Annotated in this window: 190 protein-coding genes, 3 rRNA genes, 1 other RNA gene and 2 pseudogenes (2 of these 196 cut by a window edge); 93 read left to right on the plus strand and 103 right to left on the minus strand. The window is 61.0% G+C overall.

What is annotated here, in order from left to right:
• Both ACOYXI_RS22200 and ACOYXI_RS22205 read left to right on the plus strand, forming a co-directional pair.
• Positions 1-430, plus strand: the end of a protein-coding gene (locus ACOYXI_RS22200; RefSeq protein ID WP_461675300.1) for a circularly permuted type 2 ATP-grasp protein. 2,057 nt of this gene lie to the left of the window's left edge; 430 of the gene's 2,487 nt are visible here — the last part of the coding sequence; the start codon falls outside the window, past its left edge; it ends in the stop codon at positions 428-430.
• Positions 430-1,320, plus strand: a complete 891-nt coding sequence (locus tag ACOYXI_RS22205; protein WP_098966948.1) for a transglutaminase family protein — start codon at positions 430-432, stop codon at positions 1,318-1,320. Before ACOYXI_RS22200 ends, ACOYXI_RS22205 begins: the two co-directional genes overlap by 1 nt.
• Before the next feature lie 154 nt (positions 1,321-1,474).
• Here the strand turns inward: ACOYXI_RS22205 and ACOYXI_RS22210 are convergent, their stop codons facing one another.
• Both ACOYXI_RS22210 and ACOYXI_RS22215 read right to left on the minus strand, forming a co-directional pair.
• Positions 1,475-1,663 (minus strand): hypothetical protein, encoded by a 189-nt coding sequence (locus ACOYXI_RS22210; RefSeq protein ID WP_097089877.1) that lies wholly within the window; start codon positions 1,661-1,663, stop codon positions 1,475-1,477.
• Between the two features lie 68 nt (positions 1,664-1,731).
• Entirely contained in the window at positions 1,732-2,319 is a 588-nt protein-coding gene (locus ACOYXI_RS22215; RefSeq protein WP_003221147.1) for an LOG family protein, read from the minus strand.
• A gap of 340 nt (positions 2,320-2,659) precedes the next feature.
• Here ACOYXI_RS22215 and azu point away from each other — a divergent pair, with 340 nt between their 5' ends.
• A complete protein-coding gene (azu, locus tag ACOYXI_RS22220; protein ID WP_098966950.1) occupies positions 2,660-3,106 on the plus strand; it encodes an azurin in 447 nt (148 codons plus the stop codon).
• Between the two features lie 198 nt (positions 3,107-3,304).
• On the opposite strand, the gene nadE is transcribed toward azu, so the two are convergent.
• From nadE to ACOYXI_RS22235, 3 genes are all read right to left on the minus strand, one after another.
• Entirely contained in the window at positions 3,305-4,132 is an 828-nt protein-coding gene (gene nadE, locus ACOYXI_RS22225) for an ammonia-dependent NAD(+) synthetase (RefSeq protein WP_461675301.1), read from the minus strand.
• Positions 4,133-4,136: 4 nt separating this feature from the next.
• Complete coding sequence (pncB, locus tag ACOYXI_RS22230) at positions 4,137-5,360, minus strand: nicotinate phosphoribosyltransferase (protein WP_003221154.1); 1,224 nt, start codon at positions 5,358-5,360, stop codon at positions 4,137-4,139.
• Between the two features lie 214 nt (positions 5,361-5,574).
• Positions 5,575-6,486, minus strand: coding sequence for a LysR family transcriptional regulator (locus tag ACOYXI_RS22235; RefSeq protein ID WP_098966954.1), 912 nt, complete (start codon positions 6,484-6,486; stop codon positions 5,575-5,577).
• A 165-nt stretch (positions 6,487-6,651) separates the two neighbouring features.
• On the opposite strand from ACOYXI_RS22235, the gene amaB reads away from it, so the two are divergent.
• From amaB to ACOYXI_RS22280, 9 genes are all read left to right on the plus strand, one after another.
• A complete protein-coding gene (amaB, locus tag ACOYXI_RS22240; RefSeq protein ID WP_098966956.1) occupies positions 6,652-8,142 on the plus strand; it encodes an L-piperidine-6-carboxylate dehydrogenase in 1,491 nt (496 codons plus the stop codon).
• 224 nt (positions 8,143-8,366) lie between these two features.
• Entirely contained in the window at positions 8,367-9,650 is a 1,284-nt protein-coding gene (amaA, locus tag ACOYXI_RS22245) for an L-pipecolate oxidase (RefSeq protein WP_461675302.1), read from the plus strand.
• A gap of 368 nt (positions 9,651-10,018) precedes the next feature.
• Positions 10,019-11,152, plus strand: a complete 1,134-nt coding sequence (locus ACOYXI_RS22250) for an ABC transporter substrate-binding protein (RefSeq protein ID WP_027613531.1) — start codon at positions 10,019-10,021, stop codon at positions 11,150-11,152.
• A gap of 238 nt (positions 11,153-11,390) precedes the next feature.
• Positions 11,391-12,305, plus strand: a complete 915-nt coding sequence (locus ACOYXI_RS22255) for an ABC transporter permease subunit (RefSeq protein WP_027613532.1) — start codon at positions 11,391-11,393, stop codon at positions 12,303-12,305.
• Between the two features lie 3 nt (positions 12,306-12,308).
• The gene (gene livM, locus ACOYXI_RS22260; RefSeq protein ID WP_135294846.1) at positions 12,309-13,610 is read left to right on the plus strand and encodes a high-affinity branched-chain amino acid ABC transporter permease LivM; all 1,302 of its coding nucleotides are present in this window, start codon (positions 12,309-12,311) and stop codon (positions 13,608-13,610) included.
• The gene (locus tag ACOYXI_RS22265; protein WP_027613534.1) at positions 13,607-14,479 is read left to right on the plus strand and encodes an ABC transporter ATP-binding protein; all 873 of its coding nucleotides are present in this window, start codon (positions 13,607-13,609) and stop codon (positions 14,477-14,479) included. The genes livM and ACOYXI_RS22265 overlap by 4 nt, the downstream gene beginning before the upstream one ends.
• Positions 14,476-15,192 carry an ABC transporter ATP-binding protein gene (locus tag ACOYXI_RS22270; RefSeq protein ID WP_047600666.1) on the plus strand — a complete coding sequence of 239 codons (717 nt, stop codon included), beginning with the start codon at positions 14,476-14,478 and terminating at the stop codon, positions 15,190-15,192. The genes ACOYXI_RS22265 and ACOYXI_RS22270 overlap by 4 nt, the downstream gene beginning before the upstream one ends.
• A gap of 850 nt (positions 15,193-16,042) precedes the next feature.
• Positions 16,043-16,807, plus strand: coding sequence for an SDR family oxidoreductase (locus ACOYXI_RS22275; protein ID WP_027613536.1), 765 nt, complete (start codon positions 16,043-16,045; stop codon positions 16,805-16,807).
• Positions 16,808-16,981: 174 nt separating this feature from the next.
• Positions 16,982-17,887, plus strand: coding sequence for a cation diffusion facilitator family transporter (locus ACOYXI_RS22280; RefSeq protein WP_461675303.1), 906 nt, complete (start codon positions 16,982-16,984; stop codon positions 17,885-17,887).
• 122 nt (positions 17,888-18,009) lie between these two features.
• On the opposite strand, the gene ACOYXI_RS22285 is transcribed toward ACOYXI_RS22280, so the two are convergent.
• From ACOYXI_RS22285 to ACOYXI_RS22315, 7 genes are all read right to left on the minus strand, one after another.
• On the minus strand, positions 18,010-19,143 hold the full coding sequence (locus tag ACOYXI_RS22285; RefSeq protein WP_461675304.1) for an AGE family epimerase/isomerase: 1,134 nt from the start codon (positions 19,141-19,143) through the stop codon (positions 18,010-18,012).
• A 181-nt stretch (positions 19,144-19,324) separates the two neighbouring features.
• On the minus strand, positions 19,325-19,897 hold the full coding sequence (locus ACOYXI_RS22290; protein WP_098966964.1) for a HupE/UreJ family protein: 573 nt from the start codon (positions 19,895-19,897) through the stop codon (positions 19,325-19,327).
• A gap of 27 nt (positions 19,898-19,924) precedes the next feature.
• On the minus strand, positions 19,925-20,539 hold the full coding sequence (gene ureG, locus ACOYXI_RS22295) for an urease accessory protein UreG (protein WP_098966966.1): 615 nt from the start codon (positions 20,537-20,539) through the stop codon (positions 19,925-19,927).
• Positions 20,540-20,562: 23 nt separating this feature from the next.
• The gene (locus ACOYXI_RS22300) at positions 20,563-21,237 is read right to left on the minus strand and encodes an urease accessory protein UreF (protein ID WP_461675305.1); all 675 of its coding nucleotides are present in this window, start codon (positions 21,235-21,237) and stop codon (positions 20,563-20,565) included.
• The gene (ureE, locus tag ACOYXI_RS22305; protein WP_003221180.1) at positions 21,234-21,734 is read right to left on the minus strand and encodes an urease accessory protein UreE; all 501 of its coding nucleotides are present in this window, start codon (positions 21,732-21,734) and stop codon (positions 21,234-21,236) included. The genes ACOYXI_RS22300 and ureE overlap by 4 nt, the downstream gene beginning before the upstream one ends.
• Positions 21,735-22,037: 303 nt before the next feature.
• Complete coding sequence (locus tag ACOYXI_RS22310) at positions 22,038-22,670, minus strand: TetR family transcriptional regulator (protein WP_027613541.1); 633 nt, start codon at positions 22,668-22,670, stop codon at positions 22,038-22,040.
• 173 nt (positions 22,671-22,843) lie between these two features.
• Positions 22,844-23,308 (minus strand): hypothetical protein, encoded by a 465-nt coding sequence (locus ACOYXI_RS22315; RefSeq protein ID WP_098966970.1) that lies wholly within the window; start codon positions 23,306-23,308, stop codon positions 22,844-22,846.
• A gap of 385 nt (positions 23,309-23,693) precedes the next feature.
• On the opposite strand from ACOYXI_RS22315, the gene ACOYXI_RS22320 reads away from it, so the two are divergent.
• Positions 23,694-25,769 (plus strand): AsmA family protein, encoded by a 2,076-nt coding sequence (locus ACOYXI_RS22320; protein WP_461675306.1) that lies wholly within the window; start codon positions 23,694-23,696, stop codon positions 25,767-25,769.
• Positions 25,770-25,872: 103 nt separating this feature from the next.
• Here ACOYXI_RS22320 and ACOYXI_RS22325 read toward each other — a convergent pair whose 3' ends face one another.
• Together ACOYXI_RS22325 and ACOYXI_RS22330 are read right to left on the minus strand one after the other, a co-directional pair.
• Positions 25,873-26,406, minus strand: coding sequence for a ferritin-like domain-containing protein (locus ACOYXI_RS22325; RefSeq protein WP_027613544.1), 534 nt, complete (start codon positions 26,404-26,406; stop codon positions 25,873-25,875).
• 90 nt (positions 26,407-26,496) lie between these two features.
• Positions 26,497-27,426 carry a LysR substrate-binding domain-containing protein gene (locus ACOYXI_RS22330; protein WP_461675307.1) on the minus strand — a complete coding sequence of 310 codons (930 nt, stop codon included), beginning with the start codon at positions 27,424-27,426 and terminating at the stop codon, positions 26,497-26,499.
• A 108-nt stretch (positions 27,427-27,534) separates the two neighbouring features.
• On the opposite strand from ACOYXI_RS22330, the gene ACOYXI_RS22335 reads away from it, so the two are divergent.
• The 3 genes from ACOYXI_RS22335 to ACOYXI_RS22345 all read left to right on the plus strand — a co-directional run bounded on the left by ACOYXI_RS22335 (position 27,535) and on the right by ACOYXI_RS22345 (position 29,461).
• Entirely contained in the window at positions 27,535-28,173 is a 639-nt protein-coding gene (locus tag ACOYXI_RS22335) for an FMN-dependent NADH-azoreductase (protein ID WP_134785317.1), read from the plus strand.
• Complete coding sequence (locus ACOYXI_RS22340) at positions 28,174-28,479, plus strand: DMT family transporter (RefSeq protein ID WP_097089887.1); 306 nt, start codon at positions 28,174-28,176, stop codon at positions 28,477-28,479. It begins immediately after the preceding gene.
• A gap of 91 nt (positions 28,480-28,570) precedes the next feature.
• Positions 28,571-29,461, plus strand: a complete 891-nt coding sequence (locus ACOYXI_RS22345) for an alpha/beta fold hydrolase (RefSeq protein ID WP_461675308.1) — start codon at positions 28,571-28,573, stop codon at positions 29,459-29,461.
• A gap of 120 nt (positions 29,462-29,581) precedes the next feature.
• On the opposite strand, the gene ACOYXI_RS22350 is transcribed toward ACOYXI_RS22345, so the two are convergent.
• Positions 29,582-30,469: a DMT family transporter gene (locus ACOYXI_RS22350; protein ID WP_108181533.1), complete on the minus strand. Its 888-nt coding sequence runs from the start codon at positions 30,467-30,469 to the stop codon at positions 29,582-29,584.
• A 96-nt stretch (positions 30,470-30,565) separates the two neighbouring features.
• Here ACOYXI_RS22350 and ACOYXI_RS22355 point away from each other — a divergent pair, with 96 nt between their 5' ends.
• The 3 genes from ACOYXI_RS22355 (at position 30,566) to ACOYXI_RS22365 (ending at position 32,940) form a co-directional block, all read left to right on the plus strand.
• Positions 30,566-31,360 carry an AraC family transcriptional regulator gene (locus ACOYXI_RS22355; protein ID WP_134787546.1) on the plus strand — a complete coding sequence of 265 codons (795 nt, stop codon included), beginning with the start codon at positions 30,566-30,568 and terminating at the stop codon, positions 31,358-31,360.
• Between the two features lie 63 nt (positions 31,361-31,423).
• The gene (locus ACOYXI_RS22360; RefSeq protein ID WP_007966973.1) at positions 31,424-31,729 is read left to right on the plus strand and encodes a PsiF family protein; all 306 of its coding nucleotides are present in this window, start codon (positions 31,424-31,426) and stop codon (positions 31,727-31,729) included.
• 197 nt (positions 31,730-31,926) lie between these two features.
• Positions 31,927-32,940 (plus strand): AI-2E family transporter, encoded by a 1,014-nt coding sequence (locus tag ACOYXI_RS22365; RefSeq protein ID WP_027613551.1) that lies wholly within the window; start codon positions 31,927-31,929, stop codon positions 32,938-32,940.
• A gap of 114 nt (positions 32,941-33,054) precedes the next feature.
• Here ACOYXI_RS22365 and ACOYXI_RS22370 read toward each other — a convergent pair whose 3' ends face one another.
• The gene (locus tag ACOYXI_RS22370) at positions 33,055-34,329 is read right to left on the minus strand and encodes an Hsp70 family protein (RefSeq protein ID WP_098966982.1); all 1,275 of its coding nucleotides are present in this window, start codon (positions 34,327-34,329) and stop codon (positions 33,055-33,057) included.
• Positions 34,330-34,620: 291 nt separating this feature from the next.
• Here ACOYXI_RS22370 and ACOYXI_RS22375 point away from each other — a divergent pair, with 291 nt between their 5' ends.
• Positions 34,621-35,568: a DnaJ C-terminal domain-containing protein gene (locus tag ACOYXI_RS22375; RefSeq protein ID WP_027613553.1), complete on the plus strand. Its 948-nt coding sequence runs from the start codon at positions 34,621-34,623 to the stop codon at positions 35,566-35,568.
• 23 nt (positions 35,569-35,591) lie between these two features.
• A complete protein-coding gene (locus ACOYXI_RS22380; RefSeq protein ID WP_027613554.1) occupies positions 35,592-35,897 on the plus strand; it encodes a chaperone modulator CbpM in 306 nt (101 codons plus the stop codon).
• 142 nt (positions 35,898-36,039) lie between these two features.
• On the opposite strand, the gene ACOYXI_RS22385 is transcribed toward ACOYXI_RS22380, so the two are convergent.
• From ACOYXI_RS22385 to cbiE, 25 genes are all read right to left on the minus strand, one after another.
• Positions 36,040-37,167 carry a sensor histidine kinase gene (locus tag ACOYXI_RS22385; RefSeq protein ID WP_027613555.1) on the minus strand — a complete coding sequence of 376 codons (1,128 nt, stop codon included), beginning with the start codon at positions 37,165-37,167 and terminating at the stop codon, positions 36,040-36,042.
• Between the two features lie 147 nt (positions 37,168-37,314).
• Entirely contained in the window at positions 37,315-39,015 is a 1,701-nt protein-coding gene (ureC, locus tag ACOYXI_RS22390) for an urease subunit alpha (protein WP_134785318.1), read from the minus strand.
• A 160-nt stretch (positions 39,016-39,175) separates the two neighbouring features.
• On the minus strand, positions 39,176-39,481 hold the full coding sequence (locus ACOYXI_RS22395) for an urease subunit beta (RefSeq protein WP_098966985.1): 306 nt from the start codon (positions 39,479-39,481) through the stop codon (positions 39,176-39,178).
• The gene (locus tag ACOYXI_RS22400) at positions 39,478-40,014 is read right to left on the minus strand and encodes a GNAT family N-acetyltransferase (protein ID WP_027613558.1); all 537 of its coding nucleotides are present in this window, start codon (positions 40,012-40,014) and stop codon (positions 39,478-39,480) included. Before ACOYXI_RS22400 ends, ACOYXI_RS22395 begins: the two co-directional genes overlap by 4 nt.
• A gap of 6 nt (positions 40,015-40,020) precedes the next feature.
• Positions 40,021-40,554, minus strand: coding sequence for a GNAT family N-acetyltransferase (locus ACOYXI_RS22405; protein WP_047600616.1), 534 nt, complete (start codon positions 40,552-40,554; stop codon positions 40,021-40,023).
• A gap of 9 nt (positions 40,555-40,563) precedes the next feature.
• Positions 40,564-40,866: an urease subunit gamma gene (gene ureA, locus ACOYXI_RS22410; RefSeq protein ID WP_007915951.1), complete on the minus strand. Its 303-nt coding sequence runs from the start codon at positions 40,864-40,866 to the stop codon at positions 40,564-40,566.
• 147 nt (positions 40,867-41,013) lie between these two features.
• Complete coding sequence (locus ACOYXI_RS22415; protein ID WP_461675309.1) at positions 41,014-41,853, minus strand: urease accessory protein UreD; 840 nt, start codon at positions 41,851-41,853, stop codon at positions 41,014-41,016.
• 30 nt (positions 41,854-41,883) lie between these two features.
• Positions 41,884-42,582, minus strand: coding sequence for an urea ABC transporter ATP-binding subunit UrtE (urtE, locus tag ACOYXI_RS22420; protein ID WP_098966990.1), 699 nt, complete (start codon positions 42,580-42,582; stop codon positions 41,884-41,886).
• Positions 42,583-42,714: 132 nt separating this feature from the next.
• A complete protein-coding gene (gene urtD, locus ACOYXI_RS22425) occupies positions 42,715-43,584 on the minus strand; it encodes an urea ABC transporter ATP-binding protein UrtD (protein WP_086794501.1) in 870 nt (289 codons plus the stop codon).
• Positions 43,581-44,660 carry an urea ABC transporter permease subunit UrtC gene (gene urtC / locus ACOYXI_RS22430; protein WP_461675310.1) on the minus strand — a complete coding sequence of 360 codons (1,080 nt, stop codon included), beginning with the start codon at positions 44,658-44,660 and terminating at the stop codon, positions 43,581-43,583. Before urtC ends, urtD begins: the two co-directional genes overlap by 4 nt.
• Positions 44,660-46,162: an urea ABC transporter permease subunit UrtB gene (gene urtB, locus ACOYXI_RS22435; RefSeq protein ID WP_461675311.1), complete on the minus strand. Its 1,503-nt coding sequence runs from the start codon at positions 46,160-46,162 to the stop codon at positions 44,660-44,662. Before urtB ends, urtC begins: the two co-directional genes overlap by 1 nt.
• A gap of 334 nt (positions 46,163-46,496) precedes the next feature.
• Positions 46,497-47,762 carry an urea ABC transporter substrate-binding protein gene (gene urtA, locus ACOYXI_RS22440; protein WP_098966995.1) on the minus strand — a complete coding sequence of 422 codons (1,266 nt, stop codon included), beginning with the start codon at positions 47,760-47,762 and terminating at the stop codon, positions 46,497-46,499.
• 324 nt (positions 47,763-48,086) lie between these two features.
• The gene (locus ACOYXI_RS22445; RefSeq protein ID WP_461675312.1) at positions 48,087-49,097 is read right to left on the minus strand and encodes a FecCD family ABC transporter permease; all 1,011 of its coding nucleotides are present in this window, start codon (positions 49,095-49,097) and stop codon (positions 48,087-48,089) included.
• The gene (locus ACOYXI_RS22450; RefSeq protein WP_115988311.1) at positions 49,094-50,041 is read right to left on the minus strand and encodes an ABC transporter substrate-binding protein; all 948 of its coding nucleotides are present in this window, start codon (positions 50,039-50,041) and stop codon (positions 49,094-49,096) included. The genes ACOYXI_RS22445 and ACOYXI_RS22450 overlap by 4 nt, the downstream gene beginning before the upstream one ends.
• A complete protein-coding gene (locus tag ACOYXI_RS22455) occupies positions 50,038-50,826 on the minus strand; it encodes an ABC transporter ATP-binding protein (RefSeq protein ID WP_098966999.1) in 789 nt (262 codons plus the stop codon). The genes ACOYXI_RS22450 and ACOYXI_RS22455 overlap by 4 nt, the downstream gene beginning before the upstream one ends.
• Before the next feature lie 220 nt (positions 50,827-51,046).
• Positions 51,047-53,170, minus strand: a complete 2,124-nt coding sequence (locus tag ACOYXI_RS22460) for a TonB-dependent receptor (RefSeq protein ID WP_461675313.1) — start codon at positions 53,168-53,170, stop codon at positions 51,047-51,049.
• A 219-nt stretch (positions 53,171-53,389) separates the two neighbouring features.
• Complete coding sequence (locus ACOYXI_RS22465; protein WP_461675314.1) at positions 53,390-54,769, minus strand: PepSY-associated TM helix domain-containing protein; 1,380 nt, start codon at positions 54,767-54,769, stop codon at positions 53,390-53,392.
• A gap of 177 nt (positions 54,770-54,946) precedes the next feature.
• The gene (locus ACOYXI_RS22470; protein WP_461675315.1) at positions 54,947-57,067 is read right to left on the minus strand and encodes a TonB-dependent copper receptor; all 2,121 of its coding nucleotides are present in this window, start codon (positions 57,065-57,067) and stop codon (positions 54,947-54,949) included.
• A gap of 85 nt (positions 57,068-57,152) precedes the next feature.
• A complete protein-coding gene (locus ACOYXI_RS22475; RefSeq protein WP_134785329.1) occupies positions 57,153-57,599 on the minus strand; it encodes a DUF2946 domain-containing protein in 447 nt (148 codons plus the stop codon).
• A gap of 21 nt (positions 57,600-57,620) precedes the next feature.
• Positions 57,621-58,100: a copper chaperone PCu(A)C gene (locus tag ACOYXI_RS22480; RefSeq protein ID WP_134785330.1), complete on the minus strand. Its 480-nt coding sequence runs from the start codon at positions 58,098-58,100 to the stop codon at positions 57,621-57,623.
• A gap of 47 nt (positions 58,101-58,147) precedes the next feature.
• A complete protein-coding gene (locus ACOYXI_RS22485; RefSeq protein WP_461675316.1) occupies positions 58,148-58,546 on the minus strand; it encodes a DUF2946 domain-containing protein in 399 nt (132 codons plus the stop codon).
• A 97-nt stretch (positions 58,547-58,643) separates the two neighbouring features.
• Positions 58,644-58,934 (minus strand): addiction module antidote protein, encoded by a 291-nt coding sequence (locus tag ACOYXI_RS22490; protein WP_003221244.1) that lies wholly within the window; start codon positions 58,932-58,934, stop codon positions 58,644-58,646.
• A 255-nt stretch (positions 58,935-59,189) separates the two neighbouring features.
• Entirely contained in the window at positions 59,190-59,918 is a 729-nt protein-coding gene (locus ACOYXI_RS22495; RefSeq protein ID WP_134785332.1) for a cobalt-precorrin-6A reductase, read from the minus strand.
• Positions 59,915-61,012, minus strand: a complete 1,098-nt coding sequence (locus tag ACOYXI_RS22500) for a cobalt-precorrin-5B (C(1))-methyltransferase (RefSeq protein ID WP_139053469.1) — start codon at positions 61,010-61,012, stop codon at positions 59,915-59,917. The genes ACOYXI_RS22495 and ACOYXI_RS22500 overlap by 4 nt, the downstream gene beginning before the upstream one ends.
• A complete protein-coding gene (gene cbiE / locus ACOYXI_RS22505) occupies positions 61,005-62,216 on the minus strand; it encodes a precorrin-6y C5,15-methyltransferase (decarboxylating) subunit CbiE (protein WP_210556667.1) in 1,212 nt (403 codons plus the stop codon). The genes ACOYXI_RS22500 and cbiE overlap by 8 nt, the downstream gene beginning before the upstream one ends.
• A gap of 232 nt (positions 62,217-62,448) precedes the next feature.
• On the opposite strand from cbiE, the gene ACOYXI_RS22510 reads away from it, so the two are divergent.
• From ACOYXI_RS22510 to ACOYXI_RS22540, 7 genes are all read left to right on the plus strand, one after another.
• Positions 62,449-63,105, plus strand: a complete 657-nt coding sequence (locus ACOYXI_RS22510; RefSeq protein WP_134785335.1) for a hypothetical protein — start codon at positions 62,449-62,451, stop codon at positions 63,103-63,105.
• A 119-nt stretch (positions 63,106-63,224) separates the two neighbouring features.
• Positions 63,225-64,523, plus strand: coding sequence for a precorrin-3B synthase (cobG, locus tag ACOYXI_RS22515; RefSeq protein WP_461675317.1), 1,299 nt, complete (start codon positions 63,225-63,227; stop codon positions 64,521-64,523).
• A complete protein-coding gene (locus ACOYXI_RS22520) occupies positions 64,516-65,142 on the plus strand; it encodes a precorrin-8X methylmutase (RefSeq protein ID WP_096794809.1) in 627 nt (208 codons plus the stop codon). Before cobG ends, ACOYXI_RS22520 begins: the two co-directional genes overlap by 8 nt.
• The gene (locus ACOYXI_RS22525) at positions 65,139-65,873 is read left to right on the plus strand and encodes a precorrin-2 C(20)-methyltransferase (protein ID WP_095138175.1); all 735 of its coding nucleotides are present in this window, start codon (positions 65,139-65,141) and stop codon (positions 65,871-65,873) included. The genes ACOYXI_RS22520 and ACOYXI_RS22525 overlap by 4 nt, the downstream gene beginning before the upstream one ends.
• On the plus strand, positions 65,873-67,573 hold the full coding sequence (gene cobJ, locus ACOYXI_RS22530; RefSeq protein ID WP_461675318.1) for a precorrin-3B C(17)-methyltransferase: 1,701 nt from the start codon (positions 65,873-65,875) through the stop codon (positions 67,571-67,573). The genes ACOYXI_RS22525 and cobJ overlap by 1 nt, the downstream gene beginning before the upstream one ends.
• Positions 67,574-67,982: 409 nt before the next feature.
• Positions 67,983-75,038 (plus strand): TcdA/TcdB pore-forming domain-containing protein, encoded by a 7,056-nt coding sequence (locus ACOYXI_RS22535; protein WP_461675319.1) that lies wholly within the window; start codon positions 67,983-67,985, stop codon positions 75,036-75,038.
• Between the two features lie 109 nt (positions 75,039-75,147).
• Positions 75,148-82,107: a TcdA/TcdB pore-forming domain-containing protein gene (locus ACOYXI_RS22540; RefSeq protein ID WP_461675577.1), complete on the plus strand. Its 6,960-nt coding sequence runs from the start codon at positions 75,148-75,150 to the stop codon at positions 82,105-82,107.
• Between the two features lie 62 nt (positions 82,108-82,169).
• Here ACOYXI_RS22540 and ACOYXI_RS22545 read toward each other — a convergent pair whose 3' ends face one another.
• Entirely contained in the window at positions 82,170-82,766 is a 597-nt protein-coding gene (locus ACOYXI_RS22545; protein WP_027613585.1) for a MarC family protein, read from the minus strand.
• A gap of 256 nt (positions 82,767-83,022) precedes the next feature.
• On the opposite strand from ACOYXI_RS22545, the gene ACOYXI_RS22550 reads away from it, so the two are divergent.
• Positions 83,023-83,808, plus strand: coding sequence for a hypothetical protein (locus tag ACOYXI_RS22550; protein WP_098967026.1), 786 nt, complete (start codon positions 83,023-83,025; stop codon positions 83,806-83,808).
• Positions 83,789-84,583 carry a hypothetical protein gene (locus ACOYXI_RS22555; protein ID WP_461675320.1) on the plus strand — a complete coding sequence of 265 codons (795 nt, stop codon included), beginning with the start codon at positions 83,789-83,791 and terminating at the stop codon, positions 84,581-84,583. Before ACOYXI_RS22550 ends, ACOYXI_RS22555 begins: the two co-directional genes overlap by 20 nt.
• A 30-nt stretch (positions 84,584-84,613) precedes the next feature.
• Here the strand turns inward: ACOYXI_RS22555 and ACOYXI_RS22560 are convergent, their stop codons facing one another.
• The 12 genes and pseudogenes from ACOYXI_RS22560 to gcbA form a co-directional block, all read right to left on the minus strand.
• On the minus strand, positions 84,614-87,388 hold the full coding sequence (locus ACOYXI_RS22560) for a hybrid sensor histidine kinase/response regulator (RefSeq protein ID WP_210556650.1): 2,775 nt from the start codon (positions 87,386-87,388) through the stop codon (positions 84,614-84,616).
• A 99-nt stretch (positions 87,389-87,487) separates the two neighbouring features.
• The gene (purD, locus tag ACOYXI_RS22565) at positions 87,488-88,783 is read right to left on the minus strand and encodes a phosphoribosylamine--glycine ligase (protein ID WP_027613589.1); all 1,296 of its coding nucleotides are present in this window, start codon (positions 88,781-88,783) and stop codon (positions 87,488-87,490) included.
• 149 nt (positions 88,784-88,932) lie between these two features.
• On the minus strand, positions 88,933-90,540 hold the full coding sequence (purH, locus tag ACOYXI_RS22570; protein WP_134785341.1) for a bifunctional phosphoribosylaminoimidazolecarboxamide formyltransferase/IMP cyclohydrolase: 1,608 nt from the start codon (positions 90,538-90,540) through the stop codon (positions 88,933-88,935).
• An 82-nt stretch (positions 90,541-90,622) separates the two neighbouring features.
• Positions 90,623-90,943 carry a DNA-binding transcriptional regulator Fis gene (fis, locus tag ACOYXI_RS22575; RefSeq protein ID WP_003221275.1) on the minus strand — a complete coding sequence of 107 codons (321 nt, stop codon included), beginning with the start codon at positions 90,941-90,943 and terminating at the stop codon, positions 90,623-90,625.
• Positions 90,940-91,950 carry a tRNA dihydrouridine synthase DusB gene (gene dusB / locus ACOYXI_RS22580; RefSeq protein WP_007961945.1) on the minus strand — a complete coding sequence of 337 codons (1,011 nt, stop codon included), beginning with the start codon at positions 91,948-91,950 and terminating at the stop codon, positions 90,940-90,942. Before dusB ends, fis begins: the two co-directional genes overlap by 4 nt.
• 185 nt (positions 91,951-92,135) lie before the next feature.
• Positions 92,136-93,410 (minus strand): DUF3426 domain-containing protein, encoded by a 1,275-nt coding sequence (locus ACOYXI_RS22585; RefSeq protein WP_461675321.1) that lies wholly within the window; start codon positions 93,408-93,410, stop codon positions 92,136-92,138.
• Between the two features lie 30 nt (positions 93,411-93,440).
• On the minus strand, positions 93,441-94,319 hold the full coding sequence (gene prmA, locus ACOYXI_RS22590) for a 50S ribosomal protein L11 methyltransferase (protein WP_027613592.1): 879 nt from the start codon (positions 94,317-94,319) through the stop codon (positions 93,441-93,443).
• Between the two features lie 267 nt (positions 94,320-94,586).
• Positions 94,587-95,945, minus strand: coding sequence for an acetyl-CoA carboxylase biotin carboxylase subunit (accC, locus tag ACOYXI_RS22595; protein ID WP_045122275.1), 1,359 nt, complete (start codon positions 95,943-95,945; stop codon positions 94,587-94,589).
• A gap of 17 nt (positions 95,946-95,962) precedes the next feature.
• Entirely contained in the window at positions 95,963-96,427 is a 465-nt protein-coding gene (gene accB, locus ACOYXI_RS22600) for an acetyl-CoA carboxylase biotin carboxyl carrier protein (RefSeq protein WP_024164417.1), read from the minus strand.
• A 48-nt stretch (positions 96,428-96,475) separates the two neighbouring features.
• On the minus strand, positions 96,476-96,928 hold the full coding sequence (gene aroQ, locus ACOYXI_RS22605; RefSeq protein WP_025111759.1) for a type II 3-dehydroquinate dehydratase: 453 nt from the start codon (positions 96,926-96,928) through the stop codon (positions 96,476-96,478).
• Between the two features lie 252 nt (positions 96,929-97,180).
• A pseudogene (locus ACOYXI_RS22610) lies at positions 97,181-97,687 on the minus strand (methyl-accepting chemotaxis protein); the annotation flags it as partial.
• Between the two features lie 1,491 nt (positions 97,688-99,178).
• The gene (gcbA, locus tag ACOYXI_RS22615; protein WP_027613596.1) at positions 99,179-100,849 is read right to left on the minus strand and encodes a diguanylate cyclase GcbA; all 1,671 of its coding nucleotides are present in this window, start codon (positions 100,847-100,849) and stop codon (positions 99,179-99,181) included.
• Positions 100,850-101,275: 426 nt separating this feature from the next.
• On the opposite strand from gcbA, the gene ACOYXI_RS22620 reads away from it, so the two are divergent.
• The 7 genes from ACOYXI_RS22620 to ACOYXI_RS22650 all read left to right on the plus strand — a co-directional run bounded on the left by ACOYXI_RS22620 (position 101,276) and on the right by ACOYXI_RS22650 (position 108,844).
• Positions 101,276-102,343 (plus strand): DUF2333 family protein, encoded by a 1,068-nt coding sequence (locus ACOYXI_RS22620; RefSeq protein ID WP_007963034.1) that lies wholly within the window; start codon positions 101,276-101,278, stop codon positions 102,341-102,343.
• A gap of 3 nt (positions 102,344-102,346) precedes the next feature.
• Positions 102,347-102,904, plus strand: a complete 558-nt coding sequence (locus tag ACOYXI_RS22625; RefSeq protein WP_210556644.1) for an NUDIX hydrolase — start codon at positions 102,347-102,349, stop codon at positions 102,902-102,904.
• A 188-nt stretch (positions 102,905-103,092) separates the two neighbouring features.
• Positions 103,093-103,464, plus strand: a complete 372-nt coding sequence (locus tag ACOYXI_RS22630; RefSeq protein WP_128606462.1) for a translation initiation factor Sui1 — start codon at positions 103,093-103,095, stop codon at positions 103,462-103,464.
• Between the two features lie 219 nt (positions 103,465-103,683).
• The gene (gene speA / locus ACOYXI_RS22635; RefSeq protein WP_003221289.1) at positions 103,684-105,597 is read left to right on the plus strand and encodes an arginine decarboxylase; all 1,914 of its coding nucleotides are present in this window, start codon (positions 103,684-103,686) and stop codon (positions 105,595-105,597) included.
• Between the two features lie 230 nt (positions 105,598-105,827).
• Positions 105,828-107,165 carry a contractile injection system protein, VgrG/Pvc8 family gene (locus ACOYXI_RS22640; protein WP_461675322.1) on the plus strand — a complete coding sequence of 446 codons (1,338 nt, stop codon included), beginning with the start codon at positions 105,828-105,830 and terminating at the stop codon, positions 107,163-107,165.
• Positions 107,162-107,956 (plus strand): DUF4123 domain-containing protein, encoded by a 795-nt coding sequence (locus ACOYXI_RS22645; RefSeq protein ID WP_098967037.1) that lies wholly within the window; start codon positions 107,162-107,164, stop codon positions 107,954-107,956. Before ACOYXI_RS22640 ends, ACOYXI_RS22645 begins: the two co-directional genes overlap by 4 nt.
• 12 nt (positions 107,957-107,968) lie before the next feature.
• On the plus strand, positions 107,969-108,844 hold the full coding sequence (locus tag ACOYXI_RS22650) for an alpha/beta hydrolase (protein ID WP_098967038.1): 876 nt from the start codon (positions 107,969-107,971) through the stop codon (positions 108,842-108,844).
• Here the strand turns inward: ACOYXI_RS22650 and ACOYXI_RS22655 are convergent.
• Together ACOYXI_RS22655 and ACOYXI_RS22660 are read right to left on the minus strand one after the other, a co-directional pair.
• The gene (locus tag ACOYXI_RS22655) at positions 108,838-110,187 is read right to left on the minus strand and encodes an MATE family efflux transporter (RefSeq protein ID WP_098967040.1); all 1,350 of its coding nucleotides are present in this window, start codon (positions 110,185-110,187) and stop codon (positions 108,838-108,840) included. The genes ACOYXI_RS22650 and ACOYXI_RS22655 overlap by 7 nt on opposite strands.
• Positions 110,188-110,337: 150 nt before the next feature.
• Positions 110,338-110,631, minus strand: a complete 294-nt coding sequence (locus ACOYXI_RS22660) for a hypothetical protein (RefSeq protein ID WP_007963021.1) — start codon at positions 110,629-110,631, stop codon at positions 110,338-110,340.
• 160 nt (positions 110,632-110,791) lie between these two features.
• On the opposite strand from ACOYXI_RS22660, the gene ACOYXI_RS22665 reads away from it, so the two are divergent.
• From ACOYXI_RS22665 to ACOYXI_RS22685, 5 genes are all read left to right on the plus strand, one after another.
• A complete protein-coding gene (locus ACOYXI_RS22665; protein ID WP_135294881.1) occupies positions 110,792-111,094 on the plus strand; it encodes a MazG-like family protein in 303 nt (100 codons plus the stop codon).
• On the plus strand, positions 111,094-111,843 hold the full coding sequence (locus ACOYXI_RS22670; RefSeq protein WP_103368075.1) for a methyltransferase: 750 nt from the start codon (positions 111,094-111,096) through the stop codon (positions 111,841-111,843). Before ACOYXI_RS22665 ends, ACOYXI_RS22670 begins: the two co-directional genes overlap by 1 nt.
• A 12-nt stretch (positions 111,844-111,855) precedes the next feature.
• Positions 111,856-112,464, plus strand: coding sequence for a DUF4136 domain-containing protein (locus tag ACOYXI_RS22675; RefSeq protein WP_461675323.1), 609 nt, complete (start codon positions 111,856-111,858; stop codon positions 112,462-112,464).
• Positions 112,465-112,515: 51 nt separating this feature from the next.
• Positions 112,516-113,073 (plus strand): DUF4136 domain-containing protein, encoded by a 558-nt coding sequence (locus ACOYXI_RS22680; protein ID WP_095667638.1) that lies wholly within the window; start codon positions 112,516-112,518, stop codon positions 113,071-113,073.
• 252 nt (positions 113,074-113,325) lie between these two features.
• Entirely contained in the window at positions 113,326-115,326 is a 2,001-nt protein-coding gene (locus tag ACOYXI_RS22685) for a pilus assembly protein TadG-related protein (protein WP_461675324.1), read from the plus strand.
• On the opposite strand, the gene ACOYXI_RS22690 is transcribed toward ACOYXI_RS22685, so the two are convergent.
• Positions 115,323-118,070: a PAS domain-containing sensor histidine kinase gene (locus ACOYXI_RS22690; RefSeq protein ID WP_134785351.1), complete on the minus strand. Its 2,748-nt coding sequence runs from the start codon at positions 118,068-118,070 to the stop codon at positions 115,323-115,325. The genes ACOYXI_RS22685 and ACOYXI_RS22690 overlap by 4 nt on opposite strands.
• Positions 118,067-118,513, minus strand: a complete 447-nt coding sequence (locus ACOYXI_RS22695; RefSeq protein ID WP_134785352.1) for a TadE/TadG family type IV pilus assembly protein — start codon at positions 118,511-118,513, stop codon at positions 118,067-118,069. The genes ACOYXI_RS22690 and ACOYXI_RS22695 overlap by 4 nt, the downstream gene beginning before the upstream one ends.
• A gap of 75 nt (positions 118,514-118,588) precedes the next feature.
• On the opposite strand from ACOYXI_RS22695, the gene ACOYXI_RS22700 reads away from it, so the two are divergent.
• Positions 118,589-119,059: a prepilin peptidase gene (locus tag ACOYXI_RS22700; RefSeq protein WP_134785353.1), complete on the plus strand. Its 471-nt coding sequence runs from the start codon at positions 118,589-118,591 to the stop codon at positions 119,057-119,059.
• Positions 119,060-119,177: 118 nt separating this feature from the next.
• Positions 119,178-119,963: a response regulator transcription factor gene (locus tag ACOYXI_RS22705; RefSeq protein ID WP_096794830.1), complete on the plus strand. Its 786-nt coding sequence runs from the start codon at positions 119,178-119,180 to the stop codon at positions 119,961-119,963.
• Between the two features lie 59 nt (positions 119,964-120,022).
• On the opposite strand, the gene ACOYXI_RS22710 is transcribed toward ACOYXI_RS22705, so the two are convergent.
• The 3 genes from ACOYXI_RS22710 to ACOYXI_RS22720 all read right to left on the minus strand — a co-directional run bounded on the left by ACOYXI_RS22710 (position 120,023) and on the right by ACOYXI_RS22720 (position 121,036).
• Positions 120,023-120,430 carry a response regulator gene (locus ACOYXI_RS22710; protein ID WP_025111740.1) on the minus strand — a complete coding sequence of 136 codons (408 nt, stop codon included), beginning with the start codon at positions 120,428-120,430 and terminating at the stop codon, positions 120,023-120,025.
• Between the two features lie 66 nt (positions 120,431-120,496).
• Complete coding sequence (locus ACOYXI_RS22715) at positions 120,497-120,709, minus strand: Flp family type IVb pilin (protein WP_134785354.1); 213 nt, start codon at positions 120,707-120,709, stop codon at positions 120,497-120,499.
• A gap of 120 nt (positions 120,710-120,829) precedes the next feature.
• Entirely contained in the window at positions 120,830-121,036 is a 207-nt protein-coding gene (locus tag ACOYXI_RS22720; RefSeq protein WP_102357094.1) for a Flp family type IVb pilin, read from the minus strand.
• 345 nt (positions 121,037-121,381) lie between these two features.
• Between ACOYXI_RS22720 and cpaB the strand changes: the two genes are divergently transcribed.
• The 9 genes from cpaB to ACOYXI_RS22765 all read left to right on the plus strand — a co-directional run bounded on the left by cpaB (position 121,382) and on the right by ACOYXI_RS22765 (position 131,467).
• Positions 121,382-122,317 (plus strand): Flp pilus assembly protein CpaB, encoded by a 936-nt coding sequence (cpaB, locus tag ACOYXI_RS22725; RefSeq protein ID WP_282412495.1) that lies wholly within the window; start codon positions 121,382-121,384, stop codon positions 122,315-122,317.
• A gap of 20 nt (positions 122,318-122,337) precedes the next feature.
• Positions 122,338-123,561 (plus strand): type II and III secretion system protein family protein, encoded by a 1,224-nt coding sequence (locus tag ACOYXI_RS22730; RefSeq protein ID WP_134785356.1) that lies wholly within the window; start codon positions 122,338-122,340, stop codon positions 123,559-123,561.
• A complete protein-coding gene (locus ACOYXI_RS22735; RefSeq protein WP_134785357.1) occupies positions 123,558-124,748 on the plus strand; it encodes a pilus assembly protein in 1,191 nt (396 codons plus the stop codon). Before ACOYXI_RS22730 ends, ACOYXI_RS22735 begins: the two co-directional genes overlap by 4 nt.
• A complete protein-coding gene (locus ACOYXI_RS22740; RefSeq protein WP_115988283.1) occupies positions 124,745-126,013 on the plus strand; it encodes a CpaF family protein in 1,269 nt (422 codons plus the stop codon). Before ACOYXI_RS22735 ends, ACOYXI_RS22740 begins: the two co-directional genes overlap by 4 nt.
• 18 nt (positions 126,014-126,031) lie before the next feature.
• Positions 126,032-126,916 carry a type II secretion system F family protein gene (locus ACOYXI_RS22745; RefSeq protein ID WP_097089927.1) on the plus strand — a complete coding sequence of 295 codons (885 nt, stop codon included), beginning with the start codon at positions 126,032-126,034 and terminating at the stop codon, positions 126,914-126,916.
• Between the two features lies 1 nt (position 126,917).
• Positions 126,918-127,802 carry a type II secretion system F family protein gene (locus ACOYXI_RS22750; RefSeq protein ID WP_134785358.1) on the plus strand — a complete coding sequence of 295 codons (885 nt, stop codon included), beginning with the start codon at positions 126,918-126,920 and terminating at the stop codon, positions 127,800-127,802.
• Positions 127,803-127,825: 23 nt separating this feature from the next.
• Positions 127,826-128,548: a tetratricopeptide repeat protein gene (locus ACOYXI_RS22755; RefSeq protein ID WP_134785359.1), complete on the plus strand. Its 723-nt coding sequence runs from the start codon at positions 127,826-127,828 to the stop codon at positions 128,546-128,548.
• Between the two features lie 17 nt (positions 128,549-128,565).
• Positions 128,566-128,838 carry a DUF3613 domain-containing protein gene (locus ACOYXI_RS22760; RefSeq protein ID WP_134785360.1) on the plus strand — a complete coding sequence of 91 codons (273 nt, stop codon included), beginning with the start codon at positions 128,566-128,568 and terminating at the stop codon, positions 128,836-128,838.
• A 226-nt stretch (positions 128,839-129,064) separates the two neighbouring features.
• Positions 129,065-131,467 (plus strand): autotransporter family protein, encoded by a 2,403-nt coding sequence (locus ACOYXI_RS22765; RefSeq protein WP_461675325.1) that lies wholly within the window; start codon positions 129,065-129,067, stop codon positions 131,465-131,467.
• A 169-nt stretch (positions 131,468-131,636) separates the two neighbouring features.
• Here the strand turns inward: ACOYXI_RS22765 and ACOYXI_RS22770 are convergent, their stop codons facing one another.
• From ACOYXI_RS22770 to ACOYXI_RS22785, 4 genes are all read right to left on the minus strand, one after another.
• Positions 131,637-133,307 (minus strand): ShlB/FhaC/HecB family hemolysin secretion/activation protein, encoded by a 1,671-nt coding sequence (locus ACOYXI_RS22770; protein WP_139053444.1) that lies wholly within the window; start codon positions 133,305-133,307, stop codon positions 131,637-131,639.
• Between the two features lie 134 nt (positions 133,308-133,441).
• On the minus strand, positions 133,442-135,025 hold the full coding sequence (locus tag ACOYXI_RS22775; RefSeq protein ID WP_282412492.1) for a collagen-like triple helix repeat-containing protein: 1,584 nt from the start codon (positions 135,023-135,025) through the stop codon (positions 133,442-133,444).
• A gap of 302 nt (positions 135,026-135,327) precedes the next feature.
• Positions 135,328-136,182, minus strand: coding sequence for a MaoC/PaaZ C-terminal domain-containing protein (locus ACOYXI_RS22780; protein ID WP_461675326.1), 855 nt, complete (start codon positions 136,180-136,182; stop codon positions 135,328-135,330).
• A gap of 2 nt (positions 136,183-136,184) precedes the next feature.
• Positions 136,185-137,537: a 3-oxoacyl-ACP reductase gene (locus ACOYXI_RS22785; RefSeq protein WP_027613624.1), complete on the minus strand. Its 1,353-nt coding sequence runs from the start codon at positions 137,535-137,537 to the stop codon at positions 136,185-136,187.
• A gap of 329 nt (positions 137,538-137,866) precedes the next feature.
• Here ACOYXI_RS22785 and ACOYXI_RS22790 point away from each other — a divergent pair, with 329 nt between their 5' ends.
• From ACOYXI_RS22790 to ACOYXI_RS22800, 3 genes are all read left to right on the plus strand, one after another.
• Positions 137,867-139,144, plus strand: a complete 1,278-nt coding sequence (locus tag ACOYXI_RS22790; protein ID WP_282412490.1) for an acetyl-CoA C-acetyltransferase — start codon at positions 137,867-137,869, stop codon at positions 139,142-139,144.
• Positions 139,145-139,466: 322 nt separating this feature from the next.
• A complete protein-coding gene (locus tag ACOYXI_RS22795) occupies positions 139,467-140,363 on the plus strand; it encodes a PA4780 family RIO1-like protein kinase (protein WP_003221347.1) in 897 nt (298 codons plus the stop codon).
• A 231-nt stretch (positions 140,364-140,594) separates the two neighbouring features.
• Positions 140,595-141,797, plus strand: a complete 1,203-nt coding sequence (locus ACOYXI_RS22800) for an MFS transporter (protein WP_461675327.1) — start codon at positions 140,595-140,597, stop codon at positions 141,795-141,797.
• On the opposite strand, the gene cueR is transcribed toward ACOYXI_RS22800, so the two are convergent.
• From cueR to ACOYXI_RS22815, 3 genes are all read right to left on the minus strand, one after another.
• Complete coding sequence (cueR, locus tag ACOYXI_RS22805; protein ID WP_007962968.1) at positions 141,751-142,164, minus strand: Cu(I)-responsive transcriptional regulator; 414 nt, start codon at positions 142,162-142,164, stop codon at positions 141,751-141,753. The two genes, ACOYXI_RS22800 and cueR, sit on opposite strands and share 47 nt — an antisense overlap.
• The gene (locus tag ACOYXI_RS22810) at positions 142,161-144,554 is read right to left on the minus strand and encodes a heavy metal translocating P-type ATPase (RefSeq protein WP_461675328.1); all 2,394 of its coding nucleotides are present in this window, start codon (positions 144,552-144,554) and stop codon (positions 142,161-142,163) included. Before ACOYXI_RS22810 ends, cueR begins: the two co-directional genes overlap by 4 nt.
• Positions 144,555-144,748: 194 nt before the next feature.
• A complete protein-coding gene (locus ACOYXI_RS22815) occupies positions 144,749-145,132 on the minus strand; it encodes a hypothetical protein (protein ID WP_098967073.1) in 384 nt (127 codons plus the stop codon).
• 149 nt (positions 145,133-145,281) lie between these two features.
• Here ACOYXI_RS22815 and ACOYXI_RS22820 point away from each other — a divergent pair, with 149 nt between their 5' ends.
• Together ACOYXI_RS22820 and ACOYXI_RS22825 are read left to right on the plus strand one after the other, a co-directional pair.
• On the plus strand, positions 145,282-145,479 hold the full coding sequence (locus ACOYXI_RS22820) for a heavy-metal-associated domain-containing protein (protein ID WP_095138221.1): 198 nt from the start codon (positions 145,282-145,284) through the stop codon (positions 145,477-145,479).
• A 237-nt stretch (positions 145,480-145,716) separates the two neighbouring features.
• Positions 145,717-146,919, plus strand: coding sequence for a multidrug effflux MFS transporter (locus ACOYXI_RS22825; protein ID WP_183783570.1), 1,203 nt, complete (start codon positions 145,717-145,719; stop codon positions 146,917-146,919).
• Positions 146,920-146,924: 5 nt separating this feature from the next.
• Here ACOYXI_RS22825 and ACOYXI_RS22830 read toward each other — a convergent pair whose 3' ends face one another.
• From ACOYXI_RS22830 to ACOYXI_RS22840, 3 genes are all read right to left on the minus strand, one after another.
• Positions 146,925-147,098, minus strand: a complete 174-nt coding sequence (locus tag ACOYXI_RS22830; RefSeq protein WP_166496092.1) for a hypothetical protein — start codon at positions 147,096-147,098, stop codon at positions 146,925-146,927.
• A gap of 153 nt (positions 147,099-147,251) precedes the next feature.
• Positions 147,252-148,265, minus strand: a complete 1,014-nt coding sequence (locus ACOYXI_RS22835; protein ID WP_461675329.1) for a zinc-binding alcohol dehydrogenase family protein — start codon at positions 148,263-148,265, stop codon at positions 147,252-147,254.
• Positions 148,266-148,297: 32 nt separating this feature from the next.
• The gene (locus ACOYXI_RS22840) at positions 148,298-148,591 is read right to left on the minus strand and encodes a putative quinol monooxygenase (protein ID WP_096794850.1); all 294 of its coding nucleotides are present in this window, start codon (positions 148,589-148,591) and stop codon (positions 148,298-148,300) included.
• Between the two features lie 118 nt (positions 148,592-148,709).
• Between ACOYXI_RS22840 and ACOYXI_RS22845 the strand changes: the two genes are divergently transcribed.
• The 3 genes from ACOYXI_RS22845 (at position 148,710) to ACOYXI_RS22855 (ending at position 152,195) form a co-directional block, all read left to right on the plus strand.
• On the plus strand, positions 148,710-149,639 hold the full coding sequence (locus ACOYXI_RS22845; RefSeq protein ID WP_027613634.1) for a LysR family transcriptional regulator: 930 nt from the start codon (positions 148,710-148,712) through the stop codon (positions 149,637-149,639).
• A 315-nt stretch (positions 149,640-149,954) separates the two neighbouring features.
• Entirely contained in the window at positions 149,955-150,686 is a 732-nt protein-coding gene (locus ACOYXI_RS22850; protein WP_097089938.1) for an ArsR/SmtB family transcription factor, read from the plus strand.
• A 126-nt stretch (positions 150,687-150,812) separates the two neighbouring features.
• On the plus strand, positions 150,813-152,195 hold the full coding sequence (locus ACOYXI_RS22855) for an MFS transporter (RefSeq protein WP_139053432.1): 1,383 nt from the start codon (positions 150,813-150,815) through the stop codon (positions 152,193-152,195).
• A gap of 118 nt (positions 152,196-152,313) precedes the next feature.
• Here ACOYXI_RS22855 and ACOYXI_RS22860 read toward each other — a convergent pair whose 3' ends face one another.
• From ACOYXI_RS22860 to ACOYXI_RS22870, 3 genes are all read right to left on the minus strand, one after another.
• The gene (locus tag ACOYXI_RS22860; protein ID WP_003221371.1) at positions 152,314-153,267 is read right to left on the minus strand and encodes an adenosine deaminase; all 954 of its coding nucleotides are present in this window, start codon (positions 153,265-153,267) and stop codon (positions 152,314-152,316) included.
• Positions 153,268-153,349: 82 nt separating this feature from the next.
• On the minus strand, positions 153,350-154,315 hold the full coding sequence (locus ACOYXI_RS22865) for a 2-oxoglutarate and iron-dependent oxygenase domain-containing protein (RefSeq protein WP_461675330.1): 966 nt from the start codon (positions 154,313-154,315) through the stop codon (positions 153,350-153,352).
• Between the two features lie 144 nt (positions 154,316-154,459).
• Entirely contained in the window at positions 154,460-155,533 is a 1,074-nt protein-coding gene (locus tag ACOYXI_RS22870; protein ID WP_461675331.1) for a BMP family ABC transporter substrate-binding protein, read from the minus strand.
• A gap of 287 nt (positions 155,534-155,820) precedes the next feature.
• On the opposite strand from ACOYXI_RS22870, the gene ACOYXI_RS22875 reads away from it, so the two are divergent.
• Positions 155,821-156,912 carry a calcium:cation antiporter gene (locus ACOYXI_RS22875; protein WP_461675332.1) on the plus strand — a complete coding sequence of 364 codons (1,092 nt, stop codon included), beginning with the start codon at positions 155,821-155,823 and terminating at the stop codon, positions 156,910-156,912.
• A gap of 124 nt (positions 156,913-157,036) precedes the next feature.
• Here ACOYXI_RS22875 and ACOYXI_RS22880 read toward each other — a convergent pair whose 3' ends face one another.
• The 9 genes from ACOYXI_RS22880 to ACOYXI_RS22920 form a co-directional block, all read right to left on the minus strand.
• Positions 157,037-158,395, minus strand: coding sequence for an 8-oxoguanine deaminase (locus ACOYXI_RS22880; RefSeq protein WP_461675333.1), 1,359 nt, complete (start codon positions 158,393-158,395; stop codon positions 157,037-157,039).
• 259 nt (positions 158,396-158,654) lie between these two features.
• Positions 158,655-159,341, minus strand: a complete 687-nt coding sequence (locus ACOYXI_RS22885) for an SDR family oxidoreductase (protein WP_095138233.1) — start codon at positions 159,339-159,341, stop codon at positions 158,655-158,657.
• Positions 159,342-159,589: 248 nt separating this feature from the next.
• On the minus strand, positions 159,590-160,516 hold the full coding sequence (locus ACOYXI_RS22890; protein WP_003221385.1) for an ABC transporter permease: 927 nt from the start codon (positions 160,514-160,516) through the stop codon (positions 159,590-159,592).
• Positions 160,516-161,622, minus strand: a complete 1,107-nt coding sequence (locus ACOYXI_RS22895; RefSeq protein WP_135294900.1) for an ABC transporter permease — start codon at positions 161,620-161,622, stop codon at positions 160,516-160,518. The genes ACOYXI_RS22890 and ACOYXI_RS22895 overlap by 1 nt, the downstream gene beginning before the upstream one ends.
• A gap of 15 nt (positions 161,623-161,637) precedes the next feature.
• A complete protein-coding gene (locus tag ACOYXI_RS22900) occupies positions 161,638-163,185 on the minus strand; it encodes an ABC transporter ATP-binding protein (protein ID WP_135294901.1) in 1,548 nt (515 codons plus the stop codon).
• A 606-nt stretch (positions 163,186-163,791) separates the two neighbouring features.
• Positions 163,792-164,373, minus strand: coding sequence for an IMPACT family protein (locus ACOYXI_RS22905; RefSeq protein ID WP_210556599.1), 582 nt, complete (start codon positions 164,371-164,373; stop codon positions 163,792-163,794).
• Between the two features lie 7 nt (positions 164,374-164,380).
• Positions 164,381-165,031: a TetR/AcrR family transcriptional regulator gene (locus ACOYXI_RS22910; RefSeq protein ID WP_461675334.1), complete on the minus strand. Its 651-nt coding sequence runs from the start codon at positions 165,029-165,031 to the stop codon at positions 164,381-164,383.
• Positions 165,032-165,118: 87 nt separating this feature from the next.
• Entirely contained in the window at positions 165,119-166,507 is a 1,389-nt protein-coding gene (locus ACOYXI_RS22915) for a uracil-xanthine permease family protein (RefSeq protein ID WP_461675335.1), read from the minus strand.
• A 122-nt stretch (positions 166,508-166,629) separates the two neighbouring features.
• Complete coding sequence (locus tag ACOYXI_RS22920; RefSeq protein WP_007968115.1) at positions 166,630-167,550, minus strand: LysR family transcriptional regulator; 921 nt, start codon at positions 167,548-167,550, stop codon at positions 166,630-166,632.
• Positions 167,551-167,688: 138 nt separating this feature from the next.
• On the opposite strand from ACOYXI_RS22920, the gene aptA reads away from it, so the two are divergent.
• From aptA to ACOYXI_RS22975, 11 genes are all read left to right on the plus strand, one after another.
• Entirely contained in the window at positions 167,689-169,038 is a 1,350-nt protein-coding gene (aptA, locus tag ACOYXI_RS22925; protein WP_098967086.1) for an omega-aminotransferase AptA, read from the plus strand.
• A 75-nt stretch (positions 169,039-169,113) separates the two neighbouring features.
• On the plus strand, positions 169,114-170,607 hold the full coding sequence (locus ACOYXI_RS22930; protein ID WP_225137440.1) for a CoA-acylating methylmalonate-semialdehyde dehydrogenase: 1,494 nt from the start codon (positions 169,114-169,116) through the stop codon (positions 170,605-170,607).
• A gap of 630 nt (positions 170,608-171,237) precedes the next feature.
• Positions 171,238-172,774 (plus strand): 16S ribosomal RNA (locus ACOYXI_RS22935).
• Positions 172,775-173,051: 277 nt separating this feature from the next.
• Positions 173,052-175,943, plus strand: a 23S ribosomal RNA gene (locus ACOYXI_RS22940).
• 154 nt (positions 175,944-176,097) lie between these two features.
• Positions 176,098-176,213 (plus strand): 5S ribosomal RNA (gene rrf, locus ACOYXI_RS22945).
• Together the 16S, 23S and 5S rRNA genes form the textbook arrangement of a ribosomal RNA operon.
• Before the next feature lie 154 nt (positions 176,214-176,367).
• Positions 176,368-179,820 (plus strand): exodeoxyribonuclease V subunit gamma, encoded by a 3,453-nt coding sequence (recC, locus tag ACOYXI_RS22950; protein ID WP_134785382.1) that lies wholly within the window; start codon positions 176,368-176,370, stop codon positions 179,818-179,820.
• A complete protein-coding gene (gene recB, locus ACOYXI_RS22955; RefSeq protein ID WP_134785383.1) occupies positions 179,817-183,506 on the plus strand; it encodes an exodeoxyribonuclease V subunit beta in 3,690 nt (1,229 codons plus the stop codon). Before recC ends, recB begins: the two co-directional genes overlap by 4 nt.
• Positions 183,503-185,602, plus strand: a complete 2,100-nt coding sequence (gene recD, locus ACOYXI_RS22960) for an exodeoxyribonuclease V subunit alpha (RefSeq protein ID WP_098967089.1) — start codon at positions 183,503-183,505, stop codon at positions 185,600-185,602. Before recB ends, recD begins: the two co-directional genes overlap by 4 nt.
• 120 nt (positions 185,603-185,722) lie before the next feature.
• Complete coding sequence (locus ACOYXI_RS22965) at positions 185,723-186,298, plus strand: YfiR family protein (protein WP_027614152.1); 576 nt, start codon at positions 185,723-185,725, stop codon at positions 186,296-186,298.
• On the plus strand, positions 186,295-187,563 hold the full coding sequence (locus ACOYXI_RS22970) for a diguanylate cyclase domain-containing protein (protein ID WP_135294907.1): 1,269 nt from the start codon (positions 186,295-186,297) through the stop codon (positions 187,561-187,563). The genes ACOYXI_RS22965 and ACOYXI_RS22970 overlap by 4 nt, the downstream gene beginning before the upstream one ends.
• A gap of 43 nt (positions 187,564-187,606) precedes the next feature.
• Positions 187,607-188,062 (plus strand): OmpA family protein, encoded by a 456-nt coding sequence (locus ACOYXI_RS22975; RefSeq protein WP_171061906.1) that lies wholly within the window; start codon positions 187,607-187,609, stop codon positions 188,060-188,062.
• Here ACOYXI_RS22975 and ACOYXI_RS22980 read toward each other — a convergent pair.
• Positions 188,059-189,006, minus strand: coding sequence for a LysR family transcriptional regulator (locus tag ACOYXI_RS22980; protein ID WP_007962101.1), 948 nt, complete (start codon positions 189,004-189,006; stop codon positions 188,059-188,061). The two genes, ACOYXI_RS22975 and ACOYXI_RS22980, sit on opposite strands and share 4 nt — an antisense overlap.
• A 151-nt stretch (positions 189,007-189,157) precedes the next feature.
• On the opposite strand from ACOYXI_RS22980, the gene ACOYXI_RS22985 reads away from it, so the two are divergent.
• Positions 189,158-190,684: a CoA-acylating methylmalonate-semialdehyde dehydrogenase gene (locus tag ACOYXI_RS22985; RefSeq protein ID WP_007962100.1), complete on the plus strand. Its 1,527-nt coding sequence runs from the start codon at positions 189,158-189,160 to the stop codon at positions 190,682-190,684.
• A 9-nt stretch (positions 190,685-190,693) separates the two neighbouring features.
• Positions 190,694-191,581, plus strand: a complete 888-nt coding sequence (gene mmsB, locus ACOYXI_RS22990) for a 3-hydroxyisobutyrate dehydrogenase (RefSeq protein WP_098967092.1) — start codon at positions 190,694-190,696, stop codon at positions 191,579-191,581.
• 248 nt (positions 191,582-191,829) lie between these two features.
• Here mmsB and ACOYXI_RS22995 read toward each other — a convergent pair whose 3' ends face one another.
• From ACOYXI_RS22995 to ACOYXI_RS23010, 4 genes are all read right to left on the minus strand, one after another.
• Entirely contained in the window at positions 191,830-192,180 is a 351-nt protein-coding gene (locus ACOYXI_RS22995) for a cupin domain-containing protein (RefSeq protein WP_003221437.1), read from the minus strand.
• A 113-nt stretch (positions 192,181-192,293) separates the two neighbouring features.
• Positions 192,294-192,665 (minus strand): MerR family transcriptional regulator, encoded by a 372-nt coding sequence (locus ACOYXI_RS23000; RefSeq protein WP_086793657.1) that lies wholly within the window; start codon positions 192,663-192,665, stop codon positions 192,294-192,296.
• A 47-nt stretch (positions 192,666-192,712) separates the two neighbouring features.
• Positions 192,713-193,288 (minus strand): NAD(P)H-dependent oxidoreductase, encoded by a 576-nt coding sequence (locus ACOYXI_RS23005; protein WP_461675336.1) that lies wholly within the window; start codon positions 193,286-193,288, stop codon positions 192,713-192,715.
• Between the two features lie 44 nt (positions 193,289-193,332).
• On the minus strand, positions 193,333-194,214 hold the full coding sequence (locus ACOYXI_RS23010; RefSeq protein WP_225137450.1) for a LysR family transcriptional regulator: 882 nt from the start codon (positions 194,212-194,214) through the stop codon (positions 193,333-193,335).
• Positions 194,215-194,428: 214 nt separating this feature from the next.
• On the opposite strand from ACOYXI_RS23010, the gene ACOYXI_RS23015 reads away from it, so the two are divergent.
• Positions 194,429-195,193, plus strand: a complete 765-nt coding sequence (locus tag ACOYXI_RS23015; protein ID WP_461675337.1) for a sulfite exporter TauE/SafE family protein — start codon at positions 194,429-194,431, stop codon at positions 195,191-195,193.
• On the opposite strand, the gene ACOYXI_RS23020 is transcribed toward ACOYXI_RS23015, so the two are convergent.
• Positions 195,183-195,497 (minus strand): putative quinol monooxygenase, encoded by a 315-nt coding sequence (locus ACOYXI_RS23020; RefSeq protein ID WP_003221439.1) that lies wholly within the window; start codon positions 195,495-195,497, stop codon positions 195,183-195,185. The two genes, ACOYXI_RS23015 and ACOYXI_RS23020, sit on opposite strands and share 11 nt — an antisense overlap.
• Positions 195,498-195,679: 182 nt before the next feature.
• Here ACOYXI_RS23020 and ACOYXI_RS23025 point away from each other — a divergent pair, with 182 nt between their 5' ends.
• The 7 genes from ACOYXI_RS23025 (at position 195,680) to ACOYXI_RS23055 (ending at position 202,959) form a co-directional block, all read left to right on the plus strand.
• Positions 195,680-196,270 (plus strand): NADPH:quinone oxidoreductase MdaB, encoded by a 591-nt coding sequence (locus ACOYXI_RS23025; RefSeq protein ID WP_134785387.1) that lies wholly within the window; start codon positions 195,680-195,682, stop codon positions 196,268-196,270.
• A gap of 208 nt (positions 196,271-196,478) precedes the next feature.
• Positions 196,479-197,390: a LysR family transcriptional regulator gene (locus tag ACOYXI_RS23030; RefSeq protein WP_139055498.1), complete on the plus strand. Its 912-nt coding sequence runs from the start codon at positions 196,479-196,481 to the stop codon at positions 197,388-197,390.
• A gap of 103 nt (positions 197,391-197,493) precedes the next feature.
• The gene (locus tag ACOYXI_RS23035) at positions 197,494-198,387 is read left to right on the plus strand and encodes an NAD-dependent epimerase/dehydratase family protein (protein ID WP_201135858.1); all 894 of its coding nucleotides are present in this window, start codon (positions 197,494-197,496) and stop codon (positions 198,385-198,387) included.
• A 367-nt stretch (positions 198,388-198,754) separates the two neighbouring features.
• On the plus strand, positions 198,755-200,104 hold the full coding sequence (locus ACOYXI_RS23040) for a GntP family permease (RefSeq protein WP_461675338.1): 1,350 nt from the start codon (positions 198,755-198,757) through the stop codon (positions 200,102-200,104).
• 15 nt (positions 200,105-200,119) lie between these two features.
• Entirely contained in the window at positions 200,120-200,980 is an 861-nt protein-coding gene (locus ACOYXI_RS23045) for a MurR/RpiR family transcriptional regulator (RefSeq protein ID WP_098967106.1), read from the plus strand.
• Position 200,981: 1 nt separating this feature from the next.
• The gene (locus tag ACOYXI_RS23050) at positions 200,982-202,439 is read left to right on the plus strand and encodes an N-acyl-D-amino-acid deacylase family protein (protein ID WP_461675339.1); all 1,458 of its coding nucleotides are present in this window, start codon (positions 200,982-200,984) and stop codon (positions 202,437-202,439) included.
• 151 nt (positions 202,440-202,590) lie between these two features.
• Positions 202,591-202,959 carry a glyoxalase superfamily protein gene (locus tag ACOYXI_RS23055; RefSeq protein ID WP_041066674.1) on the plus strand — a complete coding sequence of 123 codons (369 nt, stop codon included), beginning with the start codon at positions 202,591-202,593 and terminating at the stop codon, positions 202,957-202,959.
• A gap of 256 nt (positions 202,960-203,215) precedes the next feature.
• Here the strand turns inward: ACOYXI_RS23055 and ACOYXI_RS23060 are convergent, their stop codons facing one another.
• Both ACOYXI_RS23060 and gliR read right to left on the minus strand, forming a co-directional pair.
• Positions 203,216-203,581 carry a DUF6124 family protein gene (locus ACOYXI_RS23060; protein ID WP_098967109.1) on the minus strand — a complete coding sequence of 122 codons (366 nt, stop codon included), beginning with the start codon at positions 203,579-203,581 and terminating at the stop codon, positions 203,216-203,218.
• 515 nt (positions 203,582-204,096) lie between these two features.
• Positions 204,097-205,113: an AraC family transcriptional regulator GliR gene (gliR, locus tag ACOYXI_RS23065; RefSeq protein ID WP_098967111.1), complete on the minus strand. Its 1,017-nt coding sequence runs from the start codon at positions 205,111-205,113 to the stop codon at positions 204,097-204,099.
• 211 nt (positions 205,114-205,324) lie between these two features.
• Here gliR and ACOYXI_RS23070 point away from each other — a divergent pair, with 211 nt between their 5' ends.
• The 6 genes from ACOYXI_RS23070 to ACOYXI_RS23095 all read left to right on the plus strand — a co-directional run bounded on the left by ACOYXI_RS23070 (position 205,325) and on the right by ACOYXI_RS23095 (position 215,176).
• Positions 205,325-206,920, plus strand: a complete 1,596-nt coding sequence (locus ACOYXI_RS23070; protein ID WP_461675340.1) for an FAD-binding oxidoreductase — start codon at positions 205,325-205,327, stop codon at positions 206,918-206,920.
• Between the two features lie 5 nt (positions 206,921-206,925).
• Positions 206,926-208,521: a glycerol-3-phosphate dehydrogenase/oxidase gene (locus ACOYXI_RS23075; protein ID WP_461675341.1), complete on the plus strand. Its 1,596-nt coding sequence runs from the start codon at positions 206,926-206,928 to the stop codon at positions 208,519-208,521.
• 20 nt (positions 208,522-208,541) lie between these two features.
• Positions 208,542-210,110 carry an FGGY-family carbohydrate kinase gene (locus tag ACOYXI_RS23080; protein WP_461675342.1) on the plus strand — a complete coding sequence of 523 codons (1,569 nt, stop codon included), beginning with the start codon at positions 208,542-208,544 and terminating at the stop codon, positions 210,108-210,110.
• A gap of 231 nt (positions 210,111-210,341) precedes the next feature.
• Complete coding sequence (locus ACOYXI_RS23085; protein ID WP_461675343.1) at positions 210,342-211,631, plus strand: phospholipase; 1,290 nt, start codon at positions 210,342-210,344, stop codon at positions 211,629-211,631.
• A 48-nt stretch (positions 211,632-211,679) separates the two neighbouring features.
• Positions 211,680-213,638 carry a DUF1302 domain-containing protein gene (locus ACOYXI_RS23090; protein WP_134785397.1) on the plus strand — a complete coding sequence of 653 codons (1,959 nt, stop codon included), beginning with the start codon at positions 211,680-211,682 and terminating at the stop codon, positions 213,636-213,638.
• A 164-nt stretch (positions 213,639-213,802) separates the two neighbouring features.
• A complete protein-coding gene (locus ACOYXI_RS23095; RefSeq protein WP_098967121.1) occupies positions 213,803-215,176 on the plus strand; it encodes a DUF1329 domain-containing protein in 1,374 nt (457 codons plus the stop codon).
• 290 nt (positions 215,177-215,466) lie between these two features.
• Here ACOYXI_RS23095 and ACOYXI_RS23100 read toward each other — a convergent pair whose 3' ends face one another.
• Together ACOYXI_RS23100 and ACOYXI_RS23105 are read right to left on the minus strand one after the other, a co-directional pair.
• The gene (locus tag ACOYXI_RS23100) at positions 215,467-216,330 is read right to left on the minus strand and encodes a methyl-accepting chemotaxis protein (RefSeq protein ID WP_371260362.1); all 864 of its coding nucleotides are present in this window, start codon (positions 216,328-216,330) and stop codon (positions 215,467-215,469) included.
• Between the two features lie 42 nt (positions 216,331-216,372).
• Positions 216,373-217,386 (minus strand): annotated as a pseudogene (locus ACOYXI_RS23105) (methyl-accepting chemotaxis protein); the annotation flags it as partial.
• A gap of 255 nt (positions 217,387-217,641) precedes the next feature.
• Here ACOYXI_RS23105 and pmrG point away from each other — a divergent pair.
• Positions 217,642-218,313: a lipopolysaccharide core heptose(II)-phosphate phosphatase PmrG gene (gene pmrG, locus ACOYXI_RS23110; RefSeq protein ID WP_098967127.1), complete on the plus strand. Its 672-nt coding sequence runs from the start codon at positions 217,642-217,644 to the stop codon at positions 218,311-218,313.
• Positions 218,314-218,390: 77 nt separating this feature from the next.
• Here the strand turns inward: pmrG and ACOYXI_RS23115 are convergent, their stop codons facing one another.
• Entirely contained in the window at positions 218,391-219,869 is a 1,479-nt protein-coding gene (locus ACOYXI_RS23115) for an ArnT family glycosyltransferase (protein ID WP_461675344.1), read from the minus strand.
• Between the two features lie 30 nt (positions 219,870-219,899).
• The gene (gene rimJ / locus ACOYXI_RS23120) at positions 219,900-220,487 is read right to left on the minus strand and encodes a ribosomal protein S5-alanine N-acetyltransferase (protein ID WP_461675345.1); all 588 of its coding nucleotides are present in this window, start codon (positions 220,485-220,487) and stop codon (positions 219,900-219,902) included.
• A gap of 142 nt (positions 220,488-220,629) precedes the next feature.
• On the opposite strand from rimJ, the gene ACOYXI_RS23125 reads away from it, so the two are divergent.
• Positions 220,630-221,202 carry a GNAT family N-acetyltransferase gene (locus ACOYXI_RS23125; protein ID WP_461675346.1) on the plus strand — a complete coding sequence of 191 codons (573 nt, stop codon included), beginning with the start codon at positions 220,630-220,632 and terminating at the stop codon, positions 221,200-221,202.
• A 90-nt stretch (positions 221,203-221,292) separates the two neighbouring features.
• Here ACOYXI_RS23125 and ACOYXI_RS23130 read toward each other — a convergent pair whose 3' ends face one another.
• Positions 221,293-222,699, minus strand: a complete 1,407-nt coding sequence (locus tag ACOYXI_RS23130) for a DUF2252 domain-containing protein (protein ID WP_225137476.1) — start codon at positions 222,697-222,699, stop codon at positions 221,293-221,295.
• 95 nt (positions 222,700-222,794) lie between these two features.
• Positions 222,795-223,229, minus strand: coding sequence for a hypothetical protein (locus ACOYXI_RS23135; protein ID WP_098967134.1), 435 nt, complete (start codon positions 223,227-223,229; stop codon positions 222,795-222,797).
• A gap of 205 nt (positions 223,230-223,434) precedes the next feature.
• On the opposite strand from ACOYXI_RS23135, the gene ACOYXI_RS23140 reads away from it, so the two are divergent.
• Both ACOYXI_RS23140 and ACOYXI_RS23145 read left to right on the plus strand, forming a co-directional pair.
• Complete coding sequence (locus ACOYXI_RS23140; RefSeq protein ID WP_210559112.1) at positions 223,435-224,475, plus strand: DMT family transporter; 1,041 nt, start codon at positions 223,435-223,437, stop codon at positions 224,473-224,475.
• An 81-nt stretch (positions 224,476-224,556) separates the two neighbouring features.
• On the plus strand, positions 224,557-225,186 hold the full coding sequence (locus ACOYXI_RS23145; protein WP_223008120.1) for a hypothetical protein: 630 nt from the start codon (positions 224,557-224,559) through the stop codon (positions 225,184-225,186).
• Positions 225,187-225,363: 177 nt separating this feature from the next.
• On the opposite strand, the gene ssrA is transcribed toward ACOYXI_RS23145, so the two are convergent.
• The 6 genes from ssrA to ACOYXI_RS23175 form a co-directional block, all read right to left on the minus strand.
• Positions 225,364-225,753: a transfer-messenger RNA gene (ssrA, locus tag ACOYXI_RS23150) on the minus strand.
• Between the two features lie 96 nt (positions 225,754-225,849).
• Complete coding sequence (locus tag ACOYXI_RS23155) at positions 225,850-226,125, minus strand: hypothetical protein (RefSeq protein ID WP_027610765.1); 276 nt, start codon at positions 226,123-226,125, stop codon at positions 225,850-225,852.
• Between the two features lie 197 nt (positions 226,126-226,322).
• Positions 226,323-226,604, minus strand: coding sequence for a hypothetical protein (locus tag ACOYXI_RS23160; RefSeq protein ID WP_027610766.1), 282 nt, complete (start codon positions 226,602-226,604; stop codon positions 226,323-226,325).
• Between the two features lie 132 nt (positions 226,605-226,736).
• A complete protein-coding gene (locus ACOYXI_RS23165) occupies positions 226,737-229,547 on the minus strand; it encodes an FAD-binding and (Fe-S)-binding domain-containing protein (protein ID WP_461675347.1) in 2,811 nt (936 codons plus the stop codon).
• The gene (locus ACOYXI_RS23170) at positions 229,544-230,215 is read right to left on the minus strand and encodes a LutC/YkgG family protein (RefSeq protein WP_461675348.1); all 672 of its coding nucleotides are present in this window, start codon (positions 230,213-230,215) and stop codon (positions 229,544-229,546) included. Before ACOYXI_RS23170 ends, ACOYXI_RS23165 begins: the two co-directional genes overlap by 4 nt.
• A protein-coding gene (locus ACOYXI_RS23175; protein ID WP_135294931.1) for a LutB/LldF family L-lactate oxidation iron-sulfur protein crosses the window boundary here: on the minus strand, positions 230,215-230,686 show its 3' portion. 983 nt of this gene lie beyond the right edge of the window; the window shows 472 of its 1,455 coding nt (coding positions 984-1,455); its start codon lies beyond the right edge, outside the window — the gene reads right to left on this strand; it ends in the stop codon at positions 230,215-230,217. The genes ACOYXI_RS23170 and ACOYXI_RS23175 overlap by 1 nt, the downstream gene beginning before the upstream one ends.

Here is a 230,686-nt window from a genome sequence, read left to right on the forward strand (position 1 = left end):
CGGGGCGTTCGATCAGGCGGGGCTGGAATGGCTGCTGGAACTGGGCAACAGCAGCATCACCTACCGTTCGCGGTATCTGGCGGTGGCGCAGTTGATTCCGGTGCTCGACCTGTTGCTGCTGGATGAGCAGAACCCGCACGCGGTGCTGTTCCAGTTAAAACTGGTGACCCGCACTTTGAAACGCTTGAACGATGATTTCGGCGTGCCTCGCGAGGCCGGATTGCCGCAGTTGGTCGAGCGTCTGGCTCGGTTCGATCTGGGCTGTCTGGAGAACCCGCTGTTCGGGGAAAACAGCGTGCGTGCCGCGCTCGATGGTCTGGCGGATTTGCTGCAAGAGATTGCCGAAGCCAGCGGTCAGGTGTCCGATCGGCTGGCGCTGCGCCACTTTGCCCATGTCGATGATGTCAGCCAGCGCACGGTGTCCGTCTGATGAGCGCGCACTACCAGATCTTTCACGACACCTGTTACCACTACGACAGCCCGGTTTCGCTGGCACAGCAACTCGCGCACCTGTGGCCGCGTGAGTGCACGTGGCAACGCTGCACCGAGCAGCAATTGCTGATCAGCCCGGACCCGACCACGCGGCGGGATGAACTGGATGTGTTCGGCAATCCGCTGACCCGACTGGCCTTCGAGCGCCCGCATGACGAGTTGCAGGTCAACGCCCGGCTCACGGTTGAGGTGCTGGCGCGGCCACTGGCGGATTTCAGTCTGTCCCCGGCGTGGGAGCAGACGCGCAACGCGCTGACCTACAGCAGTCAGCCGTTGTCCGCCGAAATGCTGGAGGCTTGTCGCTATCGGTTTCAATCACCCTACGTGCATTTGAAACGCAGCTTCGTCGAGTTTTCCGAAAGCTGTTTTCCTCCAGGCAGGCCCTTGTTGCTGGGCGTGCAGGCCTTGATGCAGAAAATTTTCAGCGAATTCACCTTCGATGCCGAGGCCACGCAAGTGGCGACGCCGCTGGTCGAGGTGCTCGAGCGCCGGCGTGGCGTGTGTCAGGACTTCGCGCATCTGATGCTCGCTTGCGTGCGCTCGCGAGGACTGGCAGCGCGCTACATCAGTGGCTATCTGCTGACCCAGCCGCCACCGGGGCAGCCACGGCTGATCGGCGCCGATGCGTCGCATGCCTGGGTGTCGGTGTTCTGTCCGGTATTGGGCTGGGTGGATTTCGATCCGACCAACAACGTGCAGCCGGCGCTGGAGCACATCACCCTGGCCTGGGGCCGGGATTTTTCCGATGTGTCGCCGTTGCGGGGGGTGATTCTGGGGGGCGGTTCGCATGATCCGGAAGTGCGGGTCACGGTGATGCCATTGGAGTGAAGACAATCGAGTGTGGGGAGCTTTTGTGGCGAGGGGATTTATCCCCGATCGGCTGCGAAGCAGTCGCAAAACAATTTGGGGCCGCTTCGCGACCCATCGGGGATAAATCCCCTCACCACAGATCGCTCCCGCAGGGAGCGAATCAGCAATCAGCTCAGGCGTCAGGTGCCTGGTCTTTCGGTGCATCAACAACTTCATCATCGTTGTCAGTCGCCACTTCACCGTCAGGGTTTAGTGCCGCTTCTTCAGCCTGTTGTTTCTTGCGCTGAAGCTTTTCCTCTTTCTTCTTTTCCTTTTCCAGGTCTCGTTGACGTTTGGCGAAGGAGTAATTGGGTTTGGCCATGGGCGATCCTCTGGGGTCGAAGGTGAGGTTGAGCGGCGCGTATTCTGCCCTGTATCGGTGCCTGGCGGTTAGCCGGGTTTTTGGTCGACCCACTTGGGCGTGACGGTCGGCTTCCAGTTATCCAGGGCGTCGAGCAGCGTTTGTGCTGATTCGCTCACTTGCAGCATGTCACGGTGTGGGGCGCGAACGAAGCCTTCGCCGACGATATGGTCAAGAAAAGCGGTGAGTTTGCTGTAAAAACCGTTCACCTCAAGCAGCCCCAGCGGCTTGCCGTGGTAACCGAGCTGGCCCCAGGTCCAGACTTCGAACAGCTCTTCCAGCGTGCCGAGGCCACCGGGCAACGCGATGAACGCATCGCTCAGTTCAGCCATGCGGGCCTTGCGCGCGTGCATGCCATCGACCACTTCAAGGCGCGTCAGGCTTTTGTGACCGATCTCCTTGTCCATCAGGCTTTGCGGAATGATCCCGATCACTTCGCCGCCAGCGGCCAGCGCGGCGTCCGCCACCAGGCCCATCAGGCCCACGGCACCCCCACCGTAAACCAGCGTCAGCTGGCGCTCGGCGAGAGCCCGGCCAAGGGCTTGGGCGGCTTCGGTATAAGCTGGATCAGTGCCGGCGTTGGCACCGCAAAATACACAAACGGATTTGAGAGACATGCCTTCCTCCTGGGTCAATCCGTCACAGGGTAATGGCTGGCACGCCTTGATCCAAGGACTAAGCTTCGCGTTCTGGCGATTCAAAGGTACCGCTGGCGCCACAGGCGTAGGCGGCGAGCAAACTGCACAACAGACCGTTAAAGAACATGATCGGTACTCCGTTTCAGTAGATGCGCCGATCATAGGCCCGGCCCGGGATTATCGCCGGTAGATTGTTTCGATGAGTGTCATAGCCTGAAAGTTGTATACAATTTTTGACTCAAGTCATAGGAACTTGCGAAGATTTCAGGCAGTCTTTCCACCATTAGTGTTTTTGTTAACCCTGCCTTGGAGATTCACCATGTTTTCCAAAGTTGTTGCGGTATCCCTGCTGGCGCTGGCCAGCAGCCAATTGATGGCTGCCGAGTGCAAAACCACCGTTGATTCCACCGACCAGATGTCCTTCAACACCAAGGAGATCGTGATCGACAAGAGCTGCAAGACCTTCACCGTCGAACTGACCCACTCCGGCAGCCTGCCGAAGAACGTCATGGGCCATAACCTGGTGGTCAGCAAAACCGCTGACATGCAGCCGATCGCCACCGACGGCCTGGCCGCTGGCATCGACAAGAACTACCTGAAAGACGGTGACGAGCGCGTTATCGCTCACACCAAGATCATCGGTGCCGGCGAGAAAGACACGCTGACCATTGATGTATCGAAGCTGACCGCTGGTACTGACTACGGCTTCTTCTGCTCCTTCCCGGGCCACATCTCGATGATGAAAGGCACCATTGCTGTGAAGTAAGCAGGCTCACCGCGTTATCGTTCTTCGCGAGCAAGCCCGCTCCCACAGGGTTTGTGTCGGTCACACATTTTGTGAACAACCGGGACACTGTGGGAGCGGGCTTGCTCGCGAAGAGGCCATCAGCATCGACAGGTGAACTGGCCAAAGAAAAGCCCGCTGAGGATCGCTCCTCAGCGGGCTTTTTCATTCGGTCGCCGATCAAGGCGCGAACGGCATGACCCGCTTGTGATGGGTCTTGTTGTAGGTGCTGACGATGATGTCGAACGCTTCCTGACGCACCGGCTCGCCGTGCAGGAAGGCGTCGATCTCGGCGTAGGTCACGCCGTGGGAGGCTTCGTCCGGTTTGCCCGGCGACAGGTCTTCCAGATCCGCGGTCGGCACTTTTTCCACCAGCGATTCCGGTGCGCCGAAGCTGCGGGCAATCGCCCGGACCTGGTTTTTCACCAGGCCGCTGAGCGGGGCCAGGTCGCAGGCGCCGTCACCGAACTTGGTGAAGAAGCCCATCACCGCTTCCGCCGCGTGGTCGGTGCCGATCACCAGACCGTGCGCGGCGCCGGCGATGGTGTACTGGGCGACCATGCGCATCCGCGCCTTGGTGTTGCCGAGCACAAAATCCACCGACACCGCATGTTTGCCTTCGAACGCCGCCACTTCCTTGGCCAGGGATTTGACCGCCGGGCCGATGTTCACCGTGTGGCGTTCGTCCGGAGCGATGAAGTCCACCGACGCCTGGGCGTCGTGCTCGTCGAACTGGGTTTCGTACGGCAGGCGCACGGCAATCAACTTGTAGGCGTCGTCGCCGGTGCGCTCGCGCAGTTCACGCATGGCGCGCTGGGCCAGCAGGCCGGCGGTCAGCGAGTCGACGCCGCCGCTGATGCCCAACACCAGGGTCTTGAGGCCGGAATTGACCAGGCAATCCTGGATAAAGGTGATGCGCCGGGCGACTTCCGCTTCGAGGGCCTGATGCCCGGCGAATGGCGGTTGCACCTTGAGCTGTTCAGCAATCTCACGCTGTACGGCTTGCATGAATTCACTCCTTGCTAGATAGACTGGAATCGGCAGGAACCTGGAACACATGTCGCAAATAGGCGACGAAATTCGGGTCTTTGCAGTGGGTCTTGCCGGGCTCGTCGGAGATCTTCGCCACCGGCTGGCCGTTGCAGGCGGTCATTTTAAGCACGATGCTCATCGGTTCGACACCCGGAATGTCACAGGTCAGGTTGGTGCCGATGCCAAAGCTGACGTTGATCCGCCCGTGCAGCGCGCGGAAGATCTCCAGCGACTTGGGCAGGGTCAGGCTGTCGGAGAACACCAGGGTCTTGCTCATCGGGTCGATGCCGAGCTTGTGGTAGTGGGCGATGCACTTTTCACCCCACTGCACCGGATCCCCGGAATCGTGGCGCAGACCGTCGAAGAGCTTGGCGAAGAACAGGTCGAAATCGCCGAGGAAGGCGTCGGTGGTGATGCAATCGGTGAGAGCAATCCCCAGCAGGCCACGGTATTCGCGCACCCAGCAGTCGAGGGCGGCGATCTGGCTGTCGATCAAGCGTGGGCCGAGTTGTTGGTGGGCCATGATCCATTCATGGGCCATGGTGCCCAGCGGTTTCATGTCCAGCTCGCGAGACAGGTGAACGTTGCTGGTGCCGACAAAGCGCCCGGGGAAATCGTGCTTGAGCACGTTGACCACTTCTTCCTGCACGCGATACGAAAAGCGTCGGCGGGTGCCGAAGTCGGCGACCTGCAATTGCGCCAGTTCGTCGGCCGAGGCGTTGGCGCTCAGCCAGTCGAACTTGCGATACAGCTGTTCGCGCGCCTGTACCAGTTCGATTTCCCGGTAGCGATAGCGGTTGCGCACTTCGCTGACGATCGCCAGCAGCGGTACTTCGTAGAGAATCACGTGCAGCCACGGACCGCGCAGACGGATGAACAGTTCGCCGTTCTCGATTCCGGTGTGCAGGTAGCGCAGGTTGAAGCGGAACAGGCCGAGAAAGCGCAGGAAATCCGGCTTGAGGAAGGTGATGCGCTCGAGAAAACTCAACTGGTCGGCGCTCAGGCTCAGTTCGGCCAGACGCTCGATCTGGTAACGAATCTCGGCCAGATACGGCCGCAGATCCTCACTGTTACGGCAACGAAACTCCCATTCGACTTCGACGTTGGGGTAGTTGTGCAGCACCGCCTGCATCATCGTCAGTTTGTAGAAGTCGGTGTCGAGCAGGTTCTGCACGATGCGATCGGCAAACACACTCTCGCTCATAAACGGGGTCTCCAGGTACACCGCGCGGATGCGCGGGATCAATCAATGACGCTAGTGGCGCATATCAGCGGTGGGGATTGCCAGCATTTTTTAAGAGCGTCGAGATCACCTGTGGGAGCGGGCTTGCTCGCGAATGCGGTGGGTCAGTCAATTCAAATGTGACTGATGCACCGCATTCGCGAGCAAGCCCGCTCCCACAGGGTTGTTGAAAACTCTATATCGGCGTCAGGTCCGGGCTATCAATCTGCTCCAGCATCCACTTCACAAAGTCGCGTACCTTCGGCACTTCCGCCGCATGCTCCGGGTAGGCCAGGTAATAGGCGTCGGAACTGGGCATTGCATGCTGCCATGGAATGACCAGTTTGCCGTCGGCCAATTCCTCTTCCACCAGAAACCGTGGCAGCAGCGCCACACCGCAGCCGACCTGGGCGGCGCGGATGCACATATAAAAGGTTTCGAAACGCGGGCCGTGGTAGCTGTGTTCGGTGTGGTAACCCTGACTGTCGAACCAGTCATGCCAGGCCTGTGGGCGCGAGGCATTTTGCAGCAGCACCAGATCGGTCAGTTGCGTCGGGTCGGTGAAGGGCTGATCCGGCAGGCTGCCGGGCGCACAGACCGGCACCAGCTCTTCGCCGAACAGCTTCAGGCATTCGGTGCCGGGGCGTGAGCCCTGACCGAAATAGAACGCCAGATCGCTGCGCCCCTGCAGCAAATCGTCGGCCTCCTGTTCGTTGCACAAGTCGAGATGGATCGACGGATGGCGCAGACGCCAGCCCTTCAGACGCGGTACCAGCCAGCGCGCGCCGAAGGTCGAGGGTGTAGAGACGCGCAGGACTTCGGTCTCGCCGCCGTAGGAGCGCAGGTAATGCGTGGACATTTCCACCTGGGTGAGGATTTTTCGGACTTCCACCAGGTACAAATCCCCGGCCGGGGTCATCTGCAAGCGACGACGCACCCGACGGAACAACAAGTGCTGCAACAATTCCTCAAGCTGCGCCACTTGCTTGCTGACAGCGCTCTGGGTCAGGTTCAGCTCTTCGGCGGCCCGGGTGAAGCTCAGGTGCCGGGTCACGGCCTCGAAGCACTGCAACGCGGTGATCGATGGCAGGTGGCGTTTATTCAGCATGGGTGATCCCTTTTTCTTGTCTTTCTGTGCGCAGCATGAATAAACGGAATGATATCTCGCGTAAAGGTCGTTTGTTGCCTTGCCCTCGGGAAGCTACAACTAAAGGCCTGCCCGGTCGCGAAAATGCGTCCGCACACATTCTGTTTTTCGCTTGAGGAGTGACCCATGGTTGCCGCATTGCTTGATCGTCTTGGTGTGAACCCGGCCCTGTATCAGAACGGCAAAGTGCCGGTGCATTCGCCCATCGACGGCAGCCGCATCGCCGCCGTGAACTGGGAAGGCCCGGCCGAAGTCGAGCAGCACATCAGTCGCGCAGATCATGCTTTCGAGCTGTGGCGCAAGGTGCCGGCCCCGCGTCGCGGCGAACTGGTGCGTCAGTTCGGCGAAGTGCTGCGTGAGTACAAGGCTGACCTTGGCGAACTGGTGTCGTGGGAAGCGGGCAAGATCACTCAGGAAGGCCTCGGTGAAGTGCAGGAGATGATCGACATCTGCGACTTCGCCGTCGGCCTGTCGCGTCAGCTGTACGGTTTGACCATCGCCTCCGAGCGCCCGGGCCACCACATGCGTGAAACCTGGCATCCGCTGGGCGTGGTCGGCGTGATCAGCGCGTTCAACTTCCCCGTCGCGGTGTGGGCGTGGAACACCACGTTGGCGCTGGTCTGCGGTAACCCGGTGGTGTGGAAGCCGTCGGAGAAAACCCCGCTGACCGCACTGGCCTGCCAGGCACTGTTCGATCGCGTGGTGAAGAATTTCACCGATGCGCCGGCGCACCTGTGCCAGGTGATCATCGGTGGCCGTGATGCCGGCGAAGCGCTGGTGGATGACCCGCGTGTCGCGCTGGTCAGCGCCACCGGCAGCACCCGCATGGGCCGTGAAGTGGCGCCGAAAGTCGCCGCACGTTTTGCTCGCAGCATTCTCGAACTGGGCGGCAACAACGCGATGATCCTCGGCCCGAGCGCCGATCTGGACATGGCCGTGCGCGCCATCCTGTTCAGTGCGGTCGGTACTGCCGGGCAGCGTTGCACCACCCTGCGGCGGCTGATTGCCCATGAGTCGGTGAAGGAAGAAATCGTCACCCGCCTCAAAGCCGCGTACGCCAAAGTGCGCATCGGTCATCCGCTGGAAGGCAATCTGGTCGGCCCGCTGATCGACAAACACAGCTACGAAAATATGCAGGACGCGCTGGAGCAGGCACTGAGCGAGGGCGGCCGGGTGTTCGGCGGCAAGCGTCAGCTCGAAGATCAGTTCCCCAACGCCTACTACGTGTCGCCGGCCATTGTCGAAATGCCAGAGCAGAGCGACGTGGTCTGCAGCGAAACCTTTGCCCCGATCCTCTACGTGGTCGGCTACAGCGACTTCCAGGAAGCACTGCGCTTGAACAATGCGGTGCCGCAGGGCCTGTCGTCGTGCATCTTCACTACCGACGTGCGCGAGGCCGAGCAGTTCATGTCGGCGGTCGGCAGCGACTGTGGCATCGCCAACGTCAACATCGGCCCGAGCGGCGCGGAAATCGGCGGCGCGTTTGGTGGCGAGAAGGAGACCGGTGGCGGTCGTGAGTCGGGCTCCGACGCCTGGCGCGCCTACATGCGCCGCCAGACCAACACCGTGAACTACTCGCTGGAGTTGCCGCTGGCGCAGGGCATTACCTTCGACTGAGTTTGGAATGAAGCAGATCCTGGGAGCGGGCTTTTGTGGTGAGGGGATTTATCCCCGATGGGCTGCGCAGCGGCCCCAAAACATGCAATCGCGGAGTTTCAGATACACCGCATGCACTGGTTTTACGGTTGCTATGCAACCGATCGGGGATAAATCCCCTCGCCACAGGGCTTTATCCCACAGGATCAGCAGTGTGTTTGGCAGGTTTCTGTTGGAGTCTGGCAATGCCGTTACGCGAAGAATGTCTGTGGGAAAAACTCACGCCGCAGCGCCCGGATAACACCGCGCTCAAGAGTGAGGTCAAAGTCGATGTCTGCGTGATCGGCGCCGGGTTTACCGGGTTGTCGGCGGCGCTGCATCTGTTGGAGAAGGGCAAAAGCGTCTGCGTGCTCGAAGCGCATCGTGCCGGGTATGGCGGCTCCGGACGCAACGTCGGGCTGGTCAACGCCGGCATGTGGATCCCGCCGGACGAGATCGAAGCCGGATTCGGCGAAGCGGTCGGCAGTCAGCTCAACCGCATGCTCGGGGCGGCGCCGGCGCTGGTGTTCAGCCTTGTGGATAAATACAACATCGATTGCCAGTTGCGCCGCGAAGGCACCCTGCACATGGCGCACAACGCCAAGGGCGAGGCGGATCTGCGCAGTCGCGAGCAACAATGGAAGCGCCGCGGGGCGCCGGTTGAGTTGCTCACCGGCAAGGCCTGCGAGCAAGCCACCGGCACGCAGAAGATTGCCGCCGCGCTGCTCGACCGCCGCGCCGGTACGCTCAACCCTATGGCCTATGTCACCGGCCTGGCCAACGCGGTGAAGGGCTTGGGCGGGCAGATGTTCGATCACTCGCCAGTGACCCGTCTCGAACGCGTGGGCCAGCTATGGTCGGTGCAGACCGAGCTAGGTTCGGTACTCGCCGAGCAAGTGGTGATCGCCTCCAACGCCTACACCGAGGGCGACTGGACCGAACTCAAGCGCAACTTCTTCCCCGGTTACTACTATCAGGTCGCTTCGGTGCCGCTGACCGAAGACGCCGCCCATGACATCCTCCCCGGCGGGCAGGGCTCGTGGGACACGCGCCAAGTGCTGAGCAGCATCCGTCGTGACAAGGACGGCCGGTTGTTACTCGGCAGTCTGGGCAACGGCAATCAGAAGCCGACGTGGTTCCTCAAGGCCTGGGCCGACCGGGTGCAGCAACACTACTTCCCCAACCTGAAACCGGTGGAATGGGAATGCACCTGGACCGGGCGCATCGCCTTCACCCCCGATCACCTGATGCGCCTGTTCGAACCGGCGCCGGGACTGGTGGCCGTCACCGGTTACAACGGTCGTGGCGTGACCACCGGCACCGTGGTCGGCAAAGCCTTCGCCGACTACCTGTGTGACGGAAATCCTCAAGCCCTGCCGATCCCCTTCACACCGATGCAGCCCCTGGCCGGCGTCGGCCTGCGCAGTTGCCTGTACGAGGCCGGCTTCTCGCTGTATCACGCGGGCCAGTGCCTGCGCATCGTCATTTGAGTGTTGAAATATGTTGCCGGAAGCGGCGCTTTTCGGCGTAGCGACTAGCCTCTAATGGTGCGGGTTGTAGCAGTCCCGCACCAGCAGTGTGCAGTTCGGTGACGCGAGCTGTTACAGGCTGGTTGCACGTCGTTTGGTGCCGCGGTTGCAATGATGGCGCAAGCGGGTTGCGCCTCAGATTTAAAAAGGTTTCACCTTCCGCGGTTTAGACGGTTGCACGCCCAATGAAAATGGGAACGAAACAGTCGAAATAACAAGAAAGCAGCGACTTTTTGAAGAATAAAAAACCGATGGCACGGCGCTTGCTCAGAGCATTCAGTGAAGTGAAGTCGCAGTGCCAACTAAAAAAAACCTTGGAGCACCACCTCATGTCCCAGACGTTTTACAAGAAAGGCTTTCTGGCCCTCGCAGTAGCTACTGCGTTGGGTGTTTCTGCGTTTGCTCAAGCTGATGTGAAAATCGGTGTAGCGGGTCCGATGACTGGCGCCAACGCGGCATTTGGCGAGCAGTACATGAAGGGTGCACAGGCAGCGGCGGACGCGGTCAACGCGGCGGGCGGCGTCAACGGCGAGAAAATCGTACTGGTCAAGGGCGATGACGCCTGCGAACCGAAACAGGCAGTGACAGTCGCCAAGGATCTGGTCAACCAGAAGGTAGCCGGCGTGGTCGGTCACTTCTGCTCCTCTTCCACCATCCCCGCCTCGGAAATCTACGACGAAGCCGGCGTTATCGCGATCACCCCGGGTTCCACCAACCCGCAAGTGACCGAGCGCGGCCTGAGCGCCATGTTCCGTATGTGCGGGCGTGACGACCAGCAAGGCATCGTCGCGGGCGACTACATCGTCGACGTGCTCAAGGGCAAGAAAGTTGCCGTGCTGCACGACAAGGACACCTACGGTCAGGGCCTGGCCGATGCGACCAAGGCTCAACTGGAAAAACGTGGCGTGAAGCCGGTGCTGTATGAAGGCCTGACCCGTGGCGAGAAAGACTTCAGCGCTGTGGTCACCAAGATTCGTGCAGCCGGTGCCGACGTGGTCTACTTCGGCGGCCTGCACCCGGAAGCCGGCCCGCTGGTCAAGCAACTGCGTACCGAAGGCCTGAAAGACGTCAAGTTCATGTCTGACGACGGCATCGTCACCGACGAACTGGTGACCACCGCCGGTGGCCCGCAATACGTTGACGGCGTGCTGATGACCTTCGGCGCCGACCCTCGCCTGCTGCCAGACAGCAAGACGGTAGTGGACGCGTTCCGCAAGGCCGGCACCGAGCCTGAAGGCTACACCCTGTACGCGTACGCGTCGGTTCAGACCCTGGCGGCCGCCTTCAACGGCGCCAAGTCCAACAGTGGCGAAAAAGCCGCCGAGTGGCTCAAGGCCAACCCGGTGAAAACCGTCATGGGCGAGAAAGCCTGGGACAAGAAGGGCGACCTGAAAGTCTCTGACTACGTGGTTTACCAGTGGGACAAGGACGGCAAATACCATCAGCTGGAAAAACAGAAGTAAGGGCTGACGCGATCATCCGAACACCATGAACCCCTGTGGGAGCGGGCTTGCTCGCGAATGCGGGATGTCAGTCGCCATCAACGGTAGCTGATACACCGCTTTCGCGAGCAAGCCCGCTCCCACAGGAGGCGATGGTGTTCCGGGGGAACGTGTCTGCATTGCTCCGACGTAAATCTGTATTTTTCCTAGAAGAGCCGCCCGCTCCGGTGGGCAGGTTCTCATTGCGTGAGATTGCGTTATGGATGGTATTTTCCTGCAGCAACTGGTCAACGGCCTGACCCTCGGGTCGGTCTATGGCCTGATCGCCATCGGCTACACAATGGTCTACGGCATCATCGGCATGATCAACTTCGCCCACGGCGAGGTTTACATGATTTCCGCGTACCTCGCGGCAATCAGTCTGGCTCTGCTGGCTTACTTCGGTATTGAATCCTTCCCGCTGTTGATGCTCGGCACGCTGGTTTTCACCATCGTCGTCACTGGCGTTTATGGCTGGGTAATCGAACGCGTCGCCTACAAACCTCTGCGCAACTCCACCCGACTGGCACCGCTGATCAGTGCCATCGGTATCTCCCTGATCCTGCAAAACTACGCCCAGATCAGCCAGGGCGCCCGTCAACAGGGTGTTCCGACACTGCTTACCGGTGCCTGGCGCATCGACGTCGGCAGCGGTTTCGTCCAACTGACCTACACCAAGATCTTCATTCTGGTCGCCGCATTTGTCGGCATGGGCCTGCTGACCTACGTGATCAAGTACACCAAGCTCGGCCGCATGTGCCGCGCCACCCAGCAAGACCGCAAGATGGCTTCGATCCTCGGGATCAACACCGACCGGGTGATTTCCTACGTGTTCATCATCGGTGCAGCGATGGCGGCGCTGGCCGGCGTGCTGATCACCATGAACTACGGCACGTTCGACTTCTACGCAGGCTTCGTCATCGGCATCAAGGCGTTCACCGCCGCCGTGCTGGGCGGGATCGGCTCACTGCCCGGCGCGATGCTCGGCGGGATCATTCTCGGCATCTCCGAGTCGCTGTTCTCGGGCCTGGTCAACTCCGACTACAAAGACGTGTTCAGCTTCTCGCTGCTCGTACTTGTTCTGGTCTTCCGGCCTCAGGGCCTGTTGGGCCGTCCTCTTGTGTCGAAGGTGTAAGCGATGTCTTCAACCACCCAAAAATCCATCGATATCAAAAAAAGTCTGGTTGAGGCGATTCTGGCCGGCCTGATTGCCCTGATCGTGTTCGGCCCGATTGTCGGCGTCGTGCTCGAAGGCTACAGCTTCAACCTCGAACCAACCCGCGTGGCGTGGATCATCGGCATTGTCATGATCGGCCGCTTTGCCTTGAGTCTGTTTCTGCAGACGCCCAAGGGCCTGAAGATTCTCGACGGATTCGAGAGCACCGGCTCCGGTGTGCATGTGCTGCCTGCCGATCACAAATCACGCCTGCGCTGGATCATTCCACTGCTGATCGTGCTCGCGGTCATCGTGCCGTTTGTCTCCAACTCGTACCTGCTGGGCGTGGTCATCCTCGGGCTGATCTACGTGCTGTTGGGCCTGGGGCTGAACATCGTGGTCGGTCTGGCCGGCCTGCTCGACCTCGGTTACGTGGCGTTCTACGCCATCGGCGCCTACGGTCTAGCGCTCGGTTATCAATATCTCGGGCTGGGCTTCTGGACCGTGCTGCCACTGGCGGCGATCACTGCGGGCCTGGCCGGCTGCATCCTCGGTTTTCCGGTGCTGCGTCTGCACGGCGACTATCTGGCGATCGTGACTCTGGGCTTCGGTGAAATCATCCGCCTGATCCTCAACAACTGGCTGTCGCTGACCGGCGGGCCGAACGGCATGCCGGCGCCACTGCCGACCTTCTTCGGTCTGGAATTCGGCAAGCGGGCCAAGGATGGCGGGGTGCCGTTCCACGAGTTCTTCGGCATCGCCTACAACCCGGACGTGAAGTATTACTTCATCTACACGGTGTTGTTCCTGGTGGTACTGGCCGTGCTGTACATCAAGCATCGTCTGGTGAAAATGCCGGTGGGTCGCGCTTGGGAAGCCCTGCGCGAAGATGAAATCGCCTGCCGCTCGATGGGCCTCAACCATGTGCTGGTCAAGCTCTCGGCGTTCACTATCGGTGCATCCACCGCCGGGCTGGCCGGGGTGTTTTTCGCCACCTATCAAGGCTTCGTCAACCCGACCTCGTTCACCTTCTTCGAATCGGCGCTGATCCTCGCCATCGTCGTGCTCGGCGGCATGGGCTCGACCATCGGCGTGGTGATTGCGGCATTCGTGTTGACGGTTGCTCCGGAACTGCTGCGCGGCTTCGCTGAATACCGCGTGCTGCTGTTCGGCATCCTGATGGTGTTGATGATGATCTGGCGACCACGCGGGCTGATTCGCATCAGCCGTACCGGGGTCACTCCACGCAAAGGTGCCATTCACTATGAGAGGACTGCGCCATGAGTGAAGTCGTACTCTCTGTGGAAAAACTGATGATGCACTTCGGTGGCATCAAGGCCCTGAGCGATGTCAGCCTCAAGGTCAAACGCAACTCGATCTTCGCCCTGATCGGGCCGAACGGCGCCGGCAAGACCACGGTGTTCAACTGCCTGACCGGGTTCTACAAGGCCTCCGGCGGCAAGATCGAACTCAACGTGCGCGGCAAACAGACCAACGTCATCCAGCTGCTGGGCGAGTCTTTCAAACCGACCGACTTCGTCTCGCCGAAAAGCTTCCTCAGTCGCCTGTACTACAAGATGTTCGGCGGCACCCATTTGGTGAACCGCGCCGGCCTGGCCCGGACCTTCCAGAACATTCGCCTGTTCAAGGAAATGTCGGTGCTGGAGAACCTGTTGGTGGCGCAGCACATGTGGGTCAACCGCAACATGCTCGCCGGCATCCTCAACACCAAGGGCTACCGCAAGGCCGAAAGTGATGCGCTGGACTGCGCGTTCTACTGGCTCGAAGTGGTCGATCTGGTGGACTGCGCCAACCGTCTGGCCGGTGAACTGTCCTACGGCCAGCAACGCCGTCTGGAAATCGCCCGGGCCATGTGCACGCGGCCGCAGATCATCTGCCTCGACGAACCGGCCGCCGGTCTCAACCCTCAGGAAACCGAAGCACTGAGCGCGATGATCCGGCTGCTGCGCGACGAGCATGATCTGACCGTGGTGCTGATCGAACACGACATGGGCATGGTCATGAGCATTTCCGACCACATCGTGGTGCTGGACCACGGCGTGGTCATCGCCGAGGGCGGGCCCGAGGCGATCCGCAACGATCCGAAAGTGATTGCCGCCTACCTGGGCGCCGACGAAGAGGAGCTGGTATGAGCAAACCGATCCTCGAACTCAAAGACCTGGACGTGTTCTACGGCCCGATCCAGGCCCTCAAGGGCGTGTCGCTGCAGATCAACGAAGGCGAGACCGTCAGCCTGATCGGCTCCAACGGCGCGGGTAAATCGACCCTGCTGATGTCGATCTTCGGCCAGCCGCGCGCGGCGGGTGGGCAGATCCTCTATCAAGGCGTCGACATCACCCACAAGTCCTCGCACTACATCGCCTCCAACGGCATCGCGCAGTCGCCGGAAGGGCGGCGGGTGTTCCCCGACATGACCGTCGAGGAGAACCTGCTGATGGGCACCATCCCGATCGGCGACAAATATGCCAAGGAGGACATGCAGCGCATGTTCGAGCTGTTCCCGCGGCTCGAAGAGCGCCGTACCCAGCGGGCGATGACCATGTCCGGTGGTGAGCAGCAGATGCTCGCCATTGCCCGTGCGCTGATGAGCCGGCCGAAATTGCTGCTGCTCGATGAGCCAAGCCTGGGGTTGGCGCCGATCGTGGTGAAACAGATCTTCGCCACCCTGCGGGAACTGGCGAAAACCGGCATGACCATTTTCCTCGTCGAGCAGAACGCCAACCATGCGTTGAAGCTGTCGGATCGGGCGTACGTGATGGTCAACGGCGAGATTCGTCTGACCGGTACCGGTAAGGAGTTGTTGGTGAATGAGGAGGTGCGTAACGCTTACCTGGGCGGGCACTGATTCTGCTTGAGTTGTCCACAAAGCCCCGCGACGAAAGTCCCGGGGCTTTTTACATCCCAAGTCCCGCACAAATCCCTTGTGGGAGCGGGCTTGCTCGCGAAGAGGGTGTGTCAGATAACGCCGTGTTTTATGACACATCCTCTTCGCGAGCAAGCCCGCTCCCACAGTTGATCTGCGCCAGATTTCAGAATTGTGGAAAACAAATTCCCATAGCTGCCAAAGCGCGACATATAGACGCTGCAAATGGCTGTTTTTCCACAGTTTTGACTTGTCCCCGTTTACTGTGGAGCTGGCTGTGAATAACGTGGGAGTAGCTGGCTGAAGCCCTTGTGTTCCGTGGTCTGCAGGCTGGTGATCGCTTTTTGATCAGGCGTTTTTGCTGGAGCTGAAGACGCTGTTGTCAACCTTTTTCTAGGCTGTTCTGTAGAGACAATTACGTGTGAGCAAGCCTGTGGATAAGTCTGTGACTAAACTCTGGAAAGACTCCGCTGAGCGCCGTAATTACTGGCCTCGCGCAATCACTGCACTGACCGTCCGGTCGTGCAAAATGCCATCTCCGGCACATCAGCCGCTTCAGGGTCAAGCAAAAAACTTTCTGTTTCCTGCGCAAAGCCTTGTATGGCGCGGCTTTGCGCGTTTCCACTTGCCCCCGGAAACTGTGGAAGGGACTGTGGATAACGTGCGTGCACATGGCTACAGGCCAAGCCACATACGGTGTAGCGACGATTGATCAAATTTTGATCGGAAGATGTCCCGGTGCGGGTGTTGCTCGTAAATGCCGGGCCGGGCATGCTGGCTGCTGATTTTCTATTCCAATGGCTGCGCTGGCGGCCGACGCAAGGAGAACACGATGTCCAACACCCTGTTTATTACCGGCGCAACCTCCGGTTTTGGTGAAGCCTGTGCCCGTCGTTTCGCCGAGGCTGGCTGGAAACTGGTGTTGACCGGCCGTCGTGCAGAACGTCTCGACGCGCTGTGCGCCGAGTTGTCGAAGCAGACTGAAGTGCATGGTCTGGTGCTCGACGTGCGTGACCGCAAGGCGATGGAAGAGGCAATTGCCAATCTGCCGCCGTCGTTCGCCAAGCTGCGTGGCCTGATCAACAACGCCGGGCTGGCGCTGGGCGTCGATCCGGCACCCAAATGCGACCTCGACGACTGGGACACCATGGTCGACACCAACGTCAAGGGCCTGATGTACAGCACTCGTCTGCTGCTGCCGCGTTTGATCGCTCACGGCCGTGGCGCCGGTATCGTCAACCTCGGCTCCATCGCCGGCAACTACCCGTACCCGGGCAGCCACGTGTATGGCGCGACCAAGGCGTTCGTTAAGCAATTCTCGCTGAACCTGCGTTGCGACCTGCAGGGCACTGGCGTGCGTGTCAGCAACATCGAGCCGGGTCTGTGCGAAAGCGAGTTCTCGCTGGTGCGCTTTGCCGGTGACCAGGAACGCTACAACGCCACTTACGCCGGTGCTGAGCCGATCCAGCCGCAGGACATCGCCGAGACCATCTTCTGGGTGCTCAACGCCCCGGCGCACATCAACATCAACAGCCTGGAGCTGATGCCGGTGAGCCAGACCTGGGCGGGGTTTGCGATCGAGCGTAACAAGGCCTGACACCGCGTTGAGGCCATTCGCGAGCAAGCTCGCTCCCACATTTGATCGCGGTCTCATGTGGGAGCGAGCTTGCTCGCGAAGGGGCCGTCACAGGCAATAAATACCGATAAGGTAAACTCTCCTCGCAACAACCCCACCGCACCCTGCGGTTTTCAAGGTTTTCGAGGAGTTAAAGTGAGTAACCGAGGTGAGCAGTCACTGCTCAAACAATCGACCATCCTGATGTTCGCGGTGTCGATTGCCGGGATCGTCACCGGTTTTGTTTCAGGTTCGCAATCCATCCTTTTCGATGGTTTTTTCTCGCTGATCGCAACGTTCATCAAAGTGCTGATGCTGATCACCGCCCGGCTGATCGCCAAAGAAAGCAATCACCGCTTCCAGTTCGGTTTCTGGCATCTGGAGCCGATGGTGCTGCTGATCGAAGGCAGCTTCCTGCTGTTGATCGCGATCTATGCCTTTCTCAACGGTGTGTTCGGCATCATCAACGGCGGCCGCGACATCGAGCTGGGGCTGGTGATCATTTATGCGGCGGTGTTCACCGTCGTCGAATTCGCCTATTTCTTCTATGTGCGTCGGCGCAATCGCAAGCTCAAGTCCAGCCTGATCCAGTTCGACAACATCAGCTGGCTGGTGGACGCGATGCTCTCGGTCGGCCTGTTGATCAGTTTTCTCGCCGCGTTGCTGCTCAAGGCCCAGGGCTTTGACGAGTGGGCGAAGTTTGTCGATCCGCTGATCCTGATCGTGCTGGCGCTGACCATGCTGCCACCGGCGTTCAAGATCCTCGGCCCGGCACTGCGTGATGTACTGGGTATTGCCCCGGACACGCTGGATGATCAGGTGCGTCAGGTCATGGAAGCGGCGAAGGTCGAGCATGGTTTCGATGATTACGTGACCTACGTGCAGAAGCACGGGCGGGCGCGGTTTATCGAGATTCATGTGGTGTTGCCGGCGGATTACCGGCTGCAAAGCGTGGGGCAACTGGATGCGTTACGTGAGGAAATTTCGGCGCAGCTCGGCGAGCCGGATGCGGCACGCTGGTTGACCATCAGCTTTACCGGTGACAAGAAGTGGATTGCCTAGAGACCGTGTAACGGCTATTCGCGAGCAAGCCCGCTCCCACAGGGATCCAGGCTGTTCACAGATTATGTGTTCGCCGAAATTCCCATGTGGGAGCGGGCTTGCTCGCGAAAGCTATTTTTCAATCAACGCAGATATTCAGCCAGCCCGCTGTAGCACGTCGCCAGGTGATAAGGCGTCGTCGAAGGCATGTCCTTGCGGCTGACCTCTCCCAGCTCATCCCGGCATTCATGCCACCCGCCCGCGTGCAGAAAACGCTGCTGCAGCGCCTGCAACTGGCGCAGCACGGTGCCTTCGCTGTTCGGGCGCAAGGTCAGGGCGCGCAGGTATTCCGCCTGCGCCCAGATGCGCTGAGTCGAATCTTTCGGGCGACCGTCCAGTTCCAGATCGAGCATCGCCCGCACGGCGCCGGACGGCTGTTCAACGCCGAATTGCTCGGTGAAAGCAAAGGCTCGCTCCAGCGCCGCGTGCAGTTTCGAACCGCGCAGCAGGGCTGAAGATTCAAGCAGGAAATACCATTCGAACTGATGCCCTGGCTCGTACCAGTTATCCACAGCCCCGAGCGGCTTCTCCATCAACACTCCGTGCTGCGGATCGACGAACTGCGTGTGCATGGCTGTGCATAACTCGACCAGCGCTTGCTGCGTCGCCGCGTCTTCACGCACCGCCAAGGTGGCGAGGAACGCTTCGGCCAGGTGCATCAGCGGGTTCTGTAGTGGCCCGGTTTGCAGGGTTATCCAGTCGCGGTCCAGACAGGCTTCGTACAGGCCATCACCGGTGGCGAAGCGCCGACCGATGATTTCCAGTGCGGCGTTCAGCGTGGATTCCACCAGCGGCTCCCGGGACTTGGCCCAGTAATGGGCGCAGGCGAACAGGATGAAAGCGTGGGTGTAGAGGTCTTTGCGCTGATCCAGCGGCTTGCCTTGCGCGTCGACGCTGTAGAACCAGCCGCCGTGCTCGGCGTCGTGGAAATGCCGTTGCAGCGAGCGGAACAGCGCGGCGGCGCGCACCTCGGCGTTATCCACAACCCCGATCAGGCTGGAAAACAGGTACAGCTGCCGTGCGCAGGCCATCGCCCGATAGCGTTGCGGTGGCAAAGGTTGATGCGCCGCGTCGAGTGCCTCGTAGGGCAGCGCCATGTCGGCGTTCCAGCCCGGACCTTGCCAAAGCGGCACGATCACGTTCAGAAAGTGCTGTTGCACATCGCTGAACAGGGCGGTCAATTCGGGCAGGGAGGTGGAGCGGCAAGCATGGGGCATTGGCGGACGTCGTCACGGCTGGGGCGATTGCGCGACATGGTAGCAGAGCCGCGTCCTTTAGAGACGCGGTGTCTGTCAGACCGCTTTCGCGAGCAAGCCCGCTCCCACACTGGAATTGTGCTGTACACAAAACCTGTGGGAGCGGGCTTGCTCGCGAAGAGGCCGGTTCAGGCGATAAAGATCAGCCGGCCAGCAACCATGCACCGGTCACCGCCGAAGCAGCCCCCGCCACTCGCACCAATGGTGCAGCAGCCTGAGGCAACACGCGCACCAGGCCATAACCCGCCGCATGCAGCGCCGCCGTCGCCGCGACAAAACCGGCGGCATACGCCCAAGGGCTGCTCATGTCCGGCAGTTCCAGGCCATGCGCCACACCATGGAACAGCGCAAACAACGCCGTCGCCGCCACCGCCATCACCAGCGGTGGACGCACCGCCAGTGCCACCGCCAGACCCAGCGCCAGCACCGAAGCGGCGATCCCGCTTTCCAGCGCCGGCAACTCCAGCCCTTCAAAACCGAGCATGCCGCCGATCAGCATGGTGCCGACGAATGTGCAGGGCAGCGCCCAGCGTGCCGCGCCTTGCTGCTGCGCGGCCCACAGGCCGACTGCAACCATCGCCAGCAAGTGGTCGAGGCCGCCGATCGGGTGGCTGATGCCGGCGATCAAGCCGCTGTCGCCGTGGCCCGGGTGGGCGAAGGCGAGTGCCGGGGTCAGCAGCAGCGCCACGGCGCCGAGAATGCGTTTGAGTGTCATGGATAAGCTTCCTTGTTGGTCATTGAATCAGGCGGCGTTCAGCAGGCCCTGGCGCTCGATGAAGGCGATGATGTCTTCCAGGCCCTGGCCGGTTTTCTGGTTGCTGAAGACGAATGGCTTGCCGTTGCGCATGCGCTGGGTGTCGCTATCCATCATTTCCAGCGAGGCACCGACCAGCGGCGCCAGGTCGATTTTGTTGATCACCAGCAGGTCGGACTTGCAGATCCCCGGGCCGCCCTTGCGCGGCAGCTTGTCGCCGGCGGAGACGTCGATCACGTAAATGGTCAGGTCTGACAGCTCCGGGCTGAAGGTTGCCGACAGGTTGTCGCCACCGGATTCCACCAGAATCAGGTCCAGCCCCGGAAAGCGCCGGTTCAGTTGATCGACGGCTTCGAGGTTGATCGAAGCGTCTTCGCGGATCGCCGTGTGCGGGCAGCCACCGGTTTCCACGCCAATGATCCGCTCCGGTGCCAGCGCTTCGTTGCGCACCAGAAAGTCGGCGTCTTCGCGGGTGTAGATGTCGTTGGTGACGACGGCCAGGTTGTAGCGATCGCGCAACGCCAGGCACAGGGCCAGGGTCAATGCGGTCTTGCCGGAACCGACCGGGCCGCCGATGCCGACGCGCAGGGGTTGTGTGTTCATGTGCTTCTCCAAGATGACAGGCCCTAAGAGCGAAACAGACGGCTGTACTGGCGCTCATGCGCCATGCACGCCAGAGACAGGCCGAATGCGGCGCTGCCGATGTGTTCGGGATTGATGCGGGTGGCGTCCTGCTGCGCCTGTTGCAGCAACGGCAACAGTTCGCTGGTCAGGCGCTGGGCGGCTTGCTGGCCCAGCGGCAGGGTTTTCATCAGTACCGCGAGCTGGTTTTCCAGCCAGCTCCATAGCCACGCAGCGAGGGCGTCCTGTGGGCTGATCTGCCAGGCGCGGGCAGCGAGTGCCCAGCCAAGGGCCAGGTGCGGTTCAGCGCATTGCTCAAGAAAGCTGCGGGCCGGCGCGTCGAGTTCCGGCAAACCGTTGAGCAATTGCTGCAGCGAGTAGCCCATCTGCCGGCTCTCCAGATGCAACTCGCGGGTCTCGCGGCTGGCGCGTTGGGTTTCGCAGAGATGCAGCAACTTGGGCCAGTTTTCCTCGGCCGCGGCCTGACAATGGGCCAGCAGCAGCGGCGCCTCAAAACGGGCGAGGTTGAGCAGTAGTTGATCGCTGATCCAGCGGCGGGCGTTGTCCGGGTTGTTCACGCGGCCGTTATCCACCGCCATTTCCAGGCCTTGCGAATAGCTGTAGCCGCCAATCGGCAGTTGCGGACTGGCCAGGCGCAACAGCGCCCAGGCCGGGTTCACAGACGTACGCCGAACTGATGGAGTTTGGGCGCGTAGTTGAAATCTTCGTCGCCATGCCGCGAATGGTGATGGCCGCCGCCGTAGGCACCGTGTTCCGGTTGGAACGGCGCTTCTATCGCCTCGACCTGGGCGCCGAGCTGTTCGAGCATGGCCTTGAGCACGTAATCGTCGAGCAGACGCAGCCAGCCATCGCCGACTTGCAAGGCGACGTGGCGATTGCCCAGATGATAGGCGGCGCGGGTCAGTTCGAAGGCATTGGCGCAGGTGACGTGCAGCAGTTGCTCGGGGCGGGCGCAGACGCGAACGATGCGGCCGTCCTCGGCCTGCAGGCATTCGCCGTCATATAACGGTGCCTGACCGCGCTCCAGAAACAACCCGACGTCTTCGCCATCGGCACTGAAACAGCGCAGACGGCTTTTGCTCCGCGCTTCGAAGGTCAGGTGCAACTCGGCGGACCAGACAGGTTGAGGGTCGATTCTGCGATGAATCACCAGCATCGGAAAGCTTCCAGCAGTGGACTTGTAGGAGGGCTAGAGCAAGGGGCTTGCCAACCGGACGAGATGTAGGAAATCCCTGTCGGAGCGTAGAGGATGTTTCAAGATGTTGCAGAATTTTGGAAGGTTTTGGTGCGTGAAGATTTTTACATGCACCAAATGGAGGCTTTGGCACTGAACCAAATGTGGGAGCGAGCTTGCTCGCGAAGGCGGTGGATCAGTGAATTGGAAGTTGGCTGACACGACGCCTTCGCGAGCAAGCTCGCTCCCACAGGGGGATTTGGTCTGATCTCAAATAAAGGAAGGTTATTCGGTACTGCCCAACCCTTGCCAGTGCTTGAGGCCGATAAAGATGAAGCGCAATTGCTGGGTGATCTTCGCCTGCGGCGTCAGATGCTCCGGCAGGGCCTCGGCGGGCGGGTCAATGATGTCCGGCAGAGTGGCGAACACCGATTTGACGATCAGGTCGGCGATTACGCTCAGCCCGGCAGCGTCCAGATGTTGCAGCTTGGGCATCAATGTCAGGTCGGCGGCGAGGTCGGCGCTGATGTTTTCGCGCAGACGGCCAATCGCCTGACGCACCGGCTGCGAGCCGCCGTATTGCTCACGAGCGAGAAACAGGAACTGCGAACGGTTGGCGCTGACCACGTCGAGGAAGATCCGCACCGACGCGTCGATGATGCCGCCCATGACGAATTCGTTGTGGCGCACCAGGCGGATGGTTTCGCGGAAGGTCTGGCCGACTTCACTGACCAGCACCAGACCCAACTCGTCCATGTCGGCAAAATGCCGATAGAAACCGGTGGGCACAATGCCGGCGGTCTTGGTCACTTCGCGCAGGCTCAGGCTGCCGAAACCTCGGCCGCTTTCCATCAAATGGCGGGCAGCGTCCATCAGGGCGTTGCGGGTCTGTTGTTTCTGTTCGGCGCGGGGCAGCATCGCAAAGGCGTTTTCTTGAGCGGGACAAGCGCCGCACTCTAGCAAATCGGCTTTGCTGGCGTCGAACGGCAGGGGGAAAAGTCAGCAGGAAAAAAGGTTTCGCAGATTGTCGGTACTGAAAAAGTCAAAAGCCCAATCCGGTGATTGGGCTTTTTTTCCAGGCCGCCATGGGCTTAGCTCAAAGCGCTGTTGCGTTCGATCACACGGTCACCACCGCCTTCGGCAACGGCTTGGCCCAGTGGGGTTTTATCGAAACCGTCTTCAGCCAGGGTCTGGCCTTGTGGAGTACGGTCGCTGCCATCGGAAGCCAGGGTCTGACCTTGTGGAGTTTTGTCATAGCCGTCTTCAACCAGACCTTTCTGTTCCAGGCGATCACGGCCGCCTTCTGCTACAGCTTGACCTTGTGGGGTCTTGTCGTAGCCATCTTCAACCAGACCTTTTTCTTCCAGACGATGACGACCGTTTTCAGCCAGAGTCTGACCTTGTGGGGTACGGTCGCTGCCGTCAGCCGCCACAGTCTGGCTGAACACCGAGTGGCTGGATTTCACTTGTGGGGTAGCCTGATCGGCAGCGGGCAGGGCAAAAGCGGTGCTGGCTAGCATCGACAGGGTAAGGCTGAGCAGTAATTGGCGTTTCATGATGGGTTGCTCCTTGGGAGGGCGATAAAGTGGGTACGAAGCCAATGCTACTCTCGATAAGTCGATATAAAAGTTCATAAACGCAATGGTAATAATCAACAGAATTGATTGTTCTGCGGAAGCGCTCTAGCTCGGGCATTTGCGGGCGGTGGTTTTGCACCGCAGTGGGTATTTTCGACTCACTCGCGCCTCGCAAATGTGCGGGCAGCGGTAACGCTGTTCGACCAATCGGTCAGCATTCGGGCGATTTTTTGCCGCGGAATCTATATTCCGATTAAACCTGCGCACTGTTTGCCAGTCGTAGAGTTCATGAGGGCCGCTTTGGCCCGCCGTTTCAGCTGTGCGTCGCGAAGTCGGCGTGCGGTCGTCATCAGGAGTTTTGTGCATGACGCGCACCGGAAAAATCTTCAGTTGGACCTTCGCCATCCTCGTACTGCTGCTGGCGGTACTGGTTCTGATCATCGTGTTCTTCGACTGGAACCGGATCAAACCGCCGCTCAACGCCAAAGTCTCGGAAGAATTGCATCGTCCGTTCGCCATCAATGGCAACCTCGCGGTGATCTGGCAGCGCGAGCCGGACGAGGGCGGCTGGCGGGCCTGGGTGCCGTGGCCGCACGTGGTGGCTGAGGACCTGACGCTGGGCAACCCGGATTGGTCGAAGCAGCCGCAGATGGTCACGCTCAAACGCGTGGAACTGCGCATCTCGCCGCTGGCACTGCTGGCGCAACGGGTGACGATCCCGCGCATCGACCTGACCGAACCCAACGCGCAACTGCAACGCCTGGCCGATGGCCGCGCCAACTGGACCTTCAAGTTCGACCCGAAAGATCCGAATGCCGAACCGTCGAACTGGGTGGTGGACATCGGGGCGATTGGCTTCGACAAAGGCCACGTTACCCTGGATGACCAGACACTCAAGACTAATCTCGATGTGTTGATCGATCCGCTGGGCAAGCCGATTCCGTTCAGCGATATCGTCGGCGCCAAAGCCGCGAAAACAGCGCAGGACAAAGGCGCTGCGCCGCAGGACTATGCGTTCGCGCTGAAGGTCAAAGGCCAATACCACGGCCAGAATCTCACCGGCCAGGGCAAGATAGGCGGATTACTGGCGTTGCAGGACGCGAACAAGCCATTCCCGCTGCAGGCCCAGGCGAAGATCGGCGCCACCAGCATCGAACTCGCTGGCACCTTGACCGACCCGCTCAACCTTGGCGCTCTTGATCTGCGTCTGAAACTGGCCGGCGCCAGCCTCGGCAACCTCTATCCACTGACCCGCGTGACCCTGCCGGACACGCCGCCGTACGCCACCGACGGCCATCTGATTGCCAAGCTGCACGACGCTGGCGGGGCGAAGTTCACCTATGAGCAGTTCAACGGCAAGATCGGCGGCAGTGACATTCACGGCGATCTGACCTACGTCGCCAGCCAGCCTCGGCCCAAACTGAGCGGCGCGTTGCTGTCCAATCAATTGCTGTTCGCCGACCTCGCGCCGCTGATCGGCGCCGACTCGAATGACAAGCAAAAGGCCCGCGGCGGCGAAAGCAAGCAGCCGACCGACAAAGTGCTGCCGGTGGAAGAATTCAAGACCGACCGCTGGCGCGCGATGGATGCCGACGTCGAGTTCACCGGCAAGCGCATCGTCCACAGCGAAAAGCTGCCGTTCACCGACCTCTACACCCACCTGAAACTCAACGACGGCGAACTCAGCCTCGAGCCGCTGCGCTTCGGCGTGGCCGGCGGCAATCTGGACGCGCAGATCCGCCTCAACGGTCGCACCGAACCGCTGGAAGGCCGGGCCAAACTGACTGCGCGCGGCTTCAAGCTCAAGCAGTTGTTCCCGACCTTCGAACCGATGAAAACCAGCTTCGGTGAGCTCAACGGTGATGCTGATATCAGCGGTCGCGGCAACTCGGTGGCCAAGCTGCTCGGCGGCGCCAATGGCCAGTTGAAGATGCTGATCAACGACGGCGCAATCAGCCGTGAGCTGATGGAACTGGCGGGACTCAACGTCGGCAACTACGTGGTCGGCAAGATTTTTGGCGACAAGGAAGTGAAGATCAACTGCGCGGCGGCGGACTTCGACATCAAGACTGGCCTGGCGACCACACGGCTGTTTGTGTTCGATACCGAGAACGCGATCATCTACATCGACGGCACCGCGAACATGGCCACCGAGCAATTGGACCTGACGGTGACACCGGAGTCCAAGGGCTGGCGTCTGATTTCGCTGCGTTCACCGCTGTACGTGCGCGGCAAGTTCATCAAGCCGGACGCCGGGGTCAAGGCCGTGCCGTTGATGCTACGCGGCGCGGGGATGGTTGCACTGGGCGTGATTGCTGCACCGGCGGCGGGGCTGTTGGCGCTGGTGGCGCCGAGCGGTGGGGAGCCGAACCAGTGTGCGCCTCTGCTTGAGCAGATGAAGGCGGGAAAGGCGCCAGTGACCGTCAAGCCAACCAAGTAAATCTTCAGCGTCTGTAAACGCGTCATCGCGAGCAGGCTCACTCCTACAGGTACAGCGCAAAACTTGTAGGAGTGAGCCTGCTCGCGATAGCGGTATCAAAGGTTCAGAGGTCTTTCAGAATGTCGGCCATGTCATCCGCATGCTCTTCTTCCTGCGCGAGGATGTCTTCGAAGATGCGCCGGGTGGTCGGGTCTTTCTCGCCGATGTACTGGATGATCTCGCGGTAGCTGTCGATGGCGATCCGCTCGGCCACCAGGTCTTCGTAGACCATTTCCTTCAGGGTGTTCCCGGCCACGTATTGGGCGTGGGACATTTTCGACAGCAGGTCCGGATTGAACTCCGGCTCGCCGCCCAGTTGCACGATGCGCTCGGCCAGACGGTCGGCGTGTTGCGCTTCCTGGGTTGCATGTTCGAGGAATTCTTCAGCGGCCACGTGAGCCTTCACGCCGTTGGCCATGAAGTAGTGACGCTTGTAACGCAGCACGCAGACCAGTTCGGTGGCCAGCGACTCGTTGAGCAAGCGCAGCACCTCGTCACGGTCGGCGCTGTAGCTCTCGGTTACCGCGCCGTTCTCGACGTGTTGTCGCGCACGTTCGCGCAGGGTTTTGACATCTGACAAGTGCAGGTCGTCGCTCATGTTGATCTCCAGGAGGCTAATCCAATGGCGCCACGCTCTACAGGCGTGATCGGTTACCCAAGTTGTGAGTCCTGAGCGACGCAAAAAGTTTTATGAGATTTCCGGCGACCTTGGTACCAGCCCGGACAACTGCGCTTCTTCGCGCAACCAGGCAAAAAATGCCCGCACCGGCGGATGCCGCTCCCGTCCCGGCACACACAGCGCGCTGTATCCGGCACCATTGACTTGCACCTGCCCCTTGTACGGCACCAGCAACCCACTGGCGACGCTCTGCGAGACCAGAATATTGCTCGCCAGCACCAGACCTTGCCCGGCAATCGCCGCTTGCAAGGCGTAGTGCTCTTCGTCGTATTCGCGGATCGCCGGATGCTGGTTCAGCCAGCGCTCGCCGGAGCGAGCGCACCACGCTTCCCAACCGTGGGCATACAGCTTCGAGTTGTGCCAGCGCACGCTGATCAGCGCCGGCGTGCGCCGGGCGGCCAGCGCCACCTGTTCCGGCGAGCCATACACGCCGAAGGTCTCATCGAACAGGCACAGGCCGTAAAGGTTGGGGTAATCGTCGAGGCTATAGCGCAGCACCAGATCGACGCTGGCGTCCTGATGCAGGTCGATGACTTCGCAGTGGGTATCGAGGCGCACGTTGATGTGCGGGTGTTGCGCATAAAACCTTCCGAGGCGCGGCACCAGCCACAGCGCGGCAAACGCGGCGGTGGTCGACAGTGTCAGGTTGCTGCCGCTGCGTTGCGGACGCAGGGTGTCGACGCTTTGCGCGACTTCCAGTAGCGCCCCGTGCAGGCTGCGAAACAGTCGCTCGCCCCCTTCGGTCAGGCGCACCTGACGCGGCAAACGCTCGAACAGCGTCACGCCGAGCCAGTCTTCCAGTGCACGAATCTGATGAGAAATCGCCGTCGGCGTAACCGACAACTCTTCGGCAGCGGCCTTGAAGCTCAACAGCCGCGAAGCGGATTCGAAGGCGCGCAGGGCGGTCAGCGGCAACGAGGCGAACATTGAATACTCCATGGATGAAACAAATTCATCCCGACTGATTTTTGCTCATTTGAGACAGCGGCGGGTCGGCGCCAATCTGGCGCTACACAGCCATTCAAGTCTAGTCCCAAGGAGATTCAGATGAGCAAGATTCTTGCGATCCATGCCAGTCCACGGGGTGACCGTTCGCATTCACGGCGCCTCGCGGAAAGCTTTCTCAGTGCCTGGCAATTACGTCATCCGCAGGCGCAGGTCACCCGCCGTGAAGTCGGACGGGCGCCGATTCCAGCGGTCAACGAAGCGTTCGTGGCGGCTGCTTTTTACCCTGAACCCGAAGCACGGCCGCTGTCGATGCAGGCCGATCTGGCGCTCAGCGATCAACTGGTCGGCGAGTTGTTCGAGCATGACCTGCTGCTGATTTCCACGCCGATGTACAACTTCAGCGTACCCAGCGGCCTCAAGGCGTGGGTCGATCAGATCGTGCGTCTGGGCCTGACGTTCGACCACACCCTGGACAACGGCGTGGCCCAGTACACGCCGCTGCTGCAAGGCAAGAAAGCGCTGATCGTCACCAGTCGCGGCGGGTTCGGCTTCGGCCCCGGCGGCGAACTGGAAGCGTTGAACCATGCCGATCCGTGGTTGCGCACCGCGCTGGGCTTTATCGGCATCAACGACGTCAGCGTGGTCGCGGCCGAGGGCGAGGAGTCGGCCGAGCGCACCTTCGCGGTATCAGTGGCCGAGGCCGAGCAGCGTTTGCTCGACCTCGCCCGGACGTTCTAAGTGGCCTGGCTGTGCCTGCTGATCGCCGCCGGTTTCGAGGTGACTTTCGCCATGGGCATGAAGTACGCCGAAGGCTTCACCCGCTTGTGGCCGTCGCTGATCACGGTGGTGGCGGCGATTGGCGGGATTTACTTCCTGACGTTGGCGCTGCGCGAGTTGCCGGTGAGCATCGCCTATCCGATCTGGACGGCGATCGGCTCGCTGGGCACGGTGTTTCTCGGTTTTGCCCTGCTCGGCGAGAGTCTGACCCTGGTCAAACTGCTGTCGGTGGGGCTGATTGTGGCGGGGGTGGTGGGCCTGAAGTAGGCTGATGGTGCAGTTGTCATCATCAGGGAGGAGGCTTGGCGGGCGTTTTGCACGTCTGGCATCCACTCAGCGACCACAAGGATGTTTGCCCATGTCACAAAGTTCGGCGACACGTTATCCACTGGTACTGGTGCCGGGCATGCTCGGGTTTATCCGGCTGCTGCTGTATCCGTACTGGTACGGGATCATCAAGGCGTTGCGCCGTGGCGGGGCGACGGTGATTGCGGTGCAGGTATCGCCGCTCAATTCCACCGAGGTGCGTGGCGAGCAGTTGCTGGCGCGCATCGACGAAATTCTGCGCGAGACCGGCGCCGCCAAGGTCAATCTGTTCGGCCACAGCCAGGGCTCGTTGACCGCGCGTTATGCCGCCGCCAAACGACCGGATTTGATTGCCTCGGTAACGTCCGTAGCCGGGCCCAATCACGGTTCTGAACTGGCCGACTATCTGCAGAAACACTACCCGGCGAACAGCGCCAAGGGCCGCGTGCTGGAGGTGCTGTTGCGTTTTGTCGGCTGGCTGATGGCGTTGCTGGAAACCGGTTATCACGGGCCGAAACTGCCGGTGGACATCCACGCTTCGCATCAATCGCTGACCAGCGAAGGCGTGGCGCTGTTCAATCAGCGTTATCCACAGGGCCTGCCCGAGACCTGGGGCGGTCACGGGCCGGAAGAGGTCAACGGCGTGCGTTATTACTCGTGGTCGGGGACGTTGCAACCGGGCAAAACTGATCGCGGTGGCAACCTGTTCGACGGCACCAACCGCAGCTGCCGCTTGTTCGCAAAAACCTTCGTGCGTGAGCCGGGGCAGTGTGACGGGATGGTCGGGCGTTACAGCTCGCACCTCGGCACGGTGATTGGCGACGACTATCCGCTGGATCACTTCGACATCGTCAATCAGTCGCTGGGGCTGGTGGGGAAGGGCGCGGATCCGGTGCGGTTGTTTGTCGAGCATGCGGCGCGGCTAAAGGCTGCCGGATTGTGACTCGCTTTTGTGGCGAGGGGATTTATCCCCGATGGGCTGCGCAGCAGCCCTTGTTTTGAGATAAATAGCGGGGTCGCTTCGCGCCCCTTCGGGGATAAATCCCCTCACCACAGGGCCAGATCAGGCAACGCTGAGTTTTCGGCCTAGAACGGTGGTCCAGCGCTCCGACAGAATCACCCCACCCAATGTCAACACCCCACCCACCAGGTGATACATCGCCAACTGCTCCTTCAGCACCACCGCCGCAATCAGCGCGGTAATCAGCGGCAGCAGGTTAAAGAACAACGTCGTGCGGCTCGGCCCCAGACGCTGCACCGCCTGCATCCACGCCAGCGGCGCAAGCATTGACGCCAGCAGGCACGCGTACAGCACCAGCGGAATGTTCTGCGCGGTGAAGCCGGTTTTCGGCGAGGCGGCGTACAGCGGAAACAGCACCACAATCGCCACCAGCACCTGCAGGTACAACAACACCAGCGGCGGCAGGCGCAGCTGCCATTTTTTCAGCAGGGTGCTGTAGATCGCGTAGGCCAGGGTGGCGATCAGCATCATCGCGTCACCCAGGTTCACTCCATGTTGCAGCAGCGCGCCGAGGCTGCCGGACGACACCACCACCAGCACGCCGGCGAACGACAGCACCGCGCCGAACAATGCCCCAGCGGTCAGGCGCTGGCCGAGGCTGATGATTGCCATAGCCAGCGACATCAGCGGCATCAGCGACAAAATGATGCCCATGTTGGTCGCCGTGGTCAGCGTCGCGGCGAAGTAGGCCAGGCTTTGATAGACCGCCATCCCGAGCACGCCGAGGATGAAGATCTTGCCCAAGTTCGGGCGGATCTGCGGCCAGTGCGCGATCACCGCTTTGAGCATGAACGGGGTGAACAGCAGACCGGCGAGCAGCCAGCGGTAGAAACCGATCTCGGCGGGGAAGATCGCCCCGACCGCCAGTTTGTTGATCACGGTATTGCCGGCCCAGATGAAAATCGCCAGCAGGGGAAACGCGTATTGCATGGGTTAAAACCAGAACGTTGATGAACGGTGATTATCGCCTGTCTGGATGCAGCCCTATACTGCGAACCGGACAACCTGCCACTGCAACCGGACAGCATGAACAGCAAACACATCGATCTGCTGGATTTCAGCGAACTGCCGTCGGCGGTGTACTTTCGCTATGCCGACTTCAACGCCCATGAATACGCGGCGCCGCACCGTCATCCGTGGGGCACGCTGGAGTACGCGGCCCACGGTGTGCTGCACATGGACGTCGACGGCAACCGCTTCATGTCGCCGCCGCACTACGCGGTGTGGGTGCCGCCGCAGGTCGAGCACAGTTTCTACAGCCATCAACCGGTCAACTACCGCGCGGTGTGCCTCGATCCGAAGGTTTGCGCCGATCTGCCGCCGCGCGCCTGCACGCTGGCAATCAGCGACATTCTCAAGGCGATTCTCAAGGACTTCGCCGCCCGCGACGTGAAAATCCCCGAACTGGATGCCGACCAGCGTCTGGCCCAGGTGTTGGTCGATCAATTGCAACAGGCGCCGGTGCATGAATGTTATCTGCCGTACGCAAGCAATCCCGGGTTGCTGGCGATCCTCGACGCCTTGCAGGCCGATCCGGGCAATAACCTCCCGCTGGCCCACTGGGCGGCGCAAGTGCACGTCAGCGAGCGTACGTTGGCCCGGCAGTTCGTGCGCGAACTGGGACTGAGTTTCGGCGAATGGCGTCAGCGCCTGCGTTATCTCGCGGCGATCGAGGCGCTGGAAAGCACGAAGAGCGTGCAGGAAATCGCTTTCGATCTCGGCTACAGCAGCGGCTCGGCGTTCATTGCCATGTTTGCCCGGCAGGCCGGGTGTACGCCGGAACAGTATCGGCGTAGCCACGTGGAAGGCAGGAAGGTGTAACAAGATTTGGCTACACTTCAGCGGAGGCCGCATCCATCGATGCGGCGACAAGGAGAAAACTCCATGAAGATGTTGCGTGTCCCTTTGTTGATGATCGGTCTGCTCCTGTGTTCCCAGGGTTTCGCCGCCACGGCGCAACAGAACAAAATGACCACCTGCAATGCTGACGCTACCGCCAAAAGCCTCAAGGGCGACGAGCGCAAGACTTTCATGAGCACTTGCCTCAAGGCTGCACCGGCCGCCAATGACGGCAAAGTGCTGACCCCGCAGCAGGAGAAAATGAAAACCTGCAACGCCGACGCGAAAACCAAGGCGCTGACCGGCGATGCGCGCAAGACCTTCATGAGTGATTGCCTGAAGAAAAAGTAAGCACTTGAGTCTTGTGGTGAGCGGGCTGGCCTCTTCGCGAGCAAGCTCGCTCCCACAGGAGTGCGCATTCCAATGTGGGAGCGAGCCTGCTCGCGAAGGGGCCATTGAGCACGACAATAGCCCCTGCATATCCCTAGTGCTCTCCCCGGATCGCTGGCAGACTGCCAATCCTTTTACGCCGTTCGTTTTGAGGCTGTATGCCAACGTTTTCTGAGCGTCATGTTGTGTTTTGGGTCAGCTGCATCATCATTTGCGGCGGTTTGTTGCTGGCGTTGCCGCTGCGCTTGTTGCCCAGCCTGCTGGCCGGTTTGCTGGTGTTCGAGCTGGTCAACATGCTCACCCCGCAACTGCAACGGCTGATCGAAGGTCGGCGTGCGCGCTGGCTGGCGGTGGCGCTGCTGGGCACCCTGGTGGTCAGTGTGCTGGCGCTGATCTTTGCTGGCGCCATCAGTTTCCTGCTGCACGAAGCGGAAAATCCGGGCGCCTCGCTCGACAAATTCATGGGCGTGGTCGATCGCGCGCGCGGCCAACTGCCGCCGTTCCTCGATGCCTACCTGCCGGCCAGCGCTGCGGAATTTCGCGTGGCCATCGGCGAATGGGCGAGCAAGCATCTGTCCGAGCTGCAACTGGTAGGCAAGGACGCGGCGCACATGTTTGTCACCCTGCTGATTGGCATGGTTCTCGGCGCGATCATTGCTCTGCAGCGAGTACCGGATCTGACCAAACGCAAACCGCTGGCCGCCGCCCTGTTCGACCGTCTGCATCTGGTGGTTCAAGCCTTTCGCAACATCGTCTTCGCGCAGATCAAGATTTCCCTGCTGAACACGTTCTTCACCGCGATTTTCCTGGTGGTGGTCTTGCCGCTGTTCGGCATCAAGCTGCCGCTGACCAAGACCCTGATCGTCCTGACGTTCCTGCTCGGCCTGCTGCCGGTGATCGGCAACCTGATGTCGAACACGCTGATCACCATCGTCGGTCTGTCGCTGTCGATCTGGGTGGCGGTGGCGGCGCTGGGCTATCTGATCTTTATCCACAAGCTCGAATACTTCCTCAACGCGCGCATCGTCGGCGGGCAGATCAGTGCCAAGTCGTGGGAATTACTGCTGGCGATGCTGGTGTTCGAAGCCGCGTTCGGCCTGCCGGGGGTGGTGGCGGGGCCGATTTATTACGCGTACCTGAAGAGTGAGTTGAAGCTGGGCGGGATGGTTTGATTCAAGCCTTATAGCGTTTGAAAGTGCCCTTTCGCGAGCAAGCCCGCTCCCACAGGTTCAGTGTGATCCTGTGGGAGCGGGCTTGCTCGCGAATGGCGCGCCGCTGATTCTGGATCAGGCCATCGAACCGTAGCGCTTCATCGCCTCAATCGCCAGACCGCTGCCAATGCTGCCAAAGATATTCCCTTCAACATGTCGCGCATTCGGCAGCATCGCCGAAACGCTGTTGCGCAGTGCCGGAATGCCGCTTGAACCGCCGGTGAAGAACACCGTATCGACCTGAGCCACCGACACGTTGGCATCGTTCAACAGCTGCGTAACGCTGCCGCGCACGCGCTCAAGCAAGGCGTCGATGGAGGATTCGAACAGGGCGCGGCTCAGTTCCACGCTCAGGCCCGGCTCAATACGGTCCAGCGGTACGTGGCGGCTGTCGGCGTGGGTCAACTGGATCTTGGTTTCTTCGACTTCCATCGCCAGCCAGTGCCCGGCGCGCTGTTCGATCAGCTTGAACAACCGGTCGATGCCGCCGGTGTCTTCAATGTCGTAGCGCATGCTGCCCAGCGCCAGGGTGGATTTCTGCGAATACACCGAGTTGATGGTGTGCCAGGTCGCCAGGTTCATGTGGTGACTGGTCGGCATGTAGGCGCCGCTCTTCATCCGGCTGCCATAGCCGAACAGCGGCATCAGGCCTTGCAGGCTCAGTTGCTTGTCGAAATCGGTACCGCCGATGTGCACGCCGCCGGTGGCGAGGATGTCATCGTGACGGTTGTCCATGCCGCGACGCTCGGGCGACAGACGTACCAGCGAGAAGTCCGAAGTACCACCGCCGATGTCGACAATCAGCACCAGCTCTTCTTTTTCGATGGTCGACTCGTAGTCGAATGCTGCAGCGATCGGTTCGTACTGGAACGACACGTCCTTGAAGCCGAGCTTGCGTGCCACTTCGACCAGGGTGTCTTCGGCTTCCTGGTCAGCCAGCGGGTCGTCATCGACGAAAAACACCGGACGCCCCAGCACCACTTGTTCGAACTCGCGACCGGCGGCCGTTTCGGCACGGCTCTTGAGCTGGCCGATGAACAGCCCCAGCAGATCCTTGAACGGCATCGCCGTGCCGAGAACGCTGGTGTCGTGCTTGATCAGCTTGGAACCGAGCAGGCTCTTGAGCGAGCGCATCAGCCGGCCTTCGTAGCCTTCCAGGTATTCGTGCAGGGCCAGACGACCGTAAACCGGACGGCGCTCTTCGATGTTGAAGAACACCACCGACGGCAGGGTGATCTTGTCGTCTTCCAGCGCGATCATCGTTTCCATGCCGGGGCGCAGCCAGCCGACGGTGGAGTTGGAGGTGCCGAAGTCGATACCGCAGGCACGGGCTGGAGAGGCGTTGTTCATGTCTTTCGGGTTCCGGTCAAAAAACGGCCGCGCAGTGTATGTCAGTGCGCGGCAGATTCGAAGGCCGGTCATCTGCTATTTCGCGACTAAGCTTCTTGAAAGTCGCAGCTTCGCCCCAAACTTGCTGGCATGGGCCGGCAGACATACCGGCGGTCGCAAGAACCGTCGTCCACTGCCGATAAACTTCTGCTGCGCCACCCGGTCACAAACTTGAGATCGGTCAACCCGGCACGCGCGAATGAGCGCATGCTGGCCTCGGCGCGAAATCGATAACGGATGGTGATTCCTTCGATGGACTTCAAAGACTATTACAAGATACTCGGCGTGGAGCCGACAGCGGACGACAAGGCGATCAAGGCTGCCTATCGCAAGCTGGCGCGCAAATACCACCCCGATGTCAGCAAGGAAAAAGACGCCGAGGCCAAGTTCAAGGACGCCTCGGAAGCCTATGAAGCGCTGAAAAGCGCCGACAAACGCGCCGAATATGACGAGCTGCGCCGTTATGGCCAGCACGGTCAGCCGTTCCAGGGCCCGCCGGGCTGGCAGAGCCGTGGCGGTTTTGGCGGCGGCGGTGGCGACACCGGCGACTTCTCGGACTTCTTCAGTTCGATCTTCGGCAATCGCGGCGCCGGTTTCGGTGGCGACGGTCGGCAACAACGCAGTGCAGGGCGCCGAGGGCAAGACGTGGAAATGGAACTGCCGGTCTTCCTTGAGGAGACTTTGTCGGACGAGTCGAAGAAGGTCAGCTTTCAGGTCCCGCAATACAACGCCAACGGTCAGCACGTCAGCAACACCAGCAAGAGCCTGAACGTGAAGATCCCGGCGGGCGTCACCGACGGCGAGCGCATCCGCCTCAAAGGCCAGGGCGCACCGGGCATCGGTGGCGGGGCCAATGGCGACCTGTACCTGACCATTCGCTTTGCGCCGCACCCGAAATTCGATGTCGAAGGCGAAAACCTGATCATCACCTTGCCATTGGCACCGTGGGAGCTGGCGCTGGGCGCTGAAGTGGCCGTGCCGACCCTGACCGGCAAGATCAACCTCAAGGTTCCGGCCGGCAGCCAGAACGGCCAGCGTATGCGCGCCAAGGGTCATGGCTTGAAAAACAAGGCCGGTGAGCGCGGTTATCTGTTCGTGCAGCTCAAGGCCGTGATGCCGAAAACCTCCGACGACGAGGTCAAGGCGCTGTGGCAGGAACTGGCGAAAAAAGCTGCGTTCAACCCACGCGAGAACTTCTGAATCCGACGACGGAGTAGCCCATCATGAGCAGCCCCCTGATCGTTCAACTGGACATGGCAGAATTCTGTGAGGCGGCCGATCTGTCGGACGTCTACGTGATCGAAATCGTCGAACACGGCATCCTCGAACCTCAGGGCGCGCAGCCCCGGGAATGGCGGTTCACCGACTACGAGCTGAGCCTGGCCAAGCGCGCCGCGAAGTTGCGGCGCGAGCTGGAGCTGGAGTGGGAGGGCGTCGCCCTGGCACTTGATCTGCTGGATGAAGTGAAGGAACTGCGAGCCGAGAATCGCATGCTGCGCCAGCGGTTGGGGCGTTTGGTGGTCGAATAGTTTTACCGTTGGTTTTTGAGTGTCTTTGCGGGCCCCTTCGCGAGCAAGCCCGCTCCCACATTTGACTGCTTTTCAACTGGAGAACCGCGGTCGAATGGGGGAGCGGGCTTGCTCGCGAAGAACGATTACGCGGTAAGCCTGCTTAAACCTTTCTCGGCAACACCACACTGAACAACGTCCCGTCAGCCTCGCTCGAGCTGACATCGATCGTCCCGCCATGGGCGGTCACCACTTCCTTGACGATAAACAGACCCAACCCGAGGCTGGTCGAAGGCTGCCCGAGTTCTTCGTCGGCGCTGCGCACCAGCGGGTCGAAAATCGTACCGATCGCCTCTTCGGAAATCGGTGTGCCGTAGTTGTGCACCGACAGGCACACGTGGTCGCCCTCGCCACGCAGATCGAGGGTCACGTCGCGCTGGTTGGCACCGTGCTGCAAGGCATTGCCGATCAGGTTTTGCAGTAACTGGTCGATCCGTCCGGCGTCCCACACGCCGCTGGTGTCACCGTGCACGGTGAGCCTGGGATCGGATTGCGGTTGACCGGCGCAGGCTTCGGCGATCGCCGCTCGCGCCGCAACGGCAAGATCCATCGGTGCCGGCTCGATCGGCAGGCTACGGCCCAGACGACTGCGCACCAGTTCCAGCAGATCGCTGACCATCGTCGCCATGTGCCGCGCGCCACGCTTGATGTGCTGGGCGCAGGCCAGGGCATCGCCTTCAAGGCTGGATTTGCGCAGCAGCAGTTCGGTGGACATGCTCACCGCCTGCAGCGGCGCACGCAGGTCATGGCCGAGGATGGCGAGGAAAATGTCCCGCGAGCGATTGACCTGCTCGGCGTAGGCCGCGGTGGATTCGGCCAGTGCCTCGTCGATGGCTTCGTTGAAACGGATCATGTCCTGAAAATAGGTCATGTCCGGCGATTCAAGGCTGTTGACCCACAGGCGGATCACGCAGGCACGCAAATGGCGGAATTCACTGGTCATCTGCACCAGGTCAAAACCGACGGTGTGGCGCAGTTCGCCATGGCTGGCGCCGGCCTCGTCCAGGCTCGGGGTCTTTTCCGGGCCTTCGCCCTTGGCTTTGGCAGCCTGTTCGGCGGGGCTTTGCGGCTTGTTCATGTCGCGGGCGGCGGCCCGCAGAATCTCGCTGGCGTGATCGCGCAGCGCAGTGGAATCCAGATAGTCGGCGGCCGGCGTGATGGTCGCGGCGAACTGTTCCCACTCATCGACGATAGGGTCGATATTGGCCACGATGAACTCGGAAAGACGCATGGGCAGTTCCTGAAAAAAGGCGGAGCGAATCGAATATTAGCCCCTTTGGCGGGAAATACACGACCGTTTGCACAGTGCTTTTCCAGCGACATGAAAAAGGCCCCGGGATCGTGCGCAAGACACGAAACCGGGGCCTTTTGCCGTGCGTCAGAACAGGAAGTAGCGCTGAGCCATCGGCAGGGTCTCGGCCGGTTCACACCACAGCAGCACGCCGTCAGCCTTGACCTGATAGGTCTGCGGATCGACGTCGATGTTCGGCAGGTAATCGTTGTGGATCAGGTCGGTTTTCTGTACGTCGCGGCAGCCTTTGACCACGCTGATTTTCTTCTTCAGGCCCAATGCCTCGGGCAACCCGGCCTCCTGCGCGGCCTGACTGATGAACGTCAGGCTGGTAGCGTGCAGCGAGCCGCCGTAACTGGCGAACATCGGGCGGTAGTGCACCGGTTGCGGGGTTGGAATCGACGCGTTGGCGTCGCCCATCAGACTGGCGGCGATGGCGCCACCCTTGAGGATCAGCGTCGGTTTCACACCGAAAAACGCCGGACGCCAAAGCACCAGGTCGGCCCATTTGCCGACTTCGATCGAACCCACCTCATGGCTGATGCCATGGGTGATCGCCGGGTTGATCGTGTACTTGGCGATGTAGCGCTTGGCGCGGAAGTTGTCGTTGCCTTCGCCGTCCTGCGGCAGCGGGCCGCGCTGCTTTTTCATCTTGTCGGCAGTCTGCCAGGTGCGTGTGATGACTTCGCCGACGCGGCCCATGGCCTGGCTGTCGGAGCTGATCATCGAGAACGCGCCGAGGTCGTGGAGGATGTCTTCGGCGGCGATGGTTTCGCGGCGGATACGGCTTTCGGCGAACGCCACGTCTTCGGCGATGCTCGGGTCGAGGTGGTGGCAGACCATCAGCATGTCGAGGTGTTCGTCGATGGTGTTGCGGGTGAACGGCCGGGTCGGGTTGGTCGAGCTCGGCAGCACGTTAGGGAAACCGCAGGCCTTGATGATGTCCGGCGCGTGGCCGCCGCCGGCACCTTCGGTATGGTAGGTGTGAATGGTGCGGCCCTTGAACGCGCCGAGGGTGGTTTCGACGAAACCCGATTCGTTGAGGGTGTCGGTGTGGATCGCCACCTGCACGTCGTACTGGTCGGCGACGCTCAGGCAGTTGTCGATGCTCGCCGGGGTGGTGCCCCAGTCTTCGTGCAGTTTGAGGCCGATGGCGCCGGCCTTGACCTGCTCGATCAGCGGCTCCGGCAGGCTGGCGTTGCCCTTGCCGGTGAGGCCGATGTTCATCGGGAACGCGTCGGCGGCCTGCAGCATGCGCGCCAGGTGCCACGGGCCAGAGGTGCAGGTGGTGGCGTTGGTGCCGGTGGCAGGCCCGGTGCCGCCGCCGATCATGGTGGTGACGCCGCTCATCAGCGCTTCTTCGATCTGCTGCGGGCAGATGAAGTGGATGTGCGTGTCGATGCCGCCGGCAGTGAGGATCATGCCTTCACCGGCGATCACCTCGGTGCTGGCGCCGATGGCGATGGTCACGTTGGGCTGTACGTCCGGGTTACCGGCCTTGCCGATCGCGGCGATCCGCCCGTCCTTGAGGCCGACGTCGGCTTTGACGATGCCCCAGTGGTCGATGATCAACGCGTTGGTGATCAGCGTGTCGACCACTTCGGCGGCGAGCAGTTGGCTCTGGCCCTGTCCGTCGCGGATGACTTTGCCGCCGCCGAATTTGACTTCTTCGCCGTAGGTGGTGAAGTCCTTTTCGACTTCGATCCACAACTCGGTGTCCGCCAGGCGCACCTTGTCGCCGACGGTGGGGCCGAACATGTCGGCGTAGGCTTGTCTGGAAATCTTCATGTGTTCGCCTTGGAATTCAATGGTCTTTGAGGCTGTTCGCTGCGCTCACAGATTCGCGAGCAAGCCCGCTCCCACAATTGACCGCATTTCAACTGAAGGAACGCGGTCGAATGTGGGAGCGGGCTTGCTCGCGAAGGGGCCAGAGCAGACACCGCATTACTTAGAGATCACCCATGACCCGCCCGGCAAAGCCGAACACCCGGCGATGCCCGGCGTACTCCACCAGCTCGACCTCGCGGCTCTGCCCCGGTTCGAAGCGCACCGCGGTGCCGGCCGGGATATTCAGGCGCATGCCACGGCTGGCCGCGCGATCAAAGGTCAGCGCGTCGTTGGTTTCGAAAAAGTGATAGTGCGAGCCGACCTGAATCGGTCGGTCGCCGCTGTTGGCGACTTTCAGGCTGAGGGTGCGGCGGCCGACATTCAATTCGATGTCGCCGGGCTGGATCTGGTACTGGCCGGGAATCATGGCCGGGCTCCTTGCAGAATCTTGTAGTAGAGGGCGGTCGGGCGATACGTGCCGTGCGGGTCGCAGGCGTAGTCGGGAATTTCGCCGGCACGGGTGTAACCCAGGGCCTTGTAGAAATCTTCGGCGGGCGAACCGGCCTCGGTGTCGAGGTAGAGCATGCCGCGCTTGTGCTTGGCCGCTTCGAGCTCCAGCGCATTCATCAACTGCTGGCCGAGGCCGCGTCGCCGCGCCTGTTCGCGCACCAGCAGTTTTTGCACCTCGGCACGATTGAGGCCGTTGGCCTTCTGGCACAGGCCCAACTGCACGCTGGCCTGCACCTCTTCATCCTTGACCACCACCCAGAGCAACACGCTGCCCTTGTTCACTTGTTGCTGCACTTCATCGAAATAGGCGCGGGCCTGCGCGGCATCGAGGTCGGCCATGAAGCCGACGCTGGCGCCATAACCCACGGCGTCGAGCAGCAGATCAATCAGGCCCTGACGATAGTGCGCAAAACTTTCCGCATTGACGCGTCGCAGTTGGGCGGGGTTCATCGCGTATCACTCCTTGTTGGCGACCGGCGGCTGGGCGCCAGGATTGAGGGTCAGTTGCATGAAGGTCAGATCGAGCCAGCGACCGAACTTGGTGCCGACTTGCGGCATTTGTCCGGTGATGCTGAAACCGGCGCGTTCATGCAGACGAATGGAAGCGGCGTTGCCACTTTCGATGGCGGCGACCATCACATGCTTGTCGCAGGCTTTGGCCCGCTCGATCAGCACGCTCATCAATTGCGGGCCAAGGCCGTTGCCGCGCTGGTCGCTACGGACGTAGACCGAGTGCTCGACGGTATGGCGGAAACCGTCGAACGGCCGCCAGTCGCCAAAGGAAGCGTAGCCGAGCACAACGTTGTCGGCGTCGACGATCACCAGAATCGGGTAGGCCTGGGCCTGACGGGCGCTGAACCACGCCTGGCGATTGCCGAGGTCGACCGCCGATTCGTTCCAGATCGCCGTGGTGTTGAGCACTGCGTCGTTGTAGATGTCGCGGATTGCAGGCAGGTCGGCGTGCAGGGCATCGCGAATGGTGTAGGTCATGGCGCGGCCTCAGACGATCGGTTGGTGGACGGTGACCAGTTTGGTGCCGTCGGGAAACGTCGCTTCGACCTGGATCTCCGGGATCATTTCCGGGATGCCTTCCATCACCTGCTCGCGGCTGAGCAGGGTGGTGCCGAAGTGCATCAGTTCAGCCACGGTCTGGCCGTCACGGGCGCCCTCAAGCAGGGCGGCGGAAATGTAGGCCATGGCTTCCGGGTAGTTGAGCTTCACACCTCGGGCCAGTCGGCGTTCGGCGACGAGGCCGGCGGTGAAGATCAACAGCTTGTCTTTTTCGCGTGGGGTCAGGTCCATTGCGGGTATCCATCAGGGCAGTTTGAAAAATGTGCACAAATTTCCTGTGGGAGCGGGCTTGCTCGCGAAAGCGGCAGGTCAGCCAGCATCTGTGTGAATGACACACCGCTTTCGCGAGCAAGCCCGCTCCCACAGTTGGATTGCATTTCAGGTGTTCCAGATTCGCGGGGGCTGGGCTTCGCGGCCGAGCAGAGCCGGGCGTAACAAACGCCATAAATCGATGAGCCAGGCACGGGCGAGCAGTGCTTCTGACGCCAGACATCGAGCCACCAACAGCCCCGGCAACTGGGTCAGATCACCGCGCACCTCATGGCCCAGCGAGCGACACCGCTCCAGCAGCTCGGCGTCGATTTCACCGCTCACCAACAGCGTCGCAAACACCGGATTGCCATCCAGACCGATCGGCGAATCGAGCAAGCCGTCACCGCCAGTAATCCTCTGACGCTCGTGCCAGAGCAATCGCCCGTCGCGGCGGATATCCAGATGCGCTTGAAAGTGTCCGAGGTCGAAGCGCTCGCCACTGGCCGGTCGGCCCAGCGCCACCACGTCCCAGTAGAACAGCCGCGCATCGCCCTCAAGCTCGATCGAGGTGCTGAGTTCGGCCTGGGCGGCGCTGTAGACGATGGTTTCCTGCGGCAGCCACTCCAGCGTCGCACCTGCGGCCACTTTCAAATCGAGTTGCTGATAGGCCGGCCCCGCTGCGCGATACCACTTGGCCGCACCGGGGCTGGTGATCTGCGCCCAGGCGTCTGCTTCGACGCGGGCGCTGATGTTCAGCCGGTCACCCCCGGCGATCCCGCCCGGCGGGTGGACGATGATGTGCTGGCAGACCTCGGGGCCTTCGGCATACAGGTGCTTTTGCACGCGCAGCGGGCCGAGATGCCGGCGCTGAACCGGGCGCGTGCAGTCGCCGAAGCGGGCGTAGGCCAGTTCCAGCTCGGCGTGCCAGCTCGGGGTAAACAGGGCAGTGGGAAGCGGTAAGTTCATGGTTTGTAATTATCGTTAGGAAGCTACAGATTAAATTGTTACCAGACCTCGTACACCCTCGGCCTCCATATTTTCACCGCGACCCTGCTGCACGATCTCGCCCCGGGACATCACCAGGTACTGATCGGCCAGCTCGGCGGCGAAGTCGTAGAACTGCTCAACCAGCAAAATCGCCATGTCGCCCCGCGCCGCGAGCTTCTTGATCACCGCGCCGATCTCCTTGATCACCGAGGGCTGGATGCCTTCGGTGGGCTCGTCGAGGATCAGCAAACGCGGACGACTGGCCAGGGCGCGACCGATAGCCAGCTGCTGTTGCTGACCGCCGGACAGGTCACCGCCGCGGCGCTGCTTCATTTGTAGCAGCACCGGGAACAATTCGTAGATGAAACCTGGTACTTCTTTCGCTTCACTGCCGGGAAACCGTGACAGGCCCATCAGCAGATTTTCTTCCACTGTGAGCCGGCCGAAGATTTCCCGGCCCTGTGGCACATAGGCGATCCCGGCGTGTACACGTTGGTGCGGCTTGAACGTGGTAATCGGTTGGCCTTCCCAGTTCACCACGCCTTCCTTGGCGGGCAACAGGCCCATCAGGCATTTGAGCAGGGTGGTCTTGCCCACGCCGTTGCGCCCGAGCAGGCAGGTGACTTCGCCGACTTTTACGTCGAATGAGAGGCCACGGAGGATGTGGCTACCGCCGTAGTACTGGTGCAACTTGTCGACTTGCAGCATTCTCAAAATCTCCTCAAATCCCCCTGTGGGAGCGGGCTTGCTCGCGAATGCGGTGGATCAGTCGCCATCAACTTGAATGGCACACCGCATTCGCGAGCAAGCCCGCTCCCACATTGGAAAGGTGTTTGCAGTTCAACGGCCGAGATAGACCTCGATCACCCGCTCGTTTTCCTGCACCTGCTCCAGCGATCCTTCCGCCAGCACGCTGCCCTGATGCAGCACCGTCACATGATCGGCAATCGAGCCGACGAAGCCCATGTCGTGCTCCACCACCATCAGCGAATGCTTGCCGGCCAGCGACTTGAACAGCTCGGCGGTGAATTCGGTTTCGGCATCGGTCATGCCCGCCACCGGCTCGTCGAGCAGCAGCAGTTGCGGGTCCTGCATCAGCAACATGCCGATCTCCAGAAACTGCTTCTGCCCGTGGGACAGCAAGCCCGCCGGGCGATTGACCGAGGTGGTCAGGCGGATGGTCTCCAGCACTTCGCTGATGCGATCGCGCTGCTCGCCGCTCAGGCGTGCGCGCAAACTGGCCCACACCGACTTGTCGGTTTTCTGCGCCAGTTCCAGGTTCTCGAACACGCTCAGCGCTTCGAACACTGTGGGTTTCTGGAACTTGCGACCGATGCCGGCCTGGGCAATCTGTACTTCGCTCATCTGCGTCAGATCCAGGGTTTCGCCGAACCAGGCTTTGCCGTGACTGGGGCGGGTCTTGCCGGTGATCACGTCCATCAGCGTGGTCTTGCCCGCGCCGTTGGGGCCGATGATGCAGCGCAGTTCGCCGACGCCGATGTACAGGTTCAGATTGTTCAGCGCGCGAAAGCCGTCGAAGCTGACGCTGATATCTTCCAGGGTCAGGATCGTGCCGTGGCGGGTGTCGAGGCCCGGGCCGACGCGTTGGCCGAGGCCGATCGAGTCACGGCTGGTGCCTTCGTCCTTGTTCGGTTCCACGGGGAAAAACGCCGGTTCGAGCATGAATTCAGCACTCGCAGTGACTCTCATTGTTCACCTCGTTTCTTCAGCAGGCCGATCACGCCTTTGGGCAAATACAACGTCACGACGATGAACAGCGCGCCGAGGAAGAACAGCCAGTATTCAGGGAAGGCCACGGTGAACCACCTCTTCATGCCGTTGACCACACCCGCGCCGAGCAGCGGCCCGATCAGCGTGCCGCGACCGCCGAGGGCGACCCATACCGCCGCCTCGATCGAGTTGGTCGGCGACATTTCGCTGGGGTTGATGATGCCGACCTGCGGCACGTACAGGGCCCCGGCCAGACCGCACAGCACCGCGCTCAAGACCCAGACGAACAGTTTGAAACCGCGCGGGTCGTAGCCGCAGAACATCAGGCGGTTTTCCGCATCGCGCAGCGCGGTCAGCACCCGGCCGAACTTGCTCTGCGCCAGACGCCAGCCGATGAACAGACTCGCCACCAGCAGCAACACGGTCGCCAGAAACAGCACCGCGCGGGTGCCCGGCTCAGTGATGCCGAAACCGAGAATCGTGCGGAAATTGGTGAAGCCGTTGTTGCCGCCGAAGCCGGTCTCGTTGCGGAAAAACAGGAGCATCCCGGCGAAGGTCAGGGCCTGGGTCATGATCGAGAAATACACGCCCTTGATCCGCGAGCGGAAGGCGAAGAAGCCGAACACCAGCGCCAGCAGACCCGGTGCCAGCACCACCAGACACATCGACCAGATAAAACTGCTGGTGCCGCTCCAGTACCACGGCAGGTCGGTCCACGACAGAAAAGTCATGAACGCCGGCAAACCATCACCGGCGGCCTGACGCATCAGGTACATGCCCATCGCATAACCGCCGAGGGCGAAGAACAGGCCGTGGCCCAGCGACAGCAGCCCGGCGTAGCCCCAGACCAGATCCAGCGCCAGAGCGACGATGGCGTAGCAGAGGATTTTGCCGACCAGCGTCAGGGTGTAGGCCGAGACATGCAGCGCGCTGTCCGCCGGCAACAGCGAGAGCAACGGTAGAGCGATCAGCAGCGCGAGGATCACCGCGCCGATGGCGAGGGTGACTTTCGGCCCGGCCTTTTGCGTGGCCGTGACAAGTAGAGGCTGGTTCATCAGTCGATCACCCGTCCTTTCAGTGCGAAGAGGCCTTGCGGACGTTTCTGGATGAACAGAATGATCAGCGCGAGGATCAGGATCTTGCCGAGTACCGCACCGATCTGCGGTTCGAGAATCTTGTTGGCGATGCCCAGCCCGAACGCGGCGAGCACGCTGCCGGCGAGTTGCCCGACGCCACCGAGCACCACCACCAGGAATGAGTCGATGATGTAGCTCTGACCCAGATCCGGGCCGACGTTGCCGATCTGGCTCAGCGCCACGCCACCGAGGCCGGCGATGCCCGAGCCGAGGCCGAAGGCGAGCATGTCGACGCGCCCGGTGGGCACGCCGCAGCAGGCAGCCATGTTGCGGTTCTGCGTGACCGCTCGCACGTTGAGGCCGAGGCGGGTCTTGTTCAGCAGCAGCCAGGTCAGCACCACCACGAACAAAGCGAAAGCGATGATCACGATGCGGTTGTACGGCAGCACCAGATTCGGCAGCACCTGAATCCCGCCGGACAGCCACGCCGGGTTCGCCACCTCGACGTTCTGCGCGCCGAACAGCAGGCGCACCAACTGGATCAGCATCAGGCTGATGCCCCAGGTGGCGAGCAGGGTTTCCAGTGGTCGGCCGTAGAGATGACGAATCACTGTGCGTTCCAGCGCCATGCCGATCGCCGCCGTGACGAAGAACGCCACCGGCAGCGCGATCAGCGGATAGAACTCGATGGCTTGTGGGGCGTAACGCTGGAACATCAGTTGCACCACGTAGGTCGAGTAGGCGCCGAGCATCAGCATCTCGCCGTGGGCCATGTTGATTACCCCGAGCAGGCCGAAGGTGATCGCCAGACCGAGTGCCGCGAGCAGCAGAATCGAACCGAGGGACATGCCGCTGAACGCCTCACCGAGGATTTCGCCGACCAGCAGTTTGTGTTTCACCTGCGCCAGACTGGTTTCGGCGGCGGTGCGCACGCCGGCATCGCTTTCGACGCCGGGTTCGAGCAGGCCTTCGAGGCGGGTGCGGGCCAGGGGATCGCCGGTTTCACCGAGCAGGCGCACGGCGGCCAGACGCACTGCCGGATCGCTGTCCACCAATTGCAGGTTGGCCAGGGCCAGGCTCAGGGCGGCGTGGACGTTCTCATCTTTTTCGCCAGCCAGTTGCTGGTCGAGGAATTTCAGCTGCGCGGGTTTCGCGCTTTTCTGCAATTGCTGCGCGGCAGTCAGACGGGTTTTGGCGTCGGCGGCGAGCAATTGGTGGCTGGCCAACGCGGTGTCGATCAGACCCCGCAGGCGGTTGTTCAGACGCAGGATTTTTGGCTGGCCGTCGATGATCAATTCGCCTTGTTGCAGGGCGTTGATCAGCTCGACACGCGCCGGCTCGGGCTGCGCGGCCCAGGCTTCGAGCAGTTTGGCTTGCTGCACGGGATTGGCGGCGACGAAGTCTTCGGCGTCGCCGGCAAAGGCAGTCATCGGCAACAGCAGTGCCAAGGCCAGAAATAAGCGGTATATGGCAGTGGGCATTAGTGGTGTCCTGTTCAACCGCCCCCTCACCCTAACCCTCTCCCGGAGGGAGAGGGGACTGACCGAGGTGTCAGGACGATGTGTTGCGACCTGCGAATTCGAGCCGAGCTCACACTTTGAAAAGCACGAAGATCGGCTCCCTTTCCCCCCTCTCCCTCTTGAAATTGAGGGGACTGACCGAGGTTTTTGTACGATGTGCTGCGACCTGCGAATTCGAGCCGAACTCAGGCTTTGAAAAGCATGAAGATCGGCTCCCTTTCCCCCTCTACCCCTAGGGGGAGAGGGCTGGGGTGAGGGGGTAGATCTCAAGCCCGCCTCAAAGATTGAATCCGCCTCAGTTGCTCTTCACCGCATAATCCGGCTTCTTGTCGTTGCCATCGATAAACGGACTCCACGGTTGCGCGCGGATCGGCCCTTCGGTCTGCCACACGACGTTGAACTGACCGTCAGCCTGGATCTCGCCGATCATCACCGGTTTGTGCAGGTGGTGATTGGTCTTGTCCATGGTCAGGGTGTAACCGGACGGTGCGGCGAAGGTCTGGCCAGCCAGTGCTTCGCGAACCTTGTCGACGTCGGTGGACTTGGCTTTCTCCGCCGCTTGCGCCCACATGTGGATGCCGACGTAAGTGGCTTCCATCGGGTCGTTGGTCACCGCTTTGTCGGCGCCCGGCAGGTTGTGTTTCTTCGCGTAGGCCTTCCAGTCAGCGACGAACTTCTTGTTCACCGGGTTCTCCACGGACTCGAAGTAGTTCCACGCCGCAAGGTTGCCCACCAGCGGTTTGGTGTCGATGCCGCGCAGCTCTTCTTCACCCACCGAGAACGCCACCACCGGTACGTCGGTAGCTTTCAGGCCCTGGTTGGCCAGCTCTTTGTAGAACGGCACGTTGGAGTCGCCGTTGACCGTGGAGATCACAGCAGTCTTGCCGCCGGCGGAGAATTTCTTGATGTTGGCGACGATGGTTTGATAGTCGCTATGACCGAACGGGGTGTAGACCTCTTCGATGTCCTTGTCGGCCACGCCTTTGGAATGCAGGAACGAGCGCAGGATCTTGTTGGTGGTGCGCGGGTAGACGTAGTCGGTGCCGAGCAGGAAGAAGCGCTTGGCGCTGCCGCCTTCTTCGCTCATCAGGTATTCAACGGCGGGGATCGCTTGCTGGTTCGGCGCGGCGCCGGTGTAGAACACGTTCGGCGACATCTCTTCGCCTTCGTATTGCACCGGGTAGAACAGCAGGCCGTTGAGTTCTTCGAACACCGGCAGCACCGATTTACGTGACACCGACGTCCAGCAACCGAACACCACCGCGACCTTGTCCTGGGTCAGCAACTGCCGGCCTTTTTCGGCAAACAGCGGCCAGTTCGACGCAGGGTCGACCACCACCGGTTCGAGCATCTTGCCGTTCACGCCGCCCTTGGCGTTGATCTCGTCGATGGTCATCAGCGCCATGTCTTTGAGCGACGTTTCGGAGATCGCCATGGTCCCGGACAACGAATGCAGAATCCCCACCTTGATGGTCTCGGCGGCCTGGACAGTCCAGGTCATGCCCATCGCGGCAATGGATGCCGTGAGTGTGAAAGCCTTGATCAAACTGCGACGCTTCATTGTGCGATCTCCATGAACGTTAAAGTTTTTTATGGTTGGCAGATGCGGACGACTGAAGGTGTGTTTTGCAAGGGCTGTGCCCGGTCGGGATCGGGCAGGAAAATGTCGGTTTAGAGCGGTTACGCGCGGGTGGGGTGCACCATGAAGGGACGCGGAGAGAGCGTTGGTGCAGGCGGCCGCGCCAGATTGGGGCGCGATTTCAAGGACAACACTGTCCCCTGTAGGAGTGAGCCTGCTCGCGATAGCGTTCTGTCATCCGCATTGATGTCGAATGTGTCGCCGTCATCGCGAGCAGGCTCACTCCTACAAGTTGATTGTGCTGGATCAGCGGCGGCGCATCAGGCCGATGAAGAACAGACCGCCGATAGCTGCGGTGGCGACGCCGATGGGCAGGTCTTCCGGCGCGATCAGAGTTCGCGCGGCAACATCGACCCACACCAGAAACAGGCTGCCGAGCAGTACGCAGGCCGGCAACAATCGGCGGTGTTCGGCACCGACCAGACGCCGGGCAATGTGCGGCACCATCAGCCCGACAAAACCGATCGAGCCGCTGATCGACACCAGCACCCCGGTCATCAAGGACGCGATCACAAACACCCGCAAACGCACCGCGCGGGCATTCAGGCCGAGGGTGACGGCGGTCTGTTCACCGGCCATCAAGGCGTTCAACGGTCGGGCCATGCCCAGCAGCAAACCGAGGCCGAGCAACACACTCAGCGCCGGCACCGTCAGTAGTTCCCAGCGCGCCAGGCCGAGGCCGCCGAGCATCCAGAACATCACCGCCGAGCTGGCGCGATGGTCGCCCATGAACAGCAGCAGGTTGGCGATTGCCATCATCACGAACGACACCGCCACGCCGCACAGCAGCAACCGGTCGCTGTCGAGCCGACCCTGACGGTTGGCAATCCCCAGCACCAGGAACATGCTCAGCAACGCACCGATGAAAGCAGCAATCGGCAAGGTCAGCAGACCGACGATCTCACCTATGTGCAGCACCACGATCACGGCGCCGAGTGTCGCGCCGGAGGTGACGCCGAGCAGGTGCGGATCGGCCAGTGGATTGCGCGTCACCGCTTGCAGCACCGCGCCAATCAACGCCAACCCGGCACCGACCAACGCCCCGAGCAACATGCGCGGCACACGGATCAGCCAGACGATGTGTTCCTGCCCGGCGCTCCAGCTCACCTCGCCGAAACCGAAGGTCTTGTGCAGCAGAATCCGCCAAACCACCTCCACCGGCACCCGCGCCGGACCAAAACCGAGCGAGACCACGCACGACACCAGCAACAGGGCGCCGAGGGCGGTCAACAACAGGGCGTAGCGACGGTCGATCATTCGCCGTGGAATCCTTTGGCCAGGGTTTCCACCGCCAGCACGTTATCGATCCCCGGCGTGGCCTGCACGTAAGGGATGACGATGAAGCGCTGGTTCTTGATCGCATCGACCGATTGCAGCGCCGGGTTCTTCAGCAGAAATTCGATCTTCTGTTCAGCAGTGATTTCGCTGTAGTCGACGATCACGATCACCTGCGGATTGCGTTCGACCACGGTCTCCCAGTTGACCCTCGTCCAGCTCGCGTCGACGTCGTCGAGAATGTTGCGCCCGCCTGCAGCATCAATCAGCGCCTGCGGCATGCCGAGACGCCCGGAAGTCATGGCGCGGTCTTCGCCGCTGTCGTAGAGAAACACGCGCGGCTTGTCGGCGGGCAGGTCTTTGCGGATCTCGGCGACCTGATTCTGCATGTCGGCGATCAGTGCGTTGGCGCGATCCTGCACGTCGAAAATCTTCCCCAGATTGCGCAGGTCGTTGTAGGTGTCGTCCAGCGTCGCCGCCGGGCGCTTCATCACGAAGGCGCAGGATTCGGTCAGCTCATAGACGTTGATGCCCAGCGGTTGCAGGGTCTGCGGCGTGAGATCGCCGCCGACACGCATGCCGTAATCCCAGCCGGCGAAAAAGAAATCGACGTTGGCGTTGAGCAGGGTTTCCACCGACGGGTATTTCGCGGCCAGCTCCGGCAAGCCGTCGAGCAGCGACTGCATTTCGGGCGTTACTGACTTCCAGCCGCTGACACCGCTGTAGCCGGCCATACGCGATTTGAGGCCGAGGGCGAGCATCATCTGGGTCATGTTGATGTCGTGACTGACCGCGTGTTTCGGCGCTTCGTTGAAGGTCACTTCGCGGTTGCAGCTATGGATGGTCAACGGGTATTTCGTGGCTTCGGCGAAGGCCTGGGCACTGCACAACAAAAGAGCGACACAAAGCAGGGAACGCACAGTCATGGTCGGGTTATCCAGGTGATTCGCGGGTAGCCGTGGAGGGGATGGGAATCGATCAACGCCTCGACGCCGAACACGTCGCGCAGCAGCTCGGTGGTCAGTACCTGTTGCGGCGTGCCGCTGGCGACGATCCGGCCGTGGTTGATCACGTACAGTCGGTCACAGAACGCGGCGGCCAGGTTCAGGTCGTGAATGCTGGCGAGGGTGCCGATCTGCAGACGTTTGACCAGTTGCAGCAGTTCGAGCTGATAACGCGGGTCGAGGTGGTTGGTCGGCTCGTCGAGGATCAGCAGTTGCGGTTGCTGAGTCAGGGCGCGGGCAAGGATCACCCGCTGCTTCTCACCGCCGGACAGGGTGGCGAACGCATGGTCTTCGAAGCCGTCGAGGCCGACGGATTTGAGCGCTTGCGTCGCCAGATTGCGATCTTCCAGCGTGTCGCCATCGAACAGGCCTTTGTGCGGCGTGCGACCCATGGCGACCACTTCTTCGACGGTCAGGCCAAAGGCATCGGGGAATTCCTGCAGGACCACGGCGATGCGCTTTGCGCACCAGCGCGAAGACTGTTTCCACACGTTGTGATGATCGAGTCTGACCTCACCGCTTTCCGGCTGACTGAAGCGATAGGCGCAGCGCAGCAGGCTGGTCTTGCCGCTGCCGTTGGGGCCGATCAGCCCGACAAACTCACCGGCAGCCACCTGCAACGAGGCGTCACGCAGCTGGAACTGGTGATGGCAGTGGCCGTGGCCCAGAGGTGTCCAGGCGAGGTGGGTGAGGGTGAGTGACGTCATAGGGCGTTCGGTGTGTTCTCGATTTCGTGTTTTTTCGGTAGATCCATCCCCCTCACCCCAGCCCTCTCCCCCAGAGGGGGCGAGGGGGAAAGGGAGCCGATCTTCATGCGTTTCAAAACTGAGTTCGACTCGGACTTTCAAGTCGGTGCAACTTGCCCAAACACCTCGGTCAGTTCCCTCTCCCTCCGGGAGAGGGCTAGGGTGAGGGCGCAATCTTCAATCAAAAAGTGTAATCAGCGGTGACGAAGAACGATCTCGGCTCGCCGAGAATCCACTGCTGGCCCGCATTGTATTGGCTTTGTGCGTACTGGCGGTCAAACAGATTGTTCACCTGCAGGCCCAGCGTGGTGTTGCGCAAGGCTTGCCACGACAGCGTCGCATCGACCACGGTGTAACTCGGCAGCTCGTTGCGGTTGGCCATGTCGGCGTAACGCGCATCGACATAACGCACGCCGGCCCCGGCCTTCAGATCATCACTGAGGTTTTTGTTCAGCCACAGATTGGCCGTACGCCGTGGTACATCCACCGGGCGATTGCCGTTGTACGACAGGGTTTGCCCGTCGACCACTTCGGAGAAGTCATCGTACCTGGCCTTCACAATCGCCGCGTTGGCCTGCAGTTGCCAGGCGTGCGGCAGTTGCAGATCGAGGCTGGCTTCCAGGCCGTTGGACGATTGCTGGCCGACTTGCTGCTTGAGCGTCGGGTTGCCCGGATCGTCGGTCAGCAGTTTCTTTTTGACGATGCGATAGGCCGCCAGGGTGAACTCGCCGCGTTGATCCCAGAACAACTGCTTCATGCCGACTTCGGTCTGGCGTGCAGTCGAGAGGTCGTATTGCTGTTGGCTCGGGCTGAGGGAAATCAGGCCGCCGATGCCATCGGTACTGGTCGCGACCTGGCCGTAGAACGAGGTCTGCGGTGTCAGGGCAAACACCAGTCCGGCCTTCCAGTTGTTGCCGGTCAGGGTCTTGTCGCTCTGGCTGTCGTCGATCAGATTGTTGCGATCCACATGCACATAGTCGCGGCGCACGCCGGTCACCAGCGACCAGCGCTCGCTCAATTGCGTGCGGTTTTCCGCAAACACTGACATCTGTTTGGTGGTGCTGTCGAACTGGTCGCGGTAAGGGTTGGCGCTTTCGAAATAGCCCGGTTGCGGGTGATACAGATCCAGCGCCTGACCGTTCGGCAGCACGTCGTTGAACGGCGAGTTGCTGTTGAGCTGGAAGCGGATGCGGTTGTAATCGACGCCGGTCACGGTCTGGCTGTCGAGGCCGAACAGCGAGTGCTTGAAGGTGAAGGTCTGGCGGTCGCCGACCTGCTCCTGCTGGTGGCCGATGCCGAAGTAGCCACTGCGGCTGAGTTGCTGGCTATCGCGGTCGAAGTTGTAGTTTTCGGCGTTCTGCCAGCGGCGCTGGGCCTTGAGGTAGTACAGCTCGTTGCTGGCACTGACGGCGTCGTTGATCTGCCAATCGGTGGTCAGGCGCGTCCACTGATCGTTGTAGTGCTGCTGATCGTCACGCACGTTGTAGTTCTTGTTGCGCAGACTGTCGCGCAATCGGCCGTTGATCAGTGGCGTGCCGAAGTAGTTCTGCGGACGCTGGTCGCCGTAGTCGTGGGCGAGGGTGAACGCCAGATCGTCGGTGGCCTGCCAGCGCAGGGCGGCGCTGATGAAGTCGCTTGAAGAATCACCGCGATCGATCCAGCCGTTGCTGCGCAGACGATTGAGATTGAGGCGATAGCTCAGGGTGTCGCTCAGCGAGCCGCCGCTGTCGAACGCCTGCTGCTGGCTGTCGTAGGAACCGTAGCCGACGCGCAGGTGATTTTCGATTTCACCCTCGAACGGTTTCTTCGGAATCACGTTGACCACCGCGCCGGTCGCGCCTTCGCCGTACAGCACCGAGGCCGGGCCGCGCAGTACGTCGACGCGCTGCACCGCCCAGGTGTCGACTGGAAAGGTCACGGTGCCCATGCCGGTGTACATGCGGTTGCCGTCATACAACTGCATCACCGAACTCTGCCCGGTAAAACCGCGTGCCTGCAACGAGGTGCCGCCATCGCCCGGGGTGCCGGTGCGGCTGATGCCGGTGCTGCGCGACACCGCGTCCTGCACACTGCGATCGCCACGGGCGCGAACCTGCTCGCCGCTGAGGCTTTCGACGCTGGCCGGAGTTTCCATGGCCGTCAGGTTCAGGCGCGAGCCGGCGGTGGTCGGCGTGGTCAGGCTGACACTTTCTTCGTCAACCGCAGGCGCGGAGATGGTGCCGGTGGGCAGCGTCAGCGGCTGGCCATCAGCGTTGGCGTTGTTCAGGGCGAACAGGCAGAGGCTGGACAAGAGGTATTTGTTCATCGGGGTGGTGAATCACTTCTTCAAAAGACAGCCCGCCACTTTTGGTGGCGGGCAGAGCGGCAATTGTGGGAGCGGGCTTGCTCGCGAAGAGGGCGTGTCAGGCACCCTGTTCGTTGCATGACACTGCGCCTTCGCGAGCAAGCCCGCTCCCACAGGAATCTGCCGGAGTTTAAGCCCCGGCAGTTTAAAGATCTGTCTGAAACGCGCATCTCGCCTGCTTCACGTTGAAGTTGAGGCAGATTCAGCTTGGCGGCCCAGACGCGACAACAGCAGCCGATCCAGCAGCCAGACCAGCACCAGCGAAGCGCCCACCAGCGGAAAGATCACTGCCAGAGCGAGCATGATCGCCACGCCGGTTTTCCATTTCGGCAGATCATGGCGCAGCGGCGGTACGCCGAACTTGCCCTGCGGACGCCGCTTCCACCAGATCACCACACCGCTGACGGCGCTGAGCAGAATCATCAGGCAGATCAGCAGCACGACGATCTGGTTGAAGGTGCCGAACATCTTGCCTTCGTGCAGCATCACGCCGATTTCCGTGGCCCGCGCCACTGCGCCGTACTGCTCGAAACGCACATCGGCGAGGACCTTGCCGGTGTACTGATCGACATGCAGGGTCGCGTCGTTGCGCGGGTCGTCGGCGAACACGGCGATGGTGAACACGCCGGTCGCGGTGGTTGGCAGGGTGATGCTGTAGCCGGGTTCGACCTTGCGTTCAATGGCGATGTTCTGCACCTCTTGCAGGCTGATCGCGGGGGCGGCGGGGCCGTGTTGCATGCCGCCGTGGGCCATGTGTTCGGCGTGGTCGCCGGACATCGGCATCGGCGTGTTTTCCATCGCCCACGGCACGGTCTGGCGCGCGGCGTTATTGAGGCTGCCGGCCTCGACGTCGGAGGTCGGCACGTTGTTCCACATCGCCGCCGGGAACACGTTCCACACCTGCGCATATTGCTTGCCCCAGAAGCCGGTCCAGGTCATGCCGCTGAGCAGCATCACCAGCAGCAATGCCGCGCCCCAGAACCCGGTGACCGCGTGCAGATCACGCCACAACACCCGACCGCGACTGTTCAGGCGTGGCCACAGAATCCCGGCGGCCTGACCCCGCGGCCACCACAGAAACACCCCCGACACCACCAGCACCACGCCCCAACCGGCGGCGAGTTCGATCAGACGATCACCCACCGTGCCGATCATCAACTCGCCGTGAATGGCGCGGGCGATGGCTTGCAGATTTTTCTTCGCATCCTGCTCGCCGAGAATGTCGCCGTGGTACGGATCGATGAATACGTTGAGTTCATGACCCTCATTCTTGACGACAAACTGAGCGCTGCGCTCGGCGTTGGCCGGCGGCAGGTATTGGCTGATCTGGCCTTGTGGGTAAGCGCTCTTGACCCGTTGCAGCAGATCATCGGCCGGCACCGTGTGATGCCCGGCCGGGACGTTGAGCAGGCTGCTGTACATCAGTGAGTCGAGTTGCGGTTTGAACAGGTAGATGATGCCGGTCAGGGCCAGCATTACCATGAACGGCGCGACGAATAGGCCGGCATAGAAATGCCAGCGCCAGGCCACGTTGTAGAAGTTCGGTTTGGGCTTTTGCATCACGTTTGCTCCGCTTGGCTTGGATCTTTTCTTTGTTCTGTATGGGGAGTTTCACCACTGCACTCCTGTGGGAGCGGGCTTGCTCGCGAAAGCGTCGTGTCAGGCGCCACCCATGCTGGATGTACCACCGTCTTCGCGAGCAAGCCCGCTCCCACAAGGGCAGGGCGTGCCGCTCGGTTAGAAACTCATATCAACCTTGGTCCAGAGCGTGCGCCCCGGTTCATTGATCGCTTGCGGGTCGTTGGCCGGGTAGCCGAAACCGGCGTTACCCGCCAGGTTCAAGTGCTCGGCGTAAGCCTTGCCGAACAGGTTGTCGACGCCGGTGCTGACCTTCCAGTTTTTGTTGATCCGGTAGGCGCCGTTGAGCGAGAACACGCCAAAGCCGCCGCTCTTGTCGTAGTCCTTGCCGACCACGTTGCCCTTGTTCTGGTCGATACGGTTTTGCGCCGCGACCACGCGCCACAGTGCCCCGGCGCTCCAGTTGTCTTCGCTGTAGGTCAGGCCGAAGCGCGCATCCAGCGGCGGCATTTGCGGCAGGGCTTTGCCATCGCTGCTGTTCTTGCCCCAGGCGTAAGCCAGGGTCGCGTCGGCTTTCCAGTTATCGGTGAGTTTGTAGGCGGCACCGAGCTCGCCACCCATGATCCGCGCGTCGATGTTTTCCGCGCGCGAAGTGCTCATGCCCATCATCGTCGGCGTGTAGTCGAACAGGATGTAGTCGCGCACTACGCCGATGTAGCCCGAGGCCCAGGCTTCGAGTTCGGCGGTCTTGTAGTTCACGCCGAAGTCGAACTGGGTGGTCTTCTCCGGTTTGATCGAGTCAAACGCATTCAGCGAGCCGGCCGGGCCGGACTTCGGCGAAAACAGCTCCCAATAATCCGGGAAGCGCTGCGCGTGACCGAGGCCGGCGTACAGCGTGGCCGGGCTGTCAGCGAGGTCATGCTCGTAACGCACGAAGCCGCTTGGCAGGGTGTCGGCGCGGGTCTCGTCGGCGGTCGGATTTGGCCGGCTCATCATTCCCGAACCAATGCGCTGCCGGTAATCCTTGGCCGAAGCACGGTCGACCCGGGCGCCAGTGATCAGGCGATCACGGTCGGCGGCATACCAGGTCATTTCGCTGAACACGCCATAGTTATGGAAATCGGCGTCCTTGGTGTACGGCTGATCCTTGTAGGTGTCGATGCCCATGCCGCTGCGCTGGCGGTGCTCGTTGGTCTGCGCATCGAGACCGGTGATCAGCTGGATGTCGGCCCAGCGCCAGGTTGCCTTGATCCGCGCGCCGAGGGTGCGCCGGTCGACGTTGGACGCCATGGGCCCGGCCATCATCCCGGTGCCGGATGGCGTGCGCAGGGTGTAGTTGTCCATCACGTGGTCGGCGTAGTTGTAGTAAACCTGTGCTTCAACTTTCTCCAGCACGTCGGTGATGTTGGATTTTTCGAAGCGCAGGCCGAGGCTTTCGCGAAGGAACTGCGAACCGTCCATGCCGCGCCCGGCGTAGCGCGCTTCGCCATCGCCCTTGCCGGCGGTGAGTTCGATCAGGGTGTCGGCGTCCGGGGTCCAGCCGACGGCGATGTCACCGTTCCACTTGTCATAGCGCGACGGCACGCTGTCGTTGTTGCCGTCGCGATAGTCGTCGGAGTGCGCGGTATTGCCGATTACCCGTACGTAGCCCAATGGCCCGCCGGCAGCGGCGTCGACAACTTTGTCGAAGCGTCCGTTGGAGCCGGCCAGCACGCTGGCATTCACCCGCGTGCCGAGTTCGCCGAAGCTTTCCGGTTCACGGTCGAACAGCACCGTGCCGGCCGATGCCCCCGGCCCCCAGAGCACGGTTTGCGGCCCCTTGATCACCGTGAGTTTGTCGTAGGTTTCCGGCGAGATGTACGAGGTCGGCGCGTCCATCCGCCCCGGGCAGGCGCCGAGCAGCATGCTGCCGTTGGTGAGAATGTTCAGCCGCGAACCGAACATCCCGCGCAGCACCGGATCACCGTTGGTGCCGCCATTGCGCACCAGGGCGAAGCCGGGAATGGTCTTCAGGTAATCGCCGCCGTCACTGGCCGGCACCGGCTGACGCGGATCCTTGGGGTTGGTGACGATGGTCAACGGCGAGCTGGGGGCGATCGCGGTAATCACCGTCGGACTCAGTTCTTCGTTGTGCCCGGCGTGGTCATCGGCCAGCACCAGCGGCGACAGCAGGACGCCGCAAAGGACGGCGGTGGCGTGCGAGAAACCAATGCGCGATGCGTTCAGCGCGAAAGACGCCTGGGCAGAACCCGAGCGTGGAACAGCAGAAAACCTGGACATGACAATTTCCATCAAACAGTCGTAAACGACACGGCCGGCAGCCTGAAGCTGTCTTCTCAACCGTGTGCAATCAAAGGTGCGGTGTTTACGCCGTGATGGGCGGGGCGCGGGTGCGGGCGCCGGGGAAGAAGGTCTGCCGGGCATGGCCCAGACGCGGGGAGGGCGGGGTGAAGGTGTTGACGTGGGCAATGCTGAACGTGGCGAACGTGCCGCCACCGGTCAGCGCCGGGCAATTGAACAGCAGGCTGCAATAACCGCACTTTTCCCATAGGGCGTGGTGCGAGGACTGTGGCGGGCAGTGTTCGGCAGCCGGTTGTGCGCCGTGCGCGGCGTGATCCATGCCCGGCATGTCCATCGCCATGTCCATGCTCATCGGCATGGAAGTCGAGGCGTGCTGATCCATCGGCATCGACTGAGAAATCAGCGGGCCGATGAAGATCATCAACATGGCGAACAGGGCGATCCAGCTACCGCGGGTCAGAGTCTGGCTCTGGCGATGCAGGTGGGATGCCCCGGCGCGTTGCAGGCGCACGGGCGTGGTCAGCCGGATCGGTTACTGGGCGTGATCGTGTGCCTGGGTATCTTGCGGAGGTTTCTTCTGCACCGCGACTTCGACGGTGACGTTACCGGCCTTCTCGAAATGCAGGGTCAGCGGGAAGCGTTTGCCGTCGCTGAGCAGGCTGCGGTCTTTCGGGTTGAGCAGCATCACGTGATAGGCCATCGGCGCGAACGTCACCTTGCCGCCGGCCGGAATCACCACGTCGGGCACCTGCTGCATTTTCATCAGGTCGCCCTGCATCACGTGCTCATGCAGTTGCGCTTCGGCGGTGATTGGCGAGTCGACGCTGAGCAGGCGGTCGTCGGTCTTGCCGGGATTGCTGATCACGAAATAAGCGGCGACGGTCGGCGCGTTGGGCGGCAGCTCCTGCGACCACGGATGAGCGATTTCCAGCTCGCCGGCCTTGTATTCGTGGGCATGGGCGAAGCAGGCAGGCAGCAACAGCGCAGCGATGACGATGAGTTTGTTCAACATGGCAGTTCTCCGGAACGATGTGAAACGCAGGTCAATTGCGAGACAGATCAGAACAGAGGCGAGGCGCGGGGGTTGAGGCTCGGCCATTGCTGGCGCGGTGTCGGTGTTTGCAACGAGGGCGGCGCCACGCTGCGATTGCTTTCGTAGCGGGCGAAATACAGCTGCGGCGTATGGCCCGGCAACGCCACCAGCGGCGCGGAACCCGAGCAACACCAGCAATGCTGCATGTTGGAATGGCTGTCGTTGGACGGGGCTTTCTGCTCCGTGGTGCCGATGTTGATCGCCACCATCTTCGTCCCGCTGCCGGTGCAGAAACTGCTCCACAGCAACTGTTCGGCCGGTGAACTGGCCGCCTGCGCCATCGCCCCGGTCATCGGCATGGCGAGCATGTTGAACAGCACTGCGAAGCAGGCGATCCAGGTAAATGCGAGCCGGTGTCGGTTCATGAGACAGATCCGTTGGGTGGGCGATCAGGCGCGGCTATTTAGCCTGATCAGGGCCGATAAGTAAAAAGGCGTCGTGCGGTATGGTGTCGCAGATCAATCACACCGCGACGGCGTGCAATCTCAAACCCAAAGCCTTCATGACCTTCATGATAGTTGCGAATTCGGGGTTACCAGTGCTGCTCAGCGCTTTATAGAGACTTTCACGACCCAGGCCAGCATCACGTGCCACCTGTGTCATGCCCTGGGCTCGGGCTATGTCATTCAGTGCTGCACGGATGAGTACGCCATCGCCTTCATCATCATCAAAGCAAGCGTCCAGATAAGCCGCCATGTCCTCGGGGGTTTTAAGGTACTCGGCGGCGTCGAAACGGGTGAATTTTTCGGTCATCGCAATGTTCACCTATGGGCTCAAAAGCGGTGAGCATAAAACCGGGCATTTAGTGCAGACAGTCAGTGTTTCTTTAAAGGGTTGTACGTAGCGTCCGGTTTAGCTGTAGGGCGTTGGAGAGAGGATTACAGTACCGGCGCCTTCGCGAGCAAGCCCGCTCCCACAGGAGCCCTGGCATACACAAACTATGCGGTCGCCGCCGACCACTGTGGGAGCGGGCTTGCCCGCGAAGGCGCACTCGAGGTCTGCGCCTGGTTAAAGTCGGGTGAAGGCGGCAAGGGCCGCGAGGACTTCAGCCGTCGTCAGAAACTCCCGATCAACTCCCGGCAACACCGGCCGCTTCAGCACCATCACCGGCACGCCCAACTCCCGCGCCACTTCCAGTTTCGGCTCGGTCGCGGTGCTGCCGCTGTTCTTGCTGATCAGCACATCGATCTGCCGGCGTTCGAACAGTGCGCGTTCATCCTCCAGCAGAAACGGCCCACGGGCGCCGATGACTTCGCAGCGTTCGTTACCGGGATAAGCGTCGAGGGCGCGCAGGGTCCAATACTGGTTGGCAGGGATTTCGTCGAGGTGTTGCAGCGGTTCGCGGCCGAGGGTGAACAGCGGGCGGCGGAACGGTTTGAGGGCTTCGATCAGTTCGGCCCAGTCGCTGACTTCTCGCCAGTCGTCGCCCGGTTGCGGCTGCCACGCGGGGCGGCGCAAGGCCCAGCAGGGGATGCCGGCGAGTTGTGCGGCGATGGCGGCGTTGTGGCTGATTTGCGCGGCGTAAGGGTGGGTCGCATCGAACAGCAGGTCGATGCCTTCAGCGCGAATGAATTGTGCCAGACCTTCGGCCCCGCCGTAGCCGCCGACGCGCACCTGGCAGGTCAGGTCGGTCGGCACCCGGCCCACGCCGGCCAGGCTGTAAATGTGTTCTGGCCCCAGCGTACGGGCGATGGCCAACGCCTCGGTGACGCCGCCAAGCAACAGAATGCGTTTCATGCAAAACCTCCGGCGTGGCCGACAATGCCGCCCTGGCGATCAATCGCAAACACCTCGACCTGCACCTGCGCCGGCACCACGCTGCGTGCGAAATTAAGCGCGTGGCGGCAGACCTCATCGCCGAGGGCAATGCCTGCCGCGCTGGCCATCGTCAGGGCCTGTTGACTGGTGTTGGCTTCACGAATGCTCTGCTGTAATGCCTGATCGGCACCAATCGCCGCCGCCCATTCAGCCAGTTGCGGCAGGTCGATGCTCGAATGCCTCGAGTGCAGATCCATGTGCCCGGCCGCCAGTTTGCTGATCTTGCCAAAGCCGCCGCACAGGCTGAGTTTATCCACCGGCACTTTGCGCAGATGCTTGAGCACCGCGCCGACAAAGTCGCCCATTTCGATCAGGGCGATTTCCGGCAGGTCGTAGACCCGGCGCATGGTGTCTTCGCTGGCGTTGCCGGTGCACGCGGCGATGTGCAGATAGCCATTGGTTTTGGCGACGTCGATGCCCTGATGGATCGAGGCGATGTACGCCGCGCAGGAAAACGGCCGGACGATGCCGCTGGTGCCGAGGATCGACAAACCACCGAGAATGCCCAGTCGCGGGTTCATGGTTTTCAGCGCCAGCGCCTCGCCGCCCTCGACGTTGACCGTGACCTCGAAACCGCCGGCATAAGCGCTTTCGGTGGCGAGCAGCGTCAGGTGGTCGCTGATCATCTTGCGCGGCACCGGGTTGATCGCCGGTTCACCGACGCCGAGTACCAGCCCCGGCCGGGTCACGGTGCCGACACCTGCGCCCGCGACAAAGCGAATCCCCGGCTCGGCCAGCAGCCGCACGTGCGAATAGAGCAGCGCACCGTGAGTTACGTCCGGGTCGTCGCCGGCGTCCTTGATCGTTCCGGCCTCGGCGCCGCCCTCGGTCAGGCGGCAGAACTCCAGGCGCATCTGCACTTGTTTGCCTTTGGGCAGAACGATCTGCACCGCATCCGCCGACGTACCGCCGAGCAGCAGGCGGGCGGCGGCGAGGCTGGTGGCGGTGGCGCAGCTGCCGGTGGTCAGGCCGCTGCGCAGGGGCGCGGGTTGTTCGGCGGTTTCGTCACGCATCGAGGGGTTTGACCAGATCCAGCAGGGTAATCGGCAACGCCTGACGCCAGGTGTCGAACTCGCCCAGCGGTTGCGCCTGGGCCACGTGAATTCGGGTCAGTTCGCCGCCGTGGCGTTCGCGCCAGTGCATCAGAGTGACTTCACTTTGCAGGGTCACGGCGTTGGCAACCAGTCGACCACCGGGTTTGAGTTGTTCCCAGCAGGTTTCAAACACGCCTTCACGGGTCACGCCGCCCCCTATGAAGATCGCGTCGGGTCGCTCCAGCCCGGCAAGTGCCTGCGGCGCACGGCCACGCACCAGGTGCAGACCGGGTACGCCCAACGCGTCGCGGTTGTGTTCGATCAAGGCCTGTCGGCCTTCGTCCGCCTCGATGGCGATCGCGCGGCAGCTCGGGTGCGCGCGCATCCATTCGATGCCGATCGAGCCGCAACCGCCGCCGACATCCCACAGCAGTTCGCCGGGGATCGGCGCGAGGCGGGCGAGGGTGATGGCGCGGACATCGCGTTTGGTCAGTTGGCCGTCGTGCTGGAATGCCGAATCGGGCAGTCCGGCAAGACGTGACAGGCGCGGTGCCTGCGCATCGGCCAGGCATTCGATGGCGATCACATTCAGATCGGCAATCGCCGGGTCATTCCAGTCATTGGCAGTACTTTCGAGGCGCCGTTCGGCATCGCCGCCCAAATGCTCAAGCACAGTCAGGCGGCTGCCGCCAAAACCGCGCTCGCGCAGCAGCGCCGCGACTGCCGCCGGACTGTGCCGGTCATTGCTCAACAGCAACAGGCGCACCCCGCTGAACAGCTGCGCATTGAGTGCCGCCAGTGGTCGCGCCACCAGCGAGAGGGTGACCACCTCCTGTAGCGGCCAGCCGAGCCGGGCGGCGGCCAGCGAACAGGAAGAGGGCGCGGGCAGGATCAGCATCTCTGCACTCGGCACATGGCGCGCAAGGCTGGCGCCGACGCCATAGAACATCGGATCACCGCTGGCCAGCACGCACACGGCTGCGCTGCGCTGCTCCAGTACCGGCGCGAGGGAAAACGGGCTCGGCCACAGTTCGCGTTCGCCGCGTATGCACACCGGCAGCAAGTCCAGTTGCCGCTGGCCGCCGATGATCCGCGAAGCAGCCAGCAGGGCGCGCCGAGCGTTTTTGCCCAGGCCCTTGAAGCCGTCTTCACCGATTCCCACAACCGTCAGCCAGGGTGTCATGCCGTTCCTTAATCCTGAGTAGATCTTCACGGGCGGCATGATAACGCGACTGCCGGCACCTGACGCAGGTCTGTCGTCGCGGCGTGTCGAGAGCAACGCGGAAACTTAATGTCGAGTAATAGTGATTTTTTCAACTTCCGTTTTTGTTAGTTTGATTCAAGTCAGTTCTTTTTAATAAGTCTGGCGCAATGAAACTATAAAATTAATACGTGCCAAGTTGGCAGGGAGCGATATGGATATCAATTCAGCTACAGGTTTAAGTCAGAGTAATGCAGTTGCCGTTAATAATATGTTGTTCACCGGACTGGAGGGGCGGGCAGAGGCCGATAACAGATTTGTGAGGAACTGCATTTATCTCGCCCAGATCGCGGCGGACAGCCGTTGTGACAGCAGCCTGCAGCCTGCAGAGTGGTTCGATTACTTTGCCGGGGGCCTTTGGTCATGTGGCTGGAACCTGGAAGAGAAGCCGGTGGTGCTAGTCCAGGAGGCGTTTTCCGGAAGTGTGCAGGAGGCGTGGCGGCGGTTGACAGCCCCCTTGCTCGCGCGCGGTCAATTAGAGCAGGTTGAAGCTGGGCTGGCAGCGCTGGAAAGAGATACAGCACTGCTGCAAAAGTTTACTGCTCTGAGTGGCAAAACCTTCACTTCGCATATTGTTCCGGTCAGTAAGAATGCCAGCGGCGAGTTGGTGGTGGTGCTCAGCCATATCCGCTTTTTCAAGTTGGTATTGAGTACCAACTACCTGTTCTGGCAGGTCCATCAACCGATGTCGCAACTGGACATCCGCGCCAGAAGAATGGTGATCAATCGCCGGGACATCGACAAAAACCGGGACGTTGTAGATCAGGCGATTCGCGAGAGCGTGGCCGACCTTGAGGAGGTCGAACTCTGAAAAGCCGCAGTTTCCGACCGGCAGGCATTTTCATGCGCTCGGGCAAAGCAGGCATAATGGCGACCTTTCGCCCACCACAGCGCTGCCAGTCAGCCGGTCATCCCTTGAACGAACGCTCTATGTCCACCGCTCTGCGCCCCTCGGCTTGTCCGGGGTTGCTGCGTATTGTCCAGGCGCTGGACGGCGGCATCTGCCGGATCAAGCTCAATGGCGGCTCGATCACTGCCAATCAGGCCGACGCGGTGGCTGATGCCGCCGAGCGTTTCGCCAGTGGCGCGATCGAGGCGACCAACCGCGCCAATCTGCAGATTCGCGGCATCGGCGAGCAGTCCGCGGCATTGGTCGACAGTTTGCTGGCCGCCGGGTTGGGGCCGCAAACCGCAGCGGGCGACGATGTGCGCAACCTGATGCTCAGCCCGAGTGCCGGGATCGATCGGCAGTTGCTATTCGATACCCGGCCTTTGGCCGAACAGACTCTGGCGACATTGCAGACGCATCCGCGCTTTCACCAGTTGAGTGCCAAGTTCGCCGTGCAGCTGGACGGCGGTGAGGCGTTGGCGATGCTCGAGCATCCGCATGATCTGTGGCTGTCGGCGTTCGAACGTGACGGTGAAGTTTTGTTGGCGTTCGGTCTGGCCGGCTGCCCGACCGATCGTGCGGCCGGTGCCGTGAGCGTGGAAAACGGCCATGCGCTGGTGGTCGCGGTGCTGGAATTGTTCCTTGAGCTGGCTCGGCCGGAGCAGACGCGCATGCGCCACTTGCTCGATGAATGGCCGATGCTGGCGTTTGTCGAACAGTTGCGCGAACGCGTGGCGATCAGAGCCGCCATTGCCCGACAGCGGACGCCGATGGCGGATGCGCTGCATATCGGTGTTCACGCGCAAAACGCTGACGACCGGGTATATGTCGGTGCGGTGCCGGCGCTCGGCCGTCTCGATCCGGCCATGCTGCGGGGCGTGGCCCGGCTGGCTCGCGAGTTCGGTGATGGCAGCCTGCGTTTCACCCCTTGGCAAAGTCTGCTGCTGCCGAATGTGAAGCCCGCCGACGCGGGGCGAGTCCTGCAACACCTGAGTCAATTGCACTGGTTGACCGACACCCGCGAGCCGCTGTCCCGGCTGATTGCCTGCACCGGCTCCAGTGGCTGCGGCAAAGGCCTGGCCGATACCAAACACGACGCGCGGCTGCTGGCGACGTTGTTGCCACAGGCGCAGCACGTGCACCTGTCCGGTTGCCCGCGCTCTTGTGCGGCGGCCCATTGCGCCCCGGCGACATTGCTGGCGGTCAGCCCCGGTCATTACGACCTTTATTTTCGCGATGCAGCGCTGCCGGGTTTCGGCACGCTGCACGCACGCAACCTTACTATTGAAGCGGCCGCGATCCTGCTCGACGCCCGCTCACGGAGCCCCCTTGATGCTTGATTACATCCGCGACGGTCAGGAGATCTATCGCAACTCCTTCGCGATCATTCGCAGCGAGGCCAATCTGGCGCGCATCCCGGCCGATCTGGAAAAACTCGCGGTGCGGGTGATCCACGCCTGCGGCATGGTCGAGGCGGTCGATGGTCTGCAGTTTTCCGAAGGTGCCGGCAAGGCCGGGCGCGATGCGCTGGCGGCCGGTGCGCCGATCCTGTGCGACGCGCGGATGGTCTCCGAAGGCGTGACCCGTGCCCGTCTGCCAGCCAACAACGAGGTGATCTGCACTTTGCGTGACGACAGCGTGCCGCAGCTGGCCCGTGAGCTGGGCAACACCCGCTCGGCGGCCGCGCTGGAACTGTGGCGTCCGCATCTGGAAGGCAGCGTAGTAGTGATCGGCAACGCGCCGACCGCGCTGTTCTATCTGCTGGAAATGCTCGACGCCGGGGCACCGAAACCGGCGCTGATCCTCGGCTTCCCGGTGGGTTTCGTCGGCGCTGCCGAATCGAAAGCGGCGCTGGCGGCTGACAGTCGCGGCGTACCGTTCGTGATCATGCAAGGCCGGCTCGGCGGCAGCGCCATGGCCGCCGCAGCAGTCAATGCCCTCGCCACGGAGATCGAATGATGCAGGCCAAAGGACGTTTGATCGGCCTCGGTGTGGGCCCCGGTGATCCGGAACTGATTACCGTCAAAGCCCTGCGCCTGCTGCGCGAGTCGCCAGTGGTGGCGTACTTCGTCGCCAAGGGCAAGAAAGGCAATGCGTTCGGCATTATCGAAGCGCACCTGCAGGACGCGCAGAATCTGTTGCCGCTGGTGTACCCGGTGACCACCGAAGTGCTGCCGGCGCCGCTGTCCTATGAACAGGTGATCAGCGACTTCTACGATGAAGCCTCCGAGACAGTGGCTGCGCATCTGGACGCCGGCCGCGATGTGGCGGTGATTTGTGAAGGCGATCCGTTCTTTTACGGCTCCTACATGTATCTGCATGACCGGTTGTCCACGCGCTATGAAGCCGAAGTGGTGCCGGGCGTGTGCTCGATGCTCGGCGGCGCCTCGGTGCTCGGTGCGCCGCTGGTGTATCGCAACCAGAGCCTGTCGGTGCTTTCCGGCGTCTTGCCGCACGAGGATCTGAAGCGGCGCCTGGCCGACGCCGATGCGGCGGTGATCATGAAACTGGGGCGCAACTTTCCCAAGGTCCGTGCGGTACTCGAAGAACTCGGTCTGGCCGAGCGGGCGTTGTACGTCGAACGCGCGACCATGGCCAATCAGAAAATCGTGCCACTGGATCAGGTCGAGCCGATGTCCTCGCCGTACTTCTCGCTGATCATCGTCCCGGGCGAACGGTGGCAAGGCTGATGACGCAATCCACACCGGCCATTGTCATCCTCGGACAGGGCGCGCTCGCCACCGCACGGCGGATCCAGCAGTTGTATCCGACGGCGCAGATCCATGGCCTCGCCGGACGCGTCGAAGGCGCCGACTGCAGCTATCAGGAATTCGGCGCGACCCTGCGTGAGTTGTATCAGCAAGACACGCCGATCATTACCCTGTGCGCGGCTGGTATTGTCATTCGCACCCTGGCGCCGTTGCTGCTGGAGAAGGGCGCTGAACCGGCGGTGCTCGCCGTTGCTGAAGACGGCAGCGCCGTGGTGCCGCTGCTCGGTGGCCTCGGCGGAGTGAATGTCATGGCCCGGGAAATCGCTGCCGCATTGCAGGTCGCCGCGGCGATCACCACCAGTGGCGAATTGCGTTTTGGCACCTGCCTGCTCAATCCACCCAGCGGTTATGCGCTGGCTGATCTGGAACTGGGCAAGCGTTTCGTTTCCGATCTGCTGGCGGGGCACAGCGTGCGCATTGAAGGGGCGGCGCCGTGGCTGGATCAGGCGCAGTTGCCGCAAGACCCGCAGGCGCAGCGCTCGATTCATGTCGGCAGTGCCGAGCGTGTCGCGAGCGCCAACGAGTTGCTGATCTATCCCCGCAGTGTGGCGGTGGCGGTGAGTGCGCAGTTGGACGATCTGCCGCATGCCGTGCGCGCCGCGTTGCAGCAGGCCGGGGTTGCGCAGCAGTCGCTGGCCTGTCTGCTGGCGGCGGACACTGAAATGGCATCGGCCAGACTGCGTGAAGCCGCCCTCGAACTGGGGGTGCCGCTGCGCTTTGTCGCGGCGCAGAAAGACCTCGGCGAGTTGGCTCGTCAGGCACTGCCGCAGGCCGCGATCAGCAATACCAACGGTCTGGCGATTGCGCGCGCCGAACAGCCGCTGGACGTCGCGCAGATCGGTCGTCAACGTGGGCGCCTGGCGGTGATCGGCCTTGGCCCCGGCGCTGCCGAGTTGATGGTGCCTGCGGTCAAGGCGGAACTGGCGCGGGCCACCGATGTGCTCGGCTACGAAACCTATGTGCGCATGGCCGGCCCGTTTCGCGATGATCAGGTGCAGCACTGCACCGACAATCGCGAAGAAATGCAGCGCGCCCGCCACGCCTTCCGGCTGGCGGCCGAGGGGCGTTCGGTCATCGTGGTCTCATCCGGCGACCCCGGCGTGTTCGCCATGGCCGCGGCGGTGCTCGAAGCGTTGCACGAGTCGACCGACCCGAAATGGCACAGCGTCGAGCTGGAAATCCTGCCGGGGGTGTCCGCCTCGCTTGCCACGGCTGCGCAAGCGGGTGCGCCGCTGGGGCATGATTTCTGCGTGATGTCGCTGTCGGACAACCTCAAGCCGTGGTCGATCATTGAAAAACGTCTGGATCTGGCGGCCGAGGCCGATCTGGCGCTGGCCTTCTACAACCCGATTTCCCGGGCACGCCCGTGGCAATTGGGGCGTGCGCTGGAGATCGTCGCGCAACATCGCAGCGCGGCAACACCGGTGGTGCTGGGGCGCGACATCGGTCGTCCGGGGCAAACCCTGCGCGTGACGACACTGGGGCAACTGACCCCGGATCAGGTGGACATGCGCACCATGGTGCTGATCGGTTCCTCGACCACTTGCACCTTTGCCAAAGCGGACGGTGGCGAGTGGGTCTACACGCCGCGTTGGTACGGCGAAAAGCCGCAGTCGTGAGCCGTTGGCGAGGGAGCTTGCTGCCTCGCCAACCGCGATCTCCCGCACAGATTGTTTCCGGATCTGACCGCGTCATATTGTTCAACGCGACCTGTACGATCTGCTCCGCTTCCGTGTGAGAGCTTTCTCTTTGCTTACATTCTGTTCGACTTATCTTGAATACTGATAGACAGACCTGAAATTGCAGCCTTGATAATTTCGCGTTCTGCTCGGGTGCGTTTGATTTATATATTGATTGTAGAAATAACTTGTTGCCGTTACATGCGTTATCAGTTGTTTTTTAGTTGTTGATTTTGACATGTATTGAAAGTTTTGAAGTTTGAGCTCCGATTCGCCAGAAGTTAGTTTGGCCGCTATGCAAGTGCCAGCGGGCACTTTCGCTATTGGTCAGGGCAAAGGAGCAACTTTCATGCAGGACCGAAGAACTCAAGACGCCAGCGGGTTTGTCAAATTCATCAAACTGTTCAAGCAGGCGGATCTGGAACAGGCCATGTCGGCGTACAGGGGCAGTGAATCCTATCAGTCAGTGTGGCGTTATTATTTTGCCTGTATCGGCTTGCTCGATTCTCCACGCCTGATCGAGCCTTTGGCACTGCTCAAGCAGTCGATCGGACAGTTGATCGGTTCGCCACATAAATACTCGCAATCCGATAGCCAGCCTGCACAGTTGTCGCGCATCTATAACAGCATCCAGGCTTTCGAGACTCGTGTGCAAAACAGCCTGGCGTACGCGAAGAGCACCCCGACTGCGGTGCCGAAGAATCTGCACTTTGTCTGGCTCGGTGGAGGACTGGGCGCGATACAGCGTGACTATCTCAACCTCTGGAAACAGGTGCTGAACGGGCAAGGTTACAGCCTCCATCTCTGGTACGACAGCGACGCATTGTTGGCATGGCAAACCAACAGGCTGATCGTCGAGGCGGCCAAGGCTGACGCCCTGCAACAAGATGGCAGCGACAGTATTTCCAAAGACCAGTTGGGCACGCTGTACGAAGAACGGGCCATCGTCCTTAAACAACAGATGTCCATGCATATCGATGCCGCCCTGGCGCGGGGACTTTCAGCTGATGAAGCACGCGTCGATCTGTTGGCCCGCGCCTATGGGCAGGACGCCGCGCAACTGGAGGCGCTGATCGAGCAAAACCGCCGCAGTCTGCTGGACCTCGCAGGAGACGACCTGCAGTTGCGCGACTTGAACGCCCTTGATACTCCGCTGCAATTACAGGATATCTACGAGCGTGAAATCCGGTTGCGCGGCAATCTGGCCGCTGCTTCCGATGTGGTGCGCGCCGAGGTCCTTTACGAAGAGGGCGGCGGATATGCCGATGTCGATAATCTGCCGCCACTGGTCAAGACTCTGGGAGGTGTTGACATCAGCGGGTTTGATCCCCGGTCACGCGTTGGCGTTCTGCAACTGCTGCTCGATCACAATCGGCACTGGATGCCTGCACGCGAGGCGCTGCGCCACCAGTACACTGATTATCTGGCAAGCATTCCCGAGCAACACCGCGCCGCGCTTGAGACGTTTGCCCGACAAAAACCGGCGCTGAATGAAGTGTTCCAGGCGCCGGCCGAGCTGCTCGTCCGCCCACAGGACTTGCGGGCAGTTGCTGTGCAGAGCTCGCTGAGCAATTCCTTCCTGATGGCCCATGCCCGATCGCCGATGCTCAAAAGCGTGATCGACCGGTTTCGCTTCAATTATGACTTCATCGACCTGACGGCTCGACTGGCGGCCAAGCGCGGTGTTGCGCTGAGCGATTTTTACGGCATGTCGACGCTTGCGCGCGAGGTATTCGAGCAAAACTGCGGCTCTATTGCCGCTCTGTCCTCGATCGAGCATGCAACGGTGAACGAACTGATTCTGGCGGTCGCCGGATATTTCGAAGACGGTATCCGCCCGCAGAGCGAATGGACAATTTTTCTGACTGGCCCGGCCGCGATGCGCGCTGGCATGCGCGATTACGAACAGCACAATTTCGTCCCGCGCGAAGATGAAACAGTGCGCGTCGAGACTGCCATCGAGCCGCTCTGGATGATCAACGACAAGACCGAGGAGGAGCAGGATCACTCGTGGAAAGACAACGCCAGCGATGATGAACAATGGGTTGTCGACGAACAGCAGCGTTGGCGGCAAGGACAGTTCAGTGTCCGCTACAGCGGTGATGTTGCTGCCCTGCTCAAACAGCAGACTGTGGTGTTCGAAGAGGGTTGGCCGCTCATCGAGGGACGCCCGGTGTTATTGACGGGGGTCTTGCAAGGGATGATCGACCGACTCGGTGCACCGTTTGTGGCGGCGATGAGGCAAGGTCATAACGGTCCGCTGGTTTTTCCCGAAGGGCCGGGTCTGGGGTTCGACGATCGTCAGGCCATCAAGGCCCAACCCGCCACTCTGCAAGCTCCGGCGTCGCTCAGTGATGCGCGGATTCAGGGGCTGGCGCTGGATGAGTTGCTAAGCGGCATTGCCGAGGGTTCGCTGCAGTTCTTCCAGATTAGTCCCTTGCAAAGGGTACTGTTGGGACAGATGCTCGGCGTACGCTCACTGGATAACTCAAGCTTCACGCAACTTGCCCCCGAGCTCGACAACCTCGCCAACAGCGTTGCCGAGGTAGGAGCATCGGTGCGTTATGCGGCCATTGAACGCCATCTGTATCAGCATCGGGCGCCGCAATTCATGGCCGGTCTCGCCAGCCATGTCGACCAGCCGATGGTCTCGTCGGACAGCGCGCTAACGTTGAAACGAGCTGCGCTGTCGCAGGCGCACACGCTGTTTCAATGGGGCCGTCATGTTGCCCATATCCAGACCATCGCCACCCGCGAACATCGTGAGCAGGTGATCCTGCGGCTGGGTCAGGTACTGGGGCAAATCGAGGCCAGTGACGTCAAACTGGTGCCGCAGGATCTGTTGCTCCAGGGGCCAGGGGATCCCGGTGGCCGCTGTTACCCGCTGGCGCTGATCATGAGCGCTGCTCTGGAGCACGGCGTGGCGGCGTCGCGACGCTTGCGCGAGCGATTCTTCCTGGCCACCGTCGAGCCGCAGCAGCGCGATTCAATTGTATTTCTGGAGGCGCTCGAGGAGTTGCGCGGCGTGCAGTTGCACGATATCGGCAAGCCGCTGGGGCGGGTCGATCTGCAGCAGCTCGGCACCACGCTGGAGGCGTTCGCCAGCTCGCGCACGCTGATGCTCAACTCGGATAACCACGCCATGCTGGTGGCGAAAATCTTCAATGGTGGGCACGCCACCTATCACTTCTATGATCCCAATTTCGGCGTGTTCGAGTTCAGCCAGCCTGACCGGTTTCAGTTGGCACTGACCGATCTTTTTCAGAAACAGGGCATGGCGAAATACTATGCGGCCTATGGCGACGACGCGCGCCCGACCTTTGATCTGATCGAGCTGCAGGGGCAAAAGATAGCGGCGCTGGATCTGTCCGGCGGTTTGCGCGTCGGGCAATTGCTGGAATCCGACAATATGCTGCCGGAGCATACACAGCGACCGATCCGTCGGCGCCTGAACAGTGCTCGCGGCCATTCGCTGGTCAGTAATCCGCACCTGGGGCGCAGCCTGCGCGATCTGGACAGTCATTGGTGGGGACAGCAGATTGCCCAGGCGACTGACGCTCTACAGCACTTGCATGCTGCGGCAAAACCGCTGGTGCCGTTGTTCGAAACCCTGGAGATGACGCCTGCCGGCGAGTACCGGATCAACCTGGTCGATCCCACGCAGGCCGAGCATGTGGTGCAGGTGGTGAGCACCGATCATCGTCTGCTGCGCATCAGAAATTATCTGTCGGAGCAGTTTTCGGCACTGGGCACCCGAGCCTCGCCACAGATGGCAGAGGCGGGTGCCGTACACACGCTCAATACCGGCTTCACCATCCAGGCACTGATGAACGTCCTGCGTGGACGAGAGGGGGATGACCGCACCTTGACCACCGCCGTGCGCTTGCACGCTTACGTCAATTACGCGCAGCTGGTGCACGGCAATGTCACGGATGTCGCTGGCCTGATCAGTCTGGTAAAAACCGCGCTCAATGAAGAGAAGATCATCGCCCGCACCTGTGCGCCGGTGGTTGGCGAGGCGCTGGGACATGTCGCCAACGAAGGCGTGGGCGCGGTGCTGGGGCTGGCCAATGTCGGTTTCGACATCTATCAATTGGCGACGGCAGACAACGAGATCGAGCGCGCGCAATTCGGCACCCAACTGGCCTTCGACTCCGCCAGTCTGGCGTTGACCGCCGGTGGTCTGGGGGCTGCCACGGCGGGCGCGGCAACAGCGGCCGCCGTGCTCGGTGGAGCCGGGGTGATCCTGGGCGGACTGGCCGTGGGTGTGGCGGCCCTGGCCCAGGGGTTTGCCAGGATCGCTGAGCAGGCGCAGGAGGTCGGGCTGTTCTTCGATGAGCTGGAGCGGGCCTGTCGGGGTGTCGGTTATCGGTATGACGACGGACTCGGGGCGTGGGTCGCTCACCCTTCGCTGGTCGTCCAGAGCCTGGACTTCAATCGCACGATGCTGGTGCTCGACAGTCCGAAGGTGTATCGGCTGCGCGACCATTTCGGGGTGCCGGATTTCAATCCGGATGATCAACAAGCGCTCGATCTGCGGCGTGAACTGGGACTTCCCGGCTACATCCACTTCGATCCGCCGAGCACGCAACTGGTCGTCCTGCCGTGCACGCCGACCACGTTCTACGGTTACGAATACAAGGCGCTGCCTTTCTCGACGCTGCGTCACGACACCGGCTTCGATACCGCCCGCAAGCTGGAGAAGAAGGATGCGGCTGGCCAGTGGCGGTTTCTGTTTTCGTTCTACTCCTTTCCCGTGCACTACATCATCAACCGTCTCGCACCGTCGTATCGGCCAACCGTGATCGAGGTGCGGCTGGATGCCCACGAGCGTGCGCTGGCGGTGCCAATGATGCCGCAGCTCTGGCACGACAAGGTGTCGTACCGCATCGAAGGTGCGGGCGGCGCCTGCTCACTGATCCTCAATCGCGGGGTCAATCTCCAGTTGCAGTCCCCCAGCCTGCAGCATTGCCGCTGGAATCTGGTAGCCGCCTGGGCCACTGAGAGGGATGTGCGGATCGACGTTGGCGGGGTTCTTTCGGTGGGTGGCGTGAAGGTGACGTTCGGCGGCAGAGGTCGGCATGAGGTCATGCTCCAACTGACCGGGCGGCAATCGTTCAAGGTTAACCGCAGCGACGGGCGACTGGACATTATCGAGCAGAGCGCGCCAGCCGGGGAGAATGAGCAGTCGCTGCTCACGCATTACCAGACACTGGCCCGGGAGCATCGGCTGGTGCTGCCTTACACGCCAGTTCATCACTTTCCGATCCCTTTCGAGCCCGAGAGCCAGCCGCGTCACACCACGGCCTGGTACGACGCTGCCGAGGATCGTTTTCTGTACATCCGCAGTGAAGAGGTACTGGCGGCCGATGAAATGCTGCTGGCGGCGGTGGTCGACGATTCTGCGTTTTTCTATGAGGTGCGCAACTACGACATCTGGCAGGTCGATGCCGTCAGCGGTTTGCTCAAGTGCCGCTACCGTCTGCTTGTCATGGAGGGGCAGTGCAGCATTCGGCGTATTGAAGTCGATGCGCAGGGCGTGATTCATATCGAACAGCAATGGCTGGGTACCGATCGGCAAGTCACGCAATTCAACTACCTGATCCATGAGGGCCAACTGCAACTGGTGGCAGTTACCCGGGAGATTGACCGTGAGCTGGGCCAGAGAGTGTTCGCCAACCCGACCTTGACGGATTGGTCGGTAGTGCTTGGTCACTATTTCACGTTATCGCCGGTGCCCGAACGCGCAGGCGTCAGTACCGTCGACTGGCAACCGGCCGCCTACGTGTCGGTCTGCTGGGCGTTCGATCCGGGCAAACGTGACCTGGTCTGGATTCGCAGCCGTGACCTGTTGTGCATTCATCCGTTTGCCTTCGGGCATGACCGCGGCTGGGTCGATTCGATCAAACAGCTTGGTGATCTGCTGCTTCTGCCGGTCAACGATGAGCACGAGCTGTTTTTCATCTACGACCGGCTGGCGCAAAAGCTGTGCAAGGTGCAACGCAGCGCGTCCGCTGGCAGCGAGCGCTGGCCGACACAATGGACGCATCAATGGCTGCAGCCCGACGGGTTGAATGACGTGGTATCGGTGCAGGACGGGTATCTGGCCCTGACCGACGACGGTCTGTTCTTCAACCTGACCGCAGAGGGTGAAGTGCATCTGGGTGGCTTGAGTGAGCGCTGGCTCAGGGGGCGCGCACAGTGGTGGCACGCACTCGAAACGCTGGCGGCGAAGTACCCGGTCAACAGTTTCGCCATTCTGGGTCTGCGCAACGCCGCCGGTGATCGCAGCCTGTGTGCCTGGTATGTGGATAACCGCTTGCTGCTGTGCGATCCGGGGCACGAACGGGAAATGCGCCTGCTCGGGGTCACACCGGACAACCAGGCGGTCTGGCTGTTCGATGTCGCCAGCGGTGAAATCTGCAGTCAGCGGTTCTTCGACAGCCGGCAACTCGAGCCAGCATTCGGCAGCGGCGCCCAGTTACTGGCGAGCGACTTGCTGCCGGCACCGCAGGCCGAGTGGGATGACTGGCGGTTCAGCGCCGTGCGCAATGACGGCTCCGGTCTGTACGGGACATCGGTCAACGGCGTGTCACTCAAGCTGCGATATCAGGAAGCTGAAAGGATCATCGGCGTCGATCATCACTGGGCCAGCGAGCACGCGGAACATTTGCCGGAGTCTCTGCAGGCATTGCTGGAGACCGCCGAGCATGGGCCCTACATCGCCGTGGAGTCTGGCGCGGGCAACCTGCAATGGTACGACGTGGCGAATGCACAACTGATTCGTGTAGCAGGCCAGGATCTGCCAGACGATTGCGAATTGCTCGGCACCCGCCATCGGCATGTGCTGTTGCACGAACTTCAGGCACACCGCGTACACGTCTACCCCGGTCAGCAGAGCATCGGCCCGTTCGAATACATGCGGCGTGACGCCGAGGTGTTGGTGGTCGAGGGCCAGAACAAGGTTGAAGACCTGTTGCCACTGATCGCTGATGACGTGAGCTGTCTGGTGTTGCGCCTGGGGCAGGGCGGTGTCACGTATCACCTGTCGAGGGCCTGCTGGTTGCGGCTGGACTCGGTGATTGTCGATTGCCGTCACCCGCTGGGCGAGGTTCCAGCGATTCCCGGCAAGCTGGTCTGGGCGCTGGACGCACCGCAAACACTGCAACTGTCGTTTGTCGACGAGCACTTGCTGATTGTCGACCCGGATCGCCAGCACAGCCTGATCCTGCGGGATGTGTGCTCGGCGGATCCGGCGATGCGCGGTGACGTCTTCCTCGGGTTCGAGGGCGGGCGTTCCTATCCGGTATCGAGCCTGGTGCAGAGGCTGCGGGAAATCGTCGAAGTCGATGATGGCGACGGCAGTACAACGCTGGCGCAGTTGCTGGGAGCGGTGCCGGCCTGACGAAAGTCTTCGTTGGGTTTTTTGAAGTTTGTTTTCTCTCTGTGTCGCGACGGTTCATGTCGTCGCGATGGGTTCGTTTGGCCAAAAAAAGGAAATTGCATTGAGCACTATGGATGAAGTCACGATGGGCAGAGTGTTCGCCGATCTTATTGCGCGCACAGAACTTGAGTCCGTCAGCGGTAGCCTGGGGGAGGCTCCTTTGCGCTACTACGACGGAGCTACGGCGGCTACCAGTCTTGCAGAACAATTGATAGCGATCAGATTGCTCAAGGACGCGATTGAATCACCACAGCTGGACGCCGCGGATGCTCAGGTCAATAAACTGCGCCTGAAACTGGGCGACTACGACCGCCGCTTGAGTGCGACTGTGAAGATGCTCTCCGCTGGCAAACCGATACCGCGCATCATGCATTTTGTCTGGGTCGGTGGCAGTGAGGTCGGGCCGAATCAGCGCGATTACATGAACATCTGGCGCAAGGTACTGGCGTCGCAGGGATATGCATTCAATCTCTGGTATGACAGTGATGCGCTGCTGGCCTTTGAAATGAATCGGGTGATTCTCGACAGTGCCCGTGCGGACACGATGAAGGTATTAAAGGACGAAAAGGTAACCCCGACGGGACTGTCGAGAATGATCGAAGACCGCGCACGGGTACTCAAACAGCAGATGTTCGACTACCTGAATCATCCACGCTGGGCCGGACGCGCAGACGAGGCGCGGATCGACCTGATGGTGCGGGGTTATGGCAAGGAACGTGCGACGCTCGAAGCCTTCCGCCAGAAATGTCTGGATTCGCATCAGGCCATGGTGGGTGAGGACTTGCGCCTGCGCGATGTTCGCCAGGAGTTTGCCAGCCACTTTCTGGCGGACGTCTACCAGCGCGAAGTCGCCATGCGCGGCAACTTTGCTGCAGCCAGTGACGTGGTGCGACTGCAGGCCGAGTTTCTCGAGGGCGGGCGTTACAGCGACATGGATTATTTGCCGCCGCTGATCGAGAGACCGGGCGGCGTGGACATCAGTGGTTTCAGCACAGACGCGAAGATCGGTGTCCTGCAGTTATTGCTCAACCATGACGATACCTTGATGCCGGGGCGCGATCGGCAACGTTATGTCGACAGAACCGGGCATATTCCCGCCGAGCATCTCGAGGCACTGAGCGCATTTGCCCGGAGCAGGCCGGGTGTGGAGCAGATTTTCGCTTCGCCGCAGCCGACGTCTTTATCCCAGGATGCCATCGGGCGCGGCGCGGCCTGGGGCAATCCGTCGTCGAAGGAAATGAATGCCTATGTTCTGGCTCATCCTGGCAGCAAGATGGTCAATGCGAGCATGCACTTCATCCGGGTGGCTTATGACTGCCTGTATGAGGTTGAGCGCCGCATGATACTCGCAGGCGTGACGCCAGCAGATGTGTCGTCAGTCGATGATATTGCAATCAAGGTCGTCTCTGAAGCACAGGCTGATGGGCGCTTGCCCAATACATCGCGTGAATATTCATCAGAGAAGCTCATACGCGCCATAGCTCAGTATTATCAGGACGGGATTCGTTTCGACGCCTTGGGCACCATCTACATGACCGGTCCGGGCGCACTTGAAGGCGGTGTAATCGGCTATGTCGAAAGAGAACTGCAGAGTGAACAGCTGAACAACATTCGCCATCATATGAAGCAGGTCGACGGCTTCAACGTCTTTACCGAAGAAGAAATGATCTCCGGCTGGGCAGTCAAGGATACCCCCGAAGACTGGCTGGCAAAAGAACATGAGAAGTGGAACTCGGGCAAGCTCAAGTCGCGCTACGCCGGCAATCTGTCCGATTTGCTCAAAGAGCGGACCCTCACGTTCAAACTGGGCTGGCCGGTCATAGAAGGAAAATCAGTGTTGCTGACTTCGGTCCTGCAGCAACTGCTGGATGATCTGGGTGAGCCGTTTGTACGGGCCATGAATGACCGCTTGACCGGTGATGTGACGTTCAACGTCCCCATCCGCCTCGATTTTGATGCTCGACAGCAGGTGCTGAACCAGACAGTCGACAAAGCTCCAACGTCCATGGGGGCCGAGTCACTGGGTAACCTCAACGAGGCCTTGGCGCGCATCGCTGCAGGCAAGTTGCCGCTGGAGCAGTTGAGTCCGTTGCACCGGGTGATGTTCGGCGGCCTGTTCGGGGCCGCAACACTGGATCAGGTCGGGTTCGCAGACGCATGGGCAACCACGGTCGCCTTTGCCGAAGATACGCGAGACCGTGGCCTGATAGCGCGCTACGAAGTGATCGAACAGACACTGCTCAGTCGCGATCCTGCACCGGTCGAGGCACGAGTCAATGCATCGGAGCGTGAATCGCTCGGGCAGAACTCCAGAGTGTTGAAGGCGCAGGCATTTGCCGAACCGATCAGCGTACGGCAATGGCGCGAGTACGTGAGTCGGGTCGAAGTCGCCGCCATGAATGAGCGCCGGGCGTCGATCCTCTCTCGGGGCAAGGCGGTACGTGAGACCTTCGTCCAGGCAGGCGCCTACGCAGGCAGGCAATTGCCACAGGATTTGCTGCTGCGCGGTGCGGGGGATCCGGGCCGACGCTGCTATCCACTGGCGCTGGTGATGGCCGCCGCACTGGAGAAAGGCGCTTCGGCCGAGCGCGCGCTGATCGGCAAACTGGCGATTGCCAATCTCACTCCCGACGCACCGCAAGCCCATGCCCTGCTCAAGGTGCTGGACGAGTTGCGTGGGGTACCCATGGCGCGATTTGGCGAGAAGAGACCGGCGGCGAACCTGGCCACTGTGATGCAGACGCTGGAAGCAAAAACCGCTGCCGGCAGCCTGTTGCTCAACACCGACAATCATTCGATGCTGGTGAGCAAGGTTGTAGCGCAAGGCGAGACTTCCTATCGCTTCTACGATCCCAACTTCGGGCTGTATGCGTTCGCCCGGATCGAGGATCTGCAACAAGGCGTCCAGCGCTTCATGCAGGAGGAAGTGATTGCCCGGCTTTATGGTCTGGAACAGGGGGCTGCCAGCGTTTTCGAGGTCATCGAACTCGACGGCGCAAGCATTGCCGGTAAATCGTTGCCTTCGGAAATTAGCGTTGCGCATTTGCTCAGCAGTGATCCGCTGGGTGGCGGGCGTGCCGTCGAACCCTGGAGTCAGCATGCCGCCTTGCGCGCGCGTTCCCTGTCAGAGAACGCGCGTCTGGGACAGGCGCTGAGCAGTGTGGACAGCCACAAGTGGGCGCGGACGATCGAAAGCGCGACCCTGCGGTTACAGGACCAGCATCAACTATCTCGTGACTTCGTTCCGGTGTTCGACTCCCTGAAGAGCACTGCGCAAGGGCGCAGCGAAATCACCATGGTCAGTGCCAGTGATCCGCAGCGCACACGCACAGTGCAGACCGATGACACGCGCCTGCAAGGGATCAAGTCTTACCTGAGCGATACGTTTGAAGCGTTGTCCGGCAGACGCGCGGGGGCGCCAGTGATCGATCCGACGGATGTCGGTGCGGTTCACACGCTCAATGCCGGATTTGCCATTCAAGCCCTGCTGCTCGGCTTGCAGAGCGCGGAGTCCGGGATGGGGTCGACCGCGTTGACGTCGGCAGTACGTATCCACGGTTACCTGGCCTACGCGCAGATGGCTCACGGGCTGGTGGTCGACGCAGTACAACTGCTGAATCTGGTGCGTCATGCCTTTACCGACGGACTGCGGGTGGCCAAAACCACCTCGTCGATTGTCAGTAATGCACTGGGCAACGTCTTGAACGAGGGTGTCGGCACCGTTTTGCAGCTGGCCAGCATCGGCTTTGACATTTATCTGTTGGTCAATGCACAAAACGATATCCAGCGTGCGGTCTATGCCACGCAGTTGGCCTTCGATTCAGCTGGGCTGGTGCTGGGTGTTGGCGCTTTGGGCGCCGGTGTTGCCGGTGCGGGCACGGCGGCGGCCTTCCTCGGCGGCGCCGGGGTGATTCTGGGCGGGCTGGCGGTGGGCATCGGCGCCCTGGTCGAGGGGTTCAGCGCCAGGGCAGAACGTGGAAGACGGATCGGCCGGTATCTGAATGATGTGCATTCGGCCTATCGACCGCAAAGCCATTCGGTGCAAGGCGATACCTACATTGCCAATCCTTGTGCGGTCTATACCGGGCTTGATTTGCGCAAAGGGCTCATTACCTTCGGCGGCCACAAAATTTTCGCCGCGGAAGATTACTCCTTTCTGCATAAGCCGAGGATCGTCGGGGATCGCAGCAAGGCATTCAGCATTCGAGAGGCCCTCGACCTTCGCGACTCGATTTCCTTCGATACGGCGCCGGGCGTTGAAAGCGTCGTGCTGCCGAGTGTGCCGGAGTGCTTCCTGGGCTTCGTCCATGAAGGTCTGCCTTTTGCGACAACGCTCACAGAAAACATGGAAACGGCTTTGGCACTGGAAAAATACAAGCTGGCAGGCAAGCGGCAATTCTGGTTCAGCTTTTACCAGGCACCGACCGAGTACATCATGGAAAAAATGGTGCCCAACTACGAGGAAACCCGCGTCAGTGTTGCGATTGGCCCTGATCAGCGTTTTCTGCACGTCCCCCCATTGCCGCAGGAGGTGCACGGTTACCTTTGCTATGACATCGATGCCACTGGCGGGCACTGCTCGATCACCCTGACCGAGGGCGTCAAGTCGTTGCGGCTGCAGGTTTCCTCCGATGATCCAATGACGTGGTCATTGCGTGCCCCATGGGTGAGTGCGGCGGCGGTGAAGCTGGAACAGGATACTTTTCAGTTGGGCTCGATGCGGGTGCAGGTGCCCGCCAGGAGTGTCGTGTACCTGCAACTTGCGGAGGGCTTCTATCAGGTTGGCTGGGCAACGGGAGCGCTGCTCTTTGCTGAACTCGACGCGCTCAACGATGCCGACGGCCCGGCCACACGCAAGCATTTGCGCGAACTCGCCCGCGCTCATCGTCTGGCCGATGGCCCGACGGTCATCCGCAACTATCACGATGCCCTGACTGGTGTTCGTACCACGGCCTGGTACGACCACACCGAAGATGCCATGCACTTGGTGCGCGGACTGGACCCACAGTATGCGGCGCAGATCTGCATCGGCCCGAAGATCGGCGAGGAGATGTTTTATTACTGCCCGGCGCAGGGAATCATCTGGCGTACGGATCTGGTCACCGGGCAGATCAAACGCACTTACCGGGTGATGAAAATACATTTATCAAAAAACCCCTGCATTGTTTCGATTCAGGCGACGCCAGAGGGTTTGCTGCAGGTGGTCCAGCGCTTTGAAGACATGTGGAAAAGCTTCTACAAGCTGACTTACCTGCTCGGCGAAGACTACCTCGCCCTTACTGCGATCTCCGATATGAATTCAGACCATCCGTGGATCATTCGCGAAGGGCGCGACAATGTTTCGGATTTCCTCCGACGGCACGACTACCCATACCATGAGGTACTTGATGACCAGAGAGTGGAATTCACACTGGGCGCAATGATTACGATCGACACCTTCGACGAGAATTTGCGTAAAGCCACCCGAGCCTGGGTGCGCAGTGAAGATGAGCGCGTCATTCGGCCTGTGCTGCGCAATACGGAAGGTACACCTGACTTTCTCGATTGGGTGCTGCTTGATCCGCTTCAATCAAGCGGCGATACAGTGTTGTTTCATCATCTTGGCCATCGCCTTGTTTATCGACAGCACATCGGCGCAGCGGATCAGATGCCCGAGATGTTTGCACAAAGTGTCTTGCACCTTGAGGTGCAGCATGTGCACCGCCAGGGCGGACAATACGTCATCCTCACTGACGAAGGCATGCTGTTCCAGATGAATGACGACGGCCAGACGCGGCTGGTGGGACTCAATCACGCATGGCTGTCGGCCCGCCAGCAGCGCACTGGGCAAGGGTTCAAGTGGTGGGAAACGGTCGGGACCAGCATTCAGAACGAGTCCGCCGATGGCGTGGAAGTCGGGGGTATCCGCGACGCAACGGGCAAGACATCGCTGTATGTCATCTATCTGGATCAGCAATTTCTGATTGCCGACACGGCGGGCAAAGCCATGCGCGTGTTGAGGCTGACGCCAGATAAAAAAGCGGCGTGGATGATGGACTGGGCATCCGGACGAATCTATCGTCAGCCCTTCATGGCGCCTGAAAGCCTGGCGGCGGCATTCGGTTCGGGGACGCGTCTGCTGCAGGCGCACTTGCTGGCCCCGATGCAGCGAGTCATGCCGCGGGACACTTTTGCCTGGGCCGTGCCCCATGGAGCCGGCCTGCACGTCCGCCGGCATGACCACGTGCTGTTCGACCTGGCCGATGGCGAGCCACCGCGTATCGTCGGTGTGGAAGTCGAATTCTTCAATGGCCTGGCGTCTCGTCAGGCGCGGGAGCAAAAGCTGGCGCGACTGCTTGCCGGTCAGCGTAGCGGTCCTTACCTCTTTGCGGGCAGGAGCGATAATCTTTGCAGCTGGTATGACGTCGCAGCCGGCCGTCTGCTCAGTGTCTCGGTGTCAGGACGTGAATGGCCACAATATCTGGGCGTGGCGAACGATCAGACCCTGGTGCTGCATGACCCTGTAACGGGCCGACTGTTCAGCAATGCCAGTGAAGGCATTGAACCCATCGATATATGGATGACTGTGGAAGCGGTCAGCCGGATTGCAGATACGCTGGTTATCGACGGTATTGGCTCATCGGGCAGGATTGTAGCGATTCCGGATGGCGTCGATACACTGGTACTCAAGTTTGCGAAATCTGCAGATTACCTTTCACTGGCCCGACAGACTTGGGATCGGCTTGATTGCCTGATTGTCGACGCCGAGGAAGCAGGCATTCATCTGGCGTTGACACTGGAGCCGATGCAGCGATGGCTGGTCTCGAGGTCCGACGGCCATTTGCTGCTGACGGATCCCGATTCGGGAAGCAGCATCATTTTGCGCAATGCCACGAGCCTTGATGCGGCACGGCAACAGCAGGTGACATTCGGGATTGCGTTACCTGACGAAATCTCGGTGACCGTTAGCCTGGAGGAGCTGATGAGTGCGATGGCCACGGAACCCCTGCTGGAACTCGGCGCGCTGATCGGGCTGTCCATCGACCAGTAAGCCATTGCGAGCTGGCAGATCAGACCGGGCTGCGGAGATTTTCCTCCGCAGCCCTTTTTCGTTCAGGACACCAGATAGCCCTTGATCCCGGTAAAGATGATCTGCGCCGCCAGTGCGCAGACAAAAAGGCCCATCAGCCGGCTGACGATCTGCAGGCCCTGATCGCCGAGAACCCGTTCGATGTGATTGGACAGATACAGCACCACCCCTACGGTGAAACTGGCCAGGGTGATGCTCATGATCGCGGTCAGTTTGTCGTCCCAGTGCGGCTGACTGACGCCCATCACCAGCAGGGCGCCAATGGTGCCCGGGCCGACGGTCAGCGGGATGGTCAGCGGGACGATCGTCACGTCCTGTTGCACGTTGTCACTCTGCACCACAGGCTTGCCTTGGGCCATGCCCAACGCCGAAATGAACAGCACGCTGCCGGCACCGATGCGGAATGCGTCCGCAGTGATCCCGAATACATCGAAAATCACCCGCCCGAACAGATAAAGCAAGACGCTGGAGATCAGCGTGGCGATCGCCACTTTCCAGGCCAGGCGCCGCTGTTCCTTGCGCGAGTAGCCACGAGTCAGGCTGATGAAGCAGGACAACACGAAGAACGGGCTGTAGAGCACCAGCATCTTCAGGTAAACGCTGAATAACACGTGGAGCATGAGGGCGACTCGCATCCGGAGAGTGATGACGGCGAGTCTATCAGTCGGTTAGTTGCTTGTGTGTGCAGAAGATTCTGCGCGAGGCAGTCGGTTTTTCGTTTTTTGTTTGATAGTTGTTTTTTGTGATGTTGTTAGTTGCATCTTGTTTGCTGGATAAGATGTTACAGATTTGAGTTTGTAGTGCTGGGCTTGTTTGTTTATTGTTTTCTGGCAAGTTCAAGAGGGGCTTGCCTACTAATTAATAAGGACTTTTATTGTGCATAGTCAAATCGTTAATGAGCTTTATATCTCTTCCTGTATTAACGCGATTGAAGCCTGTGATGTGGGTGCGCCGGTTATTCGCTCTCGTGGCCTGTTGGCTGTAGGGGACGAAATCGAGGCACCGTCGAAAGGCTCTGTTGTCGGCGAAGTCACAATGGGTTTTTCTGGCAAACTTTCGGATCAGAACAAGTCGGATGCCCAGAACGCTCTTCTGTTCGCCACACGTGCAGCGAACAAGCTATACCCCGAAGAGCATCAGGGCCGAGATTGGTATAAGCGGTTCCGTGAGGTGATGACCCTCGCTGGCTGGACGCCTGTCGATCAGTACTACAATGACCTCAGTATCGAAGGCACGAGTGTGCGGATGGACAAGCTGGTACTGGAGATTCTGGGTTCCGTGCTGGCTAATGTTGCACTGCCAGGACCAACCAGCGTTCTGATGCTGAAGGTCGCGGGTGATGCAATCTCGGCCCTGCAAAAACGGGACACTGCTGCGTTGACCGCTTATGAGCGAAATTTGCTGGACCACGGCGTGGGTGGCATCTCGACCGGAGCGTGTGTCGAACTCGACGGTGAGGCAATCATGGCGCTGGGAACGGTGCGTTTTCTGCGCAAGAACACCTCTACCAAAGTGATGTTCGTGGATGTCGATGTTCGTAATGTAAGTTTGTATCGAGCTCAAACTTTCTTTGCCAAAAACACCGACGTCGCCAACGCAGTGCGTGAGACGATCAAGAAAAAGCTGGTGGGTATCGATCAGATTGAAGATATTGATATCTGATAAATCGAAAAAAGCAGTCGAAGGTCGACTGCTTTTTTTTGGGGGCGATTATATGAATTGCAAATATTCCGTTTTGATCGTTGCGGGTGCCGTTGTACTGATTCCGCCGGCAGACAAACCGGAACGCTATCAGGATTTAATAAACTCTCTGTTGTTGGCGCAACTGGCGGCCAACAAGAAACTTGAGAAAGATCCGGGTATTGGCTGGTATGACGTCTACATGGAATTTCTGGACAAATACTGGCTGCGACATTTCAGAGCACGGTTGGATCTGTCCGTCGCACAGGGTAACAGCGTGTCTGTCGTTGACTGGGTGGTCGCTCCTGAGTTCGGGGGTGCTGTGGAGCAATGTGGCGTTGCGAACGCAGTCATGCGTCGACTGGCAGCACTTTCCGCAAGCGAGCCGGCACTAGAGCTGCTGCGTGGTTACATGCAGAAAGGCGCCAGCGATCCATCGACGGATCAGTCAGATGTTTCCAGAATCATACGGCTGTTGGTGGTCGTGGCGCACTCGCCGATGTCGATGAGCAGCGTCTACATCGAATTTGCGACTGCACGGATTCTCGCTGACAACCCTTTGGCCGAGCTATTCCAGGCTGAGGATATTCGCGGCAGTGTTTGCAGACGCTCTGCCAGTGCCAATTTGTCCGAAACGCTCTATGGGCCGGTTCGCGCAGCCATCGCCCTGAAAGTCCAGGACAGGCTTGAAGCTAACGTGGCGTTGTTGAGGCTGATTGAAGACGTTCCAGCCGAAGAGAACGGCGCAGCCGATTGAGTCACGCTCGAACTGGCGTGGTACCCCTGCTTAAAAGGTCGACGCCGTACGGTTCTGCTGATCGCGCTGGGCTACCCAGTGTTCGATCAGCTCGCGCAGTTGCGACAGCTCCACCGGTTTGGCCATGTGGCCATCCATCCCGGCCTGACGCGCGCGTTCCTTGTGTTCGGCGAGGATGTGCGCGGTCAGCGCGACGATCGGCGTGCGTATACGCTGATTGCTGACCTCCCACGCCCGTAGCTGCTGGGTCGCCGAGAAGCCATCGAGGATCGGCATTTCGCAGTCCATCAGCACCAGATCGTAACGCTGGGCCTTCATCGCCTGCAGGGCCTCTTCGCCGTTGCTGGCGGTGTCCGGTTGCAGGTTGAGTTTACCGAGCATGCCGCGAATCACTTTGGTCGAAATCGTGTTGTCTTCGGCGACCAGAATGCGGAAATCGCTCGGCACCTTGGCCGCCGTCGCGGGAGTGACCACTTGCGGCTGGAACACTACCTGACCTTTATTGCGCTGGTTCAACTCGTCGGCCAGCGTGGTCTTGAGCGTATAGCCGGCCACCGGTTTGGCGAGGATGCGTTTGATCCCGGAGTTGCGCGCGATGATCTTGCTCGGCGCGTTACTGATGCCGGTGAGCATGATCAACAGGATGTCGTGATTGAGGCTCGGGTCTTCCTTGATCTTGGCCGCCAGTTGCATGCCGGTCATGCCGGGCATGTTCTGGTCCAGCAGCACCACATCGAAGTAGTCGCGCAGGTGCGCCTTGGTGCGCAGCAGCGCCAGCGCTTCCTTGCCCGATGGCACGGCGCTGACGTTCAGACCCCAGGCGCTGCATTGCTGCACCAGCACTTTGCGGCAGGTATCGTTGTCGTCCACCACCAGCACGCGCGCACCTTGCAACGGGCCGTCGAGGTCGGAGGTCGGGTGTTCCAGACGATCCGGGTCCAGTGGCAGGGTCAGCCACAATGTGCTGCCCTGATTGGCGCCGCTCTTGATCCCGAACTCGCCGTGCATCAGGCGGATCAGTTGCCGCGCAATCACCAGTCCGAGGTTGCCACCCAGACGGTTGGCCGAGAGGAAGTGTTTGCTGTGCAGTTCGGCGTGCAGCAACGCATCGCGCTCCTCCGGTTCCATCGGCTGACCACTGTCCTGCACGGCGATGCGCAGGCGCGGTTTGACGCTGCGCTCGTCGAGGGCGACGACGATCAGCACTTCGCCTTCGTCGGTTTTCTTCAGGGCGTTTTCCAGCAGGCTCAGCAGGGTCTGGCGCAAGCGGGTCGGGTCGCCGCTGATGACGCGCGGCACTTGCGGCTGGATGAAGCTGATCAGCTCGACGTTCTGTTGTTCGGCCTTGGCCCGGTAGATGCTCAGGCAGTCGTCGATCAGCGCGTTGAGGTCGAACTGCACATCGTCCAGTTCGATCTGTCCGGATTCGAGCTTGGAAATGTCGAGAATCTCGTTGATCAACGTCAGCAGTTCGTTGCCGGCACTGTGGATGGTTTGCACGTAATCGCGTTGCTTGACCGACAGTGGCGTGCCCAGCAACAGCTCGGTCATGCCCAGCACGCCGTTCATCGGGGTGCGGATTTCGTGGCTGATCTTGGCGAGGAATTCGGCTTTGGCGTTGATCTCGGCATTGCTCGCGGCAAGATCGCGGCTGATGCTGAACCGGCTTTCGGTGATGCTGCGCTGGCGTTCACCCAAGGCGATGCTCATCAGCAAGCCACTGATGCAGATGAAACCCATCAGGGTCATGATCAGGCCTTGCGGCGCCACCAGGGTCAGCCCCAGCAGGGCCGGCAAAATAATCAGCGTACCGATGTTGAACACCACCATCCCGGCAACGAACAGTCGCGCCGGACGGTAGCCCTTCTGCCAGTGATAGAAGCCGACCAGCAACATGCTCAGACCGGCCAGCGCCACCAGCGCGTAGGTGATGATGTTCAGCGGCAGGGTGTTGACGAACAACAGCAGCAGGCTGCAGATCACGATGAACAGAATGTCGCCCAGCAACAGTTTGTTCAGCGGGTGCGGGCCGAGCGGGGCGAAGAAGCGCAGGGCGAACATCAGCCCGGCCGGGGCGGTCAGCAGCAACGCCAGATAGGCGCCCGGGGTCTGGATCGCGTGCCAGTTCGGCAACCACGGGCCGGCGAGGTTGAGCAACAGCAACAGACTCAGGCCCAGCAGTCCTTCGCAGACCGCCAGCCACAGGCTGCTGCGCGAGCGGGAGTAGGCGTAGCGCACGATGTTGTGCAGCAGCAACATGCCCAGGCAGCCGAACAGCAGACCGAAGATCAGCGTCTGGTTCTGGTTGGCGGCACTCATCACCGCCGATTGCAGGGTGATGTGCGGGCGCAGTTGATGGTCGGAAACCATCCGCAGATAAACGTCGAGGGACTTGTCGCTTTGCGGCAGTGGCAGCAGGAAGTCGCTGCTCGGCAGTGGCCGCTCGACCTGCGGCTGATGGGTGCCGGAAGTGCGTTGCTCGATCAGTTTGTCGCCGTCCAGCACGTAGAGGCTGAGGTTGGACAGGTCGGGAGCGAAGATCCGCAGCACCTGCTCGTGCTTGCCCGGCGCCAGTTTGAAGCGCAGCCAGAGTGCACCATCGGGCTCGGCCGCCGTGAGGCGATCAAGTTCGATAGGGCTGAATTGATTGGTGTAGCGCGCCGAGCGGATGTCGCTCAGTTGCAGATTACCCTGATCGTCAAGCAATACCGACCAGCCACTGCCTTGCGCGGCCAGAGCCGGAAGCATGCAGAGCAAGGTCAGCAACGTGACGGTGAAACTTATGGCAATCCTGAGCCAGCGCACGGCGAAATCCCTTCGTAGGTTGATGCCAGAATATAACGATGCGCGGCGGCGGAACAGCCCGGCGAGGGACTGCATCCCGCGCCGGACGTGAAGGACAGCTTATTCCTGGGTTTCGCCACGTTCACGGGCAATGGCGCGGTAGCCAATGTCCTTGCGGTAGAAGCAGCCTTCCCAGTCGATGGCAGCGGCCAGCTTGTAGGCTTGCTGCTGCGCTTCGCTGACACTGGCGCCCATGGCGGTGGCGCAGAGTACGCGACCACCGGCCGTCACCACGTTGCCATCCTTCAGCGCCGTACCGGCGTGGAAGACTTTGCCTTCCAGGCCTGCGGCTGTGTCCAGACCGTTGATCACCGCGCCCTTGGCGTAGTCGCCCGGGTAGCCGCCGGCGGCCAGCACGATGCCAACGCTCGGACGTGGATCCCACTGTGCTTCAACCTTGTCCAGCGCTTGCGCCAGAGCGGCTTCGACCAGCAGCACCAGGCTCGACTGCAGACGCAGCATCACCGGTTGGGTTTCCGGGTCACCGAAGCGGCAGTTGAATTCGATGACTTTCGGGTTGCCGGCCTTGTCGATCATCAGACCGGCGTACAGGAAACCGGTGTAGACGTTGCCTTCTTCGGCCATGCCGCGCACGGTCGGCCAGATCACCTGATCCATCACGCGCTGGTGCACGTCGGCGGTGACCACCGGGGCAGGGGAGTAGGCACCCATGCCGCCGGTGTTCGGGCCGCTGTCGCCGTCGCCAACACGTTTGTGGTCCTGACTGGTGGCCATCGGCAGCACGTTCTTGCCGTCGACCATGACGATGAACGAGGCTTCTTCGCCGTCGAGGAATTCTTCGATCACCACGCGCGAACCGGCGTCGCCGAAGGCGTTGCCGGCGAGCATGTCGCGCACGGCGTCTTCGGCTTCGGCCAGGGTCATGGCAACGATCACGCCTTTACCAGCGGCCAGGCCATCGGCCTTGATCACGATCGGTGCGCCTTTTTCACGCAGGTAAGCCAGGGCCGGCTCGATCTCGGTGAAGTTCTGGTAGTCGGCGGTCGGGATCTTGTGGCGCGCGAGGAAATCCTTGGTGAAGGCTTTCGAGCCTTCCAGCTGTGCAGCGCCGGCGGTCGGGCCGAAGCAGTCCAGGCCACGGGAGCGGAACAGATCGACCACGCCTGCCACCAGCGGCACTTCCGGGCCGACGATGGTCAGGGAAACGTTTTTCTCGGCGAAGTCGGCCAGTTGCTCAAGGGCCAGCACGTCGATGGCGACGTTCTCGCACTTGGCTTCAATCGCGGTACCGGCGTTGCCCGGCGCGACGAAAACCTTCTGCACGCGCGGATCCTGAGCCACTTTCCAGGCCAGGGCGTGTTCACGGCCACCGCTGCCAATGATCAAAACATTCATTTCAAAAACCTCAAAAATCTGTCAGGCGCTGCTGGAGCGCTTTATGTGGGAGCGGGCTTGCTCGCGAAAGCGGTGTGTCAGGCAAAACGGCTGTTGCTGACAGATTGCATTCGCGAGCAAGCCCGCTCCCACATTTGGATCGAGTTGTATCAGTGACGGAAGTGGCGCATGCCCGTAAAGACCATGGCGATGCCAGCCTCGTCGGCTGCAGCGATCACTTCAGCGTCACGCATCGAGCCGCCCGGCTGGATCACCGCAGTGATACCGACCTTGGCCGCGTTGTCCAGACCGTCGCGGAACGGGAAGAACGCGTCCGAGGCCATCACCGAACCGGCCACTTGCAGACCGGCGTGCTCAGCCTTGATCGCGGCGATACGCGCGGAGTTTACGCGGCTCATCTGGCCGGCGCCGACACCGATGGTCTGACGGTTCTTGGCGTAGACGATGGCGTTGGACTTGACGTACTTGGCGACTTTCCAGGCGAAGATCAGGTCGTGGATTTCCTGTTCGGTCGGTGCGCGCTTGGTCACCACTTTCAGGTCGTCGGCGCCGATCATGCCGATGTCGCGGCTCTGCACCAGCAGGCCACCGTTGACGCGCTTGTAGTCCCAGGCCGGAACGCGATCCGCCGACCACTCGCCACAGGCCAGCAGGCGCACGTTGGCTTTGGCGGCGACGATGGCGCGAGCTTCTGCGCTGACGCTTGGCGCGATGATCACTTCCACGAACTGACGCTCGACGATCGCCTTGGCAGTCTCGGCATCCAGTTCACGGTTGAAGGCGATGATGCCGCCGAAGGCCGACTCGGTGTCGGTGGCGTAGGCCAGTTCGTAGGCCTGACGGATACCGCCTTCGGCATCCGGGCTCACCGCCACGCCGCACGGGTTGGCGTGCTTGACGATCACGCAGGCCGGCTTGACGAAGCTCTTCACGCATTCCAGCGCGGCGTCGGTGTCGGCCACGTTGTTGTACGACAGCTCTTTGCCTTGCAGTTGGGTCGCGGTGGCGATACCGACTTCGGCAGGCTTGGCTTCCACGTAGAACGCCGCGCTCTGGTGCGGGTTCTCGCCGTAGCGCATTTCCTGGGCCTTGATGAACTGGCTGTTGAAGGTGCGCGGGAATTCGCTGCGACCTTCGGTGCTCAGTACGTCGGCAGCCTGATTCACGGTGCCCATGTAGTTGGCGATCATGCCGTCGTAGGCGGCGGTGTGTTCGAACGCCTTGAGCATCAGGTCGAAACGCTGAGCGTAGGTCAGGCCGCCGGCCTTGAGGTTTTGCAGAACGTTGGCGTAATCGCTGGCATTCACCACGATCGCCACGTCTTTATGGTTTTTCGCTGCCGAACGAACCATGGTCGGGCCGCCGATGTCGATGTTCTCGATAGCGGTCGGCAGGTCACAGCCTGGCTTGTTGATGGTGGCTTCGAACGGGTACAGGTTGACTGCAACCAAGTCGATCGGCTTGATGCCGTGCTCGTTCATGATCGCGTCGTCGATACCGCGACGACCGAGGATTCCGCCGTGGATTTTCGGGTGCAGGGTTTTCACCCGACCGTCCATCATTTCCGCGAAACCGGTGTAATCCGCGACTTCCACTGCGGCAACACCGTTGTCGCGCAGCAGCTTGAACGTTCCGCCGGTGGAGAGGATCTCGACGCCGAGGGCTTCAAGCTCCTTGGCGAATTCGAGGATCCCGGTCTTGTCGGAAACGCTGATCAAGGCGCGGCGGATCGGCAGGCGGGTAGTCTGGTCGGTCATCTCAATTTCCATCAAAAGCAAAGGAAGTCAGCAAAAAAGGCGACCGGTTTTACGCGGGCGCCTTTCTGGTTTGATTGAATGCTTACAGCAGATCGTACTGCTTGAGTTTCTTGCGCAGCGTGCCGCGGTTGAGTCCGAGCAGCTCGCTGGCCTTGGTCTGGTTGCCCTTGACGTAGTTCATCACGCTTTCGAGCAGGGGAGCCTCGACTTCGGAGAGCACCAGGTTGTACACATCCGTGACGGACGCGCCCTCAAGGTGGGCGAAATAATTGTGCAGCGCCTTCTCGACACTCCCGCGAAGGGTCTGACCTTCTTCGCTCGGGGTATTGAGGTGCTGTTTCAAATTCACGTTGTCGCTCACGGGTGCTGTTCCACTCACTAAAGTCTCGGTCATCATCGTCATGCGGCCACCCCTTCTTCGTCCCCTGTCAGGCTCTTGTAACGCTCGGCGAAGAACTCCCGAACGTTGGCGCATTGTGTTTCCGTACCATCCAAACGATTGAAGTGGGCGCGAAACTCCCTGGCGCCCGGCAAGGTTGCGAGATACCAGCCCACATGCTTGCGGGCAATACGGACGCCCATCACATCCCCATAGAAGGCGTGAAGTGCGGCCAGATGCTCCAGCAGGATGCGTTCCACTTCGCTCAGCTCCGGCGCCGGCAATTTCTCGCCGGTACGCAGGAAGTGTTCGATCTCGCGAAAAATCCATGGCCGCCCCTGGGCAGCCCGGCCTATCAGCAGGCCATCGGCACCGGTCGCGTCAAGCACGTAACGGGCCTTTTCCGGCGAATCGATATCGCCATTGGCAAACACCGGGATCGACACCGCCTGCTTGATCGCGGCAATCGTGTCGTACTCGGCTTCGCCGGTGTACAGATCGGCGCGCGTGCGGCCATGCACGGCCAGCGCGGTGATCCCGGCCTGCTCGGCGATCTTCGCCACAGTCAGGCCGTTCTTGTTGTCGCGATCCCATCCGGTGCGGATCTTCAGGGTCACCGGCACATCCACTGCAGCGACGACGGCCTGCAGGATCTCGGTCACCAGTGCTTCGTCTTTCAATAACGCGGAGCCGGCGGCCTTGTTGCAGACCTTCTTTGCCGGGCAACCCATGTTGATATCAATAATCTGTGCGCCCAGTTCGACGTTGGCCCGTGCCGCGTCCGCCAGCATCTGCGCATCGCCACCGGCAATCTGCACCGAGCGTGGCTCGGGATCGCCTTCGTGGATCATGCGCATGCGCGACTTGCGGGTATTCCACAGGCTCATGTCACTGGTGACCATTTCCGAGACTACAAGCCCTGCGCCCAAACGCTTGCACAGCTGACGAAAGGGCTGGTCGGTGACGCCCGCCATCGGGGCGAGAATCAAACCGTTCTGCAATGTATATGGGCCGATGCGTACCGCCGACATAGGACTTCCCTGAAGTGGGGCCGGATCATGAGAGTTCGAAAAAGGGTTGGCATGATACCCGCTCTCGATGACTGGATAAAGGCTGAATTGAACAAAATCTGAACAGTTATTCTGTTATTACCAGCGGTTTGGTAAGCGCGGGCGAAGTCAGAAAACTGCCGTCAAACCTGAAGCGATGAAGCGATTCACTCGGGCGAGTGGAAACTCAGGCTGTAATTCACCGCTTTGGGGCCTGGATCAAGGATATCCAGCGCGATGTGGATTGGCGTTTGCGGCGGCATTTCCGCCATGCCCTCAAGGTCGCCGTTGAGGTATTCGCCGGGTTTGAAGCGACGACTGGCGATCAGATGACCGTTGAGGTCAGCGAAGCGTAGCTCCAGCAACGGAAATGGCTGGGAGAACGTCGCGCGGTTGTAGATGATCGCATCCACCACCAGCGCCCCGCTGAATTCCGGATGGCTGCGCACCACCAGATTGCTGCTTTTGATTTTGCCGATGTCGACCTTGGACGGCACCGTGCAGCCGATCTGCGGGCAGAACTGCTGAAACCATGGGCGGTACTGATCCTGCCGCGCCAGTTCATCGAAGTGATAGGCAATGTACTGGCCGGCCAGACCGGCGGCAGCTAGCAGCACCAGCAAAGCCCAGAGCAGACGCCGGCCCCAGGGCGAACGGCGTTTCTGCCAGTCCAGTTGCAGCGGGTCGTCGGTCAGGTCCTGCAACACCTCGGCGCGTTGACGTTTTTTGCGCAGCGGTTCGACCGATGGCAAGTCGTCATCGTCCGGCTCGACGTTGGCCGACAGGCGTTCACGACGGGCATTCGGATCGATCGGGTCGTGCAGGCGCAGTTGCGGGATCGGCGGTTCATCGTCCAGATCCACCGGCTCCAGCGACAGGGAAGGCTCGGTGCGCGCGGTGTTTAGCGGTTCCGGTTCGACGGCATCTGGCTCGACGTCATCTTCGGGCTCGGGCAGACGTTCATCGTCGCGTGCGCTGAACAGGCTGTCGCGCCACTCCGTTTCATCGGCTTCAGGGCTGTCGCGGCGGGCGCTCAGGGACTCTTCGCGCTGACGACCGAATTCGGTGGTCGGCTGGATTTCCCGTTGTTCGAGGCGGGCGAGTTCTTCGTCCAGATCGAGGCTGTCCAGGTCCAGCTCGCTGGTGCTCCATTGCTTTTGGCTGATGGCGCGCGGCGCGGGCGGTTCGTCATTGACGGGCGCTTCGACCACTGGCGGCGGCTCGCTGACCACCGCCTGAGACGGTGCTGGCTGGACAATGGACGGCGCCACCGGAGTGACCGCTTCCTTGCCGGCGTGTTGTTCCAGCAGCTGTTTGGCGGCGTTGAACACTTGCAGGCAGGAGCCACAGCGAACCACCCCGCGGGCCACGCTCAACTGAGCATGGCTGACGCGGAAGCTGGTTTGGCAATGCGGGCACTGGGTGACGAAGCTGTCGGTCATGCGGCGATCCGGTTTATGCAGGCGGTCATTCTAGCGCCGACGGCCGGTGATACGCACCCAGCCATCGCGATTGGCGATCGGGTCCAGATCAAAGTCCTGCGCATAGGCGGCAGCGACTTCTTCACCTTGTTCGGCGAGGATGCCTGACAGTGCCAGACGACCGCCGGTTTTCACCAGGCCGGACAGCTGCGGCGCCAGGGAAACCAGCGGGCCGGCCAGAATGTTGGCCACCAGCACGTCGGCTTTGACCTGCGGCAAATCTTCCGGCAGGTACAGCGGGAACAGCTCGTCGGCAATATTGTTGCGCCCGGCGTTGTCGCGCGAGGCTTCCAGCGCCTGCACGTCGATGTCGGTGCCGACGGCTTCTTTCGCGCCGAGCAGCAGGGCGGCGATCGCCAGAATTCCCGAGCCGCAGCCGAAGTCCAGGACGTTGCAGTCTTTCAGGTCCTGACCGTCGAGCCATTCCAGGCACAGGGCGGTGGTCGGGTGGGTGCCGGTGCCGAACGCCAGGCCCGGATCCAGCAACAGATTGACCGCGTCAGGCTCGGGCGCAGCGTGCCAGCTCGGCACGATCCACAGGCGCTGGCCGAAACGCATCGGCTGGAAACCATCCATCCAGCTGCGTTCCCAGTCCTGGTCTTCGATGACTTCGCTGTGATGCTCGGGCAGCGGACTGCCGGTCAGCAGTTCCAGATGCGCGAGCACCGGCGCAGGCTCGGTGCCGCCCTCGAACAGGGCCAGCAGGTGCGTGTGCGCCCACAGTGGGGTGGTGTTGAGTTCCGGCTCGAAGATCGGCTGATCTTCGGCGTCCATGAAGGTCACCGAAACGGCGCCGACTTCAAGGAAAGCGTCTTCGTAGGTTTCGGCTTGTTCCGGGCTGATGGCGAGACGTACTTGCAGCCAAGGCATGGCGGGCACCTTTGAAAAAATATGATTGCAGCCTAGCGGCCAGCGAGAAGCGCGCAAGTTTACGCGAGCGCAGGCGGTTTGTGGGAGAGACTTGAAACGCCATTCCCTTGTAGGAGTGAGCCTGCTCGCGATGGCGATGGTGCTGTCGACACATATGCTGGATGTGCCGGCCTCATCGCGAGCAGGCTCACTCCTACAGGGGTTTATGTAATCTGCAGAAACAACAAAGCCGCCCGAAGGCGGCTTTGTCAGGTGCGGACTTGAAGCTTAGTGCTTCTCGCCTGCCAGCTTGTGCTCGAGGTAGTGAATGTTCACGCCCCCTTTGCAGAAGCCTTCGTCGCGGGTCAGATCACGGTGCAGCGGGATGTTGGTCTTGATCCCGTCAACCACGATCTCGTCCAGGGCATTACGCATGCGCGCCATGGCTTCGTCGCGGGTGGCGCCGTAAGTGATCAGCTTGCCGATCAGCGAGTCGTAGTTCGGCGGAACTGCATAACCGCTGTACAGGTGCGAATCGACGCGAACGCCGTTGCCGCCTGGGGCGTGGAAATGCTTGACCGTGCCCGGGCTCGGCATGAAGGTTTTCGGGTCTTCAGCGTTGATCCGGCACTCCAGCGAGTGACCGCGGATCACCACGTCATCCTGCGTGAACGACAGCTTGTTGCCAGCGGCGATGCTGAGCATCTCCTTGACGATGTCGATACCGGTGACCATTTCCGAAACCGGGTGCTCCACCTGAACACGGGTGTTCATTTCGATGAAGTAGAAACGACCGTTCTCGTACAGGAACTCGAAGGTACCAGCGCCACGGTAGCCGATGTCGATGCACGCCTTGACGCAGCGAGCCAGAACTTCCTGACGCGCCTGCTCGTCGATGCCCGGTGCCGGCGCTTCTTCGAGAACCTTCTGGTGACGGCGTTGCAGCGAGCAATCGCGGTCGCCCAGATGGATGGCGTGACCCTGGCCGTCGGACAGTACCTGAACTTCGACGTGACGCGGGTTGGTCAGGAATTTTTCCAGATAGACCATCGGGTTGCCGAACGCCGCGCCAGCTTCGGAGCGGGTCAGTTTCGCCGAGGCGATCAGGTCTTCTTCCTTGTGCACCACGCGCATGCCGCGACCACCACCGCCGCCTGCGGCCTTGATGATCACCGGGTAGCCGACTTCACGACCGATGCGCAGCGCCGTTTCTTCGTCTTCCGGCAGCGGGCCGTCGGAACCTGGAACGGTAGGCACGCCTGCTTCGATCATCGCGTGCTTGGCCGATACCTTGTCGCCCATCAGGCGAATGGTGTCGGCTTTCGGGCCGATGAAGGCGAAGCCGGAGTTCTCGACCTGCTCGGCAAAATCGGCGTTTTCCGCGAGGAAACCGTAGCCTGGGTGAATGGCGGTAGCGCCAGTCACTTCTGCGGCAGCGATGATGGCCGGGATGTGCAGGTAGGACTGAGCGGCAGAAGCCGGGCCGATGCAGACGGACTCGTCTGCCAGACCCAGGTGCATCAGCTCTTTGTCGGCCTTGGAGTAAACGGCGACGGTCTTGATGCCCATCTCTTTGCAGGCACGCAGAATCCGCAGGGCGATCTCACCGCGGTTAGCGATCAGAACTTTTTCCAACTTCGCAGTCATCAAAGGCTCTCCGCAGTTCAAACGATGGTGAACAGCGGTTGGTCGTACTCAACCGGCTGGCCGTCTTCGACGAGGATGGATTCGATCACACCGCTGGTTTCAGCTTCGATGTGGTTCATCATCTTCATGGCTTCGACGATGCACAGGGTGTCGCCTTTCTTCACGGTCTGGCCGACTTCAACGAAGGCTGGCGAGGTTGGCGAAGATTTACGGTAGAAGGTGCCTACCATTGGCGAGCGGGCCACGGTGCCGTTCAGTGCAGGAGCAGCAGCGGCAGCCGGAGCGGCAGCAGCTACTGGAGCAGCAGCGGCGGCAGGCGCAGCGGCCGGAGCCTGCATCGGCGCCGGAGCGTAGTACTGCTGAGCCGGGGTCTTGCTGTGACGGCTGATGCGTACGGACTCTTCGCCTTCCTTGATCTCGAGCTCGTCGATGCCGGACTCTTCCAGCAATTCGATCAGTTTCTTAACTTTACGGATATCCATGAATCATCAACTCCCAAGGGTCGGTCAGGGGCGTTTAACGCTTGTGGTTCAAGTCGTTGCCTGTGTTTCAAGCTGTTCTAGTGCGGCCTCCAGGGCCAGTCGGTAACCGCTGGCGCCAAGGCCGCAGATCACTCCCACCGCTACATCGGAGAAGTAAGAGTGATGGCGGAAAGGTTCGCGCTTGTGCACGTTGGACAAATGCACTTCGATGAATGGGATGCTCACTCCCAGCAGCGCGTCACGTAATGCGACACTTGTGTGTGTAAATGCTGCTGGATTGATCAGAATGAAATCGACACCTTCACCGCGAGCGGCGTGGATGCGGTCGATCAATTCGTACTCGGCATTGCTTTGCAGGTGCAGCAGATGATGGCCGGCTTCACGGGCGCGGCGCTCCAGATCCTGATTGATCTGCGCCAGGGTCGTTGAACCGTAAGTGCCGGGTTCACGGGTGCCGAGCAGGTTCAGGTTGGGGCCGTGCAGCACCAGTAGCGTTGCCATCTGCATGTTCCTTGTTATGAATGAGCAGTCGTCAGAACCCGGCGACTATGCCGCAAAGGCTTTGTGACTGTCCAGTTCTCTGCAATAGCCAGCACGATGACCGATGTTTGCGCGAAATTTATGACTGAGTGATTTGATTCGGTCATTCCGCAAGATTTGCGCTGATGCGAATGACGCTATCGCGAGCAGGCTCACTCCTACAGTTGGAATGCGTTCCCTTGTAGGAGTGAGCCTGCTCGCGATAGCGGCCTGTCAGACGCGGAATGCCTGAACGGCGGTATGCAATTGCCCACCCAACTCCAGCAGATTCTCACCCTGCTCACGCCCGCGGCCGATGCGCAGCAGGTTATCCCCGCCCAATTGATGGATCCGTTCGCTGTGATCACGGATCTCGCTGACCGCGCCGCTTTGCTGAGCGGTAATATCGGCGATGCGGATCGCCGTGTCGGAAATGGTCTGGATCGCGCCGACGATTTTATCCAGTGCGCCATCTGCCGCTTGTGCCTGACTGGCCGTGGCTTCGGCGTGTTCGACCTGCGCGCGCATGCCTTCGACCGATTGTCGGGCAGCAGTTTGCAGGCCGGCGATCAGCGTCTGAATCTCCGCCGTGGCGCCCGCCGTGCGTTGCGCCAGTGAGCGCACTTCCTCGGCCACCACCGCAAAACCACGGCCCATTTCCCCGGCCCGCGCCGCTTCGATCGCCGCATTCAGCGCCAGCAGGTTAGTCTGGTCGGCGATCGAGCGGATCACCGTCAGTACGCCGCCAATGGTCGCTGACTCTTCGGCCAGGTGCTCGATCATCTGCGCGTTGCCTTGCACCTCGCCGACCAGTGCGTGCAGGCCGGTGAGGCTCTGGCCGATCACGGTCTGTCCATGTTCGACCGCCAGCCCTGCATGGCGACTGGCATCGGCGGCCTGTCGTGCATCCCCAGCGACTTGCTGAATCGTCGCTTCCAACTCACCCAGCGAATCGCGGATCAGCGCGGTGTCGCCCGCCTGATGCTCGGCGCCGCTGTGCAGGTCGTTGCTCAGTTCGGCCAGCGTACGGCTGCTGCCGGCCACCTGTTCGGCATTGCCGCGAATCGTCCCGACCAGATCCACCAGATACGCGCGCAGGCGATTCAGTGACGCTTCGATGTCATGCAGTTCGCGGTTGGTTTTGCCCAACTGAATGTCGCGACTGAAATCGCCTTCGGCCCAGGTCGACAGGGCCGGCGCGAGGTTGGTCAGAGTGCGCGACAGGCGCCGCTGCAAGGTGTCGATCAGCAGCGCGATCAGCAGAATCAGGCCGATCATCACGCCCTGCATCAGGCGCACTTCGCCCTGAATCTGCCCGTGCTGGGCGCGTACCACCGGTTCGAGTCCGGCGATGGCTTGCTGCACGGCGGCGATCTTCAAATGGGTCGCGGTGCTCAGATCGGTGCGTTTCTGGATCTGCTCGCGGGTGCGCGCCAGCTCCGCCGGGTAGCGACCGAGCAGGCTGTTGAGTTCGCGCTTGAGGCCGACACCGGCGTCTTCGGCGGCGGCTTTTTCGGTGCTTTCGATGCCCATCATTGCGGCGAAATCATCACTGCCGGATTCATGCTTGGCGACCACGCCGAGCAGGGGCAGCGCGTCGATGGCCTGAGCCTGGGTGCGGATATTGTCGACTTCGCGCTCGACGTCGGCGGCCAATTCACTGCGGCCGCTGCTGACCAGTTTGTCGCGGGCCAGCGACAGCTTGCCCAGGTGCTGCGAAGCGACCAGCAGCGGCGTCAGGTAAGACGCGTTGCCATTGGCGTAGGTGCTGAGTTGATCGAGGCTGGCGCTCAGTTCGCGTTCGGCTTGCAGCAGCAGTGCTTGCGGATCACCGGCCAGTTTGCCGGCGGCGAGCAGGTCGGTTTTGCTGAATTCTTCGAGGCTCGACAGACTTGGTCGCAGGGTCTCGGCCAGTGCCGGAGGCAGTTCGCCGAGCTCCTTCTGCAGGCCGTCGATGGCTTGGCTGGCGCTGCTCAGGCGCAGGGCGTCGCCGCTGGCGAGGTAGTCCTCGACATTGCGCGCCACGTCATTCTGAAATTGCTGCGACAGGCCGAGGTAGCGCTCCATCAACAGATACGGACGCTCCAAGGCTTTTTGCGACCACCACAGCGTCGCGCCGAGCGCCACGCAGACGGCGACCAGCAGCAGAGTGTTGAGATTGGTGAGCAACTTCAGGCGCATGACGGCTACCAACGGCAGAAATGGTAAGCGCCTGAATTTATTGCGGTTCTGTTACAGGGTTATGACCGAATCGGTGGATTCCGATGAAAAGGTGGCACTTTGCTTTGAGTCGCGTGCGGTCTGCACTCGATTGCGTCCGGCACCTTTGGCGCGGTACAGCGCTTCGTCGGCCTGGCTGGCCATCATCAGGCTGTCGGAATCCTCGTGCATTTCCACCACGCCGGCGCTGAAGGTGCACCACAAATCGTGCGGTTGCGCCGGGTAGTGGATTTCGGCGAAGCGCTGGCGGATCTCGTCGAGCACTTTGTGCGCCGCTTCTATATCCGTGTCGGGCATGACGATGGCGAATTCTTCGCCACCGTACCGGCCGATGAAGTCGGTCTTGCGCAGGCGTTGCTTGAGGAACAGCGCCAGGCTCTTGATCACTCGGTCGCCCATCGGATGGCCGTGACTGTCATTGACTCGCTTGAAGTGGTCGATGTCGAGCATGGCAAAGCTCAGCGGCTTGTTCTCGCGACGGGCGCGGAACGAGCAGTCTTCGAGCAATTGCAGGATGTGCGTGTGGTTGTACAGGCCGGTGAGGCTGTCGCGGACCATGCGTGCCTTGAGATTGCGCGCGCGCGCGGCGCGGTTGCGCACAGTCGTAATCAGATGCCGAGGCTTGATCGGTTTGGTAAGGAAATCGTCGCCGCCCTCGCTCATGGCGTCGAGCTGCTTGTCCAGATCGTCCTCGGCCGAAAGATAAATGATTGGCACGCTGACGTAGCGGTCGTTGTGGCGGATGACCTTGGCCAGTTCGGTGCCGGTGCAGGCCGGCATGTACATGTCGAGGATGATCAGATCCGGCTGGAAGTCCGCCAGTTCGGCCATCGCCTGGATCGGTTCGATCAGGGTGCGGGTGACGATTCCGGCGCTGTTGAGCAGGCGCTCGGTGTGCAAGGCCTGGGCGCGGGAGTCGTCGATGATCAGCACTTTATAAGGTTCATACTGGGCGACGCAGGTCAGGACTTCGATCTTCTCCAGCAGGCTCGACGCTTCGAGGGTGCCGGTGAGGAATTCCTGGCCGCCGGCGCGCACGGCGGCGAGGCGGGTCGGGGTGTCGGTTTCGTGCAGGCTGAAAAACAGCAGCGGCAGCGGTTCTTCCAGGCCAACCTGAGCTTCGGCAGCCAGTTGCAGGCCGACGCCTGCGCCGCTGAAGTCCACGTCCATGACGATCGCGGCGGGCAAGCGCTCGACCATCGAGGAGCGAAACGCCGCGACACTGTCCAGCGCCTGCGCGGTCAGGCCGAAAAACTCCAACTGCTTGGCCAGCCGCTCGGCGCGGTCGTGATCCTGCAACATCACGTAGATCGGTTTGCGCAGCGGCGGCAGGAAGGTTTGGTCGAGTTGATCGCCATGGCGCAGACCGGTGCGCGACAGACGCTGCATCAAACGATTGAGATCGGTGATCAGACCGCTGCTCAGGCGTCCGCGATTGGCGTCCACCGCTTCCAGTGACTGACCGATATGACGCGCGAGTTGCGTGTGCTCGGGCTGCTCGAAGCGCTCGGCAAAACGCAGCAGGCGCAGATTGGCCTCGCTCAGTTCGGCGAGGTCGGCGGTGGACCACTCACTGCGTTGCAGGCGCTGCCATATCTCAAGAATCTGACGTGCCTGATGAATTACCCGCTGGGCAAAGTGGTGCTTGAGGCGCTCACGGCTGGGGTCTTCTGGCTCGGTCATATCCTGACTACTAGTTAGGGCGCATGCTGAGATCGACTGGTGGCTCTATGCTAGCACCTCTTTTCCCTTATATGAGTGTCGTGCATCAATAATCTGCGGTGCTGCACAATTCAGTTTCTGACCGGGCGGTATCGGATTGAACCTGTTCGTCGGTGAGCCTCCCGTAAACCGGGAGTATGGCGCTGATCGACGGGTCAAAACGCCTGTGTGCACAACGCTGCGCTGTAGACAGGCGCTGATCTGCCATGGCCTGTTCCGGGGCGTCTTTGGTGATAGTGCATCAGGGAAACCCCTAGAGAGTTCGCGGGGCGATGTCGCGCGTTCCGTGGATTTTCTGCTTCTCTTCAATGGCGGGTGCCGGCCTTGGCACGTTGTTGTATGGTTGTGGTCGAACCGTTGAACCCAAGTGATTGAAAGGATATCGCCATGCTGGACTGGAAGAACCGCGCGGGCAGCGCGCCTGAACGTGCCGCTGAGCCGAAGTCGGCCACCCGCAGCTATGTGGGCGGGCTGTTGTTCAGCCGCGCGCTGGCCACGCTGATCGGCATTTATCTGCTGGTGACCATCGGCCTGGGCTGGTACTGGAGCCAGGAGCCGGCGCTGTTTCCGGTGGCACAAAACGCCCAGGCGGCTGCCGAGAAAGAAGGCAAGCAGATGGTCGTCGGCTACACCACGGTCGAAACTCTCAAGACCGTTGCCGGTACGTTGCTGAACAAACCGGGCGGCTACATTTCCAACGACCGTTTTCCGCCTGGCCTGTGGATGGACAACACGCCAAGCTGGGAATACGGCGTGCTGGTGCAGGTGCGTGACCTGACCCGAGCCCTGCGTAAAGACTTCGCCCGTTCGCAGTCGCAGTCGGCCGAAGATGCCGATCTGGCCAAGGCCGAACCGCGTTTCAACTTCGACAACAAGAGCTGGATCCTGCCGTCGAGCGAATCGGAATATCAGGAAGGCATCAACTCCCTGAGCCGTTATCAGGCGCGTCTGTCTGATCCAACGCAGAAAAACGCCTTGTTCTACGCCCGCGCCGACAACCTCAACAACTGGCTGGGCGATGTCGGCACCCGTCTGGGTTCGCTGTCGCAACGCCTGTCCGCCAGTGTCGGCCGGGTGAAACTCAACACCGCGCTGAAAACCGAAGTGCCGGCGGTTGGCGAAGTACCGCAAGTTGACGAGGAAGTCGTAGAGACTCCGTGGATGCAGATCGACAACGTGTTCTATGAAGCGCGTGGTCAGGCCTGGGCGCTGTCGCACCTGTTGCGCGCCATCGAAGTGGACTTTGCCGATGTGCTGGCGAAAAAGAACGCCACGGTCAGCGTGCGTCAGATCATCCGTGAACTGGAAGCATCGCAGGAGCCGGTCTGGAGCCCGATGATCCTCAATGGCAGCGGCTTCGGCGTGCTGGCCAACCACTCGCTGGTCATGGCCAACTACATTTCCCGGGCCAACGCCGCAGTGATCGATCTGCGTCAATTGCTCAATCAGGGCTGAGTCATGGTCGATAGCGCCAAAGAGGCGGCGCACCGCGCCGCCTCCGATGCCGAACAGATCGCCTGGGTCGACGAGCAGGACAACCTGCTCGGCGCCCTGGTGCGGGCCGATCTGCGTGAGCGCGGGCTGATCGGGCGCGGCACCTACATCATGTTGTTCAATTCCGCTGGTGAGCTCTGCGTACACCGGCGCACCCTGAGCAAGGCGATCTATCCCGGTTACTGGGATGTGGCAGCCGGCGGCATGGTGCAGGCCGATGAGACCTACGCCGAATCGGCGGCCCGCGAGCTGGAAGAGGAATTGGGCGTGAGTGGGGTGGAGCTGACCGCCCACGATCATTTTTTCTTCGAGGACACCGGCAACCGCCTGTGGTGCTCGGCATTTTCCGCGGTGTGGGACGGCCCGCTGAAACTGCAGCCGGAAGAAGTGCTGGAAGCACGCTTTATTCCGGTCGAACAGGTGATGTGCGAAATCGAGCAAAAGCCTTACTGCCCGGACTCTCTGGCCGCGTTGAAGCGCTATCTGAAGGCTCAACAAAGCGGCGTCGCAAAGAACACATAAATTGGCGCCGATTGGCTCTTAGCAATTGCGCTTTTTGCCGTTACACTGCGCGACCTTTTCAAGCTGCACCGACCTGCTTTTGTTCAAGCGCACGGTGCAGTAGCGCTGCCCCTGCCTGAGTGGGGCTTCGCGGTCGATGACCTTGCCCAAGGTCGCGATCAGTCTTTGTCCTCCCAAGAGGATTGCCGGTGGCCAAAAAAGCCGCATCCTTCGCCGCCCTTGGTGGCCTGGTATTTTCCACCGACGCAGGTCGTCATTGCCCGGAGTGCAGTAAACCGGTGGACGCCTGTATCTGCAAACAAACCGTGATCCCGGTCGGGGACGGCATTGCCCGCGTGCGTCGCGAGAGCAAGGGCCGTGGCGGCAAAACGGTGACCACCATCACCGGCGTGCCACTGGCCGAAGACGCCCTCAAGGAGCTGGCGACAACGTTGAAGAAACGTTGCGGCACCGGTGGGGCGTTGAAGGACGGGATCATCGAAATCCAGGGCGATCATGTCGAGCTACTCTTGGCAGAGCTGATCAAACACGGTTTCAAAGCGAAGAAGTCCGGCGGCTAGCAGCCTCTGTGAAATCCATCTGCGGCTTGATCCGGCACTGAAGCAGTTCAGATCCGGCGTCGTCTCCATGGTTTTCACAGAGCCTGTTCATGACCGGTTTCTAAACTACACGCGGTCAGCGCGGTCTACCGCCGCGCTGACGAACCGTCATTTTCATTCTTTAGACTGCGCCGGCCTGCAATCAGGCGACGCACTATGACTTCTTTATAGGGGACTTCGATGTCCGTACGACGCACACGTAAAGACGATGGCAGCCAATGGACAGTTGCGGACAGCCGCAGTGTTTACGGGATTCGCCATTGGGGGGCCGGGTATTTCGCGATCAATGACGCCGGTCGCGTCGAAGTTCGTCCGAACGGCCCGAGCAGCTCGCCTATCGACCTGTTCGAACAAGTCGACCAACTGCGCAAGAGCGGCTTGTCCCTGCCGTTGCTGGTACGTTTCCCCGACATCCTGCAAGACCGTGTCCGTCAACTGACCGGTGCTTTCGACTCGAACATCGAGCGCCTGGAATACCAGAGCAAGTACACCGCGCTGTACCCGATCAAGGTCAACCAGCAAGAAGCGGTGATCGAGAACATCATCGCCACCCAGAACGTTTCCATCGGTCTGGAAGCCGGCTCCAAGCCTGAGCTGTTGGCGGTGCTGGCACTGGCGCCGAAGGGCGGCACCATCGTCTGCAACGGTTACAAGGACCGCGAGTTCATCCGTCTGGCGCTGATGGGGCAGAAACTCGGCCACAATGTGTTCATCGTCATCGAGAAAGAATCCGAAGTCGGCCTGGTGATCGAAGAAGCCGCCTCGCTCAAGGTCAAGCCACAGGTCGGCCTGCGCGTGCGCCTGTCGTCGCTGGCGTCGTCGAAGTGGGCGGACACTGGTGGCGAGAAATCCAAGTTCGGTCTGTCGGCGGCGCAACTGCTGTCGGTGGTCGAGCGCTTCCGCGCTGCCGGCCTGGATCAGGGCATTCGTCTGCTGCACTTCCACATGGGTTCGCAGATCGCCAACCTGGCTGACTACCAGCACGGTTTCAAGGAAGCGATCCGTTACTACGGCGAGCTGCGCAACCTTGGCCTGCCGGTCGATCACATCGACGTCGGCGGCGGTCTGGGTGTCGACTACGACGGTACTCACTCGCGCAACGCCAGTTCGATCAACTACGACATGGACGACTACGCCGGTGTCGTGGTCGGCATGCTCAAGGAGTTCTGCGACGCGCAGAGCCTGCCGCATCCGCACATCTTCTCCGAAAGCGGCCGCTCGCTGACCGCGCACCACGCGATGCTGGTGGTGCAGGTGACCGACGTCGAGAAACACAACGACGAAATCCCGCTGATCGAAAACAAGGAAAACCTGCCGGAAACCGTGCAGTGGCTGGTGGACCTGCTCGGCCCGACCGATATCGAGATGGTCACCGAGACTTACTGGCGCGCCACGCACTACATGAGCGACGTGGCTTCGCAGTACGCCGACGGCAAACTGACCCTGGCGGAAAAGGCCCTGGCCGAGCAGTGCTACTTCGCTGTGTGCCGTCGCCTGCACAACTCGCTCAAGGCACGTCAGCGTTCGCACCGCCAGGTGCTCGACGAACTCAACGACAAGTTGGCCGACAAGTACATCTGCAACTTCTCGGTGTTCCAGAGCCTGCCGGACACCTGGGCGATCGATCAGGTACTGCCGATCATCCCGCTGCATCGTCTGGATGAAGAGCCGCTGCGTCGCGCCGTGCTGCAAGACCTGACCTGCGACTCCGACGGCAAGATCAACCAGTACGTCGACGAGCAGAGCATCGAGACCAGCCTGCCGGTGCACGGTCTGAACGAAGGTGAAGACTATCTGCTCGGCGTGTTCCTGGTCGGCGCCTATCAGGAAATCCTCGGCGACATGCACAACCTGTTCGGTGACACCGACTCGGTGAACATCTACCAGAACGCCGATGGCAGCGTGTACCACGCCGGTATCGAGACCCACGACACCATCGAAGACATGTTGCGTTACGTGCACTTGTCGCCGGAAGAACTGATGACCCACTACCGCGACAAGTGCGCCAGTGCCCGCATCAGTGCCAGCGAGCGTACGCAGTTCCTCGATGCCTTGCGTCTGGGCCTGACCCGTTCCTCCTACCTGTCTTCCTGAGTCAGGTCTGTTGCACCGGGTTGTCTGAAATTTTCCCTCAAGCTGTGGAAAATTCGGAAGACCCGGTGGGACATTTCCCAAATCCCCTGCGAAATAATTGCCTGCCACAGCCGGAGAAGTGATCCGGTCTGCTTTTCGCGTAGGTCATTTCCTAAGTTGTACTTCAGCTCTCTACTCGGCCATGGCTCTCGGCGAGAATCCCCGACCGCCCCTCCTGTAGAGATCCGCCCATGTTCGAATCAGTCAACGAGCCGTCGTTTCGTCTCGATGTAACGGGGCTGCCCGAGCCCTTCGAGGTGCTGGCCTTTACCGGAAGTGAGGGCATCAGCGAACCCTTCGCCTTTGATATCGATCTGTTGATCAATGATCCGCAACTGGACCTGGCCGGCCTGCTTTTCCGCTCGGCGTTCCTGCAGTTCGGTCCCGGACACAATGGCCTGAGCGGGCAATTGCAGAGTGTCGTTCAGCATGAGCACGATCAGGGCGCCCGATTGTGTCGAGTGACACTGGGACCGAAGCTGAGTTGTCTGGCGCTGCGTTTCAGTCAGCGGATCTTCAGCAGTCAGTGCGTGCCGAAGATCCTCGCGCAGGTGCTCAAGGAGCATGGGATCGTTGGTGCGCAACGGCGTTTTGATTTGCAGTGCGAATACCCGGTGCACACTTTCTGCACCCAGTACCGGGAGTCGGACCTGCAGTTTGTGCAGCGGCTGTGCGCGCAGGCGCGGATCCACTACTACTTCGAGCACCGGCCGGACGGACACTGTCTGGTCTTTGTCGATGATCCAGGGCGTTTTCCCGTGGCCGGCGCGGCGTCTGTGGACGATGGCGCGAGCACCCCGGCGGTAAGACGCTGGCAGATGCAGGTGGACGCCAGCGATGTGGACGCGGGTTCGGCGCAGGCCGGCAAAGCTTATGGCCACAGCGATCTGCCGACCTTGCGCGCCGCGCAGTGGCTGGCGTTGACCGCGCATCCGTTTGCCGAATGCAACCGCCGCTGGTTGCTGAGCCGGATCGAGCATCGTGCTGATCCCGCCAGCGAGCCGGCTTACAGCAACCGGATCGTCGCCGCCGCCCAGGCGCAACTGCCGACATTGACGAGCACCTGTGCCAGGCCGTGCATGCACAGTCTGCAACGTGCGTGGGTGGTGACGGTCGATGAACCGCAGCCCGACGATCAGCGGCCGGTGGCGGTGCAGTTCGACTGGCTTTATCAGGGCGAAGGCGCTGCCGCCAGCCATTGTTGGCTGCCGCTCGCAGCAGCGTTGAGCGACGCCTCACTGACATCGTTGCGTGAAGGCGTTGAAGTGGTGGTGAGTTTTCATGAAGGCGATCCGGATCAGCCGGTGATCAGTGGTGTGCTGCAGGAGCCGGCGGTGATCGAAGACTGCGAAGCGCCATTGGCGCTGCCGGACGTGCTGCCGAGCGCGGGCCTGGCGCAATGGCTCAAGTCTGCCGAACCGCTGTTGCTGCTGTGTCTTATGCCCGGCGGCGGCAGTTACAACCACTGCACGGCGTCGATCTGCAGTTGCCGATTGGTCGCGTCGCTGGATCAGGACGGCGCCGCTTGAGCGGCGTCGGCTTTGCCCCGCAGGTACAGTGGCTGTTGCTCGATGGCGCCGATGCGCAGCAGGCGCTGGCGACATTGCGCCAGGGGTTCGCCAGCGTACGTTGCACGCGGCTGTTCCAGGGCACCGAGTTTCAAGCGGTAAGCGAGCACGGTCCGCTGCTGGTCGACCTGCATGACTGCCCGGCACTGGCGGCGCTGTGTCAGCGTGATCCGCAGACCTGGCGCGGGTTGTTGTTCGCCAGTGATGCCTCGCAGGCAGTAATGCTGAGCCACCTGCGCCGGATGCTGACGGTCTCGTTCGGGCTCAATCACCGTGCCTTGCTCGGTTATTACAACCGCCAGACAGCGAGTTATTTTTTCGACGCCTGTGACGCCGCCGACTTGAGCCGCTGGCTCGGGCCGATCCGGCTGATGCGCTGGTTCGGTGGCACCTGGGCCGACCTCGCCATCGGCAGTCAGGGCTGGCAGCAACTGCGCAATCCGCAGTGGGCGGTCGAGCCGTTGGGGATCGACGAAAGCCTTACCCATCGTCAGCGCGAACGTTTGCAAAGTTGCCTGTTGGAACACCACATCTGGCGCTGGTGCCAATCACTCGGAACCGACTACACGCGGATGGCCTCCCATGTGCAGGAGGGGCTGACCCTGGGTTTCAGTGACCGAACCGTGCTGGATGGCTGGTTGTGGCTACGCTTGCAGCATCCCCGAGCGGGATTGCCAGGCGTGCCGGACGGGCTGACCCAGCAGGAACGGCTCGAGCATGTGCGGCGACAGTGGCAGAACGATCAATCTTGAGGTGCGACATCCATGACAAATCCTCTGTGGCAGCGGTTCGGCGCAGTCCTCGGCGGGTTTCTGCTGCTGGTGCTGACGGGATGTTCCCCGGTCAAGGTGCTCAATGCGCTGACCCCCGACGGCACGTTCCACAAAACCGCCGGGATTGCCTATGGCGATGATCCTCGACAGAAGCTCGACGTCTACGTGCCGCGCCAGCCGCTGGAGGACGCGCCGGTGGTGGTGTTCTTCTACGGCGGCAGCTGGAACAGCGGTGAGCGCGGCGATTACGCGTTTGTCGGCGAGGCGCTAGCGTCGCGGGGAATTGTCGCGGTGCTGGCGGATTATCGGCTCTACCCGCAGGTGCGCTATCCGTTGTTTCTTGAAGACTCGGCGCGGGCGGTGGCCTGGACCCGGGCGCATATCCGCGAGTTCTCCGGCAACCCGCAACGCCTGTACCTGATGGGCCACAGTTCCGGCGCTTACAACGCGGCGATGCTGGCGCTGGATCCTGGTCTGCTCGGTGCGGTGGGCATGACGCCAAAAGACCTCAGCGGCTGGATCGGCCTGGCCGGGCCGTATGATTTTCTGCCCATCAAGAATCCGCAGGTGCGTCCAGTATTCTTCTGGCCGGACTCACCGCCGCAATCGCAGCCGATCAACCACGTCAGGGCGGGCGAGCCTCCGGCACTGCTGATCGCCGCGACCAAGGACAATCTGGTCAACCCGACGCGCAACACCGCAGGCCTGGCGCGCAAACTGCGCGAGGCGGGTGTACAGGTGCAGGATCTTTACTACTCGCGCCCCAGTCATGTGACGCTGGTGGCGACCCTGTCGCGTCCGCTGCGGCGTCTGGCGCCGGTACTCGATCAGGTCGTCGCGTTCGTCAAACACACACCGGCTCAGTGAGCGGCACCGCTGAACCAGCCGTCGTTGCGCCGCAGCCACAGGGCCAGTGCGCCGAGGGTCAGGCTGCGCAAGACCATAAACAGCAGGAACGTTATCCACAGCCCATGATTGCCCAGTCCCTGTAATGCCCAGGCGAACGGCAGCAGCAGGGCGACGGTCAGCAGCATGCCGTTGCGCATCTCCCGGGCTCGAGTGGCGCCGATGAACAGGCCGTCGAGCAAGTAGCTCCAGACCGCAATCAGCGGCAGTACCGCCAGATACGGCAGATAGATGAACGCGGTATCGCGCACGCTCTGGATGTCGGTCTGCATCTCGATGAACAAGTGTCCGCCCAACAGAAACAGCGCGGCAAAACCGAGGCTGGCCAGCAACGACCAGCCGCCGGCCACCACCAGCGAACGGCGCAGGGCGAGCCGGTCGCGGGCGCCGATGGCGTGTCCGCACAACGCTTCGACCGCATGCGCCAGACCGTCCAGCGCATGCGCGGTCAGCAGCAAACCGTTGAGCAGCAGAGCATTGGCCGCCACCGTGGCATCGCCGAGCCGCGCGCCTTGCACGGTGATCAGGAAAAATACCGATTGCAGCGCCAGGCTGCGGATGAAAATGTCGCGGTTGACCGCCAGCAGCGGGCGCCAGCTCTGCCACACCTTCAAGGCCGTCCAGGCGATGTGCCCGGGATAGGCGCGCAATGCGCCGCGGGTAAGCCACAGGCCGAGCAGGGCGCCGCTCCACTCGGCAATCACCGAGGCCCGGGCGGAACCGACCACCCCCCATTCCAGGCCAATCACGAACCACAGATTGAGAGCGATGTTGATCAGGTTGGTGCTCAGCAGAATTGCCAGCGGCGCCCGGGCGTTCTGGGTGCCGAGGAACCAGCCGACCAGGGCGTAACTGGCCAGCGCTGCCGGCAGCCCGAATAACCGGGTGTGGAAGAACTCGCGGGTCAGTTGATCGAGTTCGGCCGACGGCTGCATGAAGTGCAGGGCCACGCCGCTCAACGGCACGCCGAGAGTGCCGAGCACGATCGCCAGTCCCAGCGCCAGCAGCAAACCCTGCAACAGAATCTGCCGTAACGCCGCGCCATCGCTGCGCCCGGCCGCCTGAGCGGCAAACCCCGTAGTGCCCATGCGCAGAAAGCCCATGGCCCAGGCGAGAAACGTGTAGAGGCTGGCGCCGACCGCCACTGCGCCCAACTGATGGGCGTGGGGCAGGTGGCCGATGACGGTGCTGTCAACCAGCGCCACCAGCGGCACGGAAATATTGGAAAGAATCATCGGCGCGGCGAGTGCCCAGACCTTGCGGTGAGTCGGGCGGTCGCGCCAGTCGGCAATCAGGTTGGACATGCGGGCTCCTTGGGGGAGCGGGGATTGTAGCGATTCATGCGATCTATTGTGGGAGCGAGCTTGCTCGCGAAGGCAGTGTGTCAGTCAAAACAGCTTTTACTGATCTGACGCTTTCGCGAGCAAGCCCGCTCCCACAGGGGAAGAGTGGTGTCAGTGGATAATCCAGCTCAACAACCACAACCCCAACAGCAGCCAGATGATCCCGGCAATGATCGACGCATTCATGAACGCGCGAATCGCCGACCACAGCAGCATCAGGCCGACGATCAGCGCGAGGATGCTGATGATCGAAGTGTCCATGCCCAGCGTCTTCGCCAGGCCATCGACAAAGTTGCCGCCGGCGTTGCTCAGAATGTTGAACAGGCCGCTGAGGCCGTCGACGATGAAACGGATGATCGAACCGAGTGCCTGGCCGAGCCATTCGAAAAAGCTTTCTACCTGCATGTGTGCATCCTGATGAAAGAGCTGAGCCTTGGGCCACCGCGCGGGTGGCCGAGTTCCCTGCAACTATAGAGGGTTTGCCTCAATCCTGTGTGGGAGCGAGCCATGGCCGCTTGCGTTCAGCCGACATCCCCCCGAAGCTATACGCCTTCAGGAGAGCCCGATGAACCTTGTTGAACTGACCGAACGCCTGCACGCCATTCGCGACCGCAATGACTGGCGGCAATTTCACAGCCCGAAAAACCTCGCCATGGCCGCCAGCGTCGAGATGTCCGAACTGGTGGAGATTTTCCAGTGGCTGACCGAAGACCAGTCACGCCAGTTGCCGGCGGACAAACTGGCGCATGCCGGGCAGGAAGTCGGCGATATCGTCCTGTATCTGTTGCTGCTGTGCAGCGAGTTGGGGCTGGACATGAATGAAGTGGTGCGCAGCAAGCTCGCCGACAGCGAACGGCGGTTCAACTGATGAGCGACCGGCATTTCGATCAGTTGGCGACCCGTTTCGCCGAAAAAATCTACGGTGGCGCCAAAGGCGCGATTCGCCTCGCGGTGTTGCAGGCCGACCTGGCCGAAGCATTGCCGGACCGACCGCTGCGCGTGCTGGACATCGGCGGCGGTCTGGGCCACATGTCGCTGTGGCTGGCCGAACGCGGCCATGAAGTGACCTTCACCGAGCCGGCCGAACCGATGCTCGAAGGTGCCCGCCAGCGCTTCGCCGAAGCCGGGCAGAGCGCGACGTTCATTCAGGCGCCGTGGCAGGAGCTGCTCGGTCAGCTCACCGAGCCCTACGATCTGGTGATCTGCCACGCGGTGCTCGAATGGCTGGCCGAGCCCCACGCAATCCTGCCGGTGCTGCATCAACTGACCAAGCCCGGTGGCTGGCTGTCGCTGGCGTTCTATAACCGCGATGCGCTGATCTACCGCAACCTGCTCAAGGGCCATTTCAAGAAAATGCGCAAAAACACCATGGCCGGTGAAAAGCAGAGCCTGACCCCGCAGCAGCCGCTTGATCCGCGGGAGCTGGCAACGCAACTCGAAGGGTTGTGGCAGGTCGAAACCCAGAGCGGGATCCGGGTTTTCCACGACTACATGCCGGTGGAATTCCAGGCCCGCGCCGAACTCGTGGATTTGCTGGAGATGGAGCTCGCTCACCGTCGCCACCCAAGCTTCGCCGGGCTTGGGCGTTACTTGCACTGGATCTGCCGGCCGATCTGATCGGAGCACCACATGAAAGCTCAATCCGGTTTATTGCTGATCTGTCTGGGGTTGGCCGCCTGCCAGGGCAGCAACCCGTATGTCGCGCAGTCGCGGCCGTTGCCGCCGGCGCCGCCGCAAGCGGCCAACACCTTCGATCGCAGCGCCTACCCGGCGCCACCGCGTGATTACGGGCGCTATCGCAGTTGGGCCTGGCTCAACGGGCAATTGCCGCCGGGCACGGCTTGGGCCGATTCGGCGCAAGTGGCTGAAGCCGTCAGCAACGCGCTGGACCAACGCGGGTTGCGTCCGTTGCACGACAACCGTCCGGCCGATTTGCTGGTCAGCGCCAATCTGCGTCTGGAAACCCGCTTGCGTCAGGTGCAGGACGATTACGGTTACGGCGGATACAGTGGCTATGATCGCTACGGGCGCGGTTACGGCATATACAACACTGTGCCGATTGTTCGCACCTATCAGGAGCAGGTCGTGGTGGTCCAGGTCAATCTGTTCGACGCCGGCACCGGTCAACCGGTGTGGAGCGCCAGCGCCGAAACCGCCAATCAGGGCAGCCAACTGGTGCGCACCGACGCCATTCGCGAGGCTCTGGAAAAAGCCCTGTCGGCGTATCCGCCGAGCTAGACTTCAGGTGAGAACGCTTCGCAGGTTCAGGCCTTCAACCGGAGAACAACCATGTTCCGTCGTCTCGCTTTACTGGCCATGGCCGCGCTGCTCAGTGCCTGCGCTGCCAACCAGGTCAATCACGACTTTGACGCCAGCCGCGATTTCGCCGCCTATCGCAGCTGGAGCTGGAAAGAACCGGCGCTGCAATATCGCCCGGATGATCCACGGATCAAGAGCGACCTGACCGAGCAACGCATCCGCCAGGCCGTCAGCGATCAACTTGATCAACGCGGCTTGCGCCCTGCCGCTGCGGGGGCCAAAGGCGACCTGAGCGTGCAAACCTACCTGATCGTCGAGGATCGCCAGCAGCAAGTGACCACCAACTACGGCGGCGGTTGGGGTGGCCCGTGGAACGGGTATTGGGGCGCGCCGATGTACAACGAAACCCGCAACATCACCTACAAGGTGGCAACGATCCAGATCGACCTGCTCGACGGCAAGGACGGCAAACTGGTGTGGCGCGGCAGCGATGAACAGATGCTCAGCAGCACGCCCAATCCACAGGATCGCAGCAACGCAGTGCGCGAAACGGTGGCCCGGATATTGGCCAACTATCCACCGCGCTAGTTCGCTGTAAAAAAAAGGGAGCCCAAGAGGCTCCCATTTTTTGCCCCATCACAAATCTCCCTGTGGGAGCGGGCTTGCTCGCGAAGACGGCGTGTCAGCCACATCCATGTTGAATGACACAGCGCATTCGCGAGAAGACGAGGTCTGCAGGGTTTTGTGCAGCACCAAATGGCGCGTTGCCACTAGCGCCGTCTACACTCAAATCCACCATCGGAGGTAGCGCTCGGCAACGCGCCGGCAAAGGAGTGCGCCATGTCGCCTCGTACGCAGTTCAACGGCCCGGCCCGGCAACGCGGGGCGATCGGGTTGATGGCGGCTGCCACCCTCAGTCTGGCGCTGGTGTTGATGCTGTTGGTGGTCGACACCGGTCGGTTGTACATGGAGCAGCGCAAGTTGCAGCGGGTGGTCGACAGTGCGGCGCTGGAAGCGGTCAGTCGCGGCGGCAATTGTCAGTCAGGCCTCAGTGCAGCCACTTATGCCGGGCAAAGCGCAGTGCGCAATGGCTACATCATCGATAGCAACAACACCCTCGCGACGACCTGCGGCAGTGTGCAGACCGCGGCCAGCGGCCTGCGTGCGTTCACCGTCGATGCAACCCGGTCGAGCGCAATCAAAGTGGACGCCAGCCGCACGGTGACCACCAGTTTTGCCGGCGGCGTACAGGCCTTGTTCAGCGGCTCTGCGGTCAGCCTGAACACCACGCTCAACGCCTCGGCCGTCGCCGCGCAGCCGACCCCGACGGTTGCGCAACTGAACATCCGCAGTACGCTGGCGAGCATCAACACCGCCCAGTCGAACATTCTCAATCCGCTGTTCTCCGGGCTGCTCGGCGGCAACGTCAACCTCACGGCACTGGGTTGGGACGGTCTGCTCAACACCGACATCAACCTGCTCAGCTACCTCAACCAACTGGCGATCAACCTCAACGTCGCCGCCGGCAACTACACGCAACTGCTCAACACCCAGGCCACGGTCACCCAACTGATTCAGGCGGCCGCGACGGTGGTGCAGCTCAATGGCGCGACCGCGACGGTGATCACTGCGCTGGGTCAGCTGCAGGTTGCGGCGATCAATGCTGCGCCGGTCAAACTCGGCGACATTCTGCAGTTGCAGACCGGCACCACCGCCGCCGGGCTGGATGCCAACCTGCAACTGCTGCAACTGATTCAGGGTGTGGTGCAACTGGCCAACAGCAAAAGCGCGGTGGCCGCGACCTTGCCGATCAGCGTGCTGGGGCTGGCGAATGTCACGGTGCGGGTCAAGGTGATCGAGCCGCCGCAGTTTTCGGCGATTGGTGATCCAGCGCGGGCCAAGGCCAATCCGTTGGGGGCGGACCGGATTTATGTGCGCACGGCGCAGATTCGCACCTTCATCTCGGTGAATCTGCCGGTATTGAGTGGGGTGGCTGGGTTGACCAATGCCGTGCTCGGATTAGTGGGTGCCTTGACGCCGACTTTGAATGCGCTGCTGCACCTGGATCTGGCGGCCACATTGAACTCAGTTCTCTGCCTGCTTGGAGCCGGTTGCGAGCAACTGGCCCCGAGACTCCTGCCCTCTCCGGAAATCGATATCAGTCTGGATGCGGGCGGTGCTCAAAGCTATGTCACGGATTACAGTTGTCCGACAGGTACGACTGGAGTAAAGAGCCTGACTGCCCATACCATCACCTCCATTGCCGATCTCAAACTCGGCAAGATCGATCCGTCCAACGCCTTTTCCTCGTCCGCCGAACCGACGGTCACGCCGTTGCCGCTGATTGATCTGGGCATCGAGACTTGCTACGGGCTATTCGGCTGCGACGCGAGCAGCCACGTTCAGTTCGGGGCCGGAGGAATCGGGATCATGCTCGACACCAGCGTCGCGAAAAACACCCAGGATCTGCTGTTTTCCAGCGTGAACGCCAGCGTTCCACCGTTCAATACACCGGCCAACCTCAAGCTGCTACCCAGCGTGCAGTCAGCGGCACCAACCACTGACATCGTTGGCAGCCTCGCCGGGACTCTGGCCGGCATCAACCTGACTGTCTACAAACCGCAGGGCAGTAATCCTTTGGGCTCTATCGTCACCGGGGTCGCTTCTTTGATCAGCGATGTCACCAACAAATTACTGCCGGTGGTCACTAACTTGCTGGCACCTTTGCTCGACCCCTTGCTCAACAATCTGCTGAAAAGCCTGGGCATCAACCTTATGGACGTCGACGTCGGTGCCAACATGACCTGCGGCCAGACCGGCAAGGCCTATCTGGTGATCTAGGCGTCCGGTGCAATCGGCAACTCGATGCAGAAACGTGCGCCCTCCAGCGAGTTGCGCACGCTCAAATGACCACCCATGTTTTCGATGATGCCGTAGCTCACCGACAGCCCCAGCCCGGTGCCGACGCCCACCGGTTTGGTGGTGAAGAACGGTTCGAAAATCCGCTCCAGCAAACGCGGCTCGATGCCGCCGCCGTTGTCCTCGACCCACAGCCGAACCTTGTGCTCGTCGCGCTCGGCATAAATCGAGATCCATGGCTTGAACGATGAGTCTTTCTCGCGTTTGCCGAGCAGCGCATCGCGGGCGTTGACCATCAGGTTGATCAGCACCTGCTCCAACTGATCGACGTAACCGCGCACCTGCACGCTGAAAGCGGTTTCGCTGATCCGCAGGTCGACGCCTTTGCCGCGCATGCCTTCGGCCAGCAACGACAAGGTGCCTTCGATGGCCGAGGCCGGGTTGAACAGTTGTTGCTCGATCTCCGAACGACGGCCGAACACGCGCATGTGATCGACCACTTTCGCGGCGCGCTGCACCTGGGCGTCGATGCGATTGAGTTTGTCGGTCAGATAGTCGATCTGCACATCGCCGTTGCCCAGGCGCTTGAGCACGTTGACGATGGCCATGCGCATCACGTTCAGCGGCTGATTGATTTCATGGGCCAGACCAGTGGCCATTTCGCCGAGGGTGGCCATTTTTGCGCTTTGCGTGAGTTGCTGCTGCGAGCGCCGCACCTCGGTGTTATCGCGGCCCACGGCCTGCACTTCAAGCAGGCGCCCGTGTTCATCGAACACCCCGCGATCGGACCACACCCACCATGCATGTTCGCGCCCGGGTAATTGCAGGCTGATTTCGGCAGTGCTCACTGGTAGCTCCGGGGTCAGCAGTGCCAGACGCTGGATGAAGGCGGCGCGTTGTTCGTCGGACATCCAGCTGCCCAGATCTACCCCCGGCAATTGCTCCGGGGTGCATTCCAGATAAGTCGCCAGCGGCCGATTGCCGAAGGTCAGCGTCAGGTCCGGGCGATAACGGCAGATCATCGCCGGAGAGTCTTCCACCAGAATCCGGTAACGCTCTTCGCTGTGTCTGACCTGTTCGGCGGCGAGGGTCGCTTCGGTGACGTCCAGCCACAGCCCGACGGCTTCGACCGGCAGACCAAGATCATTGCGCAGCAGTTTGGCTTCGTCGAGCAGCCAGTGGTAGTCGCCGCGTGCGTCGCGCAAGCGAAAACGCGCACGCGCCGAGCCTTCGCGCAACAGTTGCCGGGTGCGAGCGAAATACAGCTCGCGGTCTTCGGGGTGAATCAGTTGCACCCAGTCGGCGGCGCAGCCCTCGGCCGGCGTCCAGCCCAGCAGCGGCTGCAGGCTGGCGCTGAAAAAGTCCGCAAGCAACGCACCTTCGACGTAGCGCTGCACATAAATCACTGCCGGCGAACTGGCGATCAGGTTATCCAGCCGCGCATGGGCGGCTTCGGCGCGTTGCTGCTGGTTGCGCGTGTCGCTGATGTCGAGCATGAATCCCACCAGCCGCCGCTGTTCACCGCTGCCGGCGACCTGGCCCTGAACGCGATACCACAGGGGCGTTTGTCCGGGGCCGCTGCGGTGCAGGCGAACGCACAGGGTCAGGGGCTCGCCGTGCAATTGCAGGGCATGCAGGCGGCTGCGCAGTTCTTCGCGGTCGGCCGGATGAATCAGTGCGAGCCAATCTTGCAGCGAGATGCGAGCACGGTCCGCCGGCAACACATCGAGCAGCGTAGGCGCCAGCAGCATGTCGTCGCCAAGCATTTCCCACCAACCGGTGCCGAGCAGGGTCTGCAGCGATTCCAGGCGTTCGGTGTAGTGATGATGTTGCTGTTCTCGCAGGCGGCTGAGCAGCGGGCCGGCCAGTGCGCTGGTCAGGGCCATCCAGTCGCGGTCGTTCAGGTGCGGGGCGGCAATGTCCACGGTGTAGAAGCCGCAGAGCAGCCACGCCACCACCCCTCGATCATCGCTGTAGGGCACGGCGAACCCGTCGGCGTTGCCGAACGTGGCCTCCACCCGCGCGTGGTCGTACAAGCCATGATGGGCGCCGAGGCGTTGCGGCGCGCTGCCGTTGAGGCTGTCGAGCGGCGTGCCCAGACGTTGGCCGTCCTGCCACAGCAACGGCGCGTCGTGGGCGCGATATTGCTCGTAGATCTGCCAGCCCTGCTCCTGTTCGTCGAGCAGGGCGAGAGCCAGACACGGGATATGCCAGCGCTGGGCGATGGCCTGCAGTTGCTCGCTGAGCACCAGCGGCAAACGCGTCAGGCTACAGACGCGCAGGTGTTCGCTGATCTGTCCGGCAAGTGCCTGACTGGCTTCACGGTTGCGCGACTGCTGGCGCTCCAGCAGCAGGTCGCCGATGTCCATCAGTTGCAGCATCCAGCCGTCGGCCGAAGGCTGTACCCAACCGCGCAGGTGCAGGGTCTGATCGCTGAGGCCGGGAAAATCCAGATCGAGTATTTGCCCTTGCCAGTCCTGCGGGCGGCCTTCAATTGCCAACGTACTGTGCGCGAGTAAATAAGCCGACAACGGCAGCGGCGAGTCGTGGGGTGGCTGTTGCGCGAGTTGGTGGCGCAACGGCCCGGCGATCTGCAATACGCCGCCGTCGTGGTTCAGTTGCAGGTGCAGGCCCAGCGGCGGTGCGCCGAGATGATCGGGCAGTTCGTTGGCCGGCGGTGGCGCGCGCTTGAGCAGGCGCCCGAACAGATTGTCGCCGGCGGTCAAAATTTCAGGCTCGACGCGGCGGAGAGGGTGGCGGGCAGACTCGGCACTGCACCCACGCCCGGCAGCACCAGAAATGGAATGACCTGATTGAGCTTGCTGGTGGGGTAATCGACTCTGACCGTCAGCGTACCTTGAGTGGCGTCATACACCGCCGAGGTATCGACGCCGACCACCAGGTTCAGCGCGGATGGCACCCACTGCAACTGTTGGGTCAACGCGGTGTTGGCAGTGCTCACCACCACGGAAGCATAACCGGGAGTGTTGGGGTCGACTGCGACGCTGCGGCGCACCGCTTCAGATGTCGCCTCGTTGAAAGTCTGCATCAATATAAACGGCAGGCTGTAACTGACCAGCGCGTAGAACACGGCGAAAAAAATCACGAATACCAAGGCGAATTCGATCGCCACTGCGCCTGCCTGTGATTTTGCGAAGCCGGTTTTCATGAGTGCGTCTACCCTGACTTTCACTGCGTAGTATCAGCATAGAATCATTCAGCAAAATCGGATGGATTTAACCGGATGCAGAGTTTAGTTCTCCTGATCTGGCTGGCCCTGTGCGCCGCCCAGGATGCCCGGCAACGGCGTATCGCCAATGTGCTGACGTTCGGTGCAGGAGCGCTGGCGCTGATCCATTTGCTGGCGACTGGCACCACCTGGTTCGGAGCCGATGCGCAGCAGGGATGGTCGGCCGCCGCGATCGCCCTGATGTTGACTGTTCCTGGGTATTTCATGGGCCGGATGGGCGCAGGCGATGTGAAATTAATGACAGCCATGGGCCTTGCGACGAACGGTTTATTCATTCTTTGTGCGTTTATCGGCGCTGGTATCGCCAGTCTGCTGTGGCTGCTCGTTGCGCCAAGAGTCTGGCTTCATATGAGTCAATGGCTTAGAGAACGTCTTCGATATTTAGAGCCAGGAGCGTCAAAGAAGCTGCCATTTGCACCGTTCGTGCTGGCAGGTGTATTGGCTTCGATACATTGGATCCATTAGTCGCCAGATGCCACTAGTCCTATGTACATAGTCGGAAAGTGCGTCTACTTTCAAATGAAGTGGTTACATCGCCAAAGTGCAGAAAAAGTCAGCTTTGGCCCGAGCAATGGAGTGGTTCGTGAACAAGCTTACGTCGGCGGTAAAAGTGCTCGTGGTCGATGATCAACCGTTGATCGTCGAAGAATTGTGCGAGTTTCTCGAAAGCAGCGGGTACCGCTGTGTGCCGTGTGAATCCAGCACTCAGGCGATCGAGCGTTTCAGTGAAGACGCCGAAATCGGTCTGGTGCTGAGCGACCTGCATATGCCGGACATGGATGGCATCCAACTGGTGCAGGAGCTGCAACGCATCAGCGGCAAACACCGGGTGTTCGAAGCGATCATGCTCACGGGGCGCGCCGACAAACAGGACGTGATCAAGGCCCTGCGTGCCGGGATTGCCGACTACTACCAGAAGCCGATCCAGCTGGATGAACTGCTCGAAGGCGTGAAACGTCAGGAAGCGGCCCTGCAAGAGCGGCACAAGAATGTCCAGTTGGGACACCTGAACCAGAAGCTGCAGTTTCTCTCGGAATCCATCGACGATCTCTACCAGGATCTGGACAAGGTCCGGCGCAATCCGGCGGCGGTGGTCAAAGACATGCTCGGCGGCGACGGCGCCGAAGCCGAGCAGGAGATTCCGGCGATCTTCAATCAGCTGTCACCACGGCAACTGGATGTGGCGCGGCTGGTGGGCAAAGGGCAGACCAACTATCAGATCGCCTGCGAGTTGGGCATCACCGAAAACACCGTGAAATTGTATGTCTCGCAGGTCTTGCGCCTGACCCATATGCACAACCGCACCCAGTTGGCATTGGCGCTATCGCCCAGTGCCTCGGCCGCCCGTCAGCGTGTGACCGCACACTGATCCCACTTGCCTGCCCTTCGCGGGCAGGCAGTCAATTCTGCCAAAAATACCTTGAGCGATTATCCGGCTTGCGTCTTGGGTTTGGGGAACAGATTGTCCAGGGTTTCCAACAGGCGCACGTGGTAGATCGGCTTGCGAAACAGATCCAGCACCTGCAGACGCAGCATGTCGCTGACGTCCTCCATGTCGGCATGTCCGGAGGTCACGATCACTGGAAGATGCTGGCGTGAAGTGTGCTCGCGCAGGCGTTTGATCAGCGACATGCCGGACTCCTCCGGCATGCGCAGATCGGTGATCACCAGCGCGATATCCGGATGGCGGGTGAGGTGATGCAGGGCGAGTTTCACCGAGGTGGCGGTGTGGCAGACAAAGCCCTCGCCCTCCAGTAACTCGGCCAGCTCAAGCAACGCGTCCTCTTCGTCGTCAACCAGAAGCAACTGTTGGCGGGGGAGTGAGGAAGCAGTCATGGGCAGTCCCTGAAAAGCTGGAAGTGAGATCGAGTGTAGCGCGACATTCGCCGGACGCGACTCACATCAGGGGGTTTGCACCGGAGCGGTTTGCGAGGCTCCACCGAGCGCCACCAGAACATTGTTGAAAATCGCAAATATCTTCGCGCCCAATGGGGTGATGAATACCACCACGACGACCGCGACCATCGCCACGACAATGGCGTATTCGATGGCTGACGCGGCTTCCGTACTGGCCAGAAAGGACCTCAGGCGCATGATCAGGTATTCAAGGATCATTGACATTCTCCTTAGTTACAACGGGAGATCGGACCTGTGAAATCCGATGACTTGCCAGTGCCTGAGCGCTGCTATGGGTGAGCATGGGACCGGGCACTGGAAGAGGGGCAAGGTTTTTGATCAAGGTGTCGGTCTGACCTGCGTAGCGCCACCGAGTTTGGTCAGTACCAGGTTGAAGATGGCCAGCACCTTGTCGCCGATGGGCGTCACAAACACCACGACCACGACCGCCACCATTGCCACCACAATCGCGTATTCGATGGCAGATGCGCCTTCTTCACTTCTGCACAGCAGCCTGGCCCTGGCCAGTAGATAGTCGATGATCATCCGAAACATACGTCCACTCCTTCGCGCCTCTGGCGCCGATCCAACGCTACAGCGGCATGCTTTCACCGTGCTATCAGAGCATTGTCAACAAACCCCCGGTCAACAACTGTAAGAACGGATTAATCATAAAGGATTAACCAGAACGTTAGTCGAGCCAAACCCTGCAGTTAATTGGCCAGGACTCATACTTTAGTGAGTTATTTTGCTGTCAGTAATGGCGTTTTGTCTCGGATCAGCTAGCTTGGAAATAGCGAAATCGTTGCATGTTCATAGCTGCCTGATCGCGAAAAATTCTCTCGGCAGGAAGTACAGGCTGTCGGTGCAGTGAGGAAAGGGAGAGCCGTCATGAACAGTCGCGTCACCATGGGGCTTGCAGCCGTTCTGCTGCTGGGGGCAATCGTCGTCGGCTACTGGGGCCTGATGCTCAGTCGGCAACCGGCTCCCGTTGCCCAAGTGCCTGCCGCCCCGGCAGTCGCCATGGAAAAAACCGTGGCCGCCGCCGAAGATCAGACCCGCCAGCCAGTGGTCGTGCTGTTGCACGATGTGCCGCCGTTCACGCCGCTCACGGCTGCCGATGTGGCGGTGGAGAAATTGCGCAGTGCGCCAGCCGGCAGCCTTTCCAGTGTCGAGCAAGCGGTGGGTCGCACGCCGTGGCGGCACTTGAGCGCAGGCACCTGGCTCAACGACGAAAGCTTTCAGGCCGGTGGCTCACTGGCGCGGATGATTCACAGTGATGAGCGTGCGCTCACTGTGGCCGTGGACGAAGTGATCGGTGCCGCCGGGCAACTGATTCCCGGCGACTACGTCGATGTGCTGCTCTACCTGCGTCAGGACGCGAGCAATCTGCAGCAGTCGGCGCAGATCGTGGTGCCGGCCATGCGCGTACTCGGTGTCGGTGAGCAATACGGCCTGACCAACGACGGCCAACCCGCCACCCCGGCCTTGAGCGCCGACGAAAAACTCAAACAGGATCAACGCCGGATCGCTGCACGCACCGTGGTGCTGGCGGTGCCCGAACAATTGCTCAGCCGGATGATGCTCGCCACTCAGGTCGGCACGTTGCGCCTGGCCGTGCGCAGCAGCGAAGAACAGCGTCTGGCCAAGTACTGGGCCGGTGAAACCCAGTCACCGGCGCATGTGGACAACGCCAACAGCCAGCTCTTCCAGTTCACCCAACTGGCCCTCGGTGCCGCGCCAAAAGCGCCGGCCGCTGGCGGCCATGGCGGTGCGCGGCCGATGGAAGTGATCCGCGGCAATCAGCTTTCCCAACAAGCCCCATGACTGAGCAAGGATCCACGTGCATGCAGAGTCGATTCAGGCCGCTATTAACACCTGTCTTCCGGGCCTTGATACTGATGGGACTGTCGATCAACGCCGCCGTCGCGGCCACCGGCAATTGCTCGGCACTCGGCCGTATGCCGCCGGTGATCGAGATCGGCGAAGGCTTCCAGCAGGACATCCAGTCGCCCGTGGCAATCACCCGCGTGGCTATCGGCGACCCGAAGATCGCTGATGTGCACGACACCGGCAGCGCCTCGTTTCTACTCACCGGCGTGGCCCCCGGCGCCACCAGCCTGATGGTCTGGACGTCGTGCTCCAGTGAGCCGCGCCAGAGCATGGTGTTCGTCAAGGGCAGTGCCACTGCCGCACTGACCAGCGCCAGCAGAATGCCTTCCGATGATCCGATGCTGCCCTCGCAAGTGCAGACCGACATTCGTTTCGTCGAAGTCAGCCGCACCAAACTCAAGGAAGCCACCGCTTCGCTAATCGGTACACGGGGCAATTTCCTGTTTGGTTCGCCCGGTACGTTGCCGCCAATCGATGGCGTGCCGACGCCGAGGCTGCCGGTGGATAACGGCCTGTTCAATTTCTCGTGGATCGGCGGCAAGACCATGGCGATCATCAACGCGCTGGAAACCAGCGGTTTCGCCTACACCCTCGCACGCCCCAGCCTGGTGGCGTTGAGCGGGCAGAGCGCAAGCTTTCTGGCCGGTGGTGAAATCCCGATTCCGGTGCCCAGCGCCGGCAGCGACAACGTGTCGATCGAGTACAAGGAGTTCGGTATCCGCCTGACCCTGACCCCGACCGTGATCAGCCACGACCGCATCGCGCTGAAAGTCGCACCGGAAGTCAGCGAACTGGATTTGAGCAACGCTGTGCAGATAGCCGGCACCACCGTGCCGGCCCTGACCATCCGCCGTACCGACACCAGCGTCTCGCTGGCCGATGGCGAAAGCTTCGTGATCAGCGGCCTGATCAGCACCACCAACAGTTCGCAGGTGAACAAGTTTCCGGGGCTGGGCGATATCCCGGTGCTCGGCGCCTTTTTCAAAGGCTCGCAGATCAGACGCGAAGAGCGCGAACTGCTGATGATTGTCACCCCGCACCTGGTGCAGCCTCTGGCGGCGGACGCGCAACTGCCATCGCTGCCGGGGGAAAAACTGCGCAACTACGATCCGAATTTCTACCGCATGTTCTTCCTCGAAAACGGCAACTTCGACAAACGCAGTGGGCTGTCCCAATGAACCAGAACCTCAGCCAGACTTTTCTGGCGATCACCCGTAACAGCACCGATCTGGAGTGGCTGCAAGGCGCACTCGCGCCGCTGGGCCAAGTGGTGAGCGCCGGGGCCGGGAGCCTGGACGAGTTGCTGGCGCTGGTCGATGTCACCTTCGCCAGCCTGGTGTTCGTCGGCCTCGATCGCGACCATGTGGTGGCGCAGAGTGCGTTGATCGAAGGCGCGCTGGAAGCCAAACCGATGCTTGCCATCGTTGCGCTCGGCGACGGCATGGACAACCAACTGGTGCTCAACGCCATGCGTGCCGGCGCCCGGGATTTCGTCGCCTACGGTTCGCGCGCCAGTGAAGTCGCCGGGCTGGTACGGCGCTTGAACAAGCGCCTGCCACCGGTGGCGGCCAACACGCATCTTGGCGGCCTCACGGTGTTGTACGGTACGCAGAGCTATTGCGATGGCGCGCTGCTGGCCAACCATATGGCGCAGGTGGTGCAAAAGAGCGGACAGCAGACCTTGCTGCTGGATCTGGGCCTGCCGCGCGGTGACAGCCTGGCGTTGCTCGGGCTCGAGAGTTCGTTCCACTTCGGCGATGCCTTGCGTCACTTGCGCAGGCTCGACGCGACGCTGATCGACAGTGCCTTCACCAGCGCTGAAGCGGGGCTGCGGATTCTGGCGTATGCCAGCAGCGACGAGCCGCTGGAAAACACCAGTGCCGCCGAGCTGTACATGTTGCTCAGCGCTTTGCGCCAACACTTTCAGCACATCGTCGTGAACCTTACCGGGCAATCTGACAGTGAAGCCTTGCGCACGTTTGTCAGCCACTGCGACAAGCTGATCTGGTACACCGATCAGAACGTGCTCAACTGCCGCCGCAACCTCGCCGTACTCAACTTGTGGCGCGAGAAGGGCATGAAGCTCGACCACGCACGTTTGCTGGTGGACGGCTATCTGGGCAGCGTGGCCCCGGATGCTGAAACCCTGGGCAAAACCTTCAACCTCGAAGTGATCGCGGTATTGGCGGCCAATGCCGAAGTGCGCCTTAACGCCAAGAATCAGGGCGTCAGCCTGTTCGAACTGGCCCCGCGGGAAAAACTCACGCAAAGCCTGCGGGCTCTCGGTGAGCGTCTGGCCAAGCGCTCCGAAGGCCTGGCCAAACCCAAAGTCACCTGGTTCGATCGCTTGCGAGGCACCTCATGAGCGCGGAAAAACTGTTCGGCGCGGTGCAGCGCGGCGCGACCGGCAATACCGATCACGAAGGCCTGAAACTGGTCCTGCACCGCTACATCATCGACGCCATCGAAGAGTCGGGGAAAAACCTGCTGGAGGGCTCGCGCCAATTGCTGGCGCAGTTTGTCACCGACAAGGTCGCCGAATACATCGCCCGCCTGCACCTGGCGATTTCCCGTTACGAGATGGAGCGGCTGGCCGAGGAAATCGTCGATGAACTCACCGGTTTCGGTCCGCTGGAAGTGCTGCTGCGCGATCAGTCAGTGACCGAAATTCTGGTCAACGGCCCGCACCGGGTATTCATCGAACGCGATGGCGTGCTGCATCAGAGTGACCTGCGTTTTATCGACGCGCACCACGTCGAGCGGGTCATGCAACGGATTCTCGCGCCACTCGGGCGGCGTCTCGACGAGTCTTCGCCGATGGTCGATGCACGTCTGCCGGACGGCAGCCGGGTCAACGCGATCATCCCGCCGATCGCGCTCGACGGCCCCTGCCTGTCGATTCGAAAGTTTCGCAAGGACATGCTCAAAAGCAGTGATCTGATGGCGATGCAGACCATCGATCTGGCGATTTTCGAGTTCCTTCAGGAGGCGGTCGGCAAGCGTTGTAACGTGCTGATCAGCGGCGGTACCGGCACCGGCAAAACCACGCTGCTGAACATCCTCAGCCAATTGATCAACCCCCACGAACGTCTGGTGACCATCGAAGACGTCGCCGAATTGCAGCTCAGCCACCCGCATGTTGTGCGCCTGGAAACCCGTCCGCCGAATGCCGAGGGCCACGGCGAAGTCAAGGCCAGCGACCTGATCCGCAACGCCCTGCGCATGCGCCCCGACCGGATCATCCTTGGCGAGATTCGTGGAGTCGAGGTGGTCGATGTGCTGACCGCGATGAACACCGGTCACGACGGCTCGATGAGCACCGTACACGCCAACAATGCCCAGGATGCGTTGCTGCGGTTGGAGACGCTGGTGGGGCTGACCGGTCGCTCGATCGCCGAGCGCACCTTGCGCCAGATGATCTGCGCCGCCCTCGATGTGATCATCCAGCTGACTCGCATGCCCGACGGCCGCCGCTGTGTCAGCGAGGTGGTGGAAGTGGTCGGCATCCGTGAAGACGTCTACGTCACCAACACCTTGTTTCGCCTTGATCGGCGCACTGGTTTCGGCTTCCTGCGCGAAGCGGTCAATCCGGCGGGCGACAAGTTGCGCTACGAGACCCACCTGGGCTGACCGCATGGGACTTGCATCATGATCGGACCGGCCATTCTCATCCTTCTGTGTCTGATCCTGCTCGGGCTCTCGATCTGGCTGTTCGTGCACGGTATCCACAAGACCAGCAACGAACGGGTGCTCAATCGTCTCGCGGCGGGGCAGCCGCAACTGGCCGCGCAGAAGCCGACCTGGGTCGGGCTTGAACGGATGTTTTTGCGCGCCGGGCTTGGCCGTCCCAGCGAGCGTTTCGGGCTGTGGATGACCCTGTGGGGCGTGGCGATTGTCCTGGGTTATCTATTGGCGGACTGGATCGGTTTGCTGGCGATGCTGCTGGCGCCGCCGCTGATCCTGCGCCTGTACATTTCCTGGCTGTACCACCGGCGGATCAAACGCATGATCGAGCAGTTGCCGCAGCTGCTCGACTACACCGTACGCAGTCTCAAGTCCGGCCGCACCTTGAGCGACGCCGTCATGGGCGGCATCGAATCGAGCGAGGATCCGCTGAAAAAAGCCATGGGCCGGGTGCAGCGCAACGTGCAACTGGGGGTCAATCTGCCGGATGCGGTCAGCGATTTCGCCGAACTCTACGAACAGGACGAACTGCGCATGTTTGCCCTCGGCCTCAAGGTCAATCATCGCTACGGCGGCAATGCCAGCGAGCTGTTGGAGAACCTGATCAAGCTGATCCGCGAACGTGACCAGGGCGCCCGGCAACTGCGCGCACTGACTGGCGAAACACGCATGACCGCGTGGGTGCTGGGTTCGCTGCCGGTGATTCTGGTGAGCTACTTCATGCTGACCAATCCCGGCTACATGCTCGGCATGTGGCACGACTCCGGTGGTCGGACCATGTTGATCATCGCCGTGGTGTTGCAAGTGACCGGGTGCCTGGCGCTGTGGCGCATGTTGCGGAGTATTTGAAATGGTCTATCTCGCCGCTCTGATGCTGCTGCTCGGCGCGCTGTTGCTGGTGGTCAATCACCTGCTGACCGAGCGCCGCCGGGTGCGCCAGGTCAACCAGCGTTTGCAGGGGCATCTGGTGCGCGAGAACCGTTTCGGTAACTGGCTGCGGGCTCTGGGTAACAGCAGGTTCGGTCAGCGCTCGGTGAGCATCGACAGCGAAACCCAGACCCTGCTCAGTCGCCTCGGCTGGCGCCGCGCCAGTGAGCGCTCGCTGTTCGCCGCCTGCCAGATCGGCACGCCGCTGCTGGCGCTTGGGTTGGCGATCTTTCTCCAGGAAGTGTTTTTTCCGCACGCCGCCAACCGCTGGATCGTGCCGATGCTCGTCACCGGCGCCGGTTACCTGTTGCCCAAGCGGCTGTTGGCTTACGCCGCCGGGCGTCGGCAGAAAACCATCGCCGTGGAAATCTCCACGTTCATTCCGCTGCTGCGCATCCTCTTCGAGTCGGGCATGGCGGTTGAACAAGCCTTGCGCGTGCTCAGCACCGAAGGGCAGAAACTGCTGCCGGAACTGACCCGCGAACTGCGCCTGATTCTGGCCCGGGTCGACTCGGGACTGGAGCTGGGACAGGAGTTGAACAAGACCTCGGTGATGCTGGCGGTCGATGAGTTCACCGACACCTGCGTGATCCTGCAGCAACTGATTCAGCAGGGTGGCGGGGCAATGAAATCGCTGCTGGCGCTCAAACAATTACTCGACGACCGCCGCCTCACCCGACTGCAGGAATACATCTCGAAGATGTCGGCGAAGATGTCGGTGGTGATGATGCTGTTTCTGTTTCCTGCCTTGCTGATCGTACTGGCCGGCCCGGGGTTCACCGCGATTACCCGGGCGTTTGCAAACTGACGTTGGCTCATGGAGAGCGTTTGATGAAAGCACTGATTGTCTTGGCAAGTGTGTTGTTGCTCGGTGGTTGCGCCACCGACGGTCAGGCGCCGTGGTCGGCGATGCTCGCACCGACCAGTTGCAGCAAACTCGATTCCGAACAGGAACTGGCGCTGAACCTGGCGGACGATCTGGCCAACGACGGCAAACTGCACGCCAGCCTGGCCAACCTGCAAAGCCTGCCCGACAAACTGGTCGAGGTCCGCCTGCGCAAGGCCAGGGTGTATCGCTTGCTCGGGCGCAATGAAGCCGAGTCGCTGTATCGCGGGCTACTCGGTACTTGCCTCACGGCGGACGCCGAACACGGCCTGGGGCAGATCTATGCCGCCCGTGGCGACAATGGCCAGGCTCAGGCGCACTTGCAACGCGCGGTGCGTCTGGCGCCGACCAATGAAAAAATCCGCAACGACCTCGGCGTGGTCTACCTCAACCAGTTGCGTCTTGAAGATGCGCGTTTCGAGTTCCTGACGGCCATCGAACTCAAGCAGAACGATCAACTGGCCACGCTGAATCTGGTGAGCTTGCTGCTGTACCAGAACAACTGGCAGCAAGCAGCCGAAATCGTCAGCCGCGCGCACCTGACGCCGGAGCAGTTCGCCGACGCCCAGGCCCGCGCGGAAAAACTCAAGGTGCCGGCCAAGGCCCCGACCGCGGTTGGTAATCAAGTAGCGGTGGTGGCTGACCCACAACCGTCGACGCTCAAGTGACACTCCGGGAGATGACCATGAACACCTTGCACAGTGTTTATTGCCTGGCCCTGCTCAGCCTGCCGTTCGCCGCCCAGGCGATCGACGCCGGCCCGGCCTCGGCGCAGCAACAGGAAACCGAAGGCTGGCTGGTGCTGCAAAGTCGCAACCAGGCAGCCTCGCCCAAGCCGCAAACCGCCACGGCGGCGGAGCGGGAGCTGGCGCTGCAACGCTGGTTGAAGAAATACAAATACGAGATTCCGGATTTTTACGACCCGGATGCGGGCGGCAAGATCGAGACCAAGAACTAGGTTGATCGCAACGCTCAAGCGCGCAGGAGATGCGGCCTGAGCGGATACTGGATGGATTGTCTTGAAAATTGACGCCATCACTTTGACTTTTGTGTGGTATCAAAATGATGGCTCGTGTACATTCCCCGCGCCCGAACCAGGACGACTTGGTGGGACGGTAGGGATGCCTGAATCATGTAACGAACCCTGCTGAAACTGTTTCTCATGTTTTGGAAGGGAATCTCGCGTGACTATCGTATGCCTGCGCCGCTCTGTCCTGGCGCTCTCCATCTCCGCCGCCGCCGCTTTGCACACCACTATGGCTATCGCCGCCGGCGCGAGCCTGAACCACGACCTGAGTGGCGGCCCGCTGACCAGTAATCTGCAGAACTGGGGGCTGATCACTCTGAGCGGTAACGGCAATATCGCTCCTGTTTCCCAGGTGAGTACGACCTACGGCGCACAGCTCTCGGGGGTGACGGCGGATCAACTGCGCAACACCGGCAATATCCGGATTGACGGCGCCAGGTTCGGCACCGGGATCAGTCTGGGGACCGCTGGAGTGGTGCCGACCAAAATCGCCGGCGCGCTGCTCAACGAAGGCTCTATTTCAGTTCACGGTCTGGCCGACGCTGGCACCTCCAGCGGTATTTCCGATCTCGGCAGCACGCTGGGCGATTCGTTGGTCAACAGTGGCAGCATCGACGTCAGCGGCCAGACCGCCAGTGGCCTGTTGCTGGTGCATACCAACATGACCGGGCTCAGCAACCGAGGCACCATCACCGCAAGCGGCACCGACGCATTGGGCGTATTGCTCGATGGCGCGACACTGAGCCAGTCGGTCAACAACACCGGGACTATCCGTGCGACCGGTGCCAATGCCAAGGCGGTAGTGTTCGAGGGGGTCAAGTTCAGCGCTCCGGCGAGCGCCAATTCCACCGCGCTGTGGAACGGCGGAACCATTTCCGGCGAGGACATCGGTGTGCATGTCAGTGGCCAGGCCAGTGGCGCCCGGCCTTTCGGCATCTATCAAATGAACGGGTTGATCGAGGGTGGCAAGGCGGCGATCCAGGTCGATGACGGCGCGAGCTACTTTTATTTCTATGGCGGCGCGGTGAAGGGTGACCTGCTCGGCCTGTCTGGAGTACTGGTCGACGGTGATGCGACTTTCGACGGTTCGACCATCCGCTCCGGCTACGTCACTATCGAAGAGGGCACGCTGACCCTGATGAAGCCGCACACCACCTTCATCGGCGACTTCGATATGGAAGAGTCGAACTCGGTGCTGGAGATGTACCTGGGCAATGACACCAACCCGGCGCTGCCTGTGCTGAAGGTCACCGGCACCACCGATATCGCCCCGGGCGCGCAACTGCGTCTGCTGGCGCGCTCCAGTGATTTTCGCGTGAGCCCCGGTGGAACGCGTTACACCCTGATCAGCTCGGGGAATCTGGTCGGTGGCAACAACCTGACCGTGACCTCGACCTCCGCGCTGCTGGATGTGAAGAGTTTCGGTGTGGTCGGTAACGACATCACCAGCGTGGTGACGACCAAGTCGAGCGAGGTGCTGGCCGAGAACACCCTGGCAGTCGGCGGCAGTGATAACGCGGCGACGGCGGTCGGGCATGTGCCAGGACTGCTGGCACGCCTCGATGAACAGGATCCGGTGTTCCAGGCATTCGCTAACGCCGGCACCGATGCCGAACTGGCGCGCCTGAGTGAAACCCTCAGCCCGGATGTCAGCCGTGGTGTACTGCACGCGGCGACCAACAGTCAGACGCTGGTCTCGGGCGTGATCAATGATCGCTCCAGTCGTGCACGCTCAGCCACCGGCGCCCCGGAAAAAGGCGTATGGCTGCAAGCCTTGAGCAGCGATGCCAATCAGGACGAGCGTCGCGGTGTCGCCGGTTATGATGCCGACAGCCACGGGATCGCGGTCGGTGCCGATGGTCAGTTGAATGCCGATACCACATTGGGTCTGGCTTACAGCTACCTCGATACCGATGTGAAATCCGATCTCGGCAACAAGACCAAGGTCACCGGGCATGCGCTGACGCTTTACAGCAACTGGGTGCATGACAACTGGTTCGTCGACTCGTCGCTGATGTACGGCTGGAACGATAACGAATCCAAACGTTATATCGCTGGCACTCAGGCCAAGGCTGATTACGACAGTGATGTATTCGGCGTGAGCGCACTGGCCGGGTACAGCCTGCGGCTGATGCCTGATTTAGTGCTGGAACCACAGGTTGGCGCGCGCTATGCCAATGTCGGCATGGATGCGTATCGCGAGAAGGGCAGCTCGGCGTCGCTGAATGTCGGCAGTCAGCGTTATGAAGTCGGTGAGATGGGCGTCGGTGCACGTCTGGCGGCGGCATTCGATGTCGGCAGCGGCAGCCTGGAACCGGAAGCGAAGCTGATGGCCTGGCATGACTTCATCGGTGACAAGGTCAGCACCACATCGGCCTTCGTGCTGGGGGGCGAGTCGTCCGTCAGCCGCGGTACCACGCCGGTGCGTGACAGCTATGAACTGGGCCTGGGCGCCAACTACCGGATGGGCGCGTGGAGCGTCGGTGGCTCTTACAACTATCTGACCTCCAGCGGTTTCGACTCCGACAGTTTCACCGCGAAGGTGCGTTACGCGTTCTGATCCACATCGGGTAAAACCTGTGGGAGCGAGCCTGCTCGCGAAGGCGTAGTGTCAGTCGGCAAAAATGCTGACTGATCCACCGCTTTCGCGAGCAAGCCCGCTCCCACAGGGATGTGCGCTGCAATGTGAGAGCAAGCGGTCTGCCTGCTCAGTTGATTGATCTGACACCCTACAGTTGATAGCTGAAACTGATGCTGTAACGCGCCCGACGATTGAACGTATCCAGCGCTTCATCGGACATCGGCTTGGCGGCCTCCAACGCAATGTTGTAGTACTTGGCATCGCCAAAACGCAGACCTACTGCTGCCGATGACAGGTCATTGCTCTGCACCGCCAGCTTGTTGAACCAGGTTTTCGAACGGTCCAGCACCACGTACGGCTGCAGGATGCGCACCCAGTTGCCGTCGCGATTGAAACTGTAGTTGACCTCGTAAGCCGCACCCCAGCCCTTGTCGCCCGACGCCTGATCGTCCGGGTAGCCACGGCCGAAATTCTGCCCGCCGAACACCGCGCGTTCGCTGTCAGGCAGGGTGTCATCACTCCAGTACAGCGCGGCCGACAGCACGCCTTGCCAGTTGTCGAAGAACTTGTCGCTTTGCACCCCGGAGAGGCGCAGGCGCAGGAAGTTCAGGTCCAGCGCCGGGTTGTTGGAATGCGCGCCCATGCTGTCCAGACCTTGATACACACCGCCGCTGAGAATCCGCAATTGCCGGGCATCGCTCTTGCGCCAGTCACCCTCGAATGCGAGGGCACGCACGTTGGTGCGCTCTTCGATGCTGAGCGGATAGCCGACCACGTCGTAGCGGTTTTTGTCATCCACTGCATAGAGCCGCGCTCCCGCGTTAAGCAGCTCGTTGGAGGCGGCAATGAACGGGTGGCTGACACCGATGGAGTAGCGGTCATCTTCCTTGTGCGGTTTGAGTTCGAAGCCATCGCTGGTGAGCACATTGGTGCCCGGATCGGCCCGGTAGCGCGAGGCAAACAGGCTCAGTTGCGTACCTTCGCTATTGAGGAACTGGTTGTAGTCCAGACGGTAGTAATGTTCGTGATCGTCGCCCGGCGGAAACAGCCCGCTCAGGGTCAGCTGCTCGCCCATGGCGGTCTGCGAGTTACTGCTGACCCCCAGCAATGCCTGCGTGCCGTTGCGGTTGTCTTCGGTGGTGCTCATGGTGCTGGTGAACGCTTTGCGGCTGGCCTGGGCCACCAGCGTCGTTGCGCCGTCGGTGGTGCCGGGCGGCGGCACTTGCGCCTGGATGGTCACGCCGGGGATGCGGGTCATCAGGGTGGTGTAGCGTTCGAAGGTCTTGCGGGTCAGCGGGCGTTCGGCCTGGATTTTGGCTGCCAGTTCGTCGAGCAGGCCTTTGACCCGGCCGACATCGCCCTGCACCTGCACATCGCGCACATAACCTTCGACCAGCACCACTCGGGCTACGCCGTCGTCGAAACGCTGTTGCGGCAGGAAGGCGTAGGACAGCAGATAGCCGTCCTTCTGGTAGCGCCGGGTGATGTCGCGTGTGGCTTCGATCAGGTCGGCGAGGCTGGTCTGATGGCCGATCAGGGGTTTGTAGACTTCGGCCAGTTCGTTGAGCGGGTAGATCGTGCCGCCTTCGATCTGCACGGTTTTCAGGTTGATTTTGGTCTCCATCAACAGCGGCTGCGCCGTGGCCGCGCCGGGGTCGGGTACTTGCAGGGGCGTGGCGGCGGGGCGATAAGCATCTGCCGGCAGGTTCGGCACGGGCAGGTTACGCGTGGTTTCGTTGCTGTTGAGAAAACTGGGCAGGGTGTCGGCGAGGGCGGCGGAACTGAGACTGAGGAACAGCAGGGATGCCATTACGCGCATAGGACACTCCATGGTCAGATCACAGCGCTGGGCTGAATTTTTCCTAAGAAAAAAGCGGAAGACTCGTGGGAATCTTCCGCCCTCAACCAAGCGTAGGCGCTGTAGGTGCGGCCGTCGAATCGGCCAGGTGCAATTTAGCGTTTGTTGCCTCCAAGAGCGCCGGTCAGACCACCGAGTACACCGCCCAGGCCTCCGGTTGCGGTGCCTCCAGTGGCGGTGCCGCCGCTGACCAGTCCGCCGACCGCACCGACGGTAGCGCCGACGTTGCTGACCACACCACCCACGGCGGTAGTGACCGGGTTGTTGGTGGCGGCGATGGTGTTGCCGATGCCGCTGACGGCGCCGCCAACCTGGCCGGTGAGACCGGCGACCGGCGCGCCCAGACCTGTCGCGGCGCCGACTTGTTGAGTGACGCTGGTGACCGCACTGGTGACTGGGTTAAGCCCGGCACCCACGGTGGCGCCGACGGTGGCCAGTGGCGAGGTGGTGGCGGTGATCGGCGTGCCCGAGCCGCCGAGTACGGTGTTGAGCGAAGCGATGGTGTTGCCCAGTCCGCCAGCCGTGACGCCGCCGGCGCTGACCACGCCGTTGGTGCTGCCGGCGTTCAGACCGGCACCGACGTTGACCACGGCGCCGCCAACCGTTTGCAGCAAGCCGGTACCGCCCAGACCGCCGCCGAGACCACCGCCCAATCCGCCACCGGTGCTGGTGCCGTTATCCACCAGCCCCCCGGCCTTGCCGACAGTGGTGCCGACATTGGTCAAGGCGCCGCCGACGGTGTTGGTCAACGCGTTGCCACTGCCAGCACCGGTGACTTGACCACCCAGGCCTTTGACGGCGCCGCCGACCTGGCCGAGGACACCATTGAGCGGAGCGCCGAGGCCGGTTGCATCGCCGACTTTGTCGGTGGTGCTTTCAACCATGGCAATCACTGGCACCAGACCGTTGCCGACACTTTTGGTCACTGAACCGAGTGGGCCGGTGGTGGTGGCCAGGCTCAGGGTGTCGCCGAGCATGGTGACTTTTTCACCGACGCCATCGAGCACCGGTGCCACTTTGGTCACCACGCCGCCGACAACCGGGACGCTGCCGGTGGCGGTCGCCAGTTTGCTGCTCAGATCCGAGACGCCAGTACCGACATCTGACACCACGCCGCCGACCGAGGCTGCGGTGACGCCCAGACCGTTGTCGACCGTGCCCAGTTTGCCGATGCCGTTGGCCACGCCATCACCCAGGGTGGTGACCACATTGCCTGTGGTTTTGACTGCGCTTTGCACAACGCCGCCCACGACTGGAACGGTGCTCAAGGAGTCGCCGACCTGACCGACACCACTGCCGACGCCCGCGACGGTGTTGCCGACATCCTGCACCAGGGTGGTAGTCACCAGCGGGGTGGTAGTCGGGTTGGTCGGGTTGGTTGGATCCGTAGGGTCTGTCGGATTGGTAGGATTGGTCGGGTTCGTCGGATTGGTCGGGTTGGTCGTGCCGGTACCGCCAGTGCCACCGGTACCACCTGTGCCAGCGGTATCGGTGCCGCCAGTACCGCCACTGCTACCGCCAGTGCCACTAGTGCCACCAGTGCCCGACGTCGCGCTGTCTGGCGAAGAGCTGCCGGAGCTGCTGTGATGGCCGCCACCGCCGCTGCTGCAGCCAGCGAGGCCAAGGGAGAGGATCAATGCCAGAGCTGTTGCCGATTTGCACCACACTTGAGTTTTCATGATTGAGATTCCTTGCACCTGTAACAACATTCGTCGTTTTCGATGGCTCACCGATCTGTCGCCGGTGATGCCTCGTCCGTGGTGCCAATCTCGATCGCGCGGTGCTTTTCCACCATTCTCAAGTTGGTATTAACGCCTTTATATATAAGGCGCCGCGCCGTGCCTAAGGACTAATACCCAGGATATAGACGCATAAAAAAAGGCCTTGAAAATCAAGGCCTGGAGTTTTTCAGAGTGCGGCGCCAAACGCGGAAAAACTTAAGTGATATATACACAATTTACAGGCTTGCCCGGGCGGATACTCAGGCAACCGGTTGCCACTGACCGACCATGTGTTCCAGATCGCCGTTGCCGATCAGGCGCAACTCGCCGCTGGATCCCGGCGCACTCGCCAGCAATGAGACCTCGCTGGGCAAGCGCACCGGTTTGCGAAAGTGCACGGCGATTTCAAGGTTGGCCTTGGGTAGATGACCAGCCAGTGCGGCGAGGGTTCGTGCCTTGTTCCACAGACCGTGAGCAATCGCCGTGGGAAAACCGAACAGTTTGGCGCTGGCCGCGCTCAAGTGAATCGGGTTGTAGTCGCCCGAGACTTTGGCGTATTGCCGACCGATGTCGGCCGGGGCTTTCCATTGCGCGACTTGCGTCAACACCTGGGACGGTTCCCAGTGTTGCTCGACGGGTTCGCCGTCGAGTTTCACTCCGCGACAGAGCATCTGGCTTTCGGCTTCCCACAGCGGCCCGAGTTGATCATCGAGGCTGGTCAACACCTCGAAGGTCGCGCCTTTGGGATGCGGCTGCAGGTTATGCACGCGGACGCTGACTTGCGCACGACTGATCCCGCCCATCGGCCGCAACACGCGAATGCGGTTGCTCAGGTGAATCAGCCCCAGCAGCGGGAATGGAAACTCCTTCGCCGTGAGCAATTGCATCTGCAGGGCGAACGCGAGGATGTGTGGATAAGTCGGCGGCAGCAGGCCGTCATCGGTAAAGCCGCAGACCTTGCGATAGGCCGCCAGTTTTTGCTGGTCGACATCGACCCAGCAGCGCAAACCGCTGTCGGGCAGTCGGGTGCCGGTGATCTTGCGCCGTGTCGCGGCCCGCGCGTACAGGCCGGGCAGGCTCGGTTCACGGTCGAGGGTGTGCCATTCAATGCTCATGCCTATGCCCCCAGAACACTTTGGCCACAGACCCGCAGCGCCTGGCCGGTAAATGCGCCGGTGCCCGGTTGCGCCAGCCACGCGACGGCTTCGGCGACGTCTTGCGGCAAACCGCCCTGGCCCAATGAACTCATACGCCGTCCGGCCTCACGCAGGCCGAACGGGATGTGCGCGGTCATCTGGGTTTCGATGAAGCCCGGGGCCACGGCGTTGATGCTGATGCCGCGTTCGTGCAGCGTTGGCGCCCAGGCCTGAGCCAGGCCGATCAGCCCGGCCTTGCTCGCGGCGTAGTTGGTCTGCCCGCGATTGCCGGCGATGCCGCTGATCGAGGCCAGCAGAATCACCCGCGCATTGTCGTGCAGGGTGCCGCTGTCGAGCAGCGCCTTGGTCAGCACTTGCGGGGCATTGAGGTTGACCGCCAGCACCGCGTCCCAGAATTCCGGGGTCATGTTGGCCAGGGTCTTGTCGCGGGTGATCCCGGCGTTGTGCACCAGAATGTCGAGGCCGTCCGGCAGTTGTTCGATCAGGTGCGCGGCGGCATCTTCGGCGCAGATATCAAGGGTGATCGCCCGGCCGCCAAGACGTGCGGCGAGGGCTTCCAGATCAGTCTTGGCCGGGGGGACGTCGAGCAGAATCACCTCGGCGCCATCGCGGGCGAGGGTCTCGGCAATCGAGGCGCCGATCCCGCGTGCCGCGCCGGTGACCAGCGCCTTGCGTCCGGCCAATGGCCGGGTCCAATCGGTGACCGGCGTGGCGCACGGGCTCAGGCGAATCACCTGCCCGGAAACAAAGGCACTTTTCGGTGAGAGGAAAAACCGCAGCGGCCCCTCAAGCTGATCTTCAGCGCCGTCACCGACATAGATCAGTTGCAGCGTGCCGCCGCTGCGCAGCTCCTTGGCCAGCGAACGCGAAAAGCCTTCGAGCGCTCGCTGTGCACTGGACGCAAACGGATCGCGCAGGGTTTCCGGGGCGCGGCCCAGGATCACCAGGTGCGCGCTGCTGTCGAGGTTTTTCATCAACGGCTGGAAGAACTCGCGCAGCTGTTTGAGCTGGTCGGTGTGCTGCAGGTCGCTGGCGTCGAACACCACGGCCTTGAGTTTCGGCCCGTGCCCGGGAATCCACGCGGTGGCCAGCGACGGTTCAGTGCCGTAGCTGTAGATCGCATCGGTCAGGCGGTTGGCGAACGCATTGACCCGCTCGGCCAGCGGCCCGCCACCGATCAACAGCGCGCCGTCCACCGGCCGCAGGCGTCCGGCCTGCCAGCGTTCCAGCCGCACCGGCGACGGCAGGCCCAAAGCCCCGACCAGACGGTGGCCGATGGATGAGTTGGCGAAGTCGATATAGCGGTCAGACATGGAACGCTCTCCAAAAGTTGGGGTTCAAAGTGTGGACTACCAACGGCAATCAATCGTTCGATCCACGCAATAAGGCCTACGCTAGAACAGCAGAGTAGTTGGCCGCCGATGGTTGTGTGGCCAAACACAAATTCAGAAACAACGTTGAACCTTGTAGGAGTGACCTGTGGCGAGGGGATTCATCCCCGATCGGCTGCGAAGCAGTCGCAATGTATAGCGATTGCAATGAGGGGGCCGCTGCGCGACCCATCGGGGATGAATCCCCTCACCACAGGCTCACTCCTACAAAGGATTCAGGTGAATTCGATCATTTGAAAAAGGAGCTTTTCATGAGTCAGCTGCGCCGCGTCGCCATCATCGGTGGTAACCGTATTCCTTTCGCCCGTTCCAACGGGCCGTACGCCACTGCCAGCAATCAGGTGATGCTCACTGCTGCCCTGGAAGGCCTGATCGAACGCTACAACCTGCACGGCCTGCGCATCGGCGAAGTGGTGGCGGGTGCGGTGCTTAAATTGTCACGGGATATGAACCTGACCCGCGAGTGCGTTCTCGGCTCGCGGCTGTCGCCGGCCACCCCGGCCTATGACATCCAGCAAGCCTGCGGCACCGGGCTGGAGGCAGCGCTGCTGGTGGCCAACAAAATCGCCCTCGGCCAGATTGATTGCGGCATTGCCGGTGGCGTCGACACCACCTCGGACGCGCCGATCAGCGTCAGCGAAGGCTTGCGCAAAATCCTTCTGCAGGCCAACCGCGCCAAGACCACCAGCGACAAGCTGAAGACCTTTCTGCAACTGCGTCCGCGGCACCTGATCCCGGAGTTTCCGCGTAACGGCGAACCGCGCACCGGCCTGTCGATGGGCCAGCACTGCGAACTGATGGCGCAGACCTGGAATATTCCGCGTGAAGAGCAGGATCAACTGGCCCTCGAAAGCCATCACAAACTCGCCGCGTCCTACAGTGAAGGCTGGCACAACGATCTGATGACGCCTTTCCTCGGCCTGACCCGCGACAACAACCTGCGCCCGGACCTGACCCTGGAAAAACTCGCCACGCTCAAGCCCGCTTTCGAAAAAAGCGCGAAGGGCACGCTGACGGCAGGCAACTCCACGCCACTCACCGACGGCGCCTCAGTGGTGCTGCTGGGCAGCGAGGAATGGGCAAAAGAACGTGGTTTGCCGATCCTCGCCTATCTGCGCGATGGCGAAGCGGCGGCGGTGGATTTCGTCAACGGTGCCGAAGGCCTGTTGATGGCGCCGGTGTATGCGGTTCCGCGCTTGCTGGCGCGTAATGGGTTGACCCTGCAAGACTTCGATTACTACGAAATTCACGAAGCGTTCGCCGCGCAGGTGCTGTGCACGCTCAAGGCCTGGGAAGACCCCGAATACTGCAAGACGCGTTTGGGGCTGGACGCACCGCTGGGTTCGATCGACCGCAGCCGGCTGAATGTGAAAGGCAGCTCGCTGGCGGCGGGGCATCCGTTTGCCGCGACCGGCGGGCGAATTGTCGCCAACCTGGCAAAACTGCTGGATGCGGCGGGCAAGGGTAGGGGGCTGATTTCGATCTGCGCCGCTGGCGGCCAGGGTGTCACCGCGATCATCGAACGTTGAGCACAATCCCCTGTGGGAGCGGGCTTGCTCGCGAAGGGGCCGTGTCAGGCGCCGTCATTGTGTCTGACAGACCGCTTTCGCGAGCAAGCCCGCTCCCACAGGGGAAATGAATGCCAATGTCAGATTCTGTCGCAAATGCCCTTGACGGCCGATAGCTACAAGTAAGGTGGGCTCGGCTATGATCGGCAAAGCTCGATTATTTCGGCACAGTGTGTGCATCCACAGGGTTCACAGGTCGGCAACCCCTCCCCGTAGCGCGAGGATTGCCGTATAACGAGTGACATTCGCGTGTTTGGTAATAAAGGACCCACAATAAAAGCTGATGAAGACTCCAAAACGCATTGAACCCCTGATCGAAGACGGTCTGGTCGACGAAGTGCTGCGCCCACTCATGAGTGGTAAAGAAGCAGCTGTTTATGTGGTGCGCTGCGGTAACCAGTTACGTTGCGCGAAGGTTTACAAGGAGGCGAACAAACGCAGTTTCCGCCAGGCAGCCGAGTATCAGGAAGGCCGCAAGGTGCGTAACAGCCGGCAGGCGCGGGCGATGGCCAAGGGTTCGAAATTCGGTCGCAAGGAGACCGAGGACGCCTGGCAGAACGCCGAAGTCGCGGCGCTGTTCCGTCTGGCCGGTGCCGGCGTGCGAGTGCCCAAGCCATACGACTTTCTGGATGGCGTGCTGCTGATGGAGCTGGTGGCCGACGAATATGGCGATGCCGCGCCGCGTCTGAACGACGTGGTGCTGGAGCCGGATCAGGCCCGCGAATATCACGCGTTCCTGATCTCGCAGATCGTGCTGATGTTGTGTACCGGTCTGGTGCACGGTGACCTCTCGGAGTTCAACGTGCTCCTGACCCCGACCGGCCCGGTGATCATCGACCTGCCGCAGGCGGTGGATGCCGCCGGCAACAACCACGCGTTCAGCATGCTCGAGCGCGATGTGGGCAACATGGCGTCGTACTTCGGGCGCTTTGCCCCGGAGCTGAAGCAGACCCGCTACGCGAAGGAAATGTGGGCGTTGTACGAAGCCGGCACCTTGCACCCCAACAGCGTGCTGACCGGTGAGTTCGACGATCCGGAAGATCTGGCCGACGTTGGCGGTGTATTGCGCGAGATTGAAGCGGCGCGGCTCGACGAAGAGCGCAAGCAGGCGATCCGTGCGGCGGATGACGAGCCCAAGGGCAAGTCCGACGAACCACCGCCGCCACCGTGGATGCAGTAAGCGCTTGAACAGAAACCCGGCTTCGGCCGGGTTTTTTGTGCCTGCCGCATTTCCAGAACCACCGCAGATCCCCCTGTGGGAGCGGGCTTGCTCGCGAAGGGGCCGTATCAGCCGCCATCCTTGTTGGCTGACACATTGCCTTCGCGGGCAAGCCCGCTCCCACAGGGATTTGTGGTGTTCTTGAAATGTGTGTGGGAATCTTGTCCGCCCTCGCACACTCAAGGATTGAATGTGAACGCCCGCCTCATCATCACCGCCCGGCTGATCTCCGATTTCGGCGCCTTCCTCAACATGGTCGCGCTGGCGACTTACGTTTACCTGCTAAGCAACAGCGCCATGAGCGTCGGGGTGTTCCTCGCCAGTCGGGTTGGCGGGGGGATTTTTGCCAGTCTGATCGGTACGCGCTTCTATCGGCGCTGGAGTGGCCGGGTGCCGTTGATCGCTTTCGATCTGCTGCGCGCGGCGTTGCTTGGCCTGCTGTTGATCCTGTCGCTGAGCCAGCAGGCGTTGCTGTTGCCGGTGATCGCTTTCGGCCTGGGCTTTGGCAATTCGATGTTCGCCATCGGCCTCAACAGCCAGTTGCCACGGCTGATCGAATCGGCGCAGCTACTGAAAACCAATGCCTGGATCACCTCGGCGTCATCCGCAGCGATGGTCGGCGGCAGCCTGGTGTCCGGCTTGCTGGTGGCGGCCTTCGGTTTCGAAACGGTATTCGCGCTCAACGCACTGACCTATGTGCTGGCGGCGCTGTTGATTGCACCGTTGCGCTTCGCCGCTGCAGAAGTCAGCGAACAATCGACCAGCGAACGCGGCGAATGGTCAGCTCTGAAACAAGGCCTGCGCAGCGCTCCGGTGATCGCCGCGATGCTTGCCGTGACCATGGCCGACACCTTGGGCAGTGCCGCGCACAACGTCGGATTCCCGATCATCTCCAGACTGCTGACCCCTGATTCGGCCAGCACCACGCTGGGTCTGATGTTGGCGGTATGGGCCAGCGGCAAACTGCTCGGCGCACGGATTGCCAGTCGCCTCAAAGACACGGATAACCGTGATCTGGAGCGACGGTATTTCCTCGGCGTGGCATTGATGTCCTGCGGTTTTATCCTGATGTTCCAGCAGCACAGCCTTTACGGTCTGCTGCTGTTTTCCCTGCCGGCGGGGCTGGGGGACGGTTTCTCCGAAGTCAGCCTGATGTCGCGTCTGCAGCGTGAACCGGAGCATTTGCGCCTGCCGATTTTCAGTTTCCTGACCTTGCTGCAAATGACCGGGTTCGGCGTCGGCATGCTGGTTGCCGCGCCGTTTTACGGCTGGTGGACACCGGGTACCGTGGTCATGCTGTTCCACGGCATCCCGCTCGGTACGCTGTTGACCGTGAAGCTGCTGGCGCTCAGGCGCGGGCGGGTTGCGCGCAGCAGCCCGACGCCAGTTCCTTGAGGATCGGGCAGTCGGGGCGATGGTCGCCATTACAGTGCTCGACCAGGTCCTGCAGGGTGTCGCGCAACTCGCCGAGCTCGCGGATCTTCTGGTTCAGCTCGTCGATGTGCTGACGCGCCAGCGCTTTCACATCGGCACTGGCACGCTGGCGATCCTGCCACAGGGTCAGCAGCTTGCCGACTTCCTCAAGGGAAAAGCCCAGGTCCCGCGAACGCTTGATGAACGCCAGGGTGTGCAGGTCATCGTCGCTGTAGACCCGGTAGCCGCTGTCGGTGCGATGGGCAGCCTTGAGCAGGCCGATCGACTCGTAATAGCGGATCATCTTTGCGCTCAGGCCACTGTGCCGGGCCGCTTGGCCGATGTTCATCGGTGCTCCTCCAGATCCTTCGGTTTCCAGGTTTTCAACAGTAGCGCATTGCTCACCACGCTGACGCTCGACAGCGCCATCGCCGCACCGGCCAGCACCGGATTGAGGAAGCCGAGCGCTGCCAGCGGAATGCCGATCAGGTTGTAGACGAAGGCCCAGAACAGGTTCTGGCGGATCTTCGCGTAAGTCTTGCGGCTGATCTCCAGCGCTGCCGGCACCAGCCGTGGATTGCCGCGCATCAGAGTGATGCCGGCGGCGTGCATCGCTACGTCGGTACCGCCGCCCATGGCAATGCCAATGTCGGCCGCCGCCAGTGCAGGGGCGTCGTTGATGCCGTCGCCGACCATCGCCACCACCCCGGTTTTCTTCAGTTCGGCGACGGTCGCGGCTTTGTCGGCGGGGAGCACTTCGGCGTGAACATTTTCAATGCCCAGCGCCTCGGCCACCACGCGCGCGCTGCCACGGTTGTCGCCAGTCAGCAGATGACTGTGGATCCCTCGGGCGGCCAATTGCTGCACCGCTTGCAGTGCGCCGGGCTTGAGCGTGTCGCCGAAGGCGAACAGTCCGAGCACTTGCGGTTCCGGGCTTTGCTCGATCAGCCACGACAGGGTTCGGCCTTGGCTTTCCCAGGCCTTGGCGGACTCGGCGAGATTGCCCGCGCTCAGGCCGCTTTCTTCCAGCAAGCGCCGATTGCCCAGCGCCAGGCGCCGACCATCAAGCGTGCCAGCGATACCGCGTCCGGTCAGGGCCTGGCTGTCGCTGACATCCGGCACGCTCAGGTCACGCTCGGCGGCCGCGTCCAACACGGCTTTGGCCAGCGGATGCTCGCTGCCGCGTTGCAGGGCGCCGGCCAGTGTCAGCAGAGTATTTTCATCGCCATCCAGCGCACTGAAATGGGCGATACGCGGGGTGCCGGAAGTCAGCGTGCCGGTCTTGTCGAAGACCACGTTGTCGACTGCATGGGCACGTTCCAGCGCTTCGGCGTCCTTGATCAGAATGCCATGACGCGCAGCCACACCCGTGCCGGCCATGATCGCCGTCGGCGTGGCGAGACCGAGGGCACACGGACAGGCAATCACCAGCACAGCGACCGCGTTGATCAATGCGGTTTCCATAGGCGCGCCGTACAGCCACCAGCCGATCAGGGTGGCGAGGGCGATCAGCAACACGGTGGGCACGAACACTTGGCTGACCTTATCCACCAGTTTCTGGATCGGTGCTTTTGCCGCCTGAGCGTCCTCGACCAGACGGATTATCCGCGCTAATACACTTTCCGCACCGAGGGCGGTGGTGCGCACCAGCAGGCGACCTTCACCGTTGATCGCACCACCGGTGACCTTGTCGCCCGGCTGTTTTGGCACTGGCAGGCTTTCGCCGCTGATCAGCGCTTCGTCGGCGTGGCTTTGGCCTTCAAGTACTTCGCCGTCTACCGGGAAACGTTCACCGGGTTTGACCAAGACCTGATCGTTGAGGCGCAGGGCGCTGATCGCGACGTCCTGTTCACGACCGTCGATGACTTGAATCGCCCGCTCCGGGCGCAAGGCTTCGAGGGCGCGGATGGCGCTGGCGGTCTGGCGTTTGGCGCGGCTTTCCAGGTATTTGCCGAGCAGCACCAGGGCGATCACCACCGCCGAGGCTTCGAAATACAGATGCGGCATGCGCCCGGCGGCGGTGGCCCATTCGTACAGGCTCAAGCCATAACCGGCGCTGGTGCCGAGGGCCACCAGCAAGTCCATGTTACCGGCCCCTGCGCGCACGGCTTTCCACGCGGCGACATAAAAACGAGCGCCGAAAATGAATTGCACCGGGGTGGCGAGGGCGAATTGCGCCCAGGCCGGAAGCATCCAGTGAATGCTGAACGGTTGCAGCAGCATTGGCAACACCAGCGGCAAGGCCAAGGCGATCGCGCAGATCAGCGCCCAGCGCTCATGTTGCAGGCGCTGTTGCTGGTTATCGGTGGCCGGATGTTCGGCTTGCCAGACGCTGGCCGAGTAGCCGGCCTTGCTCACAGCATCGAGCAGCGACTGAATATCGACCTGACCGAGCCATTCGAGGTGCGCGCGTTCGTTGGCGAGGTTGACGCTGACGCTCTTCACCCCGGGGACTTTGTTCAGGGCGCGCTCGACGCGACCGACGCACGAAGCGCAGGTCATGCCGTCAATGCTCAACTCCACCGTCTGCTGCGGCACGCTGTAACCGGCGCGTTCAACCGCCTCCATCAACGCCGGCAAGCTGTCACCAGGCGCCTGGACGCGGGCCTGTTCGGTGGCGAGATTGACGCTGACGGCACTGGCGCCGCTGACTTTGCGCAACGCCCGCTCGACACGCCCGGCGCAACTGGCGCAGGTCATGCCGGCAATCGGCAGATCGAAAGTGATGGAATCGGACATCGGTCTTACTCCCTGTAGAAGATGCCTACAAGGATCAACCTTGCCACGCGGGCAAGGTCAAGCGCCAATATTTGACTCACTACAAAACCAGTGTGGGAGCGGGCTTGCTCGCGAAGGCGGTGTGTCAGTCAACATCATCGCTGAATGACACAGCGCATTCGCGAGCAAGCCCGCTCCCACAATTGGAGCTTTGCTTAGTATTCGAGGGCGGCAGGTCGCAGGTACAAGCCTTTCGCATTTGCCGCGATCCGGTATTTGAGCACATCGCCGGCCTTGAGCGAGATCTCCTGCGCGGGCGGCGCGAGCATGCCTGCCTGGCAACCCGGCGCCTGGCCAGGCAATTGCTTCAGACGAATGGAAAGCGTGCCGTGGGGCAGGTTGAAGGAAGTAGTCTCTTCCTGCAGCAGGCGCCCAGCGAGTTGATCATTGACGTACACGCCAATCTCACAGGAAGTCGGCACTTCCAGACGCTCGCGCGAGATGATCAGAACGGCGTAGTCCTCACCGGTCGCGTTGGCCTGGGGCAGGGCGGCGAACAGGCTGAGCAAGCCAAACAGGCTGAAAGCTGACCAGCGCATGGCTGAATCTCCTGAATTTGAGTCATTGATGCACGCAGCTTGGCTGAGCGCGACGCCGATTGCCAGCCCGGCAGGTTTCTGCAGAACTTGACCTTGCCATGGTGGCAAGCTCGACACTGCCGGCAACCTCACTCAAAGGAGTCAAATCCATGCAAGTGTTCAACGTTCAAGGCATGTCCTGCGGCCACTGTGTCAAAGCCATCACCAGCGCGGTGCAAGCGAAGGATCCGGCGGCCAGCGTGCGGGTCGATCTGGCCGCGAAAGAAGTCGGCGTCGAGAGTTCGCTCAGCCCCGAGCAGGTGATCGAGGTGATCAGCGAAGAGGGCTACCGGGTAAAACTCGCCTGATAACGATAAATCCCCTGTGGCGAGGGGGCTTGCTCCCGCCGGGTCGCGAAGCGGCCCTTTTTTCCAATTGAAAAACACTGGGCCTGCTGCGCAGTCCAGCGGGAGCAAGCTCCCTCGCCACAGGTTTCAGGTGTAGGTCATCTGATTTCTAATAGTTAGCGAGCTATCGGAATGTTCAAGGTGTCTCAGCGCGGCTAGACTGTCGGGCTGCCGACTTCTATCCCACCTGGATGCCTGATGAACTTCCGTACCATTCTCATTCTCGGTGCCTTGAGCGCCTTCGGTCCGCTGGCGATCGACTTTTATTTGCCGGCGTTCCCGTCGATGGCGCTGGCTTTTGGCACCGATGAAAAGCACGTCCAGCTGACCCTGGCAGCCTATTTCGCCGGTCTGTCGATCGGGCAGTTGTTGTATGGCCCGGTGGCCGACCGGTTTGGGCGTCGCCTGCCGCTGCTGGTCGGTGTCGGGCTGTTTACCCTGGCCTCGCTGGCTTGCGCCTACGCGCCGAATCTGGAATGGCTGATCGGCGCGCGCTTCGTTCAGGCACTGGGTGGCTGCGCGGGGATGGTGATTTCCCGGGCGGTGGTCAGCGACAAGTGTGATGCGGTCGGTTCGGCGAAAGTCTTTTCGCAACTGATGCTGGTGATGGGCCTGGCGCCGATTCTCGCGCCGTTGCTCGGCGGTCTGCTGGTCAACACCACGGGCTGGCAGTCGATCTTCCTCGCACTGACTGGCTTCAGCGCACTGGCCGGCCTGGCTGTAGCGCTGGGTCTGCCGGAAAGTCTGCCGGACTACGTGCCGCGCCAGCCGTTGTCCGGTGCGTTGCGCCAATACGGCCGGCTGTTTGGCGACCGGGTGTTTCTCGGCCACGCCCTGACCGGCGGTATCGCAGTCGCCGGGATGTTTTCCTATATCGCCGGTTCGCCGTTCGTCTTCATCAAGCTCTACGGCGTACCGGCCGAGCATTTCGGCTGGCTGTTCGGCACCAATGCGGCGGGTTTCATTCTGGTGGCCCAGGTCAACGCACGGCTGTTGGCCAAGCGCGGTCCGGCATTCCTGCTGGCACGGGCGGTGTGGGTGTATCTGTTGGCCGGGGTTTCTTTGCTCGCGGTCAGCTCGCTGCACACCGAAGCGTTGTGGCCGCTGTTGATCCCGTTGTTCGTGTGTATCGCCAGCCTCGGCTGCATCCTGCCCAACGCAGCGGCGTGTGCAATGAACGGCCAGGGTGCGCGTGCCGGTAGTGCGTCGGCACTGATGGGCTGCCTGCAGTTCAGCGTGGCTTCCGGCGCGGCTTCGCTGGTGGGCGTTCTGCACGATGGCAGCGCCATGCCGATGGCCATGGTCATCAGCCTGTGCGGGTTGCTGGTGGTGAGCGTCGCGATGTACACCCGGCATTTGCAGAATGCCCGGGCGTTGGCGCAAGCACAGGCCGAAGCCTGACTGCCTCAGCCGACGGCGCGTTGCTGTCCGGGGTCGGGAATCCGATGGGGCGCGTGCAGGCGCGCTTCGAGGGTGCGGGTGAAGGCGAGCGCCTCGGCTTCACTGCGAAAGGTCACGGCGTGCTGGTCCAGGCGAACCTGCCATTGGGACTTTGCCACTTCTTTTATCAGGATCTTCATTACTGACCTCCCTTGTGTAAAAGATGCATCGCAGAGGCTTCGAGTGTAGACCTGAATACGATCGGATTTGTGACAACGAGCGAGCATCTGACTGACGGCAAACAACAGCGCCAGCCCTTGAAAGGACTGGCGCCGATGACGACGTTCGGATTTTCAGAAACTTTCTAAAACAATTTTGCCCTTGGCCTTGCCGCTTTCCAGCAGCTCATGCGCACGTCGCAGGTTCGCCGCGTTGATCGTGCCGAAATGCTCGCCGACGGTGGTCTTCAGCGTCCCCGCATCAATCAGCTCGGCCACGCGGTTGAGCAGTTTGTGCTGCTCGATCATGTCCGGGGTTTCGAACAGCGAGCGGGTGTACATGAACTCCCAGTGCAGCGACAGGCTCTTGCGCTTGAGCTTGCTCACGTCCAGCGACTTCGGATCGTCGATCAGCGCGAGTTTTCCTTGCGGCGCCAGCGCCTCGACCAGTTGCTCCAGGTGCAGATCGGTCTGGGTCAGGCTGGCGACGTGGGTCACCTGATCAATGCCGGCGCGTTTCAGTTCTTCGCTCAACGGCTGGCTGTGGTCGATCACCAGGTCGGCGCCCAGCTCGGTCACCCAGTCGCGAGTCTGTGCACGGGACGCGGTGCCGATGACCTTGAGCCCGGTCAACTGGCGGGCCAGTTGGGTAAGAATCGAACCGACGCCGCCGGCGGCGCCGACGATCAGCAGACTTTGACCTTCATCGGTCTTGCCCTCCCGAATCTGCAGGCGTTCGAACAGCAGTTCCCACGCGGTAATCGCGGTCAGCGGCAGCGCGGCGGCTTCGGCAAAACCGAGGGATTTGGGCATGTGACCAACAATGCGCTCATCGACCACGTGCAGTTCGCTGTTGCCACCGGCACGGGCGATGGAGCCGGCGTAGAACACTTTGTCGCCGGCCTTGAACAGCGTCACGTCACTGCCGACAGCCTTGACCACACCGGCCACGTCCCAGCCCAGTACTTTTGCTGCGCCGTTTTCCGGCGCCACGTTCTGCCGCACCTTGGTGTCGACCGGGTTGACCGAGATGGCTTTGACTTCCACCAGCAGGTCGCGCGGGCCGGCGACCGGCTCCGGCAGTTCGATGTCTTGCAGGGATTTTTCGTCGCTGATCGGCAGGGAGGCGTAATAGGCGATGGCTTTCATGACTTGCTCCGTAACGGTAATAGAAGAAGGGCTCAGGCGATGGCGCCCAGACGTTTCAATTGGAAGTGTTCGATGCAGTGGCCGGCGGCGGCCTGGAAGTTCTGAAAATGCGCGCTGGCGTTGTGCGCCGAAAGGATTTCCTCGCTGGCCCAGTGTTCGATCACATAAAAGGTCAGCGGATCGGCGAGGTCGCGGTGCAGGTCGTACTGGCTGCAGCCTTCCTCGGCGCGGCTCGGCTCAACCAGTGCGCGCAGGGCGTTTTCGAGGGTGTCCTGCTGGCCGGGTTTGGCGATCAGTGTGGCGATGGCGGTGAATGCTTGGGACATGTGCGGCTCCAGTCGCGGGATAAATTTGCTTGAACCCATCATTGGCTATTTCTCGGCGCGATAAAACCGGCTAAAAGAGCAGTCTCTTTCAATGTTTTTTTGATAATCGAGGCTGAGAATGCTGCGTTTCGACGATTTGCAGTTGTTCGTTCGCGCGGCGGATCTGGGCAGTCTGTCGGCAGCGGCGCGGGTGATGGACATGTCCGCGGCAGTGGCCAGCGCCGCGCTCAAACGCATCGAACAGCAACTGGGCGTGCGTTTGCTGGCGCGCTCGACCCGCAGCCTGCGTCTGACCGCCGAGGGCGAAGGCTTCCTCGAATACGCGCGGGCCGCGTTGAGTTCGCTGGACGAAGGCCGGCGATTTCTCTCCAGCGCGCAGGATCAGGTCAGCGGCATCCTGCAGTTGTCGGCGCCTTCGGATTTCGGGCGCAACCTGTTGTTGCCATGGCTCGACGAGTTTCAGCGCGAGCATCCGAAGCTGACCGTGCGCCTGCTGCTCGGTGACCGGATCGCCGACCTGTTCCGCCAGCCGGTGGACATCGCCCTGCGTTATGGCGAACCCGAGGATTCGAGCCTGGTGGCCCTGCCCATCGCTCCGGACAATCGCCGCGTGCTCTGCGCATCGCCGGCGTACCTGGCGCGCCACGGCGAACCGCGTCAGCTCGAACAACTGGCGCAGCACAATTGCCTGCTGTACATGCTCGGCAGCCGCGTGCACGACCATTGGAGTTTTCATGACGGCAAACGTGAAGTCGGGCTGACGGTCAGTGGTGATCGCTTCAGTGATGACGCCGACGTCGTCCGGTTGTGGGCGGTGGCGGGGGCGGGCATCGCCTACAAATCGTGGCTCGATGTCGGCACGGATGTGCTCGCCGGGCGCCTCAAAGTGTTGCTGCCAGAGCTGCTCTGTGAGCGTGCTCCGCTGAATCTGTTGTGCGCCCATCGCGCACAATTGAGTAAGCCGGTGAACCTTTTGAGGGAAATGCTCGCCAGCCGATGCGCCGAATTGAGTAGTCAATTTCCCCATTTCCCGAAAGTTGATCATTAGTCGCAGGCAATTAGCGAAATTTCACTCAGGAACTATCACCATTCGTGTCAGCCACGGCGCAGGAAGCAGCGTGCATCCCGCTTATACTAGCGACCGCCTCAAACCTGCACCGATAACCGGTCAGGACTGAATCCGGCCGGTTTTTCAGAGCCGGGCGAGCGCTGCACAAACGCCGCGGACACTCCATTGACGGGTGCCGCAGCACCGGCCTGGCTTGCTCCGGTTCATGGCGTTTTACCCGTCTTGGCCGATGACCCATTACTGGTCAAGATGTCTTCGAGCAGTAGACGATACGATTCAACAGGGAGTGAATACATGGAACATGCACCTTGCATCAGCCAGATCGCCACGCTGCTGGCCGACCCCAAGCGCAGTGCGATGATGTGGGCGTTGATGGATGGCTCGGCACGCCAGACCGAAGAGCTGGCGCTGCTGGCAGGGTTGTCGCCATCTTCGGCCAGTGCGCATCTGGGGCGTTTGTCCGCCGGGGGCCTGTTGAAAGTCGAGGTCCGTGGGCGCAAGCGCTTTTTCCGTCTGGCAGCCCCGGAGATCGCGGCGGCCATCGAAGCGCTGGCCAGTGCCACGATCGCCAGCGCACCGCGGGAAATTCCTCACGTATTCAAACGCTCGGCACCGAGCGCCAATCCCCGGACTGCGCCGTCTTCACTGCTGCGTGCGCGCTTTTGCGATGATCATTTGGGTGGCACGCTGGCCGCCGATCTGTATCAGCGTCTGCTCGATGCCGGCTGGCTCGAACAGATCGAGCAGCGGGTCGTGGTGACCCTCAAAGGCTCGACGCAACTGGCCAACCGCGGTGTGTTCATCCAGGCCCTCGCTCATCGCAAGGCTCAGGTGGCGTGCGCCTGTCCGGACTGGAGTGAACGTCGCCCGCACCTGGGCGGTTCACTCGGCGCGGCGGTGCTGCAACTGTTCATGCAGTCCGGCTGGCTGGTGCTGCCCAAGGACTCCCGAGCCTTGCAAGTGACCCCGGCCGGGCAGCGGGAAATCCAGCGGTTCGCCAAGGAAACCGAGCTGGAATTGGCGTAATAGAGCGTTCGCCGGCCGACTCTTCGACGCTGGCGTCGCCTGTGACTGCGAACAGGTCGTATCCAGAAAAAGCGCTGAGGCGTTATCGCGCACACTCGATCCGCACACATTGCGGAGGGGATGGGCATGGATACGCGAAACTTCAGCGCGGCAGAACGCCTGGAACGGCTGCCGCTCAGCGGTTATCACCGGGTCATTTTCATCATCATTGCCCTGGCGTTCTTTTTCGACTCCATGGACCTGGCCATGATGACGTTCCTGCTCGGCTCGATCAAAACCGAGTTCGGCTTGAGCAGTGCACAGGCTGGCCTGCTCGCCAGTTCGAGCTTTTTCGGCATGGTGCTGGGGGCGTCCCTGTCGGGCATGCTCGCCGACCGCTTCGGGCGCAAACCGGTGTTTCAGTGGAGCATCGTGTTGTGGGGCGTGGCCAGTTATCTGTGTTCGACCGCGCAAACGGTCGAGAGCCTGACGCTGTTCCGGATCCTGCTGGGGATCGGCATGGGCATGGAGTTTCCGATTGCACAGTCGATGCTTTCGGAGTTGATCCCGGCGCAGCGGCGCGGGCGCTACATTGCATTGATGGACGGTTTCTGGCCGCTGGGTTTCGTTGCCGCCGGGGTGCTGTCGTACTTTCTGCTGCCGTTGATTGGCTGGCGCGATATCTTCCTGGTGTTGGCGGTGCCGGCGGTGTTTGTGCTGGCGATCCGTTTCTTTATCCCCGAATCACCGCGCTGGCTGGAGCAAGCCGGACGCCATGAGGCGGCGGACAAGGTCCTGAGCGCAATAGAGGCGCGCGTGCGCACGTCGCTCGGGGGGGCGACGCTGCCGGAGCCGGTGCGCCTGCCAAGAACAGTGACGCCGCCGGGCAACTTCTTCTCGGCGCTCAAGCAGATCTGGTCGCCGCAATATCGCCAGCGCACCACGATGATCTGGAGCCTGTGGTTTTTCGCTTTGCTCGGTTTCTACGGGCTGACATCGTGGCTCAGTGCGTTGTTGCAACAGTCGGGTTTCGCCGTGACCCAGTCGGTGTATTACACCGTGCTGATATCGCTGGGCGGGATTCCCGGGTTTCTGATGGCGGCGTGGCTGGTGGAACGCTGGGGGCGCAAACCGGTGTGCATCGTGACGTTGCTCGGCGGCGGAGTGATGGCGTTTCTCTACGGGCAGAGTGCGGTGTTCGGCGGCAACGTCGCGTTGCTGATCAGCTCGGGGCTGCTGATGCAGTTTTTCCTGTTCGGCATGTGGGCGGTGCTCTACACCTATACGCCGGAGTTGTACCCGACTTCGGCGCGGGCCACAGGCTCGGGCTTTGCCTCGGCGATTGGCCGTGTCGGCTCGTTGCTCGGGCCGCTGGTGACCGGGCTGGTGTTCCCGATTACCGGGCAGGGCGGGGTGTTTGCGCTGGGCGCGCTGTGCTTTGCGATTGCGGCGGGGGTGGTATGGCTGTTCGGGATGGAGACGCGGGGCAAGACGCTGGAAGAGCTGACTGAAGCAGAGATCGCTGGCTGAACACAGCACCCTGTGGGAGCGGGCTTGCTCGCGAAGGCGGTGTGTCATTCAACCAATATGTCGACTGACACACCGCTTTCGCGAGCAAGCCCGCTCCCAGAGGGGATTTGCTTTGTACTTACGGTTTTACCAGACGCGCATCCAGGCTGTTCTGCGCCAGGCGCTTGGCCTGATCCTGGGTCATGCCCAGGTGTTCATGCAGCGCATGGAAGTTCTCGGTGACGTAGCCGCCGAAATACGCCGGGTCATCGGAGTTGACGGTGACCTTCACCCCACGCTCTAGCATGTCGAGGATGTTGTGCTGCGACATGTGATCGAACACGCAGAGCTTGGTGTTCGACAGCGGGCACACTGTCAGCGGGATCTGCTCGTCGATGATCCGCTGCATCAGGCGCTCGTCTTCGATGGCGCGTACGCCATGGTCGATACGCTGGATCTTCAGCAGGTCGATGGCTTCCCAGATGTACTCCGGCGGGCCTTCTTCACCGGCGTGGGCGACGGTCAGGAAACCCTCGTGGCGGGCGCGGTCGAACACACGCTGGAACTTGCTTGGCGGGTGACCCATCTCGGAGCTGTCGAGACCGACGGCGACAAACGCATCACGGAACGGCAGCGCCTGATCGAGGGTTTTCTGTGCTTCGTCTTCGCTCAGGTGGCGCAGGAAGCTCAGGATCAAACCGCTGGTGATGCCCAGTTGCTGCTCGCCATCCTTGAGTGCCGCGGCGATGCCGTTGAGCACCACTTCGAACGGGATGCCCCGGTCGGTGTGGGTCTGCGGGTCGAAGAACGGTTCGGTGTGAATCACGTTCTGCGCTTTGCAGCGCAGCAGGTAGGCCCAGGTCAGGTCGTAGAAGTCCTGCGAGGTGCGCAGCACGTCGGCGCCCTGGTAATACAGGTCGAGGAATTCCTGCAGGTTGTTGAAGGCGTAGGCCTTGCGCAGGGTTTCGACATCGCTCCACGGCAGGGCGATCTTGTTGCGTTCGGCCAGGGCGAACAGCAACTCAGGCTCCAGCGAGCCTTCCAGATGCAGGTGCAGTTCGGCCTTGGGCAGGGCGTTGAGCCAATCGTACATATTCTTTTCTCATCAGGTGCAGATGGCGGCCATTCTACAGATGCGCGCCGAAACAATTGGCAAAACCTGACCAAGCGATCCATCACACCGCTTGCGGCTCGCGCCGATAGGCGTAGGTATCGGCGAAGCGCGACAGCAGGAATCCGGCGCAGGTGGTGGTCGGATATTTCGCCGGATGCTGTGCGTCCTGGCAACCGGGAAGGCATTCGATGCGGGTGTCCGGGTGCGGCTCGGCGAAGAACGGCATCGAATAGCGATCCACCCCCAGCGGGCTGATCACCCGATGCGGGGTCGAGCGATAACGGTCATTGCTCCAGCGCGCCATCATGTCGCCGAGGTTGACCACGAAGGTGTCGTCAATCGGTGGCGCGTCGATCCATTCACCGTTGATGTTCTTCACTTGCAGGCCGCCGGCGCTGTCCTGGTAGAGCAGGGTGATGCAGCCGTAATCGGTGTGCGCTCCGGCGCCTTGCTGTTCGGCGCTGCTGGCGGTGTGGCGTGGTGGGTAGTGGATCATCCGCAGTACGCTGACCGGCTCAACGAAGCGCGAATCGAAGAAGTCGCGTTCGATCCCCAGCGCAATCGTCATCGCCCGCAGCAAGGTTTGCGCGAGGGCCTGCATGTCGAGGTAGTGCTGCTCCATCAGCGCTTCCCAGCCTGCTTGTGCCGGATGACGATTCGGCCCGCGCAGCGGTTTTTCCGCGAGCACCTCGGGATGATCCGCCGGCAAGTGCAGGCCCATGTCGAAGGTTTCCTTGAGGTCGCTGGGTTTGTCCGGGTCGAGCTGTTCGGTGGCGATGGCGCCGTAGCCGCGATGGTGGCGGGTCTGGGTGATGTCGATCCTGAGTTTTTCTTCGGTCGGTTGCGCAAAAAAACGCTGGGCGTGGTCGAGCAGCGAGTCGATGCGCTGTGCGGAAATCGGGTGGCCCTTGATGTAGAAAAAGCCCCATTCGCGGCAGGCCTGGTCGATCTGTGCGGCGACGGCGGGCCAGGCGTTTTGGTCGGTGGAATAGAGCGGGCTGATGTCGATGATCGGGAGCTGATCCATACACAATCCTTGAGAACACTGAAGATCCAAATGTGGGAGCGGGCTTGCTCGCGAAGGGGCCGTGTCAGTCGATACATGCGTTGGCTGATACACCGCTTTCGCGAGCAAGCCCGCTCCCACAGGGGAATGGTGGTGGGGCCGGAATTACTTCGGCATCTCGGCCTTCATCCCTTCCACGTAATAGTTCATCGACGCCAATTCGGCATTGGTTGCGCTCACCCCAGCAGGGATCTTCTCCACGCCGGCCTGATCCTTGATCGGCCCGGTGAACGGTTGCAACTTACCGCTCTTGATGTCGGCAATGATCTGCTCGGCCTCGGCTTTCACTGGTGCCGGAACCAGATCGCTGATCGGCAGTTCAACCGTGCCTTCCTTCAGCCCGCCCCAGTAGTCCTGGGATTTCCAGCTGTGGTCGATCACGTTTTGCGTGGCCTGAATGTAGTGCGGTGCCCAGTCGTTGACGATCGAAGTCAGCACCGCTTTCGGGCCGAAATGCGCCATGTCCGAGGCATAACCCACGGCGTACACGCCACGCCGTTCGGCGGCCTGAATCGGCGCCGGGCTGTCGGTGTGCTGGAACACTACGTCCACACCCTGATCGATCAGGGCGTTGGCGGCGTCGGCTTCCTTGCCCGGGTCGAACCACGAGTTGACCCACACCACTTTGATCTCGGTGCCGGGGTTGTACTTGTTCAGCGCCAGCTGGATGGCGTTGATGTCGCGGATCACTTCCGGAATCGGGAACGAGGCGACGTAGCCGATCTTCTTGCTCTTGGTCATCTTCGCCGCGAGGAAACCGCCGACGTAGCGACCCTCGTAGGTGCGGGCCAGATAAGTGCCGAGGTTCTTGTCCTGCTTGTAGCCGGTGGCGTGTTCGAAGGTGACCTTGGGAAACTGTTTGGCGACTTTCAGCGTCGGGTTCATGTAGCCGAAGGAGGTGGTGAAGATCAGGTCGTAGTTGTCCTTGGCCATATTGCGGATTACCCGCTCGGCGTCGGCGCCCTCGGCCACGTTCTCGACGTAATTGGTGCTGATCTGCGCGCCGAATTTCTCCGCCAGTGCCTTGCGCCCCTGTTCATGCTGATACGTCCAGCCGTGGTCGCCGATCGGGCCGATGTAGACGAAACCGACCTTCAGTGGATCGGCAGCGCTGGCGCTCAGGCTGATCCCCAGACCGATGGCGGCGCACAGCAGTTTGTGCAGCGGACGTATTTGCATGAATTGGAGCTCCATTTTGTTGTGTGTGGTCAGGGGCAATGCAAATTGCTGACCAACAGGACAACAAACAATCCAAAACCGAAGTGCGGCCTTCGCGAGCAAGCCCGCTCCCACATTGGAATGCGATTCCCTGTGGGAGCGGGCTTGCTCGCGAAGAGGCCGGCAGGAACGATAAAAGTGCATGCCTGAAACCCGCTGCAATCGGTTGGTGCGCTAAGGTGTAACGAAACGTTAGCGCCGCGCCGCAGTCAGTAGCTCATTCGAATCTCTCGGCAAAAAGGCCCGCCATGCTCACGATCCTCAAGCAAGAAAGCTTTCTGCTGCTGGCGGTGATTGCCGCGTGCATCGCTTATCCGCTGGAACACTGGATGCTCCACAGCGGCCAGATCGTCGCGCTGGTCTGCGGTCTGGTGCTGATCGCCTTCATCGTCGCCGCGTCGATGCGCGTCGCCCATCATGCCGAACTGCTCGCAGAAAAAGTCGGCGACCCCTACGGCACGATGATCCTGACCCTCGCTGCGGTGCTGGTGGAAGTGGTGATCCTGGCGATCATGATGAGCAACGAGGCGTCCGCCACGCTGGTGCGGGACACGATCTATTCGGCGGTGATGCTCGACATCAACGGCATCCTCGGCCTCGCCGCGTTGATGGGCGGGCTCAAGCACGGCGAGCAGTCGTACAACGATGATTCGGCACGCAGCTACAGCGTGATGATCCTCACCGCCATGGGCGTATCGATGGTGGTGCCGGAGTTTATTCCGGCGGCCAACTGGAAGATTTATTCAGCGTTCACCATCGGTGCGATGGTGGTGCTTTATGCGTTGTTCCTGCGCATGCAGGTCGGGCCGCACAGTTACTTTTTCAGCTACAGCTACCCGGATAAACGCCGCAAGAAAGAGCCGGTGGAAGATGAACCGAAACCGCTGAGCCTGACCTGGTCGATCGGCATTCTGGTGTTCGGCGTGGTGGTGATCGGCGCACTGGCCGAAGTGATGTCCAAGTCCCTCGATCTGGGCCTGGAAGGTACCGGTGCACCGCCGGTGATCACGGCGATTCTGGTGGCGGCGATTTCCGCGGCGCCGGAGATCCTGACGGCGTTGCGTGCCGCGTTGGCCAACCGCATGCAATCGGTGGTGAACATTGCGATGGGCGCGTCACTGTCGACGGTGATCCTCACCGTGCCGGTGATGGAAGCGATGGCGCTGTACACCGGTCAGCCGTTTCAAATGGCGATGACCCCGGTGCAGACGGTGATGATCTTCATCACGCTGATTGTCAGTGCGATCAACCTGAATGACGGCGAGACCAATGCCATCGAAGGCATGACGCACTTTGTGCTGTTTGCGACGTTTATCATGCTCTCCCTGCTGGGCCTTTAAGGACATACACAAATCCAAATGTGGGAGCGGGCTTGCTCGCGAAAGCGGTGTGTCAGGCAGGCTAAATCTGAATGACACACCGCTTTCGCGAGCAAGCCCGCTCCCACAGGGTTTAGTGTTGGGATCAGGTACCGGCGATCAACTGGCGAGCCGCCTGGCTGTGATCGGCGATCAGACCCTTCAGATCCAGCCCTTCAACCTGGCCGTCCACCACGCGCCACTTGCCGCCAATCATCACCCGATCCGCACGATCGGCACCGCACAACAGCAGCGCCGAAATCGGATCATGGCTGCCCGAGAAACGCAGCTCATCGAGCTTGAACAACGCCAGATCCGCCTGCTTGCCCACCGCCAGCTCGCCAATGTCGGTACGCCCCAACAGGCTCGCCGAGCCTTTGGTTGCCCAGCCGAGCACGCGTTCCGGGGTGATCTTCTCCGCGCCGTAACGCAGGCGCTGGATGTACAACGCCTGACGCGCTTCTAGAATCATGTTCGACGCGTCGTTCGAGGCCGAACCATCCACGCCGAGACCGAACAGCGCACCGGCATCGGTCAGATCGATGCTCGGGCAGATGCCGGAGGCCAGACGCATGTTCGAACTCGGGCAATGGCAGATACCGGTGCCGGCCTGGCCGAGGCGAGCGATTTCATCCGGGTTGAAGTGGATGCCATGGGCCAGCCAGGTGCGCGGGCCGAGCCAGCCGACGCTGTCCAGATAATCCACGGTGCGCAGGCCGAAACGTTGCAGGCAGAAATCCTCTTCGTCGAGGGTTTCCGCCAAGTGCGTGTGCAGACGCACGTCGAGTTTATTCGCCAGTTCGGCGCTGGCCGACATGATTTCCGGGGTCACCGAAAAGGGCGAGCAAGGCGCCAAAGCGATCTGGATCTGCGCACCATCGCCGCGCTCGTGGTACTCGTGAATCAGGCGCTGACTGTCGTCGAGAATCACCTGACCTTCCTGCACGGTCTGCTGCGGCGGCAGGCCGCCGTCCTTCTCGCCGAGGCTCATCGAGCCGCGAGTGAGCATGGCGCGCATGCCCAGTTCCCGCACGGTGTCGACTTGCACGTCTATGGCGTTTTCCAGACCGTCCGGGAACAGGTAATGGTGGTCGGCGGCGGTGGTGCAACCTGACAGCAGCAGTTCAGCCAAAGCCACTTTCGTCGCGAGGGCGAGTTTTTCCGGGGTCAGCCGTGCCCACACCGGGTACAGGGTTTTCAGCCACGGGAACAGCGGCTGATTGACCACCGGCGCCCAGGCGCGAGTCAGGGTTTGATAGAAGTGGTGATGGGTGTTGATCAGGCCCGGCAGGATCACATGCTCGCGGGCATCGAACACTTCGTTGCACGGCGCGGACGGTTGCTGACCGGCTGCCAGCACTTCGACGATCACGCCGTCTTGCAGCACCAGACCGCCACGGGCATCGAGCGCGTTGGCCGTGAAAATGGCGAGGGGATTTTTTAACCAGGTATGGGTCGCAGGCATTGTGGCCGGCTCCTCTGAAAGTGGGGTTCAGGGTTGCCAGCTCAGTGTTGCCCTGTCTGCTGATCCAGGGTCGCCGCGATGGACGAGGTGCGGAGTTTCAAACAAATCGCCGGATCGGGCAAGCCCAACCCGACAGGACACCGCCATCCCCTTGTAGGAGTGAGCCTGCTCGCGATAGCGGTCTTTCATTCAATATCATCGGTGACGGACACACTGCGATCGCGAGCAGGCTCACTCCTACAGGGAAGATCTGTGGTGCTTACCAGGGAATGGTTTCACCCTTGTAGTTGATGAAGTGATGCCCGCCCTTGCCGGTGTACGCATTCACCTGATCAATCAGCCCACGGGTGCTGGTCTCTACATCCAGGTCAGCACCTTCACCACCCATATCCGTCTTCACCCAGCCCGGGTGCAGCGACAGCACGGTAAGTTTCTGCTCGCCCAACTGGGTGACAAAACTGTTGGTCATCGAGTTCAGCGCGGCCTTGCTGGCCTTGTACAGCGCCAGCTCCGGGGCGTCGGGTACGGTGACGCTGCCCAGGCCGGAACTCATGAACGCCAGCACGCCGCTGCCATCGCGGATCTGCCCGACGAAGCGTTGCGCCAGGTTGATCGGCGCCACGGCGTTGGTGAAAAACAGTTGCCCGACTTCGGCCAGTGTCGCGCCGCCCGGGGTTTGCACTTCAGGGCCTTTGACCCCGGCGTTGACGAACAGCAGGTCGAATGTCTCGCCCTTGAGCTGCTGGCTCAGGGCGATCACCGCTTGCTGGTCGTCCATGTCGAGTTTCTCGATCCGCACCTTGCCCAGCGCTTGCAGCGCCTCGGCCTTTTGCGGATTGCGCACGGTGGCGGTCACTTGCCAGCCATCGGCCAGCAGGGTTTTCACCAACCCGAGGCCCAAGCCACGGGAGGCGCCGATGATCAGTGCGTTTTTTGCCTGGGACATGACTCGGTTCCTTGAAGATTACGGTTCACGGATTCAATGGACACGCCTGACCCAGCCGTAGTTGCAGTACTCGTCGCAACACATCGAGCCGGGTCTCAAAAGAGCTGTTGATCCCGAAGCATACTCCAGGCTCTAGCGTGGTTGCTTCTCGAATTCGCAGGCCGCTCAGCGGTGTTCGCAAATCATGTACACAACATGGACACTGTGGGAGCGGGCTTGCCAGCGATGAGGCCCGTGGCATCACCACCCTAATGCCCGGCCTGCCACGGCTGCCCCAACGACACCGGCGCATACAACCGGGTACGAACGGCATCCCGTGACAACAGCACCAACACCACAATCGTCGCCACATACGGCAGCATCGCCAGCAGACTCGACGGAATCGCCAGCCCCAAGCCCTGCGCCACCAGATGCAGGATGCTGGCGAGGCCAAACAGATAAGCCCCGAGCAACAAGCGCCACACCCGCCAACTGGCAAACACCACCAGCGCCAGGGCAATCCAGCCGCGTCCGGCGGTCATGTTCTCGGCCCACATCGGCGTGTACGCCAGCGACAGATACGCCCCGGCCAAACCGGCCATCGCCCCGCCGAACAGCACCGCCAGCGTGCGCACGGTCAGCACCGGCAGGCCCATCGCACTGGCCGCGTCCGGATTCTCACCAACGGCCTGAATGATCAGCCCGACACGGCTTTTGATGATCACCCAAGCCACCAGCGCAAACAGCGCGAACGACAGGTACACCAGCAAGTCCTGAGCAAACAGCATGCGCCCGATCAGCGGAATCTCACTCAAGTACGGAATCGCCAACGGCTCGAATCCGGCCAACGGCTTGCCGACCCACGCCGCGCCGACAAAGGTCGACAGGCCCACACCGAAGATCGTCAGCGCCAGCCCGGTCGCCACCTGATTGGCGTTGAACACCAGCGCCACCAGGGCAAACAGCGAAGACAAGAGCATCCCCGCGAGCATCGCCAGCAACACGCCGAGCCACAGGTTGCCGCTGTTGAGGGCGACGATAAAACCGATCACCGCGCCAAACAGCATCATTCCTTCCTGCCCGAGGTTGAGCACGCCGCTCTTCTCGCAGATCAACTCACCCAGCGCCACCAACAACAGCGGCGTGCCGCAGCGCACCATGGCGTAGAAAATATTGCTCAGCAGATCGATATCCATCACAGCGCTCCGGCGGTTACGGCGGTGGTCGACGTGCGCCGTGCCCAGCGCAGTTTCAGGCGTGGCCGATAGAGAATCAGCACGTCGCAGGCCAGCAGGAAAAACAGCATCATTCCCTGGAATAGTTGGGTGATCGCTTGCGGCAGATTCAGGGTCATCTGCGCGCTCTCGCCGCCGATGTACAGCAGCGCCATCAACAGGCTTGAGAACAGAATCCCGATCGGGTTCAACCGTCCGAGAAACGCCACGGTGATTGCTGCATAGCCATAGCCCGGCGAGACTTGCGGCACCAATTGCCCGATCGGCCCGGTCACTTCGCAAACCCCGGCCAGCCCGGCCAAACCACCGCTGATCAACAGCGCGAGCCAGATCAGATGCTTCTCGCGAAAGCCGACAAAACCTGCGGCACGTTTATCCAGACCTAGCACTTTGATCTGGAAACCGACAAAGCTTTTCTGCAACAACACCCACACCGCAACCAGTGCGAGCAAAGCGAAATACACCCCGGCGTGCACCCGGCCATCCTCCATCAGCAGCGGCAGGCGACTGGCGTCGCCGAACATCGCCGACTCGGGAAAGTTGTACCCGGCCGGATCCTTCAGCGGCCCGTGCACGCAGAACAGCAACAGGTTCAGCGCGATGTAATTGAGCATGATGCTGGTGAGGATTTCGTTGGCGTTGAAGCGCGTGCGCAGCCATGCCGTCAGCCCGGCCCAAGCGGCCCCGGCGAAAGTGCCGGTGAGCAGAATCAGCACCAGCGCCCAACGGCTTTGCAGGTCGATGATGTTCACCGCCAAGGCACTGCCGGCGAGTGCGCCGAGGAGCAATTGGCCTTCGGCGCCGATGTTCCAGATTCGCGCTTGATAAGCCACCGCCAGACCGAGTGCACAAAGCAGAATCGGCAGCGCCTTGACCAGCAGTTCGGAGACGCCATACAGATCGCTGACCGGTGCGATCAACAACGTGTGCAAGGTTTGCAGCGGGTCATGTCCCAGAGCGATGAACAACAGCGAGCCGCAACCGAGGGTCAGCAGTGCTGCCAGCAACGGCGAGCACCACAACATCAGGCGCGATTGTTGGCCACGGGGTTCGAGGGAAAGCAGCATGTTGGGAAAACTCCGTCAGGCCGTGGCCGATGAATGCGTGGGGTTGATGTGCCCGGCCATCCAGCTGCCGACATCGCTCAGCAGGGTGTCGGTGGTGTTCTGCAGCGGCGACAGACGCCCGGCGCACAGGGCGCCGAGGCGGTCGCTGATCTGGAACAGTTCGTCGAGGTCTTCGGAGATCACCAGGATCGCCGCGCCGGCATCGCGCAGGGCAATCAGCGCGCGGTGAATGGTCGCCGCCGCGCCCACGTCGACGCCCCAAGTCGGGTGCGCGGCGATCAGCAGTTTCGGTTGCTGGAGAATTTCCCGGCCGAGAATGAATTTCTGCAGATTGCCGCCGGACAGGCTGCGCGCGGCCGCGTGAGTGCCCGGGGTTTTCACCCCGAAGCGCTGAATGATCTGTTGGGCGAGGGCTTCGACTTTACTGCGCTCGATCAAACCGTTGCGCACCAGCCCCTGTTGAAAGGCCGTGAGCAAGGCGTTGTCGGCAAGGCTCAGTTCCGGCACTGCGCCGTGGCCCAGGCGTTCTGCCGGGACGAACGCCAGACCGAGTTGGCGCCGCGCATCCGGACGCAAATCGGCGACCGCTTGCCCGGCGAAACAAATGGTTGTCGCGCTGTCGCGGGGCAGGGTTTGTTCACCGCTGAGCAGGGCGAGCAACTCATCCTGGCCATTGCCCGCGACCCCGGCGATACCGACGATTTCGCCGCCGCGCACTTGCAGGTTGATGTCGCTCAACGAGCAGCCGAAGGGATCGGGGTTGTGCCAGCTCAAGCCGTTGACCTGTAGAAAGTCCGCGCCGCCACTGACCTTCGGATATTCGCCGATCAACGCCGCCGCTTCGCCGACCATCATCTGCGCCAATTGCTGATCCGAGCATTCGGCCGGCCGGCAATGCCCGGCGACCCGCCCGCCGCGCAAAACCGTGGCGTTATGGCACAGGGCGCGCACTTCCGCGAGCTTGTGGCTGATAAACAGAATGCTGCAGCCCTCTGCGGCGAGGCGGCGCAGGGTGATGAACAGTTCGTCGGCCTCTTGTGGCGTCAGCACCGACGTCGGCTCGTCGAGGATCAGCAGGCGAATGTCCTGCATCAGGCAGCGAATGATCTCCACTCGTTGCCGCTCGCCAATCGACAGGCTGTGGACAAGTCGCTCCGGCTCCAGCGCCATGCCGTAGCGGCGCGACACTTCGCGAATTTTCGGCTCAAGCTGTTTCGGCGTACCGGCCTCGGCGCCCATTGCCAGAGCAATGTTCTGCGCGACGCTGAGGGTTTCGAACAGCGAGAAATGCTGAAACACCATGCCGATCCCCAACTGCCGGGCCTGCGCCGGGTTGCGGATATTCACCCGCTGGCCCTGCCAGAGCATTTCGCCGATATCGGCCTGGGTGACGCCATAGATGATCTTCATCAGCGTGCTTTTACCCGCGCCGTTCTCACCGAGCAGTGCGTGGATTTCTCCCGGCGCGATGCTCAGGTCGATGGCGTCATTGGCCAGACAACCGGGGTAGCGTTTGCTGATCTGGCGCAGTTGCAGGCGCGGCGTTGAATCTGGGCTTGGCATGACAGGCTCGACTGACTTGGAGTTGTGCCTGTGGATAAAGCAATTTCCTGGCCATTGAGTCAGGAACGCCCGCCGTAACTGTTGCCGCGTGCCGGCGGCAGAGCGTCGCGCTGAAAAACGCAGGAGGAGCCGGCACCAATTCAGCGCAAAGCTGTTGATCCGGCTCCATTTTTGCACCGTGACGAACTGGTTAAAAAACGAGCAGCCGGGTCGAAGCTATACAGAACCTGCGACTGCGCCAGCCATGAACGGCTTATCCACAGGTTGTTCCACAGTATTTGTGCGCAATTGGAAATCCTTGGCATAAGCGCTGGGATGCTATCTCCCAATGGTGATAAAAAGCGCTAACTATCTGTTTTTACGTGGGATTTATCTTTTTTCATGCGCAGTGGACGAAAAGTGAGCAAATCGCGCAAAGCCACGTGACAGAAGGGTTACAGCCATATGTGCTCAGGTTATCCACAGTCGGGTGCACAGCAGATGTGGGCAAGTTGCTGGAATAAAGAAATCCGTCGATGCCCTAAAAGATCGCAGCCTTCGGCAGCTCCTACAGGGAAACGCAAAGTCCTGTGCAGGAGCTGACGAAGGCTGCGATCTTTTGCTCTTCTAACGCTGCAGCACTATCCGCCCACGGCTGAGATCCGCCAGCTGCGTTTGCAACAACTCGATCTGCGCCTCACCCACCGCCAACTGCAACTCAACACCATTGGCAGTGAAGTTTTCTTCCACTACCAAGCCACCCAGATCCGCCACCCGCAGCTTCACCAACGCCAACTCGGCAAAGCCGCAGGCACAACTGAGCGGCACACGGCTGATCAACTCGACTTTTGCCGCCGCTTGCAGGCACTTGTTCGCGCCGCCGCCATAGGCTCGGGCCAAACCGCCGGTGCCCAGTTGAATGCCGCCATACCAGCGGATCACCAGCACCGCGACCTGATCGCAATCCTGCGCTTCGATGGCCGCCAGAATCGGCCGCCCGGCGGTGCCGCCGGGTTCGCCGTCGTCGTTGCTGCGGTATTGCGCACCGAGTTTCCACGCCCAGCAGTTGTGCGAGGCATTCAAGTCGCTGTGTTGTTCGAAGAACGCCTGCGCGTCTGCGGGGCTGCCGATCGGCGCGGCGACGGTGATGAAGCGGCTTTTGCGAATCTCTTCGCGGTACTCGCAAAAACCACTGAGAGTGAAAGGCATAAACGTCTTAAATAGTCGGGGTGAGGCCGCAGCCTTTGAGAATGATGCGGATCAGGTTGTTGCCGGCGTCTTCCATGTCCTGCTTGGTCAGCTTGCTGCGACCGCTGACGCGGCAGATCTGCGTGGCGAAGTCGGCGTAATGCTGGGTGCTGCCCCACAGCAGGAAAATCAGGTGCACCGGATCCACCGGGTCCATCTTGCCGGCATCGATCCAGGCCTGGAACACGGCTGCGCGGCCCTGGAACCAGGCGCGGTAATCCTGGTTGAAATACTCGGTCAGGCATTCGCCGCCACTGATCACTTCCATCGCAAAGATCCGCGAGGCCTGCGGCTGACGGCGGGAGAATTCCATCTTGGCGCGAATGTAGCGGGTCAGCGCTTCGGCCGGATCATCCTTGGCGGTCAGGGTGTTGAAGGTGCTGTCCCACAGCTCGATGATGTTGCTCAGCACCGCCACGTACAACCCAAGCTTGTTGGTGAAGTAGTAATGCAGATTCGCCTTGGGCAACCCGGCATTCTGCGCGATGGTGTTCATGCTGGTGCCTTTGTAACCGTGACGGGCGAACTCGTCTTCGGCGGCTTTGAGGATGGTCTCTTCGTTCTTCTGACGAATGCGGCTGGCGGGTTTGCCGCCGTGAGCAGGGACTTCAAAGGTCATAGGCACTTCCGGTTTGTCTGTGGGTGCAACCAGTTGCGTTGATAACGCACCCACAGGCATCCGACAAGTCCTGATGCAATAAAACCGTTACGCCTGTTCGATCTTGTTCAGCGCTGCGGCGGATTCGACGCGGGTGGTTTTCGCCTCCGGCAGCAACAGGCACAGGATGATCGCGGTCAGGCCACCGCTGGTGATCGCCGAATCGAACAGGTTTTGCACCAGTTTCGGTAACAGGTGCAACAGGTTCGGTTGCGCGGCAATGCCCAGGCCGACGCCGAGCGAGGTGGCGATGATCAGCATGCTGCGTCGGTCCAGCGGCGACTGTGCAAGGATCCGCACCCCGGCCGCTGCTACGCTGCCGAACATCACCAGCGTGGCGCCACCGAGCACCGGTTTGGGGATCTGCTGCAGCACCGCGCCGATCATGGGGAACAGACCGAGACAAAACAGGATCGCGCCGATGTACAGCCCGACATAGCGGCTGGCCACGCCGGTCAACTGGATTACGCCGTTGTTCTGCGCAAACGTGGTGTTGGGGAAGGCGCTGAAGGTGGCGGCGATCATGCAGCTGACGCCGTCACCGAGTACGCCGCCACGCAAACGACTTATATAGGAAGGGCCGCCGATTGGCTGGCGGGCGAGCATGCAATTGGCCGTGAGGTCGCCGACGGTTTCGATGGTGCTGATCAGGTAAATCAGCGCGACCGGCAGGAAAGCGGTCCAGTCGAAGCTGAAACCGAACTTGAAGGGTGCAGGAAGACTGACCAGCGGCAAGTCAGGCAATGCTTGCGGAACCAGTTTCCCGCTGAACCACGCGGCCAGACTGCCGAGCAGCAGTCCGATAATGATGGCCGACAGCCGCACCCACGGCGTGTTCGAGCGGTTGAGCAGGATGATCGTCAGCAACACGAACACCCCCAGCGCCAGATTGCCCGGCGCGCCGAAGTCCGGCGCATTGAATCCACCGCCCAGATCGGTGATGCCGACCTTGATCAGACTGACGCCGATCAGGGTGATGACGATCCCGGTCACTAGCGGCGTAACAACCCGGCGTAATTGACCGATGAAACGGCTGAGGACGATCTGCACCACGGCGCCGAAAAAGCATACGCCGAAGATCATCGCCAGAATGTCTTCCGGGCTGCCGCCACGCTGCTTGACCAGAAACCCGGCCGACAGCACCGCGCCGAGGAAGGCGAAACTGGTGCCCTGCAAACAGATCATCCCGGCGCCGATGCCGAACGGCCGCCGCGCTTGAATAAAGGTGCCGACCCCGGAAACCATCAGCGCCATGCTGATCAGGTACGGCAAGTGTGCGGTCAGGCCGAGGGCCGAGCCGATCACCAGCGGTGGGGTGATGATGCCGACGAAACTGGCGAGAACGTGTTGCAGGGCGGCGAGGATTGCGGCGGGTGGTTTTGGGCGGTCGTCGAGGCCGTAGATCAGGTCGCTGGACGGTTCAGAATCTGGCTGCATGGCTTAAGGCTTCTTGTTGAAGGATCGGGGTTGATCCTGCTTTGCAAAAAGCTGTCCACTTGCTCAGGTTATTCAGTGATTTTGTGGTTGAAAACCTGATCTGTCGGGCCTTGCAGGATTTTTCAACGCGTCGCCGCCAGACTCTCCAGAAAACTTTCCAGCACCAAATGAGGGCGCCGCCCCTTGCGCGTGACCGATGCCAGACTCAAATCATAAAAACGTGTCGTCGATTTCAGCGCACGCAAGCGACCTTGCTGCACCCACAGGCTGGCGTAATGATCCGGCAGATAACCGATATAACGCCCGGTCAAAATCAGAAACGCCATGCCCTCACGGTCGGACGCACTGGCGGTGCAATTGAGCGCCTGGTAATGCGCCTGAATCTCCGCCGGCAAACGAAAGGTCGGGGCAATCGCATCCTGGCTATTAAGGCGCTCGTCATCCAGCTGCTTGTCATCCACATAAAACAGCGGATGACCCACCGCGCAATAAAGCAGTGAGCGTTCGCTGTACAACGGCTGATATTCCAGCCCCGACAGTGCGCTGGCCTGCGGCACCACGCCGACATGCAGGCGACCGTCGAGCACGCCTTGTTCGACCTCGTTGGGAGCGATCATGCGAATCTGGATCTGCACGTCCGGCCCGCGTTCCTTCAACTGTGCGAGGGCATGGGTGATGCGCATGTGGGGCAGGGTGACGAGGTTGTCGGTCAGGCCAATGATCAACTCGCCACGCAGGTGTTGGTGCAGGCCGTTGACCTCGGTGCGGAAACTTTCCAGCGCACTTAACAGTTGCAGCGCTGACTGATAAACCTCGCGGCCCTCTTCGGTCAGCGAGAACCCGGCGCGGCCGCGTTGGCACAAACGCAGGCCAAGGCGCTGTTCGAGATCGCTCATCTGCTGGCTGATCGCCGAGCGCCCGATGCCGAGCACGGTTTCCGCCGCCGAGAAGCCGCCGCACTCCACCACGCTGCGGAAAATCCGCAGCAGGCGAATATCAAAATCACTGACCTGGGCCAGCGGATCGGGGCGGCGACTGCTCATGCTGTTGTTCTCATTGTTTAGCAGGCTTCTAACTGAAGGTTAGAAAAGTTGGATTTCACCGACTTTATCCGCATGGCAATTTAGCTGCAACAACGCTTTTTATCTCCCTGATGCTTATGCCCTGCGAGGTTTTGCCCGATGAACATGCCTGAAAACGCGCCGTCGCCACTGGCCAGCCAACTGAAGCTGGACGCGCACTGGATGCCGTACACCGCCAACCGCAACTTCCAGCGCGATCCGCGTCTGATTGTGGGTGCCGAAGGCAGCTGGCTGTTCGATGACAAGGGCCGCAAGATCTACGATTCGCTGTCCGGTCTGTGGACCTGCGGCGCCGGGCACACCCGCAAGGAAATCCAGGAAGCGGTATCCAAACAACTGGGCACCCTCGATTACTCGCCAGGCTTCCAGTACGGCCATCCGCTGTCGTTCCAGTTGGCGGAAAAGATCACTGAGCTGACTCCGGGCAACCTGAACCACGTGTTCTTCACCGACTCCGGTTCCGAGTGCGCCGACACTGCGGTGAAGATGGTTCGTGCCTACTGGCGTCTGAAAGGTCAGTCAACCAAGACCAAAATGATCGGCCGTGCCCGTGGCTACCACGGTGTGAACATCGCCGGCACCAGCCTTGGCGGCGTCAACGGCAACCGTAAGCTGTTCGGTCAGGCGATGATGGATGTCGATCACCTGCCGCACACGCTGCTGGCCAGCAACGCATTCTCCCGTGGCATGCCGGAGCAGGGCGGTATCGCCCTGGCCGATGAGCTGCTGAAGTTGATCGAACTGCACGACGCGTCGAACATCGCGGCGGTCTTCGTTGAACCGATGGCCGGTTCCGCTGGCGTACTGGTTCCGCCTCAGGGTTACCTGAAGCGTCTGCGCGAGATCTGCGATCAGCACAACATCCTGCTGGTCTTCGACGAAGTGATTACCGGTTTCGGCCGCACCGGCTCGATGTTCGGCGCCGAGAGCTTTGGCGTGACCCCGGACCTGATGTGCATCGCCAAGCAAGTCACCAACGGCGCGATTCCGATGGGCGCAGTGATTGCCAGCTCCGAGATCTACCAGACCTTCATGAATCAGCCGACTCCGGAATACGCGGTGGAATTCCCCCACGGCTACACCTACTCGGCCCACCCGGTGGCGTGCGCCGCTGGCCTGGCGGCACTCGACCTGCTGCAAAAGGAAAACCTGGTGCAGAGCGTGGCCGAGGTTGCACCGCATTTCGAAAATGCCCTGCACGGTCTGAAAGGTTCGAAGAACGTCATCGACATCCGTAACTACGGCCTGGCCGGTGCGATCCAGATTGCCCATCGTGATGGCGACGCCATCGTGCGTCCGTTCGAAGCGGGCATGGCCCTGTGGAAAGCCGGGTTCTACGTGCGCTTCGGCGGCGACACCCTGCAGTTCGGCCCAACTTTCAACAGCAAGCCGCAAGACCTCGATCGTCTGTTCGACGCGGTTGGCGAAGTGCTGAACAAGCTCGACTGATTTTCCCTCTATATATACCTGCGAATAACAGGCGCCCCATGTGGGCGTCTGTACACAAGAATTCAGGAGTTTTCGATGAGCGTTATCCCGCATTTGATCAATGGCGAACTGGTGACCGAGCACGGTCGCGCGGTTGATGTGTTCAACCCGTCCACCGGTCAGGCGATCCACAAGCTGCCGCTGGCCACCCGCGAAACCATTCAACACGCGATCGACGCCGCCAAGGCTGCATTCCCGGCATGGCGCAACACCCCGCCGGCGAAACGTGCCCAGGTGATGTTCCGCTTCAAGCAACTGCTGGAGCAGAACGAAGCGCGTATCTCGCAATTGATCAGCGAAGAACACGGCAAGACCCTCGAAGACGCCGCCGGTGAACTGAAGCGCGGTATCGAGAACGTCGAGTTCGCCTGCGCCGCCCCGGAAATCCTCAAGGGCGAATACAGCCGCAACGTCGGCCCTAACATTGACGCCTGGTCGGACTTCCAGCCACTGGGCGTGGTTGCCGGCATCACGCCATTCAACTTCCCGGCGATGGTCCCACTGTGGATGTACCCACTGGCGATCGTCTGCGGCAACTGCTTCATCCTCAAACCGTCCGAGCGTGACCCAAGCTCGACGCTGCTGATCGCTCAACTGCTGATCGAAGCCGGTCTGCCGAAAGGTGTGCTCAGCGTGGTGCATGGCGACAAGACTGCAGTGGACGCGCTGATTGAAGCGCCGGAAGTCAAAGCGCTGAGCTTTGTTGGTTCGACGCCGATTGCCGAATACATCTATGCCGAAGGTACCAAGCGCGGCAAACGCGTTCAGGCACTGGGCGGCGCGAAGAACCATGCGGTGCTGATGCCGGATGCGGATCTGGACAACGCGGTCAGCGCGCTGATGGGCGCGGCCTATGGTTCTTGCGGTGAGCGCTGCATGGCGATTTCGGTCGCAGTATGTGTCGGCGATCAGGTAGCGGATGCGCTGGTGGCGAAACTGGTTCCACAGATCAAGGCGCTGAAAATCGGTGCCGGCACTTCGTGTGGTCTGGACATGGGGCCACTGGTGACCGGTCAGGCGCGGGACAAGGTTAGCGGCTATGTCGATGACGGTGTGGCAGCGGGCGCGACCTTGGTCGTCGATGGTCGCGGCTTGAGCATTCCGGGTAACGAAGAGGGCTTCTTCCTCGGCGGCTGCCTATTCGACAACGTCACCCCTGAAATGCGCATCTATAAGGAGGAGATCTTCGGGCCGGTGTTGTGCGTGGTTCGGGTCAACAGCCTGGAAGAGGCGATGAAGCTGATCAACGATCACGAATACGGCAACGGCACCTGCATCTTCACTCGTGATGGTGAAGCGGCCCGTCTGTTCTGCGACGAAATTGAAGTCGGCATGGTCGGCGTCAACGTACCGCTGCCGGTTCCTGTGGCTTACCACAGCTTCGGCGGCTGGAAGCGCTCGCTGTTCGGCGACCTGCATGCCTATGGCCCGGATGGTGTGCGCTTCTATACCCGTCGCAAGGCCATCACCCAGCGCTGGCCGCAGCGTGCGAGCCATGAGGCTTCGCAGTTCGCTTTCCCTAGCTTGTAAGTAGCGGGGCATGACGAAGGCCGACCTCTAGAGGTCGGCCTTCGTGTTTTCGGGTTTTTTTGACCGATATGACAGAAATGTGAAAAAAGCGGTTGACGGCAGATTCTGGAGGTCTATAATTCGCCCCACTTCCGGCGCAGTCGAAACGGAAAACTCCTTGAGATTCAACGAGTTACGCAGTTTTCGACAGCGGCTTGCTTCAGCTCATCGAAGCCTGGAAGGAGTTGAAAGGGCGGTGATGTTTGGCTCTTTTGATGGTTCGATCTTCTCGGTCGAAAGCGGAGAAAAAGAGGTGTTGACAGCAGCGTGTAACGCTGTAGAATTCGCCTCCCGCTAACGAGAGATCGGAAGCGCAAGTGGTTGAAGTTGTTGAAGAAATCTTCGAAAACTTCTGAAAATAATCACTTGACAGTAAATGAGGCTGCTGTAGAATGCGCGCCTCGGTTGAGACGAAAGATCTTAACCAGCCGCTCTTTAACAACTGAATCAAGCAATTCGTGTGGGTGCTTGTGGAGTCAGACTGATAGTCAGCAAGATTATCAGCATCACAAGTTACTCCGCGAGAAATCAAAGATGTAACCAACGATTGCTGAGCCAAGTTTAGGGTTTCTTAAAAACCCAAAGATGTTTGAACTGAAGAGTTTGATCATGGCTCAGATTGAACGCTGGCGGCAGGCCTAACACATGCAAGTCGAGCGGATGAAAGGAGCTTGCTCCTGGATTCAGCGGCGGACGGGTGAGTAATGCCTAGGAATCTGCCTGGTAGTGGGGGACAACGTTTCGAAAGGAACGCTAATACCGCATACGTCCTACGGGAGAAAGCAGGGGACCTTCGGGCCTTGCGCTATCAGATGAGCCTAGGTCGGATTAGCTAGTTGGTGAGGTAATGGCTCACCAAGGCGACGATCCGTAACTGGTCTGAGAGGATGATCAGTCACACTGGAACTGAGACACGGTCCAGACTCCTACGGGAGGCAGCAGTGGGGAATATTGGACAATGGGCGAAAGCCTGATCCAGCCATGCCGCGTGTGTGAAGAAGGTCTTCGGATTGTAAAGCACTTTAAGTTGGGAGGAAGGGTTGTAGATTAATACTCTGCAATTTTGACGTTACCGACAGAATAAGCACCGGCTAACTCTGTGCCAGCAGCCGCGGTAATACAGAGGGTGCAAGCGTTAATCGGAATTACTGGGCGTAAAGCGCGCGTAGGTGGTTTGTTAAGTTGGATGTGAAATCCCCGGGCTCAACCTGGGAACTGCATCCAAAACTGGCAAGCTAGAGTATGGTAGAGGGTGGTGGAATTTCCTGTGTAGCGGTGAAATGCGTAGATATAGGAAGGAACACCAGTGGCGAAGGCGACCACCTGGACTGATACTGACACTGAGGTGCGAAAGCGTGGGGAGCAAACAGGATTAGATACCCTGGTAGTCCACGCCGTAAACGATGTCAACTAGCCGTTGGGAGCCTTGAGCTCTTAGTGGCGCAGCTAACGCATTAAGTTGACCGCCTGGGGAGTACGGCCGCAAGGTTAAAACTCAAATGAATTGACGGGGGCCCGCACAAGCGGTGGAGCATGTGGTTTAATTCGAAGCAACGCGAAGAACCTTACCAGGCCTTGACATCCAATGAACTTTCCAGAGATGGATTGGTGCCTTCGGGAGCATTGAGACAGGTGCTGCATGGCTGTCGTCAGCTCGTGTCGTGAGATGTTGGGTTAAGTCCCGTAACGAGCGCAACCCTTGTCCTTAGTTACCAGCACGTAATGGTGGGCACTCTAAGGAGACTGCCGGTGACAAACCGGAGGAAGGTGGGGATGACGTCAAGTCATCATGGCCCTTACGGCCTGGGCTACACACGTGCTACAATGGTCGGTACAGAGGGTTGCCAAGCCGCGAGGTGGAGCTAATCCCACAAAACCGATCGTAGTCCGGATCGCAGTCTGCAACTCGACTGCGTGAAGTCGGAATCGCTAGTAATCGCGAATCAGAATGTCGCGGTGAATACGTTCCCGGGCCTTGTACACACCGCCCGTCACACCATGGGAGTGGGTTGCACCAGAAGTAGCTAGTCTAACCTTCGGGAGGACGGTTACCACGGTGTGATTCATGACTGGGGTGAAGTCGTAACAAGGTAGCCGTAGGGGAACCTGCGGCTGGATCACCTCCTTAATCGACGACATCAGCTGCTCCATAAGTTCCCACACGAATTGCTTGATTCATGCGTTTGTAAAAGTGCAGAGCTAAATATTCGAATCGAATAATTAGCTCTGATCTTTTTCAGAATCGTTCTTTAAAAATTTGGGTATGTGATAGAAAGATAGACTGAACGTTACTTTCACTGGTAACGGATCAGGCTAAGGTAAAATTTGTGAGTGACTCTTAAGAGTTTTGCGAATTTTCGGCGAATGTCGTCTTCACAGTATAACCAGATTGCTTGGGGTTATATGGTCAAGTGAAGAAGCGCATACGGTGGATGCCTTGGCAGTCAGAGGCGATGAAAGACGTGGTAGCCTGCGAAAAGCTTCGGGGAGTCGGCAAACAGACTTTGATCCGGAGATGTCTGAATGGGGGAACCCAGCCATCATAAGATGGTTATCTTGTACTGAATACATAGGTGCAAGAGGCGAACCAGGGGAACTGAAACATCTAAGTACCCTGAGGAAAAGAAATCAACCGAGATTCCCTTAGTAGTGGCGAGCGAACGGGGACTAGCCCTTAAGTGGCTTTGAGATTAGCGGAACGCTCTGGAAAGTGCGGCCATAGTGGGTGATAGCCCTGTACGCGAAAGTCTCTTAGTCATGAAATCGAGTAGGACGGAGCACGAGAAACTTTGTCTGAATATGGGGGGACCATCCTCCAAGGCTAAATACTACTGACTGACCGATAGTGAACTAGTACCGTGAGGGAAAGGCGAAAAGAACCCCGGAGAGGGGAGTGAAATAGATCCTGAAACCGTATGCGTACAAGCAGTGGGAGCCCACTTTGTTGGGTGACTGCGTACCTTTTGTATAATGGGTCAGCGACTTATTTTCAGTGGCGAGCTTAACCGAATAGGGGAGGCGTAGCGAAAGCGAGTCTTAATAGGGCGTCTAGTCGCTGGGAATAGACCCGAAACCGGGCGATCTATCCATGGGCAGGTTGAAGGTTAGGTAACACTGACTGGAGGACCGAACCGACTACCGTTGAAAAGTTAGCGGATGACCTGTGGATCGGAGTGAAAGGCTAATCAAGCTCGGAGATAGCTGGTTCTCCTCGAAAGCTATTTAGGTAGCGCCTCATGTATCACTGTAGGGGGTAGAGCACTGTTTCGGCTAGGGGGTCATCCCGACTTACCAAACCGATGCAAACTCCGAATACCTACAAGTGCCGAGCATGGGAGACACACGGCGGGTGCTAACGTCCGTCGTGAAAAGGGAAACAACCCAGACCGTCAGCTAAGGTCCCAAAGTTATGGTTAAGTGGGAAACGATGTGGGAAGGCTTAGACAGCTAGGAGGTTGGCTTAGAAGCAGCCACCCTTTAAAGAAAGCGTAATAGCTCACTAGTCGAGTCGGCCTGCGCGGAAGATGTAACGGGGCTCAAACCATACACCGAAGCTACGGGTATCACGCAAGTGATGCGGTAGAGGAGCGTTCTGTAAGCCTGTGAAGGTGAGTTGAGAAGCTTGCTGGAGGTATCAGAAGTGCGAATGCTGACATGAGTAACGACAATGGGTGTGAAAAACACCCACGCCGAAAGACCAAGGTTTCCTGCGCAACGTTAATCGACGCAGGGTTAGTCGGTCCCTAAGGCGAGGCTGAAAAGCGTAGTCGATGGAAAACAGGTTAATATTCCTGTACTTCTGGTTATTGCGATGGAGGGACGGAGAAGGCTAGGCCAGCTTGGCGTTGGTTGTCCAAGTTTAAGGTGGTAGGCTGAGATCTTAGGTAAATCCGGGATCTTAAGGCCGAGAGCTGATGACGAGTTACCTTTTAGGTGACGAAGTGGTTGATGCCATGCTTCCAAGAAAAGCTTCTAAGCTTCAGATAACCAGGAACCGTACCCCAAACCGACACAGGTGGTTGGGTAGAGAATACCAAGGCGCTTGAGAGAACTCGGGTGAAGGAACTAGGCAAAATGGCACCGTAACTTCGGGAGAAGGTGCGCCGGTGAGGGTGAAGGACTTGCTCCGTAAGCTCATGCCGGTCGAAGATACCAGGCCGCTGCGACTGTTTATTAAAAACACAGCACTCTGCAAACACGAAAGTGGACGTATAGGGTGTGACGCCTGCCCGGTGCCGGAAGGTTAATTGATGGGGTTAGCTAACGCGAAGCTCTTGATCGAAGCCCCGGTAAACGGCGGCCGTAACTATAACGGTCCTAAGGTAGCGAAATTCCTTGTCGGGTAAGTTCCGACCTGCACGAATGGCGTAACGATGGCGGCGCTGTCTCCACCCGAGACTCAGTGAAATTGAAATCGCTGTGAAGATGCAGTGTATCCGCGGCTAGACGGAAAGACCCCGTGAACCTTTACTATAGCTTTGCACTGGACTTTGAATTTGCTTGTGTAGGATAGGTGGGAGGCTTTGAAGCGTGGACGCCAGTTCGCGTGGAGCCATCCTTGAAATACCACCCTGGCAACTTTGAGGTTCTAACTCAGGTCCGTTATCCGGATCGAGGACAGTGTATGGTGGGTAGTTTGACTGGGGCGGTCTCCTCCTAAAGAGTAACGGAGGAGTACGAAGGTGCGCTCAGACCGGTCGGAAATCGGTCGTAGAGTATAAAGGCAAAAGCGCGCTTGACTGCGAGACAGACACGTCGAGCAGGTACGAAAGTAGGTCTTAGTGATCCGGTGGTTCTGTATGGAAGGGCCATCGCTCAACGGATAAAAGGTACTCCGGGGATAACAGGCTGATACCGCCCAAGAGTTCATATCGACGGCGGTGTTTGGCACCTCGATGTCGGCTCATCACATCCTGGGGCTGAAGCCGGTCCCAAGGGTATGGCTGTTCGCCATTTAAAGTGGTACGCGAGCTGGGTTTAGAACGTCGTGAGACAGTTCGGTCCCTATCTGCCGTGGACGTTTGAGATTTGAGAGGGGCTGCTCCTAGTACGAGAGGACCGGAGTGGACGAACCTCTGGTGTTCCGGTTGTCACGCCAGTGGCATTGCCGGGTAGCTATGTTCGGGAAAGATAACCGCTGAAAGCATCTAAGCGGGAAACTTGCCTCAAGATGAGATCTCACTGGAACCTTGAGTTCCCTGAAGGGCCGTCGAAGACTACGACGTTGATAGGTTGGGTGTGTAAGCGCTGTGAGGCGTTGAGCTAACCAATACTAATTGCCCGTGAGGCTTGACCATATAACACCCAAGCAATCTGCATGCTCGAAAGAGACCAGATTGCGGTGTGTGAAGACGCAATGAACCGAAAGTTCGCGATGCTCACAAAACACCTGTATCACATACCCGATTTGCTGAAGCGAGGCCAACCGGTCACGAGTCAGTACCCGAATTTCTTGACGACCATAGAGCGTTGGAACCACCTGATCCCATCCCGAACTCAGAAGTGAAACGATGCATCGCCGATGGTAGTGTGGGGTTTCCCCATGTGAGAGTAGGTCATCGTCAAGATTAAATTCCGAAACCCCAATTGCGAAAGCAGTTGGGGTTTTGTTTTGCCCGCAGGAAAGTTCCTACAGCATGCGGTAGGCCCTTCCGGCTGTCACAGCCTGCCGACAGTGCTAAGGTTCTGCCTTGGCTTTTGTACTTTTCCAAGGAAGCTTTTATGCCGGACGCCTCGTCCCTCAACGCTGCATTCATGGTGGTCCAGAGCAATAGCCTGGACGAGCTGCGCAGCCTGGTGGTCAGCATCATGCGGCGCTACCCATTGGCTCCCTTGGAGAATGAAATCGCTCTGGTCCAAAGCAACGGTATCGCCCAATGGCTCAAGCTGGCATTGGCAGAAGATCCTGAAGAGGACGATCTCGGTGGTTGCGGAATAGCCGCTGCCATCGATGTGCAGCTTCCAGGCAGTTTCATGTGGCAGCTCTACCGTATGGTGTTGGGCCGAGACGAAATCCCCGCCACATCCCTGCTCGACAAAGCTCCCCTGACCTGGCGGCTGATGCGCCTGTTGCCGCAAGTGATTGATCGCCCCCATTTCGAACCGCTACAACGCTTCCTCACCCATGACACCGACTTGCGCAAGCGCTACCAGTTGTCCGAGCGCCTGGCAGACCTGTTTGACCAATATCAGGTGTATCGGGCCGACTGGCTCGAAGATTGGGCCGAGGGCCGGCATCAGTTACGTAATGTTCGAGGCGAGATAAAGCCACTGCCTCCAGTCAGTTGCTGGCAGGCTGAGCTGTGGCGTGCTCTTTTGGAAGATGTCGGTGAGCAAGGCATGGCCCAGAGCCGCGCCGGTGTTCATCAACGATTTATCGAGTGCATAAATTCCCTCGAACATGCACCAGCAGGACTACCCTCGCGGGTGATCGTGTTCGGTATATCCTCGTTGCCCGCCCAGGTGCTTGAAGCGTTGGCCGGACTCGCACGTTTCAGTCAGGTGCTGTTGTGTGTACACAACCCTTGCCGACACCACTGGGCCGATATCGTCGCCGACAAGGATCTGCTGCGTCATCAATACAAGCGTCAGAGCCGCAAGAACGGCATGCCGGTCGTACTCGATCCCGAAACGTTGCACCAACATGCTCATCCGCTGCTCGCCGCCTGGGGCAAGCAAGGCCGCGACTATATCAACCTGCTCGACAGTTACGATGACCCCAACAGCTATCGCGCGGCGTTTCGTGACGGGCGCATTGATCTGTTCAGCGAAAATCAGCCACATAACATGCTCAACCAACTTCAGGACGACATCCTCGAGTTGCGGCCACTCAATGAAACGCGTGAGCGCTGGCCTGCCGTTGACTTGACGCAGGATGGGTCGATCCGCTTCCACATAGCCCACAGTGCCCAGCGCGAAGTGGAAATCCTTCACGATCAGTTACTCGCACGCTTCAGCGCCAATCCAGATCTGCGCCCACGAGATGTAATTGTGATGGTGCCGGACATCGACAGCTATGCGCCGCATATCCGGGCGGTGTTCGGACAACTGGATCGACATGATCCACGCTTCATTCCATTTACCTTGGCCGACCAGGGCCAGCGGGGCCGCGATCCGTTGCTGATTGCTGTCGAGCACCTGCTGAAGCTGCCCGATAGTCGTTTCCCGGTGAGCGAGATCCTCGATCTGCTCGACGTCCCTGCGTTGCGCGCCCGATTTGGCGTACAAGAGCGTGATTTGCCTACTCTGCATCGCTGGATCGAAGGAGCAGGCGTGCGCTGGGGAATGAACGCCGGGCAACGTGCCGGCCTGGGCTTGCCGGATGAGCTTGAACAGAACAGCTGGCATTTCGGTTTGCGGCGGATGTTGTTGGGGTACGCAGTTGGCAGCTCCAGCGCCTGTGCCGGTATCGAACCCTACGATGAAATCGGTGGTCTGGATGCTGCGTTGATCGGTCCGTTGGTTGCCCTGCTCGATGCATTGGAACTGGCCCATCACGAACTCACTCAAGTCGCTCAGCCCAAGGTGTGGGGCCAGCGCCTGCAAATCCTGATGCAGCTGTTTTTCAAGGCCAGTAACGAGCACGACGATTATCTGCTCACGCAACTTGAGGAGTTGCGCGAAACCTGGCTGCAGACCTGTGAATCCGTTGGATTGGTCGATGAATTGCCGCTGACGGTGGTTCGTGAAGCCTGGCTCGCGGGGCTGGATCAGGGGCGTCTGTCCCAGCGTTTTCTCGCCGGCGCAGTAAACTTTTGCACGCTGATGCCCATGCGGGCGATCCCGTTCAAGCTTGTCTGTTTGCTGGGGATGAACGATGGCGATTATCCCCGGGCGCAACCCCCGCTGGACTTCGACCTCATGGGCAGTGACTACCGGCCAGGGGACCGTTCCCGGCGTGAAGACGATCGCTATCTGTTGCTCGAGGCGCTCCTGTCTGCGCGCGATCAGCTCTACATCAGTTGGGTCGGACGCAGCATTCGCGACAACAGTGAACGGCCTGCTTCAGTGCTGATCGGGCAGTTGCGCGATCACCTCGCCAGTGGCTGGCGGTCGCTCGATGAGCATCAGGATCTGTTGACCTCCATGACCGAGGAGCACCCCCTGCAACCGTTCAGTTCGCGCTATTTCCATGAAGGCGATCAACTATTCAGTTATGCCCGTGAATGGCAGGTCTTGCACCAGGTGCATGCGCCACAACATGAGATGGAGCTACTCGCGCCCCATGTTCAGGAGGAGCCGCTGAGTCTGGCTCTGCTGCAGGATTTCTTGCGTAACCCGGTCCGGCACTTTTTCACGCAGCGCCTCAAAGTGTACTTCGAGGCCGCCGAGGCGCCCCTGGCTGACGAAGAACCGTTCGTGCTGGACGCATTGCAACGCTACACACTGAGCGACAGCCTGCTCGAAGCCGCACTCCGGCAGCCGGACAATATCAATCGGGCACTCGAAGATCAGGCGCGGCGTTTGCAAAACAGCGGATTGCTGCCCATGGCCGGCTTCGGCGAATGCCTGCAACGAGAGTTGATCGAGCCGTTACCTGACTTGCTGCAACGTTACCAACACCTTCTGGCGTTATGGCCGACACCATTGACCAGCGCGCTCCCGGTCAGTCTTGAGTTGCAGGGCGTGCGTGTTGAAGGCTGGCTCGCCGGTTTGCATCAACGCGCTGACGGTGGCGTGTTGTCGGTCACGACCATTCCCAACAGCATCGGCTCGATCAAAAGTCGAAAATGGCATCGGTTGATCAAGCCGTGGGTCAATCACCTGGTGGCCTGCGCCAGCGGACTTATCCTGACCACGGCACTGGTGGCGAGTGACGATACGCTGCTGCTTGAGCCGACGGAGAAGGACCGAGCGGTTCGTTTTCTGGGTGATCTGCTGCTCGCCTGGCAGGCCGGCATGCGCCAGCCGCTGCCGATCGCGGTCAAGACGGCCTTCGCCTGGCTTGCGCAGACTGATCCGCTCAAGGCTGAGGCGGCTGCCAGAAAAGCCTACGAAGGCGACGGCCAGACCAGTGACGGTGAGCGCCGTGAAAGCCCTGCGCTGTCACGCCAATTCGCTGACTTTGACGCATTGAGTGCCGACGAAACATTCTCCGGTTGGTGCGACGCGTTGTATCGCCCCCTGTTGGAAGCGCCATGGCGCTCGTTGGCCAGCGAAGGGGCACGCGCATGAGTACCAAAACACCGCTGGCTCTGGCCTTCCCGCTGCACGGCAGTCAACTCATCGAAGCCAGTGCGGGTACCGGCAAGACCTTTACCATTTCTGCTCTCTATCTGCGGCTGATCCTTGGCCACGGCGGCGAATCGAGCGGCTTCGGCCGTGAATTGCTGCCCCCGCAGATTCTTGTGGTGACCTTCACCGATGCCGCCACCAAGGAGCTGCGTGAAAGAATCCGTACGCGGCTGGCCGAGGCTGCGCGGTTTTTCCGTGAAGAAACCCCGGCGCCGGATGGCTTGATTGCCGAGCTGCGCGAGCAGTTTGACCCGGCACAATGGCCCGGTTGCGCCAATCGCCTGGACATCGCCGCGCAATGGATGGATGAAGCGGCCGTCTCCACCATCCACAGTTGGTGCCAGCGCATGCTGCGCGAACACGCGTTCGACAGCGGCAGCCTGTTTACCCAGTCCCTGGAAACCGATCACAGCGATCTGCTCGGTGAAGTACTGCGCGATTACTGGCGACTGTTCTGTTACCCGATGCAGGGCGACGCGCTGAACTGGGTTCGCGCTAACTGGGGTGGGCCGGCAGCGTTGTTGCCACGAGTGCGCGGCCTGTTTGGCAGTGAGCGCGACAGTGATGACGGCAAGGTCCCCGCAGAGCTGATCGACGAGTGTCTGCAAGAACGGCGTGCCGCGTTGCTCGAGCTGAAGATGCCGTGGCGTCAGTGGGCCGATGAGCTGCTGGTGATCTGTCACGAAGGCGTTGCGAGCAAAGCCGTCGACGGACGCAAGATGCAGGCGCGCTACTTCGAGCCCTGGTTCGAGAAACTCAAGGCGTGGGCCGAAGACGAGGCCATGGAACAACTGGACATCGGCACCGGTTTCACCCGATTGACCCCTGACGGAATGGCCGAAGCCTGGAAGGGCCAGGCACCGAGTCATCCGGGTCTCGATGCGATGCCGGGGCTCAAGTCGAGCCTCGACGCGCTTCCCACCCCCGATGCCGCCGTATTGCAACATGCGGCGAGATGGGTGGGCGCGCGTTTTGAGGAAGAGAAGCGTCGTCGTGCGGAAATGGGGTTCGACGACATGCTGTTGCGCCTCGATGCGGCGTTGCAATCCGACAGCGGCGAGCGCCTTGCTGCGGTGATCCGCGAGCAGTTTCCGGTTGCTCTGATCGATGAGTTTCAGGACACCGACCCGGTGCAATACCGGATTTTCGAGAGCATCTACCGCATCGAGGATAACAGTCCGGATACCGGTCTGTTCCTGATCGGTGACCCCAAGCAGGCGATCTACGCGTTCCGTGGCGCCGATATCTACACCTACCTGCGTGCGCGTCAGGCCACTGCCGGCCGCCTGCATACGCTGGGCACCAACTTCCGCTCCAGCCATGGCATGGTCAACGCGGTCAATCACGTATTCGAACGCGCCGAGTCCCGCGAGCAGGGACGCGGCGCGTTTTTGTTTCGGGAAAAAACCGGGGAAAACCCGGTGCCGTTCCAGCCTGTTGAGTCTCAGGGGCGCAAAGAGCGGCTGCAGATTGCCGGGCACGATGTCGCGGCACTGAATGTCTGGCACCTGTCGACGGAGCAGCCGCTGTCAGGCGCGGTCTATCGCCAGCAGTTGGCGGCGGCCTGTGCCAGCGAAATCACCGCGTTGCTCAATGGCGGGCAAGCCGGTGCGGCGGGATTTGTCCGCGACGGAGAAGACTTCAGAGGCTTGCGACCCTCTGACATTGCGATTCTGGTACGCGACGGCAAAGAGGCCCAAGCCGTACGCGCAGAACTCGCGGCCCGTGGCGTGCGCAGCGTTTACCTGTCGGACAAGGACTCGGTGTTCGCCGCCCAGGAAGCGCATGACCTGCTCTCCTGGCTCAAGGCCTGCGCGGAGCCGGATGTCGAGCGCTCTCTGAAGGCTGCGCTGGCTTGCATCACCCTCAATCTGCCGTTGGCTGAACTGGAACGTTTGAATCAGGACGAGTTGGTCTGGGAAGCCCGGGTCATGCAGTTTCGTGGCTATCGCGAACTGTGGCGCAAGCAAGGTGTGCTGCCGATGTTACGGCGCCTGCTGCACGACTTTCACCTGCCGCAGACCCTGATCGCACGCAGTGATGGCGAGCGGGTACTGACCAACCTTTTGCACTTGTCGGAACTGATGCAGCAGGCTGCCGCTGAGCTTGATGGCGAGCAAGCGCTGATTCGTCATCTGGCCGAGCTTCTGGCGTTGTCCGGTCAGGCCGGCGAAGAGCAGATATTGCGTCTGGAGAGTGACGAGCAACTGGTCAAGGTCGTGACCATTCACAAGTCCAAAGGGCTTGAGTATCCACTGGTGTTCCTGCCGTTCATCTGCTCGGCAAAACCGGTGGATGGCAGTCGCTTGCCGCTGCATTACCACGATGCCTCCGGCAAAGCCCAGGTGACACTGAAGCCGACCGCCGAATTGATCGCCCTGGCGGATGACGAGCGTCTGGCCGAGGACCTGCGTCTGCTCTACGTCGCCCTGACTCGCGCGCAACATGCCTGCTGGCTGGGTGTCACGGACCTCAAACGCGCTAATAACAACGGTTCGGTGCTTCATCTTTCGGCGCTTGGCTATCTGCTGGGTGGCGGCGCAAGGCTGGATGAGTCAACCGGTCTGAGCCGCTGGCTGCAGGATTTGCAGCAGAACTGCACGGCCATCAGTTTGGGGGAGTTGCCTCAAGCCACTCAGGAGATCTACCGGCCCGAGCGTAACGAAGCGATCCTCAGCGCTACATTGGTGCCCAAGCGCAAGGCCAGCGAAAACTGGTGGATTGCCTCCTACAGTGCTTTGCGCATCAGTGACGTATTGAGCGTGGGCAGCGATGAGGCGCCGGACAGTCCACAAGCGCAAAAGCTGTTTGATGATGAGCGTCTCGACCCGGAAGCGCCACGCGAGATCGTGGCCGGTGGCGCCGATATTCATCGTTTTCCCCGCGGTCCGAATCCGGGAACCTTTCTTCATGGTCTGCTCGAATGGGCCGGAGACGAAGGTTTTGCCGTTCCTTTTGAAACGCTCAAGGATGCGATTGGCCGGCGCTGCAACCTGCGTGGTTGGGAGGGGTGGATCACCACCCTGAGTGACTGGCTGCAACACTTGCTCAAGTCGTCGCTGCCAGCAGGTGGCGGACAGCCTCCGGTGGTTCTCGAGCAACTGAAACAGTACCGCGTCGAGATGGAGTTCTGGTTCGCCAGCCACAAGGTCGATGTTCTCAAACTCGATGAGTGGGTGCGCCAGTACACCCACAACGGTGTGGCACGAGTAGCCGCCGAGCCAGTACAGCTCAACGGCATGTTCAAAGGCTTCATCGACCTGACCTTCGAACATGAAGGGCGCTACTACGTGGCCGACTACAAATCCAACTGGCTGGGTGTCGACGATGCGGCCTATACCGAGCAAGCCATGGAGCGCTCGATTCTCGACAACCGTTATGACCTGCAATACGTGTTGTATCTGCTGGCGTTGCATCGACAACTGAAGGCGCGGTTGCCTGACTACGATTACGATCGGCATGTCGGTGGTGCGTTGTATGTGTTTCTGCGCGGGACCCGGGCAGACAGTCGCGGGGTGTATTTTGCGCGGCCGCCGCGCGAACTGATCGAGCGCCTGGATCGTCTTTTCCAGGGTAAGCCGGAACCCAAGGCCGAACCCGCATGGGAACAGGGAGTCCTGCTATGAGCCGTACCTTCGCCGATCTGTCATCGGCTATCGACAACCCGTCGAGCCTGGCGCCACTGACCAGTGCCTCGGATCTGCTGATCTTGCTTGGTCGCTGGGTCGAGCGAGGCTGGCTTCGTTCGCTGGACAAGGCCTTTATCAGTTTTCTGTACGAACTCGCACCCCAGTCCGATCCACTGGTGTTGCTCGCTGCCGCACTGACCAGCCATCAACTGGGTCACGGACATGTCTGCCTCGACCTGTTCGAAACCCTCAAGGCCCCGGATTTCGCCCTGTCTTTACCTCCTGAAGGCGATGAGCAAAGTGATGTCTTGCTCCTGCCGTCGCAGCTGCTTGAAACGCTGGATGGCGCCCATTGGTGCAAGGTGCTGGCGAGCAGCGCTCTGGTTGCACTGGCTGCGGACAATAGCGAAGCGGCGCATCAGCGACCGTTGGTGCTGTCCGGCAAGCGTCTGTATCTGCGGCGCTACTGGGCCTATGAGCGGCGTATCGATGCGGCGTTACGCACACGTCTGGCCCAAGGCGAAACGCCGCCGGATGACTTGCCCCAACGTCTCGATGAATTGTTCGGCCCCGCCAGGCCCGGAGCAGTGATCGACTGGCAGAAACTCGCCTGCGCGCTTGCCACTCGGGGAGCCTTCAGCATCATCACGGGCGGCCCGGGAACTGGCAAAACCACCACGGTGGTGCGTCTGCTCGCGCTGCTTCAGGCGCCGGCGGTGGAAGCCGGTCAGCCGTTGCGCATTCGTCTGGCGGCGCCCACGGGCAAGGCTGCTGCGAGGTTGACCGAGTCCATCAGCCAGCAAGTGCAGTCGCTGCAAGTCACCGAAGACGTGCGCGAGAAGATCCCCTGCGACGTGACCACTGTCCATCGTTTGTTGGGCAGCCGGCCCGGCACCCGACACTTCCGCCACCATGCCGGCAACCGCTTGCCGCTGGACGTGCTGGTGGTCGATGAAGCTTCCATGATCGACCTGGAAATGATGGCTAACCTGCTCGATGCGTTGCCGGCGCATGCGCGTCTGGTGTTGCTCGGTGACAAGGATCAACTCGCCTCCGTAGAGGCCGGGGCGGTGCTCGGCGATCTGTGCCGCGATGCCGAGGCAGGCTGGTACAACCCGCAGACCCGGCGGTGGCTGGAGTCGGTCAGTGGTGAGTCATTACAGGACAGTGGCCTGCACGAGGACCACGACGGCTCGCATCCTTTGGCTCAGCAACTGGTGATGCTGCGCCATTCCCGACGCTTCGGTGAAGGCAGCGGCATCGGTCAGCTGGCGCGGCGGGTCAATCAGCAGTTGCCGGAGGAGGCGCGCCAGTTGCTGGCGGCCGGTCACTATGATGACGTGTTTTCCCTGCCGCTCAAGGGCGAACACGATCACACGTTCGAGCGGCTGCTGCTCGACGGTCATGGGGAAGGTCCAAAGGGTTATCGCCACTATCTGAATATCCTGCGCCAACAACGCCCGCCAGCGGAAAGACCGCTGGAGCATCCGGACTGGATCAACTGGGCGCGGGAAGTGCTGCAGGCGTTCGACACCTTCCAGTTGTTGTGTGCTGTGCGCAAGGGGCCTTGGGGCGTTGAAGGGTTGAATCTGCGGATCACCGAAACGCTGGTCAAGGCACGCCTGATCGAGCATGACCAGCAATGGTACGAAGGCCGGCCGGTGCTGATGACGCGCAACGATTACGGTCTGGGTCTGATGAACGGCGATATTGGCATTGCCCTCAAGTTGCCCGAGCGCGAAGGCCCGGACGCCGGCAAACCGGTGCTGCGCGTGGCCTTTCCGCGTAACGACGGGCAGGGCGGTGTGCGTTTCGTGCTGCCGAGCCGGCTCAACGATGTGGAAACGGTGTACGCGATGACGGTGCACAAATCCCAGGGCTCCGAGTTCGCCCACACCGCGCTGATCCTGCCGGACGCCTTGAATCCGGTGTTGACCAAGGAATTGATCTATACCGGTATTACCCGGGCCAAACACTGGTTCACTTTGATCGAGCCCCGGGCCGGCGTGTTTGAAGAGGCGGTGCAGCGCAAGGTCAAGCGCCTGAGCGGATTGATGCTGGAACTGGAAGAAGGTGGCGAGGTTCGGGAATGAAATAGCCTGATGTTCGGTGCCGATTACTGACCAACTGGTCAGCAGCTGCTGTCTCGCTGGTGTTACTGCGCTGTGCTATCGTTGCGGCATCATTTCGGTACGATCCAAGAGAATCCCTGCATGAAGGTGGCTGTCTGGGCGACAGAGCGCGTGGTTCGCTGCAAGCACGCATTGCTTGTCGGTCTGCTCTGTTTGCTGACCGGCGCCGCCATGGCGCAGGCACAGACGCCGGTGGGCATGGCCGAGCAGCGCGCCCAGTCGGTGACGCAGGTTGTGCTGGGCATCCTCAGTTACGCGCGCTGGCCGGTGGAACCTGCACAATTGCGCCTGTGCATCGTCGGCCCCACCGAATACACCGATGACCTGGTCAAAGGCACTACGCAAGCCACCGGTCGTCCGGTCGCTGTGCGCCGACTGCTGGCCGACAACCCGGCGATCGTCAGCGAATGCGATGCGGTATACATCGGCAAACTCACCGCAGATGAACGCAGTCGGCTGTTCACCTCATTGATCGGCCATCCGGTGCTGAGCATCAGCGAAGGTGGCGATCAGTGCACGGTCGGCAGCCTGTTCTGCCTGCGGGTCGGCGATCAGCAAGTTTCCTTCGAGGTCAATCTCGACTCTGTCGCCCGCAGCGGCGTACGCATCCACCCAAGCGTACTGCAGTTGTCGCGCCGCAAACCGGCGGCACCATGAAGCTGTTTCGTTCCAGGAGCCGCCCGACACTGGGCTCGGTCATCGGCCGCGGCCATTTGATTGTCGCGCTGGTGGCCGTGACGATGGCCAGCGTGTCGCTGACCCTGCTGGGCGTTCTCGCGCTGCGGGTGTACGCCGATCACAACCTGCATCTGATTGCACGTTCGATCAGCTACACCGTGGAAGCGGCGGTGGTGTTCAACGATAAGGACGCCGCCACCGAAGCGCTGGCCTTGATCGCGTCCACCGAAGAGGTGGCGGATGCCCAGGTGTTCGACACACAGGGGCAGTTGCTGGCGCGTTGGCAGCGGCCCGAAAACGGTCTGTTTTCCCAACTGGAAATGCAGGCTGCCCGGACCATTCTGGAAAAGCCGATCAGCCTGCCGATCATGCATCAGGACCGTGAAATTGGGCGTATTCTGCTGGTCGGTCACGGCGGTAGCCTGATGCGCTTCTTGCTCAGCGGTCTGGCGGGGATCATTCTCTGCACCGCAATCAGTGCCTGGGTCGCGCTGTATCTGGCGCGCCGACAGCTGCGCAGCATTACCGGCCCGCTTCGCAGCCTCGCGGCGGTGGCCCACGCTGCCCGCAGCGAGCGAGCACTGGATCGCCGGGTACCGCCGGCGCAGATCGCCGAGCTCGACAACCTCGGCAACGACTTCAATGCCCTGCTCGATGAACTCGAATCCTGGCAGACCCATCTGCAAAGCGAGAACGAAACCCTCGCCCATCAGGCCAGCCACGACAGCCTCACCGGTTTGCCCAACCGGGCGTTTTTCGAGGGGCGATTGATTCGCGCCTTGCGCAACGCCGGCAAGCTCAATGAGCGGGTGGCGGTGCTGTTTCTCGACAGCGACCGCTTCAAAGGCATCAATGACAACTTCGGTCACGCCGCTGGCGACGCGGTGCTGGTGGCGGTCGCCAATCGGATCCGCGCGCAACTGCGTGAAGAGGATCTGGTGGCGCGGCTCGGCGGCGACGAGTTCGCCGTACTGCTCGCGCCGCTGCACAAGATCGAGGACGCCGAGCGCATTGCTGACAAGATTCTCGCCAGCATGGACATGCCCATCGCGCTGCCGGGCGATACCAGTGTGGTGACGTCGCTCAGTATCGGCATTGCGGTTTTCCCCGATCATGGCGCCACGCCAGGTGCCTTGCTCAACGCCGCCGACGCCGCGATGTATCAGGCCAAGCGCCTGTCGCGTGGCGCTCAATTCACTGCCGGGTCGGAGAGCCCGGTCGTCAATCTGCAAACCAGGAGCTGATTCCGTGTTCACATTTCCCGCTCGACTGTTTTCCGCCTTGCTGATGATCGCCGTACTGGCGCTGACCGGGTGCCAGACCGCACCGCAGAAAGGCCTGACCCCGGCGCAGATCGCCGTCCTCAAACAACAAGGCTTCGAAGCGACCGACGAGGGCTGGGAGTTTGGCCTGTCCGGCAAAGTGCTGTTTGGCAGCGATATCGAAAGCCTGAACAACCAGAGCACCGAAATCGTCGAACGCATCGGCAAGGCACTGCTCGGCGTCGGTATCGAGCGGGTGCGGGTCGACGGTCATACCGATGCCTCGGGCAAGGAAACCTACAACCAGCAACTGTCGCTGCGTCGGGCCAAAAGCGTGGCCAAAGTGCTGACCACCGTCGGCATGAAGGAAGAGAACATTCAGCTGCGCGGACTGGGCAGCAGCGAGCCGGTGGCGTCCAATGACACTGCCGCCGGACGCACCGAAAATCGCCGGGTGTCGATTGTGGTCAGCGCCGATTAATCGGCAAACCGCATCTCGCGGGTCTGCCCCATCAGCAGACCCTGATTACGCTCGGTCACCTCACGGATGTAATCCCACAACAGGGTGATCCGCTTCAATTTCCTGAGATCCTCCCGGCAGTACATCCAGAACTGCCGGGTGATGTCGATTTCCTCGGGCAGCACCGGCAGCAGGCGCGGATCCTGCGCCGCGAGGAAGCACGGCAGAATCGCCAGTGAACGCCCTTGCTGCGCCGCGACGAACTGCGCGATCACGCTGGTGCTGCGCAGGTTTGCGCTGGCGCCGGGCAGCACGTTCGCCAGGTAAAGCAGCTCCGAGCTGAACGCCAGGTCATCCACATAACTGATGAATTGATGCTTGCCCAAATCGGCCGGGCGGCGGATCGGTGGGTGCTGGTCGAGGTAGTCCTGGGTTGCGTACAGCTGCAAGCGGTAGTCGCAGAGTTTGCAGCACACGTACGGGCCGTGTTCCGGGCGCTCCAGCGCAATGACGATATCGGCTTCGCGTTTGGACAGACTGATGAAGTGCGGCAGCGGCAGGATGTCCACCGAGATCGCCGGGTAGGCGTCGACGAAGTGGCTCAGCTGCGGGGTGATGAAAAAACTGCCGAAACCTTCGGTGCAGCCCATGCGTACATGCCCGGAAAGTGCCACACCAGAGCCCGAGACCTGCTCGCAAGCCATGTGCAACGTGCTTTCAATCGACTCGGCATAGCCCAGCAAACGCTGGCCTTCAGTGGTCAGGACAAAACCGCTGGTGCGCGATTTTTCGAACAGCAACGTACCCAATGCCGCTTCCAGCGAACTGATGCGCCGCGACACGGTGGTGTAGTCGACGGCGAGCCGTTTGGCCGCGGTGCTGGCCTTGCGGGTACGGGCGACTTCGAGGAAAAACTTCAGGTCGTCCCAGTTCAGCGACCCCAGGGAGGTGATGTTTTTTTGCATGATGGACGGGCTTATATGTGCGTTCTTATTAGAAGTTTGCACATCTATACTCCAAAAACAGTCACGACAACCAATTCGTGACACACGCCTCATCTCAAGGCGAACCCTTTCGCCTTGGCTCCTACGATAAAAACAAGTTTCGGAGACCAGCATGAACGCATCGCTTACGCCCAACGAAACCACGGTCCAGAAGGTCAAGTTGCTGATCGACGGCGAGTGGGTCGAATCGCAGACCACCGAGTGGCACGACATCGTCAACCCGGCGACCCAGCAAGTGCTGGCCAAGGTTCCGTTCGCCACTGCCGCTGAAGTCGACGCCGCCATCAGTGCCGCGCACCGCGCGTTCCAGACCTGGAAACTGACCCCGATCGGCGCGCGGATGCGCATCATGCTCAAGCTGCAGGCACTGATCCGCGAGCACTCCAAGCGCATCGCTGTAGTGCTGAGCGCCGAGCAGGGCAAGACTATTGCCGACGCCGAGGGCGATATTTTCCGTGGCCTGGAAGTGGTCGAACACGCCTGTTCCATCGGCACCCTGCAAATGGGCGAGTTCGCCGAAAACGTGGCCGGCGGTGTCGATACCTACACCCTGCGCCAGCCAATCGGCGTGTGCGCCGGCATCACCCCGTTCAACTTCCCGGCGATGATTCCGCTGTGGATGTTCCCGATGGCCATCGCTTGCGGCAACACCTTCGTCTTGAAGCCTTCCGAGCAGGATCCACTGTCGACCATGCTCCTGGTGGAACTGGCGATCGAGGCCGGCGTTCCGGCCGGCGTGCTCAACGTGGTGCACGGTGGCAAGGACGTCGTCGATGGCCTGTGTACCCACAAGGACATCAAAGCCGTATCGTTCGTTGGTTCGACCGCGGTCGGTACGCACGTTTACGACCTGGCCGGCAAGCACGGCAAACGCGTGCAATCGATGATGGGTGCGAAGAACCATGCCGTGGTGCTGCCGGACGCCAATCGCGAGCAAGCGCTGAATGCCTTGGTCGGCGCCGGTTTCGGTGCGGCAGGGCAACGCTGCATGGCCACCTCGGTGGTGGTGCTGGTTGGTGCGGCGAAACAATGGCTGCCGGATCTGAAAGCGCTGGCGCAGAAACTCAAGGTCAACGCCGGCAGCGAGGCGGGCACCGATGTCGGCCCGGTGATCTCGAAGAAAGCCAAGGCGCGGATTCTCGATCTGATCGAAAGCGGCATCAAGGAAGGCGCCAAGCTTGAACTCGATGGTCGCGACATCAAGGTGCCGGGCTACGAACAAGGCAACTTCGTCGGCCCGACCCTGTTCTCGGGCGTGACCACTGACATGCAGATCTATACCCAGGAAATCTTCGGCCCGGTGCTGGTGGTGCTGGAAGTCGACACCCTCGATCAGGCCATCGCACTGGTCAACGCCAACCCGTTCGGCAACGGTACGGGCCTGTTCACCCAGAGCGGTGCGGCGGCGCGCAAATTCCAGACGGAAATCGACGTCGGCCAGGTCGGCATCAACATCCCGATTCCGGTGCCGGTGCCGTTCTTCAGCTTCACCGGTTCCCGTGGTTCGAAACTCGGCGACCTGGGTCCGTACGGCAAGCAAGTGGTGCAGTTCTACACCCAGACCAAAACGGTCACGGCGCGCTGGTTCGATGACGACAGCGTCAACGACGGCGTGAACACCACCATCAACCTGCGCTGAGGACTGGCCATGAAAATCGCATTTATCGGTCTGGGCAACATGGGCGCGCCGATGGCGCGCAACCTGATCAAGGCCGGCCATTCACTGAATCTGGTCGACCTGAACAAGACGGTGCTGGCGGAGCTTGAGCAACTGGGCGGCACTATCCGCGCCTCGGCCCGTGAGGCCGCCGAAGACGCCGAGCTGGTGATCACCATGCTCCCGGCGGCGGTGCATGTGCGCAGCGTCTGGCTCGGTGAGGACGGTGTGCTCGCCGGTATCGGCAAAGGTGTGCCGGCGGTGGATTGCAGCACCATCGATCCGCAGACCGCCCGCGATGTGGCCGCCGCTGCTGCCAAACAAGGCGTGGCCATGGCTGATGCACCGGTCTCCGGCGGCACTGGCGGCGCGACCGCCGGCACGCTGACCTTCATGGTCGGCGCCACTCCGGAACTGTTCGTCACCCTGCAACCGGTGCTGGCGCAGATGGGCCGCAACATCGTGCATTGCGGCGAAGTCGGCACCGGGCAGATCGCCAAGATCTGTAACAACCTGCTGCTGGCGATCTCGATGGTCGGCGTCAGCGAAGCCATGGCGCTGGGCGATGCACTGGGGATCGACACCTCGGTGCTGGCCGGGATCATCAACAGCTCGACCGGGCGTTGCTGGAGTTCGGAAATGTACAACCCGTGGCCGGGCATCGTCGAAACGGCGCCGGCCTCGCGCGGTTATACCGGTGGGTTTGGTGCCGAACTGATGCTCAAGGATCTGGGGCTGGCGACCGAAGCAGCGCGTCAGGCGCATCAACCGGTGGTGCTCGGCGCGGTGGCGCAGCAGTTGTATCAGGCGATGAGCCAGCGCGGGGAGGGTGGCAAGGACTTCTCGGCGATTATCAACAGCTATCGCAAGCCACAGTAACTTGGACATCAATACTTTTTGTGGCAACGGAGACTTTGTGGTGAGGGGATTTATCCCCGATCGACTGTGTAGCAGTCGCAACCACTGAGCCTGCGTTTCAACTGACACAATGCGGGGGGGCGCTTTGCGCCCATCGGGGATAAATCCCCTCGCCACAAATCTCACAGGCGCCACAACCATGGCGTCAGCCAGAATGCAGTAGGTGTTGCCGGGAAATCACGTCGGGTGGTTTCCCGGCTTTTTTTGCATCAGGCGAAGACGAAATATTTGCGTACGGTCTCGACCACTTCCCAGGTGCCTTTCATCCCCGGTTCAACCACGAAGATGTCGCCGGCTCGCAGGTGGATTGGCGCCATGCCGTCCGGGGTGATGATGCAGTAGCCTTCCTGGAAGTGGCAGTACTCCCACTTCACATAATCGACCCGCCACTTGCCCGGGGTGCAGATCCAGGTGCCCATGATCTTGCTGCCGTCTTCGCTGGTGTAAGCGTTGAGGTTGACGGTGTGCGGGTCACCTTCGAGTTTTTCCCATTTGCAGGCATCGAGTACCGGCAGCGGGTGGGTGTCGCGCAGAACGGTGATGGGGGCGGTCGCGGTCATGAGAACTCCGGGCAGTGGGCGGATGGCAAAGAAACCAACTCGCACCCTATAGCGCCCGGTTGCCGCTCAGTTGTCTGTGCTCGACATCGAGCTGCTCAGAAACGCGCAAACCGTCAAAGGTTTTCCAGCGGGCATTCGACCCGCGCCCGTTCAAGGTCGATTTCGAAACCTTCCAGTTGCGCGTATTGCCGCGTCAGCTCAGCGATGCTGCTGTTGATCTCGCGTTTTTTTGCCTCGATAGCCTGTTGGGCCAGATCCCATGGCATGGCCTCGCCATGATGCGCGGCAAAAATCGTCTGCAATTCCCGGAGCCTGAAGCCCATCTCTTTTGCGCATTTGATGAAGATCAGCAGTTCGATGCTTTGTTGGTCGTAGAGGCGATATTTACCTTGGCGCCGGGGCGTGGGCAGCAAACCGATCGACTCATAGTGGCGAATGCTTTTGATGGTGGTGCCGGCACGTTGCGCGGCTTGGCCGATGTACATAAAAGTCCTTTTTCAATGTGAAACCATGCGGCGCATTATCGGCAGACTTAGCGGCGGGCGATAGCGTGCGCCTGTTGCAGCCAGCGCTGGCGCTGCCGGTCGCTGGAGTCAAGCAACGGGCCGAAGGTCAGCGTGCGCAGGGGGTTGATACCACAGAACTGCAGGGTGGTCTTGCGCACCTGATGCAGTCCCGGCATCCGGTAGATCCAGCGGTAATACCAGAGTGGCGTGTCCATCGTCACCAGCAAATGCGCGGTGCGCCCCTTGAGCAACTGATCGGGAAAGGGTTTGCCTTTTCGGTATTTGAAGGCGAATCCCGGCAGCAACACCCGATCAAAAAAACCTTTGAGCAGCGCCGGAATGCCGCCCCACCAGATCGGGTAGACCAGCGTCAGATGTTCGGCCCAAAGGATGTCGGATTGCGCGCGGCGTAAGTCGTCTTCCAGCGGTTGAGCCTGTTGATACCCTTGGCGCAACACTGGGTCGAAAGCCATCTCTCCCAAGCGCAACTGACGCACCTGATGTCCGGCATCGAGCGCTGATTGTGCATAGCGCTCGGCGAGTGCGGCGCAGAAACTCGTCGCGCCGGGATGGCCGAGAATCAGCAGAATGCGTTTGCCCATGGTCATGCTCCTTGCCGTTGAACGCCAAGGATGAAGTCTGCCCCTCAGGGGAGAGTCAAGGCTTGCAGCAAGGCTTTGGCATAACCGGGCAGGGCGCCGAAGTCCCGGGCGCAGAGCATCAGCGTGCGGCGCGCCCATGGCTCGTTGAGGGTGATGCTGTTGAATGAGCGCGGCGTCGCGCGTTCAATGGCCGCCAGCGGCACGATGGCGAGGCCGGCGCCTCGGGCGACCATGCGCAGCACTCCTTCGAAACCGTCGGCGCGGATCCGCACCTGCATGCGCGAGCCGCTGTGCAGCGCCTGTTCTTCGAGGTAGATCGCCAGCGCGCTGTCGGTGCTCAGGCCGACAAAATCGTGATGCAGGGCGTCGCTGAAGCTGACTTCGGCGGCGTTGGCCAGTGGATGTTCCCGCGGCACGATCAGCACTAACGGATCATCGCGAAAGGGCTGAGTCTGTAAATCGGAGGTGTCCACCGCATCGGAGACGATGCCGATATCGGCTGCGCCCTGGCGCAAGGCGTGGGTGATGCGGGCGCTGGGCAGTTCCTGCAGATCGATGTCGAGGTTGGGATGCTCGCGCAAAAAGTCCGCGAGCACTTCCGGCAGGTATTCGGTGATCGCCGTGGTGTTGCACAACAGTCGCACCTGACCTTTGACGCCCTGGGCGTAGTCGGCCAGATCCTGCTGCATGCGTTCGGCCTGTTGCAGGAGGATGCGCGCGTGGTGGGCCAGTGCCTTGCCAGCAGGTGTCGGGCTCACGCCACGGCGGCCGCGCTGCAGGAACTCGGTGCCCAGCGAGGCTTCCATGGCGCGGATGCGGGCACTGGCGGCGGCCAGCGAAAGATGGCTGCGGGCGGCGCCGGCGGTGATGTTGCCGGTGTCGAGGATGTGCAGGTAAAGGCGCAGGTCGGTGAGGTCGAAGTGCATGGGGCCGCCTGTGGTTTTTGTGGTGTCTGGGCGGGCCTCTTCGCGAGCAAGCCCGCTCCCACAGTGGATCAGTGGTGAATCCAAAACTGTGGGAGCGGGCTTGCTCGCGAAGGGGCCATCAGCCGCAACGCAATTAACAGCCTCTTGTACCGGCAGAGGCAGCCTCAGTATATGGCAGATTTTCAACGCACCCGCCAAAGCGCACAGTAGCGCCATGAACGCATTTGCAGACTTCTATCAAAACCTCGGCTTGGCTCTGTCCCTGCTGGTCATCGCCACTTTCATCATGGCCGGACTGGTCAAAGGCGTGATCGGCCTCGGTCTGCCCACCGTCGCCATGGGCCTGCTCGGTCTGGCTATGGCGCCGTCACAGGCAGCCGCGTTGCTGATCATTCCGGCGACGCTGACCAATGTCTGGCAATTGGCGTTCGGCGGGCATCTGAAAGGGCTGCTCAAACGCCTGTGGCCGCTGTTGCTGATGATCTTCCTCGGCACCGCCGTCGGCACGTTGTCGATCGGCATGGCAGGCGGGCATTGGGTGGTGCGTGGGCTGGGCGCGGCGTTGCTGCTGTATGCGTTGAGCGGGTTGTTGCTGCCAACGCTGCAGGTCAATCCCCGGCATGAACCGTGGCTCGGCCCGCTGTGCGGGCTGATCACCGGGGTTATCACTTCGGCCACCGGTGTGTTCGTTATTCCGGCGGTGCCGTACCTGCAGGCGCTGGGTTTGAGTCGCGATGAGCTGGTGCAGGCGCTGGGCCTGTCGTTCACCGTGTCGACCTTGGCGCTAGCCGGCGGCCTGTTCTGGCGTGGCGCACTGGGCAGTGGCGAATTGAGTGCGTCGCTGCTGGTGCTGATCCCGGCGATGCTGGGCATGGGGTTCGGCCAATGGCTGCGTCAGCGCATCAGTGCCGTGCTGTTCAAGCGAGTATTTTTCGTCGGACTGGGCGCGCTCGGCGCCCATCTGCTGATCAGCGGCTAGCCGACGAGGCGCTGAGCATCTCGATCCGGCGGATATCGAAATCGCGCTCCAGATACGTCATGCGGTTGTCGAAAAACTCGCGCATGTGCGGCAGGTTCGAATGCACGTCGAGGTGCGCCTGGCTTTCCCAGATCTCGTAAAAGATGAACAGCGTCGGGTCTTCCTTGTCGCGCAGCATGTGGTACTCGATGCAGCCTGGCTCGGCGCGGCTCGGCTCGACATAGGCGCGAAACAGCGCTTCGAAAGCCTCGGCTTTTTCCGGGCGGGTCTTGGCATGCAGGATGAAACCGTGGCGTTCACTCATCGAAACAACTCCTCAAATGCAGATGGCCGGGAATGCTATTGCAACAATCGGCATTCGATTCGTGCTTTTTGATCAAATGTATTTTGCGCCGACGCGGCTTATTCCGCGCGAGATGGATGGTTAACCTGCCGCCATTCGTTTTCCCATCTTTCTCCAGCCCAATGGCTGCGCGAGGCGTTCCGATGAAAAAAGTGTTGTTGCTCAATGGTGGCAAGAAATTCGCCCACTCCGACGGTCGTTACAACGCCACCCTGCACGAAACCGCGCTGAGCGTGCTGGATCGCGGTGGTCTGGATGTCAAAACCACGTTCATCGACGAGGGCTACGACGTCGCCGGAGAAGTGGCCAAATTCCTCTGGGCCGATGTGATCATTTATCAGATGCCGGGCTGGTGGATGGGCGCGCCGTGGACGGTGAAAAAGTACATCGACGAAGTCTTCACCGAAGGCCACGGCAGCCTCTATGCCAGCGATGGTCGGACCCGTTCCGATGCGTCGCAGAAGTACGGCAGCGGCGGCCTGATTCAGGGCAAGCAATACATGCTGTCGCTGACCTGGAACGCACCGCAGCAGGCGTTTGATGACCCGAGCGATTTCTTTGAAGCAAAGGGTGTGGATGCGGTGTATTTCCCGTTCCACAAGGCCAATGAGTTCTTGGGCATGAGCGGGCTGCCGACGTTCCTCTGTGTGGACGTGATGAAGCGCCCGAACATCGAGAATGATGTGGCGCGGTATGAGCAGCATCTGAAACAGGTGTTTGCTCTCAAGGCGTGAAGTGATTTCATGTGGTTACGGTTGTAACTGTGGTGAGGGTTTTAAATGTGGTGAGGGGATTCATCCCCGATGGGTCGCGCAGCGGCCCCCCGATCTTGATCTCGAAAAGCGGGGCCTGCTGCGCAGTCCATCGGGGATAAATCCCCTCGCCACAGGGGTGTTCTCTCTCCACAATGGATTTTGTGCTGACGATCAACAAGGGACACCCGTGAAAGCCAGATCCGATGAGTTGCAGATTTTCGTCTGCGTGATCGAATGCGGTTCGATTTCCGCCGCTGCCGAGCAGGTCGGCCAGACCCCCTCGGCGGTCAGCCGCACACTGTCGCGGCTGGAAGCCAAGCTCGACACCACGCTGATCAACCGCACCACGCGGCGCATGGACCTGACCGAGGAGGGCAAGTATTTCTTCGAGCAGGCCAAGCTGATTCTCGATCAGATGGACGCCCTCGAAGAGCGACTGTCCTCACGCCAGCAAACCCCGTCCGGACGCCTGCGAATCAACGCCGCGTCGCCGTTCATGCTGCACGCCATCGTGCCGTACATCGACGAATTCCGTGGCCTGTACCCGGACATCCAGCTCGAACTCAACAGCAATGACCTGATCATTGACCTGCTGGAACAAAGCACCGACGTCGCCATCCGCATCGGCACCCTTGCCGATTCGACCTTGCATGCGCGCTCGCTGGGTTGCAGTCCGCTAATGATCGTCGCCAGTCCGGCCTATCTGCAGAAGCGTGGAGCGCCGCAGCAAGTGGCGGACTTGAGCGAACACACTTTGCTCGGCTTCACCCACAACGAAGGCCTCAATCAGTGGCCGCTGCGTTACGTGCACGGCGACCGCTGGCCTATCACCCCGGCGATCAGCGCCTCCAGCGGCGAAACCGTGCGCCATCTGGCGCTGGAAGGCCAGGGCATCGCCTGCCTGTCGCACTTCATGACCATCGACGACATCCGCGCCGGGCGCCTCAAGGTGCTGCTGGCGGAATTCAACAGCGGTTATCGCCAGCCGATCAACGCCGTGTACTACCGTAACTCGCAACTGGCGCTGCGCATTCAGTGCTTCCTCGACTTCATCCAGAGCAAACTTGCGGCCTACGCCAGCGCCGATTTCAAGGGTTGATTCGTGATCCCTGCGCAACAGTGATTTGGGTGATCGCGGGTTTTTCCACCGGGGTTAGCGGTCGATACTCGCGGCATCACTTATTCACGCAGGGAGTTTCTCCATGAACGTATTCATCACCGGCGCTGCCGGATTCATCGGCGGTTCCATCGCCACCGGTCTGGTCCAGGCCGGCCACACCGTCACGGGTCTGGTGCGTAGCGCCGAACAGGCCGAAGAACTCAAGGCATTGGGCATCACCCCGGTGATCGGCACCCTCGAAGACGCCACGCTGCTGGCCGCACAGGCCCGCGCCGCCGATGCGGTGATCAACGCCGCCAGCAGTGACCATCGCGGCGCGGTCGAAGCGTTGCTCGATGCCCTGCGCGGTTCGAACAAAGTGTTCCTGCACACCAGCGGTTCGAGCATCGTCGGCGATGCCTCGGGCGGCAAGTCCAGCGACGTCATCTACTACGAAGACAACCTGCCGGAACCCACCGTCGACAAGGCTGCCCGCGTGGCCATCGACAATCTGATCCTCGCCGCTGCGCAGGACGGCGTGAACTCGGCGGTGATCTGCAACACCTTGATCTACGGCCACAGCCTGGGGGTCAATCGCGACAGCGTGCAGTTGCCGCGTCTACTCAAACAAGCGCGCAAAAGCGGTGTGGTGCGCCATGTAGGCACTGGCCAGAACATCTGGTCCAACGTGCACATCGAAGACGTCGTCGCCCTGTACCTGCTGGCGCTGACCAAGAATGTGCCCGGCACCTTCTACTTCGTCGAAAGCGGCGAAGCGTCGTTCATCGACATGACCACCGCCATGGCCCAGGCGCTGAACCTCGGCGAGCCACAAGACTGGCCACTGCAAGACGCCGAAGCCGAGTGGGGCTACGAAATGGCCAACTACGGCCTCGGCTCCAACAGCCGCGTTCGCGGCAAACACGCCCGCGAACTGCTGGGCTGGGTACCGAAGCGCACGTCGGTGGTTGAATGGATTCGTAACGAGATGGTGTGAGTTCACGCTACACCGCGTGAAGCCATTCGCGAGCAAGCCCGCTCCCACAAGTGAAGCGCATTCTGGCTGAAGGAATGCGATCAACCTGTGGGAGCGGGCTTGCTCGCGAAAGCGGTGGATCAGTCGGCAGAGATCTTGAATGGGCAGCCGCCATCGCTGGCAAGCCAGCTCCCACAAGTTTTTGTGTTTGCCTGAGAACCATGTAAATCCCACCCCGCGATTTTCATTAATCGCGACAAGACATACCCAACAGCGACACGCCTTACCTCTCCACGAAAATTACTTTCATGGTGTTTGAAAACTCGATCTCGAAATGATTTATGAGTTTCACAACCCATTCGAACGTGACCCTTTCGAGGAGTACCGCATGACGCCTTCCTTCGGCGATTGGCTGCTGATGTATGCCGCCGTCGCCATCATCGCCCTGATCGTGCTGATCGCCCGCTACCGGCTCAACCCGTTCATCGTCATCACCCTGATTTCCATCGGTCTGGCGCTGGTGGCGGGGATGCCGCCGTCGGGCGTGGTGGGGGCGTATGAGGCCGGGGTGGGCAAGACGCTGGGGCATATTGCGCTGGTGGTGGCGCTGGGGACGATGCTTGGCAAGATGATGGCCGAGTCCGGTGGCGCGGAGCAGATGGCCCGCACCCTGATCGAGAAGTTCGGCGAAAAGAATGCGCATTGGGCGATGGTTTGCATCGCGTTTCTGGTCGGCTTGCCGCTGTTCTTCGAAGTCGGTTTTGTGTTGCTGGTACCCATCGCCTTTACCGTGGCGCGGCGGGTGGGCGTGTCGATTCTGATGGTCGGCTTGCCGATGGTTGCCGGTCTGTCGGTGGTGCATGCGCTGGTGCCGCCGCACCCGGCGGCGATGCTCGCGGTGCAGGCGTATCAGGCCTCGGTCGGGCAGACCTTGCTGTATGCGATTGCCATCGGTATTCCCACCGCAATCATCGCCGGGCCGCTGTACGCCAAATTCATCGTGCCGCGCATTCAGCTGCCGGCGGATAACCCGCTGGAAAAACAATTTCTCGACCGCGAACCGCGCGACAAGCTGCCAGGTTTCTGCATCACCATGGCGACCATTCTGTTGCCGGTGGTGCTGATGCTGATCGGTGGCTGGGCCAATCTGATTTCCACGCCGGGCAGTGGTTTCAACCAGTTTCTGTTGTTCATCGGCAACTCGGTGATCGCGCTGTTGCTGGCGACCTTGCTGAGTTTCTGGACGCTGGGCATCGCCCAGGGTTTCAACCGTGAATCGATCCTCAAATTCACCAACGAGTGCCTGGCACCGACCGCCAGCATCACCTTGCTGGTCGGCGCCGGCGGTGGTCTGAACCGGATTCTGGTGGATGCCGGAGTCACCGATCAGATCGTCGGGCTGGCCCACGAATTTCACCTGTCGCCGCTGATCATGGGCTGGCTGTTCGCCGCGTTGATGCGGGTTGCCACCGGCTCGGCCACCGTCGCGATGACCACCGCGTCCGGCGTGGTCGCACCGGTGGCCATTGGTCTGGGTTATCCACACCCGGAATTGCTGGTGCTGGCGACCGGCGCCGGCTCGGTGATCTTTTCCCACGTCAACGACGGCGGCTTCTGGTTGATCAAGGAATACTTCAACATGACGGTCGCGCAGACGTTCAAGACCTGGACCGTGCTTGAGACCCTGATCTCGCTGGTCGCTTTCGGTCTGACCGTCGGCCTTTCTTATTTGCTGTAACCGGAGCCAGCCGCCATGGACATCCTTTATCAGATCCGCGCCCGTCAGGACTCCTTCAGCGCCGGCGAGGGCCGTATCGCCCGACTGATGCTCGACGATGTCGGTTTTGCCGCCTCTGCCAGCCTCGAAGAGCTGGCGCAACGGGCCGAAGTCAGCACCGCCACGTTGTCGCGTTTTGCCCGTACCGTGGGCTGTCGCGACCTGCGTGATCTGCGGCTGCAACTGGCTCAGGCCAGCGGCGTTGGCAGCCGTTTTCTCGACCCGGCGGGCACACCTGACCAGTCGGCGTTCTACGGGCAGATTGTCGGCGATATCGAAACCACGCTACGCCAGCATCTTGCCGGGTTTGACGAATCACGCTTCGCCGACGCGGTAAAAATGCTCGGCCAGGCACGGATGATTCATGCGTTCGGCATGGGCGGTTGCTCGACCCTGTGCAGCGACGAATTGCAGGTGCGCCTGGTGCGCCTCGGCTACCCGATTGCGGTGTGTCACGACGCGGTGATGATGCGCGTCACCGCCGCCAGCCTGAACGCCGAGCAAGTGCTGATCGTCTGCTCGCTGACCGGCATCACCCCGGAGCTTTTGGAAACCGTCGAACTGGCGCGCAACTACGGCGCACGCATTCTGGCCATCACCCGCGCCGACTCGCCGCTGGCCGAATTGGCCGACATCGTCCTGCCGCTGCAAGGCGCGGAAACTTCGTTCATCTACAAACCGACGGCGGCGCGCTACGGCATGTTGCTCGCTATTGATGTGCTCGCCACCGAGCTGGCGCTGGCCAATCCTGAAGACAATCAAGAGCGTCTGCGGCGGATCAAACTCGCCCTCGACGAATACCGTGGCGGCGACGATCACCTGCCGCTGGGAGACTGACATGCTGTACGACACGCTGATCCGCAACGCCACCGTCATCGATGGCAGCAACACCCCCGGCTACCGCGCCGATGTGGCGATTCTCAATGGCTGTATCGAGCGTATCGGCGACCTGCGCGATGCCCACGCCGTTGAAGAAATCGACGCCGCCGGCCGCGTGCTCGCCCCGGGTTTCATCGACGTGCACACCCACGACGACACCGTGGTCATCCGCCAGCCGCAGATGCTGCCCAAGCTCAGCCAGGGCGTGACCACGGTGATTGTCGGCAACTGTGGGATCAGCGCCTCGCCGGTGAGTTTGAAAGGCAATCCGCCGGACCCGATGAACCTGCTCGGCAGCGCAGCGGCGTTCGTCTATCCGCGCTTCAGCGATTACCGCGCCGCCGTCGAAGCGGCGAACACCACGCTGAACGTCGCCGCACTGGTCGGCCACACCGCGCTGCGCAGCAATCACCTCGACGACCTGTTTCGCACTGCCACGCCAGACGAAATCGCCGCCATGCGTGAGCAACTGCGTGAAAGCCTTGAAGCCGGCGCGCTCGGTTTATCCACAGGCCTGGCCTACGCCAGCGCCTTTAACGCCTCCACCGACGAAGTGAAGCAACTGACCGAAGAACTGACCGCATTTGGCGCGGTGTACACCACCCACCTGCGCAGTGAGTTCGAGCCGGTGCTGGAGGCGATGGAGGAAGCGTTCAGCATCGGCCGTCACTCACAATCCCCGGTGATCATTTCCCACCTCAAATGCGCCGGTGTCGGCAACTGGGGGCGTAGTCCGCAGTTGCTCGCATCGCTGGAAGCAGCGGCGAAAACCCAGCACGTGGGCTGCGATTGCTATCCCTACGCGGCGAGTTCTTCGACGCTGGATCTGAAGCAAGTCACCGACGCCCACCGCATCACCATCACCTGGTCGACGCCGCACCCCGAAGTCAGCGGTCGCGACCTGATCGACATCGCCGCCGAATGGAACGTGCCACTGCTCGAAGCCGCCAAGTCCCTGCAACCGGCGGGCGCGGTGTACTACGGCATGGACGAGGCGGATGTACGAAAAATCCTCGCGCATCCGCTGTCGATGGTCGGCTCTGACGGACTGCCGGAAGACCCATTCCCGCATCCACGCCTGTGGGGCGCTTTCCCACGAGTGCTCGGCCATTTCAGTCGCGATCTCGGGCTGTTTCCGCTGCACACGGCGGTACACAAGATGACCGGCCTGTCGGCGGCGCGGTTTGGCTTGAAAGGGCGTGGCGAGATTCGTGAGGGGCACTGGGCGGATCTGGTGCTGTTTGATCCGGCGACGGTGCGCGATGTGGCAGATTTCACTGATCCGCAGCGGGCGGCGCAGGGGATTGATGGGGTGTGGGTCAATGGCGTGTTGAGTTATCGCGATGGGCAGGCGAATGGTCGTCGAAAAGGACGATTTCTGGCGAGGAACGGGGATTTGCGCGAAGGGTTTCATTGATTGCCAAGCCCCTGTAGGAGCTGCCGAAGGCTGCGATCTTTTGATCTACGTCTCATAGTGGCACTCTGAGATTAAAGAATGTCGAAACCAAGCCGAATTGCTGACATCCAGCCCAGCTAAACGCTTGGGCCAACCAGTCAGGGAGCACCCCATGAGCTTCGGCAAAACCACCCCGATCCTGCGGATCTTCGATGAAGCCAAGGCGTTGGAATTTTACGTCGACTTCCTCGGCTTCAAGATCGACTGGCAGCATCGTTTCGAAGCGAACTTCCCGCTGTATCTGCAGGTGTCCCGTGGTGAGTGCGTGCTGCACCTGTCCGAGCATCATGGCGATGCGACGCCGGGTTCGGCGTTGCGTATCGAGACCGACGAACTGGAGGCTTTTCAGCAGCAGTTGCAAGCCAAGGATTACAAGTTCTCGCACCCACAGATTCAGGCGATGCCGTGGGGCAGTCAGGACATGACGATTGCTGATCCGTTTGGTAATCGGTTGGTGTTTACCAACGCGATCAGTGTTTGAGCTGAGAAGAGCCCCTCACCCTAACCCTCTCCCGGAGGGAGAGGGGACTGACCGAGGTGTCTTGCGCTGTACATCGACCTGAATGATCCGCTGCGATTGTGCATTCACAGCAGTATTTTCAGGTCGGTGTGTCTCGCGAGCATCCCTCGATCGGCCCCCTCTCCCTCCGGGAGAGGGTTGGGGTGAGGGAAAAAGATTCACGCCATACAAAAAAGCCCGCTGCCAAACCACTAAGGTTTTGCCGCGGGCTTTTTCGTTACTCGGTTGGCACTAACTGATCCAGCACCCGATTGACGGCGATTTCCGCCACCATCACCACCTGAGCGATGCCTTGCAGGGTCTTGCGGTGTGAGCCTTCAAGCAGGCCGGCGAAGTCGTTGAGCATCACGGTGGCCGAGCCCAGGGTTTCGCTGGCGTCGGCCAGCAACGGTTCGGTGCCGCTGGCCGGGTTGGCCATGTAGAGACGATTGGGCTGGTACGGGGTGGCCATGATCGCGGGCCTCGGTGGGCCGAGGTAGTGGTCGAGGGCGCGCTCGGCGGCTTCGTGGAATTTCCTTGATTCGGGGGATTCGTAGGGGGAGGCCGCGTCGGTGGGCGGCGGGTTGGGTGTAACTTTGAACATTTGCCAGATCCTCATTGAGGGCTGGCCACCGTTTCCCTACTAAAAGAAATGGAGGCAGCCGTGCGCAGGTTAGTAGACCGGGGATCTGGGAAACCGGCGCGCCCGAGGGCGCCCTGCGCACAACCACCATAACGTTCAGGCAAAGACCTGACTGTCTGATGAGCGATACGCCCCAAAAACCTCGGGCTACTAAACCCGATCACTGGAAATCAGTGACGGACTCAAGTTACCGACGGCCTCCGGGGCGCACAAGCCGGCGGATTCTGGCTTAGCCGTAGGTAGCGGCGCAAGGAATTGTAGGCAGTAGGGCGTAACACTGAGTGTCTTTAAACAGGCGTGCTGGAAAGTGTTTATTGCACTACAGGAGCGGAGGATTTGTCTGTCGGATTGAGGTGAGGCGACTGGCGCCTTCGCGAGCAAGCCCGCTCCCACAGTGGATCTTCAGTGAATGCAGATTTTGTGTACGACACAAATCCCCTGTGGGAGCGGGCTTGCTCGCGAAGAGGCCAGTCCCGTCATCCCCGATGCATCTGCCGAAACTCCCCGGGCGGCATCCCGCGCCGGCTCTTGAACGTACGATGAAACGACCGCGGTTCGGTAAACCCCAGATACTGCGCAATGTCCTGAATCGGCAACGTGCTGTTGAGCAAGTAATGCTCCGCCAGCTCCTGACGCAAATCATCAAGAATCTGCTGATACGACGTCCCCGCCTGATGCAACTGGCGCTGCAACGTGCGCACCGACACCGCGAGCTGCTCGGCCACCTGTTCCTTGCGCGGCAAGCCTTCCTTGAGCAACTGGCGCAGGATGCTTTTGACCCGTTGTTCCAGCGATGCATCCTCCAGCGTCGCCATCAAGCCCATCGCGTGTTCTTCCAGCGTACGCAGCAATTGCGCATCGGCCTGGCGCAGCGGTAATTGCAGATACGCCAACGGCACGATCAGCGCTGAATAGGCCTGCTCGAACAGCACCGGGCAATCGAAAAAAGCTTCGTACTGGGCTTGTGTGGTGTCAGCAGGACGCGGATGTTCCAGCCACACGGCGGCGGGCGACATCTGCGTGTCGGCGATCCAGCGTGCATATTGCAGCCAGGAGCCGAGGACGTTTTCCACCAGATGCCGGCGAATCCGCGGACGCTCGTAGCGGCAAGTCCAGATCAGGTGTACATGACCGTCCTGCACTTCGGCGCGGCTGACGCCCATGTCGCCCACCAGTTTTTCGAACGGCATGATCCGGCTCATGGCATCGCCCAGGGTCGCGCAGTTCATGGTGATGTAACCGAGCACGCTCCAGGAATTGGGCAGGACGAAATTGGCCGCGTTGAGACCAAACAGCGGATCGCCCGAGTGCTCGCAGAAATAATCGAGCAGGCGTTCATGGGTTTCGCCCGGCAGGCGCAGGCTGTTGTCGCTCAGTTGCTGCGCCTGCAATCCGGCTGCCGCCAACGCCGGCTCGATGGCCATGCCCAGTTGCTCGGCATGGCGCACGTATTTGAGCAGCGGCGGAACCGAGGTGAAGCCGAGCGATTGCATGATCCGAATCCCTTGATCAAGGCCTGCGTGAGCGAATGAATGCCTGAAAGGTAATTTGAAACCCCGACTAAAGTAAATGGCTGGCACTTGCGCGACGTTTGACTCAATTGGCTACTCGAACTGGCCGGATGCGACCGTGACACTTTTTGGCCGCTGACTAGTATGGAGGCCTGCCACATCACTGATCAGACTGCATAAGAAGGACACACGCATGCGACGCTGGAACGGCTGGGGAGATGCAACCACGGTGGTCGAACTGCCGGCCCAGGGCGCGAGGTTTCTCCATGAACGACTGGGGGCCGGGCAGGTGTTGCCCGATGCCACGCTGGACGCGGCATTGGCGCGGGTGCCGCTCTCGCGGCTGGTGGCGCACACCTTGTACAGCGTCGACGCCCATGACCGTCTGCTGCACGCCCGGGGCCAGAGCCTGCCGGATTGGCTGGCGTTGCGCGAAGGTGCGCTGGGTAACTATCCCGACGCGGTGGCGTTTCCCGAAACTGCCGAACAGATCCGCCAGTTGCTGGCCCTCGCCCAGGAGCAGGACCTGTGCCTGATTCCCTACGGCGGCGGCACTTCGGTGGCCGGGCACATCAACCCGCCGGATTCGACGCGACCGGTGGTGACCGTGTCGCTGGCGCGGATGAATCGCCTGATCGACCTCGACGAGCAGAGCCAACTGGCGACGTTCGGCCCCGGCGCCAGTGGCCCGCAGGTGGAAAGTCAGCTGCGCGCTCGCGGCTATACGCTGGGGCATTTCCCGCAGTCGTGGGAGTTGTCGACGCTGGGCGGTTGGGTGGCCAGTCGCTCCAGCGGTCAGCAGTCGTTGCGCTACGGGCGCATCGAGCAATTGTTCGCTGGCGGCACCCTGGAAACTTTCGCCGGGCCGTTGGAAATTCCGACGTTCCCAGCCTCGGCGGCGGGGCCTGATCTGCGCGAAGTGGTGCTCGGTTGTGAGGGTCGTTTCGGAATCATTTCCGAGGTCAAAGTGCGGGTCAGTCCGCTGCCGGCCGATGAGCGTTTTTACGGAGTGTTCCTGCCCAGTTGGAGCAAGGCGCTGCAAGCGATTCGCCAATTGGCCCAGGCGCGGGTGCCGCTGTCGATGCTGCGCCTGTCGAACGCGGTGGAGACCGAAACCCAACTGGCGCTGTCTGGGCATCCGCAGCAAATCGCCTGGCTGGAAAAGTACCTGAGCCTGCGCGGTGCCGGTGAAGGCAAATGCCTGCTGACCTTCGGCGTGACCGGCAACCGTCGGCAAAACGCGCTGTCGCTGAGCCAGGCCCGCCGGCATCTGAAAGCCTTCGGTGGCGTGTTCACCGGCACCTTGCTTGGCAAGAAATGGGCGCAGAACCGCTTCCGTTTCCCCTACCTGCGCGAGAACCTGTGGAACGCCGGCTACGTGGTCGACACCCTGGAAACCGCCACCGACTGGAGCAACGTCGACCACCTGCTCAACCTGATCGAAAACAGCCTGCGCGATGCCTTGGCAGCGCAGGGCGAGCGGGTGCACGTGTTCACCCATCTGTCCCACGTTTACGGCGAAGGCTCGAGCATCTACACCACCTACGTGTTTCGCCCGGCGGCGGATTACCCGGCGACGCTGGCGCGCTGGCAGGCACTCAAGCACGCGGCCAGCCAGACCATCGTCGACAACCACGGCACCATCAGCCACCAGCATGGGGTCGGCAAGGATCATGCGCCGTACCTGCCGCGCGAAAAAGGCGCGCTGGCGATGGATACCTTGCAGGCGCTGAGCAGGCACTTCGATCCGGCCGGGCGCCTCAACCCCGGCACGCTGATGCAGGAGTGACGATCATGCACCCGGACTGGAACGCCGCGTGGCGCCAGCAAACCTTGCCGACATTGGCCGACGCAAGCTGGGATCTGATCGTCATCGGCGGCGGTATCAGCGGTGCCGGCATCCTGCGCGAAGCGGCGCGGCGCGGCTGGCGTTGTCTGTTGTTGGAGCAACGGGATTTCGCCTGGGGCACCTCCAGCCGATCGTCGAAAATGGTCCATGGCGGTTTGCGTTACATCGCCAAGGGCCAGTGGCGCCTGACCCGCGATTCGGTGCGCGAGCGTCAGCGTCTGCTCGACGAAGCGCCGGGACTGGTGGAGCCGATGAGTTTCATGATGCCGCACTATCGCGGTGGCTTTCCCGGGCCGCGTGTGTTCGGTGGCTTGTTGTCGGTGTACGACGCGTTGGCGGGACGCCGCAGCCATCGTTTTCATGACGCGCAGCAATTGCGTTTTCTGGCGCCGGGGGTGAAGGAAAATCACCTGCTCGGCGGCACCTGTTTTGTCGATGCGCTGACCGATGACGCACGGCTGGTGATGCGCGTGTTGCACGAAGCGCGGGCCGATGGCGCGGCGGTGTTCAACGGGGTGCGCGTCGAACATTTGCTGCGCGAAAACGGTCGGGTGTGTGGGGTGCAGATAGAGGACTGCGAAGCGGGTGGATCGCTGCAATTGCGTTGCGGCGTGCTGGCGGTGGCGACCGGGGCGTGGGCTGAGCGCCTGCGTTTGCCCGAGGCGCCACGACAGTTGCGGCCATTGCGCGGCAGCCATCTGCTGTTGCCGGGCTGGCGCTTGCCGGTGGCGCAGGCCTTCACGTTTCTGCATGCGCGCGACCGTCGGCCGGTGTTCGTTTTTCCGTGGGAAGGGGCGACGGTGGTCGGCACCACCGACCTCGATCATCGCGAGAATCTGGACCAGAGCGCGAGCATCAGCGCTGACGAACTCGACTATCTGCTGGCGGCCTGCACGCAACAATTTCCAGGTGCCGAAGTGACGGCGAGCGATGTGCTGTCGACCTGGTCCGGCGTGCGTCCGGTGGTCGGCAGCGCGGCGGGTGAACAGCAAGGCAAGCCGTCGAATGAAACCCGTGAGCATGTGCTGTGGCAGGAGCCGGGTTGCGTCACCCTGGCCGGCGGCAAACTGACGACGTTTCGCCCGCAAGCCATCGAAGTGCTCAAGGCCTGCGCCGACATGCTTGGCCGCGATTTCGAAGATGACGGCGCAGCGGTTTTTGCCGCTGTAGCGCCACTGCCGATCCCCGGACTCAGCCCGCAACAGGGGCGACGTCTGGCCGGCAGGCACGGCCGCGATCTGCCGCGACTGGCGCAGTTGATCGCCGAGTTGGGTCACGAGACGGTCGGCAACACCGACACCTTGTGGGCAGAACTGGCCTTCGCCTGTGAGGCGGAAATGGTGCTGCACCTCGATGATCTATTGCTACGTCGTACCCGTCTGGGACTGTTGCTGGCGCGCGGTGGTGAAGAATATTTCGCTGCCATCCGCCAACTCTGCCAGCCAAGACTGGGCTGGGACGATGCACACTGGCAGCAAGAGCTGCAGCGTTACCGGGCGTTGTGGCAACGCCATCACGGTCTGCCGGATGCCACGCCTTGATGCCCCTTGAAGAGAGCGCCATGGATAACCACGCGAACAAGCGCTACCTGCTGGCGATCGACAACGGCACCCAGAGCGTGCGCGCATTGCTCTTCGATTTGCAGGGCAATCTGCTCGGTAAAGGCAAGGTCGAGTTGCAGGCGTACTACTCGACGCAACCGGGCTGGGCCGAACAGGACCCGGAATATTACTGGGCGAAACTCGGCGAAGCCTGTCAGCAGGTATGGGCGCAAACCGGGATTGATCGCTCGCAGATTGCCGGGGTGTCGCTGACCACTCAGCGCGGCACGGTGATAAACGTCGATGCTCAGGGCAAGCCACTGCGCCCGGCCATTCTGTGGCTCGATCAGCGCCAGAGCGAAGTCGAGGGCGGGATCAAGGGGCCGTGGGGCTGGCTGTTCAAACTGGTCGGCGCGCAGGCCACCGTGGATTATTTTCGCGCTCAGGCCGAGGCCAACTGGATCGCCAGACACCAGCCTGAAGTATGGGCGGCGACCGACAAGTTTTTGCTGCTCTCGGGGTTTCTCACCCATCGTTTGTGTGGGCGCTTTGTCGACTCGGTGGGTTGCTGCGTCGGCTATTTGCCGTTCGACTTCAAACGCCTGAAATGGGCTGCACCCAGTGACTGGAAATGGCAGGCGCTGGCGGTGCGTCCCGAGCAATTGCCGACCTTGCACAAACCCGGCGAAACCCTTGGCTACATCAGCGCCGAAGCGAGCCGCCACACGGGGATTCCCGAGGGGCTGCCGCTGATCGCCGCGGGCGCCGACAAGGCCTGCGAAGTGGTCGGTTCCGGCGTGGTCGATGCGAGTACGGTGTGCCTGTCCTACGGCACCACCGCGACGATCACCAGCACCCGCTCGCGCTATCTGGAAATCGTCCCGCTGATCCCGCCGTACCCCTCGGCGGTGCCGGATCAGTACAACTGCGAGGTGATGATTTATCGCGGTTACTGGATGGTCAGCTGGTTCAAGAACGAGTTCGGCCTGCGTGAAATGCAGCAGGCGCAAGAGCAGGGCATTGAACCTGAGCAACTCTTCGATGCGCTGGTGAACGCGGTGCCGCCGGGATCGATGGGGCTGATGCTGCAACCGTATTGGTCGCCGGGGATTCGTGAGCCGGGCGTCGAAGCCAAAGGCGCGATGATCGGCTTCGGCGACGTGCACACCCGCGCGCATATTTACCGGGCGATTCTGGAAGGGCTGGCGTATGCGTTGCGCCAGGGCCTGGAGAACATCGAGAGGCGTTCGAAGGTGTCGGTCAAGCGTCTGCGGGTGGCCGGTGGCGGTTCGCAAAGTGATGCGGCGATGCAACTTACGGCGAATATTTTTGGCCTGCCGGCGGAGCGCCCGCATGTGTACGAAGCGTCCGGGCTGGGCGCGGCGATCTGTTGTGCGGTGGGGTTGGGCTTGTATGCGGATTTCCCCACGGCGATCGCTGCGATGACGCGAGTGGGCACGGTGTTCACGCCGCAGCCCGAGGCGCAGCAGGTCTATGAGCGTTTGTACAACGAGGTGTACCTGCGCATGTATCGCCAGCTCAAACCGTTGTATCAGAGCATCCGCAAAATCACCGGTTACCCCGCCTGACCAGACACCAGAAATCCCCTGTGGGAGCGGGCTTGCTCGCGAAGGCGGTGTGTCAGCTTGCACCTGTTTGACTGACACACCGCCATCGCGAGCAGGCTCACTCCTACAGGGGGCGTGGTGATTCGCACATGGCGCTATCGGAGACTTTTTCTGGTGAGATCGGACAGTGTCAGCGCCGGGGGCGGTTGTTAGGCTCAACCCCCACAGCACCTCCAATAAGAATTAAAAGCAATGAAGTTGACATTTCTCCTGTTGCTGCTTTGTGCAATGGCCCCGACGGCGTGGGGCTGGTCGAACCACACGGTGGGCAGCTATGTGGCGTTGCAGGAACTGCCGGCGCTGCGCGATGCGCCGCCGGTCGAAGTCGAGCCGCTGGAGCGCTTTCTTGTCGAGCAATATCCGGCCGTGGTCGCACTGCTGGAACAACAGGAAAACTTCGCCCGTGAACACTTCACCCAATACCCGCCGCGCCCCGACAATCTGAAGCTGCCCGCCGTACCGAGTGACGATCTGCGCCACGACTTTCTCACCGCGTTGCGGCTCAATCCGCGCATTCATCTGGCGATGGTCATTCAGCCGTTGCCGGGTCAAGACCTGCCCGAGCGCGAACATCTCAGTGCCGATCAGGTGATGGTCGAACAGACGCTTTCGCCATGGAATCGTCAGCGTTTCATTCGCGTGGCCGATGGCGAAAAAGTTGCGCCGCTGGCGGTGCTGGCCAGCGCTGCCGATGAGCCGGATTACGGCCACGACATCAACCTGTTCAGCGACAACCCCGGCGAGGTCGGCGCGCTGTATGGCTTCGGCCCGCAGCCGTTCGGCGACGCGCGGTTTCAGTACAGCTCGCAGGCGCCGTTCCACATGGGCTTCTTCCATGAGAGCGCGGTGGTGTATGCCGCTGCCGGATTTCTTCAGCGCAGTTGGCCGGATTGGCGCGCCTATCAGTACCTGGGGCTGGCGCGTCTGGCGTTCGCCTCTGGCCATCCTTACTGGGGTTACCGCTTTCTCGGATGGGGCGTGCACCACGTGCAGGACCTGACCCAGCCTTATCACGCCAAGCCATTGCCCGGGGTCGAACTGCCGAGTCTGTTGTTGCTGGAAGGCAAGGCGCTGGCCGGTTTTGCCGACGATAAAAAAGCCTCGATCGAACGGGTCGCCACCCGCCATATGGAAATCGAGAAGTATCAATCGACCTGGTTGCGCCGCGTGCTACGTGCCGGTCAGGCGCATCCGATGCTCGCGGCCTACGCCGATGTCGCTCAAGACCAACAGTATCCGCCGTACTCGGTGGGCTACTTGCGCGACGTGGTCAGCGCCGAGTCGGTCGAAGACTCGGCGGCGTTCGATGAAGCCATCGGTCGATGGCTGGAGACGGCCCCGGTGACCAGTGATTTCAGCAGCGGCAATCAGGTGCAGCGCGAGACCTTCGAGCATCCGGCACTCAATCAGCAGCTGTTCAAACTGCTCGGGCATTTCGGCGCGCACAGCCGGATTTATGTCCGTGCGGGGCTGGCACCGTAGCCATCGCGGCCACGCAAAAAAACAATAAGAACAAGGAAGGAGGAACCCATGATCAACACTCGATTGCGCCTCACCGGCGTGGCACTTCCCGGTGTCGGCCTGGCAGGGCTGCTGCAACTCTGCGCGGTGGATGCGCTGCAGGCTGCGGAGTTCAGCGTGCTGGACAATCAAGTCACCGGCTCGATTGACACGACCCTTTCCTATGGGCGTTTGTGGCGGGTGCAGGGCCGCGACAAGAACAACGATGACGTCAACACCAACGACGGCAATCGCAACTTCGACACCGGATTGGTTTCCGAGGTGTACAAGATCACTTCGGAGCTGGAAGCCAACTACCAGAACTACGGGATGTTCCTGCGCGGCACGGCGTTCTACGACACCCAGTTGATGGACAAACGCAACGATTACTACCGCAACAACAACCCGTCGCAGCCGAGCCAGAGCTACCCGCAGGACGACCGCTTCACCAGCCAGACCCGCGACATCGCCGGCAGCCGGATCGAGATGCTCGACGCCTATGTCTACGGCAACTGGGACGTGGCGCAGATGCCGGTCACCGCGCGGGTCGGGCGTCAGGTGTTCAACTGGGGCGAGGGGATTTTCTATCGCGGCGGGATCAACACCACCAACCCGGTGGACGCCGCCAAGTACCGCTTGCCGGGCGCCGAAGTCAAGGAAGTGCTGATGCCGGTGGAGGCCGTGAGCTTCAACATTGGCCTCAGCGATTCGCTGACCCTGGAGAGCTTCTACCAGACCAACTGGAAGGAAACCCGCATCGACCCGGTCGGCACTTTCTACTCGCAGACCGACCTGTTCGCCGATGGCGGCAACACCGGTTACAACAACTTCAGCGGCACTGCGCTTGATACGCCGGTGCCGGGCTTTGGCAACGTCATCGGCCTGTACAGCGCATTGGGCAACAACCCGTTGCTCAGTCCGGTTTTGCAGACCACTGGCCTGTACGCCAACGGCGTTACGCCGGCCTACGGCAATACGCTGAAAGTGGCGTCGATCGGCAAGGACTACAACGCGCGCAACGATGGTCAGTTTGGCTTTGCGTTTCGCTACATCGCCGAGGAGCTCAACAGCACCGAGTTCGGCCTGTATCTGGTCAACTACCACGCCAAGGAGCCGACCATCGCCGCTGACCTCGGTGGCTACAAAGGCATCGACATGAATGCCCTGACCAACATGCTCTCCAGCGTCGCTGGCAGTCAGGCTGGGGCGCTGGCGAATGGTCTGGCGACAGCCGACGTGATGGGCAATATTCAGGCGCATCGGCGCTATGCCGAAGACATCCGCATGTACGGTTTCAGCTTCAATACCACTTTGGGCCAGGCCTCGGTGTTCGGCGAGATTGCCTACCGGCCGAACCTGCCGATCGGCATCGCCGCGACTAACGACTTGATCGGCGATCTGGCCAACGGTGCCGCTGTAGCGGTGACCGGCAAGCCCGTCAACGTTGGCGGGCAGATGGTCACGCTAGACAGCGAGATCAACAACGCCGAGCGCGTCGAGGCGTTCAACACCTCGCTGGGCAGCATCTACAACTTCGGCCCGACGCTGTCGTTCGACTCGATGTTCGGCATCTTCGAACTGGCCTCCGAACACCTGCGCGGCAGCAGTCTGCAATACACCGCCTACGACGGCAGCACGCGTTATTACGCCGGTACCGGCAACACCTCTTATGTCTCCGGCGGTGATCGTGATGATCAGGTCAACCGCAACTCCTACAGCTACACGGTGATGTTCAACGGCACCTGGAACGACGTGTACGCCGGGGTCAACGTGTCGCCTTACGTCGTCTACAAGGACGACTTCAAGGGCAACAGCTATCAGGCCGGCAACACCATCGACGGGCGTAAGGCCTACACCCTGGGGATCAAGGCCAACTACCAGAACAAGCTCGAAGCCGAGGTGCAATACACCAACTTCTGGGGCGGCGGACAGAACAACGGGATTCGCGACCGCGACAACGTCGGGTTCAATCTCAAGTATTTTCTTTGATATCCAGAACACAGGCGCACCCCCTTGTAGGAGTGAGCCTGCTCGCGATAGCGGATTTTCAGTCGCGGTAAATGTTGTCTGACACACCGCTATCGCGAGCAGGCTCACTCCTACAAGGGACTTGCGGTGATTCTCAGACCTCACTCCCATCTCGGAGATCGATCATGTTTTACGCATCACGATTCAGCAAAACCATGCTGGCGCTGGTTCTGGGCCTCACCGCCGGCAGCGCCCTCGCCGCCATCACCCCACAACAAGCCGAACAACTGAAAACTACCCTCACGCCTATGGGCGCCGAGCGCGCGGGCAACGCCGCCGGCACCATTCCGGCCTGGACCGGCGGCATCACCCAGGCGCCCGCCGGCTACAAACCGGGCCAACATCACCCGGATCCATATGCGGCGGACAAGCCGTTGTTCACCATTACCAAGGCCAATCTCGACCAGTACAAGGCCCACCTCAGCCCCGGTCAGATTGCGCTGTTTAACAGCTACCCGGACACGTTCCAGATGCCGGTCTACCCGTCGCGTCGCTCGGGTTCGGCGCCGCAGTGGCTGTATGACAACACCCTGAAGAACGCGACCTCGGCCAAGCTGCTGGAGGGCGGCAGCGGATTCGCCGATGCCTACGGCGGCGTACCGTTCCCGGTGCCCAAGGACGGCATCGAAGTGCTGTGGAACCACATCACCCGTTATCGCGGAATCTACGTGGTACGTCGCGCGTCCGAAGCCCCGGTGCAGCGCAACGGCAGCTTTGCGCTGGTGACCTCGCAGCAGGAAGCGCTGTTCAACTTCTACCGTCCGGGCGGGCAGTATGCCGACCTGAAAAACATCCTGTTCTACTACCTCGCCTTCGTGAAAAGTCCGGCGCGGCTGGCCGGCGGTGCGGCGCTGGTGCACGAGATGCTCGATCAGCTCAAGGACCCGCGTCAGGCCTGGGTCTACGATGCCGGCCAACGCCGTGTGCGCCGCGCGCCGAACCTGGCATATGACACGCCGATCGCCTCATCCGATGGCCTGCGCACGGCGGACGATACCGACCTGTTCAACGGCTCGCCGGACCGCTACGACTGGAAGCTCAAGGGCAAGCAGGAAATCTACATTCCCTACAACAACTACAAGGTCGGCAGCCCCGACGTGAAGTACGCCCAACTGCTGACCCCCGGCCACCTCAACCCGCAATTCACCCGCTACGAACTGCACCGCGTGTGGGTTGTTGAAGGCAACCTGAAACCGGGCGCGCGGCATATCTATTCCAAGCGCGTGCTGTTCCTCGACGAGGACAGCTGGGGCGCGGCGCTGGTTGATCAATACGATGGGCGAGGGGAGTTGTGGCGGGTGTCGATGGCCTACCTGAAAAACTTCTACGACCTGCCGACCACCTGGAGCGCACTGGACGTGTTCCACGACCTGCAGGCCCGCCGTTACTACGTGCAGAACCTCGATAACGAAGAAGCCTCCACCGTGGACTTCTCGCAACCGGTGCCGGAAGACGCGTATTTCATGCCCTCGGCGTTGCGCCAGCGCGGGACACGCTAGAGTCAGGCAACACGCGCACCGGCCTGCTGATCCAACGCAACCCCTGTAGGAGCTGCCGCAGGCTGCGATCTTTTGACTTTGATTTTAAAAACAAGATCAAAAGATCGCAGCCTGCGGCAGCTCCTACACGAAGGCGAGTTGTCTGGGACATCAGGGTGGTCGGGCTGACGCAATCGCGGGCAAGCCCGCTCCCACAGGTTTTTCGGTCGTTCACAATTTTGTGTTCGACTCGTTACCTGTGGGAGCGGGCTTGCCCGCGATTGGATTTACCCTTTGGCGCTGACTGAAGATCAGACGCGGAAGTGGCTGACCATCTGCTGCAACTGACCGCCCAGGCGCGCCAGTTCAACGCTGGACGCGGCGGTTTCATCACTGGCCGCGGCGGTCTGTTCCGACACGTCGCGCACGTTGATGATGCTGCGGCTGATTTCTTCGGCCACGGCGCTTTGCTGCTCGGCCGCGGCGGCGATCTGCTGGTTCATCGACTGGATGTTCGACACCGTGCGGGTGATGTTCTCCAGGGAGTCGCCAGCCTTGCGGGTCAGGGCCACGCTGCTGTCGGTCAGGGCTCGGCTGTTGTTCATCACCGCCGCCACTTGCTGGGTGCCGTTCTGCAGTCCGGCGACCAGACCTTCGATTTCTTCGGTGGATTTCTGCGTGCGCTGGGCCAGACCACGGACTTCGTCGGCGACCACGGCAAACCCACGACCGGCTTCACCGGCACGCGCCGCTTCGATCGCGGCGTTGAGCGCGAGCAGGTTGGTCTGTTCGGCCACGGCTTTGATCACGTCCATGACGCTGCCGATCTTGTCGCTTTCCTGTTGCAGCACGCTCATGGCTTCGGTGGAACGCACCACTTCGCTGGCCAGACGTTCGATCTGCGCGATGGCTTCGTTGACCACTTTGTCGCCTTCACGGGCTTCGCCGTCAGCGGCGGCTGCGGCTTGCGAGGCTTCTTCGGCGTTGCGCGCGACTTCCTGCACAGTGGCGGTCATCTCGTGCATGGCGGTGGCCACCTGGTCGGTCTCGACCTTCTGGCTGTTGACACCGGCGCTGGTCTGCTCGGTCACGGCCGAGAGTTCTTCGGCGGCGCTGGCGATCTGGGTGACGCCGTCGCGGATGCCGCTGATCAGGTCGCGCAGGGTCACGCCCATGCGCGCGATGCCTTGTTGCAGCACGCCGAGTTCGTCGCGGCGGGTGACGGTGACGTTCTGGGTCAGGTCACCGCTGGCGATGCGCTCGACAACGGCCAGGGTTTCCTGCAGCGGACGGGTGATCTGACGGGTGATGATCACCGCGGCAATCACGCCGACCAACAGCGCCAGCAGGGTGCTGATCAGCTGGAAGGTACGGGCCTGGGCGCTTTCGATGTCACGGCGGTCGAGCTGGATCTGGTACAGCTGCTCGCTGGTGTTGACGATCGCGGTGCCCTGATCGGTCATCTCTTTACGCGCCTGCACCGCTTCACTGTTGGCGTTCTTGTAGGCCTGCAACGCGCTGCGGTAGTTGCTCAGGGCGGTTTCCAGCTGACGCAGGGCGTCTTGCTGGGTGGCGGCGAAATGCACGTTCAGTTGCTTGAGGCTGGCAATCGCCGCGTCCAGTTGGCCGACGGCTTTCTGCTCGGTTTCGGCGTTGGTGGTGGCGGTGTAGCCGCGCACTTCATAGCGCGCCAGGATGAACGCTTCCTTGGCCTGGGTGATGGCCTGGAACTGCTCGAAGCGCTGCTCGCTCATGTCCATTTGCTGCACGCGCTTGCTGATCGTTTCGATCAGGTTGTAAGCGGTGTCGGCGTTAGTGCCCATCACGTCGCGGGCGCTGTTGCCGGTGCGGTAGGCGTTGCGCATCTTGTTCAGCGAGGTCTGGTATTCGGCGATAGTCGCGGCCTGCTCTTTCAGCAGTTTGACGTTTTCCGGGCTCTTGAACTTGTTGATCAGCGCCTGTTGTTGCGCGGCGAAGCTTTCGAGGGTGGTTTGTACATTCTGCGCGGCGGTTTCGTCGCCGTTGGTCAGCATGTATTGCAGGCGGACCACGCGCAGCTTGGTCAGGCCGGCATTGAGCTGGGTGATGTCGCTCATCCAGTTGCTGCGGTCAATCAGGCCGCCGAGGCTGGTCCAGCCCGTCAGGGCCAGCACGCAGGTCAGGGCCAGGACCAGGCCGAAGCCCAGGCCCAATTTCATGTTCACGCTGATGTTGCCGAACCAGCTATTCATCACAATTCCTCCAGGAACGTAGAGCTACTTGATCGTCGGTCAGGCTGGAAGATTGTTGTTTTTTTGAGCCAGCAAGGGTGTTAGCAGGTCTGTATCGGCCGCAAACACGAGAGCTGAAAGGTTTTTGTCCTACGGAATTTGTAACAAGGGCGCTTCAAGACTTTTTTCACATGCGTTTCACTCGCCACTTACGCCCGCTTCCTTACTCTCGCCGCATCGTATTGACTGTGATGCATGCCGACGAGGCGGCCCGATGTGGAGTTGAGACTGAGTCTGTTCGGCGTCAAACGCTCGATTTCCCTGAGCGGATTGGCCCGCTATCGCAATACCTGGGTGGTGCTCGGCGCGTCGCTGCTGGTGATTCCGCTGACACTGTGGCTGCTCGCCCCGGCGGCGGTGCCGGATCTGGCCCATGGCAATGTGTCCGGAGCCCGCGCGCTGGCGGCCGGGTGGGCCAAGGGCGACATGATTGTGCTGGTGCGTCACGTCGAGCGCTGCGATCACTCGCCGGCGCCGTGCCTGAGTGGCGACGACGGCATCACCGACCGCTCGCGCAGTGTTGCGGTCGGTGTCGGTGCACAGTTTGAGCATCTGGGCCTGAATAACGCTGACATCTACAACAGCCCGATGCTGCGCACGGTGCAGACCGCCGGTTACATGTTCAACCGCGCGGCCAGCGGCGAAGATTGGCTAATCAGCTGCAAGGGCCACATCCTGCAGGAAGCGCTGGCGCACAAGCTCCCCGGGCGCAATCTGATCCTGGTGACCCACAGCGAATGCATGGCGGAGCTGGAAAAGGACTTGAATACACCGGTTTCTGACCCTGGCTACGGTTCCTCACTGTTTGTGTCTGCCGCAAACAAAGCAGACCCGCGGGTGCTTGGCTTCATCGAAGCCTCCGACTGGCACTCCGTGAGCACCCGATGAACTGACGTTTGCCAAGCTTCAGCGCAAACAAAACCCGCCAGTGACGGCGGGTTTTTTATTGTCTGGTGCGAAGGACGTCAGTAGCCGACGAAGTAATACGCCTGACGCCCGACCATCATGGTCTTGAGCACTTTGAGTGGTGCGGCGGGTTCGCTGTCTGCCGAGATCACCGCGACGTTCGAGGGGGAAGCGCTGAGGAAGTCGTGCAGTTGCGCGTCAGTATCCAGCCCCTTGAGCACGCTTTGGGTGTAGAACACGCTGGCGCCGCCGACCCGTTCATTGGCCTGGAACAGTGCGACCTGCTGACCGTTGGCCTGCAAGCTCTGAATGTGTTCGGTCAACGGCAGGAACGACAACTCCTTGTCGGCGTTGGGCAGTGCCCACTGCGCGGCGCCGAGGTAGCTGGCGATCACCACCGTGAGCAAGCCGGCAGCAATTGCCTGACGATGACGGGCGACTTTTCCGATAAAGCGGTCGACGGTTTCGCGGGCCTGCAAGCGCTCGAAGAGCACGCGCGCATACTCGGCGGCAATCACCGCCGCCGCCGGGGTCATCGACATCAGGTAGACCGTGCGCTTGCTTGAGGCCAGGGTCAGCATGATGAACTGCGCAACGATCCACAGGCTGAAAAACAGCAGGTAACGGTTGGCCTTCAGATCCTTGCGGAAATGCCATAGGCCCAGGTACACCAGAATGTTCCAAGGCAGAAACGCTTCCGGCAGTTTGGCCAGATAGTAATAGAACGGCTCATAATGCCCGGCCTCGACGAACGAGCCGCTGAAGCGCCCGACGCTGTTGGTCAGCAGCACTTCAGCGACGGCGTGCGAACCACCGCGCTGGTAAAGCACGGCGAGCCAGATCAGCAACGGAATCAGGCCCACTGCCGTGAGCAGGCCAGGACGCAGCCAGGCGCCGATCTTCAGGCGTTTGTCGATCAGGTTATCAGCCAGCAGGTAGGCGAAAATCACCACCCCCGGCATCGCCAGACCGAGCACACCCTTGCTCAAAGTGGCGATAGCGATCCCGACGATAAACAGCAGCGAGTTACCGGCGCTCGGTGCGCGTTGTGCCTGAAAGAACGCCAGCAGCGCCGTGGTCACGCCGAGCGCCAGCAGCGCATCTTCGCCGACCCCGCGCACGTTGCTCCAGTAGCTGGCCATGGTCGCCAGCAGAATCCCCGCCGTCCACGCGACCGCTTTTGGCCGGCCGAAGCGGCGCAGCATGCCGTACAGCAGCATCACGCTGAGCAACCCGGCCACCGCCGACGCCAGCCGCACCGCCCATGGCGAAACACCAAACACGCGCATGGCGCCGGCGTCCAGCCACAGGCTCAGCGGTGGTTTTTCCAGAAACGGTTCGCCGAACAGGCGCGGCGTCACCCAGTCATCGTCCAGATGCATCTCCATGGCGATCCCGGCGACCCGAGCTTCGGTGGAGCCTTGCAACTGGTGGTTACCCAAAGCGAAAAAAAACAGCAGGGCGGCGAGTAGAAACAGTGAAGTGGCGGCACGCGGCATGGATTTCAGGCAACCGGAAAGGGCAGGAGCCTTGAGCATACTTCGCCAATGCTTAACAAATTGTGAAACTCACGCTAATTGGCGCGACCAGCGCTGTTCCGGTGCTTCGAACAACGGATTGACCAGCGCCGTCAGCACATGATCCTGCCAACGTCCGGCGATATTCAGATAAGCCTTGGCATAGCCCTCGCGCTCGAAACCCAGACGCTCCAGCAATCGCGCACTGCGCTCGTTACCGGGCATGTAGTTGGCCATGATCCGATGCAGGTTCTGCGTGTCGAACATATAGCCGATGCCAGCCTCCAGACCTTCCTGCATCAAGCCTTGGCCCTGATGCGCGTGGTCGATGTGATAACCCAGATAACAGGCCTGAAACGCTCCGCGAATGATCCCGCTGAAATTGCACGCGCCGATCATTTGCTGGCCATCCGGCGTCAACAGAGCGAAATGCATCGCCAGCCCGGCCTCGTAGGCACTGGCCTGGACTTCAAGGCGTCGGCGAATCTGCTCGCTGGAAAAGTATTCGGTGGTGCGAATCGGCGACCAAGGGGCGAGATGGCGCTGGTTGCGTGCATAGAAGTCACTTTCCAGCTCGGCCTGTTCCGGGGCGAGGATGGCGAGCGTCAGGCGTTCGCAGGGCAGGCTCAGCAGTGACATCGGCGGCTCCGGTTGGCAGGGTCGAGGGACAGGATTGCCTAGGAGATGGAAAAAAACAAACCGCGCTGGCGCTCTGTAAATTTCTTTGGTTGAGTGCACAGGGTTATCGACTGCGGCATTTCCGGGATTGGAGGAACAAGCAATGGAATTTGCATTGACGGTGAACGGGTTGGCGCTGCGTGTTCGGGCGCCGGACCCAGCGCTGGTCGCTCCGGTGCGCGAGGCGTTGAACGCCAGTTACCGCGAGCATGCGCCTTTTCTCGAGTGGGCGGTTGAACACACCAGTGAGGGGCGGGCGCTGTCGTCCATGCTGCGAGCAAGGGATGATTTCGCTAGCGAGACCGGTGAGCGGCGCCTATTCATCGTGACTGAAGACGGACAAACCGTCGTTGGCTGCATCGGCCTGGTGCCGCGTCGGCGCAAGCGTTATGTCGTCGGTTATTGGGCCAACAGCGCGTTTGCCGGCAAGGGCTACATGCGCGAAGTGCTCCAGCAACTGGTCAGGCGCCTGCCTGAGTGCACCTTTTACCTGACCACATCGTCGGCCAACAGCCGCAGTCAGCGTCTGGCTGAAGCGGCGGGGTTTGCGCTGATCAGGGTTCACCCACAGGCGCGGCAATCGCAGCAGCGCGGCGTGCAGGACACTTGGGTGTATCGCTCCGGCAGCAAACGCCAGACAAAAAAAAGCCCGCGGGAGAGCGCGGGCGAACCGTAGTTTCTTGAATGAGCGAGCGGACTGTACCGTGTTGATCGAACGGGGGCAGTGAAGAAAAATTCATCTCGGTGGCGGCGGCTCTGCAACGCTTCAGGGCAGATGATCCGCGGCGAAATCGGCTTCCGAACGCGCCGTCAGCCGGCCCTTGCGGCAGGCCTGCTGAAAGCGTTCGAAGTCGCGCTCGTTCTGCGCGGTGTAACTGCGGGCGTATTTGAACAAAGCGTCGGCCAAGGCATCGCCCTTGCCGATGTAACCACTGATCAGCGCAGCGTTGCCTGAGGCTTTGGCGTGCGCCCGTGCCAATGCGCGGCCACAGACCCGGGCATAGGCGGCGAAGGTGTCGGCGTCGAAGTTTTCCAGTTCGGCGGAGATCTTCATGTCGCGCAACTGCCGCACATAGAAATGCCGACCGTTGGGACCGGTGGTCCAGCCGAGAAACAGATCGCTGGCCGACTGCATCAAGCGCTGCCCTTCGACCACCCGTTGGCCTTCATGACGGGTGCGGGACTTGGCCTTCACATAGTCGGCGAGTACCGAGCGCCGCGCCTCCTTGAACTGCAGGAACAACGGAAACTCCTGATCGTCGGTCAGCAGCGCCACCAAACAGCGGGTGCCGACACTGCCCACGCCGACCACTTTGAACGCCAGATCCTGCACGTGAAACCGCGAGAGCAATTCCCGCCGGTCAGCCTGCAGCGTGGTGCGATAGTCACGCATGAACGTATCGAACAACGGCCGCCAGTCCGCCAGCCGCAACCAGTCATCATCGGCGTCGAGCAGCGTGGTGTTCTTGTGCAGGTGGAAAATCTCCGGCAAATCGTCACGAATGACCAGCCGCCCATTCGCGTCGCGCTCGCTGATCTTCGGCAGCAACTCGGCGTGGGTGCGCCGTTCGGCTTTATCGACGGCGCGCTGCACGTGCTCCAGGGCACTCTTGCGCGCCTGATCGAGCAAATCTTCGTACTTGATCGATTCGTACCAGGTTTCCAGCGCACTCTGCTCGGCGCACTCCAGCATCGTCGCCTGATAGGCGCCGACCATCTGCCGACACACGTCTTCCTCAACCGACTCGCCATGGCGCAAATCCCGCGCCGCCACCACGAAACTCGCAGCCAGCCGCTTCACGTCCCATTCCCAAGGCCCGGGATGCGCCTCGTCGAAATCATTGACGCTGAACAGCAGATTGCGCTCCGGCGTGGCAAACCCGCCGAAATTCATCAAATGCGCATCCCCACAGATCGGCCCGACCAGCCCCATGTTCTCGGTGCTCGACAGATCACGTGCCTGCACCAGCGCATTGCCACGGAAGAACGTGAAGGGCGACACCAGCATTCGTCCGTAACGCAGTTCCACCAGCGAGGCGACGCGGCCCTGACTGGAGGCCTTGATCAGCGGGATCGGATCGCGGTTCATCTTTCCGGTGGTGGCGTGGGCGCTGCGCGAGCATTTCTTGCGGGCGTCCTTGCCTTGCTTCATGCGGGTTTGGAGGGTGGTCATGGGGGCTCGTCGTGGCAGTGGGGGCGGTGTGAGTGTAGAAGTGGTTCAGGGGTTTATCTGCCGGCGACACTGAGCGATGTCACTTCTGAACTCCGTCACTTTGTCCTCGTGCCAGATCCAGCATCGTTATTAACCAGCTTCAGAGACAAATCGTACTTGGCCACTTCATTACGCCGGGCGGCGTTGCGCATGAGGTAGACCTGAACCGTGTACTCGCCATCGCCGGGCAGTGGACCGAGAAAGTGATTGCCCATGATCGAGCCGTTGAACAGCGCGTAATCCGCACCCTTGGCGAGGATGTTGAAGTAAGCGGAGGTGTTGGACGGTTTGAAGTCGACGGTCAGTATCTGGCCGGCCTTGGCGTTGAATGTGTACTGCGCGGTCTGGTCCCCCTTGATCGACTGTTTGCGCTGGATGCTGTCGGCACTGGTTGTGAACGCGATCGGTTCGACGCGCACAGTGGGGGCGTCGGCCGCATGGACGGACAAGGAAATCAGCGCGGCCAGCGCTACGGCAATCCAGCTTTTCATCTTCAACTCCATTGCATCTCGATGTTCGCAGCATAGAGCCTGCTTCGAGCGACCGCCCAGAGATTGCGCGGATTAAATGTTGCTGGATTTGAGCACAAGCCAGAGATGATGTTCGCTGACACGAATCAGCTGTTCACATAATTCTCACCTGAGTTTTGCGATGATGGGCGCCGGTATTCCATCGGCCCCAGCGAGTGATCCCAGCATGAATGTGAGCGTTCTCCACGCATTGATTGCGGCGGCGCTGTTTGGCGCCAGTACGCCTCTCGCCAAACTGTTGGGGGTACAGGTTTCGCCGATTCTGCTGGCCGGGTTGCTCTATCTCGGTAGCGGTCTGGGCTTGACCGCCCTGCGTTTTGTCCGCGATCGTGGCTGGAAGCCCTCCGGGCTCGGCACCGGTGAATGGCCATGGCTGCTCGGCGCCATCGGCTTCGGCGGAGTGCTGGCGCCGGTGGCGCTGATGTTCGGTCTGACCCGAACGTCCGGCGCGAGCGCGTCACTGATGCTCAACCTCGAATCAGTGCTCACGGCGCTGCTGGCGTGGGTGGTGTTCAAGGAAAATGCCGACCGACGAATCGTGATCGGCATGCTCGCCATCGTCGCCGGTGGCGTCGTGCTGTCCTGGCCACAAGAGGCCGTCTCGGCGCAAGACTGGAGCGGCCCGTTGGCCGTCGCTTTCGCCTGCTTCTGCTGGGCCATCGACAACAACCTGACCCGTAAAGTCTCGGCCTCGGACGCACTGTTCATCGCCGGCAGCAAAGGCCTGGTGGCGGGGCTGGTCAACTGCACACTGGCCCTGTTCATCGGCACCCAACTACCCGTCGCCACCTCGCTGGTGCCGATCATGCTGGTCGGCTTTCTCGGCTACGGCGTCAGCCTGGTAATGTTCGTCCTCGCCCTGCGCGGCCTCGGCAGCGCACGCACCGGCGCCTACTTTTCCACCGCACCGTTTCTCGGCGCAGGCATCTCGATTCTGCTGCTCGGCGAGTCGATATCGCTGATGTTTCTGCTCGCAGCGGCGTTAATGGCGGTGGGGGTATGGATTCATCTGATGGAAAACCATGTTCATGAGCATCAGCACGAACCGCTTGAGCATGATCATCGGCATACACACGATGAGCATCATCAACATACGCATGGGTTTGAGTGGGATGGGGTGGAGCCGCATAGCCATCCGCATGTGCACACGCCGATGCGGCACAGTCATGCGCATTTTCCGGATGTGCATCATCGGCATGGGCATTGATTGAAACTCTGAAGTCTGTTGATTGATGTCATTGTGATATCGTCTCTGTCGATTTCTTCAGTCTTTCATTCGAGTCATTCCATGAAACCAATTTTCCTGCTGTTGCCCATTGCGGCCCTTTTTTCTGCTTTCAGCGTTGCCGCTGCACCTTCGCCGGTGGCGTCGTTTGCCGCTTGTGACGATCACTCCCTGGCAGTCGTGCAATCACCTTTGTTCAAGAATCTGGTGCCGAGCACTGTCGAAAATGGCCAGATCAAATTGTCCGGCGGCACCAAGAGCGATATGGGGCAGCGCTGGATGTTCGCCAAGCCGGTCGAAATTGACGGCATGTCGTTGACCGGCTTCTACGCCGAAGATACAGACCTGATGGGCACTCGCATCATCAGTTGGGGGTTCTACGCCAAACAGACGCCGAATGAACTCCACACCCAGTTGGAAAAAGCGGGCGGGCCGCGTATGGACATGTCGCAGGGGCTCTACGCACGCGCGGAAATCTGGTCCCACGGCAAATCCAACTGGCAGCCGGAAGACCCATCCGCAACGGCGGGCAAGCTGGTTGTCGACAGTGCCGAGCGCGTGTTCCTGATCGAGCCTGCTCCGCAAGAGCTGACGACTGGCAGCAAGGGGATGTTTACCTGCTCGATTCAAGGCAAGGTCAATGAGGCAATGCTCAAATCCAGCCGCCCGGATCTGATCAGCGCGGTTCATTGATTCTGATGAATGCGGGTACGAAAAAGGACGACATCGTGTCGTCCTTTTTTATGAGTAGGCAGAGCATTGCCAGGGTTATCGAGTTTGATCGCCTGCAGGCTGTGGGTTTGTGTGCTCGGTTTGGCTGATGTCCAGATGCGACAAAGCCCGCACAAGGCGGGCTTTGTCGTCGAGAGTTGGTGGAGCCGGGGGGATTTGAACCCCCGTCCGCCAGTGCTCCGCTGTCGGTACTACATGCGTAGCCGTGTCTATTAAGTTAACCCTCAGCGACCCGACGGGCAGGGTGCTTTGGGCGAGTTGTGTAAGTTTTAGCCGCTTCGTCCACAACGTACTGCACGGCGATTCTGTTCTATATGACAATCATTTCGGGTTTACAGACATCCCCTGATGATTGCTGGGCCCGAAGGCACCAGGAGTGCATGTCAGCTGCAATTAAGCAGCGAGAGCAGCACCGTATTGGTCGTCATTGGCAACTATAAGAAGTTGCAACAGTGGATTTACGACTTCTGTTACCAAGTCGGCATGCACCTAAAGTTTCGTCACCGGCGTCGAATCCTAATCGGCCCCGAACTCATTGCCTCGTACATCAGGTGAGGCAACAAGCCTGCGCAGTGTACGCCAAACGGCCGGCGAGGCCAACCCGAAGGTTGGCCTCGTGGCATATCAATTGCGCGTTGGATTGCGGATTTGCATTTTGGTTATCAAGGAAGAGGTGACCTCAACGCAATCCTTGTCATTGCCGGCCGCCTGCGCGTCTTCAGCTTTTTTCTGCGCTTCCTTGACGTTGTTCATGGACGTCTCGGGAATTGACGGCTGACTGGTAACGAAGTCTTTGATGGTTTGAAGATTCCCGGCACAAAGGTCTTTGTCTGCCGCAAACACCGGCGACGTCAGCAGGGCACCAGCGATGAACAATCCAGCAATTGCAGAATGCTTCATGGGTATCTCCTTGAACGGTTGGTCTCGGTGCTGCCGGACGGTCTGGCGGCGATGCCGAGGTCGTAACAGGCCGTGTTTGGTAGTGGGCCTGTTCAATCGACCGCGGCCGCACGCAGGAATTCGGTTTTTTTTACATCGTGGCCCGTCAACCCGAACCGCGCTGCATCACGCCACCTGAAGACTGGTCGTCCCGAGGTTTATTTCTTGGTATCCCCCGTCGAGTTCTGGATTACCAGAAGGGTTTGCTGGGTTTCCGCCAGGCAGTCGTCGATCCTGCCCTGAGCCTTAAGGGCCTGGGCTTTGCTGACGCTTGCCGAGACGCGCGAATTCAGATCCGGCGACGTCTGATATTGCGTCTTGGCGCTTTCGATCTTTTGCAGATTCGCCTCGCACAAGTCGGCAGGTTTGCCATCGGCGAACGAAGTAGAAGCCATCATCGAGGCAGTAACGAACAGACCAAACAGTACAGAATGCTTCATGAGTATCTCCTTGCACTGAGGAATCCAGACTCTCGCTGACCGTCAGAGCAGGCCTGCGAAAGGAGGAAAAGCCCCGCGTGTTCGGGGCTTGTTCTGTGGACTACCGCCTCGCTCAAGGGTTCTAACTTTCTTTTAGCAGGCCTTCGCTCGAGTGACCCGATCCACCAGATAGACCAGTCCGTGATAGTCGATGCCGCCGTGCTGCGTCAGGCCGATCTCACAGGTGCGGCTGGTGGAAATCCCCTCGTTGCAATGTTGCACCGCGTCCTTGAGTGTGCGCAGCGAGTGGCTGTTCAGCTCCGGCGTGGTGAAACCCTTGTCACCGGCAAACCCGCAACAATGAATACCTTCCGGAATCACCACGGTTTTGCTGCATTTGCGTGCCAGTTCGATCAGCGCCTGGCTTTCGCCCAGATGCTGGGTGCTGCAGGTCACATGAACTGCAATCGGTGCTTCTTGCGGGGTGAACTCCAGTCGATCGAGAAGATGCGTACGGATGAAGCGCACCGGGTCATACAGATCCAGGCGAACATTTCCCACGTCCTGCACCAGGCGCAAGGTGCACGGGCTGGTGTCGCAATAGATCGGATCGAGTCCACCGCGACTGGCGTGCAGCAGCGCGCTGATCAACTCCTGACGCTTGTGCTCGGCCTGTTCGGCGTAGCCTTTGGAAGCAAACGGCTGACCGCAGCAGAGGTTGTCCTGATTGTCCGGGAATACCACTTGGTAACCGGCTTTTTCCAGCAGGCCACGGGTCTTGTCGTACAGCGACATCTGCTCCTTGTCGCCCGCTGCCGGGCCCATCACCCGTGAAACACAGGCGGCCAGATACACAACGCGTGGGCGTTCGTCGGACACGCTCGGGCTGAAGCGAATGGCTTTTTCCGGTTGCGGCATCGCGCTGGTCCACAGCGGCACCTGGCCTTTGGACAAACGTGTCAGGGTTGCCGACAGCTTCGCCAGGCGCGGTGCGCCGAGCAGCATCCGTGCGCCGTTGGCCACGTGCAGGGTGAAGCGTGCGCCTTGCAGGGTCTTGGCGAAATTTCCTTCGATCCAGTCAGCGGTTTTCTGATGCGTGGCGTTGCGGGCGCGGAGCTTTTTCACCAGTTCGCCGGTATTGATGCCTACGGGGCAACGCTGCGCGCACAGGCCTGTCGCGGCGCAGGTTTCAATGCCTTGGTACTCGTAGGCTTGTTCCAGCTCGGTGGTGTCAACGCCGGCACGTTTTTTCGCCTGAATGTCACGCCAGATCACGATGCGCTGGCGCGGGCTGAGGGTCAGTCCTTTCGACGGGCAGACCGGCTCGCAGAAGCCGCACTCGATGCATTTGTCGACAATCTCGTCAGCCGCCGGCAGCGGCTTCAGGTGTTTGAGGTGGATCTGCGGATCTTCGCTGAGCACCACGTCGGGGTTGAGGATGCCGTTGGGGTCGAGCAGACGTTTGAGCTGCCACATCAACTGATAGGCATCGCTGCCCCATTCCAGCTCAACGAACGGCGCCATGTTGCGCCCGGTGCCGTGTTCGGCCTTGAGCGAACCGCCGAATTCCACCGCCACCAGTTGCGCCACGTCGTCCATGAACGCCTGATAGCGTGCGACTTCTTCCGGACTGTTGAAGCCTTGGGTGAAAACGAAGTGCAGATTACCCTCCAGAGCGTGTCCGAAAAGGATCGCTTCGTCGTAGGCGTGTTTGTCGAACAGCGCGATCAGGCGATTGACGCCGATAGCCAGTTGCTCGACCGGGAAGGTCACGTCTTCGATGATCACCGTGGTGCCGGTTTTGCGCACGGCGCCGACGGCGGGGAAGGTGTCCTTGCGGATGGCCCAGAGCTTGGCGTTCTCGGCCGGGTCTTCAGTGAAATCGACCTGTTTTTCCACCGAGAAACCGGCTAGCGAAGCCATGATCTGCGCCAGTTGTTCCTGCAGCAAAGTGGAAGAGGCGGCGCGGGATTCGATCAGCAGCGCGCAGGCATTGTTCGACAGGTGCTGTACGAAATCCGGCATGCCCGGTTTGTCCTGCACCGAACGCAGACTGCGCCGATCGAGCAATTCCACCGCCGACACCGGTTGGCTTTTCAGCACGGTGACTGCGTTGCAGCAGGTTTCCACATCCGGGAACACGATCAGCGCCGAGGCCTTGTTCGGGTGATCGACCACCGTGTCGTAGGTCACCGCGCTGATGAAGCCGAGCGTGCCTTCGGAGCCGACCAGCAGGTGGCTCAAGATATCCACAGGCTCGTCGAAATCCACCAGGGCGTTGAGTGACAGACCGGTGGTATTTTTCAGACGATATTTGTGGCGGATTCGCGCAGCCAGTTCGGCATTGGCGCGGGTCTCGCGGCCCAATGTTGCCAGGCGTTCCAGCAGATCACCGTGGCTGGCGCGAAACGCGGCGACGCTGGCGGCGTCTTCGGTGTCGAGACGGGTGCCGTCGGCGAGTACCAGACGGATCCCGGCCAGCGTGTGATAGGTATTTTGCGCGGTGCCGCAGCACATGCCGCTGGCGTTGTTGGCGACGATGCCGCCGATCTTGCAGGCGTTGATCGACGCCGGGTCGGGGCCGATCTTGCGCCCGAAGGGAGCCAGCCACGCGTTGGCCTGCGCGCCGATCACTCCAGGTTGCAGGCGAATCTGCAGGCCTTGGCCGCGAATCTCGCGAGCGTTCCAGTTATCCCCCAGCACAATCAGCACCGAATCGCTGATCGCCTGCCCGGACAAACTGGTGCCAGCGGCGCGGAAGGTCACTGGAACCTGATCGCGCTGGGCCAGTTTCAGCAGCGCTACCACTTCATCTTCGGACTCGACGCGGATCACCAGTTTGGGAATCAGCCGATAAAAACTGGCGTCGGTGCCGAAGGCCAAGGTCGACAGCGGATCGTCAAAACGGCGCTCCGCTGGAATCAGTTGCTGCGCATCGCGCAAGAAATTCACCGGAAGCGTCATTGGTCCTCCAGGATCAGTACCACCAGGTCTTTCGGGCCATGTGCGCCGTAGGCCAGCACTTGTTCGATATCGGCGGTTTTCGACGGGCCGGACACCAGCAGCGCGTTGGTCGGCATGCCTTGGGCCCACTCGAATTCCTGTTGCACCTGATAGAAGTTGTCGCGGATTTCGCTGGCCTTAAGCAGGGCGAAATGCACCGGCGGCACCAGGCTCATCAATCGCGGCTCTTCACGAGTGGGCCAGAGAATCAGGCTGCCGGTCGCGGCGATGGCGCCGAGAGTGCCAGTGAGGCTGGCCGGGGTGTCGTTGAACAGCTCGGCTTTCCATTCTTCCATCGGCCGGTTGTAGGACTTCAGCGTCGGCAGATCAGGATTGTTCGCCCAGTGTTGTGAGATGCGCTGCCCGTGGGGCGTAGTCGGTGCGATCAGCAGGCTCGGTAGCTGACGGTCACGCAGTAACTGCGCGAGCAGCGTCGGCCAGTCTGCGCCGGTAGTCAGATGGATCTCGGTGTGGACCGCTTCCATCAGTTTGCGCAGCTGCGGGATGCGTTGCTCGGCGCTGTAGGTGTAAGGCTGGGTCACCAGATCGACGTCGAAGTCGTCGGCAATCGGTGTGGCGCCGGTCAGACTTTTCCGTAGCTTGGCGAGGATATTTTGCTTGGCGCTCATCAGCGATCTCCCTGTTTGCCCAGATGCTCGCGGGCCATGTCGTGCAGTGAGCGGGCGGCGGGTTTTGGTGCGCTGTGGTTTTGTGTCCACGGGCCGACATTGCTTGGGGTCAGGGCGCGCAGGCGCGTGGCGAAGAAACCGAACAACCGATACAGCGTCGGCGAGCTGTTGAGTTTCGCCCAGGCGTTCCAGATGAAGCGTTCCTTGCGCGAATACTTGCTGCCCTGGCCGCGCATCACTTGATGCGGCGAGTCCGGAGCTTTGACGTTCTCTTCGCGTAGGCGCCGCAGCAGGGCAGGGATCGGAATTTTTACCGGGCACACTTCGCCGCAGGCACCGCACAACGACGAAGCGCTCGGGTGATCCGGGACTTTCGCCAGACCGACCATGTGCGGCGTGATGATTTTGCCGATCGGTCCCGGATACACCTCGCCGTAGGTGTGGCCTCCGACGCGGGTGTAAACCGGGCAA

The sequence above is a fragment of the Pseudomonas sp. G3-19 genome, assembly GCF_054855875.1.

Coding starts and splice junctions, on each gene's coding strand:
- ACOYXI_RS22205 (WP_098966948.1), top strand. CDS start 430: ATGAGCGCGCACTACCAGATCTTTCACGACACCTGTTACCACTACGAC.
- ACOYXI_RS22210 (WP_097089877.1), bottom strand. CDS start 1,663: ATGGCCAAACCCAATTACTCCTTCGCCAAACGTCAACGAGACCTGGAA.
- ACOYXI_RS22215 (WP_003221147.1), bottom strand. CDS start 2,319: ATGTCTCTCAAATCCGTTTGTGTATTTTGCGGTGCCAACGCCGGCACT.
- azu (WP_098966950.1), top strand. CDS start 2,660: ATGTTTTCCAAAGTTGTTGCGGTATCCCTGCTGGCGCTGGCCAGCAGC.
- nadE (WP_461675301.1), bottom strand. CDS start 4,132: ATGCAAGCCGTACAGCGTGAGATTGCTGAACAGCTCAAGGTGCAACCG.
- pncB (WP_003221154.1), bottom strand. CDS start 5,360: ATGAGCGAGAGTGTGTTTGCCGATCGCATCGTGCAGAACCTGCTCGAC.
- ACOYXI_RS22235 (WP_098966954.1), bottom strand. CDS start 6,486: ATGCTGAATAAACGCCACCTGCCATCGATCACCGCGTTGCAGTGCTTC.
- amaB (WP_098966956.1), top strand. CDS start 6,652: ATGGTTGCCGCATTGCTTGATCGTCTTGGTGTGAACCCGGCCCTGTAT.
- amaA (WP_461675302.1), top strand. CDS start 8,367: ATGCCGTTACGCGAAGAATGTCTGTGGGAAAAACTCACGCCGCAGCGC.
- ACOYXI_RS22250 (WP_027613531.1), top strand. CDS start 10,019: ATGTCCCAGACGTTTTACAAGAAAGGCTTTCTGGCCCTCGCAGTAGCT.
- ACOYXI_RS22255 (WP_027613532.1), top strand. CDS start 11,391: ATGGATGGTATTTTCCTGCAGCAACTGGTCAACGGCCTGACCCTCGGG.
- livM (WP_135294846.1), top strand. CDS start 12,309: ATGTCTTCAACCACCCAAAAATCCATCGATATCAAAAAAAGTCTGGTT.
- ACOYXI_RS22265 (WP_027613534.1), top strand. CDS start 13,607: ATGAGTGAAGTCGTACTCTCTGTGGAAAAACTGATGATGCACTTCGGT.
- ACOYXI_RS22270 (WP_047600666.1), top strand. CDS start 14,476: ATGAGCAAACCGATCCTCGAACTCAAAGACCTGGACGTGTTCTACGGC.
- ACOYXI_RS22275 (WP_027613536.1), top strand. CDS start 16,043: ATGTCCAACACCCTGTTTATTACCGGCGCAACCTCCGGTTTTGGTGAA.
- ACOYXI_RS22285 (WP_461675304.1), bottom strand. CDS start 19,143: ATGCCCCATGCTTGCCGCTCCACCTCCCTGCCCGAATTGACCGCCCTG.
- ACOYXI_RS22290 (WP_098966964.1), bottom strand. CDS start 19,897: ATGACACTCAAACGCATTCTCGGCGCCGTGGCGCTGCTGCTGACCCCG.
- ureG (WP_098966966.1), bottom strand. CDS start 20,539: ATGAACACACAACCCCTGCGCGTCGGCATCGGCGGCCCGGTCGGTTCC.
- ureE (WP_003221180.1), bottom strand. CDS start 21,734: ATGCTGGTGATTCATCGCAGAATCGACCCTCAACCTGTCTGGTCCGCC.
- ACOYXI_RS22310 (WP_027613541.1), bottom strand. CDS start 22,670: ATGCTGCCCCGCGCCGAACAGAAACAACAGACCCGCAACGCCCTGATG.
- ACOYXI_RS22315 (WP_098966970.1), bottom strand. CDS start 23,308: ATGAAACGCCAATTACTGCTCAGCCTTACCCTGTCGATGCTAGCCAGC.
- ACOYXI_RS22320 (WP_461675306.1), top strand. CDS start 23,694: ATGACGCGCACCGGAAAAATCTTCAGTTGGACCTTCGCCATCCTCGTA.
- ACOYXI_RS22325 (WP_027613544.1), bottom strand. CDS start 26,406: ATGAGCGACGACCTGCACTTGTCAGATGTCAAAACCCTGCGCGAACGT.
- ACOYXI_RS22330 (WP_461675307.1), bottom strand. CDS start 27,426: ATGGAGTATTCAATGTTCGCCTCGTTGCCGCTGACCGCCCTGCGCGCC.
- ACOYXI_RS22335 (WP_134785317.1), top strand. CDS start 27,535: ATGAGCAAGATTCTTGCGATCCATGCCAGTCCACGGGGTGACCGTTCG.
- ACOYXI_RS22345 (WP_461675308.1), top strand. CDS start 28,571: ATGTCACAAAGTTCGGCGACACGTTATCCACTGGTACTGGTGCCGGGC.
- ACOYXI_RS22350 (WP_108181533.1), bottom strand. CDS start 30,469: ATGCAATACGCGTTTCCCCTGCTGGCGATTTTCATCTGGGCCGGCAAT.
- ACOYXI_RS22355 (WP_134787546.1), top strand. CDS start 30,566: ATGAACAGCAAACACATCGATCTGCTGGATTTCAGCGAACTGCCGTCG.
- ACOYXI_RS22360 (WP_007966973.1), top strand. CDS start 31,424: ATGAAGATGTTGCGTGTCCCTTTGTTGATGATCGGTCTGCTCCTGTGT.
- ACOYXI_RS22365 (WP_027613551.1), top strand. CDS start 31,927: ATGCCAACGTTTTCTGAGCGTCATGTTGTGTTTTGGGTCAGCTGCATC.
- ACOYXI_RS22370 (WP_098966982.1), bottom strand. CDS start 34,329: ATGAACAACGCCTCTCCAGCCCGTGCCTGCGGTATCGACTTCGGCACC.
- ACOYXI_RS22375 (WP_027613553.1), top strand. CDS start 34,621: ATGGACTTCAAAGACTATTACAAGATACTCGGCGTGGAGCCGACAGCG.
- ACOYXI_RS22380 (WP_027613554.1), top strand. CDS start 35,592: ATGAGCAGCCCCCTGATCGTTCAACTGGACATGGCAGAATTCTGTGAG.
- ACOYXI_RS22385 (WP_027613555.1), bottom strand. CDS start 37,167: ATGCGTCTTTCCGAGTTCATCGTGGCCAATATCGACCCTATCGTCGAT.
- ureC (WP_134785318.1), bottom strand. CDS start 39,015: ATGAAGATTTCCAGACAAGCCTACGCCGACATGTTCGGCCCCACCGTC.
- ACOYXI_RS22395 (WP_098966985.1), bottom strand. CDS start 39,481: ATGATTCCCGGCCAGTACCAGATCCAGCCCGGCGACATCGAATTGAAT.
- ACOYXI_RS22400 (WP_027613558.1), bottom strand. CDS start 40,014: ATGAACCCCGCCCAACTGCGACGCGTCAATGCGGAAAGTTTTGCGCAC.
- ACOYXI_RS22405 (WP_047600616.1), bottom strand. CDS start 40,554: ATGACCTACACCATTCGCGATGCCCTGCACGCCGACCTGCCTGCAATC.
- ureA (WP_007915951.1), bottom strand. CDS start 40,866: ATGGACCTGACCCCACGCGAAAAAGACAAGCTGTTGATCTTCACCGCC.
- ACOYXI_RS22415 (WP_461675309.1), bottom strand. CDS start 41,853: ATGAACTTACCGCTTCCCACTGCCCTGTTTACCCCGAGCTGGCACGCC.
- urtE (WP_098966990.1), bottom strand. CDS start 42,582: ATGCTGCAAGTCGACAAGTTGCACCAGTACTACGGCGGTAGCCACATC.
- urtD (WP_086794501.1), bottom strand. CDS start 43,584: ATGAGAGTCACTGCGAGTGCTGAATTCATGCTCGAACCGGCGTTTTTC.
- urtC (WP_461675310.1), bottom strand. CDS start 44,660: ATGAACCAGCCTCTACTTGTCACGGCCACGCAAAAGGCCGGGCCGAAA.
- urtB (WP_461675311.1), bottom strand. CDS start 46,162: ATGCCCACTGCCATATACCGCTTATTTCTGGCCTTGGCACTGCTGTTG.
- urtA (WP_098966995.1), bottom strand. CDS start 47,762: ATGAAGCGTCGCAGTTTGATCAAGGCTTTCACACTCACGGCATCCATT.
- ACOYXI_RS22445 (WP_461675312.1), bottom strand. CDS start 49,097: ATGATCGACCGTCGCTACGCCCTGTTGTTGACCGCCCTCGGCGCCCTG.
- ACOYXI_RS22450 (WP_115988311.1), bottom strand. CDS start 50,041: ATGACTGTGCGTTCCCTGCTTTGTGTCGCTCTTTTGTTGTGCAGTGCC.
- ACOYXI_RS22455 (WP_098966999.1), bottom strand. CDS start 50,826: ATGACGTCACTCACCCTCACCCACCTCGCCTGGACACCTCTGGGCCAC.
- ACOYXI_RS22460 (WP_461675313.1), bottom strand. CDS start 53,170: ATGAACAAATACCTCTTGTCCAGCCTCTGCCTGTTCGCCCTGAACAAC.
- ACOYXI_RS22465 (WP_461675314.1), bottom strand. CDS start 54,769: ATGCAAAAGCCCAAACCGAACTTCTACAACGTGGCCTGGCGCTGGCAT.
- ACOYXI_RS22470 (WP_461675315.1), bottom strand. CDS start 57,067: ATGTCCAGGTTTTCTGCTGTTCCACGCTCGGGTTCTGCCCAGGCGTCT.
- ACOYXI_RS22480 (WP_134785330.1), bottom strand. CDS start 58,100: ATGTTGAACAAACTCATCGTCATCGCTGCGCTGTTGCTGCCTGCCTGC.
- ACOYXI_RS22485 (WP_461675316.1), bottom strand. CDS start 58,546: ATGAACCGACACCGGCTCGCATTTACCTGGATCGCCTGCTTCGCAGTG.
- ACOYXI_RS22490 (WP_003221244.1), bottom strand. CDS start 58,934: ATGACCGAAAAATTCACCCGTTTCGACGCCGCCGAGTACCTTAAAACC.
- ACOYXI_RS22495 (WP_134785332.1), bottom strand. CDS start 59,918: ATGAAACGCATTCTGTTGCTTGGCGGCGTCACCGAGGCGTTGGCCATC.
- ACOYXI_RS22500 (WP_139053469.1), bottom strand. CDS start 61,012: ATGCGTGACGAAACCGCCGAACAACCCGCGCCCCTGCGCAGCGGCCTG.
- cbiE (WP_210556667.1), bottom strand. CDS start 62,216: ATGACACCCTGGCTGACGGTTGTGGGAATCGGTGAAGACGGCTTCAAG.
- ACOYXI_RS22510 (WP_134785335.1), top strand. CDS start 62,449: ATGGATATCAATTCAGCTACAGGTTTAAGTCAGAGTAATGCAGTTGCC.
- cobG (WP_461675317.1), top strand. CDS start 63,225: ATGTCCACCGCTCTGCGCCCCTCGGCTTGTCCGGGGTTGCTGCGTATT.
- ACOYXI_RS22520 (WP_096794809.1), top strand. CDS start 64,516: ATGCTTGATTACATCCGCGACGGTCAGGAGATCTATCGCAACTCCTTC.
- ACOYXI_RS22525 (WP_095138175.1), top strand. CDS start 65,139: ATGATGCAGGCCAAAGGACGTTTGATCGGCCTCGGTGTGGGCCCCGGT.
- cobJ (WP_461675318.1), top strand. CDS start 65,873: ATGACGCAATCCACACCGGCCATTGTCATCCTCGGACAGGGCGCGCTC.
- ACOYXI_RS22535 (WP_461675319.1), top strand. CDS start 67,983: ATGCAGGACCGAAGAACTCAAGACGCCAGCGGGTTTGTCAAATTCATC.
- ACOYXI_RS22540 (WP_461675577.1), top strand. CDS start 75,148: ATGGATGAAGTCACGATGGGCAGAGTGTTCGCCGATCTTATTGCGCGC.
- ACOYXI_RS22545 (WP_027613585.1), bottom strand. CDS start 82,766: ATGCTCCACGTGTTATTCAGCGTTTACCTGAAGATGCTGGTGCTCTAC.
- purD (WP_027613589.1), bottom strand. CDS start 88,783: ATGAATGTTTTGATCATTGGCAGCGGTGGCCGTGAACACGCCCTGGCC.
- purH (WP_134785341.1), bottom strand. CDS start 90,540: ATGACCGACCAGACTACCCGCCTGCCGATCCGCCGCGCCTTGATCAGC.
- fis (WP_003221275.1), bottom strand. CDS start 90,943: ATGACGATGATGACCGAGACTTTAGTGAGTGGAACAGCACCCGTGAGC.
- dusB (WP_007961945.1), bottom strand. CDS start 91,950: ATGTCGGCGGTACGCATCGGCCCATATACATTGCAGAACGGTTTGATT.
- ACOYXI_RS22585 (WP_461675321.1), bottom strand. CDS start 93,410: ATGACCGACAGCTTCGTCACCCAGTGCCCGCATTGCCAAACCAGCTTC.
- prmA (WP_027613592.1), bottom strand. CDS start 94,319: ATGCCTTGGCTGCAAGTACGTCTCGCCATCAGCCCGGAACAAGCCGAA.
- accC (WP_045122275.1), bottom strand. CDS start 95,945: ATGACTGCGAAGTTGGAAAAAGTTCTGATCGCTAACCGCGGTGAGATC.
- accB (WP_024164417.1), bottom strand. CDS start 96,427: ATGGATATCCGTAAAGTTAAGAAACTGATCGAATTGCTGGAAGAGTCC.
- aroQ (WP_025111759.1), bottom strand. CDS start 96,928: ATGGCAACGCTACTGGTGCTGCACGGCCCCAACCTGAACCTGCTCGGC.
- gcbA (WP_027613596.1), bottom strand. CDS start 100,849: ATGACCGAGCCAGAAGACCCCAGCCGTGAGCGCCTCAAGCACCACTTT.
- ACOYXI_RS22620 (WP_007963034.1), top strand. CDS start 101,276: ATGCTGGACTGGAAGAACCGCGCGGGCAGCGCGCCTGAACGTGCCGCT.
- ACOYXI_RS22625 (WP_210556644.1), top strand. CDS start 102,347: ATGGTCGATAGCGCCAAAGAGGCGGCGCACCGCGCCGCCTCCGATGCC.
- speA (WP_003221289.1), top strand. CDS start 103,684: ATGTCCGTACGACGCACACGTAAAGACGATGGCAGCCAATGGACAGTT.
- ACOYXI_RS22640 (WP_461675322.1), top strand. CDS start 105,828: ATGTTCGAATCAGTCAACGAGCCGTCGTTTCGTCTCGATGTAACGGGG.
- ACOYXI_RS22650 (WP_098967038.1), top strand. CDS start 107,969: ATGACAAATCCTCTGTGGCAGCGGTTCGGCGCAGTCCTCGGCGGGTTT.
- ACOYXI_RS22655 (WP_098967040.1), bottom strand. CDS start 110,187: ATGTCCAACCTGATTGCCGACTGGCGCGACCGCCCGACTCACCGCAAG.
- ACOYXI_RS22660 (WP_007963021.1), bottom strand. CDS start 110,631: ATGCAGGTAGAAAGCTTTTTCGAATGGCTCGGCCAGGCACTCGGTTCG.
- ACOYXI_RS22665 (WP_135294881.1), top strand. CDS start 110,792: ATGAACCTTGTTGAACTGACCGAACGCCTGCACGCCATTCGCGACCGC.
- ACOYXI_RS22670 (WP_103368075.1), top strand. CDS start 111,094: ATGAGCGACCGGCATTTCGATCAGTTGGCGACCCGTTTCGCCGAAAAA.
- ACOYXI_RS22675 (WP_461675323.1), top strand. CDS start 111,856: ATGAAAGCTCAATCCGGTTTATTGCTGATCTGTCTGGGGTTGGCCGCC.
- ACOYXI_RS22680 (WP_095667638.1), top strand. CDS start 112,516: ATGTTCCGTCGTCTCGCTTTACTGGCCATGGCCGCGCTGCTCAGTGCC.
- ACOYXI_RS22685 (WP_461675324.1), top strand. CDS start 113,326: ATGTCGCCTCGTACGCAGTTCAACGGCCCGGCCCGGCAACGCGGGGCG.
- ACOYXI_RS22695 (WP_134785352.1), bottom strand. CDS start 118,513: ATGAAAACCGGCTTCGCAAAATCACAGGCAGGCGCAGTGGCGATCGAA.
- ACOYXI_RS22700 (WP_134785353.1), top strand. CDS start 118,589: ATGCAGAGTTTAGTTCTCCTGATCTGGCTGGCCCTGTGCGCCGCCCAG.
- ACOYXI_RS22710 (WP_025111740.1), bottom strand. CDS start 120,430: ATGACTGCTTCCTCACTCCCCCGCCAACAGTTGCTTCTGGTTGACGAC.
- ACOYXI_RS22715 (WP_134785354.1), bottom strand. CDS start 120,709: ATGATCCTTGAATACCTGATCATGCGCCTGAGGTCCTTTCTGGCCAGT.
- ACOYXI_RS22720 (WP_102357094.1), bottom strand. CDS start 121,036: ATGATCATCGACTATCTACTGGCCAGGGCCAGGCTGCTGTGCAGAAGT.
- cpaB (WP_282412495.1), top strand. CDS start 121,382: ATGAACAGTCGCGTCACCATGGGGCTTGCAGCCGTTCTGCTGCTGGGG.
- ACOYXI_RS22730 (WP_134785356.1), top strand. CDS start 122,338: ATGCAGAGTCGATTCAGGCCGCTATTAACACCTGTCTTCCGGGCCTTG.
- ACOYXI_RS22735 (WP_134785357.1), top strand. CDS start 123,558: ATGAACCAGAACCTCAGCCAGACTTTTCTGGCGATCACCCGTAACAGC.
- ACOYXI_RS22740 (WP_115988283.1), top strand. CDS start 124,745: ATGAGCGCGGAAAAACTGTTCGGCGCGGTGCAGCGCGGCGCGACCGGC.
- ACOYXI_RS22745 (WP_097089927.1), top strand. CDS start 126,032: ATGATCGGACCGGCCATTCTCATCCTTCTGTGTCTGATCCTGCTCGGG.
- ACOYXI_RS22750 (WP_134785358.1), top strand. CDS start 126,918: ATGGTCTATCTCGCCGCTCTGATGCTGCTGCTCGGCGCGCTGTTGCTG.
- ACOYXI_RS22755 (WP_134785359.1), top strand. CDS start 127,826: ATGAAAGCACTGATTGTCTTGGCAAGTGTGTTGTTGCTCGGTGGTTGC.
- ACOYXI_RS22760 (WP_134785360.1), top strand. CDS start 128,566: ATGAACACCTTGCACAGTGTTTATTGCCTGGCCCTGCTCAGCCTGCCG.
- ACOYXI_RS22770 (WP_139053444.1), bottom strand. CDS start 133,307: ATGCGCGTAATGGCATCCCTGCTGTTCCTCAGTCTCAGTTCCGCCGCC.
- ACOYXI_RS22775 (WP_282412492.1), bottom strand. CDS start 135,025: ATGAAAACTCAAGTGTGGTGCAAATCGGCAACAGCTCTGGCATTGATC.
- ACOYXI_RS22780 (WP_461675326.1), bottom strand. CDS start 136,182: ATGAGCATTGAATGGCACACCCTCGACCGTGAACCGAGCCTGCCCGGC.
- ACOYXI_RS22785 (WP_027613624.1), bottom strand. CDS start 137,537: ATGTCTGACCGCTATATCGACTTCGCCAACTCATCCATCGGCCACCGT.
- ACOYXI_RS22790 (WP_282412490.1), top strand. CDS start 137,867: ATGAGTCAGCTGCGCCGCGTCGCCATCATCGGTGGTAACCGTATTCCT.
- ACOYXI_RS22795 (WP_003221347.1), top strand. CDS start 139,467: ATGAAGACTCCAAAACGCATTGAACCCCTGATCGAAGACGGTCTGGTC.
- cueR (WP_007962968.1), bottom strand. CDS start 142,164: ATGAACATCGGCCAAGCGGCCCGGCACAGTGGCCTGAGCGCAAAGATG.
- ACOYXI_RS22810 (WP_461675328.1), bottom strand. CDS start 144,554: ATGTCCGATTCCATCACTTTCGATCTGCCGATTGCCGGCATGACCTGC.
- ACOYXI_RS22815 (WP_098967073.1), bottom strand. CDS start 145,132: ATGCGCTGGTCAGCTTTCAGCCTGTTTGGCTTGCTCAGCCTGTTCGCC.
- ACOYXI_RS22820 (WP_095138221.1), top strand. CDS start 145,282: ATGCAAGTGTTCAACGTTCAAGGCATGTCCTGCGGCCACTGTGTCAAA.
- ACOYXI_RS22825 (WP_183783570.1), top strand. CDS start 145,717: ATGAACTTCCGTACCATTCTCATTCTCGGTGCCTTGAGCGCCTTCGGT.
- ACOYXI_RS22830 (WP_166496092.1), bottom strand. CDS start 147,098: ATGAAGATCCTGATAAAAGAAGTGGCAAAGTCCCAATGGCAGGTTCGC.
- ACOYXI_RS22835 (WP_461675329.1), bottom strand. CDS start 148,265: ATGAAAGCCATCGCCTATTACGCCTCCCTGCCGATCAGCGACGAAAAA.
- ACOYXI_RS22840 (WP_096794850.1), bottom strand. CDS start 148,591: ATGTCCCAAGCATTCACCGCCATCGCCACACTGATCGCCAAACCCGGC.
- ACOYXI_RS22845 (WP_027613634.1), top strand. CDS start 148,710: ATGCTGCGTTTCGACGATTTGCAGTTGTTCGTTCGCGCGGCGGATCTG.
- ACOYXI_RS22850 (WP_097089938.1), top strand. CDS start 149,955: ATGGAACATGCACCTTGCATCAGCCAGATCGCCACGCTGCTGGCCGAC.
- ACOYXI_RS22855 (WP_139053432.1), top strand. CDS start 150,813: ATGGATACGCGAAACTTCAGCGCGGCAGAACGCCTGGAACGGCTGCCG.
- ACOYXI_RS22860 (WP_003221371.1), bottom strand. CDS start 153,267: ATGTACGATTGGCTCAACGCCCTGCCCAAGGCCGAACTGCACCTGCAT.
- ACOYXI_RS22865 (WP_461675330.1), bottom strand. CDS start 154,315: ATGGATCAGCTCCCGATCATCGACATCAGCCCGCTCTATTCCACCGAC.
- ACOYXI_RS22870 (WP_461675331.1), bottom strand. CDS start 155,533: ATGCAAATACGTCCGCTGCACAAACTGCTGTGCGCCGCCATCGGTCTG.
- ACOYXI_RS22875 (WP_461675332.1), top strand. CDS start 155,821: ATGCTCACGATCCTCAAGCAAGAAAGCTTTCTGCTGCTGGCGGTGATT.
- ACOYXI_RS22880 (WP_461675333.1), bottom strand. CDS start 158,395: ATGCCTGCGACCCATACCTGGTTAAAAAATCCCCTCGCCATTTTCACG.
- ACOYXI_RS22885 (WP_095138233.1), bottom strand. CDS start 159,341: ATGTCCCAGGCAAAAAACGCACTGATCATCGGCGCCTCCCGTGGCTTG.
- ACOYXI_RS22890 (WP_003221385.1), bottom strand. CDS start 160,516: ATGGATATCGATCTGCTGAGCAATATTTTCTACGCCATGGTGCGCTGC.
- ACOYXI_RS22895 (WP_135294900.1), bottom strand. CDS start 161,622: ATGCTGCTTTCCCTCGAACCCCGTGGCCAACAATCGCGCCTGATGTTG.
- ACOYXI_RS22900 (WP_135294901.1), bottom strand. CDS start 163,185: ATGCCAAGCCCAGATTCAACGCCGCGCCTGCAACTGCGCCAGATCAGC.
- ACOYXI_RS22905 (WP_210556599.1), bottom strand. CDS start 164,373: ATGCCTTTCACTCTCAGTGGTTTTTGCGAGTACCGCGAAGAGATTCGC.
- ACOYXI_RS22910 (WP_461675334.1), bottom strand. CDS start 165,031: ATGACCTTTGAAGTCCCTGCTCACGGCGGCAAACCCGCCAGCCGCATT.
- ACOYXI_RS22915 (WP_461675335.1), bottom strand. CDS start 166,507: ATGCAGCCAGATTCTGAACCGTCCAGCGACCTGATCTACGGCCTCGAC.
- ACOYXI_RS22920 (WP_007968115.1), bottom strand. CDS start 167,550: ATGAGCAGTCGCCGCCCCGATCCGCTGGCCCAGGTCAGTGATTTTGAT.
- aptA (WP_098967086.1), top strand. CDS start 167,689: ATGAACATGCCTGAAAACGCGCCGTCGCCACTGGCCAGCCAACTGAAG.
- ACOYXI_RS22930 (WP_225137440.1), top strand. CDS start 169,114: ATGAGCGTTATCCCGCATTTGATCAATGGCGAACTGGTGACCGAGCAC.
- recC (WP_134785382.1), top strand. CDS start 176,368: ATGCCGGACGCCTCGTCCCTCAACGCTGCATTCATGGTGGTCCAGAGC.
- recB (WP_134785383.1), top strand. CDS start 179,817: ATGAGTACCAAAACACCGCTGGCTCTGGCCTTCCCGCTGCACGGCAGT.
- recD (WP_098967089.1), top strand. CDS start 183,503: ATGAGCCGTACCTTCGCCGATCTGTCATCGGCTATCGACAACCCGTCG.
- ACOYXI_RS22965 (WP_027614152.1), top strand. CDS start 185,723: ATGAAGGTGGCTGTCTGGGCGACAGAGCGCGTGGTTCGCTGCAAGCAC.
- ACOYXI_RS22970 (WP_135294907.1), top strand. CDS start 186,295: ATGAAGCTGTTTCGTTCCAGGAGCCGCCCGACACTGGGCTCGGTCATC.
- ACOYXI_RS22975 (WP_171061906.1), top strand. CDS start 187,607: ATGATCGCCGTACTGGCGCTGACCGGGTGCCAGACCGCACCGCAGAAA.
- ACOYXI_RS22980 (WP_007962101.1), bottom strand. CDS start 189,006: ATGCAAAAAAACATCACCTCCCTGGGGTCGCTGAACTGGGACGACCTG.
- ACOYXI_RS22985 (WP_007962100.1), top strand. CDS start 189,158: ATGAACGCATCGCTTACGCCCAACGAAACCACGGTCCAGAAGGTCAAG.
- mmsB (WP_098967092.1), top strand. CDS start 190,694: ATGAAAATCGCATTTATCGGTCTGGGCAACATGGGCGCGCCGATGGCG.
- ACOYXI_RS22995 (WP_003221437.1), bottom strand. CDS start 192,180: ATGACCGCGACCGCCCCCATCACCGTTCTGCGCGACACCCACCCGCTG.
- ACOYXI_RS23000 (WP_086793657.1), bottom strand. CDS start 192,665: ATGTACATCGGCCAAGCCGCGCAACGTGCCGGCACCACCATCAAAAGC.
- ACOYXI_RS23005 (WP_461675336.1), bottom strand. CDS start 193,288: ATGGGCAAACGCATTCTGCTGATTCTCGGCCATCCCGGCGCGACGAGT.
- ACOYXI_RS23010 (WP_225137450.1), bottom strand. CDS start 194,214: ATGCACTTCGACCTCACCGACCTGCGCCTTTACCTGCACATCCTCGAC.
- ACOYXI_RS23015 (WP_461675337.1), top strand. CDS start 194,429: ATGAACGCATTTGCAGACTTCTATCAAAACCTCGGCTTGGCTCTGTCC.
- ACOYXI_RS23020 (WP_003221439.1), bottom strand. CDS start 195,497: ATGAGTGAACGCCACGGTTTCATCCTGCATGCCAAGACCCGCCCGGAA.
- ACOYXI_RS23025 (WP_134785387.1), top strand. CDS start 195,680: ATGAAAAAAGTGTTGTTGCTCAATGGTGGCAAGAAATTCGCCCACTCC.
- ACOYXI_RS23035 (WP_201135858.1), top strand. CDS start 197,494: ATGAACGTATTCATCACCGGCGCTGCCGGATTCATCGGCGGTTCCATC.
- ACOYXI_RS23040 (WP_461675338.1), top strand. CDS start 198,755: ATGACGCCTTCCTTCGGCGATTGGCTGCTGATGTATGCCGCCGTCGCC.
- ACOYXI_RS23045 (WP_098967106.1), top strand. CDS start 200,120: ATGGACATCCTTTATCAGATCCGCGCCCGTCAGGACTCCTTCAGCGCC.
- ACOYXI_RS23050 (WP_461675339.1), top strand. CDS start 200,982: ATGCTGTACGACACGCTGATCCGCAACGCCACCGTCATCGATGGCAGC.
- ACOYXI_RS23055 (WP_041066674.1), top strand. CDS start 202,591: ATGAGCTTCGGCAAAACCACCCCGATCCTGCGGATCTTCGATGAAGCC.
- ACOYXI_RS23060 (WP_098967109.1), bottom strand. CDS start 203,581: ATGTTCAAAGTTACACCCAACCCGCCGCCCACCGACGCGGCCTCCCCC.
- gliR (WP_098967111.1), bottom strand. CDS start 205,113: ATGCAATCGCTCGGCTTCACCTCGGTTCCGCCGCTGCTCAAATACGTG.
- ACOYXI_RS23070 (WP_461675340.1), top strand. CDS start 205,325: ATGCGACGCTGGAACGGCTGGGGAGATGCAACCACGGTGGTCGAACTG.
- ACOYXI_RS23075 (WP_461675341.1), top strand. CDS start 206,926: ATGCACCCGGACTGGAACGCCGCGTGGCGCCAGCAAACCTTGCCGACA.
- ACOYXI_RS23080 (WP_461675342.1), top strand. CDS start 208,542: ATGGATAACCACGCGAACAAGCGCTACCTGCTGGCGATCGACAACGGC.
- ACOYXI_RS23085 (WP_461675343.1), top strand. CDS start 210,342: ATGAAGTTGACATTTCTCCTGTTGCTGCTTTGTGCAATGGCCCCGACG.
- ACOYXI_RS23090 (WP_134785397.1), top strand. CDS start 211,680: ATGATCAACACTCGATTGCGCCTCACCGGCGTGGCACTTCCCGGTGTC.
- ACOYXI_RS23095 (WP_098967121.1), top strand. CDS start 213,803: ATGTTTTACGCATCACGATTCAGCAAAACCATGCTGGCGCTGGTTCTG.
- ACOYXI_RS23100 (WP_371260362.1), bottom strand. CDS start 216,330: ATGGGCGTGACCCTGCGCGACCTGATCAGCGGCATCCGCGACGGCGTC.
- ACOYXI_RS23115 (WP_461675344.1), bottom strand. CDS start 219,869: ATGCTCAAGGCTCCTGCCCTTTCCGGTTGCCTGAAATCCATGCCGCGT.
- rimJ (WP_461675345.1), bottom strand. CDS start 220,487: ATGTCACTGCTGAGCCTGCCCTGCGAACGCCTGACGCTCGCCATCCTC.
- ACOYXI_RS23125 (WP_461675346.1), top strand. CDS start 220,630: ATGGAATTTGCATTGACGGTGAACGGGTTGGCGCTGCGTGTTCGGGCG.
- ACOYXI_RS23130 (WP_225137476.1), bottom strand. CDS start 222,699: ATGACCACCCTCCAAACCCGCATGAAGCAAGGCAAGGACGCCCGCAAG.
- ACOYXI_RS23135 (WP_098967134.1), bottom strand. CDS start 223,229: ATGAAAAGCTGGATTGCCGTAGCGCTGGCCGCGCTGATTTCCTTGTCC.
- ACOYXI_RS23140 (WP_210559112.1), top strand. CDS start 223,435: ATGAATGTGAGCGTTCTCCACGCATTGATTGCGGCGGCGCTGTTTGGC.
- ACOYXI_RS23145 (WP_223008120.1), top strand. CDS start 224,557: ATGAAACCAATTTTCCTGCTGTTGCCCATTGCGGCCCTTTTTTCTGCT.
- ACOYXI_RS23155 (WP_027610765.1), bottom strand. CDS start 226,125: ATGAAGCATTCTGCAATTGCTGGATTGTTCATCGCTGGTGCCCTGCTG.
- ACOYXI_RS23160 (WP_027610766.1), bottom strand. CDS start 226,604: ATGAAGCATTCTGTACTGTTTGGTCTGTTCGTTACTGCCTCGATGATG.
- ACOYXI_RS23165 (WP_461675347.1), bottom strand. CDS start 229,547: ATGACGCTTCCGGTGAATTTCTTGCGCGATGCGCAGCAACTGATTCCA.
- ACOYXI_RS23170 (WP_461675348.1), bottom strand. CDS start 230,215: ATGAGCGCCAAGCAAAATATCCTCGCCAAGCTACGGAAAAGTCTGACC.